At 71.4% G+C, this 203,044-nt stretch carries 168 protein-coding genes, 4 tRNA genes and 1 riboswitch; of the genes, 113 read left to right on the forward strand and 59 right to left on the reverse strand.

Features of this window, described 5'->3' with window-relative positions; translation table 11 throughout:
- Positions 1-344 precede the first annotated feature (344 nt).
- From KIK06_RS28115 to KIK06_RS28125, 3 genes are all read right to left on the reverse strand, one after another.
- On the reverse strand, positions 345-860 hold the full coding sequence (locus tag KIK06_RS28115; RefSeq protein WP_268645711.1) for a SixA phosphatase family protein: 516 nt from the start codon (positions 858-860) through the stop codon (positions 345-347).
- Between the two features lie 78 nt (positions 861-938).
- The gene (locus KIK06_RS28120; protein WP_268645712.1) at positions 939-1,883 is read right to left on the reverse strand and encodes a hypothetical protein; all 945 of its coding nucleotides are present in this window, start codon (positions 1,881-1,883) and stop codon (positions 939-941) included.
- A 525-nt stretch (positions 1,884-2,408) separates the two neighbouring features.
- A complete protein-coding gene (locus tag KIK06_RS28125; RefSeq protein WP_268645713.1) occupies positions 2,409-3,578 on the reverse strand; it encodes a DUF695 domain-containing protein in 1,170 nt (389 codons plus the stop codon).
- A gap of 161 nt (positions 3,579-3,739) precedes the next feature.
- On the opposite strand from KIK06_RS28125, the gene mnmA reads away from it, so the two are divergent.
- The 8 genes from mnmA to gatA all read left to right on the forward strand — a co-directional run bounded on the left by mnmA (position 3,740) and on the right by gatA (position 13,994).
- On the forward strand, positions 3,740-4,846 hold the full coding sequence (gene mnmA / locus KIK06_RS28130) for a tRNA 2-thiouridine(34) synthase MnmA (RefSeq protein WP_268645714.1): 1,107 nt from the start codon (positions 3,740-3,742) through the stop codon (positions 4,844-4,846).
- A 152-nt stretch (positions 4,847-4,998) separates the two neighbouring features.
- Positions 4,999-5,670 carry a DedA family protein gene (locus tag KIK06_RS28135; RefSeq protein ID WP_442789809.1) on the forward strand — a complete coding sequence of 224 codons (672 nt, stop codon included), beginning with the start codon at positions 4,999-5,001 and terminating at the stop codon, positions 5,668-5,670.
- A 182-nt stretch (positions 5,671-5,852) separates the two neighbouring features.
- Positions 5,853-7,055 (forward strand): methionine synthase, encoded by a 1,203-nt coding sequence (locus KIK06_RS28140; RefSeq protein WP_268645715.1) that lies wholly within the window; start codon positions 5,853-5,855, stop codon positions 7,053-7,055.
- Between the two features lie 34 nt (positions 7,056-7,089).
- Positions 7,090-9,348, forward strand: a complete 2,259-nt coding sequence (gene ligA, locus KIK06_RS28145; RefSeq protein ID WP_083924160.1) for an NAD-dependent DNA ligase LigA — start codon at positions 7,090-7,092, stop codon at positions 9,346-9,348.
- A gap of 57 nt (positions 9,349-9,405) precedes the next feature.
- Entirely contained in the window at positions 9,406-9,864 is a 459-nt protein-coding gene (locus tag KIK06_RS28150) for a VOC family protein (protein WP_268645716.1), read from the forward strand.
- Positions 9,865-10,046: 182 nt separating this feature from the next.
- Positions 10,047-12,158: a putative bifunctional diguanylate cyclase/phosphodiesterase gene (locus KIK06_RS28155; protein WP_268645717.1), complete on the forward strand. Its 2,112-nt coding sequence runs from the start codon at positions 10,047-10,049 to the stop codon at positions 12,156-12,158.
- A gap of 42 nt (positions 12,159-12,200) precedes the next feature.
- The gene (gatC, locus tag KIK06_RS28160) at positions 12,201-12,500 is read left to right on the forward strand and encodes an Asp-tRNA(Asn)/Glu-tRNA(Gln) amidotransferase subunit GatC (protein WP_026127522.1); all 300 of its coding nucleotides are present in this window, start codon (positions 12,201-12,203) and stop codon (positions 12,498-12,500) included.
- Positions 12,501-13,994, forward strand: a complete 1,494-nt coding sequence (gatA, locus tag KIK06_RS28165; RefSeq protein ID WP_268645718.1) for an Asp-tRNA(Asn)/Glu-tRNA(Gln) amidotransferase subunit GatA — start codon at positions 12,501-12,503, stop codon at positions 13,992-13,994.
- Between the two features lie 329 nt (positions 13,995-14,323).
- Here the strand turns inward: gatA and KIK06_RS28170 are convergent, their stop codons facing one another.
- Together KIK06_RS28170 and KIK06_RS28175 are read right to left on the reverse strand one after the other, a co-directional pair.
- Complete coding sequence (locus KIK06_RS28170; protein WP_268645719.1) at positions 14,324-15,538, reverse strand: thioester domain-containing protein; 1,215 nt, start codon at positions 15,536-15,538, stop codon at positions 14,324-14,326.
- Between the two features lie 367 nt (positions 15,539-15,905).
- Entirely contained in the window at positions 15,906-17,096 is a 1,191-nt protein-coding gene (locus KIK06_RS28175) for a thioester domain-containing protein (RefSeq protein ID WP_268645720.1), read from the reverse strand.
- A gap of 283 nt (positions 17,097-17,379) precedes the next feature.
- Between KIK06_RS28175 and gatB the strand changes: the two genes are divergently transcribed.
- The 13 genes from gatB to cimA all read left to right on the forward strand — a co-directional run bounded on the left by gatB (position 17,380) and on the right by cimA (position 37,979).
- Positions 17,380-18,876 carry an Asp-tRNA(Asn)/Glu-tRNA(Gln) amidotransferase subunit GatB gene (gene gatB / locus KIK06_RS28180; RefSeq protein ID WP_268646236.1) on the forward strand — a complete coding sequence of 499 codons (1,497 nt, stop codon included), beginning with the start codon at positions 17,380-17,382 and terminating at the stop codon, positions 18,874-18,876.
- Between the two features lie 325 nt (positions 18,877-19,201).
- Complete coding sequence (locus KIK06_RS28185; RefSeq protein ID WP_268645721.1) at positions 19,202-21,907, forward strand: putative bifunctional diguanylate cyclase/phosphodiesterase; 2,706 nt, start codon at positions 19,202-19,204, stop codon at positions 21,905-21,907.
- A gap of 265 nt (positions 21,908-22,172) precedes the next feature.
- The gene (locus KIK06_RS28190; protein WP_017598151.1) at positions 22,173-22,544 is read left to right on the forward strand and encodes a DUF6507 family protein; all 372 of its coding nucleotides are present in this window, start codon (positions 22,173-22,175) and stop codon (positions 22,542-22,544) included.
- Positions 22,545-22,652: 108 nt separating this feature from the next.
- Entirely contained in the window at positions 22,653-25,766 is a 3,114-nt protein-coding gene (locus tag KIK06_RS28195; protein ID WP_268645722.1) for a hypothetical protein, read from the forward strand.
- A complete protein-coding gene (locus KIK06_RS28200) occupies positions 25,763-26,653 on the forward strand; it encodes an immunity 49 family protein (protein WP_268645723.1) in 891 nt (296 codons plus the stop codon). Before KIK06_RS28195 ends, KIK06_RS28200 begins: the two co-directional genes overlap by 4 nt.
- Positions 26,654-27,141: 488 nt before the next feature.
- Positions 27,142-27,501 carry a hypothetical protein gene (locus KIK06_RS28205; protein ID WP_268645724.1) on the forward strand — a complete coding sequence of 120 codons (360 nt, stop codon included), beginning with the start codon at positions 27,142-27,144 and terminating at the stop codon, positions 27,499-27,501.
- Between the two features lie 262 nt (positions 27,502-27,763).
- The gene (locus KIK06_RS28210) at positions 27,764-29,524 is read left to right on the forward strand and encodes an acetolactate synthase large subunit (RefSeq protein WP_268645725.1); all 1,761 of its coding nucleotides are present in this window, start codon (positions 27,764-27,766) and stop codon (positions 29,522-29,524) included.
- Between the two features lie 17 nt (positions 29,525-29,541).
- Positions 29,542-30,066 (forward strand): acetolactate synthase small subunit, encoded by a 525-nt coding sequence (ilvN, locus tag KIK06_RS28215; protein WP_026127525.1) that lies wholly within the window; start codon positions 29,542-29,544, stop codon positions 30,064-30,066.
- 67 nt (positions 30,067-30,133) lie between these two features.
- Positions 30,134-31,129 carry a ketol-acid reductoisomerase gene (gene ilvC, locus KIK06_RS28220; protein WP_193789745.1) on the forward strand — a complete coding sequence of 332 codons (996 nt, stop codon included), beginning with the start codon at positions 30,134-30,136 and terminating at the stop codon, positions 31,127-31,129.
- 209 nt (positions 31,130-31,338) lie between these two features.
- Entirely contained in the window at positions 31,339-32,928 is a 1,590-nt protein-coding gene (gene serA, locus KIK06_RS28225; protein ID WP_017598160.1) for a phosphoglycerate dehydrogenase, read from the forward strand.
- 675 nt (positions 32,929-33,603) lie between these two features.
- Positions 33,604-34,668 carry a 3-isopropylmalate dehydrogenase gene (locus KIK06_RS28230; protein WP_017598162.1) on the forward strand — a complete coding sequence of 355 codons (1,065 nt, stop codon included), beginning with the start codon at positions 33,604-33,606 and terminating at the stop codon, positions 34,666-34,668.
- A gap of 202 nt (positions 34,669-34,870) precedes the next feature.
- Positions 34,871-35,986 (forward strand): branched-chain amino acid aminotransferase, encoded by a 1,116-nt coding sequence (locus tag KIK06_RS28235; protein WP_268645726.1) that lies wholly within the window; start codon positions 34,871-34,873, stop codon positions 35,984-35,986.
- A gap of 382 nt (positions 35,987-36,368) precedes the next feature.
- Positions 36,369-37,979, forward strand: a complete 1,611-nt coding sequence (cimA, locus tag KIK06_RS28240; RefSeq protein ID WP_017598164.1) for a citramalate synthase — start codon at positions 36,369-36,371, stop codon at positions 37,977-37,979.
- Positions 37,980-38,103: 124 nt separating this feature from the next.
- Here cimA and KIK06_RS28245 read toward each other — a convergent pair whose 3' ends face one another.
- Positions 38,104-38,916 (reverse strand): DUF3152 domain-containing protein, encoded by an 813-nt coding sequence (locus KIK06_RS28245; RefSeq protein WP_268646239.1) that lies wholly within the window; start codon positions 38,914-38,916, stop codon positions 38,104-38,106.
- 258 nt (positions 38,917-39,174) lie between these two features.
- Between KIK06_RS28245 and KIK06_RS28250 the strand changes: the two genes are divergently transcribed.
- The 6 genes from KIK06_RS28250 (at position 39,175) to KIK06_RS28275 (ending at position 43,147) form a co-directional block, all read left to right on the forward strand.
- Positions 39,175-39,975, forward strand: a complete 801-nt coding sequence (locus KIK06_RS28250; RefSeq protein WP_017598166.1) for a fumarylacetoacetate hydrolase family protein — start codon at positions 39,175-39,177, stop codon at positions 39,973-39,975.
- 173 nt (positions 39,976-40,148) lie between these two features.
- Complete coding sequence (locus KIK06_RS28255) at positions 40,149-41,084, forward strand: GDSL-type esterase/lipase family protein (RefSeq protein ID WP_026127526.1); 936 nt, start codon at positions 40,149-40,151, stop codon at positions 41,082-41,084.
- A gap of 101 nt (positions 41,085-41,185) precedes the next feature.
- Positions 41,186-42,634, forward strand: coding sequence for a glutamate--tRNA ligase (gene gltX, locus KIK06_RS28260; RefSeq protein ID WP_268645727.1), 1,449 nt, complete (start codon positions 41,186-41,188; stop codon positions 42,632-42,634).
- A gap of 133 nt (positions 42,635-42,767) precedes the next feature.
- Positions 42,768-42,839, forward strand: a tRNA-Gln gene (locus KIK06_RS28265).
- Between the two features lie 51 nt (positions 42,840-42,890).
- Positions 42,891-42,966, forward strand: a tRNA-Glu gene (locus KIK06_RS28270).
- A 108-nt stretch (positions 42,967-43,074) separates the two neighbouring features.
- Positions 43,075-43,147: transfer RNA gene (locus KIK06_RS28275), tRNA-Glu, on the forward strand.
- Between the two features lie 144 nt (positions 43,148-43,291).
- On the opposite strand, the gene KIK06_RS28280 is transcribed toward KIK06_RS28275, so the two are convergent.
- The 6 genes from KIK06_RS28280 to KIK06_RS28305 all read right to left on the reverse strand — a co-directional run bounded on the left by KIK06_RS28280 (position 43,292) and on the right by KIK06_RS28305 (position 49,846).
- Positions 43,292-43,906: a TetR/AcrR family transcriptional regulator gene (locus tag KIK06_RS28280; RefSeq protein ID WP_017598169.1), complete on the reverse strand. Its 615-nt coding sequence runs from the start codon at positions 43,904-43,906 to the stop codon at positions 43,292-43,294.
- Positions 43,907-44,088: 182 nt separating this feature from the next.
- On the reverse strand, positions 44,089-45,204 hold the full coding sequence (locus KIK06_RS28285) for a PDR/VanB family oxidoreductase (RefSeq protein ID WP_268645728.1): 1,116 nt from the start codon (positions 45,202-45,204) through the stop codon (positions 44,089-44,091).
- Positions 45,201-46,136 carry a metal-dependent hydrolase gene (locus KIK06_RS28290; RefSeq protein ID WP_017598172.1) on the reverse strand — a complete coding sequence of 312 codons (936 nt, stop codon included), beginning with the start codon at positions 46,134-46,136 and terminating at the stop codon, positions 45,201-45,203. The genes KIK06_RS28285 and KIK06_RS28290 overlap by 4 nt, the downstream gene beginning before the upstream one ends.
- A 41-nt stretch (positions 46,137-46,177) precedes the next feature.
- Positions 46,178-47,917, reverse strand: a complete 1,740-nt coding sequence (locus KIK06_RS28295; RefSeq protein ID WP_268645729.1) for an SDR family oxidoreductase — start codon at positions 47,915-47,917, stop codon at positions 46,178-46,180.
- Positions 47,914-48,792: a M24 family metallopeptidase gene (locus tag KIK06_RS28300; protein WP_268645730.1), complete on the reverse strand. Its 879-nt coding sequence runs from the start codon at positions 48,790-48,792 to the stop codon at positions 47,914-47,916. The genes KIK06_RS28295 and KIK06_RS28300 overlap by 4 nt, the downstream gene beginning before the upstream one ends.
- 370 nt (positions 48,793-49,162) lie before the next feature.
- Positions 49,163-49,846: an IclR family transcriptional regulator gene (locus KIK06_RS28305; protein WP_026127527.1), complete on the reverse strand. Its 684-nt coding sequence runs from the start codon at positions 49,844-49,846 to the stop codon at positions 49,163-49,165.
- A 155-nt stretch (positions 49,847-50,001) separates the two neighbouring features.
- Between KIK06_RS28305 and leuC the strand changes: the two genes are divergently transcribed.
- The 3 genes from leuC to KIK06_RS28320 all read left to right on the forward strand — a co-directional run bounded on the left by leuC (position 50,002) and on the right by KIK06_RS28320 (position 52,659).
- A complete protein-coding gene (gene leuC, locus KIK06_RS28310; protein ID WP_017598176.1) occupies positions 50,002-51,408 on the forward strand; it encodes a 3-isopropylmalate dehydratase large subunit in 1,407 nt (468 codons plus the stop codon).
- Between the two features lie 28 nt (positions 51,409-51,436).
- The gene (leuD, locus tag KIK06_RS28315; protein WP_017598177.1) at positions 51,437-52,027 is read left to right on the forward strand and encodes a 3-isopropylmalate dehydratase small subunit; all 591 of its coding nucleotides are present in this window, start codon (positions 51,437-51,439) and stop codon (positions 52,025-52,027) included.
- A gap of 350 nt (positions 52,028-52,377) precedes the next feature.
- Positions 52,378-52,659 (forward strand): HU family DNA-binding protein, encoded by a 282-nt coding sequence (locus KIK06_RS28320; protein WP_017598178.1) that lies wholly within the window; start codon positions 52,378-52,380, stop codon positions 52,657-52,659.
- Here the strand turns inward: KIK06_RS28320 and cofC are convergent.
- The gene (gene cofC, locus KIK06_RS28325; protein WP_017598179.1) at positions 52,640-53,461 is read right to left on the reverse strand and encodes a 2-phospho-L-lactate guanylyltransferase; all 822 of its coding nucleotides are present in this window, start codon (positions 53,459-53,461) and stop codon (positions 52,640-52,642) included. The genes KIK06_RS28320 and cofC overlap by 20 nt on opposite strands.
- Before the next feature lie 212 nt (positions 53,462-53,673).
- Between cofC and KIK06_RS28330 the strand changes: the two genes are divergently transcribed.
- From KIK06_RS28330 to KIK06_RS28345, 4 genes are read left to right on the forward strand one after another with little or no spacing between them, the layout of a single operon-like run.
- Positions 53,674-54,489: a lysophospholipid acyltransferase family protein gene (locus KIK06_RS28330; RefSeq protein ID WP_026127528.1), complete on the forward strand. Its 816-nt coding sequence runs from the start codon at positions 53,674-53,676 to the stop codon at positions 54,487-54,489.
- A gap of 8 nt (positions 54,490-54,497) precedes the next feature.
- The gene (locus tag KIK06_RS28335) at positions 54,498-55,553 is read left to right on the forward strand and encodes an NAD(P)H-dependent glycerol-3-phosphate dehydrogenase (protein WP_268645731.1); all 1,056 of its coding nucleotides are present in this window, start codon (positions 54,498-54,500) and stop codon (positions 55,551-55,553) included.
- A gap of 11 nt (positions 55,554-55,564) precedes the next feature.
- On the forward strand, positions 55,565-56,782 hold the full coding sequence (locus KIK06_RS28340) for a trans-sulfuration enzyme family protein (RefSeq protein WP_268645732.1): 1,218 nt from the start codon (positions 55,565-55,567) through the stop codon (positions 56,780-56,782).
- Positions 56,783-56,842: 60 nt separating this feature from the next.
- Positions 56,843-57,967 carry a D-alanine--D-alanine ligase family protein gene (locus tag KIK06_RS28345; protein ID WP_017598183.1) on the forward strand — a complete coding sequence of 375 codons (1,125 nt, stop codon included), beginning with the start codon at positions 56,843-56,845 and terminating at the stop codon, positions 57,965-57,967.
- Positions 57,968-58,037: 70 nt separating this feature from the next.
- Here the strand turns inward: KIK06_RS28345 and KIK06_RS28350 are convergent, their stop codons facing one another.
- Entirely contained in the window at positions 58,038-58,940 is a 903-nt protein-coding gene (locus KIK06_RS28350; protein WP_268645733.1) for an EI24 domain-containing protein, read from the reverse strand.
- Between the two features lie 202 nt (positions 58,941-59,142).
- Between KIK06_RS28350 and KIK06_RS28355 the strand changes: the two genes are divergently transcribed.
- Positions 59,143-59,697: a Uma2 family endonuclease gene (locus KIK06_RS28355; RefSeq protein WP_241479587.1), complete on the forward strand. Its 555-nt coding sequence runs from the start codon at positions 59,143-59,145 to the stop codon at positions 59,695-59,697.
- 99 nt (positions 59,698-59,796) lie between these two features.
- Here the strand turns inward: KIK06_RS28355 and cydC are convergent, their stop codons facing one another.
- From cydC to KIK06_RS28380, 5 genes are all read right to left on the reverse strand, one after another.
- The gene (gene cydC / locus KIK06_RS28360; RefSeq protein ID WP_268645734.1) at positions 59,797-61,563 is read right to left on the reverse strand and encodes a thiol reductant ABC exporter subunit CydC; all 1,767 of its coding nucleotides are present in this window, start codon (positions 61,561-61,563) and stop codon (positions 59,797-59,799) included.
- Positions 61,560-63,320, reverse strand: a complete 1,761-nt coding sequence (gene cydD / locus KIK06_RS28365; RefSeq protein WP_268645735.1) for a thiol reductant ABC exporter subunit CydD — start codon at positions 63,318-63,320, stop codon at positions 61,560-61,562. The genes cydC and cydD overlap by 4 nt, the downstream gene beginning before the upstream one ends.
- 200 nt (positions 63,321-63,520) lie before the next feature.
- Positions 63,521-64,579, reverse strand: a complete 1,059-nt coding sequence (cydB, locus tag KIK06_RS28370) for a cytochrome d ubiquinol oxidase subunit II (RefSeq protein WP_268645736.1) — start codon at positions 64,577-64,579, stop codon at positions 63,521-63,523.
- Positions 64,580-64,591: 12 nt separating this feature from the next.
- Positions 64,592-66,031, reverse strand: coding sequence for a cytochrome ubiquinol oxidase subunit I (locus KIK06_RS28375; RefSeq protein WP_268645737.1), 1,440 nt, complete (start codon positions 66,029-66,031; stop codon positions 64,592-64,594).
- Positions 66,032-66,356: 325 nt separating this feature from the next.
- Positions 66,357-67,088: a DUF305 domain-containing protein gene (locus tag KIK06_RS28380; protein WP_017598191.1), complete on the reverse strand. Its 732-nt coding sequence runs from the start codon at positions 67,086-67,088 to the stop codon at positions 66,357-66,359.
- A gap of 118 nt (positions 67,089-67,206) precedes the next feature.
- Here KIK06_RS28380 and KIK06_RS28385 point away from each other — a divergent pair, with 118 nt between their 5' ends.
- Positions 67,207-68,061: a DUF3105 domain-containing protein gene (locus KIK06_RS28385; RefSeq protein WP_051059131.1), complete on the forward strand. Its 855-nt coding sequence runs from the start codon at positions 67,207-67,209 to the stop codon at positions 68,059-68,061.
- 118 nt (positions 68,062-68,179) lie between these two features.
- On the opposite strand, the gene KIK06_RS28390 is transcribed toward KIK06_RS28385, so the two are convergent.
- Both KIK06_RS28390 and KIK06_RS28395 read right to left on the reverse strand, forming a co-directional pair.
- Entirely contained in the window at positions 68,180-68,641 is a 462-nt protein-coding gene (locus KIK06_RS28390; RefSeq protein WP_268645738.1) for a DUF3515 domain-containing protein, read from the reverse strand.
- A gap of 27 nt (positions 68,642-68,668) precedes the next feature.
- Entirely contained in the window at positions 68,669-68,902 is a 234-nt protein-coding gene (locus KIK06_RS28395; protein WP_017598194.1) for an Lrp/AsnC family transcriptional regulator, read from the reverse strand.
- A gap of 131 nt (positions 68,903-69,033) precedes the next feature.
- On the opposite strand from KIK06_RS28395, the gene KIK06_RS28400 reads away from it, so the two are divergent.
- Positions 69,034-70,038, forward strand: coding sequence for a thiamine-phosphate kinase (locus tag KIK06_RS28400; protein ID WP_268645739.1), 1,005 nt, complete (start codon positions 69,034-69,036; stop codon positions 70,036-70,038).
- A gap of 204 nt (positions 70,039-70,242) precedes the next feature.
- Complete coding sequence (locus KIK06_RS28405; RefSeq protein ID WP_268645740.1) at positions 70,243-70,899, forward strand: cellulose binding domain-containing protein; 657 nt, start codon at positions 70,243-70,245, stop codon at positions 70,897-70,899.
- Positions 70,900-71,000: 101 nt separating this feature from the next.
- Here KIK06_RS28405 and rpmB read toward each other — a convergent pair whose 3' ends face one another.
- Complete coding sequence (gene rpmB, locus KIK06_RS28410) at positions 71,001-71,186, reverse strand: 50S ribosomal protein L28 (RefSeq protein WP_013151263.1); 186 nt, start codon at positions 71,184-71,186, stop codon at positions 71,001-71,003.
- A 425-nt stretch (positions 71,187-71,611) separates the two neighbouring features.
- Here rpmB and recG point away from each other — a divergent pair, with 425 nt between their 5' ends.
- From recG to smc, 10 genes are all read left to right on the forward strand, one after another.
- On the forward strand, positions 71,612-73,813 hold the full coding sequence (gene recG, locus KIK06_RS28415) for an ATP-dependent DNA helicase RecG (RefSeq protein WP_268645741.1): 2,202 nt from the start codon (positions 71,612-71,614) through the stop codon (positions 73,811-73,813).
- A gap of 79 nt (positions 73,814-73,892) precedes the next feature.
- Complete coding sequence (gene rsmD / locus KIK06_RS28420; protein ID WP_017598198.1) at positions 73,893-74,474, forward strand: 16S rRNA (guanine(966)-N(2))-methyltransferase RsmD; 582 nt, start codon at positions 73,893-73,895, stop codon at positions 74,472-74,474.
- 304 nt (positions 74,475-74,778) lie between these two features.
- Positions 74,779-75,267, forward strand: a complete 489-nt coding sequence (gene coaD / locus KIK06_RS28425; RefSeq protein ID WP_026127532.1) for a pantetheine-phosphate adenylyltransferase — start codon at positions 74,779-74,781, stop codon at positions 75,265-75,267.
- 250 nt (positions 75,268-75,517) lie between these two features.
- On the forward strand, positions 75,518-76,063 hold the full coding sequence (locus KIK06_RS28430; RefSeq protein WP_017598200.1) for a YceD family protein: 546 nt from the start codon (positions 75,518-75,520) through the stop codon (positions 76,061-76,063).
- A gap of 131 nt (positions 76,064-76,194) precedes the next feature.
- Positions 76,195-76,371, forward strand: coding sequence for a 50S ribosomal protein L32 (gene rpmF, locus KIK06_RS28435; protein ID WP_013151268.1), 177 nt, complete (start codon positions 76,195-76,197; stop codon positions 76,369-76,371).
- 330 nt (positions 76,372-76,701) lie between these two features.
- Complete coding sequence (rnc, locus tag KIK06_RS28440; RefSeq protein ID WP_017598201.1) at positions 76,702-77,451, forward strand: ribonuclease III; 750 nt, start codon at positions 76,702-76,704, stop codon at positions 77,449-77,451.
- 1 nt (position 77,452) lies between these two features.
- Complete coding sequence (gene mutM / locus KIK06_RS28445) at positions 77,453-78,307, forward strand: bifunctional DNA-formamidopyrimidine glycosylase/DNA-(apurinic or apyrimidinic site) lyase (RefSeq protein ID WP_268645742.1); 855 nt, start codon at positions 77,453-77,455, stop codon at positions 78,305-78,307.
- A 167-nt stretch (positions 78,308-78,474) separates the two neighbouring features.
- Positions 78,475-78,762, forward strand: a complete 288-nt coding sequence (locus KIK06_RS28450) for an acylphosphatase (RefSeq protein ID WP_017598203.1) — start codon at positions 78,475-78,477, stop codon at positions 78,760-78,762.
- A 334-nt stretch (positions 78,763-79,096) separates the two neighbouring features.
- On the forward strand, positions 79,097-79,288 hold the full coding sequence (locus KIK06_RS28455; protein ID WP_017598204.1) for a hypothetical protein: 192 nt from the start codon (positions 79,097-79,099) through the stop codon (positions 79,286-79,288).
- 420 nt (positions 79,289-79,708) lie between these two features.
- Positions 79,709-83,254 (forward strand): chromosome segregation protein SMC, encoded by a 3,546-nt coding sequence (gene smc, locus KIK06_RS28460; protein ID WP_268645743.1) that lies wholly within the window; start codon positions 79,709-79,711, stop codon positions 83,252-83,254.
- A 435-nt stretch (positions 83,255-83,689) separates the two neighbouring features.
- On the opposite strand, the gene KIK06_RS28465 is transcribed toward smc, so the two are convergent.
- Positions 83,690-86,341: a S8 family serine peptidase gene (locus tag KIK06_RS28465; protein ID WP_268645744.1), complete on the reverse strand. Its 2,652-nt coding sequence runs from the start codon at positions 86,339-86,341 to the stop codon at positions 83,690-83,692.
- A 625-nt stretch (positions 86,342-86,966) separates the two neighbouring features.
- On the opposite strand from KIK06_RS28465, the gene KIK06_RS28470 reads away from it, so the two are divergent.
- From KIK06_RS28470 to KIK06_RS28555, 18 genes are all read left to right on the forward strand, one after another.
- Positions 86,967-87,908 (forward strand): ABC transporter substrate-binding protein, encoded by a 942-nt coding sequence (locus KIK06_RS28470; protein WP_017598208.1) that lies wholly within the window; start codon positions 86,967-86,969, stop codon positions 87,906-87,908.
- 102 nt (positions 87,909-88,010) lie between these two features.
- Positions 88,011-89,012, forward strand: a complete 1,002-nt coding sequence (locus KIK06_RS28475) for a FecCD family ABC transporter permease (RefSeq protein ID WP_268645745.1) — start codon at positions 88,011-88,013, stop codon at positions 89,010-89,012.
- Positions 89,013-89,073: 61 nt separating this feature from the next.
- Positions 89,074-90,258: a signal recognition particle-docking protein FtsY gene (gene ftsY / locus KIK06_RS28480; protein WP_017598210.1), complete on the forward strand. Its 1,185-nt coding sequence runs from the start codon at positions 89,074-89,076 to the stop codon at positions 90,256-90,258.
- Positions 90,259-90,693: 435 nt separating this feature from the next.
- Positions 90,694-92,025, forward strand: coding sequence for an ammonium transporter (locus KIK06_RS28485; RefSeq protein ID WP_268645746.1), 1,332 nt, complete (start codon positions 90,694-90,696; stop codon positions 92,023-92,025).
- 392 nt (positions 92,026-92,417) lie between these two features.
- Positions 92,418-93,656, forward strand: coding sequence for a hypothetical protein (locus tag KIK06_RS28490; RefSeq protein WP_268645747.1), 1,239 nt, complete (start codon positions 92,418-92,420; stop codon positions 93,654-93,656).
- Between the two features lie 70 nt (positions 93,657-93,726).
- Positions 93,727-95,328, forward strand: coding sequence for a signal recognition particle protein (gene ffh, locus KIK06_RS28495; protein ID WP_017598213.1), 1,602 nt, complete (start codon positions 93,727-93,729; stop codon positions 95,326-95,328).
- A 289-nt stretch (positions 95,329-95,617) separates the two neighbouring features.
- Positions 95,618-96,076 carry a 30S ribosomal protein S16 gene (gene rpsP / locus KIK06_RS28500; RefSeq protein WP_026127534.1) on the forward strand — a complete coding sequence of 153 codons (459 nt, stop codon included), beginning with the start codon at positions 95,618-95,620 and terminating at the stop codon, positions 96,074-96,076.
- A 1-nt stretch (position 96,077) separates the two neighbouring features.
- Positions 96,078-96,320 carry an RNA-binding protein gene (locus KIK06_RS28505; protein ID WP_017598215.1) on the forward strand — a complete coding sequence of 81 codons (243 nt, stop codon included), beginning with the start codon at positions 96,078-96,080 and terminating at the stop codon, positions 96,318-96,320.
- A 118-nt stretch (positions 96,321-96,438) separates the two neighbouring features.
- A complete protein-coding gene (rimM, locus tag KIK06_RS28510) occupies positions 96,439-96,951 on the forward strand; it encodes a ribosome maturation factor RimM (protein WP_268645748.1) in 513 nt (170 codons plus the stop codon).
- A 10-nt stretch (positions 96,952-96,961) separates the two neighbouring features.
- Complete coding sequence (gene trmD / locus KIK06_RS28515; protein WP_268645749.1) at positions 96,962-97,741, forward strand: tRNA (guanosine(37)-N1)-methyltransferase TrmD; 780 nt, start codon at positions 96,962-96,964, stop codon at positions 97,739-97,741.
- A gap of 176 nt (positions 97,742-97,917) precedes the next feature.
- Positions 97,918-98,277, forward strand: a complete 360-nt coding sequence (rplS, locus tag KIK06_RS28520; RefSeq protein ID WP_017598218.1) for a 50S ribosomal protein L19 — start codon at positions 97,918-97,920, stop codon at positions 98,275-98,277.
- A gap of 72 nt (positions 98,278-98,349) precedes the next feature.
- On the forward strand, positions 98,350-99,222 hold the full coding sequence (lepB, locus tag KIK06_RS28525) for a signal peptidase I (protein ID WP_017598219.1): 873 nt from the start codon (positions 98,350-98,352) through the stop codon (positions 99,220-99,222).
- A 266-nt stretch (positions 99,223-99,488) separates the two neighbouring features.
- Complete coding sequence (locus KIK06_RS28530; protein WP_017598220.1) at positions 99,489-99,815, forward strand: DUF2469 domain-containing protein; 327 nt, start codon at positions 99,489-99,491, stop codon at positions 99,813-99,815.
- 111 nt (positions 99,816-99,926) lie between these two features.
- Complete coding sequence (locus KIK06_RS28535; protein ID WP_268645750.1) at positions 99,927-100,292, forward strand: YraN family protein; 366 nt, start codon at positions 99,927-99,929, stop codon at positions 100,290-100,292.
- A complete protein-coding gene (locus tag KIK06_RS28540) occupies positions 100,292-101,815 on the forward strand; it encodes a YifB family Mg chelatase-like AAA ATPase (protein ID WP_268645751.1) in 1,524 nt (507 codons plus the stop codon). The genes KIK06_RS28535 and KIK06_RS28540 overlap by 1 nt, the downstream gene beginning before the upstream one ends.
- 213 nt (positions 101,816-102,028) lie before the next feature.
- Positions 102,029-103,192 (forward strand): DNA-processing protein DprA, encoded by a 1,164-nt coding sequence (locus KIK06_RS28545; RefSeq protein ID WP_268645752.1) that lies wholly within the window; start codon positions 102,029-102,031, stop codon positions 103,190-103,192.
- 297 nt (positions 103,193-103,489) lie between these two features.
- A complete protein-coding gene (locus KIK06_RS28550; protein WP_268645753.1) occupies positions 103,490-103,843 on the forward strand; it encodes a RidA family protein in 354 nt (117 codons plus the stop codon).
- Between the two features lie 2 nt (positions 103,844-103,845).
- The gene (locus KIK06_RS28555; RefSeq protein ID WP_268645754.1) at positions 103,846-104,715 is read left to right on the forward strand and encodes a tyrosine recombinase XerC; all 870 of its coding nucleotides are present in this window, start codon (positions 103,846-103,848) and stop codon (positions 104,713-104,715) included.
- Here KIK06_RS28555 and KIK06_RS28560 read toward each other — a convergent pair whose 3' ends face one another.
- The 3 genes from KIK06_RS28560 to KIK06_RS28570 all read right to left on the reverse strand — a co-directional run bounded on the left by KIK06_RS28560 (position 104,716) and on the right by KIK06_RS28570 (position 106,095).
- On the reverse strand, positions 104,716-105,051 hold the full coding sequence (locus tag KIK06_RS28560; protein WP_268645755.1) for a hypothetical protein: 336 nt from the start codon (positions 105,049-105,051) through the stop codon (positions 104,716-104,718).
- A 287-nt stretch (positions 105,052-105,338) separates the two neighbouring features.
- Positions 105,339-105,515 carry a hypothetical protein gene (locus tag KIK06_RS28565; RefSeq protein WP_268645756.1) on the reverse strand — a complete coding sequence of 59 codons (177 nt, stop codon included), beginning with the start codon at positions 105,513-105,515 and terminating at the stop codon, positions 105,339-105,341.
- A gap of 79 nt (positions 105,516-105,594) precedes the next feature.
- A complete protein-coding gene (locus KIK06_RS28570) occupies positions 105,595-106,095 on the reverse strand; it encodes a M23 family metallopeptidase (protein WP_268645757.1) in 501 nt (166 codons plus the stop codon).
- Positions 106,096-106,389: 294 nt separating this feature from the next.
- On the opposite strand from KIK06_RS28570, the gene rpsB reads away from it, so the two are divergent.
- The 6 genes from rpsB to KIK06_RS28600 all read left to right on the forward strand — a co-directional run bounded on the left by rpsB (position 106,390) and on the right by KIK06_RS28600 (position 112,011).
- A complete protein-coding gene (gene rpsB / locus KIK06_RS28575) occupies positions 106,390-107,316 on the forward strand; it encodes a 30S ribosomal protein S2 (protein ID WP_017598229.1) in 927 nt (308 codons plus the stop codon).
- Positions 107,317-107,439: 123 nt separating this feature from the next.
- Positions 107,440-108,276, forward strand: a complete 837-nt coding sequence (tsf, locus tag KIK06_RS28580) for a translation elongation factor Ts (protein WP_017598230.1) — start codon at positions 107,440-107,442, stop codon at positions 108,274-108,276.
- Between the two features lie 171 nt (positions 108,277-108,447).
- Positions 108,448-109,191 carry a UMP kinase gene (gene pyrH / locus KIK06_RS28585; RefSeq protein WP_026127537.1) on the forward strand — a complete coding sequence of 248 codons (744 nt, stop codon included), beginning with the start codon at positions 108,448-108,450 and terminating at the stop codon, positions 109,189-109,191.
- A 59-nt stretch (positions 109,192-109,250) separates the two neighbouring features.
- The gene (gene frr / locus KIK06_RS28590) at positions 109,251-109,808 is read left to right on the forward strand and encodes a ribosome recycling factor (protein WP_017598232.1); all 558 of its coding nucleotides are present in this window, start codon (positions 109,251-109,253) and stop codon (positions 109,806-109,808) included.
- 2 nt (positions 109,809-109,810) lie between these two features.
- The gene (locus KIK06_RS28595; RefSeq protein ID WP_268645758.1) at positions 109,811-110,740 is read left to right on the forward strand and encodes a phosphatidate cytidylyltransferase; all 930 of its coding nucleotides are present in this window, start codon (positions 109,811-109,813) and stop codon (positions 110,738-110,740) included.
- 89 nt (positions 110,741-110,829) lie between these two features.
- Positions 110,830-112,011 carry a pyridoxal phosphate-dependent aminotransferase gene (locus tag KIK06_RS28600; protein ID WP_442789810.1) on the forward strand — a complete coding sequence of 394 codons (1,182 nt, stop codon included), beginning with the start codon at positions 110,830-110,832 and terminating at the stop codon, positions 112,009-112,011.
- A gap of 66 nt (positions 112,012-112,077) precedes the next feature.
- Here KIK06_RS28600 and KIK06_RS28605 read toward each other — a convergent pair whose 3' ends face one another.
- From KIK06_RS28605 to KIK06_RS28635, 7 genes are all read right to left on the reverse strand, one after another.
- On the reverse strand, positions 112,078-113,895 hold the full coding sequence (locus KIK06_RS28605; RefSeq protein WP_268645759.1) for an AfsR/SARP family transcriptional regulator: 1,818 nt from the start codon (positions 113,893-113,895) through the stop codon (positions 112,078-112,080).
- A 150-nt stretch (positions 113,896-114,045) separates the two neighbouring features.
- Entirely contained in the window at positions 114,046-114,633 is a 588-nt protein-coding gene (locus tag KIK06_RS28610; protein WP_268645760.1) for a hypothetical protein, read from the reverse strand.
- 118 nt (positions 114,634-114,751) lie between these two features.
- On the reverse strand, positions 114,752-116,899 hold the full coding sequence (gene glgB / locus KIK06_RS28615) for a 1,4-alpha-glucan branching protein GlgB (protein WP_442789837.1): 2,148 nt from the start codon (positions 116,897-116,899) through the stop codon (positions 114,752-114,754).
- A 279-nt stretch (positions 116,900-117,178) separates the two neighbouring features.
- The gene (locus KIK06_RS28620) at positions 117,179-118,588 is read right to left on the reverse strand and encodes a maltokinase N-terminal cap-like domain-containing protein (RefSeq protein ID WP_268645761.1); all 1,410 of its coding nucleotides are present in this window, start codon (positions 118,586-118,588) and stop codon (positions 117,179-117,181) included.
- A 1-nt stretch (position 118,589) separates the two neighbouring features.
- Positions 118,590-120,638 carry a maltose alpha-D-glucosyltransferase gene (treS, locus tag KIK06_RS28625; RefSeq protein WP_268645762.1) on the reverse strand — a complete coding sequence of 683 codons (2,049 nt, stop codon included), beginning with the start codon at positions 120,636-120,638 and terminating at the stop codon, positions 118,590-118,592.
- A gap of 95 nt (positions 120,639-120,733) precedes the next feature.
- Positions 120,734-122,701, reverse strand: a complete 1,968-nt coding sequence (locus KIK06_RS28630; RefSeq protein ID WP_268645763.1) for an alpha-1,4-glucan--maltose-1-phosphate maltosyltransferase — start codon at positions 122,699-122,701, stop codon at positions 120,734-120,736.
- 236 nt (positions 122,702-122,937) lie between these two features.
- Positions 122,938-123,132: a hypothetical protein gene (locus tag KIK06_RS28635; protein WP_268645764.1), complete on the reverse strand. Its 195-nt coding sequence runs from the start codon at positions 123,130-123,132 to the stop codon at positions 122,938-122,940.
- 318 nt (positions 123,133-123,450) lie between these two features.
- On the opposite strand from KIK06_RS28635, the gene KIK06_RS28640 reads away from it, so the two are divergent.
- The 11 genes from KIK06_RS28640 (at position 123,451) to KIK06_RS28690 (ending at position 138,402) form a co-directional block, all read left to right on the forward strand.
- Positions 123,451-125,988 (forward strand): transglycosylase domain-containing protein, encoded by a 2,538-nt coding sequence (locus KIK06_RS28640; RefSeq protein WP_268645765.1) that lies wholly within the window; start codon positions 123,451-123,453, stop codon positions 125,986-125,988.
- A gap of 212 nt (positions 125,989-126,200) precedes the next feature.
- Positions 126,201-126,309, forward strand: a riboswitch (TPP riboswitch).
- A 105-nt stretch (positions 126,310-126,414) separates the two neighbouring features.
- A complete protein-coding gene (locus KIK06_RS28645) occupies positions 126,415-127,026 on the forward strand; it encodes an ECF transporter S component (protein ID WP_017598244.1) in 612 nt (203 codons plus the stop codon).
- A 5-nt stretch (positions 127,027-127,031) separates the two neighbouring features.
- Positions 127,032-128,600, forward strand: coding sequence for an ABC transporter ATP-binding protein (locus KIK06_RS28650; RefSeq protein ID WP_268645766.1), 1,569 nt, complete (start codon positions 127,032-127,034; stop codon positions 128,598-128,600).
- A gap of 47 nt (positions 128,601-128,647) precedes the next feature.
- A complete protein-coding gene (locus tag KIK06_RS28655; RefSeq protein ID WP_268646250.1) occupies positions 128,648-129,397 on the forward strand; it encodes an energy-coupling factor transporter transmembrane component T family protein in 750 nt (249 codons plus the stop codon).
- 61 nt (positions 129,398-129,458) lie between these two features.
- Entirely contained in the window at positions 129,459-130,259 is an 801-nt protein-coding gene (locus KIK06_RS28660; protein WP_268645767.1) for an enoyl-CoA hydratase/isomerase family protein, read from the forward strand.
- A 298-nt stretch (positions 130,260-130,557) separates the two neighbouring features.
- Complete coding sequence (locus KIK06_RS28665; protein WP_268645768.1) at positions 130,558-132,810, forward strand: protein kinase domain-containing protein; 2,253 nt, start codon at positions 130,558-130,560, stop codon at positions 132,808-132,810.
- A 434-nt stretch (positions 132,811-133,244) separates the two neighbouring features.
- Complete coding sequence (locus KIK06_RS28670; RefSeq protein WP_193789749.1) at positions 133,245-134,024, forward strand: electron transfer flavoprotein subunit beta/FixA family protein; 780 nt, start codon at positions 133,245-133,247, stop codon at positions 134,022-134,024.
- A gap of 33 nt (positions 134,025-134,057) precedes the next feature.
- On the forward strand, positions 134,058-135,002 hold the full coding sequence (locus tag KIK06_RS28675) for an electron transfer flavoprotein subunit alpha/FixB family protein (protein WP_017598250.1): 945 nt from the start codon (positions 134,058-134,060) through the stop codon (positions 135,000-135,002).
- A gap of 185 nt (positions 135,003-135,187) precedes the next feature.
- Entirely contained in the window at positions 135,188-135,457 is a 270-nt protein-coding gene (locus KIK06_RS28680; RefSeq protein WP_268645769.1) for a hypothetical protein, read from the forward strand.
- A gap of 70 nt (positions 135,458-135,527) precedes the next feature.
- Positions 135,528-136,397, forward strand: coding sequence for a non-homologous end-joining DNA ligase (gene ligD / locus KIK06_RS28685; RefSeq protein WP_268645770.1), 870 nt, complete (start codon positions 135,528-135,530; stop codon positions 136,395-136,397).
- Between the two features lie 109 nt (positions 136,398-136,506).
- The gene (locus KIK06_RS28690; RefSeq protein ID WP_268645771.1) at positions 136,507-138,402 is read left to right on the forward strand and encodes a hypothetical protein; all 1,896 of its coding nucleotides are present in this window, start codon (positions 136,507-136,509) and stop codon (positions 138,400-138,402) included.
- Positions 138,403-138,409: 7 nt separating this feature from the next.
- Here KIK06_RS28690 and KIK06_RS28695 read toward each other — a convergent pair whose 3' ends face one another.
- Positions 138,410-139,159 (reverse strand): class I SAM-dependent methyltransferase, encoded by a 750-nt coding sequence (locus KIK06_RS28695; protein ID WP_268646253.1) that lies wholly within the window; start codon positions 139,157-139,159, stop codon positions 138,410-138,412.
- On the reverse strand, positions 139,159-139,905 hold the full coding sequence (locus KIK06_RS28700; protein ID WP_268645772.1) for a class I SAM-dependent methyltransferase: 747 nt from the start codon (positions 139,903-139,905) through the stop codon (positions 139,159-139,161). The genes KIK06_RS28695 and KIK06_RS28700 overlap by 1 nt, the downstream gene beginning before the upstream one ends.
- A gap of 168 nt (positions 139,906-140,073) precedes the next feature.
- Between KIK06_RS28700 and KIK06_RS28705 the strand changes: the two genes are divergently transcribed.
- Positions 140,074-142,083 (forward strand): hypothetical protein, encoded by a 2,010-nt coding sequence (locus KIK06_RS28705; protein WP_268645773.1) that lies wholly within the window; start codon positions 140,074-140,076, stop codon positions 142,081-142,083.
- A 209-nt stretch (positions 142,084-142,292) separates the two neighbouring features.
- Here KIK06_RS28705 and KIK06_RS28710 read toward each other — a convergent pair whose 3' ends face one another.
- A complete protein-coding gene (locus tag KIK06_RS28710; RefSeq protein ID WP_268645774.1) occupies positions 142,293-143,615 on the reverse strand; it encodes an acyltransferase family protein in 1,323 nt (440 codons plus the stop codon).
- Positions 143,616-143,782: 167 nt separating this feature from the next.
- Between KIK06_RS28710 and KIK06_RS28715 the strand changes: the two genes are divergently transcribed.
- The 7 genes from KIK06_RS28715 to KIK06_RS28745 all read left to right on the forward strand — a co-directional run bounded on the left by KIK06_RS28715 (position 143,783) and on the right by KIK06_RS28745 (position 151,245).
- Positions 143,783-144,724 carry a DUF3068 domain-containing protein gene (locus KIK06_RS28715; protein ID WP_268645775.1) on the forward strand — a complete coding sequence of 314 codons (942 nt, stop codon included), beginning with the start codon at positions 143,783-143,785 and terminating at the stop codon, positions 144,722-144,724.
- On the forward strand, positions 144,708-145,646 hold the full coding sequence (locus tag KIK06_RS28720) for a decaprenyl-phosphate phosphoribosyltransferase (RefSeq protein WP_017598258.1): 939 nt from the start codon (positions 144,708-144,710) through the stop codon (positions 145,644-145,646). The genes KIK06_RS28715 and KIK06_RS28720 overlap by 17 nt, the downstream gene beginning before the upstream one ends.
- A complete protein-coding gene (locus tag KIK06_RS28725) occupies positions 145,643-147,001 on the forward strand; it encodes an FAD-binding protein (RefSeq protein ID WP_268645776.1) in 1,359 nt (452 codons plus the stop codon). The genes KIK06_RS28720 and KIK06_RS28725 overlap by 4 nt, the downstream gene beginning before the upstream one ends.
- Before the next feature lie 41 nt (positions 147,002-147,042).
- The gene (locus KIK06_RS28730) at positions 147,043-147,795 is read left to right on the forward strand and encodes a decaprenylphospho-beta-D-erythro-pentofuranosid-2-ulose 2-reductase (protein WP_268645778.1); all 753 of its coding nucleotides are present in this window, start codon (positions 147,043-147,045) and stop codon (positions 147,793-147,795) included.
- 58 nt (positions 147,796-147,853) lie between these two features.
- Positions 147,854-149,005: a sensor histidine kinase gene (locus KIK06_RS28735; protein WP_268645779.1), complete on the forward strand. Its 1,152-nt coding sequence runs from the start codon at positions 147,854-147,856 to the stop codon at positions 149,003-149,005.
- The gene (locus KIK06_RS28740; RefSeq protein WP_268645780.1) at positions 149,002-149,673 is read left to right on the forward strand and encodes a response regulator transcription factor; all 672 of its coding nucleotides are present in this window, start codon (positions 149,002-149,004) and stop codon (positions 149,671-149,673) included. The genes KIK06_RS28735 and KIK06_RS28740 overlap by 4 nt, the downstream gene beginning before the upstream one ends.
- A gap of 165 nt (positions 149,674-149,838) precedes the next feature.
- Positions 149,839-151,245 carry an alpha/beta hydrolase family protein gene (locus KIK06_RS28745; protein ID WP_268645781.1) on the forward strand — a complete coding sequence of 469 codons (1,407 nt, stop codon included), beginning with the start codon at positions 149,839-149,841 and terminating at the stop codon, positions 151,243-151,245.
- A gap of 68 nt (positions 151,246-151,313) precedes the next feature.
- On the opposite strand, the gene KIK06_RS28750 is transcribed toward KIK06_RS28745, so the two are convergent.
- From KIK06_RS28750 to KIK06_RS28780, 7 genes are all read right to left on the reverse strand, one after another.
- The gene (locus KIK06_RS28750) at positions 151,314-152,696 is read right to left on the reverse strand and encodes an MFS transporter (protein WP_442789838.1); all 1,383 of its coding nucleotides are present in this window, start codon (positions 152,694-152,696) and stop codon (positions 151,314-151,316) included.
- Positions 152,697-152,719: 23 nt separating this feature from the next.
- Entirely contained in the window at positions 152,720-153,640 is a 921-nt protein-coding gene (locus KIK06_RS28755; RefSeq protein WP_268645782.1) for an oxygenase MpaB family protein, read from the reverse strand.
- Between the two features lie 171 nt (positions 153,641-153,811).
- A complete protein-coding gene (locus KIK06_RS28760) occupies positions 153,812-154,822 on the reverse strand; it encodes an oxygenase MpaB family protein (protein ID WP_268645783.1) in 1,011 nt (336 codons plus the stop codon).
- Between the two features lie 185 nt (positions 154,823-155,007).
- The gene (locus tag KIK06_RS28765; RefSeq protein WP_268645784.1) at positions 155,008-155,592 is read right to left on the reverse strand and encodes a GTP-binding protein; all 585 of its coding nucleotides are present in this window, start codon (positions 155,590-155,592) and stop codon (positions 155,008-155,010) included.
- Positions 155,573-156,022: a DUF742 domain-containing protein gene (locus KIK06_RS28770; protein WP_017600408.1), complete on the reverse strand. Its 450-nt coding sequence runs from the start codon at positions 156,020-156,022 to the stop codon at positions 155,573-155,575. Before KIK06_RS28770 ends, KIK06_RS28765 begins: the two co-directional genes overlap by 20 nt.
- Before the next feature lie 9 nt (positions 156,023-156,031).
- Positions 156,032-156,481 carry a roadblock/LC7 domain-containing protein gene (locus tag KIK06_RS28775; protein ID WP_017600407.1) on the reverse strand — a complete coding sequence of 150 codons (450 nt, stop codon included), beginning with the start codon at positions 156,479-156,481 and terminating at the stop codon, positions 156,032-156,034.
- 1 nt (position 156,482) lies between these two features.
- Positions 156,483-159,266 (reverse strand): sensor histidine kinase, encoded by a 2,784-nt coding sequence (locus KIK06_RS28780; protein WP_268645785.1) that lies wholly within the window; start codon positions 159,264-159,266, stop codon positions 156,483-156,485.
- Between the two features lie 516 nt (positions 159,267-159,782).
- On the opposite strand from KIK06_RS28780, the gene KIK06_RS28785 reads away from it, so the two are divergent.
- The gene (locus tag KIK06_RS28785; protein ID WP_017600405.1) at positions 159,783-160,928 is read left to right on the forward strand and encodes a hypothetical protein; all 1,146 of its coding nucleotides are present in this window, start codon (positions 159,783-159,785) and stop codon (positions 160,926-160,928) included.
- Here KIK06_RS28785 and KIK06_RS28790 read toward each other — a convergent pair.
- Genes KIK06_RS28790 through KIK06_RS28805 form a run of 4 tightly spaced genes read right to left on the reverse strand, consistent with a single transcriptional unit; the run spans position 160,891 to position 164,884 of the window.
- Positions 160,891-161,286, reverse strand: coding sequence for a DUF3592 domain-containing protein (locus KIK06_RS28790; RefSeq protein WP_017600404.1), 396 nt, complete (start codon positions 161,284-161,286; stop codon positions 160,891-160,893). The genes KIK06_RS28785 and KIK06_RS28790 overlap by 38 nt on opposite strands.
- A gap of 29 nt (positions 161,287-161,315) precedes the next feature.
- The gene (locus KIK06_RS28795) at positions 161,316-161,963 is read right to left on the reverse strand and encodes a TetR/AcrR family transcriptional regulator (protein WP_017600403.1); all 648 of its coding nucleotides are present in this window, start codon (positions 161,961-161,963) and stop codon (positions 161,316-161,318) included.
- A gap of 37 nt (positions 161,964-162,000) precedes the next feature.
- Positions 162,001-164,046 (reverse strand): YhgE/Pip domain-containing protein, encoded by a 2,046-nt coding sequence (locus KIK06_RS28800; protein ID WP_268646257.1) that lies wholly within the window; start codon positions 164,044-164,046, stop codon positions 162,001-162,003.
- A 58-nt stretch (positions 164,047-164,104) separates the two neighbouring features.
- The gene (locus KIK06_RS28805) at positions 164,105-164,884 is read right to left on the reverse strand and encodes an ATP-binding cassette domain-containing protein (RefSeq protein WP_268645786.1); all 780 of its coding nucleotides are present in this window, start codon (positions 164,882-164,884) and stop codon (positions 164,105-164,107) included.
- A 329-nt stretch (positions 164,885-165,213) separates the two neighbouring features.
- Between KIK06_RS28805 and KIK06_RS28810 the strand changes: the two genes are divergently transcribed.
- Positions 165,214-165,987 carry an endonuclease V gene (locus tag KIK06_RS28810; RefSeq protein ID WP_268646260.1) on the forward strand — a complete coding sequence of 258 codons (774 nt, stop codon included), beginning with the start codon at positions 165,214-165,216 and terminating at the stop codon, positions 165,985-165,987.
- Positions 165,988-166,169: 182 nt separating this feature from the next.
- On the opposite strand, the gene KIK06_RS28815 is transcribed toward KIK06_RS28810, so the two are convergent.
- Positions 166,170-167,609, reverse strand: coding sequence for a GuaB1 family IMP dehydrogenase-related protein (locus tag KIK06_RS28815; protein WP_268645787.1), 1,440 nt, complete (start codon positions 167,607-167,609; stop codon positions 166,170-166,172).
- A 225-nt stretch (positions 167,610-167,834) separates the two neighbouring features.
- Between KIK06_RS28815 and KIK06_RS28820 the strand changes: the two genes are divergently transcribed.
- Positions 167,835-168,746 carry a CDP-alcohol phosphatidyltransferase family protein gene (locus tag KIK06_RS28820; RefSeq protein WP_268645788.1) on the forward strand — a complete coding sequence of 304 codons (912 nt, stop codon included), beginning with the start codon at positions 167,835-167,837 and terminating at the stop codon, positions 168,744-168,746.
- A 60-nt stretch (positions 168,747-168,806) separates the two neighbouring features.
- Here the strand turns inward: KIK06_RS28820 and KIK06_RS28825 are convergent, their stop codons facing one another.
- The gene (locus tag KIK06_RS28825; protein ID WP_268646263.1) at positions 168,807-169,967 is read right to left on the reverse strand and encodes an acyltransferase family protein; all 1,161 of its coding nucleotides are present in this window, start codon (positions 169,965-169,967) and stop codon (positions 168,807-168,809) included.
- A gap of 526 nt (positions 169,968-170,493) precedes the next feature.
- Here KIK06_RS28825 and KIK06_RS28830 point away from each other — a divergent pair.
- Both KIK06_RS28830 and KIK06_RS28835 read left to right on the forward strand, forming a co-directional pair.
- The gene (locus KIK06_RS28830; RefSeq protein WP_268645789.1) at positions 170,494-172,566 is read left to right on the forward strand and encodes an amidohydrolase; all 2,073 of its coding nucleotides are present in this window, start codon (positions 170,494-170,496) and stop codon (positions 172,564-172,566) included.
- Between the two features lie 42 nt (positions 172,567-172,608).
- Complete coding sequence (locus KIK06_RS28835) at positions 172,609-173,376, forward strand: M48 family metallopeptidase (RefSeq protein ID WP_026127917.1); 768 nt, start codon at positions 172,609-172,611, stop codon at positions 173,374-173,376.
- Between the two features lie 20 nt (positions 173,377-173,396).
- Here KIK06_RS28835 and KIK06_RS28840 read toward each other — a convergent pair whose 3' ends face one another.
- Positions 173,397-175,553, reverse strand: a complete 2,157-nt coding sequence (locus KIK06_RS28840) for an elongation factor G-like protein EF-G2 (RefSeq protein ID WP_268645790.1) — start codon at positions 175,551-175,553, stop codon at positions 173,397-173,399.
- A 246-nt stretch (positions 175,554-175,799) separates the two neighbouring features.
- Between KIK06_RS28840 and KIK06_RS28845 the strand changes: the two genes are divergently transcribed.
- Complete coding sequence (locus tag KIK06_RS28845) at positions 175,800-176,585, forward strand: alpha/beta hydrolase (RefSeq protein ID WP_268645791.1); 786 nt, start codon at positions 175,800-175,802, stop codon at positions 176,583-176,585.
- A gap of 100 nt (positions 176,586-176,685) precedes the next feature.
- On the forward strand, positions 176,686-177,954 hold the full coding sequence (locus tag KIK06_RS28850) for an MFS transporter (protein WP_268645792.1): 1,269 nt from the start codon (positions 176,686-176,688) through the stop codon (positions 177,952-177,954).
- Positions 177,955-178,008: 54 nt separating this feature from the next.
- On the opposite strand, the gene KIK06_RS28855 is transcribed toward KIK06_RS28850, so the two are convergent.
- The 3 genes from KIK06_RS28855 to KIK06_RS28865 all read right to left on the reverse strand — a co-directional run bounded on the left by KIK06_RS28855 (position 178,009) and on the right by KIK06_RS28865 (position 180,672).
- Positions 178,009-178,971: a coiled-coil domain-containing protein gene (locus KIK06_RS28855; RefSeq protein ID WP_017600391.1), complete on the reverse strand. Its 963-nt coding sequence runs from the start codon at positions 178,969-178,971 to the stop codon at positions 178,009-178,011.
- Between the two features lie 250 nt (positions 178,972-179,221).
- Positions 179,222-179,782, reverse strand: coding sequence for a peptide deformylase (gene def, locus KIK06_RS28860; protein WP_026127915.1), 561 nt, complete (start codon positions 179,780-179,782; stop codon positions 179,222-179,224).
- A gap of 77 nt (positions 179,783-179,859) precedes the next feature.
- Positions 179,860-180,672 carry an aminoglycoside adenylyltransferase domain-containing protein gene (locus KIK06_RS28865; RefSeq protein WP_268645793.1) on the reverse strand — a complete coding sequence of 271 codons (813 nt, stop codon included), beginning with the start codon at positions 180,670-180,672 and terminating at the stop codon, positions 179,860-179,862.
- 765 nt (positions 180,673-181,437) lie between these two features.
- Here KIK06_RS28865 and KIK06_RS28870 point away from each other — a divergent pair.
- Entirely contained in the window at positions 181,438-182,115 is a 678-nt protein-coding gene (locus KIK06_RS28870) for a sirohydrochlorin chelatase (RefSeq protein ID WP_017600388.1), read from the forward strand.
- A 252-nt stretch (positions 182,116-182,367) separates the two neighbouring features.
- Complete coding sequence (locus KIK06_RS28875) at positions 182,368-183,312, forward strand: aminoglycoside phosphotransferase family protein (RefSeq protein WP_268645795.1); 945 nt, start codon at positions 182,368-182,370, stop codon at positions 183,310-183,312.
- A gap of 161 nt (positions 183,313-183,473) precedes the next feature.
- On the opposite strand, the gene KIK06_RS28880 is transcribed toward KIK06_RS28875, so the two are convergent.
- Together KIK06_RS28880 and KIK06_RS28885 are read right to left on the reverse strand one after the other, a co-directional pair.
- Positions 183,474-184,160, reverse strand: coding sequence for a response regulator (locus tag KIK06_RS28880; RefSeq protein WP_017600387.1), 687 nt, complete (start codon positions 184,158-184,160; stop codon positions 183,474-183,476).
- The gene (locus tag KIK06_RS28885; protein ID WP_268645796.1) at positions 184,141-186,678 is read right to left on the reverse strand and encodes a sensor histidine kinase; all 2,538 of its coding nucleotides are present in this window, start codon (positions 186,676-186,678) and stop codon (positions 184,141-184,143) included. The genes KIK06_RS28880 and KIK06_RS28885 overlap by 20 nt, the downstream gene beginning before the upstream one ends.
- Before the next feature lie 487 nt (positions 186,679-187,165).
- Here KIK06_RS28885 and KIK06_RS28890 point away from each other — a divergent pair, with 487 nt between their 5' ends.
- Positions 187,166-187,870 (forward strand): hypothetical protein, encoded by a 705-nt coding sequence (locus KIK06_RS28890; protein WP_268645797.1) that lies wholly within the window; start codon positions 187,166-187,168, stop codon positions 187,868-187,870.
- Between the two features lie 113 nt (positions 187,871-187,983).
- Here the strand turns inward: KIK06_RS28890 and KIK06_RS28895 are convergent, their stop codons facing one another.
- Complete coding sequence (locus tag KIK06_RS28895; RefSeq protein ID WP_268645798.1) at positions 187,984-189,612, reverse strand: FAD-binding oxidoreductase; 1,629 nt, start codon at positions 189,610-189,612, stop codon at positions 187,984-187,986.
- 17 nt (positions 189,613-189,629) lie between these two features.
- On the opposite strand from KIK06_RS28895, the gene KIK06_RS28900 reads away from it, so the two are divergent.
- From KIK06_RS28900 to KIK06_RS28920, 5 genes are all read left to right on the forward strand, one after another.
- Positions 189,630-190,217 (forward strand): TetR/AcrR family transcriptional regulator, encoded by a 588-nt coding sequence (locus KIK06_RS28900; RefSeq protein ID WP_268645799.1) that lies wholly within the window; start codon positions 189,630-189,632, stop codon positions 190,215-190,217.
- A gap of 45 nt (positions 190,218-190,262) precedes the next feature.
- Entirely contained in the window at positions 190,263-191,795 is a 1,533-nt protein-coding gene (locus tag KIK06_RS28905; RefSeq protein WP_017600382.1) for a glycerol-3-phosphate dehydrogenase/oxidase, read from the forward strand.
- Between the two features lie 204 nt (positions 191,796-191,999).
- Positions 192,000-192,551, forward strand: coding sequence for an ATP-binding protein (locus KIK06_RS28910; protein WP_268645800.1), 552 nt, complete (start codon positions 192,000-192,002; stop codon positions 192,549-192,551).
- A gap of 90 nt (positions 192,552-192,641) precedes the next feature.
- Entirely contained in the window at positions 192,642-193,187 is a 546-nt protein-coding gene (locus KIK06_RS28915; RefSeq protein ID WP_268645801.1) for a DinB family protein, read from the forward strand.
- Between the two features lie 104 nt (positions 193,188-193,291).
- Positions 193,292-194,371, forward strand: coding sequence for an RNA ligase (ATP) (locus KIK06_RS28920; RefSeq protein ID WP_268645802.1), 1,080 nt, complete (start codon positions 193,292-193,294; stop codon positions 194,369-194,371).
- Between the two features lie 55 nt (positions 194,372-194,426).
- Here KIK06_RS28920 and KIK06_RS28925 read toward each other — a convergent pair whose 3' ends face one another.
- A complete protein-coding gene (locus tag KIK06_RS28925) occupies positions 194,427-195,533 on the reverse strand; it encodes an NAD(P)H-dependent flavin oxidoreductase (RefSeq protein WP_268645803.1) in 1,107 nt (368 codons plus the stop codon).
- Complete coding sequence (locus KIK06_RS28930) at positions 195,533-196,132, reverse strand: flavodoxin family protein (RefSeq protein ID WP_268645804.1); 600 nt, start codon at positions 196,130-196,132, stop codon at positions 195,533-195,535. The genes KIK06_RS28925 and KIK06_RS28930 overlap by 1 nt, the downstream gene beginning before the upstream one ends.
- A 135-nt stretch (positions 196,133-196,267) precedes the next feature.
- Here KIK06_RS28930 and KIK06_RS28935 point away from each other — a divergent pair, with 135 nt between their 5' ends.
- The 7 genes from KIK06_RS28935 to KIK06_RS28965 all read left to right on the forward strand — a co-directional run bounded on the left by KIK06_RS28935 (position 196,268) and on the right by KIK06_RS28965 (position 202,475).
- Positions 196,268-196,864, forward strand: a complete 597-nt coding sequence (locus tag KIK06_RS28935) for a TetR/AcrR family transcriptional regulator (protein ID WP_268645805.1) — start codon at positions 196,268-196,270, stop codon at positions 196,862-196,864.
- Positions 196,865-196,998: 134 nt separating this feature from the next.
- Positions 196,999-197,412 (forward strand): ChaB family protein, encoded by a 414-nt coding sequence (locus KIK06_RS28940; protein ID WP_268645806.1) that lies wholly within the window; start codon positions 196,999-197,001, stop codon positions 197,410-197,412.
- 38 nt (positions 197,413-197,450) lie between these two features.
- A complete protein-coding gene (locus KIK06_RS28945; RefSeq protein ID WP_268645807.1) occupies positions 197,451-198,341 on the forward strand; it encodes a LysR family transcriptional regulator in 891 nt (296 codons plus the stop codon).
- Between the two features lie 113 nt (positions 198,342-198,454).
- Positions 198,455-199,540 (forward strand): S-(hydroxymethyl)mycothiol dehydrogenase, encoded by a 1,086-nt coding sequence (locus KIK06_RS28950; RefSeq protein WP_026127913.1) that lies wholly within the window; start codon positions 198,455-198,457, stop codon positions 199,538-199,540.
- Positions 199,537-200,169 (forward strand): MBL fold metallo-hydrolase, encoded by a 633-nt coding sequence (locus KIK06_RS28955; RefSeq protein ID WP_268645808.1) that lies wholly within the window; start codon positions 199,537-199,539, stop codon positions 200,167-200,169. Before KIK06_RS28950 ends, KIK06_RS28955 begins: the two co-directional genes overlap by 4 nt.
- A 472-nt stretch (positions 200,170-200,641) precedes the next feature.
- Complete coding sequence (locus KIK06_RS28960) at positions 200,642-200,845, forward strand: cold-shock protein (protein WP_017600370.1); 204 nt, start codon at positions 200,642-200,644, stop codon at positions 200,843-200,845.
- A 232-nt stretch (positions 200,846-201,077) separates the two neighbouring features.
- The gene (locus KIK06_RS28965; protein WP_268645809.1) at positions 201,078-202,475 is read left to right on the forward strand and encodes a DEAD/DEAH box helicase; all 1,398 of its coding nucleotides are present in this window, start codon (positions 201,078-201,080) and stop codon (positions 202,473-202,475) included.
- A 489-nt stretch (positions 202,476-202,964) separates the two neighbouring features.
- Here the strand turns inward: KIK06_RS28965 and KIK06_RS28970 are convergent.
- Positions 202,965-203,036: transfer RNA gene (locus KIK06_RS28970), tRNA-Arg, on the reverse strand.
- Between the last annotated feature and the right edge of the window lie 8 nt (positions 203,037-203,044).

Consider the following 203,044-nt stretch of genomic DNA (forward strand, 5'->3'; position numbering starts at 1 on the left):
CGCGGCGCACACGACGGTGCGCCGCGCGAGGGGGCTGCCGGTGATCAGATCCGTCAACCGACGTTCCCGGGCCTTCCCGCTCACCGATGAACCCAGTGCCGAAGAAGTTCACCTGACCGCCGCAACACCGCTTCGCGGAAGCCTCCTCCGTCGAAGACGGCGCCGGCGGAGCCGTGGTCCCCGACCCTCCGTCCGGTGCCCTCACGCGGGTGGATGCCGTTTCACGCGGATGATGGCGTGCCGGACCTTCCGGAAGGAGGCGGACTTAGGTTCGCGCCCGCGGTGTTCGGTGCCCCGTCCGCCGGTGGCGCCTGCGGGCGGCGGGCCGGGTCGGGGCGCGTCGGTCAGCCGGACGGGGTCCAGTAGGCGACCAGTCGGCCGACACCGTGCTCCACGTCGTGCCAGGGGCCCTCGAAGGTGAGGAGCGCGACCGAGCTGGCGGGGAAGCCGGAGAGGTTCAGGCGCGTGAGCAGGTCGCCGTCCGCCTCGCCGGTCAGGGCGTCGGCGAGCCAGTGCAGACCGGGGTTGTGCCCGACGATCAGGAGGTCGTCCACGTCGTCGTCGGTCTCGTGGAGCAGAGCGACCAGGTCGCCCGGGGCGGCCTCGTAGAGGCGTTCGTCGAAGACGGTTCTGGAGGGCGCGGACAGTTCGCGTTCGGCGAGTCCCCAGGTCTCACGGCAGCGGACCGCGGTCGAGCTCAGCACCAGGTCGAAGTCGAGCCCGCTCCGCGCCAGCCAGCGGCCCGCGACGGGGGCCTGTTCGCGCCCGCGCTCGGACAGCTGACGTTCGTGGTCGACGTCGTGGGACCAGTTGGCCGTGGAGTGGCGTAGGAGCGCGACGCGGCGTGTCTTCTCACCCATGGTGGTGATCGTCGCACAGAGTGACCACGCGCGCGGGAGAACGCCGAAAACCGGTCAGGACGCCGCGCGGGGGAGGGTTCAGCCGGTGACGGACTCGACGAGGCGGTCGCGTTCACCGGGCCTCTCCCGCCGCAGGTCCGGGGCCAGGCCGACGAGGCCGGTGGGGGCACCGTCCGGTTCCGAGACCACGCTGACGACGGCGCCGTCGTTCAACCGGACACGCAACTCGTCCGGGGTGCCCGGACCCCGGTCCATCAGGACCGCCCCATCGGTCTCCCGGCACCGCACGCCGGGGAAGTCGCAGCCGGTGCGGACGCCCTCGCCGCGGGGGTCGAGCACGTCCGAGTCGCCCCACGACAGCACGTGGACCGCAGCGCCGTCCTCGTGCCGGTAGGTGATCCGCAGTCCGCCGTTGATCTCGTGGACGTCCTCCGGTGTCCAGTCGGGGTGGTCGAGGACGCTGATCGTGTGCTCGAAGCCGGTGACCTGCTCCCGTGATCGCTCGGCGCCCGCCCACGAGCGCATGAGGTCCGACAGCAGCGGGAGTGACACCAGGGCTGCGGCGACCACCGCCACGGCGGCCAGCAGGCCGGGCGGACTCGGGGGCGGGAGCCGTTCGGCCAGCAGGCACGCGCCCAGGGCGGCGGTGGTGATCGCCCCGCTGAGGAAGGCGATGTTGACGGTGAGGCCGCCCGGTAACGGGGCGGCCGCCGGGGCCAGGTACGCCACGACCACCGGTACGGCCATGGCGGTGGCGGTCACCAGCGCCGCGATCGCGGTGGGATGTCGGATACCCGACCCCTCCAGCCAGCGCGCCGCCAGCCACATCATCAGCAGGATGGACCCGACGATCACCGGGGCGAGGAGGAGGACCCACTGGATCGCGCCGCTCAGCGCCAGCGCACGGGCGGCCGTCCAGATCCCGACCGGGAACAGCGCCATCAGCGGGGATCCGACCAGGCACAGAACGAGGAGCGCGCCGACCTTGGACCCTCTCGGCCGGCGTGTGGGCGATCGTGTCATCACGAAATCCATCACAACCCGGACCACCCTCCTGCCGGGGAGGACACGTTACGCCTGTTCAGGCTTGGGCGCCAGATGTACGAGGGGGGATCCGGGCTTGACGTAGGGCCCCGAGGGTCGGGATCCGGTCAACGGCGGGTGTCGCGGGGGATTTCACCGAAATGTTCCTCAGGCACCGTCAGGAGGGGCGAACTGTTCCCCTCCTGACCCTTCCGCTGGGGACCCCGCCGCCGCGGGGCGTCGATCGAGGCCGTTCCGGCCAGCTCCGGCCGAACGCCCGGAGCGTCCTGGTCCAGGACTCGTTTCTTGGAACGGTCACCCGAGGGGTGTCGCCCGGGCGCCGGCGGGGTTCTCATGGCCAGGACCGCGCCGCAGGCGTCCGTCGAGGGCGGTGGGGGTGACGGGTGGGCGAGTCGAGCCGCGAGCGGGGAACGAGCGTCAGGCGAGGACGAGGATGAAGAACCCCCGCCTCTCCGAGCGCCCGAACGCGGTCCGAAGTGAAGCGGCAGGACCCGAAAACACCGCCTAGGAGCCCAGCTCACGCCGGTACTGGCGGCGGAAGGCGTTGAACCACGCCCAGTCGGGGTCCAGTTCGCTGCGGAGCTTGACCTTCCCCTCGGGCCAGTCGACCAGCTGGGCCTCGAACTCGGGAAGGACCCCCGACTCCGGGTCCAGGTAGTAGTGGTAGTGGCGCTCGCCGCGCTCGGTCTTCTGGGCGAACAGGGCTCCGTTGTCCCGCAGCACGCCTTCCAAGCGCGCCTCCAGGTCGCCCAGGGCGGCCTCGGAGGCCTCGATCGGACGCTTCTCGGCGTCCATGGTGGCGAACGGCACGACCACCTGCACGTAGAGGGAGAGCGCGGGGAAGTCGCGCCGGGTGAGCGGGTGGCGGATCAGGATGCGCACCGCGCCGAACAGCGGGTGCGTGCCCTCCAGGGTCACCCAGCCCTCGGACCCGCCCAGCAGGTCGGCCATCTGCCGCGCGACGGAGGGCATCGACGTGGGCGGCAGCGGGTCGAGCGGCGGTTCGTCCAGGGAGTCGACCTCGCCGATCCACCGCACCATGTCGTCCTCGCCCAGCGCCAGGAGGGTGACCTGCTCGGCCACACCCTCGCGCACCTCCTCGGGCAGGAACATGTTGTCGGGGTGGTAGACGCCGACCTCGATCTTGCCGGTGGCCTGGTTCACACGCAGGGACACCGACACGTGCGACAGGTCGAGCTCGTGCCCGTCCACGGTCAGCACCGACGACAGGCGTTCGTGGTCGGCCGGGCGGACCGGATGGAACCCCCACTGCTCGTCGTCGGGGGCCGACCGGGCCCAGCGCTCGGACATGACACGGGCGTCGTCGGAGGGGCCGGGTCGGAGCGTCATGGCGTAGGTGGGGCCTCCGGTCAGTTTGGACGGGTCGTCCAGCGCGGCGAGCTGCTCCAGGAGCGCGCTCGGGTCCACGTCCGGGGACAGGTCCAGGTCCTCGATGTCGCCGCCCTTCTGCTCCGGCGGGCGTCCCACCTCCCAGTCGAGGTCGGGATGGATGCCCTTGACCAGGGAGGTGACGCGGTCGGAGACCTCGGCTGGAGCCGGCTGGGCGGACTCCACGGCGTTGGCCAGGGCGTCACGCACCTCGGGCCAGGCGTCCCAGAAGGCGGTGACGGCGGTGGTGGAGTCGGCGGAGCGGCGACGACGGAACAGAGCCATACGACGATTTTCGCAGAAGCCCGCGACCACCCTCGCCGGGTACCGCGGGGGCGGGCGGCGCCCGGCGAGGGGCGGTCCCGGTCGGGCGCGCGCGGGTGCGGCCCGGGGTGACGTATTCGCGTGGCCGTGACCCCTGCGCGCCGCATACGCTGGACGACACTATGACTTTGCGTGTACTGGCAGCCATGTCCGGCGGAGTCGACTCCGCGGTCGCCGCGGCCCGGGTGGCCGAGGCGGGCCACGACGTCACCGGCGTTCACCTGGCGCTTTCCAAGAACCCGCAGTCCTACCGCACGGGGGCGCGGGGCTGCTGCACGGTGGAGGACTCCCACGACGCCCGGCGCGCCGCCGACGTCATCGGCATCCCCTTCTACGTGTGGGACATGTCCGAGGAGTTCGACCGCGAGGTGGTCCAGGACTTCGTCGCCGAGTACGAGGCGGGCAACACGCCCAACCCGTGCCTGCGGTGCAACGAGAAGATCAAGTTCGAGGCCGTGCTGGACCGGGCGGTCGCCCTGGGCTTCGACGCCGTGGCCACCGGGCACCACGTGCGCAAGATCGACGGCCGCCTCGTCCGCAGCGTCGACGAGCGCAAGGACCAGTCCTACGTCCTGGGTGTGCTCACCGCCGAGCAGCTCGACCACGCCATGTTCCCGCTGGGCGACTGCACCAAGGACGAGGTGCGGGCCGAGGCCGAGCGCCGGGGCCTGTCGGTGGCGGACAAGCCCGACAGCCACGACATCTGCTTCATCGCCGACGGTGACACGGCCGGGTTCCTCAACCGGAGGATCGGGGCCAAGCCGGGGCCGATCCAGGACGAGGACGGCAACGTGGTCGGCACCCACGACGGGTCGCACACCTTCACCGTGGGCCAGCGCAAGGGTCTGGGGCTCGGCGGGGCCGCCCACCCGCGTTACGTGCTGTCGATCGAGCCGGTGAACAACACGGTCACCGTGGGGCCGCGCGCCTCCCTCAGGGTCGACCAAATCACCGGGACGCGGCCGGTGTGGAGCGGATCCGCGCCGCTGACCGAACCGACCGACTGCCAGGTGCAGCTGCGCGCCCACGGGGAGGTGTACCCGGCCAGCGTCGTGCAGCGCGACGGCGAGGACGGGCCCGAACTGCGGGTGCGGCTGACCGAGCCCGCCACGGGCGTGGCTTCGGGGCAGGCGGTGGTGGTCTACGACGGTGACACCGTGCTGGGGTCGGCGACGATCTCGGCGACCGCGAGGACGGAGAGGGCCGGGGCCGCGGGAGCGGCCGGATAGGCGGTGTCCTCTCGGGCCTCCGCTCCGGCTCGGCACTGCCTATGGCCTGACCTGGACTGTCGGGAGGAACACTCTCGTCGGGGACCGTGCACCCCTTGCCGAAGTTAGGTAAGGCATAGCATAGTTGCGGGCGAGATGAGGGGGCCTGGTCCATGCCTGAGTTCGGTTTCCTGGAGGGACAGCCCTTCTGGATCGTCTACTTCACGCTGCTCGGTGTGATCCTGCTTCGTGTCCAGGCCACCTACTGGATCGGCCGGGGGCTGGGCGAGGGCGTCTCGCGGAGCCGGACGGGCAGGCGGCTCGGCCCGCGCCTGGAGACCGCGCGTGAGCGCATCGACCGATACGGCGCCCCCGTCGTCACCCTGAGCTTCCTCACCGTCGGGGTGCAGACCGCCGTCAACCTGGCGGCGGGCGCGATGCGGATGCGCTTCGGGCGCTACCTCGTCGCGATGTCTCTCGGGTCGCTGATCTGGGCGGGCCTGTGGTCGGTGGTGTTCTCCGGTGTGGTCGGCGCCTGGTGGGCGCTGTTCCTGAACTCGCCGTGGGTGGCGGTCGGGGTGACGGCGCTGGCGGCCGTGGTCGTCGGGGCGCTCGTGCTGCGGGGGCGGCGCCGGGACCGGACACGGTCCGGGACGAGCGACCGGGCGGGCGCCGTCGCGGTCGAGTCCCCGGCCGAACCCTCCGCCGCGGTCGGGCCCTCGGTCGAGTCCCCGGCCGAATCTTCCACCGACGCGGCCACGTCCCCGGCCGAAGCTCCGGAGGCCTCGCGGGATGCCGGCCAGACGGTTGTCCACAGGTCGTCGCGGACCGGTGGCGCCGGGTAGGGACCAGCGTCTACGCTCGATTTCGGGGGTGCTGCGGACTCCCGGCCAGGGCGTCTGAATCCCCCGAATCCGAGTATCCCCCGGAACGTCCAGGTCCGGCCAGAGCCGCCCCCACGCCTGTGGACACGACCGCGCCCGCGGTCACGCGCCTTCCACCCTCCGTTGCCCTAACCTTGGGCAACGTGAGCGAACAGCACCCCTACCCCTGGCCCGACGCCTCCGCGACCGGTGTCGGTTCCTGGCCGGGCGAGGACCCCGACGAGGCCGTGCGCACCATCCTCGGCGAACTCCCCGACCTCCCCCACCTTCCCGAACTCCCCGCGCGCGGCGTCGGCGCCGACATGATCGGCCGCACCGGCGGGCTCCTCGTCGACTTCCCCCTCGAGGTCCAGCCCAGCGGGTGGCGGGTCGCCGACAGCCCCGGTCGCGACATCGCCCGCGCCACCAGTCTCATGTCCTACGACCTGGACGCCCTCACCGAGCACGCGCACGGCTTCGCGGGCACGCTCAAGATCCAGGTCGCAGGGCCCTGGACCCTTGCCGCCTCGGTCGAACTCCGTTCCGGCCAGCGCCTGGTCTCCGACCCCGGCGCCCATCGCGACCTGGCCGAATCACACCTCGAGGGCGTCCTCTCCCATATCGCCGACGTCCGTAAGCGCGTGCCCGGCGCGCGCCTCCTCGTGCAGGTCGACGAACCCTCCCTGCCCGCGGTCCTCCTCGGCTCCCTGCCCACCGCCAGCGGGTACGGCCGCCTGCCCGCCGTGGACCGGCTCCACGTCGAGGCCGCCCTGCGCGTCCTCTTCGCCGCCATCGACGACGCCGGGGCCGTCCCCGTCGCCCACTGCTGCGCCGCGGGGGTCCCCATCGACCTCATGCGCCGCAGCGGCGCCCGGGCCCTCAGCCTCAACGCCCTGCTGCTCAACCGCGACCACGACGAGATGCTCGGCACCGCCGTCGAGGCCGGTGTCGGTCTGCTGCTCGGTGTCGTGCCCTCGCTCGACGGCACGTCCGCCGACGCCCGCCCGTCGCCCGCCACCGCCCGGGGGGCGCTTCGCGCAGGAGCGGGACACCCTCAACGGACGCCTGACGGCGCGGTACCTCCCACTTCGTCGCCCGCCACCGCCCGGGGGGCGCTTCGCGCAGGAGCGGGACACCCTCGACGGACGCCTTCGGCGCGGTCCCCCCGACTGTCCGACCCGGCCGCTACCGTCGATCCCGTACGCGAGCTTTGGAACCGGTTGGGAATCACCCCTGACCTGCTCTCCCGCGCGGTGGTCACCACCCCCACGTGCGGTCTTGCGGGTGCCTCGCCCGGGCACGCGCGCGCCGCCCTCACCGCGGCACGCGCGGGGGCCCGGGTCCTGCGGGACGAGCCCCGCGGGTAGACCAGCCCTGGGGCCGCGACCGCAGCAGGCGAGCATGAGAGCAGCAGAAAGGCAGGACGTGAGCGCGCACGACGACACCACCCACATCCCCGACGAGGTCCGCGCCCGTCACGAGGAGCTGTGTCAGGATCTGGACGACTACAGCTACCGCTACTACCTCGGCAAACCGATCATCTCCGACGCCGAGTACGACACCCTCATGGAGGAGCTGCTCGACATCGAGCGGCGCTTCCCCATCCTCGTCACCCAGGATTCGCCCAGCCAGAAGGTCGGCGCGCCGATCAGCGTCGATTTCACCGAGGTCGAGCACCTCGTCCGCATGGAGAGCCTGGGCAACGCCTTCGACGTCGAGGAGCTCAACGCCTGGGCCGATCGGGCCAGCGCCGAGGTCCCGGTGGGTTCCTACCTGTGCGAGCTGAAGATCGACGGCCTCGCCGTGGACCTCGTCTACGAGAAGGGCCGCCTCGTGCGCGCGGCCACCCGCGGCGACGGCCGTGTCGGTGAGGACATCACCCTCAACATCCGCACCATCGACGTCGTGCCCGAACGCCTCGACGAGTCCGTCCGCCCCGCACCCGAGCTCCTGGAGGTGCGCGGCGAGGTCTTCCTACCCGTCGAGGACTTCGAGAAGCTCAACAAGCGCATCACCGACGCGGGTGAGCACCCCTTCGCCAACCCGCGCAACGCCGCGGCGGGCTCGCTGCGGCAGAAGGACCCCCGGGTCACCGCTACCCGCCCGCTGTCGATGATCGTGCACGGGGTCGGTGCGTACACCCCGGCGGGGGGTGAGGACTCCTCCGAGGGCATCGCGCTCACCAGCCAGTCCCAGGCCTACACCCGTCTCGGTGAGTGGGGGCTGCCGCTCAGCGACCGCTACGAGGTCGTCGACTCCATGGAGGCGGTCCGCGCCTACGTCTCCCGCTACGAGCGCGACCGCCACGTGCCCGCGTACGAGATCGACGGCATCGTCATCAAGGTCGACGACTTCTCCCTCCAACGCCGTCTGGGCTCCACCAGCCGCGCCCCCCGCTGGGCGATCGCCTACAAGTACCCGCCCGAGGAGGTGACCACCAAGCTCGTCGACATCAAGGTCGGCGTGGGCCGCACCGGCCGGGTCACCCCCTACGGCGTCATGGAGCCGGTGCTCGTGGCCGGGTCCGAGGTCGAGTTCGCCACCCTGCACAACGCCCAGGAGGTCGCCCGCAAGGGAGTGCTCATCGGCGACACCGTGGTCCTGCGCAAGGCGGGCGACGTCATCCCCGAGATCGTCGGCCCGGTCACCGAGCTGCGCGACGGCAGCGAGCACGAGTTCGTCATGCCGGAGAACTGCCCCGAGTGCGGAACCGAGCTCGGCCAGCAGAAGGAGGGCGACGTCGACCTGCGCTGCCCCAACGCCCGCTCCTGCCCGGGCCAGCTGCGCGAACGGGTCTCCTTCATCGCCGGACGCAAGGCCCTGGACATCGAGGCGCTCGGTTATGTCGCCGCCACCGCCCTGACCCAGCCGCTCGAGCCCGCCCAGGCGCCGCTGCGCGACGAGGGCGACCTGTTCGACCTCACCGTCGACCAGCTGCTGCCCATCCGCACCCACGTCCTCGACCCCGACACCACCGAGCCCAAGACCGACCCCAAGACCGGCGAGCCCAAGGTGGTCTCCTTCTTCGCCAACAAGGAGGGGGAGCCGAAGAAGACCGTCGAGAAGCTCTTCGAGCAGCTGGAGGAGGCCAAGCAGAAGCCGCTCTGGCGGGTCCTGGTGGCCCTCTCGATCCGACACGTGGGTCCACGCGCGGCCGAGGACCTGGCCCGCCACTTCCGCTCCCTGGACGCCATCCGCGAGGCGAGCGAGGAGGAGCTGGCCTCCGTCGACGGCATCGGCCCCACCATCGCGAAGTCCATCCGCGAGTGGTTCGAGGTCGACTGGCACGCCGAGATCGTCCGCAAGTGGCGCGCGGCCGGTGTTCGCATGGAGGACGAGAAGTCCGACGAGTACGAGACGGACGTGCTCAAGGACATCACCGTCGTGGTGACCGGCGGACTGGAGGGCTTCACCCGCGACAGCGCCAAGGAGGCGATCGCCGAGCGCGGGGGGCGCGCGACGTCGTCGGTGTCGAAGAAGACCAGCTTCGTGGTGGCGGGGGAGAGTCCCGGGTCCAAGTACGACAAGGCGGTCAAGCTCGGTGTGCCGATCCTCGACGAACAGGGTTTCCGGGTCCTGCTCGAATCGGGTCCGGACGCGGCCGCCGACGCGCGGATCAACCCGCCCGCCGACGAGGACGGTGGCACGGAGTCCGCGTAGGAGCGCGGCCGCGGGCTGGAGGTAGGCGACGGCGTCGGGTTCGAGGGGATGCGCTGGGTGACCGTCGGCCCGCCGTCGCGGCCCGACGTGAACATCGTTCTGGAGCCGCCCCCGGCCGACCCGAACGCCTCGGAGGACGACCAGCAGGCCATGGCGGAGCCGCTGGCCAAGGGTCTGCCGCGCGGCGTCGTCTTCGCGACGGGCGACTGCGCCGCCACGTTCGAGCGCATCAGCGGGGCGGGTGCCGAGGTGCTCCAGGAACCGATGGACCAGCCCTGTGGCGTCCGCGACCGTGCCTTCCGCGACCCCTTTGGCACCATGCCGCGCTTCACCCGGACGCGCGGCCAGCCGGTTCGAGACCCCACACGGGATGCCGCCGCCGTCGCGCCGAGAGCCGGGCCGACGCCACCAGTCCCCCCGCCGCGCACGGCGGCCGCGGGGGCGGTGGTGTTCGCCTCCGGCGGGATCCTGGGCGCCGTCGACCCACCCCCGTTACGCACCGTGTTTCACGGATAGTTCCGGTCGTGCGACAGTTGGTGATGAAACCACGTAAGCTGGACATCAAGCGCCCGGATGTGGACACATCCAAATCCCGGATTCGGCCATGAGGGGTGGCCGTCTCATGGGAACCTCGACACTCAGGAGCGGCGGTGCCACCCGTGCCGTCGTCCTCCGCGTCCCCCTCACGAGGACCACGGATGAAGGACCCCATCAGCACCAGGGACATCGGTCCCCGCGTCGGGACGCCGCTCTGGCTGTACATGGCGAGCACCATGCTCGCCGGACTGGGCCTGCTCGTCTTCGCCAGCCTCGAACTCGGCCTCGCCCAGCTCCAGGCGCTCATGTCCGAACCGCTCCTGTGGGTCCTGCTGTGCATGACCATCCTCGGGGAGCTCAGGCCCATCTCCATGCCAGGCCAGCCGCCCAACAGCGGCACGCCCACCTCCCTGCCCTTCTCCTTCGCCGTCGTCCTCTTCTTCGGACTCCCCGTCGCCGCGCTCCTCCAGGCCGTCGCCACCGGGGTCGGCGGGTTCGTGCGGGGCCACGCCCCCCACCGGACCGCGTTCAACGCCGCCCAGTACACCCTGTCCCTGGGCGTCGCCGACGCCGTCCTGCGCCTGCTCCTGCCCGCCGTCCTGGACGTTCCCTGGATGCCCGACGGAGGCGAACTCCTCGCCGTCGCCGCTGCCGGGTCCGCCTACTTCGTGGTCAACCGCGTCCTGGTGATGTGCGCGGTGGCCATGCACGAACGCTCACCCCTCGCCCAGGTCATGTACAAGGGGATCGGCCAGCAGGTCTACGTCAACGGCGTCCTGCTCAGCCTCGCGCCGCTCGTCGTCACCGCCATGACCCACTCCGTGCTGTACGTACCGTTGTTCGCCGTCCCCCTCGGCGCCCTCTACACCAGCGCCCAACTGTCGGTGAAGCGCGACCACCAGGCCAACCACGACGAACTCACCGGCCTGGCCAACCGCACCCGGCTCACCCTCCGCGCCCGCCAGGAGATCGGCCACGCCCAACAGCGCGGCCGCAGGGTGGGCCTGCTCCTGCTCGACCTCGACCGGTTCAAGGAGGTCAACGACACCCTCGGCCACCCCACCGGCGACCGCCTCCTCCAGACCGTCGCGCAGCGGCTCACCCGCAGCGTGCGCCCCGGCGACCTCGTCGCCCGGCTCGGGGGCGACGAGTTCGCCGTCCTGCTGCCCAAGGTCCGAGACACCGCCTCCGCGCGGGAGGTGGCCGCCCGTCTGCGCGACGCCCTCGCCGAACCCGTCCGGCTCGACGGCATGGACTTCGACCTGGCGGCCAGCATCGGCATCGCGCTCTTCCCCGACGACGCCCCCGACTTCGAGCTCCTCATGCAGCGCGCCGACGTCGCCATGTACGTGGCCAAGAGCGGACGCACCGGCGTCGAGTCCTACGACCCGGGCAAGGACCGCAACTCCACCGCGCGGCTCAGCCTCTTCAGCGAGCTGAGGCGCGGCCTCACCGAGGGCGCCCTGGAGATGTACTACCAGCCCAAGGTCTGTCTCACCGACGGGCGCCCGGTCGGTCTGGAGGCCCTGGCCCGCTGGCGCCACCCCTCCCGAGGGCTGCTCGCCCCGGAGGAGTTCATGCCGGTCGTCCAGCAGTCCAACCTGTTTCGCGCTTTCACCGGCCAGGTCCTCGACACCACTCTCGCCCGCGTCGCGGACTGGCGGGAGGGCGGGATCGACCTGCCCGTCTCCGTGAACCTGAGCATGCGCGAACTGCTCGACCCCGCGCTGCCCGACACCGTGGCCGCCGCGCTGCGCGACCACGGCGTCCCGCCCGAGCAACTCGTCCTGGAGCTCGGTGAGCAGGCGCTCATCACCGACACCGAGGCCGCCACCGCCGCCGTGCGCGCGCTCCGCCGCCTGGGCGTCGGACTGGCCCTCGACGACTTCGGCACCGGCCACTTCACCCTCGCCCAGCTCGCCGGGCTCCCCCTGGACGAGGTGAAGATCCACGAGTCCTTCACCACGCGGCTCACCGACGACTCCGACAACGGCCACACCGTCGTGCGCGCCGCCATCGCGCTGGTCCGCGCCCTGGGAATGAGCGCGACCGCCGAGGGTGTCCAGACCCGCGAACTCGCCCAGGCGGCCCGCGACACCGGCTGCCACACCGCCCAAGGGCACTACTTCGCCCCCGCGCTCGCCGCCCGGGACGTCACCGGGTGGCTCGGGGGACGGGGCCGCGGCGTCCCGTCCGGGACCTCCGCCCGTCACCACTCCGCACGTCGGCGGTTCCTTCCCCGGTCGGCACCGGGACCGGTCACGGAGCCATAGGATTGGGGCGGTACACCAACGTCCGCCGAAGAAATGGTTCTGATGACCGCCATCACCCGCGATGAGGTCGCGCACCTCGCCCGGTTGTCGCGGCTGGCGCTCGACGAGGGCGAGCTCGACACGCTCGCCGTCCAGCTCGGTGACATCCTCACCGCCGTGGCCAAGGTGCAGGAGGTCGCCAAGGGCGACATCCCGCCCAGCTCGCACGCGCTGCCGCTGACCAACGTCTACCGTCCCGACGAGGCCCGTCCCTGCCTCACGCCCGAGCAGGCCCTGTCCGGGGCCCCCGCGGTGGAGGACCAGCGCTTCCGGGTACCGCGGATCCTCGGGGAGGAGGAGTAGATGAGCGAGGTCGTCAGTCTGACCGCCGCCGAACTCGGCGCGGCCATCCGTTCGGGTGAGGTGTCCTCGGAAGAGGCCACCACGGCCTACCTGGACCGGATCGGGTCCGTCGACGAGGAGATCGGCGCCTTCCTGCACGTGGGCCGTGAGTCCGCTCTCGCCCAGGCCCGCGCCGTGGACGCCCGCCGCGCCGCCGGCGAGGAGCTGGGCCCGCTCGCCGGAGTCCCCGTCGCGCACAAGGACGTGTTCGCCACCAAGGACATGCCCACCACCGCCGCCTCCAAGATCCTCGAGGGGTGGCAGCCGCCCTACGACGCCACGGTGACCGCGCGACTGCGCGAGGCCGGGCTCGTCATCCTGGGCAAGACCAACATGGACGAGTTCGCCATGGGCTCGTCCACGGAGAACTCCGCCTACCAGGTCACCCGCAACCCATGGGACACCGACCGCATCCCCGGCGGCTCCTCCGGCGGCTCCTCCGCGTCCGTGGCCGCGTTCGAGGCGCCCCTGGCCACCGGCACCGACACCGGCGGCTCCATCCGCCAGCCCGCCGCCGTGTGCGGTCTGGTCGGCGCCAAGCCCACCTACGGCGGTTCCTCCCGGTACGGGATGATCGCCTTCGCCTCCTCCCTGGACACCCCCGGCCCGTTCGCGCGCAACGTGCTCGACGCGGCCCTGCTCCACGAGGCGTTCTCCGGCCACGACCCGCACGACTCCACCTCCATCGACGCGTCGGTGCCTCCGGTCGTGGACGCCGCCCGCGTGGGCGACATCGACGGCCTGCGGGTCGGCGTGGTCAAGGAGCTGGACAGCGACGGCTTCCAGCCGGGCGTGCGCCAGCGCTTCCACGAGACCATCGAGCTCCTGGAGTCCCTGGGCGCGAAGGTCGTGGAGCTGTCCTGCCCGAGCTTCGACGCGGCGCTGTCGGCGTACTACCTCATCGCCCCCAGCGAGTGCTCCTCGAACCTGGCCCGCTTCGACGCCATGCGCTACGGCCTGCGCGTGGGCGACGACGGCACGCGCAGCGCCGAGGAGGTCATGTCGCTGACCCGCGCCGAGGGCTTCGGCGCCGAGGTCAAGCGCCGCATCATCCTGGGCACCTACGCGCTGTCCAGCGGGTACTACGACGCCTACTACGGCAGCGCGCAGCAGGTGCGCACGCTCATCAAGCGCGACTTCGACGCCGCCTTCGAGAACGTGGACGTCCTGGTCTCCCCGACCACGCCGACCACGGCGTTCCCCATCGGCGAGCGCTCGGACGACCCGATGGCGATGTACCTGGCCGACCTGTGCACGATCCCGTCCAACCTGGCCGGGAACGCGTCGCTGTCGGTGCCGTGCGGCCTGGCGCCCGAGGACGGCCTGCCCGTGGGCTTCCAGATCATGGCTCCGGCCCTGGCCGACGACCGCACCTACCGGGTGGCGGCGGCCGTCGAGCGCGCACTCGCCGAGCGCGACGGCGACCTGCTCGCCCGCAGCCCCTACGCGGTTTAGGGCCTGTCGCTCGGAACGGTCACCCGAGGGGTGTCGTTCGGGCACCCGAACAAGGTGTGTGTCGAGCCGTCAGGCGTCGGTTGAGGGTGGCCGCCCCGCCGCGGAGCGGTTCCCGTACGTCGGGGTCTGAGTGTGCCCGCCGTGTCCGACACGGCGGGCACACGCGTGTTCGGGGGCCGGTCCGGCCCCACGGCCGCTGACGCGGAGCCCTCGCACGGGCGAGGGCCCGCCCTCGTGAGTGATCACGCGGACGGGCCCTCGTGCGGGCGACCGTTCACCGGTGGCCCCGGACACGGGCCAAAGCGAAGCGGAGGCCCCAAGGGGCACGGTCAGCCCTCCAGGGAGTCGGTGCTGTTGGCCTTGCGCTTGCGGCTCAGGTAGATCGCACCGGCGCCGGCGCCCAGGGCGGCGACACCGGCGGCGACCAGACCGGCCAGAGCGCCACCGGTGACCGGCAGGGACGGCGTGTTGTTGTCGTCCGGGGTCGGGGTGGGGGTCGGCTCCGGCGTCGGCTCCGGGGTGGGAGTCGGCGCCGGGGTCGGCTCCGGGGACGGCTCCGGGCTCTCGCTCGGGCTCGGCGAGGGCTCCGGGGACGGCTCCGGAGCGGCGGTCCAGTCGACGGAGGCGGAGGCGGACACCTCGACCTCGCCCTCCTCGGCGGTGATGAGGGTCTGCGTCTCGACCTCCTCGCCCTTGAACAGGCGGCCGGTCTGCACCGTGGCGCTGGCGGACAGGCTGAAGGAGGCGGAGCCGTCCTCGGCGTCCTCGGGGACGGAGAAGCCGACGGTGTCGCCGTTCTCGACGGCGTTCACCTCCTCACCCGACTCCAGGTCGACCAGGTCGACGCCCTCGGGGACGTCGGAGCCCAGCTCGACCGGGATCTCGCCCTCGAAGCTGGTCTCGACGAGGAACTCGCCGACGGTCTCGCCCGCCTGGCCGGAGGCCTCACCCGGCGTGATGCTCAGCGTGGCGTCGGGCTCCTCGCCCTGGTTGAGGTCCACGGCGTTGCCGATGAGGTACTCGTAGATCGCCGTGGTGGCGGGCTCGGCCCGGGTCAGGTCGGCGCCGTTGCTGAAGTGCCAGATGGCGGCCTGGGTGGCGGAGAGCGCCTGCTTGTCGGAGACGCGGCCGGGGGCTCCGGCGGCCTCGGCCAGCTCATCGGTGCTCACCGCCGGGTAGCCGTTCTGGAGGACCCAGTGCACCTTGGCGGGCTCGGCGAAGTCGCCCTTGCCCGGGTAGTTGGCCCAGGCGTCCTCGCGGTACCAGGCGTCGCCGCGGATACCGGTCTCGAGGTCGATGCAGTAGGTGGTGAGCGTGTTGCCGTTCTCCAACTTGAGGTTGAAGAGGCTCACCCGGGTGCGGTCGTCGTTCATCCAGATGGTCTCGCCGCTCTCGGCGTTGCCCACGTACTGGCCGCGCACGGAGCCCTCGTAGGGTTCCGGCTCGGCCGCGGCGGGGGCGGCCAGGCCGAAGGCGAGCAGGCCCGCCACGGTGGCCGAGAAGCCGGCCCGGGCGACGGAACGGGGGAAAGTCAGGTCAGTCAAATTGTGTCCCGGTGTGTCTAGGGGTTACCGGTGGGCCCGCCTGTGTGGAAACGGGGGGTGGAACGGGCACGGCCTCCACGGACGGCGGGCGGGACGAGTCTTCGGGGGTCGTCGCAGCCGTCTGGGGCGATCACCGGACGGTCCGGAAGCGTGGCACCGCTGTCCGTGGGGTGGACGCGTCATCGGTGTGGCGCCAACGCGGGAGCGGGCCGCGTTCGTCGTGGAATGTCTGCCGCGGGTCGATACTAGCGACCGGCTCCGCCTCTTCCAACCCACTCCGCCGATTTTGTCCGTGAATCGGACGCGGACAAAAACCCTCGAAAAGTGTCCTGATCACGACACGCACCGGATATGCGCGGAGACCGGTTCAGTTCCGGCGCTTGCGGCCCAGAACGAGGATGATCAGGCCGGACACGACCAGCGCACCGGCGATGATCAGCAGCCCCGACAGCCAGGTCCCGGTTCCCGCGAGGTCGTCGTCCGCGCTGTGCTCCCGCGGCTCGTCGGAGGGCTCGTCGGAGGGTGTGGCGTCGGGCACCACGACCGCGGAGTCGTCCGTGCCGGCGGCGGACTCGGGTTCGGGCACGGAGGGCGCGGGAGTTGCGGGTTCGGGGCTCGCGATCTCCTCGGGTTCCTCGGAGTGCCAGGTGAGGGTGGCCGCCGTCGCGCGCGCCGCCGTCCCGGGCTCCGCGGTGATCAGCGGCTGCGTGCGCACTCCGTCCCGACCGGTGAACAGACGGCCTTCGGGCAACGGCACGTCGTCTCCGCGCACGTGCAGGGTCACCACCCCGGCCGGGACCGACGGGTCCACGTCGAGGTAGACCGACTCCCCGTCGTGCACCCGGCGCACCTGTTCACCGTCCGCGTCGACCAGCCACGACGCCGGAGCGCCCCGCACCGCGACGCGGACGGGTTCCGTGCCCGAGCTGGTCACGGTCAGCGGGCCCAGGGGCTTCTCGGGCGCGACGGTCTCCAGCTGGGTCGGACTGATCTTCAGGGACGGCGCTCCGGAGTCGTCGGGCGCGTCCTCACTGCCCGCGACGAGGTACTCGTACAGCGCGGTCACGGCGGTGTCGTTGGCGCCGGGATCGAGCTCCACCCCGTCCAGGACGTGCCACAGGGCGGCCTGGGTGCCCGCGATCGCCTGGCGTTCGTCGAGGAAGATCGTCTCCGAGGCCATGGCCAGGTCCGCGAGCGCCACGTGGGGGTAGGAGTTGGCGACCACCCAGGTCGCTCGGTCCACCGAGTCCGTCACCGCGTCGATTTCGGTCCACCGCGTACCGTCGTCCCACGCTGACTCGACGTAGGCGGCGCGCTGGCGCACCTCACCGTCCGCTTCGGCCGTGTAGGCGCTCACCGAGGCGCTGTCGGCCACACGGAGACTGAACAGGGCCGTGGGGACCTCGGTTCCGTCGGAGAGGACGATCTCGTTGCCCTGGACGGGGTCGCGGTCCACTCGGGAGAAGTCCTCGGCCAGAGCCGCGGGGGCGCCGCTCAGACCGCCGACGAGGGCGGCCGACGTCAGTACGGCGGCGCACCGACACAGGATGCTCCACACGCTCACATGCTCCCCGGAAAAGGACGGCGGACCCGGAGCCCGACCGACGAAACCATGATCTTGGACCACCCAGACTAACGGCCCGGCACCCTCCGTGACGGGGTGAGGGCCGGACAGCGGCACAATCGTGTGCCGGCCGTGACATCCGTGCCGCACGGACGGGCGGGGTACCCCCGTACCCTCGGTAGGCTGACCTGGAAGGTATGTCCTCTACGGAAACGGGTTTGCGGCGATGGCCCACGCGGTAACTCCCAGCACTGCCCCGAACAGCGGCCCCACTCCGGTGGCCTATGAGCAGGCGCTGGCCAAGTACGAGCCCGTACTCGGCTTGGAGACCCACATCGAGCTGGGTACCGCCTCCAAGATGTTCTGCTCCTGCCCCACCGCGTTCGGAGCGCGACCCAACACCCAGGTGTGCCCTGTCTGCCTCGCGTTGCCCGGCTCGCTCCCGGTCGTCAACCGAAAGGCCGTCGAGGGCGCCATCCGGCTGGGTCTGGCGCTCAACTGCTCCATCGCCCCCTGGGGCCGGTTCGCCCGGAAGAACTACTTCTACCCGGACATGCCGAAGAACTACCAGATCTCCCAGTACGACGAGCCGATCTGCGTCGACGGCCACCTCGACGTGACGGTCGACACCCCCGAGGGGCCCCGCGTCTTCCGCGTCGACATCGAGCGCGTCCACATGGAGGAGGACACCGGCAAGACCTCCCACGTGGGCGGCGCCACCGGTCGCATCCACGGCGCCGACTACTCGATCGTCGACTACAACCGGGCGGGCATCCCGCTGCTGGAGATCGTCACCAAGCCCATCACCGGCACCGGCGAGCTCGCGCCGCTGGTCGCCCGCGCCTACGCCGCCGAGCTGCGCGACCTGGTCCGCTCCCTGGGCATCTCCGACGTGCGCATGGAGGAGGGCTCCATGCGCTGCGACGTGAACGTGTCCATCAACGAGCGCGGCGCCGACGAGTGGGGCACCCGCAGCGAGACCAAGAACGTCAACTCCCTGCGCTCCGTCGAGCGCGCCGTCCGCTCCGAGATCGAGCGCCAGGCCGGTGTGCTGGACGACGGCCAGAAGGTCGTCCAGGAGACCCGCCACTTCCAGGAGAACACCGGCCGCAGCATCTCCGGCCGCTCCAAGGAGGAGGCTCAGGACTACCGGTACTTCCCTGACCCCGACCTGGTCCCCGTCGCCCCCTCGCAGGAGTGGATCGAGGAGCTGCGGGCCACTCTGCCCGAGCTGCCCGCCGCCAAGCGCGCTCGCGTGCGCGCCGAGTGGGATCTCACCGACACCGAGCTGCGCGACCTGGTCAACGCCGACGCCATCGACCTGGTCGAGGCGACCGTCGCCGCGGGGGCGCCGTCGGCGGAGGCCCGCAAGCTGTGGCTGAACGAGCTGTCCCGCCGCGCCACGGAGCAGGAGGTCGAGCTGGCCTCCCTGCCGATCACGCCCGGCCAGGTGGCCCGGATCATCGCGCTCGTCGCCGAGGGCACGCTCACCAACAAGCTGGCCCGCCAGGTCGTCGAGGGCGTCCTCGCCGGTGAGGGCGAGCCCGACGCGGTCGTGGACGCCCGCGGCCTCACGGTGGTCAGCGACGACGGCGCGCTCGGCGCGGCCGTCGACGAGGCGATCGCCGGCAACCCCGACGTCGCGGAGAAGGTGCGCGGCGGCAAGGTCGCCGCGGCCGGCGCCCTCGTCGGCGCCGTCATGAAGGCGACGCGGGGCCAGGCCGACGCCGGCCGCGCCCGCGAGCTCATCCTGGAGAAGCTCGGCGCGAAGTGACCCGTACCGGGCGTGCGTCGGGGAGACCGGACGCACGCCCGTTGACCACGGAGTGTCATCGCTCTGACGTCAACTCTCTGTCGGTCCTCAATCGCTGTGTGACCTTGGTTGCGTAGGGTGGCCGAACACGGGGGTGTGCGCCCTCCCGGGCCGTCGGGCGCCGGTTCGCCGCGCTCCCCCGGGGTGCGGACGGCGGCCCGAGGTGTCGGACGCCGCACCGCGCCCAGAGTCGATCGACACGAGGTTGGTGCCCCATGTCCGAGGAGAGAGCGCGACGGCGGCCCGACGCCGCACATTCCGCGCCCCGCGCCCGGGGAGGCCGCTGATGGGCGGTAGGGCACGCCAGTTGTGGCTGGTCGGTGTGGGGGCTCTGTTCCTGCTCCACGCCGCACTGACGCTCGTACCCATCTCGACCTGGACGCTGGCCGCGGCTCTCGGGGAGTGGCCGACGACGATCGCGGCGGGCGCGGCCGGGGTGTCCCTGCTGTCCGCCTCGCGTCGCTGGGCGGCCAACGGCACGGACCGGGGAGCGCAGGCTGACGGCGCCGACGGCGCGGCCGCGCTCCGCAACCTCGCCTTCGCCGCGTTCGCCTGGTGCCTGGGCGGTCTCACGCACGGGATCACGGGTCTGCTCAGCTCGGGATCCGTGTTCTCGCTCACGTTGGGTGATCTTTTCGCTCTCACCGCGTTGCCACTCTTCGTAGTCGGATTCACCAGGTTCGCGCCGTGGCCGGGCGGGCTCCGGACCGCCCTGCGGCACATCACCGACAGCTACGTGTGCGCGGCCGCCGTGTTCTCCGTCGTGTGGCTGCTGATCTTCGCTCCGCTCTACCAGGAGCTGGGGGAGGGCGCCGGGTTCCTCGGTTTCGCGCTGGTCTATCCGGTCGCCGACATCGTCGTCCTGTGCCTGCTGGTGCCCCTGGTGTTCATGTCGCCGCACAGCACGCGGCGCGCGGTCCTGTGGGCGATCGGTTCGCTGATCCTCATCGCCGGGGCGGACCTGATCGGAGCCATCACCCGGCTGACCGGCCCGCCCGTGGCCGGGGGGATCGAGTACCCGGTCAAGCTCCTCGGCTTCGCCGTCCTGGGCGCGCTGCCGTGGCTGGTCGAGCACCGCCAGGCCGCGACCCCGCGCCGGATCACCGGCCGGGGCCTGTACCGGTTCGCCCCCGAGCTCGCCGCCATCGGCGCCCTGTTCGTGGCCACCGTGGTCCTGACGGTGGCCGCGCTCGGGCTGCCCGGGGTCGCCGCCGTCCTGCCGCTGGCCGCCGGAACCGCGGTGGTCGTGCTGCTCGTCCGCGTCGTCGGCATGTTGGAGGAGAACTCCACGCTGGCGCGCATGGTCCGCAACCGCGAGGGGCACTTCCACGAGTTGGCCCGTAACAGCGGCGACGTCATCCTCATCGTGGACCGAGACGGTGCCGTCCACCACGCCAGCCCGGGCACGGCGGAGGCCTTCGGCTACCGGCTCGAGGACGTGCTCGCCGCCCCGGTCACCGCGCTCATCCACCCCGAGGACCTGTCGCGCACCCAGGCCGTCACCGACCTGTTCACCGGCCACGGGGGCAGGGGCGTCCACCTGCGACTGCGTGTGCGCGCCGCGGACGGGACGTGGCGGCACACCGAGTCGACGGTCTCGCTGTACGAGCAGCCGGGCGAGCCCGCGCGGCTCCTGGTCACCACCCGCGACATCAGCGCGCAGGTGGCGCTCCAGGACGAGGTGGAGCACCTGACCTTCCACGACGGCGTGACCGGGCTGCCCAACCGCGCCTACCTGGAGGAGCGGGCCAGCGACGTGCTCGCGCACCGGGCGATCAGCGATGAGTCCGCCGGGGACATCGCGGTGATCTTCCTGGACCTGGACGGCTTCACGGCCGTCAACGACTCCGCCGGGCACGTGCGCGGCGACCACCTGCTGGGGCAGGCGGCCCGCAGGCTCCGCGGCGAGCTGGAGTCCTCCGCGACGCTGGCCCGGTGGGGAGGGGACGAGTTCGCGGTCCTGATCGAGGGGATGCCGCGCGCCCAGCGGGTGGTGGACCTGGCCGAGCGCCTGGGCAGGGCGATCGCCTCCGAACCGTTCCAGGTCGCAGACCGGCGCATCGTCCTGACGGCGAGCATCGGCGTGGCCTTCTCCGAGCCCACGACCGACAGCGGGGAACTGCTGCGCAACGCCGACGTGGCGATGACGCGCGCCAAGGAGCGCGGCGCCGGCCACGTGGAGGTGTACGCGGCGCACATGCACGACACGGTCGTCTCCCGCCTGGAACTCCAGATCCGGTTGCGCGAGGCGCTCGCGGGCGGTGAGTTCTTCCTGGAGTACCAGCCGATCGTGGACCTGGGCTCCTCCCAGGTGACGGCGGTCGAGGCGCTCGTGCGCTGGAACCGCGACGGCGAGACGGTCGGCCCGGACACCTTCCTGGGCGCGGCAGAGGAATCGGGGCTGATCGTCCCCCTGGGGGAGTGGATCCTGCGGGAGGCCTGCGCGAAGGTCGCCGTGTGGCGGGTCTCGGACTGGGAGATCGGCCTGTCGGTGAACCTGTCCGCCAAGCAGGTGCTGTCGCCGCGCTTCGTGCGGACCGTCGAGGAGATCCTCACCGAGACGGGCCTGCCCGCCGAGGTGCTCACCCTGGAGGTGGACGAGGACGTCCTGCTGGGCGACAGCGCCGAGGCCGTCGAGCGTCTCGGCGAGCTGCGCGCGCTGGGCGTACGGTTGGCCATCGACGACTACGGCATGGGCTACGCCTCGCTGGCGCACCTGCGCGAGCTGAGCGTGGACGCGATCAAGATCGACCCGTCGTTCATCGCCGACCTGGGCCGCGACGACACGGTCACGCTGCTCACCCACACCATCATCCAGCTCGGGCGCGACCTGGGCGTCCAGGTGGTGGCCGAGGGCATCGAGCGCCCCGAGCAGCTCGAGCAGCTGCGGGGGATGGGCTGCGACCACGGGCAGGGCTTCCTGGTGGCCCGCCCGATGCCCGCCAGCGGCGTCGAGGCGCTCGTCGGCGGCGAGGCGGGCGCCAACCTCTAGGCGCGTGTCCGGAACCGGTCACACCGCGTTCCGGTCCCGACGGGCACGGCCTCACCTCGAGTGACGTCTCCGGTGGCTCCTGCCCGTGCTCACTGTGGGCGACATCGCGGGCGACAGAACCTCCGAAAAACTGACAAAGTTGGAACCATCCCTACGTTCCGTGCCGTCGAAAACGCGTGAAGTCGTCGTGCCGCACGCGTGTGCGAGGTTCGACGCCGAGGAACGCGGCCGTCCCGATAGCCGGTCAGATGAAGGAGGAGTCCACGTGTCCGGTTGGAACATCTCCCCCCAGGAGGTCGGGTCCGTCCTGTCAGCGACCGCCGCCCACCTCGGCGAGGAGGGCGGCTCCGACGGTCTGCTCGGCCAGATGGACCGCATGGAGACCGACATCACCCAGGCCAGCACCCACATCAACAGTTCCCCCGTCTCCTTCGCCCTCGGCGAGTTCGCGGAGTACTACTTCGGTCTGATGGGCGACATGCTCAGCCTGACCGCCAGCGCCCTGGAAGCCACCAGCGAGGCCACCACCGCCTACGTCGAGGGCAACACCGAGATGGCCCTGGAGGCCCAGCGCAACGCCGGGGAGGTCCCCGAGCCGGAACCCCCCACGAGGCCGGGCAACGCGCAGATCGTCTGACCCCCGCCCCTGCCCGGACCCCCTCGCCCCCTGCCCGAAGGACCCCTGGTGCCCCCTGCCGACAGTCCCGCCGCCGGTGCCCCGCTGACCATCGAAGAGCAGCGAGGCATGCTCACCGACAGCGACGGCAAGATCAGCCCGTACCTGTTCCCCATCCCCACCTCCTCACCCGACTACATCGAGACCCTCGCCTCCCGGCTGCGTACCTGCGGTGGAAACGTCGCCGACACCGGCAACGACATCAACGCCTCCTGGGGCGACCTGACCGGCTGCTACCACGCCCCCGAGGCGGAGGAGCTCTACTCCGTCCTGCGCCCGGTCGCCACCGACGGCGACACCGTCTCCGAGGGCCTGGAGGCAGCCGCCAGCGCCTTGGAGGACTTCGCGGGGGAGCTGCGGGAGATCAAGTCCGACTGGAGGGCGCTGCAGGCCGACGCCATCGAGTTCCGCAACAGGATCGATTCCGAGGGCGACGAGTGGCGTGAGGCCGAAGGGATCAAGGGGTTCTTCGGGATCGGGGAGAGCCCCAACGTCGCGGAGAACGAGGGGTACGTCACCCGGGGCGAGGGCCTGATCGAGAGGTACGCCGAGGCCGAACTCGACTGCGCCAACGGGATCAACGCCGACGTTCCCGGCCGCACCAGCTTCGAGGCCATACCCGCGAACGGCGAGCTCGACTCCGACGTGTTCTACCACGGCTACGAGCAGGACCTGTCGGAGCTGGCCACCGAGTGGGGCGTCGAGGAGGCCACCACCGACGAGCACTGGTGGGTGGATGTGGGCGCCGCGGTGGGCGACTACGTGGTGGGCGCGGTCGAGGACCTGGGCGCGATGGTCGGCGCGCACAGTTCCGAGGGCTGGTTCGAGATGTCCTGGGGCGACGCGATGGCCGAGCAGTGGGAGAGCAGCGCCCAGTCGTTGGCGTCGCTGGTGGGGATGTACGACGCCGAGTCCGATGACTGGGGCTGGGCCGGGTGGGGCACCGTGGGGTCGGCGTGGAAGGACGCCGCGCACGCGGTGGTGCCGTGGGAGGAGTGGGGTGAGCGGCCGGGGTACGTGATCGGCACGGCGGTGCTCAACATCGGGGTGACGGCGTTGGGTGCGGCGCTGTCGGCCACGGGTGTGGGCGCGGCGGTGGGTGTGCCGCTGATGGCCTGGCGGGGCGCGTCCATCCTCAGCAACATGGGCGGGAGCCGGATCCCGGACGTGGATATCCCCGACGTGGACCCGCAGGGGATCGGCGTCAACCTGAACCTGCCGAACTTCGCGGGGGGTTCTCGGGAGCTGTTCCGGCTCGATCTGTCCGGTCTCGATCTGAGCAGGCTGAGCCCGCAGCGGTTGACGGACGTCAAGGGTGCGGTGGAGCGGCTGGTGGCCCGGTTCGGCCCCGGGGGCGGAACCGAGGGGACGGAGACCCCCGGCGGGCCGTCCACCCCGCGGACCGTGGCTGACGACGGCGCGGAGGCGACCGACACCCGTCACCACCGGCGCGGTGCCTCGGATGAGGATCCCACCGCCCAGGACCTCCAGGACGCCCTCACGTTGCAGGACGTGCTCAACCCGGCGTCCGAGTTCTCGACCGAGATGCGGGACCAGAACCAGGGTGACTTCCTGGTGAATGCCGTCCACCCCGATCCTGATGGCCCTCCGCCGAGTCGGGAGGCCTTGGAGAGCGGTTTCGGTGATGGGCCCGAACCCGACAACGCGAGGGTGCGCGCGGGGGTGGGCGGCCGTGGTGACGACGCGCTGACCGCGGCCAGGGACACCCCCAGGCCCGTATCGGAGCGCCTGGTGGACGTGACCAGCATCGGTGACCGCGGACACGACGGCGACCGTATGTCCGACAGGGGCGTGGACAGAGCCTTCGAAGCGATCGTGCGTGATCGTACCCCGGACGCCACCAACAGGGTGGATGAGACCACGCCGAGGGGCCGCGACACCGATCAGGACGACGGCACCGACCGTTCTCCGGACTCGCGGACCGACGGTGAGCGGACATCGACGGACTCCATGGGGCGTGAAGGCTCCTCAGACGGTCCGACGCTTCGCCGAGTCTTGGACCCGGGTGACTCGGATGCTCCCACCCCGCGACGCGGCAGCGGCGACGACGACAGCGGCAGTGATGGCAGCGCTGGTGACCCCGACCCCGACCCCGACCACGTGCCGAGGCGTGGCGGCTGGCACGACGCGACCAACGAGGAAAGGCTCGCGGCGGCTCGTCCGTACATCGGAGACACGGTGTGGACCAACGGGAAAGACTTCGTGAACGACATCGTGGACCTGGTGAACAGGCACGACGAGTTCCGTGAGATCTACTATCGTCCCACTGACGGGAACAAGTGGAGGGCGGACTCCATGATCGGCGAGTGGGTCATGCCGATCATCAAATTGGACCCGAACACTGGAAAATGGTACTCGACGCAAACTCTCCCTTCGGCCCCGAATCCTAAATATATCGGCGCCAGGATCGACGGGACGGCGAAGACTCTCCCGCAGAAGGTCAAAAGATACCTCAACAGGCTCTCAGCCGCGCGCGACAGCTTCAACACGAGCTCCCTGAAGAGAGAGAAGCTACTCACCGCGAGGAAGAAATTCTTCGCGAACAGGGAGCCTGGCTCGGAAAACAACCTGGTCGCCAATGCGGAGTCTGAATACTCGGAGGCTCAGGCTAGAAGGACCAAGGCTGCCGAGAGATACGGTGAGGGCGCTGCACGACGGGCGGTCGAGGAGAATTTCAACGGCAGGACGAAGGTCGAATACCGAGAAGTCGTCAATGGCAAGGTAGTCAAGAAGAAGTTGACCCTCCCCAAGATCGTTCCGGATCCGGAGACCGGCGGTCCCATCAAACCCGCGAGTGCGGCTCCAGGGAGTGGAAGCGACCAGTTCGATCAGATCTGGCGAGCCGAAGACGCTGACGGGAACGAATCCTTCGTCGTCGTCGAGGCAAAGAGCCGCGCTGACACCAGGCTTGGTGAACGCGAACTAGAAGAGAACGGGGTGGTGACCAAGAAGGTCAAACAGGGAACAAGGGAGTACTTTGAAAGCATCCTTGAGGAGATGAGACTCAGAGGGGGAGAGGAAAAGAAGCTTGCGCGAGAAATCAGGCGCGCTCTGCGAAATGACAGGGTTCACTATGTGGTGGCAAGGGGCAATCCTGATGGTAACATGCACGGGGGGCACAGTATGAGGATGTTCAATATCACGGGAAGAGACATCCGATGAACCACAGGATTTTCCGGCATGATCTGAGTCGACCTGACTATGTAAACGATGCCGAAGAGCGCGCCGAGGAAACAGAGGAAGAGGCGGCGTCGCTCGAAACCCATCCACAGTCAGTTGACATGTCGCTCTCGCCGCTCTACCTCAATGCCCGGATCGATCTCGTCCTGGATCCAGAGGCAGTGAAGCTTGGCACATGGGAGTCCTGGGTCGGAGCCATGCAGGTCCACCACGCCATGTTCGTGATGACCACGAGACCCGAGGGCACCCCGGTCGAGTTCCTGGTCAACCACAAGATCCGTAGAACCACCGCGATCGGCCCTCGGTACTGCGCGAACGCCAGCAACTGGCTCACCGCGTTCGCCTTGGCCATGACCTGCCGCGACGAGAAGCGGTGGACGGAGCTGTGCGAGATCCCCGTCGACTCTCTCCGGGAGTGGGGCGAGAGCGATGGCGCCCAGTACGATCCCTACGTCTACCACTGGATCGCCGCCATCCAGGCGTTCCTCCTCAACCGCTCCGATCTCGCTGACGAACTCCAGGCGGCTTTTGAACTCTCCGACCCTGGTGTCGTCAGGTACGGATCGGAAGAGGCCGTGAACAAGGTCATATTCCCCCCGATGAAGGTCTTCCTTCAGCTTGTCGGCAACGAACCTGAAGAGTTCAACTCAGCGCTTGCTGAAGGGCTCGAACTCTGGCGCGACTACTTCACTTCGGATGAGAAACGCGCCAAGAGTATCAATGGCGCTATCCCTCTCCTCCTGTTGGCCTTCGCCTGTATGGCCTATGACATCAGCCAGCATGACCCCAGCTTCCAGCTTGAGGTGGAATCTGACTTCCTTCCCAAACACATCGTCCAGAACAGTTGGTACGGCCAGTTCCCGATCTGATTTGGTCTGGAAAAAGCTCCAGCAGGAAGCAGAGGGACGCGCCACCGAGTGAGTTGAACGGCGCCCACCAGGGTCGCCATCCCGTGACTCCTGGGAGAACACCACCGGTTCGACCGGACCGGGCGCATCGGGAGACGGGGAGTCCGCTGCATCTCGGCGCCCTGGGCTTCGTCCTCGACCGGCCCGGGCGGGGCGAGGCGCTCCTCACGGAGGCGCACGTCCTGGAGGTGGGCGAAGGCGTCCCGTCGGGTGGCAGTGCCGAGACTGTCGAGCGCCGCCTCCGTGGGCGCGCGCCCGGGAATCGGCGACATACCCGGGCGTTACGGCGTTCGCCCGCGCGGATGTCGATGTACTGGCTACGTTTCCGACATGCCCTCGTCCCGACACGGGTTCCCCCTCGGCCTGCCGCGGAACGCCCCCGGCTTCGCGGCGGAGCTGCTCCGAGAGGCCATCGGGAGGCCGCGGCCCTGGGATCTCCGGAGGAGACCGTGAAGCCGCGCGACGACGAGTTCAGGACCGAGTTGATCGGCCGTCCCTTCCGCGAGGGCGAGGCCCTGGGCCTCATCGGGGCGATCATCGGGGTTCTGGAGGTCCGGGACCTCGAAGTCGGCGACGAGGTGCGTCAGCGGATCGCGGTCATGGCCGACCGCGGGACACCGCGTGTCTGGAGCCGTCGGGCCGCGGAGATGGAGTCTGCCGAGGACCTGTTCCTCCGACCTTCGCGGGGACCGTCCACGGGCTGGACGGGTCCGACCTCCAGCGTGTTCTGCGTTACACCGGTGCTGGTGCTTCGCCGGGTTTGCCCTGTTCAACGCCGCAGCGTGTCGCATCGTCTGGTCGGATGCTGACATGACTGTCTCGCATAGTGAGACAATGTGTCGATCTTGTTGACGCGCGGCCACTCCTTCGGCCACTGTTGTGATCGTGCAGAACAACTCCCTGATTCTCGTACTTGGTCGGCGCGCAGCCCACTGAGTTACTTCTGCTGCGCGCCACCCCTCAACCGCCACCGGGCGGTGGGGGTTTTTTTATTGCCACACCAGGCGTTGAGTCAGACCCACCAAGCCAGAGCCGCTGTACCGCTCTGGACCCTCGCTGAAGGATCTTGAGATGACCGAGCAGATGACCGGCGCCCAATCGCTGATCAGGTCACTGGAGCACGCCGGCGTTGACACTGTCTTCGGGATTCCCGGTGGCGCCATCCTCCCCGCCTACGACCCCCTCTACGACTCGGCCAAGGTGCGCCACATCCTGATGCGCCACGAGCAGGGAGCGGGCCACGCGGCGGAGGGATACGCCTACGCCACGGGCCGACCCGGGGTGTGCATGGCGACCAGCGGCCCCGGAGCCACCAACCTCGTGACCCCCCTCGCCGACGCGCACATGGACTCGGTTCCCATGGTCGCGATCACCGGCCAGGTGGCCTCCCCGATGATCGGCACCGACGCCTTCCAGGAAGCCGACATCTGCGGCATCACGATGCCCATCACCAAGCACAACTTCCTGGTCAGCGACGTCCGCGACATCCCGCGCACGGTCGCTGAGGCCTTCCACATCGCCTCCACCGGCCGGCCCGGCCCGGTTCTGGTCGACATCTCCAAGGACGCCCTGCAGGCGTCGACGGACTTCGTCTGGCCCGAGCGCCTCGACCTGCCCGGCTACCGTCCGGTCACCAAGCCGCACGGCAAGCAGGTCCGCGAGGCCGCCCGGATGATCAGCGAGGCCAAGCGCCCCGTGCTGTACGTGGGCGGCGGCGTCCTGCGCTCCGGAGCCTCGGCCGAGCTGCGGGTCCTGGCCGAACTCACCGGCGTTCCCGTGGTGACCACCCTGATGGCCCGGGGCGTCTTCCCCGACAGCCACCCCCTGTTCGTGGGCATGCCCGGCATGCACGGCGACGTCGCCGCGGTCGGCGCCCTCCAGAAGGCCGACCTCATCGTCGCCCTGGGCGCCCGCTTCGACGACCGGGTCACCGGCCGCCTGGACAGCTTCGCCCCGGACGCCAAGATCGTCCACGCCGACATCGACCCCGCGGAGATCTCCAAGAACCGCCACGCGGACGTGCCCATCGTCGGTGACTGCCGCGAGGTGCTCGCCGACCTGGTGGTCGCGGTGCGCGCCGACCAGGAGAAGGGCCGCGAGGGCGACTACGCCGCCTGGTGGAGCCAGCTCAACCGGCTGCGCACCACGTATCCGAAGGGCTTCGAGGAGGCCACCGACGGCAGCCTGTCCCCGCAGGCCGTCATCCAGCGGCTGGGCAAGATCGCCGGCCCGGAGGCCACCTACGTCGCCGGTGTCGGCCAGCACCAGATGTGGGCCGCCCAGTTCATCGACTACGAGCGCCCCGGCGCCTTCGTCAACTCCGGTGGCCTCGGCACCATGGGCTTCTCCGTCCCGGCCGCGCTCGGCGCCAAGGTCGGCGACCCGGACCGCGTGGTGTGGTCGGTCGACGGCGACGGCTGCTTCCAGATGACCAACCAGGAGCTCGCCACCTGCGCCATCGAGGGGATCCCGATCAAGGTCGCCGTCGTCAACAACGGCAACCTGGGCATGGTCCGCCAGTGGCAGACCCTGTTCTACGAGGGGCGCTACTCCAACACCAACCTGCAGACCGCGCCCAAGGACGAGAAGGTGCGGATTCCCGACTTCGTCCGCCTCTCGGAGGCGTACGGTTGTGTCGGTCTGCGTTGCGAGCGCCCCGAGGACATCGACGCCACCATCGAGAAGGCCATGGCCATCGACGACGTCCCGGTCGTCGTGGACTTCACCGTGAACCACGACGCCATGGTCTGGCCGATGGTCGGTCCCGGTGTCAGCAACGACAACATCCAGTACGCGCGCGACATGGCGCCGAACTGGGAACACGAGGACTAGGAGAGGCCCGAACCACCATGAGCAGTCACACGCTTTCCGTTCTGGTGGAGGACACCCCGGGTATCCTCGCACGTGCCTCCTCCCTCTTCTCCCGCCGCGGGTTCAACATCGACTCGCTCAGTGTCAGCACCACTGAGTACGCGGGCCTGTCCCGGATGACGATCGTGGTCAACTGCGACCTCCACCCCTTGGAGCAGGTGACCAAACAGCTCAACAAGCTGGTCAACGTCGTCAAGATCGTGGAGATGGACACCACCGCGTCGGTCCAGCGCGAGCTCCTGCTCGTCAAGGTCAAGGCCGACGCGTCCAGCCGCACCCATGTGCTTCAGACGGCCGAGCTGTTCCGCGCCCACGTCGTGGACGTCAGCCCGGACGTCGTCGTCATCGAGGCCACCGGTGATCCCGAGAAGCTCGATGCCCTGGTCAAGAACCTGGAGCCGTTCGGCATCAGGGAACTCGTCAAGTCCGGTCTGGTCGCCCTGGGCCGCGGGCCCCGGTCGATCACCGACCGCTCCCTCCGCGCGGTCGACCGCAGCGCCTGAGTCCGCGGGCACCGGACCCACGCGCCGAGCCCGAGACACGAACGTAAGAATCAAGGAGTAACCCCAAGTGGCAGCACAGATGTACTACGACGACGCGGCTGACCTGGAGCTCATCCAGAGCAAGAAGGTCGCCGTGATCGGTTACGGCAGCCAGGGCCACGCGCACGCGCTGTCGCTGCGGGACTCGGGCGTCGACGTGCGGATCGGTCTGGCCGAGGGCTCCAAGAGCCGCGCCAAGGCCGAGGAGGAGGGACTGCGCGTCCTCACCCCCGCCGAGGCCGCCCGCGAGGCCGACGTCATCATGATCCTGGTCCCCGACCACATCCACCGGGACCTGTACGCCAACGAGATCGCGCCCAACCTCGAGGCGGGCAACGCGCTCTTCTTCGGCCACGGCTTCAGCATCCGCTACGGCCTCATCACCCCGCCCGAGGGCGTCGACGTGGCCATGGTCGCCCCCAAGGGTCCGGGTCACCTGGTCCGCCGCCAGTACGAGGCCGGGCGCGGCGTGCCCTGCCTGGTCGCGGTCGAGAAGGACGCCAGCGGTCAGGCCTGGGACCTGGCGCTGTCGTGGGCCAAGGGCATCGGCGGCACCAAGGCGGGCGTCATCAAGACGACGTTCACCGAGGAGACCGAGACCGACCTGTTCGGTGAGCAGGCCGTGCTGTGCGGTGGTACGGAGGAGCTGGTCAAGGCCGGTTTCGCCACCCTGGTCGAGGCGGGCTACCAGCCGGAGATCGCCTACTTCGAGTGCCTGCACGAGCTCAAGCTGATCGTCGACCTCATGTACGAGGGCGGCATCTCCAAGATGAACTGGTCGGTGTCGGACAACGCCGAGTACGGCGGTTACACCCGCGGCCCGCGCGTCATCACCGAGCAGACCCGCGAGGAGATGCGCAAGATCCTGCGCGAGATCCAGGACGGCAGCTACGCCAAGGAGCTCATGGACGAGTTCGACGCGGGTCAGCCGACCTTCACCAAGCGTCGGGAGGCCGAGCAGAACGAGCCGATCGAGAAGGTGGGCGCCCAGCTGCGTCCGCTCATGAGCTGGCTCAAGGCCTGACGGATCCGACGCCTCCGGGGCGGGTGCACACCCGCCCCGGAGGCGTATGCGGGGGTGGGGACGTCCGGTGCGTGGAGGGGACGCCGACCGTGTTCCCCGACCGGCCAGCGGACTTCCCTACCTCGGCAGTAGACTTTAGACCGGCCGTCACACCCGATGCGGGCTGATCCTCCACCCGTTCGGGTAGCACCACCCGAAAAGGAATCGTTGTGCCCAAACCCGCCGTACTCGTCGCGGAAAAACTCTCGCCCGCCGGAATCGCGCTCCTCGAGGAGGACTTCGAGGTACGCCACGTCGACGGGGCCGACCGCTCCCAGCTGCTTCCCGCCCTCGCCGACGTGGACGCCGTGATCGTGCGCAGCGCGACGCAGATCGACGCCGAGGCTCTGGCCGCGGCCTCCCGCCTCCAGGTGGTGGCCCGCGCCGGCGTCGGTCTGGACAACGTGGACGTGGACGCCGCCACCAAGGCGGGAGTCCTGGTGGTCAACGCCCCGACCTCCAACATCATCAGCGCGGCCGAGCAGGCGATCAACCTGCTCCTGGCCAGCGCGCGCAACACCGCCCCGGCGCACAACGCACTCATCAACGGGGAGTGGAAGCGCTCGAAGTACACCGGTGTGGAGCTGTACGAGAAGGTCGTCGGCGTGGTCGGCCTGGGCCGGATCGGCGCCCTGGTCGCGCAGCGGCTGTCGGCCTTCGGCACGAAGGTCATCGCCTACGACCCGTTCGTGCAGCCCGCTCGGGCAGCGCAGATCGGTGTGGAGATGACCACGCTGGACGACCTGCTGGAGCGCAGCGACTTCATCACCATCCACCTGCCCAAGAACAAGGACACGCTGGGCCTGATCAGCGATGAGGCGCTGAGCAAGGTCAAGCCGAGCGTGCGGGTCATCAACGCCGCGCGCGGCGGGATCCTGGACGAGGACGCGCTGTACCGGGCGCTCAAGGACGGCCGGGTGGCCGGCGCCGGTATCGACGTGTTCGCCAAGGAGCCGTGCACGGACAGCCCGCTGTTCGAGTTCGAGAACGTCGTCGTGGCCCCGCACCTGGGCGCCAGCACCACTGAGGCCCAGGAGAAGGCGGGCACCCAGGTCGCCCGTTCGGTGAAGCTCGCGCTGTCGGGCGAGTTCGTTCCGGACGCGGTGAACGTGCAGGGCACCGGGGTGGCGGAGGAGATCAAGCCGGGCCTGCCGCTCACGGAGAAGCTGGGCCGGGTGTTCACCTCCCTGGCGGGCACGATCGCCAGCCGGATCGACGTCGAGGTGCGCGGGGAGATCGCCGCGCACGACGTGAAGGTGCTGGAGCTGGCCGCGCTCAAGGGCGTGTTCGCCGACGTGGTCGAGGACACGGTGACCTTCGTCAACGCCCCGCTGCTGGCCAAGGAGCGCGGCGTCGAGGTCAACCTCGTGACCAGTGACGACCACAGCGACTGGCGCAACCTCATCTCCGTGCGCGGCGTCCTGGCCGACGGCCAGCGGGTGTCGGTGTCGGGCACCCTGACCGGTCCCCGCCAGGTCGAGAAGCTGGTGGAGATCAACAACTACGGCATGGAGATCAGCCTCAGCGACCACATGGTGTTCCTCTCCTACGAGGACCGCCCGGGCATCGTGGGCAAGGTCGGCGCGCTGCTGGGCGACGCCCAGGTCAACATCGCGGGCATGCAGGTCATCCGGGACCAGGAGGGCGGCAAGGCGCTCATCGCCCTGACCGTGGACTCCGCGGTGCCGGACGAGGTCCTGGCCTCGATCTCCTCGGAGATCGAGGCGGACATCACCCGCCAGATCGACCTGGAGGACTGAGGACCCCTCTGGTCGGGGCCGTCCGGCCCATCCACGCCTCGGGCCGTACCGCCGCACGGTGGTACGGCCCTTCGCCGTGCCGTCTCCCCTCCCTGCGGGGCTCTCCGCAGGGGGGCGCTGTCGTGTTGCTGCTTTGACCAGCGGCGACACACGATCGTCTCGTATGTTGAGATGTCCTGGTCAAATACTTGGACATCCGATATTCTGTCGTCCTAGGAGTCAGCGGCCCGGGCCCGACCGTCCGGCGCCGCCGCCCATCGCCTCGCCCGCCCGAACCGGGCTCGCGTCGGCGACATCCGGCAGTCGATCCCGCCGGGGCGACCCGCTCCTTCTCTCGTGGCCATCGCCGCCCACGCCCGAGGCGCTCCGCGCCCGGAACTCCTGGCCGCCGCGCCCCGTTCCGCGTGGCTCCAGCGCACGCATCCGCAGCCGACACCGCCGTTCCCGGCGGCCGTCACGCGTCGCATTCGGAGGATCACATGTACGACATGGCCGAGTACCCGTCCACGCCCGACTCCGAGGACGAGGTCCACCGCGCGCTCCAGGGCGCCTTGGACCGGAGGGACGGCGGGGGCCCGCTGGACATGCCCTAGTCTTGTCTCATCCACTGTTCATTTTGATCTCGCCATGTGAGACACGCGTGGTTGGGTCGCGTTCGAGTTAGAGGCAGTCCGTATGGCAGCGCGCACGGTGAATCTGGCCGTCATCCCCGGTGACGGGATCGGACCCGAGGTGGTCGGTGAGGGGCTCAAGGTCCTGGAGGCCGTCGCTCCCCAGCACGACCTCGCCATCGAGGCCACCGAGTACGAGCTGGGCGCCAAGCTCTGGCACCGGACCGGCGAGACCCTGCCCGACTCCGTCGAGGACGAGCTCCGCGAGCACGAGGCGATCCTCCTGGGCGCCGTCGGTGACCCCAGCGTCCCCAGCGGCGTCCTGGAGCGAGGCCTGCTGCTGCGCCTGCGCTTCGACTTCGACCACTACGTCAACCTGCGCCCCGTGCGTCTCTTCCCCGGCGTCGACAGCCCCCTGGCGGGCGTGTCCCCCGAGGACATCGACATGCTGGTCGTGCGCGAGGGCACCGAGGGCCCCTACGCGGGCGCCGGGGGCGTGCTGCGCAAGGGCACCCCGCATGAGATCGCCACCCAGGACAGCGTCAACACCCGTTTCGGGGTCGAGCGCGTCGTCCGCTACGCCTTCGCCAAGGCCGCCGTCCGTCCGCGCAAGAAGCTCACCCTGGTCCACAAGGACAACGTCCTGACCTTCGCAGGCGACCTCTGGCAGCGGGTCGTACGCGAGGTCGGCGCCGAGTACCCGCAGGTCAGCGTTGACTACTGCCACGTCGACGCGGCGGCCATGTTCTTCGTCAACCAGCCCGCGCGCTTCGACGTGGTGGTCACCGACAACCTGTTCGGCGACATCATCACCGACATCGGCGCCGCCGTCACCGGTGGCATCGGGCTGGCCGCCAGCGGCAACGTCAACCCGGACAACACCTTCCCCAGCATGTTCGAGCCGGTGCACGGCTCCGCCCCGGACATCGCGGGCCAGGGCAAGGCCGACCCCACCGCCACGGTGCTGTCGGTCGCCACCATGCTGGACCACCTCGGCGTGCCCGAGGCCGCCCGCAGGATCGAGGGCGCGGTCGCCGCGGACCTCAAGACCCGTGCCCAGGGCGGCGCGGCGCGCTCCACCTCCCAGATCGGTGACGACCTCGCCGCGCGAGTAGGCGAGCAGGGCTGACGTCACCCCGTCGGCCCTGCCCTCTCCACGGGCGCGGCCGACGGCCACACCACCGACACACGCCGACGGGCGCGCCCGGTACCACCGAGCGCGCCCGTCGCACGCCCACCTCCGGTCTGGCACCGGGTGCGCTCATCCGACAGACTAGATCCCAGGTCGGCGGCGCTGCCGACCTGTTGCACCCGAGAGGACCAACGACAACATGAACAACAACACCACCACAAGCGGGTTGACGTTCGACATCCAGCTCTCCGACCAGCGGAAGACCCCGCAGGAGCGAGAGGAACTGCTGGAGAATCCCGGGTTCGGCCAGGTGTTCACCGACCACATGGTGACCATCCGATACACCGAGGGCAAGGGGTGGCACGACGCCAAGCTCGAGCCGTACGGTCCGCTGAGCCTGGACCCCGCGACCGCCGCCCTGCACTACGCGCAGGAGATCTTCGAGGGCCTCAAGGCCTACCGGCACCCGGACGGTTCCCTGGCCTCCTTCCGCCCGGAGGCCAACGCGGCGCGGTTCAACAAGAGCGCCGCCCGCATGGCGATGCCGGACCTTCCCGAGGACCTCTTCCTCCGGTCGATCGAGCTCCTCCTCGAGCACGACGGCGACTGGGTCCCGAGCAAGCCCGACTTCAGCCTGTACCTGCGCCCGTTCATGATCGCCACGGACGTCGGCCTGGGGGTGAACAACCCCTCCCGCAGCTACGTCTACCTCCTGATCGCGTCGCCGGTCGGCTCCTACTTCTCCGGCGGCGTCAAGCCGGTGACCGTCTGGCTGTCCAAGGACTACACGCGGGCCGCCCCGGGCGGGACCGGCGCCGCGAAGTTCGCGGGCAACTACGCGGCCAGCTTCCTCGCCCAGGCGCAGGCGGTCGAGAAGGGCTGCGACCAGGTGGTCTGGCTCGACGCCCGGGAGCACCGGTGGGTCGAGGAGATGGGCGGCATGAACCTGTGGTTCGTGTTCGGCACCGGCGAGAACGCGCGTCTGCGCACGCCGCCGCTCACCGGTACGCTCCTGCCGGGCATCACCCGTGAGTCGCTGCTTCGGATGGCGCCCGACCTCGGCTACGAGGCCGAGGAGAGGGCGCTGTCCATCGAGGAGTGGCGCGAGGCCGCCGAGTCCGGTGAGATCTCCGAGGTCTTCGCCTGCGGCACCGCCGCCGTGATCACCCCCGTCGGCTTCGTCAAGAGCGACGACGGGGAGTTCCGGATCGGCGACGGAACCCCGGGCCCCGTCACGATGCGCCTGCGCGAGGAGCTCGTGGGGCTCCAGACCGGGCAGCGCGCCGACAAGTACGGGTGGATCACCCGTTTCTAGGGGTTTCCCTTCCCGAACACGGTCCGAAGCGAAGCGGAGGACCAGAGCACATACGACGGGCCGTCCGGGACCCCCGGGCGGCTCGCTGTCGTGTCGGCCCCGACGTGGGCGGACCGAGGCGGGAAGTCCGAAAAGAGAAATCTCTGTCCCGTATGGTGAGACAATCGGCCCGTGAACACCGAAGACTCCGCTCTCGTGTGGCACACTGGCCTCATGCCGTCTCAGGTTCTCATTATCGTGAGGCGCGCTGGCTGACCGACTGCCCATCCACGCCGGGACAGTCCACACGGACCCTGCCAGCGCGCTGACCTCTCGTGTCCACGAGGGGTCTTTTTTGTTGGCCGGGTCGGTGCCCCGGCGTCCACCTTCGGGAGTACCACCCATGAGGGATGACGGTTTCCACGTCTTCGACACCACGCTGCGCGACGGCGCCCAGCGCGAGGGGATCAATCTGCGGGTCTCCGACAAGCTGGCCATCGCGCAGCTGCTCGACGACTTCGGGGTGGCGTTCATCGAGGGAGGGTGGCCGGGGGCCAACCCCAAGGACACCGAGTTCTTCCAGCGGGCTTCACAAGAGCTCACGCTGAGGCACGCGCAACTCACCGCGTTCGGCGCGACCCGCCGAGCCGGGGTGAAGGCCGCCGACGACCCACAGGTGGCCGCTCTGCGCGACAGCGGCGCACCGGTCGTCACCCTTGTCGCCAAGAGTGACGGCCGGCACGTCGAACGGGCCCTGCGCACGACCCTGCCCGAGAACCTCGCCATGATCGCCGACACGGTGTCCCACCTGCGCGAACACGGGCAGCGGGTGTTCGTGGACTGCGAGCACTTCTTCGACGGCTACCACCATGACCCCGAGCACGCGCTCGACGTCGTCCGCACGGCCGCCGAGGCCGGGGCGGACGTGGTCGTGCTGTGCGACACGAACGGTGGAATGCTGCCCTCCGATGTGACCCGAGTGGTCACCGAGGTCCGTGAGGCCACCGGGGCGCGCCTGGGCATCCATGCCCAGGACGACACCGGCTGCGCCGTCGCCAACACCCTCGCCGCCGTCGACGCCGGGGCCACACACGTCCAGTGCACGGCCAACGGCTACGGCGAGCGGGTCGGCAACGCCAACCTGTTCTCCGTCGTCGGCGCGCTCACCCTCAAGCAGGGGCGTGACGTCCTGCCCGAGGGCTGCCTGGCCGAGATGACCCGGGTGGCGACCGCCATCGCGGAGATCGTCAACCTCACGCCGGACACCCACCAGCCCTACGTCGGGGTGTCGGCGTTCGCGCACAAGGCCGGACTGCACGCCTCCGCGATCAAGGTCGACCCCGACCTGTACCAGCACACCGACCCCGCCCTCGTCGGCAACCGCATGCGCATGCTCGTGTCCGACATGGCCGGCCGGGCCTCGATCGAGCTGAAGGCCCAGGAGCTGGGACTGGACCTGGGCGGTGACCGCGAGCTCTCGGGCCGCGTCGTGGACCGGGTCAAGGGCCTGGAACTGTCCGGGTACAGCTTCGAGGCGGCCGACGCCTCACTGGAGCTGCTCCTGCGGGAGGAGCTCGGCGAGCCGGTGCGCTACTTCGACACCGAGTCCTGGCGGGTCATCACCGAACGGCGCCCCACCAGCGGCGCCAGCCCCCTGGACGACCGGTACGAGAGCTTGACCGAGGCCACGGTGAAGCTCGCGGTCAAGGGTGAGCGCGTGATCGCCACGGCCGAGGGCAACGGCCCCGTGAACGCGCTGGACCGCGCGCTGCGCAACGCGTTGGAGGGCGTGTACACGGCCCTGGCCGGGCTGGAGCTGACCGACTACAAGGTCCGCATCCTGGAGGGTAGCTCCGGTACGAACGCCATCACGCGGATCCTCATCACCTTCAGTGACGGCGTGGGGGAGTGGACCACGGTCGGAGTGGGTCCGAACGTCGTCGACGCGTCGTGGGTGGCGCTCGAGCAAGCCGTCACCTACGGCCTGCTCAGGCAGGGCTACCCGCAGGGCTGAGACGCGAGGGGGTCGTCCTTCGGGCGCCCGACGAGAGCCGAGTACCGCGCCGGAGGCGTCCGTTGAGGGCGGTGGCGGGCGACGGGCGGGCCGAAGCGAAGCGGCAGGCCCGAAACGAACACGCTCACCCGTTGTCCGGGTACACCCATCCGTTGGGTTCGCAGCCCTGGAGGTCGAGGGTCTGCTGCTGCATCACCGGTGCGGGCTCGCCCTCACCCGGGCAGAACACGTGGCCTTGGCCGAGGGTGTGGCCCACTTCGTGGTTGATCAGGTAGATCCGGTAGGTCTCCAGGTCGCCGTCGAAGTGCTCCACACCCGACACCCACCGGTTCTGGTTGATGATGGCGCGGTTGCCGTTGGCGCACGAGACGAACCCGTTGGTGCGCAGTGGAGCGCACAGCCGGTCGACGCTGTCCGGTGCGGCCAGGATCACACGGACGTCGGCGTCGTCCCCGTCCACCCGCTGGACCGATCGCTCGCCGTTGTTGCCCCAGCTACGGGGGTCACCGAGGATCTCCTCCACGGCGGCCGCGAAGTCCCCGTCGTCGCCGGGCAGCCCCTCCTCCACCTCGACGGCGAAGGTCAGCAGCGGGCCCTCGCCCATGACCTCGCTCTCACCCTCCACGGTGCTCATCTCACCGTCGGCGGTGTCGACCTCCTCCTCCACGGAACGGAGCAGGACCGGGGCGTCCTCCTCGGCCTCCTCCGACGCGCTCGCCCGCGGTTCGGGGCCGTCGCCCGGGACGACGGTGGCGGATGCGCCGACGGAGCCCCCGGAGCCGCGCTCGGCGTCCGTGCCGCCGACCGCCCCGCCCTCCAGGAGGGCGGACGCGCCGGTCTCCGCGGGGTCGCCCATGCTGGTCCGGGGCTCGGGCACGGCGACCATGAGCACGACGGAAGCGCCGGAGACCAGGCACAGGCCGAGCGCCAGGCCCATCGGATACCGGCGGCGCCGACGGTGCCGGGCGCGGGATCGCCTGCGCGAAGCGGACGTGGGCACGGGCAGCAACCTCTCGACAACGGACGTCCGTTCCAGCATGCCAGAGTCGGACCCAAAATCGCGCCAAGGTGTGACCCGGGAAGCCCGGTGCGTGGCGGGATGTCGGGCATCCGGCCCGGCGGCGTGTGCTCTCGGTGCCGGGCGCGGTTACCCTTCAACCGCAAGTGAGTCGACGGGGGTGCTGGGAGGCATCAGGTGCGTATCGCGCGTTTCGCGTCCGGGGACGACGTCGGGTTCGGGCTGGTGGAGACCGACACCGACAGTGGGGAGGACTTCGTCGCCCGACTCAACGGGCACCCCCTGCTCGGTGACATCACTCCGACCGGTGAGCGCGCCAAGCTCTCCGACGTCCGGCTCCTGTCGCCCGTCCTGCCCACCAAGGTGGTGTGCGTCGGCAAGAACTACGCCGACCACGTCGAGGAGATGCGCGAGGTGACGGGTGAGTCCACCGACGAGCCCGTGGTCTTCCTCAAGCCCTCCACGGCCGTGACCGGCCCGCAGGACCCGATCTTCCACCCCGCGGCCTCCGAGGAGGTCCACTTCGAGGGCGAGCTCGCCCTCGTCATCTCCCGACCGTGCCGGGAGGTGCCCCGCGAACGCGCCAAGGACGTCATCTTCGGGTACACCGTGGCCAACGACGTCACCGCCCGCGACCTCCAAAAGCGCGACAAGCAGTGGACCCGGGCGAAGGGGTTCGACTCCTTCTGCCCCCTCGGCCCCTGGATCACCACCGGGCTGTCCGTCGAGGAGGCCCAGAACCTGGCCCTGACCACCACGGTCGACGGCGAGGTCCGACAGGACGGGCACACGTCCCGGTTCATCCACGACATCCCGTCCGTCATCGAGTACGTCACCTCGTTCATGACCCTGCTCCCGGGCGACGTGGTTCTCACGGGCACCCCGGCGGGTGTGGGCCAGGTGCGGGTCGGTCAGGAGGTCGCGGTGACCGTCGAGCGGCTCGGCGCCATCCGCAACCGCGTGGTCGCCCGTGACTGACGCCGCGCGCCCTGGAACCGCCCCGTCGTGAGCGGCCCCTGACCCGCCGTGACCAGGGGCGGTCCGGTGCGACCCGGACGTGGGCCGCGGTCGCGAGCCGTGCGCCCCGACCCCCGGCGGAACCGGGGGTGGCGGTACGCTCTGCCTACCGCCGCCCCCGGGACAACGGGAGGATCCCCGTGGCCACGCGCCGACGCCCAGTACCGCTCGTCATCGCCGGAGCGCTGGCGATCGCGCTCGTCGCGCTGGGCGGAGGCCTCTGGGCCCTCACCCGGTTCGGACCCGTTGACCGCGACCCCGCGCAGGAGGCCCCCGTGCGCGAACCCAGCCGCGTCATGATCGCCGGCGACTCGATGACCCAGGGCGCCAACGGCGACTGGACCTGGCGCTACCACCTGTGGAACCACCTCGCCCCGCACGTCGACGATCTGGACTTCGTCGGTCCCTACAGCGACCCGGCGACCCGGGACATGATGTTCCCGGTGCCGACCGCCGAGGACGACGGGTCGGGCGCCTCGCGGGAGCCGACCGACCCGTCCGCGACCGGCTGGCCCGGCGCGGATGGGGACCCCGCCACGGTCGAGTACCGTGACCCCGGCTTCGACCAGGACCACAACGCCCTGTGGGGGCGCACCCTGCTCGACGCGCTCGGCTCCATCGAGGAGGAGGTCCGGGTCCACCAGCCGGACGTGCTGTGCGTCATGATCGGCGTCAACGACCTTCTGTGGCCGGTGGAGCCCGAGGAGATGGAGCGGCGCCTACGCGACTACGTGGAGGCCGCCCGGCGGGGCAACCCGGACCTGCGCGTGGTGGTCGCCGAGGCGCTCCCCATCGCCCTCACCGAGACCGACGAGGGCTTCGCGCTGCGTGTGTACGCCTACAACGAGATCGTCCGCGAGGTGGCCGCGGACCTGACCACGGCAGCCTCCCCCGTGGTCAGCGTGAACGTGGCCGGAACGGACGGCTGGGACCCGGCGGTGGACGCCTACGACGGCACCCACCCCAACTCCGGTGGCGAGCTGAAGATCGCCGCGGCCTTCGCCGACGCCCTCTCGATCCAGTTCGGCATGGGTCCCGCCTACCCCCGGCCCCTGTCCGCCACGACCTGACCCGGGGCGGCCTCCCCCCGACCCGGCCCTCTCCTCCCGGCACGGTATTCCCACCAGCGATGTTCCGGGAGTGCACGTCCACCCCCGATACCCTGGTGGCCGTGACTGAGACTCCTATTCGCACCCGATTCGCCCCGTCCCCCACGGGCATGTTCCACGTGGGCGGCGCCCGCTCCGCGCTCTTCAACTGGGCCCTGGCACAGCAGAGCCCCGAGGGGCGCATGGTGCTCCGCGTCGAGGACACCGACGCGGCCCGCAACCGTCCGGAGTGGACCGACGGCATCATCCGCGCGCTGGCCTGGCTGGGGATCAGTGACGCCGACCCGCACTTCGAGGGACCCTACTTCCAGTCGTCCTACGCCGACCAGCACCGCGAGACCGCCCAGCGCCTGCACGCGGACGGCCGCGCCTACTACTGCGACTGCACCCGCGACCAGGTGCAGGAGCGCCGCGACAACCCGAACCTGGGCTACGACGGCTTCTGCCGTGACCGCGGGCTGGAGCCCGGGCCGGGGCGCGCCCTGCGGTTCCGCGTCCCCGACGGCGGGCCGACGGTCGTCGAGGACCGGATCCGCGGCCGGGTGGAGTTCGACCACGCCGCCATCGAGGACTTCGTGATCGCCCGCGCCGACGGTTCCCCGCTCTTCGTCCTGGCCAACGTGGTCGACGACGTCGAGATGCGTATCACCCACGTCATCCGCGGTGAGGAGCACCTGTCCAACACCCCCAAGCAGCAGCTGCTGTGGGAGGCGCTGGGCCTGACCCCGCCGGTGTGGGCGCACCTGCCCGTGATCGTCAACGAGCAGCGCAAGAAGCTGTCCAAGCGCCGCGACAAGGTCGCTCTGGAGTCCTATCAGGAGGAGGGTTACCTCGCCGAGGCGATGGTGAACTACCTCATGCTGCTGGGCTGGGCGCCGGGCGACGACCGCGAGATCATGCCGTGGTCGCAGATGCAGCCGCTGTTCAGCGTGGCCGACGTCAACAGCTCCAGCGCCTTCTTCGACGAGAAGAAGCTGCGCGCCTTCAACGGCGAGTACATCCGTGCCCTGGAGCTGGACGACTTCATCCACCGCTGCCAGCCCTGGCTGTCCGGTGACGCCGCCCCCTGGGACCCGGCCGACTACGACGCCGCCGTGTTCCGGGCGGTCGCCCCGCTCGCGCAGAGCCGGGTGGCCGTGCTCAGCGAGATCGTGCCCAACGTGGACTTCCTCTTCCTCAGCGAGCCCGTGGAGGACGAGAAGAGCTGGAACAAGGCGATGAAGCCGGGTGTGGGCAGGGAGATGCTGGAGGCCGCCCAGGCCCGCTTCGCCGACCCGGGCCAGGAGTGGACCGCCGACGCGTTGAAGACCGCCACGGAGGAGACCGGCGCCTCGCTCGGGCTCAAGCTCGGCAAGGCACAGGCGCCCGTGCGCGTCGCGGTGACCGGGCGTACGGTCGGCCTGCCGCTGTTCGAGTCGCTGGAGGTGCTCGGCCGCGAGCGGGTCCTGTCCCGGATCGGTGCCGCCCTGGAGCGGCTCCGGAACCAGGAGAAGGACGCCGCGCAGGCGTGACCAGGCGGGGTGGCCGGGGCCACAGACCGGCCACCCCGATTTCGGTTCGCGAGCACTCCGAATGTCCGCTAGAGTTAACGACGTCGCCGAGGGGGACAGGGAAGCGAAAGCGACCAGGTCCCACTGAAAGCACTGGGCTATGGTGTAATCGGCAGCACGACTGATTCTGGTTCAGTTAGTCTAGGTTCGAGTCCTGGTAGCCCAGCTCCGGTCTCGCGGTTCGCCGTGAGCCGCACGGGTCATCGACCCAAGGTGCGCCCCCGTCGTCTAGTGGCCTAGGACGCCGCCCTCTCAAGGCGGTAACGGCGGTTCGAATCCGCTCGGGGGTACCACAGGGAGAGGCTCCCACACCGTGGGAGCTTCCTTTCTGGTCAGCGCTTGTCGCTGATGTCCGGTTCGAGCGGGTATCGTAGTCTTCACGATCGCGCTTGGATCGCCCGGCCCCCGTCGTCTAGTGGCCTAGGACGCCGCCCTCTCAAGGCGGTAACGGCGGTTCGAATCCGCTCGGGGGTACACATAACGAAGGCCCCGCTCCCACGGAGCGGGGCCTTCGGCGCGCACGGGGCCGGTTCCCGGACCGCCGGCAGCGGAACAGCCGCGAGTCCAGCCGGGACAGCCGCTCCCGGCCCAGGGGCGCGAACGGACTCCCGGTGTCCCTCACTCCCCCCGGGCGCCGACCAGGGCGGCCGTCCTCGCCAACTCCTCCTCCGGGCCGCCCGACGCGGCCATCATCGCCACGAGCTGGTCGAGCAGCCATTCGGCCAGGGCGTCGGCGGTCATCCCCCGTTCCCGGAGCCAGCGCATCACCGCGGTCTCCACGACCGAGTTCCAGCACCGCAGCGCCAGGACCAACCTGGGGGAGGGGTCCGTGACCCCGACACGGTCCAGGACCAGCAGCACCGTCGCGTCGCGCACACGGTCTATCTCGGCCTCGGTCTCCTCGGTGGCGACCATCGACCCGCCGTTGAGCAGCGCCGCGTACGCCGGAGCGTAGGAGTCGGCGAAGGTGATGAACGCGCGCAGGCCGAACCGCAGTTGGTCCGGCAGCGGAAGGCCGTCCGGGGGGACCAGCCGCGTGATCAGTTCGTCCATCGCCTTCGCCAGCGCCTCACGACGCAGTTCGGCCATGTTGGGGAAGTAGCGGTAGACCAGTGCCCGCGACACGTCCGCTTCCTCCGCGATCTCCTCCGGTGTGACCTCACCGGGCGGGCGCCGCGCGAACACGCGCAGCGCCGTCTGGATCAGGTCCTCCCGGCGTTCCTGTGGCGCCATGCGGCGGGGCCGCCGCCTGGTCCCCGGCGTGGCCGCCGGGGCCTCCGACCGTGTGGTCACCCGCGCCTGGTGACGGTCGGTCCTGTGAGACACCACGGTCGTCGTGACCTCCTGGGAACGTCGTACGCCTTTCCCCGAACCTACCCGCCCGGGCGTGGACTCCGCCGTCCACGTCCGGGATCTCACACGTCGACGACCAGTCGCTCACCCGCCCGGGCCCGCGACACGCACAACGCGAACTCCCCGCCGCGCGGTGAGCCGCCGGTGGGACGGTCCCGGTGGTCGGGAGCGCCCTCCAACAGGGGCACCCGGCAGGTGCCGCAGAAACCCTGGCGGCAGGAGTACGGCGTCTCGGGGCGCACCCCCCGGACCGCGTCCAGCGCCGTCTCGTCGGCCGGGACGGACACCACCGGCCCGTCGCGGCCGAGCCGCAGCTCGAACGGCTCCCCGTCGACGATCGGCGCGGGCGCGAACCGTTCCGAGAAGAACGGCGCACCGTTCGGGACCCGGTCGCGCACGGCGTTGATCAGCGGTGCCGGGCCGCACACGTACACCGCCGTCCCCGGGGTGAGCCCCGCCAGGATCTCCTCCGCGTCGGGGACGCCGTACTCGTCGTCGGGGCGCACGAACACGTCCACGCCGTCGGGGAGCTCGCCGGTGAACGGCATACTCTCCCGCGAGCGGCCGGTGTACACCATCCGGAAGGGGGTCCCCGAACGGTGCGCCTCGCGCACCATCGGCAGGATCGGGGTGACGCCGATCCCGCCCGCGACGAACAAGTACCGGTCGGCGCGGGCGAAGGGGAAGGCGTTGCGCGGACCGCGCAGCCCCAGCGCGTCGCCCTCCCCCAGCGCGTGCACCAGGCCCGACCCGGTGCCGTCCGGGATCCGGCGGACGGCGATCCGGTAGGAGGAGCGGTCGCGGGGGTCCCCGCTGAGAGAGTACTGGCGTACGACACCGCCGCCCAGGACCACGTCCACGTGGTGCCCGGGCTGCCAGGCGGGCAGCGGTGTGCCCGGCTCCTCGTGGACCAGGGTGAGCGCGGCGACGTCCGGTGCCGGGCGCTCCACCCGCGCGACCCGGACCGGCAGGTTCCCGGTGGGTGCCGGGGGCGGGTGCCCCGGCGGCAGCTTCGCGGTGATCGGCTCCACCGTGTCCGCAAGACGCGCGATCCGCCGGATGAAGCGGTCGGGGCCGCCACCGCGGAACAGACTCCTGGGCGGCCTGGGGCGGGCGTAGTACTCGGCGCTGTGCTTGACACCGGAGGCGCCGTGGTCCCCGCGGTCGGCGCCGGTCACCGGGACGCCCCCTGCCCGGCGGCCTCGGCCGCGCGGGCGGCGGGGGAGACGGCCAGGTAGGCGACGGCCTGACTCGTGGACCCGTGCTGGGAGGGGTGGTACTTCCGGCGCAGGTACTCGGGCACGGCACGGACCAGGCGGCCCACGTGCGGGATCAGGCCGCGCTTGGCGTCGCGCAGGGCCCAGGAGGCGCGCGGTACGCGCCCGTCGACGCGGCCCCGCAGGTGGGGGTCGGCGCGGACGAGGAACGCCACGCCGCGCACCCACAGGGCGGCGAGCACGGTCGCCGAGATCCCCATCGCCAGGGCGCGGCGGCGATAGCCCCCGTCCACGTGCATGTACAGGTCGAAGGCGACCGCGCGGTGCTCGACCTCCTCCGCGCCGTGCCACCGCAGCAGGTCGAGCATGGTCTCGTCGGCGCCGGCCCGGTCGAGCTCCTTCGCGTCGAGCACCCACTGGCCGAGGACGGCGGTGTAGTGCTCGATCCCGGCGATGATCGCCAGACGGGTACGCAGCCAGGACTCGGCGCTTCGTCCGGTGAGGTCGCGGTCGCCGAGCACGATCCGGAAGAGCCAGGCGATCTGCTCCACGTACGGTGTCGGGTCCAGCCCGTGGGCGTCCATGTGGTCGAGCACGCCCGCGTGCGCCTCGGCGTGCACGGCCTCCTGACCGATGAACCCGAGGACCTGCTCGCGGAGCTGGTCGTCGGTGATGTACGGGACGGCCTGTTTGAAGACCTCGACGAACCACCGCTCACCCTCGGGCAGCAACAGGTGCAGCACGTTGATGACGTGGGTGGCGAACGGTTCGCCGGGGATCCAGTGCAGGTCCAGGCGGCTCCAGTCGAACTGGACGTCGCGGGCGTGCAGGACGAGGCGGTCGGGTTCGTCCGGACGGAGTTCGGTGCCGGTGGCCCCGGGGTCGGTGCTCATGGTGTGCCTCCAGTGCGGTGCTGGGTTGGGGGAGGGCCGGGTCAGACCGGCGGGGAGAAGCGGGCGGCGGCGCGCATCGCGCCGGGGCTGAGACGGGACAGCAGCAGACCCGCGTGGGCCTCGCCGGTGACGGGGACGATCTCCGGGTCGCGGTCCAGGGCGTCGGTGATGCGTCGGGCCGCCTTCTCGGGGGTGTAGCCGCGCAGCCGGTAGAGCCGGTTGAGCCGGTCCTTGGCGGCGGAGCGCTCGCCCATGCCCGACAGCCGGGCGTTCGAGATGATCCCGGTGTTGATCAGGCCGGGGCAGACGGCGGTGACGGTGACACCGCCGGCGGCGAGCTCGCCGCGCAGACTCCGGCTGAGCATGAGGACGGCGGCCTTGGTGGTGGCGTAGGCGCCGTAGACCCGGGAGGGCAGGTAGGAGGCGGCCGAGGCGGTGTTGACGATGCGGCCGCCGCCTCCGGACCCGACCATCATCGGGGCGAAGGCGCGGCAGCCGTGGACCACGCCCCACAGATTGATGTCCACGACCCGCTCCCAGTCCTCGGCGGTGGTGTCCAGGAAGGGGCCGGCCACACCGATCCCCGCGTTGTTGACCACGAGGTCGGGGACTCCGTACTCGTCGCGGACCCACTCGGCGAGCTTGGCCATGGCGGCGGCGTCGGTGACGTCCACGCGCTGGGCGCCCGCGCCGGGTGTGAGCATGGCGGACAGCTCGGCGGTGCGCTCGGCGGCGGGGCCGTTGATGTCGACGGCCACGATCCGGGCACCGCGCTCGGCGAGTTCGAAGCACAGCGAGCGGCCGATGCCGCTGCCCGCCCCGGTGACCACGGCGACCTGGCCGGTGAAGGCTCCGCCGTGGCGCCGGGCCTGCTGCGCGGTGCGGACACGGCGTGGGCGGGGCGCCCCCGATTCGATCTCCTCGACGAGGGAGCGCACACGCGTGACGACGGCGGCCGGACGTGAACGCAGGGTCCAGTGGCCGCCCTGGAAGCGATGGAAGCGCAGGTCATCGACCCAGCGGGCGGCGTTGGACTGGATCTGGTCGATCATGAACGCGTCCCGGGTGGGCGCCAGGACCTGGACGGGCACGTCGGTGCGGCGCTCACCGGGGCGGATGAGGCGGGGGAGCATGTTGGCCCGGTAGAGCGCGAGTCCGTTGAGGTAGTCGCGGGTGGCTCGCCGGGCGGGGGCGTGCGGTCCGCCGCCGATCCGTTCGAGCGCGGACAGTGTGAGGCCGCCGATACCGGTCAGCCAGGCGGCCTCGGGGATTCCGGGCAGGTGGAAGAACCCGATGTAGCCCGAGCGCACGGACTGGCGCAGCGCGTGGCGCAGGCCGTCGGGGCGGCGGCGGAACCAGTGGCCCACGTGGTCGAGGTCGGGTCCGGAGACCGCCGTGTAGGAGGCGAAGCGGTGGGCGTGGGCGGGCTCGGTGACCGCGTGCCAGGACTGTATGGCGCCCCAGTCGTGGCCGACGAGGTGGACGGGCGTGTCCGGGCTGACCGCGTCGGCGACGGTGACCACGTCCCGGGCGAGCTGGTCCATCCGGTAGCCGGCGCGGTCGTCGGGGGCGGTGGAGCGTCCGGCGCCGCGCACGTCATAGGCGACGACGTGGTGGTCGGCGGCGAGGTCCGTGGCGAGGGCGTCCCAGACGGAGGCGTTGTCGGGGTAGCCGTGGACGAGCAGGAGCGTGGGACGCGCGGGGTCCCCGGCGGTGTGGACGGCCAGGCGCTGGCCGTCGGAGGCGGTGACGTGGCCGCGGGGGCGCAACGGGGAGTTCATCGGGTCACCTCGCTGGTGGCGGTGGTGGAGGGTGAGGGGAGGGCGCGGGAGTCCCACCTGCGCACGTGCGGCAGGTCGTCGTCGAGCCAGTAGGCGTCGTCCTCGGTGACGACGAGGATCTCCTCGAACTTCACGCCGATGTCGCGGAAGCCGATGTGGGGTTCGACCGCCCACATGCCGGGGGTGGCCGGGTGGGCGGAGATGTCGCCGTCCGCCCACAGGGGGGAGCGGTGGTGCATGCGTTCGACGACGAGGTCGCCGACGAGGGTCTGGAGGGAGCGGACCCCGAAGCCCGCGACGATCGCCCGGGGCAGCCTCGATCGCACCTTCCCGACCTGGTGGGCGATGACGCGGCCTGGATAGACCTGGTGGCGGTTGTCGTAGCCCTGGTCGCGGATGAGGGCGTCGACGGAGCGGTAGACGTCCTGGAGGGTGTCGCCCGCGCGGACCCGCTCGACGATCAGGCGGCGGTGGGCGCGCAGGTCGTCCATGAGCCGGTCGTGCAGGGGGTTCTCGCCGAGGTATCCGGAGTAGCCGATGTCGGCGACGTATCCGTCGCGGACGGGGGCGCAGTCGAGGATGAACGGCATTCCCTCCTCCAGCCTGCGCCGGGACGGGAAGAACTGGAGGGGCACTGTGAAGCCTCGGAAGGCGGTGCGGTCACCGAACCAGGCGAAGGGGGTGTGGAACCAGTCCTGGGCCCCGTGTCCTTCGAGGTGCTCACGGATGCGGCGGGCCGCCTCGCGTTCGGTGACACCGGGTTCGAGGGTCGCCGCCACGTCACCGGCGGCCTGGTAGGCGAGCTGTTGGAGCTCGCGGAAGGCGTCGAGCTCAGCCTGAGGGGGTGTGTTCCCGGTCACTTTCGTGTGAGACATTCTGTCATGTTAGACATCCTGTCAATAAGTGTCCACGGTCGGGGTGCCTTTCCCGAGCACGCGAACGACCGCGTCCGCCGGGGTTCGGCGGGCGCGGTCGTCGGCTGGTGTGTCGTGGGGTTGGCGGTGGTGGCTGGTGGTGCGGGGACTACGGGGCGGCGGGCATCGGTTGTGGGTGGTGGGTCGGGTTTTGTTTCTTGGAACGGTCACCCCAGGGGGTTTTCGTTCGGCCGTCGGCGGGGTTCCTGTGGATGGGGCCGCGCCTTGGGCGTCCGCCTGAGGGTGCCCGTCCTGCCGTGGAGCGGCCCCTCAGGCGGTGTTGGGCGGCGGGCGGGCCGAAGCGAGGCGGCGGGACCAGGAAAGGTACTGCCTACCGCCCCTCGTAGGTGTGCAGCGACTCGCTGATCTTCTCGGCGGCCGACAGTACCGCCTGGGAGTGCATCCGACCGGGTGAGCGGGTCAGGCGCTCTATCGGTCCGGAGACTGAGACGGCGGCGATCACGCGCCCGCCCGGGCCGGACACCGGGGCCGACACCGAGGCGACGCCCTGCTCGCGTTCGGCCACGCTCTGGGCCCAGCGGCGGCGGCGTACCTGGGCCAGGCTGGCCGCCGTGAAGCGGGCGCCCACCAGGGAGCGGCGGATGCGGTCGGGGTCCTCCCAGGCGAGCAGCACCTGGGCGGCCGAACCGGCGTTCATGGGCAGTTCGCTGCCGACGGGCACGGTGTCGCGCAGTCCGCTGGTGCGCTCGGAGGCGGCCACGCAGACCCGCAGGTCGCCCTGACGGCGGTAGAGCTGGGCGCTCTCCCCGGTCAGGTCACGCAACTGGACGAGCACGGGCGCGGCCACGGCCAGGAGTCGATCCTCGCCGGTGGCGATGGAGAGCTCGCCCAGTCGCGGACCCAGCACGAACCGGCCCTGGCTGTCGCGGGCGACCATGCGGTGTCGCTCCAGGGCGACGGCCAGGCGATGCGCGGTGGGCCGCGCCAGACCGGTGATCTGTACCAGCTGGGCGAGGGATGCCGGACCCGATTCCAACGCATCGAGGACGGACATCGTCTTGTCCAGCACACCGACGCCGCTGGATGAGCTAGAGTTGTCCATGACTTGATATTGCCGTCTCGAAATATGGAATGCAAGTCAGCCCGCACGTCCGCGCTGGGTCCACCACGACACGGGCCCGAGACGAAGAACGAGAGAGGCGATCGCCCATGGCACGCACGATGGCCGAGAAGGTCTGGGAGGAGCACGTCGTCCGACGTGCCGACGGCGAGCCGGACCTGCTCTACATCGACCTCCACCTGGTCCACGAGGTGACCAGCCCGCAGGCCTTCGAGGGCCTGCGCCTGGCCGGTCGTTCCGTGCGGCGCCCCGACCTCACGATCGCGACCGAGGACCACAACGTCCCCACCCAGAACCTGCTCGCCCCGATCGCCGACCCCGTCTCCCGCAAGCAGGTCGAGACCCTGCGCAAGAACTGCTCGGACTTCGGGGTGCGCCTGCACCCCATGGGTGACATCGATCAGGGCGTCGTGCACGTCGTCGGCCCCCAGCTGGGCCTGACCCAGCCCGGCATGACCATCGTCTGCGGTGACAGCCACACCAGCACCCACGGCGCGTTCGGCGCGCTGGCCTTCGGCATCGGCACCAGCCAGGTCGAGCACGTGCTGGCCACCCAGACGCTGCCCCTGGCCCCCTTCAAGACCATGGCCGTCACGGTCAACGGCACGCTCAAGCCAGGTGTGTCGGCCAAGGACATCATCCTCGCGGTCATCGCCAAGATCGGCACCGGCGGCGGCCAGGGCTACGTCATCGAGTACCGCGGCGAGGCCATCGAGTCGCTGTCGATGGAAGCCCGCATGACGGTGTGCAACATGTCCATCGAGGCGGGCGCCCGTGCCGGGATGATCGCCCCCGACCAGACCACGTTCGACTACATCCGGGGCCGGGACCACGCCCCGAAGGGCGAGGACTTCGACGCGGCGGTCGAGCACTGGAAGAGCCTGCGCACCGACGAGGGCGCCGTCTTCGACGCCGAGGTGGTCCTGGACGCCGACGAGCTGAGCCCGTTCGTCACCTGGGGCACCAACCCCGGCCAGGGCGTTCCGCTGGACGCCTCCGTGCCCGACCCCGCCTCCTTCGCGGACTCCAGCGCCCGCGCCGCCGCGGAGAAGGCCCTGGCCTACATGGACCTGGCCCCCGGCACGCCGATGCGCGAGGTGAGCGTCGACACCGTCTTCCTGGGGTCGTGCACCAACGGCCGGATCGAGGACCTGCGCACCGCGGCCGAGATCATGCGGGGCCGCAAGGTCGCCGACGGTGTCCGCATGCTGGTCGTTCCCGGCTCCATGCGGGTCAAGGAGCAGGCCAACGAGGAGGGGCTCGGCCGGGTCTTCGAGGAGGCCGGGGCCGAGTGGCGCGAGGCCGGGTGCTCGATGTGCCTGGGCATGAACCCGGACCAGCTCAAGCCGGGCGAGCGCAGCGCCTCCACGTCCAACCGCAACTTCGAGGGCCGTCAGGGGCGCGGAGGCCGTACGCACCTGGTGTCGCCGCAGGTGGCCGCGGCCACGGCGGTGCGCGGAACGCTGTCCTCGCCCGCCGACCTGGTGTCCCTGTAGGACCCCGACCAGCTAGGAGAGACCTGTCATGGAGAAGATCGACGTCCACACCGGTCGGGCCGTCCCGCTGCGCGCCAGCAACGTCGACACCGACCAGATCATCCCCGCCGTCTACCTCAAGCGTGTGAGCCGGACCGGCTTCGAGGACGGCCTGTTCGCCGAGTGGCGCGGGAGCGACCCCGACTTCGTCCTGAACCGCCCTGAGTACTCCGGTGCGTCCGTGCTGGTGGCGGGTCCGGACTTCGGCACCGGCTCCTCGCGTGAGCACGCCGTGTGGGCCCTGAAGGACTACGGTTTCCGCGCGGTGCTCTCGTCGCGCTTCGCGGACATCTTCCGGGGCAACTCGCTCAAGGGCGGGCTGCTGACCATCCTGCTGCCGCAGGAGGTCATCGAGAAGCTGTGGGAGACCGTCGAGGCCGACCCCGGCACCGAGGTGACCGTCGACCTGGTCAACCGCGAGGTCCGTGCCCCGGGCGTCCAGGAGTCCTTCGAGCTGGACGACTACACCCGGTGGCGGCTGATGGAGGGGCTGGACGACATCGCCCTGACGCTGCGTCACACGGAGGGGATCGGGGCGTTCGAGGAGACGCGCAAGCGCTGGCTCCCGGTGACCCTGTAGGCGCCGGAACGTGCTCTGGAGCGGGGTCGGAGGGGTGTGTGACGCAGTACACCCGCCGACCCCGAAATATTTTACCTTTACTTGGTGTGACCAGCCGCTTGCAGGGTTTGCGTCCTCAATCTCGTCATGTGACGTGCCCGGAATCCGGTTATACGTAGGCATTTGAGGCTCACACAAGGGGGCAAAAGGGACTCGTGGGACGGCGTCCCACGAGTCGGTTCCACTGCCTTCCGTAGCTGGCTCGCAGGTGGGGAAGGGGCCGACACGCCTTCCCCACAGGCGTTTGTATTTGTGTAACGGGCCGAGCTTCCCCTAATTTCGTGCGAGCAAGGGGGAACCGGAGGAACCTTATGAACAAGCGTGACCTGATCGACGCGATCTCCGATCGGCTCGGAGACAAGAAGACCGCGACCGAAGCGGTCAACGCTGTGCTTGAGACCATTCAGGCCACCGTGGCGTCGGGCGACAAGGTCGCCATCACGGGCTTCGGCGTGTTCGAGAAGTCCGAGCGCGCGGCCCGCACCGCGCGCAACCCCGCCACCGGGGAATCCATCAACGTCCCCGCGAGCTTCGTTCCGAAGTTCCGCGCCGGCGCTGACTTCAAGGCCCTGGTCAACGACGGGAAGAAGTAGTCCCACCGCCGAACGGCGACGGGTGGGCTCCGCCCGGGTCCCTGACAGGGGCCCGGGCGGAGCGCTGTTCGGGGGCGGTGTCGACCGCGGGGGCGAGGCCGCCCGGCCCGGGGTGGACCCCCGCCGTGGGAGTGCGGTCGCCCATCCGCTCCAGCAGCTCCCGGGTGCGTGCCCCCACCCCCAGTCGGACCGCCGCGCGCAGGTCCTCCGGTGTGTCCACGTCCCGCCGGACGGAGTCGACGTCCGCGACCACCAGTTCCCGGGCGCCCGAAGCCAGATGCCGGGCGCGGGAGGCGCCCTCGAAGGCGGGCAGGAACGGGGCCCCGGGGGCCGAGGCGAGCGCGGTCGTGCCCACCCCGGGCGCGTCCGGCAGGAAGGATCGGCGCTGACCGGCCGCCGCCGTCAGGACCCGGCCGAGTTCGTCGGGGCGCAGCGCGGGCAGGTCCGCGGACAGGGCGCACACCCCTGATCCGGGCAGGCGCCGCCGCGCGACCGCCGCCCCGTGCCGCAGCGCGGGATTGAGGCCCGTTCCCGGCTCACCGCCGACCACCACCGCGCCCAGGGCGGCGAGCTCGTCGCGGGCCCGGTCGTCGTCGGTGACCGCGAAGACCGAGGAGACCTCGGGGCAGGCGAGCGCGGCGGCCACGGTGTCGCAGGCCACGGCCAGCGCCAGGTCGCCCCGGAACGGTCCGGCGGCCCGGGCCAGTCGCGACTTGGCTCGGTCGAGGTGCTTGACTGGGACGATCAGGGACCAGCGCACCCCGGCGCGCGCGGCCCCGTCTCGCTCTCCGAAGCCGGTCACGGTCCCCCCGGGGCGTCGGTACGGCAAGGGCAGTGACACGAGGGTAGGCGCTCGGGGACGGGCGCGGCGCGGGGCCCGGGCGGATTTCGGGCCGGTGACCTGCCCGGTGACGTGCGTCTCCGGGCTGGAGGAGCGGGTACCGGTTCGCCCTAGACTGAACCGGTCGTGCTCCGGGGTCCGGACGGGCCCGGAGCGATGAAGTGAGGAGTCCCGTGGCCAAGCAACGAGAATCGCGATGGGTGAAGGTGGTCGTGGCGTGCATCGTGCGACCCCTCCTCAGGCTGGTGACCAAGCCCGTCTGGTCGGGAACGGAGCACGTTCCCGCCGAGGGCGGGGTGATCATCGCCGCCAACCACCTGTCCACGGTCGACCCGCTGACGGTCGCGCACTTCATGTACGTGGGGGTTCGTCGCTGGCCGACCTTCACCATGAAGGACGCGGTCATGCGGATCCCGGTGGTGCGGTCGGTGGCCAAGAGCACGGGGCAGATCCCCATCAAGCGCGGCAGCACGGACGCCGTCAAGGCCCTGCACGAGGCCGAACTGGCGCTCACGCGGGACGGCGCCTCGGTGATCTTCTACCCGGAGGGCACCTGCACGCGTGACCCCGAGCTGTGGCCGATGACCGCCAAGACCGGAGTGGCCCGTCTGGCGCTGACCACGGGGGTTCCCGTGGTACCGGTGGCGCACTGGGGCGAGCAGAACCTCCTCCCGTACCAGGGGGACAAGAAGCTCAGCCTGTTCCCGCCCAAGCGCGTGGAGTTCCGCGCCGGACCGCCGGTGGACCTGGACCGTTTCCGGGACAGGCCGCTGACCGCCACGATCCTGAACGAGGCCACCGAGGCGATCATGCGCGACATCACCGCGCTCCAGGCCAAGATCCGGGGCGAGGAGCCGCCGGCGGTGCCCTACGACATGAAGCGGGCGCGGGTCCAGGCCCGGCCCGAACGCGACGGTGAGACGGCCGGCGGGGGTTCGGCGGAGAAGACCGCAGCGGGTGAGGACGACAACGGGAAGAACGAGGCGTGACGGGGCGGATGGACAGCGACAAGGTGAGGATCGCCGTGCTTGGCGCCGGTTCCTGGGGGACCGTGTTCGCCAACATCGTCGCGGACGCGGCGGACCGGGCGCGGAGGGAGGAGCCGGGGGGTCCGGCGGTCGATGTCGTGCTGTGGGGGCGGCGCGCGTCGGTCGTGGACGCGATCAACGCGACCTCCGAGAACCCGGACTACTTCCCCGGGATCGAGCTGAACCCGAGACTGCGCGCGACCGCCGACGCGGCCGAGGCGGTCGCCGACGCCGACGTGGTGGTGCTGGCGGTTCCGTCCCAGTCGCTGCGGGCCAACCTCGTCCAGTGGCGGGAGCACCTGCGTGAGGACGCGGTGATCGTCAGCCTGATGAAGGGCGTGGAGCTGGGCACGCAGCTGCGGGTCAGCCAGATCGTCGCCGAGGTCCTGGAGTACCCGAAGGAGCGGATCGCCGTGGTCTCCGGGCCCAACCTGGCCCGGGAGATCGCCGAGCGCCAGCCCGCCACCGCCGTCGTGGCCTGCCCCCACGAGGAGACCGCGGTCTGGCTCCAGGGGCTGTTCAAGGCGCCGTACTTCCGCCCCTACACCAGCACCGACCTGGTCGGGGTGGAGATCGGCGGGGCGATGAAGAACGTCATCGGGCTCGCCGTCGGCGTGGCCGAGGGAATGGGCTTCGGGGACAACACCAAGGCCTCCCTCATCACCCGGGGGCTGGCCGAGACGACTCGGCTCGCCGTGACCCTCGGCGCCGACGAGCACACCCTGTCCGGCCTGGCCGGATTGGGTGACCTCGTGGCGACATGCTCCTCGCCACTGTCGCGTAACCGAACATTCGGTGAGAAACTGGGCGCGGGCAAGACCCTGGAACAGGTCGTCGCGGAGACCAGTCAGACGGCCGAGGGGGTCAAGTCCTCGGAGTCGATCCTCGAACTGGGTTGGCGGCACGGGGTCGACATGCCGATCACCGAGGCCGTCGTCAAGATGATGCACCACGACCTGAGCCCCGCCGAGGCGCTGGCCGCGTTCATGGCGCGCAGCGCCAAGCCCGAACGCTACGGGGTCTGAGAGAGAGCAGTATGCCGCACGTACCCGCCCCCGGACCCGAAACGGAGTTCACCCGGGCGCTGAACCTGCCGTCGGCGCCGGTTCCGGCCGAGCGTCCGATGCGGATGCCCGTCCACCGGGCCACCACCTACGAGTTCCACACCTCGCAGGAGTACGCCGACGTGCTGGCGGGGACCCAGGAGGGGTACTCCTACGCGCGGATCGACAGCCCGACGGTGGACGCGTTCGCCGAGGGGGTCGCCGCGCTGGAGGGCGCCGGGCTGCGCACGCGGGTGCGGGGACAGGCCTTCGCGTCGGGTATGGCGGCGATCAGCACGGTGCTCATGGCGTTGACCGAGGCCGGTGCGCACGTCGTGGCGGCTCGGTCGATCTACGGCAACACGCACTCGCTGCTCGGCGGACTGCTCCGGAGGTTCGGCGTGCGCACGGACTTCGTGGACGTCACCGACCTGGACGCGGTGCGGACGGCCGTGCGCCCGGACACGGCCGTGCTGTTCACCGAGACGCTGTCCAATCCCACCATGGCGGTGTCCGACCTGCCCGAACTGGCGCGGATCGCGCGGGAGGCGGGTGCGACCCTCGTCGTGGACTCCACGTTCGCCTCCCCCGTGGTGTGCCGTCCGCTGGAGCACGGGGCCGACGTCGTCGTGCACTCGGCGACCAAGTTCATCGGCGGGCACAGCGACGCCACGGGCGGTGTGGCGGTGGCCGCGCCCGAGTTGATCGACCGGATCCGGGCGGCCCGGATCGACCTGGGGCCGTGCCTGGCCCCGGACGAGGCCTACCTGCTGCACCGGGGCTTGGAGACACTGCCGCTGCGGGTGGCGCGGCAGTGCGAGTCCGCCGCCGCGTTCGCCGCGGCGCTGGAGGGGCACTCCGCGGTGGAGCGGGTCGACCACCCGTCCCTGGCCTCGCATCCGCAGACGGAGCTGGCCGCGAAGCTGTTCGACGCCGGGCGGTGCGGCGCGGTCGTGACCGTGCACCCGCGCGGTGGGCAGGAGGCCGGGATGCGCTTCGCCGACCGCATCCGGCTGGGCACGGTCGCCGCCTCGTTGGGCGGGACGCACACGCTGGTGGGGCACGTCGCCTCCACCACGCATCGCCAGATGAGCGAGACCGAGCTCGCGGACGCGGGTATCTCCCCTGGAGCGGTGCGGTTCTCCATCGGTCTGGAGGACCCCCAGGACCTCATCGACGACGCCCTCGCGGCGCTTGATGCGGACATCTGACACAAACGGGGCGCTTTCCCGGTTCCGGTTCCACCAAAAGGCGAGATAAGGTCAGGCAGCATGTCGTCCGAGCAGCGCAAGATTCGGGTCGCCGTCGTCTTCGGCGGTCGTAGTTCCGAACATGAGATCTCCTGCGTCACCGCGGGCAGTGTCCTGTCCGTCGTCGACCACGACCGCTACGAGATCGTGCCGGTCGGCATCACCAAGACCGGCAACTGGGTTCTGGCCCCGGCCGACCCCGAACGGTTGCGGATCGACGAGGCGACCAAGGCGCTGCCGACCGTCGCCGAGGACGGCACGGACCTGGCACTACCCTTCGACTCCGTCGGTCAGCTGATGACCGTCGACCCCGAGCGGGGCGTGGAGCGCCTGGCCGGGGTGGACGTCGTGCTGCCGCTCCTCCACGGGCCGTTCGGTGAGGACGGCACCATCCAGGGGCTGTTCGAGATGATGGGTGTGCGCTACGCGGGCGCCGGGGTGTTCTCCAGCGCGGCCGCCATGGACAAGGTGTTCATGAAGGCGATGCTCATCGGCAACGGGATCCCCACCAGCGACTACGTGGCGGTCACCGACCGGCAGTGGCGGACCGAGCGCAAGAGGGTGCTCGACGACATCGCCGACCTGGGCGGGACCGTCTTCGTCAAGCCCGCCCGTGCGGGCAGCAGCGTCGGCATCAGCAAGGTGGGCGACGCCGGGGACGCCGACGCGGTGATCGCCGCCGTCGAGGCCGCCCGGGAGCACGACCCCAAGGTGCTGGTGGAGGCCCAGGTGGTCGGACGTGAGATCGAGTGCGGCGTGCTGGAGGCCGAGGACGGCGGGACCCCCGACGTCTCCCTCCCGGCCGAGGTGCACGTCGCCGACGGGTTCGACTTCTACGACTTCGAGGCCAAGTACCTGTCCACGAGCAGCCTGACCATTCCGGCGCGGATCCCGGAGGACGCCACCGCCCGACTGCGCGGCATGGCGGCCGAGGTGTTCGAGGCGATGGGCTGCGAGGGCCTGGCGCGGGTCGACTTCTTCTACACCGAGGACGGCGAGATCCTCGTCAACGAGCTGAACACGATGCCCGGGTTCACCCCGGCCTCGGCGTTCCCGCAGATGTGGGGGGCGACCGGTGTCGACTACGCCGCGCTGGTCGACCGGATGATCACCACCGCGCTGCGTCGGCGTCCCGGCCTGCGCTAGACGCACGCGAAGGGCGGTTGACCAGCTGGTCAACCGCCCTTCGCGTGCGTTGGGGACGTCGGAGCGGCGGTCAGCCCCGGGCGGGCGGGTGCCCCTGCCCGTGCGGAGGCCACGGAGCTCCGGGCAACGGGTGGGATCCGGGGGCCTGCGGGCCGCCCGGCAGGCCCGGCCCGTGCGCGGTGAGCGGTCGTCCGCCGGGGCCGTTCCAGCCCCGCCGCTCACCGGCCTCGAACAGCTCCCGTGCCAGGATCGTGCCGCCCGCCGCGGCGGCGGGGAACACCGCGATCGCCACGAACGGGATCGCCAGCAGGAAGTACGTGGGAACGGCGTAACCGAGCACGCGCAGGCGGCGGGTGCCCATGTAGCGGCGGCGGTCCCGGACCAGGAGCATGTTCCGCCGGTCGAAGGCCCCGGCCAGGAGCTCGATGGCGAGCAGCCAGCCACCGAGCACGGCCGCCAGGACCGCGCCGACGACCTGCCCGACCAACGGGATGAAACCGATCCCGAACACGACCAGTGTGACCAGCAGCGACATCAGGATGATTCCGAGCGACTGGCGGATCGCCCGGACGATGGACGCCATCAGCGGCTCGTCGCTGCCCTCGGGCGGGTTGCCCAGCCGCTCCTCGACCAGCTCACCGATCTTGTCGTAGACGGGCGCGCCCAGTGTCAGCGTCACGGTCGTGAACGTCACGACCATGACCAGGACGGCGCCGATCGCCATGGCCACGGAGACCGCGACGCGCAGGGTGTTCCGCCAGGTGGGGTCCCACCCCTCCGAGAACGGCGTCGCCCACGCCGCGAGGTCGCCGACGTTGACCAGGAGCGTCACGAACAGTGCCAGGAACACCAGCGACGTGAACAGCGGGGGCAGCGCGCCCAGAAGGAACAGGCGGGGGCTGCGCACCATCATGCCGAAGCCGCGCGCCAGCGCGCCCGCACCACCGAGGATTTCGCGAAGAGAGTTGACCACGCACGAACCCTAGAGGATCGGCCCGCCGGTGTCAGACGCGCGGGTGAGCAGGGGGCGGGTTCTGTTCCGCCGGGGGTTCATCCCTGTGTGTTTCCTGGAAAACGCGTACGCTTGTCGTGTGCCCTCGCTACTGTCGGACACGTTCCGAACACCGTGGGGGTTGCGAATGACGTGTGTCGCTCACGAGCGGGTGGAGGAAACGATGGTGGACCTCCCGACGCTGGCTGAAAACCTCGAACTCCCGGAGGGTTATCGCACGGAGATCATCAACGGGAGCATCGTCGTGTCACCAACACCGACCACCGGCCACGCTGACATCGTGACGGTTCTTCAGGAGATCCTGATCATGGCGGGCCTTGGTGATCAAGGTCTCCGCACCTATCAGGTCATCACGGTGGAGATCCCCGAGACGGGGGATCGGTATGTGCCTGACCTGATGGTCATGCCCAAAGCAGCGGTTCATGGCAAGAGTGGTGGTGGTAGCCAGTGGATTCAGCCTGCTGAGGATCTCGAGCTCGCGGTCGAGGTGGTTTCTCCGAGTAGCAGCCTCCACGACTGGAAGACCAAGGTTCGGGGGTATGCCCAGGCGGGTGTACCGCTCTACTTGGTTATTGATGCCCGAAAGGATGAGATCGCCCTGTTCTCCAACCCTCACAAGGGGGAGTATCGAGACGTGGCCCGAGCTCTCCGTGATGAGTCCGTGAAGCTTCCCGATCCCTTCGACATCGAGATCAAGGTGAAGTCACTCTTCTCCTAGTGGATGCTGGCTCGGTCCCGACGCGACGAATGAGCACAGTGCTCGTTCCTCCCGTCGGTCCGGGGGCGTGCGGGGGAGGGCCGTCACCCGCCATGGTTCTCAGCGGGTACTCACGTTCCGGAACCACCCCTGCTCCCGGGACAGCTCCGCGTACGTCCCCGACTGGATCACCCTCCCCTCGCGCACGACGTAGATCCGGTCGACCCGCTCCAGCCCCGTCAGGTCGTGGGTGATGAGCAGGGTCGAGTACCCCTCGGCGGCGGCCAGCAGGTCGTCGACCACCGCGTCCCGCGTGTCCGGGTCCAGGTGAGCGGTGGGCTCGTCCAGCACCAGGACCCTCGGGTCCGCCAGCAGCGCGCGGGCCAGCGCGAGCCGCTGCACCATGCCCCCGCTCAGCCCCAGGCCGTGCGTGCCCACCGGGGTGTCCAGCCCCTCGGGCATCGCGGCCACCTCGTCCGCGAGCCGGGCCCTGCGCAGTGCCGCCCACAGCTCGTCGTCCTCCGCGCCGGGCCGTGCCAACCGCAGGTTCTCCCGCAGCGTCGACGCGAACACGTGCGGGTCCTGCGGCACCCCCGACACCACCGCGCGCACCTCGTCCGCCGGGTAGGCGGTCACGTCCGTGCCGCCGAGCTCCACCCGGCCCCCGTCCGGGTCGCGGAACCGCAGCAGCACCGACGCCAGGGTGCTCTTGCCCGCACCGCTCGGCCCGATCACCGCCACCGTCGCACCGGCCGGGATCTCCAGATCCACCCCGGCCAGGGCCCACGGCTCGTCCGGGCCGTACCGCACCCTCAGGTCCCGTATCCGCACCGTCGGATCACCCTCCGGCTCCAGCCCGGTGCGGGTGGGCGGCGCGACGGCCGCGGGGGTGTCCACGACACGAAACAGCCTGGCCCCGCTCGCCCGGATCGCCCCCAACCTGGCGGCCACCGCGGGCAGCGGCGCCACGATCTCGAACGCCGCCATCGTCGTCAGCACCAGCACCGCCAGGGACACCGCGTCCAACGTGCCGCCCTCCACGGCGGCCACGCCCAGCAGCAGCGCGGCCCACACGGTCAGGCCGGTGATCAACGCGGTCGCCCCCGCCCCGAACCCGAGGATCGCCGCGTCCCGCCGTGCCATCCGTGTCAGTTCCTCGTCGGCGGCGTTCACCCGCTCCACCTGCCGGTCCATCGCCCCGTAGGCCACCAGGTCCGGCGCCCCGTGCAGGGTGTCCACGAGCGCGGTCGACAGTTCTCCCCTCGCCTTCGCCTGCCGTCGTCCGGGGCCCCTGCCGAGCGCGGCGGCCGCGAGCGGTACCGCCAGACCGGCCAGCAGCAGCCCCGCCGCGAGCAGCGGCCCGCCCGGCGCGTACACCGTGGTCAGGAAGAGCACCGTCGCGCCGCCGGTCACCACTGACACCAACGGCGGCGTCAGCCCGCGCACGAGCAGGTCCAGAGTGGCCTCGGTGTCGTTGACCAGCCGTGACACCAGGTCACCCGTCCGGAACCGGCCGAACGGCTCGGTGGCCGCGAGCCTTTCGTAGACCCGTACCCGGACCTCGGCCAGCGTGCGGAAGGCCGCGTCGTGGGTGACCAGTCGCTCCAGGTACCGGGCCACACCCCGGCCCACCCCCAGCGCCCGCGTGGCCACCACGGCCACGCCCAGCGCCGTGATCGGCGGGTGGTCGGCGGCGGTGGCCAGCATCCACGCGGCCACGCCCAACAGGGCGACCCCGGCACCGGTCGCGGCGGCGCCGAGCAGCACCCCCAACGCGAACCGCGTCCCGCGCGGCCAGGCCAGGGCGACCATCCGGCGCAGTGGATCCCGGCCGTCGGCGGGCCGGTCCGCACCGCGCTCCACGGCGGCCTCCGTATCGGCACTCATCGCGGCGCACTCCACTCCAGGTTCGGCAGCGGCAGGGACACGACGCGTGGCGCGGCGCCGAGGGCGCCAGCGGTCCATCCGGTGTCGTGGGCGACGATCACGGCGGTCCGGCCCTCCAACAGCCGCGCGACCGCCGTGCGTACCGCCGCCGCGTTCTCCGGGTCCAGATGCGCGGTGGGCTCGTCCAGCAGGACGAGCGGCGCGTCCCGGCACAGCGCCCGAGCGAGAGCGATCCGCTGGCGTTGCCCCGCCGACAGTCGCGCACCGCGCTCGCCCAGACGGGTGTCGTAGCCCTGCGGCAGCCCGGAGACGAAGGCGTCGGCCTCCGCCCGCCGCGCGGCCTCCCGCACCCGTTCCATGGACGCGTCCGGAGCGCCGAGCCGGATGTTGTCGGCCACCGACACGTCGAACAGGTAGGGGTGTTGGGGGACCCACGCGATCCCCCGCCGCCAGTCCTCCGCCGGGACCTTCTCCAGCGGTGTCCACTCCCCACCGGGCGCGCGGACGCTGATCCGCCCCTCGCCGGGCTCGTTCAGCCGCAGCAGCAGCGACAGCAGGGTGCTCTTGCCCGCCCCGCTGGGGCCGGTGAGCAGGACGTGCTCACCAGCAGAGATGTCCAGGTCCACTCCCGACAGCGCGGGCAGGTCCCGCCCGGGGTAGCGCATCCCGACGCCCTCGAACCGGATGTCCCCGGCGGTGGTGGGGGAGGCCTCCCCGGTCGGCGACGGTGGCCGGGGCGGCTCCGCCACGGCCGCGGAGGCGCGTCGGGGCGTGCCGCGGGTGCGGTCGAGTTCGGTGAACACCTGTTCGGCGGCGGCCACCCCCTCCATACTCGCGTGGAAGCGGGCGCCGACCTCCCGGAGCGGCAGGTAGGCCTCCGGGGCGAGGATCAGCACGAGCAGGGCGGTCTGGTAGTCCATGTGGCCGCCCAGCAACCGGAGCCCGATCTCCACGGCCACCAGCGCCACCGCCAGGGTGGCCAGAAGCTCCAGTGCGAACGCCGACAGGAACGCGATCCGCAGGGTGCCCATGGTGGCCCGCCGGTGCTCCTCGCCCACACGCCGGATGATCGCCGCCTGGGCCTTGGCGCGGCGGAACACGGCCAGGGTGGGCAGCCCCTCCACGACGTCGAGGAAGTGCCCGCCCAGGCGGCTGAGCAGCCGCCACTGGCGGTCGGTGCGCGCCTGCGTGTGCATCCCGATCAACGCCATGAAGATCGGGATCAGCGGCAGCGTCACCAGGATGACGATCCCCGAGATCCAGTCGGCCCAGAACACCACCGCCAGGACCGCGAGCGGGACGATCGCGGCCAGGACGAGCTGGGGCAGATAGCGGGCGAAGTAGTCGTCGAGCGCGTCCAGGCCCCGGGTGGCGAGGGTGACCAGCTCACCCGCCTTGGGGGAGCCCGGTTCGCCGTCGGCTCCCGGTTCGGCGGTCCACACCCGTCCGGAACCGGTCACGTGCGCGACCAGGCGTCGGCGCAGCTGCGACTTGGTGCGGGCGGCGCTGTGCAGGGCGGAGGCCTCCGCCGCGTACGACAGCAGCGCCCGAAGGACGGCGACCCCCGCCACCGCGGCGACCGACCACCCCAGCGTGTCCATCCCGGCGCCGCCCGCCGCCCCGGTGATCGCGTGGGCGAGCAGCCACGCCTGGACCAGGATCAGCCCGGTGACGAGCACACCGCTGACCACTGAGACGGCCAGATGGGCCCGGACCGCGTCGGCGGTCCGCACCAGGCGTGGGTCGAGCGGTTTCAACCGGGCCTCCTTTCCGGGAGATCGGTGCGTGGCCGAAGCGGCCGTCTTCGAGGACCCTACTCACCCGGCCGGCTTCGCGCCTCCCCTCCCGCCCGGCCTGTGGACAACTCCGGCGGAGGCTCCCACCACGGGTGTGCCGCGCGCGAAACGCCGGGCGATCCGTACGGGGCGATGCGTACGGTGCGTTCCGCGCGCGGTGTCTACGGGGCGGGGGTCGGGGCGGGGCCCGTCGAGCCGGCGGTCCCCTCCCCGGTCACCCGCTCGCCGGTGACCTGCGCGCCCGTCACCCTCCTGCGGAACACCCAGTAGCTCCACCCCTGGTAGAGGAGGACCAGCGGCAGGAACACCGCGGCCACCCAGGTCATCACCGTCAGCGTGTAGTCGGCCGAGGCCGCGTTCGCCACGGTCAGGTGGAACGCCGGGTCGGTCGTCGAGGGCAGGACGTTCGGGAACAGCGACCCGAACAGCGTGACGGACGCGGCCAGGACGGTCACGGCGGTCAGTGTGAAGGCCGTCCCCTCACGCCCGGACCGGGTCGCGGCGACCCCGCCCACCAGCGCGACCGCGGCCACGGCGGCCACCGGCAGGGTCCAGGAGGCGCCGTGGGCGGCCTGGGTCCAGGCCAGGAAGGCCGCACCGGCGGGGACCGCGACGCAGGAGGAGACCAGGGCGGCCCGCCGGGCGCGGACCCGTACCGGGCCGTCGGTCTTGAGCGTCAGGAAGACCGCTCCGTGCAGCGTGAACAGCGACAGCGTGGTCACGCCGCCGAGCAGGCCGTAGGGGTTGAACAGGTCGAGGAGCCCGGCGGTGACGATGTGGTCGGCGTCCATGGCCACGCCCCGCACGACGTTGGCGAAGATCAGGCCCCACAGGAACGCGGGGACGGCGCTCCCGAAGAAGATCGCCCGGTCCCACCGGGTACGCCAGGTCGAGCTGTCCCGCTTGCCCCGGTACTCGAAGGCCACGCCCCGGACGATCAGCGCGACCAGGATGATGAGCAGCGGCAGGTAGAACCCGCTGAACAGCGACGCGTACCAGGCGGGGAAGGCGGCGAACATCGCACCGCCCGCGGTGAGCAGCCACACCTCGTTGGCGTCCCAGACCGGGCCGATCGCGTTGATCGCGACCCGGCGGTCGACGGAGTCGCGCCGACCCATGAAGGGCAGCAGCGTGCCCACCCCGAAGTCGAACCCCTCCAGGACGAAGTATCCGGTCCACAGGACCGCGATGGCGACGAACCAGATGACGGTCAGTTCCATGGTCCTCGGCTCCTAGTAGCTGAAGTGCGGGATGCGGGCCTCGTCCTCGTCGTCCTCCAGTTCGGGGACGAGGTGCGACGGTCCGGCCTTGATGTACTTGACCAGCAGTCCGACCTCGACCACGAAGAGGACTCCGTAGAGGGCGGTGAAGACGGCGAGGCTCGTCGCGACCGTCGCGAGGCTGACGCCGGGGGAGACGCTGGCGGCGGTGAGGAGTTCGCCGTGGACGGTCCACGGCTGGCGGCCCATCTCCGTGAGCACCCAGCCCAGGATGTTCGCCGCCAGCGCGGCGGGCAGTGCGAGCATCCCCAGGAAGTAGAACCACGTCCGCGGTGAGCGGTCGCCCCTGGTCAGGAACAGCCCGAGGGCGGCGACCGCGACCCCGGCCATTCCGAGGCCGATCATGAGGCGGAACGCCCAGTACACGACGAACACGTTGGGCGTGTAGTCGCCGGGGCCGTACGCCTCCTCGTAGGCCGCCTGGATGTCGTTCATCCCGTGCACCTCACCGTCGAACTCCCCGGTGGCCAGGAAGCTGAGCACGTTGGGCACGGTCACGTCGATGGGGTTGTACCGGGCCTCGGTGTCGCCGACGGCGAAGGCGGAGAAGTCGGCGCCTTCCTCGGTGTCCCACAGGGCCTCGGCGGCGGCCAGCTTCATCGGCTCGTACTCGGCGGCGAGCTTGGCTTGGTGGTCGCCGGAGACCACCACGATCACCCCGGCCAGGAGAGTGAAGACCAACCCGACCTTGAGCGTGCCGCGGAACAGGGCGCGGTCGCCCTTGGGCGGGACCGCGCCCGGGACCCCGGTGTCGCCCCGCTGGGTGTTGCGCCACAGCTTGTAGCAGCTGACGCACACGACGAACAGTCCGGCGGTGATGAACGCCGCCGACACGGTGTGCAGGTAGGTCGACCAGGCTTGGTCGTTGCTCAGGACGGCCCAGATGTCGGTGAGCTGGGCGCGGCCGGTCTCCGGGTCGACCTCGTAGCCGACCGGACGGCGCATCCAGGCGTTGGCCGCCAGGATGAAGTACGCCGACAGGTTGGTGCCGAGCGCCACCAGCCAGATGCACAGCAGGTGGACCGCGCGCGGCAGCCGGTGCCAGCCGAAGATCCACAGGCCGATGAAGGTGGACTCCAGGAAGAAGGCGAGCAGGGCCTCCATCGCCAGCGGGGCGCCGAAGACGTCCCCGACGAAGCGGGAGTACTCGCTCCAGTTCATCCCGAACTGGAACTCCTGCACGATCCCGGTGACCACGCCCATGGCGAAGTTGATGAGGAACAGCTTGCCGAAGAACTGGGTCGCCTGGAGGTACTCGTGCCTTCCGGTCCGGTACCAGAACGTCTGAAGCACGGCCACGATGAGCGACAGACCGATGGTCAGGGGTACGAACAGGAAGTGGTAGATCGTGGTGATCCCGAACTGCCACCTCGCCAGATCAAGAGCTTCCATGCCCACCTCTCAGGTACCGACTGGCCGTAGTACTACAAACTGTAGTGCTACGCCGCGTCGTAAAACAGGGCGCCCCCGTGGGAGCGCGTGGTCGGCGCTGCCCCGGGGGGTCGGGGGAGGGGTCGGGAGTGTGGCGAGCGGGTCGCCCCGGGCTGGCGGATGTTCCTATCCCAGGGCTTCTACCTGCATCAACGTGACCGTGAGGGGGGTTGGTCCCCTGCGTGGAGTGGTTGTGGGCACGGGGTCGTGTGGTGTGCGACACCCAGTGTTGGGGAGCGCTCCCATCCCTGGGCGCGCGCCGACTCCGCGGTGCGGAGCGCGCGGCTCAGTCCTCCTCGGTGTCCTCCCCGACGTCCACGCCGCGGTCGGCCAGCATGGCCTCCATCGCCCTGATCTCCTTCTCCTGGGCGTCGGCCATCCCCTGCGCCAGGTCGGTGACGAGCTCCTCGCCGCCGAGCTCCACCTCGACCTCCGCCATGTCGATCCCACCCTCGTGATGGGCGATCATCAGCTCCAGGAAGAGGATCTCGGCGTCCACGCCCTCGGCCTCCCGGAGGGCGTCCATCTCCTCGGGGGTGGCCAGCCCGGGCATCCACTCCGGGACGACGCCCTCACCGGCGCCGTGGTCGTGCTCCGACCCCTCCATCCAGGTCATCGGGGGCTCGGAACCGCGGGAGTTCAGCCCCCACATGGTCAGCCACCCCTGCATGATCCCGATCTGGCCCTGCTGGGTGCGGGCGATGTCGACCGCCATGATCCGCAGTTCCGGGTCCTGGGTCTTGTCCATGATGACGTACGACATGTCCACGGCCTGGGCGTGGTGCGAGCTCATGTCCCGGAGGAACCCGGCGTCGGCGCTGTTGTCCAGTGGGCTGGAGGGGCGTCCCACGAGGTAACCGACCACCAGCGCGAGGGTGACCAGGACCACGGTGATGCCCAGGGGGACGGCCCGTCCCGCCGGGCGGGGGGAGACGTCCGGGCGGTCGCCGTCCGTCCCCTCCGGGGCCTCCTGCGCGCGCGCGGTCTCGTCCGTCGCGCCGTCGGTTCCGTCAGTCACTTCGGCCGAGGTATCGCTTGTGTGTCCCATGGACCCATCCTGGTCGAATCGCGCGGCTGTGGTGTCAAAGTAGAGGATAGATAAGTCCCATACGACCGCATGTGTACCAGGAGGCCCAGTGGCCAAGAAGAAGACGGCGGCTGAGCGGCGCCGTAAAGCAGCGGAGATGCGGGAACAACGGCTCAGACTGGAACGGCGTCGCAAGGTCCTCAACATCGCGGGAGTCAGTACCGCCGCCGCACTGGTTCTGGGTCTGCTCGCCTTCGCGGTCTTCATGGAGATCCGGAGTCGGAACATTCCCGGGATGGAGGAATTCGAGGTCGGTTCCTACGAGCACGTCACCGTGGGCGAGCGGGTCGACTACGAGCAGACCCCCCCGGTCGGAGGCAACCACTGGGCCTACTGGCAGAACTGCGCCGTCTACTCCGAGCCGGTGACACCCGAGCTCGGCGTGCACTCCTTGGAGCACGGCGCGGTGTGGATCAACTACTCGCCCGACCTGGCCCAGGACGAGGTCGACGCCCTGGAGGCCATGTACAGCCCCGGCGACTACCTGCTGATCAGCCCCCACGACGGCGAACCGGGCGCCCCCATCGTCGCCTCCAGCTGGGGTCGCCAGGTCACCGCGGAGACCGCCTCCGACGAGGCCCTCCAGCGGTTCGTCGAGCGCTTCGAACGCGGCACGGACGTCCCCGAGCCCGGTGCCGCCTGCTCGGGCGCGGTGTCGGCGACGGCGACCGTGGTCGAGGCCGGTCTCGAGTCGGGGGACATGAGCTTCCTGGGCGGCGGAGCCCCGATGGACGCCCCCGCCGGTGACGACGCCGCCGACACCGGTTCCGGTGAGCAGGACGCGGCCGACGAACAGGACTCCGAGGGCGACGGCGCCGCTGAGGAGGACGAGGCGGACACCGGTTCCGAGGACGAGGAGACCCGGAACGAGGACGCGGAGGCCTCCGACGCGGCCGAGGAGTAGACCGACTCACCTCACCCCGAACGATCCCCCCGCAGAAGAGAGGGGCCGCCGGTACCGGCGGCCCCTCTTCCGTTCTCGGCCCTCCCGGTGCGCGCCCGCGCGGATCAGGGAGGCGTGGTCACAGTTCCCCCTCGGGAAGGGCGGGGATGTGCTCCTCGACGGCCGTGCTCAGGGCCGTCAGCGCGGCGGCCGGAGGCCCGTGGGCCGACGGCACCGTCAGCTCGACGTAGGCGATGTGGCCTACCGCCACGTACATGGTGGGGTCGTCGGCGGGCAGAGGCAGCCAGGGCACCCCGTTGACCTCTTGGAGGAGGGAGTCGGGAGCCAGCGCCGAGGGTCGGGGGACACCGCAGCGCACACCGATCGGTGGATCGCCCCACGCCGCCGTCAGCTCCGACTCGGGCCGCACGGTCGCGCGTTCGGCGTCCATCAGGGTGTCGGGAAGGGCGGCGACGAACTCCGCGCAGACCTCAGCGGTCGCCTCGTCGACCTCGGGCGGCTCGACGCGCACGGCCTGCGTACCGCAGCCCGCGGCGAGCAGTACGGCCGCGACCGCCGCCCCGGAACGCCGTTTCAACACGTCGGCAACCCCGATCCGCTCGGTGGGTCAGATATTGACGATGGGACACGTCAGGGTACGGGCGATGCCGTCCAGACGCTGAATCCGGGCCACCACCAGGGCGCCCAGTGAGTCGACGTCCTCGGCGCGCGCCTGGACGACCACGTCGTAGGGCCCGGTCACGTCGTGTGCCTCGTCGACGCCCTCGATCTCCCGGATCCGTCCAGCGATCTCGGCGGCCCGCCCGACCTCGGTCTGGATCAGGATGTATGCCTGCACCATGTGAACTCCTTCGTGTGTGCCGGGTGTGAGGTAGAGCGGCCCCGGCCGAGCCGACGGTGCGGCCGATGACGAACAGATGACAAACGTGGGTCTAGACCACCGTTCCGGAGCGTCACCGTACCCTGATCCTTGTGTTGAGCACCATTGGGGGTCTTGGTGAGTTCGCTCTGATCACACGCGTGACGAGCAAATTCCCCGCGACGCAAGATGTAATCCTCGGTCCCGGCGACGACGCTGCGGTCGTCGCCGCACCCGACGGCAGGACGGTCGCCACCACGGACATGCTGGTGGAAGGGCGTCACTTCCGGCGGGAGTGGTCGTCGGGCCGCGACGTCGGGCACCGCGCGGTGGCGCAGAACTTCGCCGACGTCGCGGCCATGGGCGCCCGGCCCACCGGGTTGCTCATCGGCTTCGCCGCCCCGCCCGACCTGCCCGTTTCCTGGGTGGAGGAGTTCGCCGCCGGGGTGCGTGACGAGTGCGCCCTCGCGGGTGGGGCCGTCGTGGGAGGGGACACGGTGGCGTCCGACACACTGACCGTCGCGATCACCGCGCTCGGTGACCTCCAGGGGCGCGCGCCGGTCCGGCGCGACGGTGCCCGCCCCGGCGACGTCGTGGCCTACTCCGGCCACCTCGGCCTGTCGGCGGCGGGGCTCGCGCTGCTGGAGGCGGGGGTCGACGGGCCCGAGGAGTGCCTGTCCGAACACCGTCGGCCGAGCCCGCCCTACGCCGAGGGCGCGGTCGCGGCGAAGGCGGGGGCCACGGCCATGCTCGACGTGAGTGACGGTCTCGCCCAGGACCTCGGGCACGTCTGCCGGGCCAGTGGTGTCCGCGTCGACCTGGACCCCTCGGCTCTGCGGCCTGAACCCGCGCTCCTGGCGGCGGTCCGCGCCCTGGGCACGGCTCCGGCGGACGCCGAACGCGTCGCCCGGGAGCTCATGGTCGGCGGTGGTGAGGACCACGCCCTGGCCGCCACGTTCCCGCCGGACGTCGACCTTCCGGAGCACTGGATCGGGGTGGGCGCCGTCCACGGCCCGGAGTGGGCTCCGCACGATGGTGGGGAACCGTCGGACGCACCGGTCACCGTGGGCGGACGGCCACCGGAACGGCTCGGTTGGGATCATTTCCGGAAGGAGTGAGCGAAGACCGGGATTTGTCCCGTTTGGCGATCGCGCTAGGCTGATCCAACGCGGCTCGCGCCGCCCGCCGGGCGGCCCGCCCGTCCTCGTGGAGCGCGAAGAGCCCCGGAACGTTCATGTGCGCCGTCCCCCGGCACGGAAGGTCCGCGATCGGCGACCGTCCGGCGCGGTGGACGGAGACGGAGCATCGTCGAGAGGCGGTTTATGGGCCGGCACGTGTCGCGGAACGACTCCCGACGCGGTGTCCACCGCAGTGAGCGGGAGGACGCCGGCGCGCTGCGGCGGATCGGCGGCTTCCTGGAGAGCACCGTCCCCAAGCGTGTCGAACCCCCGCGCCTGATCAACGTCCTGGTCGTGTCCGGCGTCATCCTGGGGCTGCTGCTGTTCGGCTACAGCACGACCCAGATCTACCTCCAGTTCGGGGGATCGCCGGGCGCGACGGAGGCCCCCGGCGCGCAGAACGGGCTCCACCCCAGCAACGACGCCTCGCCGGACCAGGAGCACGAGGGATCCTCCGCCGGCGACCGCGAGGAGGAGGTCCAGGCGGGCGTGGAGCCCACCACGGTCGTCTACGAGGTCGTCGACACCACCGACACGGGGTTCACCGCGCGGGTCACCGTCACCAACACCTCCAGGGTGACGCTGGACGCCTGGGAACTGGCGCTGGCCTTCGACTCCGCCGAGATCACCGAGGTGCGCGACGCCGACTGGGAGCCGTTCGCGGACGGGATCCTCGCACGCCAACCCGGGGACCAGGAGGACCTCACCCCCGGCGACTCCGCGACACTCGAACTCGACGCCCTCGGCCCCGTCCAGTCCCCCGTGCGTTGCTCGCTGAACGGCCACGTCTGCTCCCTGTGACCCGACCGGACCCGCGGCCAGGACCTCGAAGGCCCCGGGCACGGCGAAGGCCCCCCGATGAGGTATCGGAGGGCCTTCGTCGAATCCAGAGGGCTGGAACCCTAGCGGGTCACCTTGCCGGCCTTGATGCACGAGGTGCAGGCGTTCACGCGCTTGGGCGTGCCGCCCACGCGGGTGCGAACGGTCTGGATGTTGGGGTTCCAGCGGCGGCGGGTGCGACGGTGCGAGTGGGAAACACTGTTACCGAACCCTGGTCCCTTGCCGCAGACGTCGCAGACGGAAGCCACGGTAACTCCATTCAAGCGCTCGGGATCGCGCACGTCGCCGCACGCGAAGGGTCGACCGACCGGGGTCGGCCGGGTGGACAGGCTGGCGCGGACGCCAACCGTGGAAGAGTACACGAAGGACGTGGTCGGACGCGGATTCGTACCGCAGACCGGTGTCCGTACTCGACGTGGTGGAGACGGTGCGGCCGAAGCCCTCGCACCCCCACCGGGGCATCGCATCCACCACGCGGGCATGGCGAAAAGGCGATGAACTCCGACGAGTATACCCCGGTTGGGAGGGGCCGGACGCCCACTCCTCCACCGCCCTCGACGGACGGTCGTCGATCGCGGCGTTCCCCCCTCGGCCGTCCTCGTCCCGCCGTCCGCGTCGCACGCTGCCACTACGGTGACGTTGAGCAGAGCGATCAGGCGGGGGACGGGACACAGTGAGCACCTGGGACGAACCGCTGCGCGTGGCCCTCGGGGGCTCCGCGCGGGCCTTCAAGGACAAACTCGGACTGCACACTCTCGGCGACCTGGTGCGGTACTACCCGCGCCGATACGACCGCCGGGGGGACCTGACCGACCTCGCCGGGCTGCGCGAGGGAGAGGACGTCACCGTGCAGGCACGGGTGCTGGACGCCAAACGCCGTACCGTGCCCGCCCGCCAGGGCCGCCGCCGTATGGACATGATGGAGGCCACCGTCACCGACGGCACCGGCCGCCTGCACCTGACCTTCTTCAACAGGGGCGCCTACCACCAGAACTCGCTCGTCCCAGGACGACTCGCACTGTTCTCAGGACGGGTCTCCTCCTACCGCGGGCGCCGCCAGCTCGACCACCCCGAGTACCAGCTCATCGACGAGGACGGCAGCGAGGGCGACCGCGCCCGCGCCTACGCCGAGGAACTCATCCCGATCTACCCGGCCGTGAAGGGGCTGGACTCGTCCCGGATCGCGCTGGGGATGGACCTGGCCCTGGCCCGAGCCGCCGATCTGCCCGATCCGCTCCCGCCCGAGGTGCGCGCACGCCACCACCTGGCCGGTGTACGCGACGCCCTCGAGCGGATCCACCGCCCGTCGGAGTGGTCGGACGTGGGGACCGCGCGCCGCCGACTCAAGTGGGACGAGGCGTTCGTCCTCCAGCTGGCCCTGGCCCAGCGCCGCCGCCTGGCCGAGGAGTTGCCCGCCACACCGCGCCCGGGCACCGAGGGCGGCATCCTCGACGCCTTCGACGCCGAACTGCCCTTCGCCCTCACCGACGGGCAGCGGGAGGTCGGCGCGCGGCTCGAACAACGGCTGAACGCCTCCCACCCCATGCACTGCCTGCTCCAGGGCGACGTCGGCGCGGGCAAGACCCTGGTCGCGCTGCGCGCCATGCTCAGGGTGGTCGACTCCGGCGGCCAGGCCGTGCTGCTGGCGCCCACGGAGGTTCTCGCGCAGCAGCACCACCGGTCGATCAGCGCGATGCTCGGACCGCTGGCCCGCGCCGGCCAGATCGACGGGGCGGAGAACGCCACCCGTGTGGCGCTCCTCACGGGGTCGATGAACACGGCCGCGCGCCGCGAGGCCCTGCTCGACGCCGCCTCCGGCGCGGCCGGGATCGTCGTGGGCACGCACGCCCTCCTCCAAGAGCACGTCTCCTTCGCCGACCTGGGCCTGGTCGTGGTGGACGAGCAGCACAGGTTCGGTGTGGAACAGCGCGACGCGCTGCGGGAGAAGGCCGCCGACGGGCGGCCACACGTGCTTGTGATGACCGCCACCCCGATCCCGCGCACGGTCGCGATGACCGTCTACGGAGACCTCGACGTGGTCGCGCTCACCCAACTGCCCACCGGGCGCGCGGGGGTGTCCACGCATGTCGTTCCGGCCAAGGAGAAACCGCACTTCCTCACCCGCGCGTGGGAGCGGATTCTCGAGGAGGCCGCCCAGGGGCGCCAGGCGTTCGTGGTCTGCCCCCGGATCGGCGACGACGCCGGGGAAGGCGCCGACGAGGAGGTCGACGGTGACCAGGACGGGGAGGCCCCCGGGGCCCGGCCGCCGCTGGCCGTGCTGGACGTCGCGGCGCGCCTGGCCGGGGGGCCGCTGGCGGACCTGTCGGTGGAGGCGTTGCACGGGCGGATGAGTCCCGACGACAAGGACGCGGTCATGCGCCGCTTCTCGGAGGGCCGGACCGACGTGGTGGTCTCCACGACCGTCATCGAGGTGGGCGTCGACGTTCCCAACGCCACCGTGATGGTCATCATGGACGCCGACCGCTTCGGCGTCTCCCAGCTGCACCAGCTGCGCGGCCGGGTGGGGCGCGGCACGCTCCCGGGGCTGTGTCTGCTGGTCACGGACGCGGAGGAGGGTTCCCCGGCGAGGGAGCGGTTGGGAGCCGTGGCGGCGACGACGGACGGGTTCGAGCTGTCCCGGGTCGACCTGGAGATGCGCAGGGAGGGCGACGTCCTGGGCGACTCCCAGTCCGGGGCCCGTTCCTCGCTGCGCGTGCTCACCCTGCTCAAGGACGAGGAGCTGATCGGGGAGGCGCGTGAGGAGGCCACGGCCTACGTCGAGGGCGACCCCGAACTGACCGCCTACCCGCCGCTGGCGGAGGCGTTGGCGGAGCTGCTGCCCGAGGAACGGGCGGAGTACCTCGACAAGGCCTGAGTCGTGTTCATACGTGCTCACGGGTTCGCACGGGGCGCGGTCGGGCGGCCGTGGTCGGGACACGCCCTAACGTGGAGCCATGACCCGCATCATCGCCGGAACGGCCGGCGGACGGCGTATCGCCGCGCCCGACGGCCGCACCACCCGACCCACCAGCGACAGGGCGCGCGAGGCCCTGTTCGCCTCCGTCCAGTCCGACCTCGGCGCCCTGGACGGGCTTCGGGTCATGGACCTGTATGCGGGGTCTGGGGCGATCGGACTGGAGGCGTTGTCCCGGGGCGCCGGGCACGCGCTGCTCGTCGAGGCCGACCGGAAGGCGGCACGGGTCGTTCAGGACAACATTCGTACGCTGGGGCTGCCCGGAGCCCGCATGGTGGCCGACCGGGTGGAGCGGGTGGTCGCCGCGGCCAACCCGGGGGAGCCCTTCGACCTCGTGGTGGCCGATCCGCCCTACGCCGTCGGCGACGAGGAGGTCGCCGGAGTGCTCGCCGACCTCGCACGGAACGGGTGGCTGGCCGAGGACGCGGTGGTCGTGGTCGAGCGTTCCAAGCGCGGGGCGGAACCGACCTGGCCGCCGGGGCTGGAGCGCGACCGCAAGCGCGGGTACGGGGAAGCGGTGCTCTGGTACGCCCGCCCGTCGCCCTCCACCACCCTCAACTGACGGCCTCCGGCCGCGGTGCCTTCGTGCCCGTCGCCCTCCACCACCCTCAACTGACGGCCTCCGGCCGCGGTGCCTTCGTGCCCGTCGCCCTCCACCACCCTCAACTGAGAGCCTGCGGCGTGCCTCCCCATGGGCGGGGTCGGTTGGGGTAGAAAACGGGCAGAAGGTCCGCTTCGGGGCACGTGCGCGCGGAGGCGGCGAGTCGGCGCGCGTGGTCACTATGCGGGTGTTGCCCGAATCGCCGCGAGAGGCAACCCCTACGATCGCGGTACCCGAGAGTAACTCCTGAGAGGGGCGATCCACCGTGCGCCGAGTCGTCTGTCCGGGATCCTTCGACCCGGTGACCTTCGGACACATCGACATCATCGGGCGTGCCGCCAAGCAGTACGACGAGGTCGTGGCGGCCGTCCTCAACAACGTCAACAAGCGCGGCCTGTTCACCGTCCCCGAGAAGCTGGACATGCTCAGGGCGAGCACCGCTGACCTCGACAACGTTCGGGTCAGTGAGTTCGACGGGCTCCTCGTCGACTTCTGCCGGGCCAACGGCATCGAGACCATCGTCCGCAGCCTGCGCTCGGTCAGTGACTTCGACTACGAACTCCAGATCGCGCAGATGAACTTCCGGCTCTCCGGTGTGGAGACCGTGTTCATGACCGCCAACCCCCAGTACTCGTTCCTGTCCTCCAGCCTGGTGCGCGAGATCGCCCAGCACGGCGGTGACGTCTCCAGCCTGGTGACGCCCTACGTCCAGGGGCGCCTGCGGGACAAGTACGAGGAGCGGGCGGGGGCCTGACCAGCGTCTGCGCCGGGCCGTCGGCACGCTTCGGCCTCCCCGGCCCCGGGTTCCGGCGGCTGATTTGGGTGGTCGGGCCCATGGTAGGTAGAATCTGGGTTTGACCCCGGGCGTCGCCGTCATTGGCGTGCGCGCGGGCTGGTCACGCCGCACCCGTCGTCTTCCTCGACGCGTCCCGCGTGTCCGGCATCTGACGGCCTCTCGTGAAAGCGCGATTACCCTGTCTCGTCCAGAACCCCGTGACCCGTTCGTGGTCGACACCCGCCAGCTGGGCCGCCAGCCGGGGTCGATGCGAACCGTCAACCGCATCGTGACCGTGCCGGAGACCTTCTCCGGGGCGATGGCGAGCGTGCCCGAGGGGAGCGAGGTCGAGCTCGATCTCCGACTGGAGGCGGTGATGGAGGGCGTCCTCGTCACCGGCACCGTCAGCGGTCAGCTCACCGCCGAGTGCTCGCGCTGCCTCGACCCCCTGTCGGACGGCCTGGAAGCCGGCTTCCAGGAGCTGTACCGGTACCCCGGCGACGATGACGAGTCCGCCCTGACCGGTGAGGACGCGGACGACGAGGATGAGGACTACTATCTAGAGGGCGATTTGCTCGACCTCGGACCGGTGGTCAGGGACGCCGTCGTGCTCGCGCTCCCGCTCTCACCGCTGTGCGGACCGGACTGTCCCGGCCTGTGCGCGGCGTGCGGCGTCAGACTCGCCGAGGCCGGTCCCGACCACAGCCACGGCGAGCGCGTCGACCCACGCTGGGAGGCTCTCCGCGCCATCGCGGAGGATCCCGGAGAACGATGAGCTCGTGAACCGGTCACGGGGGCGCCCGCCCGGTGCCCCCGTCGAACGGAGCACACCCTCCCCGCCGTAGCGCGCGGGGTGACCAGATAAGCGACCTCCCGCGACCGCGGGGGTGACCCAGGAGGATTGAAGTGGCCGTCCCGAAGCGGAAGATGTCGCGGAGCAACACCCGGACCCGCCGTTCCCAGTGGAAGGCGTCGCGCCCGGTGCTGGTCAACTGCCCGCGCTGCCGTGACCCGAAGCAGCCCCACATCGCGTGCCCGACCTGCGGCACCTACAACAACCGTCAGGTCACCAACCCGGCGTAACGCACTCGTGTCAGGCTTCGGGTCCCAAGCCCGATTCCCGATTCGCCTCGGGGCGGACCCGCACGCCGGGTCCGCCCCGACGTGCTGTCACAGGGAAGTCGTAGCGTGAGTGACCCGCCCCTGTGTGGGCAGTAGACAACCAGAACCGCACAAGCACCCACCCGTGATCCGGGCTCACTCGGGTTCCCGAGTTCGTGGTGGCTGCCGGGGGAGTACCGATCCCGCGACGGTCACCTCGTGTTCGAGCGCCCCTGCCGGGCCGAGGATCCACACCCGACCGCAGGTCGCGCGCCCTCACGGGGGCGCTTCAGAACAGGGAAGTGAACTCGCGTGGCAAGCCAACTCTCCGTCTCCGAGGCCAGGGCGTTCCACAAGGCGATCGGCGTCGAGGTCGATCCCAAGATCCTGCTTCGCGCCCTGACCCACCGCTCCTACGCCTACGAGAAGGGCGGTCTGCCCACGAACGAGCGACTGGAGTTCCTCGGTGACTCCGTGCTCGGCCTGGTGGTGACCGACACCCTCTTTCGCAAGCACCCCGACCTGCCCGAGGGCCAGCTGGCCAAGCTGCGGGCCGCCGTCGTCAACATGCGCGCCCTCGCCGACGTGGCCCGCGGCCTGGGCATCGGGGCCTACATCCGTCTCGGTCGCGGTGAGGAGGGCACCGGCGGGCGCGACAAGTCCTCCATCCTGGCCGACACCCTCGAAGCCATCATCGGCGCCGTGTACCTCGACCGGGGGCTGGACGTGGCCTCCGAGTTCGTGCACCGCCTCTTCGACCCCCTCATCGCCACCGCCTCCGGCCTGGGCGCCGGGCTGGACTGGAAGACCTCCCTCCAGGAGCTGACCGCCGCCGAGATGCTCGGTGTGCCCGAGTACCACGTCGACGAGAGCGGCCCCGACCACCAGAAGACCTTCCGCGCCACCGTCCGCGTCGCGGGGGAGAGCTACGGCCTGGGTGAGGGGCGCAGCAAGAAGGAGGCCGAGCAGCAGGCCGCCGAGTCCGCGTGGAAGGCCATCCGCGCGCGGGCCGACGCCGCCGCCGAGTCCCAGACGTCCGCCAAGAGCCAGAACCGGAGCTGAGGTGCCCGAACTCCCCGAGGTCGAGGTCGTGCGCCGCGGCCTGGCCACCCACGCGCTGGGCCGGACCGTGAGCGCCGTCGAGGTCCTGCATCCCAGGTCCGTGCGCCGCCATGTCCCCGGCGCCGCCGACTTCACGGCCCGCCTGGAGGGGCGCGTGCCGACGGCCGCGCGTCGCCGCGGCAAGTACCTGTGGCTGTCCCTGGACAGCGGAGAGATGCTGCTGACCCACCTGGGCATGAGCGGTCAGATGCTCGTCCAGCCGCAGGGCAAGCCCGACGAGAGGCACCTGCGGGTCAGACTCCCCCTGTCGGACGGTCAGGAACTGCGGTTCGTCGACCAGCGCACCTTCGGCCACCTGCTGGTCGACACCCCGGGGGAGCGGGACGACGTCCCGGCCTCGGTCGACCACATCGCGCTGGATCCCCTGGACCCCGTCTTCGCCCCGGAGGCCTTCGTGCGCGCCCTGCGCGCGCGGCGCACCGAGGTCAAGCGGGCCCTGCTCGACCAGTCGCTGATCAGCGGCGTGGGCAACATCTACGCCGACGAGGCGCTCTGGCGCTCCCGGCTGCACTGGTCCCGGTCCACCCAGGGGCTGTCCTCCGCGCGGGCGACCGAGCTCCTGGGACACGTGCGCGACGTCATGAACGAGGCGCTGGCGGTGGGTGGGACCACCTTCGACGGGTTGTACGTCAACGTCAACGGGGAGAGCGGCTACTTCGAGCGAGGCCTGAACGCCTACGGGCGCGAGGACCGGCCGTGCGGGCGCTGCGGTGCCCCGATCATCCGCGAGGCGTTCATGAACCGCTCCTCGTTCAGCTGCCCGCGCTGCCAGCGGGCCCCGAGAACCCGTCGCTGAGCCGTGTTCGCCTTGCTCCCCGCCCTTCGGCGGCGCCGCCGGTGCGCACTCCCTCTCTCGTCGGAGCCCGCACCACGCCCCTCCGGAGCCGCCGGAACGGAGGGGACAGGAAGGTCGGGCGTGTCGGTGAGCAAACTGTCTCCGTGAGGTAAGGGAAGGTGCAGCGAGTGGAGAACCACGAGGAGCCCGTCCGGCTGACCGCCTGGGTGCGCGGCCGGGTCCAAGGGGTGGGTTTTCGCTGGTGGGCGCGGTCTCGGGCGCTCGAACTGGGGCTGAGCGGGGCCGCGACCAACCTCGCCGACGGCCGGGTCGAGGTGGTCGCCGAGGGGCCGCGAGGCGATTGCGAACGGCTTCTGGGGCACCTCAGAGGCGGCCGGACGCCCGGTCATGTGGACTCCGTGGTGGAACGTTGGTCCTCTCCTGGGGGCGCGTTCACCGGATTCATCGAGCGATGAGTATGCTTGTTGCGTAACGTGATCCGGACCGTCTCGCGGCGGCCCCAAGGAGACTGCGGTGGGGCGCTGGTCCACTCGGCGCACACCTGCGGGTGTGCGGCGCCGGGGGTGGGCGTGTTCGGATCGCGGGACCTCACGTGCCCAGGTCGCTCCGGCCCGGGGTGTGGTCGTTACCGACTGTTGTAATCCAATCTTGACCAGCGGCGCGCGGAGTGAGACTCTGGAAGGCACATCGCGCAATCTTCCACCCGTGGAAACGGCTCGTCAGCCGAGTGTCTTCGGGGTGTCGTGTGCGCGTTTTACCACTGGTCACTCAGTGTGGAGGACCCACATCATGGCGAAGGCTCTGTTTGGCCACGTCGGCGGCTCCGACCCTCGTATGGTTCAGGAGATGCGACGGCTCCAGAATCGAGTACGCGACCTTGAGGCCGAGGTCAGCCGCCTCCAGGCGCGCAACGACCAGCTCAGCATGGCAGTCTCCGACGTCGCCGTCAGTGCGACGGACCGCGAGCCCGCGCTCGCCTAACCCGCGTCGTCGACCCACCGGGTGCACACCCGGGCGACCGCGCGACACGTGAACCACGGACGGGACGCCGTATGCAGCACCTCAGGCGTCCCTGACGGGAGTTCCGCCAGCCGCTCCGCGGTCCGTTCGACCCAGCGGTCCGACCATCCAGAACCCTCCGCCGCAGACTCTCTTTCCTTTTCCTTGCGGCATTATTTACCGTTGTACCCGGCGAACACCGTCACAACCCTTCGTGTTCGCCGGAACTCCCCCGGCTCGACCGTGGCCCACCTCATCGGGCCGGTCGGCGCGAACCGCGCACGTCACCACCGTCTTCGTGGCACCCTTGGATGATGCCGTGCGGAGCCCCACGTCACAGCGGGCGCCGACGTCGTAGGTGAGTGGCCCGCGTGGGCCCGGTGGCCGGTGTGGGAGGTGTGGGTGTACCTGAAGAACCTGACGCTGCGCGGCTTCAAGTCGTTCGCGTCGGCCACCACCCTGCGTTTCGAACCCGGGATCACCTGCGTGGTGGGCCCCAACGGCTCGGGCAAGTCCAACGTCGTCGACGCCCTCTCCTGGGTGATGGGCGAACAGGGCGCCAAGTCCCTGCGCGGCGGCAAGATGGAGGACGTGATCTTCGCGGGCACCTCCACCCGCCAGGCCCTCGGCCGCGCCGAGGTCAGCCTCACCATCGACAACACCGACGGTGCCCTGCCGATCGACTACACCGAGGTCACCATCCGGCGGACGATGTTCCGCAACGGGGGTTCGGAGTACGCGATCAACGGCGACACCTGCCGCCTGCTCGACATCCAGGACCTGCTCAGCGACTCCGGCATCGGCCGCGAGATGCACGTCATCGTCGGCCAGGGACAGCTCGACACCGTCCTGCACGCCGGACCGGAGGAGCGTCGGGCGCTCATCGAGGAGGCCGCGGGCATCCTCAAGCACCGCAAGCGCAAAGAGAAGGCGATCCGCAAGCTCAACGCGATGCAGGGCAACCTGGACCGGGTCACCGACCTCACCGCGGAGCTGCGCCGCCAGCTCAAGCCCCTCGGGCGCCAGGCCGAGCTGGCCAGGCGCGCCGCCGTCATCCAGGCCGACCTCCGCGACGCCAGGCTCCGACTCCTCGCCGACGACATCGTCACCCTCACCGACCAACTGGCCAAGGAGGAGGCGGACGAGAAGGAGGTCCTCGAACGCCGAGCCGCGGCCGAGGCCAGCCTCACCCAGGCCCAGGAGCGCGAGACCGCCCTGGAGACCCAGGCCGCCGAGGCCGCCCCGGTCCTGGCCCGCGCCTCGGAGACTTACCACGCGCTCTCCCGCCTCGCCGAACGACTGGATGCCGTCCGAGGGCTGGCCAACGAGCGCCACCGCAACCTCGTCGCCGTCACCGACGACCCCGTGAGCCGCCGCGACCCCGAGGAACTGGAGATGGAGGCCGAGGAGGCCGCCGCCCAGGAGGAGGAGCTGCTCACCCGGCTGGAGGAGGCCCGGGAGGCCCTGGAGGTCTGCGTCGAGGAACGGACCTGCGCCGAGGACGCCCTGTACCGCGAGGAGAAGCGGCTGGAGGCCGCCACCCGTGCCTCCGCCGAGCGCCGTGAGGGCATCGTACGCCTGGGCGCGCGCGTGGAGAGCCTGCGCGGTCGGCTCGGTGAGGGGGAGGCCGAGATCGCGCGGTTGGAGGAGGCCGCCCGGCAGGCCGCCGAGCGTGCGGCCCGGGCCCAGACCGAGTACGAGATGGCGGCCGAGGAGTCCGCGGGTCTGGACGAGGGTGACGCCGAGATCGACACCGCCCAGGAGCGGACCGCGCGGCTGCTGTCGGCGGTCGAGGCCGAGCTCAACGAGCTTCGCGACGCCGAACGCGCGGCGGAGCGGGAGCGGTCCGCGCTCGCCGCCCGGAAGGAGGCACTCGAACTCGGGCTCGCGCACAAGGACGGCGCGGGCACCCTGTTGGAGGCCGCCCCGGACGGCCTGCTCGGCAGCCTGGCCGCGCTCGTCCAGGTGGACCCCGGCCAGGAGACCGCCGTCGCCGCCGCCTTCGGACTGGCGGCCGGTGCCGTGGCCGTGGCGTCCCCGGAATCGGCCGCGGACGCCGTCCGCCTGCTCAGGGAGCGGGACGCGGGCCGCGCCGGGATCGTGGTCGCGGGCGCGGTGCCGGCTCCGCCCCGGCAGGAGTGGCCCGCCCTTCCGGAGGGGGCGCGCTACGCCGTCGACGCGGTGGTCGCCCCCGACCACCTGCGCGGGTCCGTCACAGCCCTGCTCGACCGGACCGCCCTGGCCAGCGACGCCGACCACGCCCGACTCCTGGTCGACACCGTCCCCGGAGTCCGTGCGGTCACACCGGACGGCGATGTGTTCGGCGCGGCGCTCGTCCACGGGGGCTCCGCGGCCGCGCCCAGCCTCTTGGAGGTCCAGGCCGCGGTGGATGAGGCGGCCGAGCGCCTGGAGACGGCCACCGAGACCGCCAAGCGCGCCGCCGCGGACCTGGAGGCCAAGAAGCGCGAACGCGCCGAACTGGCCGAGGGCGCCGAGGAGCTCACCGCCCGCCGCAGGCAGAGCGACCGCAAACGCAACGAGTCCGCTCAGCGCCTGGGCAAACTCGCCGGTCAGGCGCGGTCCGCTGAGGCGGAGGCCGAGCGCTACGCCGCGGCCGCGGCCAAGGCGACCACCTCTCGGGGCGAGGACGCGGACAAGCTCGACCGTCTGGAGGAGGAACTGGCCGAGGCCGAGGAGATGGCCGCCTCCATCGAGGAGGACGCCCCTGAGCCCGAGACCCGTGACGCGCTCTCCACCCAGGCCTCCCGAGCCCGTGCCACGGAGATGGAGCGGCGCCTGGCGGTGCGCACCGCCGAGGAGCGTGCGCGCTCCGTCGCCGGGCGGGCCGAGGCCCTGCGTGCCCAGGCCGCTGAGGAGCGCCGCGCCGTGGAGCGGGCCGCCGAGCGCAGGAGGACCCGCGCCGCCCAGGCCACTATCGCGGAGGCGGTCGCGGAGAGCGCCCGCCTGGCCCTGGAACGGATCCGGGTGTCCCTGGCCGCCGCCGAGACCGAGCGGACCGCGGCCGAGGCGGCGAAGGAGGCACGCGACGCCGAACTGCGGACGGTGCGGGCCCGGGTGCGGGAGCTGTCGGTCGAGTTGGAGAAGCTCACCAGCTCGGCGCACAGCGGAGAGGTGGCTCGGGCCGAACGGCGGATGCGTCTGGAGCAGTTCGAGACCAAGGCCGTGGAGGAGATGGGCGTGGACGTGGCCACGCTCGTGGCCGAGTACGGGCCGAAGGTGCCGGTACCACCGCCCGCTGACGCCGCCGAGGACGCCGAACCGGCGCCGTACGTGCGCGATGTGCAGGTCAAGCGAGCCCGGAGCGCGGAGCGTCAGCTCAACCAGCTGGGCAAGATCAACCCGTTGGCGTTGGAGGAGTTCGCGGCGCTGGAGGAGCGGCACGCGTTCCTCAACGCGCAGCTGGAGGATCTGAAGCAGACCCGTCGGGACCTGCTGGAGATCGTGCAGGAGGTGGACGCGCGGGTACAGGAGGTCTTCTCCTCCGCCTACCTCGATGTGGAGCGCGAGTTCGCCGCGATCTTCGGCCGCCTGTTCCCGGGCGGCGAGGGGCGGCTGCTGCTGACCGAACCCGAGGACATGCTGACCACCGGTATCGAGGTGGAGGCCCGTCCCCCGGGCAAGAAGGTCAAGCGGTTGTCGCTGCTGTCGGGCGGCGAGCGGTCGCTGACGGCGGTGGCGTTCCTGGCCGCGATCTTCAAGGCGCGGCCGTCGCCGTTCTACGTCATGGACGAGGTCGAGGCCGCGCTGGACGACACCAACCTCCAGCGGCTGCTGGTGATCTTCGAGGAGCTGCGGGAGTCGTCCCAGCTCATCGTGATCACCCACCAGAAACGCACCATGGAGGCGGCCGACGCCCTCTACGGCGTCACGATGCAGGGGGACGGCATCTCCCAGGTGATCAGCCAGAAGCTCGACCGCCCGGCCTGATCGAAGGTTTGGGCGCTCGGCTCCGCGATCGCGCGGAGTTCAGGCCCGTCATCGCCCCTCTCCCCTTCCGCATGGTCGGGACCGTGTGCCTCGTGTGGCTCTTGGGCACCTCGTTCACCGGACTCCGGTCGCCTTCGGGGCTGACGGGGACGTGCGCGCCGGTGCTGGTTGCCGGGAGCGGGGGCCACGAGGGCCTGTGCCGACACCGGGATCCACAGGCTGGCGTGGGTCCTGATCGTCGCGACCCCGACGTCGGCCGCCCCGGCTGTCACCGTCGGGCGCCGGTCGTGCGGGAAAGAGGAAAGGGAAGGGGCCGCCCCCCGTGGAGGACGGCCCCGAAGGGCCCAACGCCTGTGCTTGGAACGGTCACCTCAGGGGGTCGCCGTTCGGGCGCCCGGACACGGTCCGAAGCGGCAGGACCAGAACGAACACGCTCTAGCCCCGGTCGATGGTGATGACCGGCGACGTCCAGGTCTCCCAGTGGTCGGGGTTGTCCTCGTCGCCCAGGGCCTTGAGCGCGCGGACCTCCAGGCGGTAGTCACCGTCCCGGACCTCGCGGGCCCGGTGCTCGTCGCTGACCGTCCCGTCCCAGACGTAGGAGAAGAACGCCGTGGACGTCTCGTTGCGTCCGACGTTGGTCACGTCCACCGCCACGTTGCGGCGCGGGTGCACCGGGCGGCCGGTGCGCTCGCTGATGACGCGCATCTCCAACCGTGTCACGTGGTGGTCGAAGTGCGCGATGACGTACGGGTAGTCGGGCAGGCCGTCGACCCAGCTCATGGAGTAGGTCGCGCCGTCCGGCTGATGGGCGAAGCTGCCGCCGTTGGACGCGGCGCAGTCCAGGCCGTTGAACACCTCGCACTCGGTGATCCGGGTCAGCCAGGGCAGCTCCTGCACGTTGCCGTCCCCGTCGGTGATCGGGGTCATGGCGTCGATCTCCTGGTAGTCACCGGCATAGGCCGCGTACGGGACCCGGAAGGTCTCGCCGTCGACCTGGGTGACGGTGACGTACCCGCCGTAGAGCAGCTGGTCGAGTTCGGAGGCGGGCGGGGTGATGGTCACCTCGACCTCCACCGACTCGCCCGCACCGACGGTCACCGTGTCGGCGTCGAAGGCCACGTCGGCGAAGGCGTCGTTGAAGGAGGGGGTGAAGGTGCTGCCGTGCGTGCCGAGGGCCGCCTCGTGGCTGAGCTCGTAGGTGGCCTCGGTGTCGCCGTCGTTGGTGATGGTGACGGTCTCGGTCACCGCCTCCTGGGTCTCACCCGGAGCCAGCTTGCCCGGGGCGACGGTCGTCGTGGCGAGGACGGCGCCGGGGACGTCCACCATGCCCGCGCCCTGCCGGTGGACGTTGTCGAGGAAGCCGAGGTCGGGGTTGCCCCACCACGCCTTGGGGTCGGCGCTGTTCTGGAGGACGGTGCGCACCTCGTCGGCGGCCAGTCCGGGACGGGCCTGGAGGAGCTGCGCGACGGCGCCCGCGACGTGCGGTGAGGACATGGACGTGCCGCTGATGGTGGCGTACCCGCCCTGGTCCATCGGGTAGGTGGAGTTGATCAGGCCGCCGGGTGCGCCGATGTCGGGCTTCAGGTCCAGGTCGGGCGACATGCCGTAGGAGCTGAACGAGCTGATCAGGCCGCCGGTCGGGTTGGGGGTGCTGACGGTCTCCTCGGTCCAGGTGAGGGTGACCGGTTCGGAACCCTCCAGGAGCCCGGTCAGGTGGGCGCCCGCCTCGTCGGAGATCCCGATGGAGAACGCGCCCCGGTCGGTGATGCCGCCCCCGGCGAACATGCCGGGCACGTTGTTGTAGATGACGACGCCGGTGGCGCCCGCGTCCAGCGCGGTGTCGTACTTCTCCGCGAAGGTGCAGTTCCCGCGCACGATCAGCGCGGTCTTGCCCGCGGGGTCACCCTCCAGGGTGTCGCCCAGGGATGTGCAGGCGCGGCCGATGTAGACGAGCTCGTCGGTCTCACCCTCGGTGGGCGGCGCGGCGGCGCTGCCCATCTCCATGAAGGGAAGTGCCTCACCGCTCGGGTTGGCGACCACGGACGCCGCGCGGATGTGGGTGTTGTCGTAGGCGGCCACCCCGATCACGTTCTCGCCCAGGCCGGGGGCGCCGGCCGAGTACAGCCCGGTGTCGCCCGAGTTGCCGATCGAGGCGACGACCACCATGCCCTCGTCGACGAGGTTGTCGGAGGCGACGGCGGTCGGGTAACCGGGCCAGCTGTGGGAGGAGCCGATGCTCATGTTGAGCACGTCCATGTCGTCGGCCAGGGCCCGCTCCATGGCGGCGATCATGATGTCGGCCGTGGTGGACCCGGTGCAGCCGAACACCTTGTAGGCGCCGAACTCCACGTCGGGTGCCACACCGGTGACCTGTCCCTCGGCTCCGATGATCCCGGCCACGTGCGTGCCGTGTCCGTTGCAGTCCTGCGGGTCCTCGTCGGGGACGGGGGTGCTGGTGGGGTCGGCGGCGTTGAAGTCGTCACCGACGAAGTCGTGGCCGGTGACGATGCGGTCGTTCGGGAAGCCGCCCGGGCCGCCGAGATCGGGGTGGGTGTAGTCGATACCCGTGTCCATGACGGCGACGCGCAGGCCCTCGCCGGTCAGGCCGAGTTCGTTCTGGCCGATGTCGGCGCCGGTCATGCTCAGCGCGGTGTCCATGTCGGGTTCGGACCGGTCCGGTTCGGGGGCCTCGTAGCGCATGACCGGGTAGATGGCGTTCACTCCGGGGATCTCCCGGGCCGCGCCGACCTGGGCGTCGTCCATCTCGACCGAGAAACCGTTCCACAGTTCGCCGAACGCGTGCCGTTCCTCGTACGCCAGGCCGTACTCCTCGGCCTCGGCGCGGAACCGGCGCTGTTCGCCCTCGACGGCGGCCTCGGAGTTGCCCTCGGCCTGGGAGGGGCCCTCCAGTTCGATGAACCACAGGTCTTCGGCCTGGTGGGTCATCTCGCCGTTCTCGGCGCTGGGGGCCGGGTGGAGGGGGGCGAGCTCCGATCCTTCGTCGGCACTGGCGGGGGCGGCTGTGACGAGTCCCGCTATCAGGGTCAGCCCGGCGAGCGACGCCAGGTGCGAGCGGTGGGATACCACCTTGTCAACACATCCCTTCTCGGTGCGCCGCGGAACACGGGGGGAACGGACCATCCGCACGGTGACGGATTGGCGTGTACCGAGGGATAGCCCGTGGAGTGTCCGTTATCGGTTTTTCGACGCACATAGCACCGAGATCATTGCCGTGAGTCATAAAAGTGTCAATGTTCTCCGAGACTCGATTTGGCCACACGAGGGAATGAATTGAACTAGCAGCACTATTTTTCTCAAAGATCAACAAATCGGACAGGCAAGGCTTTTATTAATCAAACCGACAAAAGGGGTGCAGGTCACCCTCGGGCTGTGATGGAGTCGGTCTGCCGGTCCCGTTCCACGTCAGGGGAGGGTGGAAAAACGGGACTCTAGGTACTGAACAGGGACGAAAAGCTCACGAGTACAGTGGTGGAGTCGGGTCACCGTTGGTGCCCCGGCGGTGTGGATCGAGCGAAGTCCGGTCACGCGGCCCCCGGCCGCCCAATCCGGTGCTGTCCCGCAACTGTGAGGCCCCGCCCGCGCGGGGACGAGCCAGGTCGCCTCGTCCGCACCGACGAACCGTCCTCGTGGGAAGGACAGGCCGTCCCCCGTGGGCCGTGCTCCCCTTCCCCCTGCCCGACCAAGGAGCACAGTGCGGATCGCACGCAGACTTCCCCTCGCACTCCTCGGCGCCACGCTCGCCCTCACCGCGTGCGGCGGCCCGGCCCCCGAGACCGACCAGGACACCGCGCCGGCCGGTGACGGCGCCTTCCCGGTCACCCTGACCGACGCGCTCGGCGAGGTCACCCTCGACGCGGCCCCGGAGCGCATCGTCTCCCTGTCGCCCAGCCACACCGAGATGCTCTTCGCCATCGGCGCGGGCGACCTGGTCGAGGCGGCCGACGAGTACTCCAACTACCCGGCGGAGGCGCCCACCACCGACCTCAGCGGGTTCACCCCCAGTGTCGAGGCGATCGTCGAGTACGACCCCGACCTGGTCATCCTGGCCCGTAGCGCCGAGGAGACCGTCCCGCAGCTGGAGGCCGTCGACGTCCCGGTCCTGACCGTGGACGCCGCCACCGGCATGGAGGACGTCTACGACCAGATCCGCCTGCTCGGCGACGCCACCGGTATGTCCGAGGAGGCCGACGCCGAGGCCGAGCGTGTCGAGACCGAGTTCAACGAGGTCGTCGAGAACGTGCGAGCCGAGGTCGGCGACACCGAGCTCACCTTCTACCAGGAGCTCGACGACACCCTCTACTCGGCCACCTCCGACACCTTCGTCGGCCAGATCTACTCCTCCTTCGGTCTGGTCAACATCGCCGACGAGGCCGACGACGGCACCGCGGGCGGCTACCCGCAGCTGTCCCAGGAGTTCGTCGTCGAGCAGAACCCGGACCTGATCTTCCTGTCCTACGCGGGTGAGGACGCCGTCGGCGCGGTCACCGAGCGGCCCGCGTTCGACACGGTCACCGCGGTCCGGAACGACGCCGTCATCCAGCTCGACGCGGACGTCGCCTCCCGCTGGGGCCCGCGCGTGGTCGACTTCGCCGAGGCGGTCGGCGCGGCGGTCACCGAGAACGCCGGCGCCTAGGTGAGCGGCGAGGCCGAGCCGGAGGCGTCCGCGGGTGGCGGGCGTCGGCCGAGGGTGTCCCGCCCCGTCGCGGGGCGGCCCCTCGGACTCCCGCTCGGGTGGATGGCGGGCGGTCTGGCGCTGCTCGTCGCCTCGGTCCTCCTCGGGGTCACGGCGGGCGCGGCGGACATCTCCGCGGCCGACATCGTCCGCCACCTGCTCAGTCTCGCCTCCCCGGAGGCCGAGAGCCCGCTGACCGACCGGCAGGTGGCGCTGCTGGTCGAACTCCGCCTGCCCCGGGTGGTCATGGGCGTCGTCGTCGGCGCGCTCCTGGCCACCGCGGGCGGCGCCTACCAGGGGGTGTTCCGCAACCCCCTGGCCGACCCGTACCTGCTCGGCGCCGCCGCGGGCGCGGGGCTCGGTGCGACGCTCGCCATCGTCTTCGGTCAGGAGCTGACCGACACGCCCCGAGCACTGGTCCCCGTGGCGGCCTTCGTCGGCGCCCTGCTGGGCGTGGCGGCGGCCTACACACTCGGGTCGGCCGCGGGCGGGGGCGGGACCGCCTCCCTCGTTCTCGCGGGTGTGGCGGTGTCGTCGTTCCTGTCCGCCGCCCAGACGCTCACCCAACAGATCGGCGGGGACAAACTGCTGCGGATCTTCTCCTGGCTGCTCGGCGGGCTGGGGCGCGGCGGATGGGACGACGTCCGACTGGTCGCCCCGTACGCGGTGGTCTCCCTGATCGTCCTGCTCCTGTGCGGCTACCTGCTGGACATGCTCGCCCTGGGCGACGAGAAGGCGGTGAGCCTCGGGCTCAACCCGGGGGCGGTGCGCATCGTCGTCATCAGTGCGGCGTCGCTGGCCACGGCCGCCGCCGTGGCGGTGAGCGGATTGATCGGCTTCGTCGGCATCGTCGTCCCGCACGTCGTACGCCGCCTCGTCGGCTCCAACTACCGGGCGATCCTCCCGGTGACCGTGTTCCTCGGCGGGGCGTTCATGGTCCTGGTCGACATCGTCGCCCGCACGGTGGTGGCTCCGGCGGAGCTGCCCCTCGGCGTGGTCACGGCCTTCCTCGGCGCGCCCTTCTTCCTCGTCATCCTGCGCACCACCCGCCACAGAACCACCTGACGCGCCCCGCCGGAGGGAGGCCCGGCGACCACCGCGGACGCTCTGTAATACTGAGTCCGCTATGGACATCACCTTGCTCGCAATCCTGATCATCGTCGTCGCGCTCCTGGTGGTCGGCGGATCCTTCCTGGTCGTGTCCCGACGCTCGGTCGCGCCGGGCAAGGAGGAGACCAAGCCCGAGGCCACCGGGGAACCCCCGACAGCGGCTCCCGTGGAGGACCGCGACCGAAGCGCCGAGGCGGTCGCCACGCCTCCCGCGCAGGCGCCTCCCGCGGAGGAGGAGGCCGTCAAGCCCGCCGAGCCGGAGCTGGAGACGCCTCCGCCGTCCGCGGGCCGGATGGTGCGCCTGCGCGCCCGGCTCGCCCGTTCGCAGAGCTCCTTCGGGCAGGGACTGCTCAACCTCCTGTCCTCCGACACCCTCGACGAGGACACGTGGGAGGAGATCGAGGACACGCTCATCACCGCGGACATCGGTGTGACGTCGGCCGCCCAGATCGTCGACCACCTGCGCACGCGGGTGAAGGTGCTCGGCACCCGTGACACCGACGAGGTGCGCGCCATGCTCCGCGAGGAGCTGCTCAACCAGATCGGCGCGGACACCGACCGCGCGGTGCGCACCGCGCCGCACGGGGACCGCCCCGCCGTGATCATGGTCGTGGGCGTCAACGGCACCGGTAAGACCACGACCACGGGCAAGCTCGCCCGCGTACTCGTGGGAGACGGCCGCAGCGTCGTGCTCGGCGCGGCCGACACCTTCCGCGCCGCCGCCACCGAGCAGCTCCAGACCTGGGGCAGCCGGGTGGGCGCCCCGGTCGTGCGCAAGGAGGAGGGCGCGGACCCGGCCAGTGTCGCCTTCGACGCCGTCTCCCGGGGGATCGACGACGGCGCGGACACGGTCATCGTCGACACCGCGGGACGCCTGCACACCAAGACCGGCCTCATGGACGAGCTCGGCAAGGTCAAGCGGGTCGTCGAGAAGAAGTCGCAGGTGGACGAGGTCCTGCTGGTCCTCGACGCGACCACCGGCCAGAACGGGCTGCGCCAGGCGCGCGTGTTCGCCGAGGTCGTCAACGTGACCGGGATCGCGCTGACCAAGCTGGACGGCACCGCCAAGGGCGGCATCATCGTGCAGGTCCAGCGCGAGCTGGGCGTGCCCGTCAAGCTCGTCGGACTGGGCGAGGGGCCCGACGACCTGGCCCCGTTCGACCCCGAGGTCTTCGTGGACGCCATCCTCGCCACGGACTGAGCGCGCGGAGGACATCCGAGGCACCGGACGGCCGGGTACCCCGAACGGGACCCGGCCGTCGCCGTGTCCGGGGGTGTGACCGACGTCATGTCGTGGAAACCCGGTCGCAACACCGGAGGGAACGACCTGTCGTGAGGTTCGTTACCGTTGTGAGATCACCCCGATATGCGCACAGAGTGTTCGGAGTATCACTCTTCGTGCGTCGTGTGGTGGTGGATTCGTGCCGGCACGCGATCGTTCGCGTGGAACGATCCATCGGTTCACGCCTCCTTAACACTCCTGGCTGTCCTTTTACACGCGCGCAACATGTCGGCTCAGGACGAGAAACACCCAGGTCGGACAGTGGCGTCCGTGGTGATCCGCACGGCCCGATGATGCGCTCGCTGACGCCGCCCCTGCACGACCATCCCCCGTCCGTCCTACGGAGGCGACGAAATGATTGACTCTGGCAACACCACGTGGCTGCTGGTCAGCGCCGCGCTGGTGATGCTCATGACCCCGGGCCTGGCCTTTTTCTACGGAGGCATGTCGCGGGCCAAGAGCGTCCTCAACATGATGCTCATGAGCTTCGCGAGCATCGCCATCGTCAGTGTCCTGTGGGTGCTCGTCGGGCACTCGCTGACCTACGCCGAGGGGCCGGGAGCTCTCAACCACTTCATCGGCGGCTTCGACTACGTCGGCCTCACCAGCCTCATCGGTGAGATCGAGCCCGCCGCCGACGACGGCAGCGGCGGTTACCCGCTCCTCGTCGACGCCGGGTTCCAGATGATGTTCGCGGTCATCACCGTGGCCCTCATCAGCGGCGCCATCGCCGACCGGGCCAAGTTCGGCGCCTGGCTGATCTTCGTTCCGGTCTGGGCCCTGCTCGCCTACTTCCCCGTCGCCCACTGGGTCTGGGGCGGTGGCTGGTTCGAGCTGATCGGCATCGGTGACGCGGGCGTCATCGACTTCGCGGGCGGTACCGCCGTCCACATCAACGCCGGCGCCGCGGCCCTGGCCCTCACCGTCGTCCTCGGCCGCCGCAAGGGCTTCGGCGTGGAGTCCATGCGTCCCCACAACCTGCCCTTCGTCCTGCTGGGCGCCGCCCTGCTGTGGTTCGGCTGGTTCGGCTTCAACGCCGGTTCGGCCTACGCCGCCGACGCGACCGCCGCCCTCGCCCTGGTCAACACCCAGGTCGCCACGGCCGCCGCGATCATCGCCTGGATGCTCGTCGAGAAGCTGCGCTACGGCAAGGCCAGCGCGCTCGGGTTCGCCTCCGGCGCCGTCGCGGGTCTGGTCGCGATCACTCCCGCCGCCGCGGACGTCACCCCGATGGGCGCCATCGCCGTCGGCCTGGTCTCCGGTGCCCTGTGCGCCTACGCCATCAGCTGGAAGTTCAAGTTCAAGTACGACGACGCGCTCGACGTGGTCGGCGTGCACCTGGTCGGCGGTGTCATCGGTTCGCTGATGATCGGTCTCGTCGCCGCCTCGGCGGCCAACGGCGCCGACGGCCTCCTCTACGGCGGTGGCATCGACCTGCTGGTCGTCCAGCTGATCGCGGTTGTCGCCACCATCGTCTACTCCTTCGTCGTCACCTGGGTCATCGCCAAGATCATCGACCTCGTCATGGGCTTCCGTATCCCGGAGGAGGTCGAGACCAACGGCCTCGACCACGAGCTGCACGCCGAGTCGGCCTACGCCTTCGAGGAACTCGACGAACTGGAAGGAGCGGTCTCCTCGCCGACGCCTCCGGGCGGGGAGACGGCCTCATCGCAGGCCAAGGCCTAGCCTCGACGCTGAGGTAGCGGGACTTGCGCCGCTGACGCGGTGAGGCGATCCAAGGAGCCGGCGGGGAGTGATCCCCGCCGGCTTCGTCGTGTCGCCCCCGGGGCGCGTCCCGCCCATGGCCGGGCCGGACCGGGACTGGCCAAGGCGCGCGTCTTGGTTGGATACCCTTCAAGGCGATGCGGCGGTAGCGCCGGAGAAACCGTGGGAACCCGCCCGAGGAGAAGGCCGGGACCCGGAGACGGCCCCGTGCCCCGGACGGAACGCGCCGGGTGCAACCGCGGGCCGCGGAGCCGCATCCCACGCCAGGGACGGGACACGCGTCGGCGGTCCCCCCTTCCCAAGGATCCACGCGTATTCGTAGAGCGCCCCGTTCGTCGGGGTCAGGAGGCAAGATGGCGCCGGTCAGTCACAACAGGGGTCGCAGGAGCGGTCGTACCGCGTTCGCCGCGGCGGGCACGGTCGTCGTGCTCGGTCTGACCGGCTGCTCGACCCTCAGCGGTCTCCTGCCGGGAGGCGGGGACGAGGAGGAGCCCAGCCCCGAGCCCACGGAGTCGGTGGCCGCGGCGCCCCTCCTGGAGGAGGCTCTCGCCGACCTGGCCGACTACCCCGCGCTCACGGCGACCGGCCAGGTGGCGCAGACCGTCGGCGCGGACGTGCAGGACACCTCCCTGACGGTGGCCGACAGCGGCGCGACCGACGGCACCATCCGGGCCAACGGCAACGAGGGCGAGATCATCGACGTCGATGGCCGCACCTACGTGCGCGCCACGGAGGACTTCTGGCTGGACCGGGGGGTCTTCGGGCCGGACTCCGACGACTTCGAGGACAACTGGGTGCGCGCCTCCGCCAGCCAGGTCGGGATCGAGCCCGGCGCCGTCCTCGCCCCGCCGGTCCTGGCCGAGATCCTGGGCGGGCTGGAGGTCGAGGAGGAGGACGCCGTCAAGGAGAACCTCGACGGCACCCTCACCTACCGGATCGACCTCGCGGGCGAGCGGGACCAGGTGTGGATCAACGCCGAGACCGACCAGATCCAGCGCATCGCCATCGAGGAGCTCGTTCCCGAGGGCGCCGAGACCGGCCCCCAGGTGCGGCTCGACCTGGCCCAGGCCGACCAGCCCGCGGTCGAGGAGCTCTACGCCGGCCTGGTCACCACCGTCGAGGAGGAGCTCGCCAGCTCCCGGGACGCCCGCATCGAGGTGGCCTGGCAGGGTGAGCCGAACATGTCCTGCGGGGAGGGCCCGAACTGCACGTGGTCGGGGACCGCGTATGACGCGAGCGGGGCCGACGGCGGCAGCGTCTCGGTGCGGATGGACGTGACCTTCACCAACGACGAGCTCGGTGAGCAGCAGTGCAGCGACTCCGGCACACTGGAGGCCGGCGGCACCCTGGAGCTGTCGTGCGGAGCCGACTACAACAACTCCGAGAGCGCGGACACCGCCGACCAGGAACGCTCGGTGGACGGTTCGGCCCAGCTCTCCACCCGCGGCATGACCGATGAGGAGCAGGAGAGCGTCCTGGCGGCCCTGGGCGAGCAGCGCGAGGCGACGCTGTCCGGCGGCGCCGACGACGAGGAGAGCGGCGAGGCCACGGACGGGGAGTCCGCCGAGGAGACGGAGGGCTCCGGGAACTGAGCTCGGCCCAGGGTGGTCGAGGGCAGGTAACCTAGGAGACCAATTCCGAGACGAAGGACTGGCCACACTCGTGTTCGAGACGCTTTCCGACCGGCTGACATCGGTCTTCTCCTCGCTGCGCGGCAAGGGTCGCCTGTCGGAGGAGGACATCAACGCGACCGCGCGGGAGATCCGTCTCGCCCTCCTGGAGGCGGACGTCGCGCTTCCGGTGGTGCGCGAGTTCATCGCGCGGATCAAGGAGCGCGCCCGCGGGGAGGAGGTCTCCAAGGCCCTCAACCCGGCGCAGCAGGTCATCAAGATCGTCAATGAGGAACTGGTCGAGATCCTCGGTGGCGAGACGCGGCAGATCCGGTTCGCGAAGAACCCGCCCACCGTCATCATGCTCGCGGGCCTCCAGGGCGCCGGTAAGACCACCCTGGCGGGCAAGCTCGCCAAGTGGCTGGCCGGTGAGCGCAACACCCCGCTGCTGGTCGCCGCCGACCTCCAGCGCCCCAACGCGGTCACCCAGCTCCAGGTGGTCGGTGAGCGCGCCGGGACGCCCGTGTTCGCGCCCGAGCCGGGCAACGGGGTCGGCGACCCCGTCCAGGTCGCCCGCGAGTCCGTGGAGCACGCGCGGCGCAACAACCACAACGTGGTCATCATCGACACCGCGGGCCGCCTCGGTGTGGACACCGAGATGATGCAGCAGGCCGCGGACATCCGGGACGCGGTCAAGCCCGACGAGATCCTGTTCGTCGTCGACGCGATGATCGGTCAGGACGCGGTCAACACCGCCCAGGCCTTCCTCGACGGGGTCGGCTACGACGCGGTCGCGCTCACCAAGCTCGACGGCGACGCGCGCGGCGGTGCGGCGCTGTCCATCCGGCACATCACCGGCCGCCCGATCATGTTCGCCTCCACGGGCGAGAAGCTGGACGACTTCAACCTCTTCCACCCGGACCGGATGGCCTCGCGCATCCTGGACATGGGTGACGTCCTCTCGCTCATCGAACAGGCGGAGAGCACGTTCGACGAGGCCGAGGTCGCCAAGATGGCCTCGACCATCGCCTCGGACGAGGACTTCACGCTCGACGACTTCCTCGAGCAGATGTCGATGGTCCGCAAGCTCGGGCCGATCGGGAACCTGCTCGGCATGATGCCGGGCATGGGGCAGATGCGCGACCAGATCGACAGCATCGACGAGAAGGACCTGGACCGGATCCAGGCCATCATCCGGTCGATGACGCCCGGTGAGCGCGCCAACCCGAAGTCGATCAACGGCTCGCGCCGCCTGCGCATCGCCAATGGTTCGGGTACGCAGGTCAGTGACGTCAACGGTCTGGTCACCCGGTTCTTCGAGGCGCAGAAGATGATGCGCAAGATGAAGAACGGCGGCATGCCCGGTATGCCGGGGATGCCTGGCATGGGTGGTGGCGGCAACCGCAAGAAGGCCAAGGCCCAGGCCAAGAAGGCGAAGAAGGGCAAGCAGCGCAGCGGTAACCCCATGAAGGCCCGCCAGCAGGAGGCCGAGCGCGCCGCGCAGCGCCAGCGCCGCCAGGAGGAGGGCGATCAGACCACGCCGCAGCTGCCTCCGGGCCTCGGCGGCGGTGCCGGTCAGCCGACGCTCCCGCCCGGTCTCGGCGGTCCGAACATGCCGGACCTGTCGAATTTCAAGCTGCCGAAGAAGAAGTAGCCCGAGCCGCGGTTCGCCGTGCGCGGCTGCCGCCGCCGAAGTACGGCCGTGCGGCCCGTCCTGGGCCTGGACCCCGGGGCGGGCCGCACGCGTGTCGAAGGTGTGACGATACGCGCCCGGTGTCCTGTCCTAGGAACTCGTCGGAGTCTGGCACAATGAGTAGTCGACTAACGGTGGCTGGCCAGCCCTCTAACTCGCCCGCCGCCCACGTCTGCCCAGGCGGGTGCCACAACCCCACGTGGTTCGTCGCCGGGCGCCTAACACCGTTAATCGGGAGAAGACCACTCCAGTGGCTGTCAAACTGAAGCTCAAGCGTATGGGTAAGATCCGTACGCCCCAGTACCGCATCATCGTCGCCGACGCCCGCAACAAGCGTGACGGCAAGGCGATCGAGGAGATCGGCAAGTACCACCCCAAGGAGCACCCGAGCCTCATCGAGGTCGACTCCGAGCGGGCCCAGTACTGGCTGTCCGTGGGCGCCCAGCCGTCCGACGCGGTGAAGGTCCTCCTGCGCAAGACCGGTGACTGGCAGAAGTTCAAGGGCCTGCCCGCCCCGGCTCCGCTCCAGGTCGCCGAGGCCAAGGACCCCGAGGCCAAGGAAGCCGCCTTCCAGGCCGCCCTGAAGGAGCTCGTGCTTCCCGGCGGCGAGGCCAAGGGCAAGGCCAAGAAGTCTGAGAAGAAGGCGGACAAGGCGGCCGAGAAGCCCGCCGAGGCCGCCGAGACGGAGAAGTCCGAGGGCGAGGCCTGACGTGCTGGAAGAGGCGCTTGAGCACCTCGTGAAGGGGATCGTTGCGAACTCCGACGATGTCCAGGTGCGGGCCAGGAGGCTCCGCAAGGGCAAAGTCCTGGAGGTCCGGGTCCACCCCGACGACCTTGGCAAGGTGATCGGCCGCAACGGCCGCACCGCCAAGGCCCTGCGGACCGTGATCGGTTCCCTCGCCGGGGGCCGCTACGTCCGTGTGGACCTGCTGGACCTGCACGAGGTGCGCTGACACGCCTCACGGGGCGCCGACCGGACCGGTCGGCGCCCCGCAGTCATGCCCGGGGTCCGTCCCGGGCGCCGTCGTCCCGGCCCCGCGGGGGCCGGGCTCCAGGGAGGGACGGAGCTCCATGCAACTCGTTGTGGGCCGGATCGGCCGTGCGCACGGTGTGCGCGGTGACGTCGCGGTCGACGTGCGCACCGACGACCCGGCGGCACGCTTCGCCGTGGGCTCCGTGCTCGCCACCGACCCCGCCGGCACGGGACCCCTGCGCGTGGCCGCCACCCGTCGCCACAGCGGGAAGCTGCTCGTACGCTTCGAGGGCGTCAAGGACCGGGACGCGGCCGAGGAGCTGCGCGGCACCGTCCTGCTGGTGGACTCCGCCGACATCGCCCCGATCGACGACCCCGACGAGTTCCACGACCACGAACTCATCGACCTGGCCGTGGTGACCACCGACGGCGACCCCGTCGGCCGGGTGGAGGACGTGCTCCACCACGCGCAGGACGTCCTGGTCGTCGCCACCGCGGACGGGCGGGAGGTCCTCGTGCCGTTCGTGTCCGCCCTGGTCCCCGAGGTCGACGTGGCCGCGGGCCGACTCGTCATCGACCCGCCCGACGGCCTGCTCGACCTCGCCGAGTGAAGGGGCGCCCATGCGCATCGACATCATCAGCATCTTCCCCGACTACTTCGCCCCCCTGGACCTGTCGCTGATCGGCAAGGCGCGCACCGCCGGCCTGCTTGACGTCCGTGTCCACGATCTGCGGTCCTGGACCCACGATCGGCACAACACCGTCGATGACACGCCCTACGGCGGCGGCCCCGGCATGGTGATGAAACCCGAGCCGTGGGGTGAGGCGCTCGACGAGGTCGTGGGTGAGGGCCCCGCGCGGCTGATCCTGCCGACCCCGAGCGGGCGTCCGTTCCGCCAGGCCGACGCCGAGCGGCTCGCGGGGGAGGAGCGGCTGGTCTTCGGGTGCGGTCGCTACGAGGGGATCGACGCGCGCGTGGCGGTGGAGGCCGCGCGGAGGATGCCGGTCGAGGAGTTGAGCATCGGCGACTACGTGCTCAACGGAGGCGAGTCCGCCACGCTGGTGATGGTCGAGGCGATCACCCGTCTCCTGCCCGGTGTGCTCGGGAACACGGAGTCGGCTGTGCAGGACTCGTTCGCCTCGGGCGGGATGGAGCACCTCGTCGAGGGCCCCGTCTACACCAAGCCCGCCACGTGGCGCGATCAGGAGGTGCCGCCGGTGCTGCTGTCGGGCAACCACGGGGCCGTCGACCGCTGGCGCCGCGACCAGGCGCTGCGCAAGACCGCGCGCAACCGCCCCGACCTGGTGGCGGCCACCCCGGAGGAGAGCCTGGACCGGCGTGACCGGGAGGTTCTCGCCGAGGAGTCCGTTCGGGACGGCGGCCAACCTGTGGCAAACTAGGTGAGTTCCCCCCTGGTGATCGGCCGCATCCGCATGCCGGCGGTACGACGTCGGCCTCTGTGACGGTCACTCGGGCGGTTCGACAGTCAGACCCATGAGGGCCCTCGCCCGCGCACCCCTTCCCGGCCACGGCGCCGGGGACAGGACGCGGAGCGCTACCGATGAGGATTCGCGAGATGCACACCGCCATTCAGGAGCTCGAGAAGGCTCAGCTTCGCACCGACGTCCCGGAGTTCCGTCCCGGCGACACGCTCAACGTTCACGTGCGCGTGACCGAGGGCAACCGTACCCGTGTCCAGGTCTTCAAGGGCGTCGTCATCCGTCGCCAGGGCTCGGGCAACCGCGAGACCTTCACCATCCGCAAGGTGAGCTACGGCGTGGGCGTGGAGCGTACCTTCCCCATCCACACCCCGGCCGTCGAGAAGTACGAGGTCGCCGCCCGCGGCCGCGTGCGTCGCGCCAAGCTCTACTACCTGCGCGAACTGCGCGGCAAGGCTGCCCGCATTCGCGAGCGCCGCGAGCCCGTCACCAAGTAGTTCCGGACTCCCCGACGCGGCTCTCCCCTAACCTCACCGCCTCCCGGAGGGCGGCGGTATAGGCTTCGGGCGATGAGCAAAGACGACAGGGACCGCGTCGAGGACGGGGCCCAGGACGAGGATTCCGCCCGACCCGGCCCGGAGGAGCACGGCTCCGACACTGGCTCCCGAGTGCACGAGCACCCGGGAGCCAGTGGCGTCTCCGCAGGCGACGGTCCGGAGCAGGAGAAGGGGGCGGACGACGAGATGGGCAAGTCCGAGAGCAGCGAGAAGCAGGGGTCGTTCTGGAAGGAACTCCCCATCCTGATCGTCATCGCCATCGTGTTGGCCTTCGTGATCAGGACCTGGGTCATGCAGGCCTTCTACATCCCCTCCGGCTCGATGGAGAACACCCTCCTCGTGGGTGACCGGGTGCTCGTCAACAAGGTCGTCTATGAGATCCGCGAGATCGAGCGCGGCGAAGTGGTCGTCTTCAACGGTGAGGACTCATGGGACGACCCCAGCAGCGTGCAGGTGCCCGAGCCGACCAACCCGATCTCCGGCGCGTTCACGTGGGTGCAGCAGCAACTGGGGGCGGCTCCGACCGGCAGGGAGTACATCAAGCGGGTGATCGCCCTGCCGGGCGACGTGGTCGAGTGCTGCGACGAGCAGAACCGTGTCATGGTCAACGGTGTGCCCCTGGACGAGGACTACCTCTTCCCGGGCAGTCTGGAGAGCCACACCGAGTTCGGCCCGATCGAGGTGCCGGAGGGGCATCTGTGGCTGATGGGTGACCACCGCGCGATCTCCGTCGACTCCCGGTCCCACCAGAACGACCCGGGCGGCGGCGCGGTCCCGATCGACCGTGTGGAGGGGCGCGCCTTCGTGATCATCTGGCCATTCGACCAGTTCGGTTCGCTGGGTGTCCCGGAGACCTTCGAGGAACTCAACACCGCGGACGACTGAGGGGCATCGCTTCCGGGGATGACGGTGTGCGACGTGCGGACGACGGAACGGCGTCCGCCGGGGTGCGCCCCGATGACCGATGGGTGAAGGAAATCCTTCCGACGGGGTACACAGGGGCGTTCCGTGACGCATGATGGGTTCCAGGTCGTCCTCACGTCGTCCGTTCGTGGATTCGCCGCTCCGGTGGGAACAAGCCGGGGGCCGGCGGTGTCCATCGGACAGGGGGTCGAAAACGACCGGAGAGTGCGACGAAAGCGAGCGCGTGGATGAGTTCTGAGGACCTGGAGAAGTACGAGGCCGAGATGGAGCTCCAGCTCTATCGCGAGTACCGGGACGTCGTCGGGCTGTTCAGCTACGTGGTGGAGACCGAGCGTCGGTTCTACCTCACCAACCACGTCGACCTCCAGCCGCGTTCCACCGAGAACGGGGAGATGTACTTCGAAGTCGTGATGGAGGATGCCTGGGTCTGGGACATGTACCGGCCCGCCAGGTTCGTCCGCAACGTGCGTGTGGTGACGTTCAAGGACGTCAACGTCGAAGAGATCACCAAGGCCGACTTGGAGGTGCCTCCGACGGAGGGCGGTACGTCCTGACCCCTTGAGCCGGTGGCGGACCCGACCGCCACCGGGTTATCCACAGCTGGACGACGACCCCTGGCGCGCCGCCCGCCGATCACCGACCGTGGTAACGGGAGGTGGTCGGTGATGGACGAGTGGGCCGTGTACCGCCGTGCGCTGGGTGGGCGCGGCGAAGATCTGGCGGCGGTCTTCCTCGAGCGGGCCGGGATGCGGGTACTCGACCGCAACTGGCGCGTCCCGGGCGGGGAGATCGACATCGTCGCCAGGGACGGCCCCGCGCTGGTCGTCGTCGAGGTCAAAACACGCACCTCAGTCCGCTTCGGTCACCCGATCGACGCGCTCACCCCGGCCAGACGGCACCGCCTGCGCGGACTCGGCGCGGCCTGGGCGGCCCGGCACCGGACGCCCGCCCGGCCGTTGCGCGTCGACGGGGTCGGCGTCCTGGTGTCCGGCGGTCGTGTGTTCGTCTCCCACGAACGGGGGATGGGCTGATGTCGTTCGGACGCGCCCACTGCGTCACCCTGGTCGGAGTCCAGGGGCACGTCGTGGAGGTGGAGGTCCACCTGGGCGGCGGCAACCCCGGGGTGACCCTGGTCGGGCTGCCCGACGCCGCCCTCCGGGAGGCACGCGACCGTATCCGGGCGGCCGTGGTCAACAGCGGGGAGCGCTGGCCCAGCGGCCAGATCACCATCAGCCTCTCCCCGGCCAGCCTGCCCAAGTCCGGGAGCCTCTTCGATCTCGCCATCGCCGGCGCCGTCCTGGCGGCCTCGGGCGAGGTGCCGATGGACCGTCTGGCCGACACCGTCCTCCTCGCCGAGTTGGGCCTGGACGGGCGCGCCCGTCCCGTACGCGGGGTACTCCCCGCCGTGGTCGCGGCGGTCGACCGAGGCCATGATCGCTTCGTCGTCGCGCGAGGCAACGCCGACGAGGCCCGGCTCGTGCCCGGTGTCGAGGTGCGGGCGGTGGACGCGCTGGCCGACGTGTGCCACTGGCTGCGCGGCGGCGATCCGCTCGAGGAACCCGACGAACCGCGCGGTGCGTCCGTGAACACCGCGGAGGGCCCCGGGGTGGACCTGGCCGACGTGCTCGGACAGCCGGTGGCGCGCGGGGCGGTGGAGATCGCGGCAGCCGGAGGGCACAACCTCATGATGCTGGGTCCGCCGGGGACGGGGAAGAGCCTGCTGGCCGAACGGCTGCCCACGGTGCTGCCCCGGCTCACCCCGGCCGAGGCGCTGGAGGCGACGGCGATCCACTCGGTGGCGGGCAGCCTGCCGCGAGGGGCGCCGCTGATCACCTCCCCGCCCTTCGCCGCACCGCACCACTCCGCCAGCCGCGCCGCGATCATCGGAGGCGGCAGCGGGCACCCCACACCCGGTTGGGCCTCCAAGGCCCATCACGGCGTGCTCTTCGTGGATGAGGCCCCCCAGTTCAGCCGAGGCGTCCTGGATTCGCTGCGCGAACCCCTGGAACGGGGCGAGGTCGTCCTGGCCAGGGCCGCGGCCACGGTGGTCCTGCCTGCCCGCTTCCAGCTCGTGATGGCGGCCAATCCGTGCCCCTGTGCCAAACCCGGCTCCCTGTGCACCTGCCCGCCGGGCGAGCGCCGCAGATACATGTCGCGGCTCTCCGGCCCCCTGCTCGACCGGGTCGACCTCAAGGTGGAGCTCCAGCCCGTGGCACGGGCCGAACTCCTCGCGGACCGGGCGTTCGCCGAATCCTCGGCGGTCGTGGCGGCGCGGGTGGAGAAGGCACGGGCCCGTGCGGCGGCACGGCTGTCGCACACACCGTGGACCACCAACGCACAGATCCCGGGGGCGCGGCTCCGCCGGGAGTTCCCGGTGGACCCGGCCGCGCTGCGGGTGCTCGGCGGGGCCATGGACCGGGGCCAGATCAGTGCCCGGGGCGTCGACCGCGCGTTGCGGGTCGCCTGGACCCTGGCCGACCTCGCAGATCGGGACCGTCCCGGTGAGGAGGAGACCGCCTACGCCTTCGCGCTCTGGTCGGGGCGCGCGTGGTGACGCGGCCTTCGGGCCTGGGACCGGGGAGACGGGTGGAGGGGCGCGGTCACGGGCCGCCACGTGAAGACGGATCCGGGACAGGGCGTCGACGTGAGCGCGGCGACGTGGTGGGGAGCGGAACGGGCGTGCCGGAAGCCGGAAGGCACACGAGTGAACGGACGTGCGGATTCGAGGACCCGGCCACGCGGCGATGTGGTGGGGAAGGGGGAGCCGGTGATCGGACGGGACGGTGAGGGGGAGGCGGACGCCCGGGCGCGGGCCTGCCTGACGGCCGTGGTGCCGCCGGGGGACCCGTGGGTGGGGGAGATGCTCGCCGACCACGGTGCGGACCGGGTGTGGGCGGAGCTGACGGCGGGCGCGCCACCGCCGACCGTATCGAGCGCCGTCGAAGCCGATCCGATCACTCGGGACCGGCTGCGACGGCGCTGGGAACGGTGGAGCCTCAGGGCCGCGGCAGTGGACGCCGACGCCCTGCTGAGCGCGTCGGCCGAGGCCGGGATCCGGTTCGTGGTGCCGGGTGATCCGGAGTGGCCGGGCCGGCTCGAGGCCCTGGACCTGCCGGGCGGTGGTCGATCGCACGGCCTGTGGGTACGCGGCCGGGGCGACCTGCGCAACCTGTGCCTGCGCTCGGTGGCCGTCGTGGGCGCACGGGCCGCGACCGCCTACGGGGAGCACGTCGCCTCGGAGCTCTCCTACGACCTGGCCGCGCGTTCGGTCGTGGTGGTCTCCGGGGGCGCGTACGGCATCGATGGAGCGGCGCACCGGGCCGCACACGCGGTGGGCGACACCGTGGTCGTGCTGGCCTGCGGACTGGACGTGGACTACCCGAAGGGGCACGCGGGCCTGTTCGCGGACGTGGTCAGAAGCGGTGTCCTGGTGAGTGAGCGGCCCGTGGGGGCCGCGCCCCGCGCCCCCGACTTCCTGGTGCGCAACCGGCTGATCGCGGCGCTCACACCCGGAACCGTGGTCGTGGAGGCCGGGCGGCGCAGTGGGGCGTTGAACACCGCCTCGCACGCGGTGGAGATGCACCGAACGCTCATGGCGGTACCGGGTCCGGTGACGTCGGCGATGTCGGTGGGGTGCCACATCCTGCTCCGTGACTGGCAGGCGGGCTGCGTCACCTGTGCCGACGACGTGGTCGCCCAGGTGGTGCCCCTGGACGACGAACCCCCGGGGCCCGGGCCGCTGCGGGTGGCGGCCGACCTCGACCCCGAGACGGCACGGGTGCTGGAGGCCGTGCCACGGGCCGGGGCGGGGACCGCGACGATCGCCGCGCACAGCGGAGCCACCCTGGGGCAGGCCATGCGGTCCCTGGGACTGCTCGCGGCCGCGGGGTACGTGGAGCGCTGTGCCACCGGCTGGCGGATTCCGAGGTGAGGGGGACCCGTTCGCCGCCGAGTACGGAGGCCGTCGGGTACAGCGCCGGTTCCGTCGTCGGGGGTGGTCGGGGATGGAGGAGTACGGAACGGACGGGCCGGTTCCATCCCGGGGCGGATCGGGGCGGGGCTCGCCGAGGCGGTGGCGCGGCCCCCGGCACGGAGCGGTTCGGCTGCCTGACGCGGTGCGGCGGTCGGAGCCGGTATCGGCCGTGGCGTTGATGCGGCCGCCGCCGGCGGGTGTCCCGCTCGGGCACGCGCCGGGTTCCGTCGCAGCGGTGAGGGTACGGTCAATGTCATGGCTTCCACGTACAGCGATGCCCTCCTGGCCGACGGTCCCCTCCTGTTCGTGTCCGGACAGACCCCGCAGGCGCCCGACGGGAGTGTCGCCGGGGACGTGACGGGTCAGACCCGCCAGATCTTCCGGAACATCGAGGCCGTCCTCGCCCGGCATGGCGCCGACCTCACCCACGTGGTGAAGCTCACCTACTACCTGCGCCACATCGCCGACCTCGACGAGTTCCGACCCGCGCTCCTGTCCTGCCTCCCCGGGGACCACCGCCCGGCCGCGACCCTGGTGGAGGTCAGCGGTCTGATCAACCCGAGTTACCTGCTGGAGATCGACGCCGTCGCCTGTCTGCCCCGGGGGTGAGCGTGCTGGAACCCTTCGCCGCCCATCTGTCCGGCGAGCTCGGCCGGTCGCCGCACACGGTGCGCGGCTACCTCGCCGACCTGCGCTCGCTCCTGGCACATCTGGAGGAGACCGGGCACGAGGTGGCGGAACTGGACGTGCCGCTGGTGCGCGCCTGGCTCTCGCGCGCCCGCGACGCCGGGGCGAGCCGGGCCACGGTCGCGCGTCGGGTGGCCGCCGTGCGGGCCTTCACGCGGTTCCTGCACCGCGAGGGCGTCCTGGCCACCGATCCGGGGCCACGCCTGGCCAGCCCCGCCCAGCGCAGGTCGCTGCCGACGGTGCTGGACGAGCGCCAGGCCGCCGAGGCGCTCTCCGGCGCGTCCGCCGAGTCTCCGGTCGAGCTGCGCCGCCACGCCGTGGTGGAGACGCTCTACGCCACGGGCGTGCGGGTGGCCGAGTTGTGCGCACTGGATCTGGACGACGTGGACCGGGAACGGAACACGGTGCGCGTGGTGGGCAAGGGGAACAAGGAGCGCACGGTACCGGTGGGAACGCCCGCCCTGGACGCGCTGGACGCCTGGCTCGCCGCGGGGCGGCCTGAGTGGGCCACTCAGGCCAGCGGCGCGGCGGTGTTCCTCGGGGCCCGAGGCGGTCGCCTGGGGGTGCGCCAGGCCAGGGAGGACGTCCACGCCCACCTGCGCGCCGCCGGGGTGGACGGCGGTCCGCACGGTCTGCGGCACAGCGCCGCCACCCATCTGCTCAACGGCGGCGCCGACCTGCGTAGCGTCCAGGAGTTCCTCGGTCACGCCAGCCCCCGCAGCACCCAGGTGTACACGCACGTGTCCGTGGACCGGCTCCGCGACACCTACCGGCAGGCCCACCCCCGCGCCTGACTACTCTTCGGCGCTCCTCTCCGCCTCGGGGGCGGCGAGTCGTCGACGGAAGACCAGGGCAGTCACCCCGACCGCCCCGGCGATCGTCGTCGGCACCGCCACCAGGATCGCCGTCGCGATGCGTGCGCGTCGGAGGCGCTCACACGTGTCCTCCTCGCGCGCCCACCATTCCGACGTGATGCCGTCGTCGTTCTCGTCATACACGGAGTTGCTTCCCAGGGCGCTGACGCAGGCGACTTTTCCGTCGGCCTCGGTCACCAGGTCGGGGGGCCACAAGAGGAGGCACAGGACGGTTCCGGAGCCGATGGTGGACAGGAACAGACTGATGAGGATCACGTACTGTGTTCGACGGCGATGGAGGGCGGAACGAGCCGTGTTCGTGGGTGCGCTGGCCCCGGATTCTTCACCGCTCATGTGTCAGAGTTCCGTGGTTTCACGATGCGATGGCGACTTGGTCATCGTCCGGCCATTTCATCATTTCTTCGTGGCGTTCAGTACGGGTGTCGATGGACTGCCATGTCGTGGTGGTCTCCGCTGTGGCACCAGGGTTGTCCTCCACACCGGATGGGTTGAGGATGATCTCATGGACTCCTGTGGCCACTCTTCGCTTGTCTTCGCTGGTTTCACGGGGGAAGGTTGAGGTGTCGTCTGTCCGCGTCGTGCTCGTAGAACCCATCGGCCTCTTCGTCGAAATCCTCGATGCAGGTGCGGAAGACAACGGGGAAGGATTCGGCGACCACCGGATTGATCTCGGCGAACCGTATCTTCGGGTCTGTGGGATTTCCGGGGTTACCGTTCATGGTCTCCCGGGTGAAGGGAGCCCGCGCCCTGGAGCCAGGCCGCGTTGGTTCCTTTTCCCGGATGCCGTCGTTCCCGGACTCACAGCGGTGCGCCGAGGGGAAACAGTCGGATCTCCCCGCGGCCGAGCAGGGACAATGGGTCCAGATGGGTGGCGCCTTCGAGCAGGCCCCAGTGCAGGCAGGGGCGGTCGGCGCAGTGCGTCGGCCCGTCCGCGAGCGTTCCGATCACCTGTCCGGCCTCGACCGGCTCGCCCCGGGCGAGCGCGGACTCCACCGGCAGGTAGGTGGTGCGCAGGTCGCCGTGGGCCACGCTGACCAGGGGGGTTCCCGCCACGGGGCCGACGAAGTGCACCCTTCCGGGGCCGGCCGCGTACACCTCGTCCCCCGGTTCGGCGGCGAGGTCGACGCCCAGGTGGCCGGGGAGCCAGCGCTGCGCCGGTGGGTCGAATCCGTGCAGGACCGTCACCGGCGCGGCCAGGGGCCAGCGCCAGGCGGCCCGCGCGGTGGTTCGGTCCGGGGTGAGGGGGAACAGCAGAAGGGAGAAGGCCAGCAGCAGACGGATGAGACGGCGAGGGCTCATGCGTCAAGGATCCGGTGAACGGGGGTGGTGTGCCAGGGGTCGGGGGAATCTGTGGACAACCCGCCCACAGGGGGTGGTGCCCCCTGGACACAGCGCAGGTCCTGTGTATCCCCGACGGAGGATAGAATCGTCTGCGGCCCATCGGGCCAACCACAATTCGCACGTCCACACGCCTCCCCCCGGGAGGGGCCGCACCCACGGTCCACACCGCTTCGGCGGAGTGGCGGTACGGCCGGGGCGTCAGGCACAACCGACGGCGGAGTTCGTCTCCGCCACCGCAAGGAGGACCAGGTCATGGCCACAGTCGTGACGATCCGCCAGCTCCTGGAGAGCGGCGTCCACTTCGGGCACCAGACCCGCCGCTGGAACCCGAAGATGAAGCGCTTCATCTTCACCGAGCGCAACGGCATCTACATCATCGACCTCCAGAAGTCGCTGGCCTACATCGACCGGGCCTACGAGTTCGTCAAGCAGACGGTCGCCCACGGCGGCACCATCCTGTTCGTCGGCACCAAGAAGCAGGCCCAGGAGGCCATCGACGAGCAGGCCCGCCGCGTCGGCATGCCCTTCGTCAACCAGCGCTGGCTGGGCGGCATGCTCACCAACTTCTCCACCGTTCACAAGCGGCTCCAGCGCCTCAAGGAGCTGGAGGAGATCGACTTCGACGACGTCGCCGGCTCCTCGCTCACCAAGAAGGAGCTCCTCAACCTCCGCCGCGAGAAGGAGAAGCTGGAGCGCACCCTCGGTGGTATCCGCGACATGTCCCGCGTGCCCAGCGCCGTGTGGATCGTGGACACCAAGAAGGAGCACATCGCGATCAGCGAGGCCCGGAAGCTGAACATCCCGGTCGTCGCGATCCTGGACACCAACTGCGACCCCGACGAGGTCGACTACCCGATCCCGGGTAACGACGACGCCATCCGCAGCGTCAGCCTGCTCACCCGCGTCGTCGCCGACGCCGTCGCCGACGGTCTGCTGGCCCGCTCCGGCGCCTCCGGCGCCGAGGCCGCCGGTGAGGAGAAGGCCGCCGAGGAGCCCCTGGCCGAGTGGGAGCGCGAGCTCCTGGAGGGCAAGGGCGAGGCCGCCTCCACCGAGGCCGCCGCTCCCGCCGCGGAGACCCCGGCTGAGGCCCCGGCTGAGGCCGCCGCCGAGGCTCCGGCCGAGGCCGCCGCCGACAAGCCCGCTGAGGAGACCCCGGCCCCCGAGGCCTCCGCCGAGTAGGCACCGGGTCATCCCACCCCGCCGCCCCACCGACGCCGGTGGGGCGGCTCACGCGGGTCCGCGGGTGCCGCCCCGTGGCCCCAGACCACCGACGCTCCACTCCAAGGGAATCCGAGAACAGTCATGGCGAACTTCACCGCCGCGGACGTCAAGAAGCTGCGCGACATGACCGGCTCCGGCATGATGGCCTGCAAGAAGGCCCTCACCGAGGCCGAGGGCGACTTCGACAAGGCCGTCGAGGCCCTGCGCATCAAGGGTGCGAAGAAGCAGGCTGAGCGCGGCGAGCGCACCGCCGCCCAGGGCATGGTCGTCCTCAAGCAGGAGGGCGAGGGCAAGGCCACCCTGATCGAGCTCAACTGCGAGACCGACTTCGTCGCCAAGAACGAGCAGTTCATCGCGCTCGCCAACGAGGTCGCCGACTTCGTCGTCAACTCTGACAGCGATGACCTCGCCACCGTCGCCGCCGCCGAGATCGAGCCGGGCAAGACGCTCCAGGCCTTCATCGAGGAGAAGGGCGCGGTCATCGGCGAGAAGCTGGAGCTTCGCCGCATCGCCAAGTTCGAGGGCGCCTACGTCGCCAGCTACCTGCACAAGTCCGACCCCGACCTGCCGCCCACCATGGGTGTCCTGGTCGAGCTGGACAAGGCCGACGCCGAGGTGGGCAAGGACGTCGCCCAGCAGATCGCCGCTCTGGCTCCGCAGTACGTCGGCAAGGACGACGTCCCGGCCGACGTGGTGGAGAAGGAGCGCAGCATCGCTGAGCAGACCACCCGCGAGGAGGGCAAGCCCGAGCAGGCGATCCCCAAGATCGTGGAGGGCCGTCTGAACGGCTTCTTCAAGGAGGTCACCCTCCTCGGCCAGCCGTTCGTCAAGGAGAACAAGAAGACGGTCCAGAAGGTCGTCGACGAGGCCGGCGTGACCGTCAAGCGCTTCGTCCGCTTCAAGGTCGGCCAGGCCTAGGGATTTTGACATGATGGAGGTGCCGGGGAGAGTGCTCCCCGGCACCTTCGGCGGATATGGGCGGGTTCAAACGCGTGAGCGCCCCGTCCGTCCGCAGCAGGAGCACTCGGGGGACCCTGTGCCGCTCGGGAACAACAAGGGAGGCCACAGGCCGTGTCGGAGAACAAAGCGATGAGCACCGAGACCGCCATGCACGATTCCGGGTGGAAGCGTGTGATGCTCAAACTCTCCGGAGAGGCCTTCGCCGGTGGCGGCGGCCTGGGTATCGACCCCGAGGTCGTCCAGTACGTCGCGGAGTCCATCGCCGAGGCCGTCTCCGAGGGCATCCAGGTCGCCGTCGTGGTCGGCGGCGGCAACATGTTCCGCGGCGCGCAGCTCACCGAGGGCGGCATCGAGCGGGGCCGGGCCGACTACATGGGCATGCTCGGCACGGTGATCAACTGCCTCGCCCTCCAGGACTTCCTGGAGCGCCTCGGTGTGGACACGCGCGTGCAGACCGCGATCCACATGAGCCAGGTCGCCGAGGCCTACATCCCGCGCCGTGCCGTCCGCCACCTGGAGAAGGGCCGTGTGGTCATCTTCGGCGCGGGTCTGGGCGCGCCGTTCTTCTCCACCGACACCACCGCCGCCCAGCGCGCGCTGGAGATCGGGGCGCAGGCGGTCCTCAAGGGCACCCAGGTCGACGGGGTCTACGACTCCGACCCGCAGCGCAACCCGGACGCGGTCAAGTTCGACAAGCTCAACTACAACGAGGTCCTCACCCGCGGCCTCAAGGTCATGGACGCCACGGCCGTCAGCCTGTGCATGGACAACGGGCTGCCCATCGTCGTGTTCGACCTGATGAGCCAGGGCAACATCCTGCGCGCCGTTCGCGGTGAGAAGATCGGCACCATCGTCGGACCGGCCTCCGCCTGAGGCGGGTGCGCCACCCCAGTAAGCCACGAACACCAGAGTCGATTCCGGGAGCGCTGACAATGATCGAAGAGACCCTCCTCGAGGCCGAGGAGAAGATGGAGAAGGCCGTCGCGGTCGCCAAGGAGGACTTCTCCACGATCCGCACGGGTCGTCCCACGCCCGCGACCTTCAACAAGATCACCGTGGAGTACTACGGTGCCAGGACGCCGATCAACCAGCTGGCCTCGTTCTCGGTTCCCGAACCGCGCATGGTGGTCATCTCGCCGTTCGACGTCAACGCGCGGACCGAGATCATCAACGCCATCCGCAACAGCGACCTGGGCGTGAACCCGTCCGACGACGGTCAGGTCATCCGCGTGGTGTTCCCGGACCTGTCCGAGGAGCGCCGCAAGGAGTACGTGAAGGTGGCTCGGACCAAGGCCGAGGACAGCAAGGTCTCGATCCGCAACATCCGCCGGCACGCCAAGGACGCGTTCGAGAAGGGCGTCAAGGCGGGCGAGCTCGGTGAGGACGAGGCGCACCGCGCCCAGGCCGAACTGGACAAGCTCTCCCACACGTACGTCGCGTCGATCGACGAGCTGCTCAAGCACAAGGAAGCGGAACTGCTCGAGGTTTAGTGGTGACCACTCCTTCCAGCGGCTCCGGAGGCGACGACCTCTCGCCGGAGCACAGACCCGACGAGGGATCGCCCGCCGATGAGGCCGCCGGGCAGCGCTTCGTGCTGCACAAGCCGGGAGGTGAGCCGGTGAAGACCGGTCGCAACCTCCCGGTGGCCATCGCGAGCGGGTGCGTCCTGGGCGCACTCGTCTTCTTCTCGATCTTCCCCCTGCCCCAGCTGTTCACGATCATCACCTCGCTCGGGGTGCTGATCGGTCTGCGCGAGGTCAACCGGGCGTTCGCCGGGAAGGGCATGACCCTGGCCGTGGCGCCGATGGCCGTCGGCGGCGTGGCCATGCAGGTCTGCGCGTACTTCGGCGGCGCCGACTGGTTGGCCGGGGCGACGGCGCTCACCGCCATCGCCCTGCTCGTGTGGCGGCTGCGCGGCGGCGCGGAGGGGTTCGTCGCCGACGTGTCGGCGAACCTGTTCACCCTGGTCTACCTGCCGTTCCTGCTCGGCACGTGGCAGCTGCTCATCTCCCACCCGGAGGACGGGCAGCTCCGCCTGGTGACGTTCATCGTGGTGACCATCTCCAGTGACATCGGCGGGTACTTCGCCGGGATCCTGCTCGGTCGGCACAAGATGGCACCGGTGATCAGCCCGAACAAGACGTGGGAGGGCTTCGGCGGCTCGGTCGTCGGTTGCGCGCTGGCCGGTGCCCTGTGCGTCGTCCTGATGCTGGACGGGCCCTGGTGGGTCGGTGTGCTGTTGGGGCTGGCGGTCGTGCTCGCGGCCACGGTGGGCGACCTCATCGAGTCGCTCTTCAAGCGCGACCTCGGCGTCAAGGACATGGGCAGCTTCATGCCGGGGCACGGCGGACTGATGGACCGCCTGGACTCCCTGCTCATCGCGGGGCCCGTGGTGTGGGTGGTGCTGAGCCTGCTGCTCTGACGGGGGCGCCGCGTCCGGGCCGGGCCCCGGCCGCCGGTGGCGCCCCCCAGGGGCGGCGCTGGCCGCGCCGGGGCGGATACGCTCGTTGCGTGGATGAACCGTTGATCGATCGCATGCGCTCCTACGGCGAGACCGTCTTCGCGGAGATGACCCGCCTGGCCGTCGAGACCGAATCCGTCAACCTCGGCCAGGGGTTCCCCGACACCGACGGGCCGCGCTCCCTCCTGGAAGCGGCCACCGGGCACATCCTGGACGGGGTGAACCAGTACCCGCCGGGCCCCGGCCGCCCCGAGCTGCGCCGGGCGGTGAGCCGGTACCGCGCTCGCCACTACGGCATCGAACTCGACCCCGACTCCGAGGTCTACGTGACCGTCGGAGCCACCGCCGGGATCGCCGCGTCACTGCTCGCACTGGTGGAGCGGGGCGACGAGGTGGTCGTCTTCGAGCCGATGTACGACTCCTACGCCGCGATGATCTCCCTGGCCGGGGGTGTGCGCCGACCGGTGGCCCTGCGGCCGGACCCTGAGCGGGGCGCGTTCACCTTCGACCCCGACGAACTACGCGCCGCGGTGGGCCCGCGCACCCGCGTGATCATCGTGAACACACCGCACAACCCGACGGGGACGGTGTTCACGGCGGAGGAGCTCGAGACGATCGCCCAGGTGTGCCGTGAGCACGACCTGCTCGCCCTCACCGACGAGGTGTACGAGTTCCTCACCTTCGACGGGCTGCCGCACGTGCCCCTGGCGACCCTGCCGGGGATGCGCGAGCGAACCCTGTCGGTGTCCTCGGTGGGCAAGATGTTCGCCGTCACCGCGTGGAAGACCGGCTGGGTCATGGGTCCGGAGCCGCTGGTGCGCGCCGTGCGCACGGTGAACCAGTTCCTGACCTTCTCCGCCAACGGCGCGCTCCAACTGGCGATCGCCGACGCCATCGACCACGAAGGGGCCTGGATCGAGTCCCAGCGCGCCTCCCTCCAGGCCAAACGCGACCGGCTGGCCGCGGGTCTGGTCAGAGCCGGGTTCGACGTGTATCCGTGCGAGGGCACGTACTTCCTCATGGCCGACATCAGGCCTCTGGGCCACGGCGACGGGCTGACCGTGGCCCGGGCCCTGCCACGTGAGGCCGGGGTGGCGGCGGTGCCCGCTCAGGTCTTCTACGACCACGAGGAGGAGGGCTCGCACCTGCTGCGGTTCGCGTTCTGCAAGCGGGACGAGGTGCTGGACGAGGCCGTGGACCGCCTGACCTCCTGGCGCAAGGGCGACGCTTAGTCCTGCGGCCGCCCGAACCCGGGCCGAGGCGGAGTGGAGGTCCGAACCGGGCGCGGGCGGGATGCTTCACGTGGGGGCTGTGCAGCAGGCGTCCGTCGAGGGCGTCCACCCCGCTCGCGAAGCGCCGCCCCGGGCGGTGGCTCCCTCCGCCCGGCGGTCCTCGTTCAGGAGCGTCAGGAGCAGGCGGGGACAGCGGAAGGTCGCGCCGTCGTCGGTGTCGAGCAGGTGGAGTGACGTGAGGTGGTCGAGCAGGTCCTCGGTCTCCCGGAGGGGCATCCCGGCCAGTTCGGCCACCTCCTCCGCACCGAAACCCCGGGGACCCAGGGTCGAGACCGCGCGTAGGACACCCGCCTCGGTGTCCGTGGTCGGGGTGAGGGCGGATTGCAAGGACGCGCGTACCGAGAGCGCGCCGAACCGGAGCTCGTCCAGCAGGTTCCGCTCGTCCGCGAGCCGGTCGCGCAGCCACCGCAGGGGCCGGTGGCCGGCGGCGGCGAGCCGGGCTCCGACGGTCCGGAGAGCGAGCGGCAGTCCCTCGCACAGGTGGGCGAGGGCTTCGGCCTCCTCGGGTTCGGCCTCCACCCGCCGGGTGCCGATGCTCTCGGCGAGTAAGGAGTGGGAGTCGGACGGGGACAGCGCCCCCAGGGGGAGGCGGACGGCACCCGAGAGTTCCGCCAGGGCGACGCGGCTGGTGATGATCATGCCGTTGCCCGGACCGGACGGGAGCAGCGGTTCCACCCGATCGGCGGACGGGACACCGTCGAGGACGATGAGGACCCGGCGGTCGGCCGTGGCCCGTTGGAAGGACTCGACCAGTCGGTGGGGCTCGCGGGGGACGTCGTCCTCGGGGACGTCGAGGGAGCGGAGGAAACAGGAGAGGACGGAGGCGGGGGGCGGATCCCCGCCCAGGTCGGCGTACAGCGTGCCGCCGGGGTAGGCGGGGGCGAGCTCGTGCGCGGCGGCCACGGCCAGGGCGGTCTTGCCGACGCCGGGACGTCCGGTGACGCACACGGCCTGGACCGCGTCGGAGGCGTCGGGGGTGAGCGCGTGCCGGATCGCGTCCAGCTCCGCCCCGCGCCCGATGAGGCGGCACGCCCCGCTGGGCAGCACCCGCGGCACGTGCCGGGGGCGGGAGCCCGGGCGGCCGGGCTCCGCGTCGTGTCGGGTGATGCGCTGGTGGAGTCGCCGAAGGTCGGGGCCCAGGGGGTGACCGAGGACGTCCTCGAAGGTCTTGAGGCCGTCGTGGTAGACGTCGATGGCCTCGGCGCGCCGACCGGAGCGGTGGAGGGCGAGCATGAGTTGGCCGCGCAGACGTTCGTTGAGGGGATCCTCCCGGACGAGGGGGCTGAGCTCCACCGCGAGCGCGTCGTGCCAGCCGAGCTCCAACTCGACGTCGACGCGTTCCATGACCGCGGTGTCGCGCAGGCCGCTGAGGCGGAGGGCCTCGGCCTCCAGGGTGCCGGTCCGCACGTCCGCCAGCGCGTGGGGGCCGCGCCACAGCCGGTCCGCCTGGCGGTAGAGACTGGCCGCCAGGTGGGGTTCCCCGCGACCGGCGGCGGCGCGTGCCTCCGCCAGACGTCGTTCGAACGTCCAGGCGTCCACGTCCACGGACTCGACCCGCACCGTGTACCCGGTGTCGGCGGTCTCGATGACGTCACCGAGTTTGGACAGACGCCGTCGGAGCCCGCTCACCAGGATCTGGATCTGTTTGCGTGCCGTGCCCACGGGCATCTCGCCCCACACCTCGTCCACGAGGGTGTCGACCGGGACGACCCGTCCGGCGTTGACCAACAGCACTGCGAGGACGACGGCTGAATTGCCCTGGGGGATCTTGATCCATGTGTCGGGGTCCTCATAGCCGAGGGGACCCAGGATCACGAAGGGCACATCAGCCTCCCACGAGTAGCCAGAGAACGACGCAAGTTACTTAATGTCGTCATACGTTCACTATGGGAATGGTATTGGGTGCCAACATCGGTGTCCATTTTCCCCATGGCCACATCGGGCCAACGGCCCACGGGTGCGGTGTCGTCCCAGCTAGCGGCTCGCGGCCTTCGCCCGGGACCGTGCGGCCAGGCCGACGACGACCGCGCAGGCGAGGAGGACGAAGGTCGTGTTCTCGGCCGCCGAGATACCGCTTCGCCACGACTCGAGGGGGCGCCGTGCCAGTTCCGCCACGACCACCAGGGCCAGCACCAGCGCTGTGACCGGCCGGCGCCGGGACAGGAAACCGGTGGTACCGGCGATCACGCCGCCGGCCACCGCGATGGCGAGCGTCAGCCACAGCGTCGCACTGGCCATCGGCGGTGCGGGCCCGACACCGGACGCCACGTCCGCGTGCAGCCATGTGTGCACGTCGTGGGTGACGAACGCGGTCGCCATGAAGACCGCTCCCCACGTGTTCGCCCGGCCGACTGAGACGGACTCCAGCCGACCGAGCGCGAACGGAACCCAGAACCAGGCCACCAGGCTGTTGGCCACCCCGCCCGCGTACTGGGCGGTCGCGCTCCACACCGTGTGGTCGACCAGGCCGTCGGGCGCGACCCTGTTGCTGGTCGCGGACAGGAAGCCCACGAGGAGGCCGCTCAGGACCGTGACCGCGAGTGGGACCGCTCGTTCACGCATGGGCTCCCTGTCTTCGTTGGACTCGACCGTGACGGGTGGTGTCGGGGCGCCCCTCCCCGCACGGTTCCGGCGCCGGGGGCACCCCTCGCCCCCGGCGCCGACCGACGGGCCGCCCCGGTTACCGCTGGGGCTCGAACCACACCGCGCCGAGTGGCGGCAGCGTCACCTCCGCCGAGAACGGCTGGCCGTGCCACTCCCGCTCCTCGGCGGTGACGTGGGTCGCAGCGGGGTACCCGGAACCACCGAACCTCGGATCGTCGGAGTTGAGCACGCAGTTCCACCGTCCTTCGACCGGCAGACCCGCCCGCCATCCCGGGCGGGGCACCGGCGAGAAGTTCACCGCGCAGGCCAGCACCGACCCGTCCTCGCCGTACCGCAGGTACGACAGCGTGTTTCCCTCGCGGTCACCGCCGTCCAGCCACCGGAACCCCGCCGGATCGGTGTCCAGCGACCACAGGGCCGACCGCGGCCGGTAGGCGTCGTTGAGCGCCCTGACCAACCGCTGCACCCCCGCGTGGTGGTCGAACTGGAGCAGCCACCACGGCACCCCGGACTCGTGCGACCACTCGTCCCCCTGGGCGAGCTCCCCGCCCATGAACAGCAGCTGCTTGCCCGGGTGCGACCACATGTACCCCAGCAGCGCGCGCACGGTCGCCGTCCGCTGCCACTCGTCTCCCGGAACCTTGTTGAGCAGGGACTGCTTGCCGTGTACGACCTCGTCGTGCGACAGCGGGAGCACGTAGTTCTCGCTGTAGGCGTACACCATCGAGAACGTGACCTCGTCGTGGTGGTACTGCCGGTGGACCGGTTCCTTCTTGACGTACTCCAGGGTGTCGTGCATCCACCCCATGTTCCACTTGAGTCCGAAGCCGAGCCCCCCGTGGTCCACCGGCCGGGTCACGCCCGGGTAGGCCGTCGACTCCTCCGCGATCATCATCGCGCCCGGGTTGCGGCGGTAGACGGTCGTGTTCAGCTCCTTGAGGAAGTCGATCGCCTCCAGGTTCTCCCTCCCGCCGAACACGTTGGGCTCCCACTGGCCGGAGTCGCGTGAGTAGTCCAGGTAGATCATCGACGCCACAGCGTCCACCCGCAGTCCGTCGACGTGGAACTCCTCCAACCAGTACAGGGCGTTGGCGATGAGGAAGTTGCGCACCTCCGTGCGCCCGTAGTTGAAGATCAGCGTCCCCCAGTCGGGGTGCTCCCCCCGGCGCGGGTCCGGGTGCTCGTACAGCGCGCTGCCGTCGAACCGCACCAGCGCCCACTCGTCCCTGGGGAAGTGCGCGGGGACCCAGTCCAACAGCACGCCCACCCCGGCCCGGTGCAGCGCGTCCACCAGGTACCGGAACTCGTCCGGTGACCCGAAGCGCGGCGTGGGCGCGTAGTAGGAGGTCACCTGGTACCCCCAGGACCCGTCGAACGGGTACCCGGCGACCGGCATGAACTCCACATGCGTGAAGCCCAGTTCGGTGACGTACTCGACCAGTTGCTCCGCCAGTTCGACATAGCCCAGACCCGGCCGCCACGACCCCAGGTGCACCTCGTACACGCTCATCGGAGCGCGGTGCGGCTCCACGCCCTTGCGTTCGGCCATCCACGTCTGGTCGCCCCACTCGTGGGCGGAGGCGGTCACGATCGACGCCGTCGACGGCGGCAGCTCGGTCCGGCGCGCCATCGGATCGGCCTTGTCCCGCCAGTGCCCGTCGGCCCCCAGCACCTGGAACTTGTACAGGTCTCCGTCGCCCATCCCGGGCACGAACAGCTCCCAGACGCCGCTGGCCCCCAGACTCCGCATGGGGTGACCGACACCGTTCCAATGGTTGACGTCCCCGGTCAGGCGGACCCCGCGCGCGTCCGGGGCCCACACCGCGAACCCGGTGCCGGGCACTTCGCCCATGGGGGTGTCGATCGTGCGGACGTGGGCGCCCAACGCGCGCCACAACTCCTCGTGCCGTCCCTCGCCGATCAGGTGGAGGTCGAGGTCGCCCAGGGTGGGGGTGAAGCGGTAGGGGTCGGCGGTCACGTGTTCGGGGCCGTCGGTCTCGTAGCGGGCGGCGATCCGGTAGTCGGCCGGGGAACCCAGAGCGGTTTTCGTCACCCGTCCCGCGAACACGCCCCGGTGCAGGTGGTCGAGGGCGACCCGGGTGCCGTCGGACAGGACGGCGTGCACTTCCAGCGCGCCCGGGCGCAGAGCCCGTACGACCGTGGTCCGGCCCGTGGTGTGCACCCCCAGCAGGGAGTGCGGGTCGTGGTGGTGTCCGTCCACCACCCGGTCCAGGGCCGCCAGGAGCTCCGGGTCGGGCGTCGCGGTACGTGCCCGACGGGCGGTCGTGGGGCGTCGGCGGGGCGCGGCCGAGGCGGCGGTGGTCGGTCGGGTGCGCGGACGCGGTTCCCTGCGGGACGTGGTCAAGACGGCTCCGTCGTGGTCGTGGTGGTCGGTCGGATGAGTGGCACCGCACGGGGCCGCCACCCCGGCGCGCGGGATGACGGCCGGTCACCGTGCGGGCGCGGCCCCCTCGGTGCGATCCCGAACGGGCCGGGGCCCGGATCAGCCGGGCACGGGTGGCGCCGCGGCCGCCGTGGCGGTGGAGACGGCCGCGGCGATGGAGTCGAGCGGTACCCGCAGCCAGTCGGGTCGGTTCCGCGCCTCGTACAGCACTTCGTACACGGCCTTGTCGAACTCGAAGGCCCGCAGTGTCGTGAGGTACTGGTCCGGGTCGAGGCCGCCCGTGTCGGCGTACCCCGCGCAGAACGCGGCCCTGTTGTTCCGGGCCCAGGAGCGGGCCGCCCACTCCAGTCCGGGGTCGTCCGGGTGCCGGACCAGCAGGTAGCCGGCGGCGTAGTCGAAGGAGCGGAGCATCCCGGCCACGTCCCGTAGGGGACTGGTCAGCCTCTGCCGCTCCCTCACGGGCACCGTCGGCTCGCCCTCGAAGTCGAGCAGCACCCATTCGGACGCCGTGCGGATCACCTGTCCCAGGTGGTAGTCGCCGTGGATGCGCTGGATCGGCAGCGGCTCACCCAACTGGGCGAACTCGGTGTAGGCCGCCATCACCCGGGGCGCGTACTCCGCCAGCTCCGGTACCTCTTCGCTGGCCATGGCCAGGCGCTCGACCATCGCCTCGGCGAGTTCGGCCGCCGCGTTCGGGGACAGCACGTCCGTGGGCAGAGCCCGTGCCAGGGAGCCGTGCACCTCGGCCGTGGTCCGGCCCAACCGCTCGGCCTCCGCGGTGAACGCGTCCTCACCGTCGGTTCGGGCCCCGTCCATCAGCGCCCGGACGCTCCTGGTGGCCAGAACCCAGCCGTCCGTGGCCTGCGGGACGTAGGACTGGAGCATCGCCAGGGTGGTGGGCTCCTGGTACCCGGGCAGGTCCGCCTCGATCCACCCGCACGTACGCGCGACGCACGGTGAGCCGGTCAGCGCCATGGTCAGCTCCAGGTCCGGGTTGCGCCCCGGCCAGAGCCTGCGGAAGGTCTTCAGGACGTAGTCCTCCCCGAAGACCAGGGACGTGTTGGACTGCTCGCCGGTGAGGACCCGGCCGTGCGAGCCGACTCGGATCGGGGCCCCGGGAAGGGTCCGGAACCGGACCCCGCTGGTGTCCCCGGGCCCGGTCGGGGCGGCGAACCGTTCGAGTAGGGCGGCGGTCAGCTCACCGTCGTGCGAGGCGTCGTAGACCGCGCGCGGACGGCCGCCTCCCACACGGCACACGCCGATGGTCTCGGCGGCCAGCTCCCCGGGGAGGGAGCGGGGCGACCGTGACCCCAGCAGCATCTGGTATCGGGAACGGCGGCCGCGTTGTTCGGCCTCGACGACGACGATGTCCAGGCCGGGCCCGTCACCGCGAGCGGGCACCAGGGTGTGCCTGCCCGTGACACGCAGGTCGTGGATGGGAACGCCCTTGCCGGAGAACCAACGTTGTCGGGGCAGCCAGGCGGCCAGGAGTTCTTCGAGTTTCGACATGTCAGCTCGGCCTGTTTCCCTTCCCGCCGCCACCCCGGTCAGAGCGCTCCACCACCGGTTTCGGGGAACCCGGTGCGGGGGCGGTGGCCCACGCGGGAGCGTCGGCCGGGCCCTCGTGGGATGCGGAGGCACGACCCGTCGGAGTGCTGGGCGTCGTGGTGACTGTGGTGTGGCGCTCCGCCGCGCGGGCCCGGTCGGTGCCCGTGCGCCCGGTCGGAACGCCGTCGGTGGCCCGAACCCGGATTCCGGCCGCGGGCAGGCCGTAGGACGGCACGCCGTCGTGATCGCCCCCGTTCGCCTCCGACGAGGTCTCGGCGGGCAGCTGGAACCAGTAGAAACCGTGTCCGGGCAGGGTGAGCAGGTACGGGAGTTCGCCGATCTCCGGGAACCGCACGCCGCCGACGCACTCCACGGGACCGACCCCGGCGTACCGGGCCAGGTCCAGCTCCACCGGCTGCGGGAACCGGGAGAGGTTGTTGACGCACAGCATGCGGTCATCGCCGTGCTCGCGGATGAACGCCAGGACGCTCGGGTTGGTGGCGTTGAGCTCGGTGAACGCCCCGGTTCCGAACACGGGGTGGCGTTTGCGGATCTGGATCATCCGGCGGGTCCAGTGCAGCAACGAACCCGGGTTGTCGCGCTGGGACTCCACGTTGAGCGCCTGGTACCCGTAGACCGGGTCCATGATCAGCGGCAGGTAGAGCCGGGCGGGGTCGCCCCGGGAGAACCCGGCGTTGCGGTCCGAGCTCCACTGCATGGGCGTGCGTACCGCGTCGCGGTCGCCGAGCCAGATGTTGTCACCCATACCGATCTCATCGCCGTAGTACAGCACCGGGGAGCCGGGCAGCGAGAGCAGCAGCGCGGTGAACAGTTCGATCTGGTCGCGGTCGTTGTCCAGCAGCGGGGCGAGCCGCCTGCGGATCCCCACGTTGGCGCGCATGCGGGGTTCCTTGGCGTACTCGGAGTACATGTAGTCGCGTTCCTCGTCGGTGACCATCTCCAGGGTCAGCTCGTCGTGGTTGCGCAGGAAGATCGCCCACTGGCAGTCGCGCGGGATCGGCGGGGTCTGGGCGAGGATCTCCGAGATCGGGAAGCGCTGCTCCTGGCGCACCGCCATGAACATCCGCGGCATGAGCGGGAAGTGGAAGTTCATGTGGCACTCGTCGCCGCCGGACTCGAAGTCGCCGAAGTAGTCGACGACGTCGGACGGCCACTGGTTGGCCTCGCTCAGCAGCACGCGGTCGGGGTAGAGGCGGTCCACCTCGGCGCGTACCCGCTTGAGGAACTCGTGGGTCTCCTTGAGGTTCTCGCAGTTGGTGCCCTCGCGTTCGTACAGGTAGGGCACCGCGTCCAGGCGGAAGCCGTCGATGCCCAGGTCGAGCCAGTAGCGCAGGACCTCCAGGATCGCCTCCTGGACGGCCGGGTTCTCGAAGTTGAGGTCGGGCTGGTGGGAGAAGAACCGGTGCCAGTAGTACTGGCCGCGGACCTCGTCGTAGGTCCAGTTGGACGTCTCGGTGTCGACGAAGATGATGCGCGCCTCGTCGTAGCGGTCGTCGGTGTCCGACCACACGTAGAAGTCGCCGTAGGGTCCGTCGGGGTCGGTACGGGAGGCCTGGAACCACGGGTGCTGGTCGCTGGTGTGGTTCATGACCAGGTCGGTGATGACGCGGATGCCGCGCCGGTGCGCCTCGTCGAGGAGCTCCACGAAGTCGGCGGTCCGGCCGAACTCCGGGAGGATCGTGAAGTAGTCCGAGATGTCGTATCCGCCGTCGCGCAGCGGTGACTGGTACATCGGCAGCAGCCAGACGCAGTCGATGCCGAGCCACTGGAGGTAGTCCAGCTTCTGTACCAGTCCGGCGAGATCGCCGGTGCCGTCGCCGTTGGAGTCGAAGAAGCCGCGGGCGAGTACCTCGTAGAAGACGGCGTGTTTGTACCAGTGGGGGTCACTGGTACCGCCGGAGGACATGAGCGGGCCGGTGGCGGCCCCGGTGGCTGGGGCGAGCGGACCGTGCTGGGCGTCGCCGCCGGGTCCGGAATCGTCTGTGCTCATCAACTGCTCCCCACCAAGAAAGGTTCGACATCGGATCAACGGGCGTTCCGGACCGGGGGCCGGCGCGGCGGCCGACCCCCCTGCGTCCGGGGCCGCTATCTGCCGGTGGTGGTGAAGACGTGCGCGGGGGCGATCGCCGGGTCGAGGCGGACGTAGTTGTCCGCGCCCCAGGTGTGGGTGCGTCCGGACAGCGCGTCGGTCACCGTGAGTTCCTCCTCCCAGGTGCGGCCGATGGACGGCAGATCCAGGTGCACCGTCGCCTCGCGGGTGTGGTGCGGGTCGAGGTTGACGACCGTGATGACCAGGTCGTCGGGGTCTCCGGGGCGCTCACCGGGGCGGTGCTTGGAGAAGCAGAGCAGTTCGGGGCGGTCGACGTGGTGGAAGCGCAGGTTGCGCAGTTCGCGCAGCGCCGGGTGCTCGCGGCGGAGACGGTTGAGCGTGGTGATCAGCCCGGTCAGGGTGGTGCCGGAGGCCTCCGCGGCGGCCCAGTCACGGGGGCGGTACTGGTACTTCTCCGAATCCAGGTACTCCTCGCTGCCGGGCGCGGCGGGCACGTTCTCGCACAGTTCGAACCCGGAGTAGATCCCCCAGGTCGGTGAGAGCAGTGACGCCAGGACCGCGCGGACGGCGAAGGCGGGCCGCCCGCCGTGCTGGAGGTAGGCGTGCAGGATGTCGGGCGTGTTGGCGAAGAGGTTGGGGCGCAGGTAGTGGGCGGTCTCCTGGCTGAGTTCGGTGAGGTAGTCCTGGACCTCCTCTTTGCCGTTGCGCCAGGTGAAGTAGGTGTAGGACTGGTGGAAGCCCACCTTGGCCAGGGTCCGGAGCATGGCCGGGCGGGTGAAGGCCTCGGCCAGGAAGAGGACGTCGGGGTGCTCCCGGGCGACGTCCGCGAGCAGGCGCTCCCAGAAGGCGACCGGCTTCGTGTGCGGGTTGTCGACCCGGAAGATGCGCACGCCGTGGCCGATCCAGTGCCGTACGACCCGCAGGATCTCGGTGTACAGGCCGTCGGGGTCGGTGTCGAAGCAGAGCGGGTAGATGTCCTGGTACTTCTTGGGCGGGTTCTCGGCGTGGGCGATGGAGCCGTCGGCGCGGTGGGTGAACCACTCGGGGTGCTCGGCGACCCACGGGTGGTCGGGCGAGCACTGCAACGCCAGGTCCAGGGCGATCTCCATGCCGTGCTCGGCCGCCTCCGCGACGAACGCGTCGAAGTCGTCGAGGGTGCCCAGGTCCGGATGGACGGCGTCGTGGCCGCCGTCGGCCGAACCGATGGCCCAGACCGAACCGGGCTCGCCGGGCGCCGCGCTCAGGGAGTTGTTCGCGCCTTTGCGGTGGGTGGCGCCCACCGGGTGGATCGGCGGGAGGTAGACCACGTCGAAGCCCATGTCGGCGATCGCGGGCAGCCGCTTGGCGGCGCTGGCGAAGCTGCCGGAGCGTTCGTGGCCGGGGGCGGTGTCGACCTGTGCGCCCTCGGACCTGGGGAAGAACTCGTACCAGGAGCCGAAGAGCGCGCGTTCGCGGTGCACGACGACCCGGGTGCGCTTGGAACGGGTGACGAGTTCGCGGATGGGGTGGTCGGCCATCCAGGCGAGGATCTCGGGGGTCACGGCGGCGAAGCGTTCCAGGGGAGGGAGCGCGGTGTCGCGCAGGATCTTCGCGGCCCTGGTCAGCGTGGGTTTGCGGGGGACGCGGCGGCCGGCCCGGGAGAGGAGGCGCGCGCCCTCCTCCAACACGAGGTCGCTGTCCTGTCCCAGGGGGAGCTTGATCCGGGCGGTCCGGTGCCAGGTCGTGAAGGGGTCGGTCCACGCCTCGACGGAGAAGGCCCAGGCGCCCTCGCCGGGCAGGCTGATCTCGGCCTCGTGGCGGTCGGTGCCGGGGGCGTGTTCGCGCATGGGAACGAGCGCCTCGCGGCGGCCCTCGGGCGAGTACAGGACGACGCCCGCGGCGAGTGAGTCGTGGCCCTCGCGGATGATCGTCGCGCCCACGGTGAAGCGTTCGTCGGGAACGGCTTTCACGGGTCCGAGATCGTTGTCTGGAGAGATGTCAAGTATGGGCAGGCGTCCGATCACTGGCTACACCGTAATTGTCGTGGTTCGGGCGTTGTGGGCTGTGGGCGGCTGGGTCACGGATGGAAATAACGTGCAGTTAATACGAAGAAAGGCAGGGTTAACGAAGAGGCCGGGCAAAACTGTCCGGATTGCGGCTTCGGTGCCCTCCGCTGTCTATCGTCTGCCCTCCTGTGGGGTTTGGCGGAGTGTCGGGGCCGGATAATTTATGTGATCCTCATCACACTGGTCGGGCGACCTCATGCCTGGTATTTGGCGGGTTTCACCTGGGTAAACTTCGCAAACGGTGCATAGGTCAACAGTCGATGCAGGGGCATCCGTGGGTAGTTCGCGCGGTTCTCTGGAGAAAAGTCGGAAAACTCCACGGTCGTGTTGCGCTCCGTGTCGCGCTGGGTAGGGATGATCGAATGCGTCCCTGGTTCGCTGGGCTGCATTCCGGACATCCCCAGGAGTCCGGCGCGTCCCCCTGAAAACGTGCACATCGGATTCGGCTCGGCAGGGTTCCGGGGTCTCCCGTCGTGTGATTTCTCTTGATGTCGAGCCTTTTCCGTGTGCGCTTCCGGGGTGTTTTGGGGCTTTGCGGTGAGGTGTCGTTAATGGTCGATCTGAGGGCTTTGCCATAGATTGGGGAATCTTTTCGGAGGCACGCCCGGTATGCCGGTCCTCCCTTTGCCCGCCCCTTGGGAGGGTGGTCGGCGCAGTGCCCGTCACCCGCCGAGCGGGGCGGGCGCCACACGGTGTGAGGGGGCGACGTGACGGGGTCGATCCGGAGGGGAGCACCAAGCCTCGGGGGAACGCGTGCCCTCGCGCGGCTGGCCGGGGTCGCGGTGCTGGCCGGTCTGTTGGTGGCGGCGCTGCTCCTGCCATGGGTCGGGGCGGCGGGGGTCGTCAGCCGCGACACCGCCACACTCTTCATGGCGATGCCCGACGAACTGGAGGTGCCCCGCCTGTCGGAGCGGGTCGTGCTCACCGACACCGACGGTCGGCCGTTCGCCGAGATCGCCGAACGCGAACGCGAGGTGGTCCCCCTCGACGAGATCAGCCCGTGGGTCCCCGCGGCGCTGCTGGCGGTCGAGGACGACCGTTTCCACGAGCACCACGGCTTCGACCCGCGCGGTGTCCTGCGCGCGGCCGCGCTCACCGCCATGGGCCACACGCAGGGCGGCTCCACCATCACGCAGCAGTACGTGAAGAACCTGCTCATCGAGACGGCGGAGAGCGAGGAGGAAGCCGCGCGGGCGAGCGAGCGCAGCCTCGCGCGCAAGCTGGTCGAGCTCCGGTACGCGGTCGGCCTGGAGCGGCGGCTGACCAAGGACGAGATCCTGGAGGGCTACCTCAACCTCGCCTACTTCGGCGCGGGCGCGCACGGGATCGAGATGGGCGCGCTGCGGTACTTCTCCGTGCCCGCCGCCGACCTCGACCCGGCGCAGGCCGCACTGCTGGTCGGGTTGGTGCGGGCACCCTCCTACTACGATCCGCTGACCAACCCCGAGGCCGCCCGGGGCCGGCGCGACCTCGTCCTGGGACGGATGGCGGCCGTGGGTTCGCTGAGCCGGGAGGAGGCCGACCGGTACGCGGCCGAGGACCTCGGACTGGACCCGACGCCGCGTGGCGGGAGCTGCTACCACAGCGAGTACCCGTTCTTCTGCGACTACGTCATGCGCTGGCTGCGGCGCACGGACGTCCTGGGCGACACCGAGGAGGAACGCCTGCGGGTGCTGCGTCAGGGCGGGCTGACCGTCCGGACCACTCTGGACGCGGACATGCAGGAGGCGGCGGGGGAGGCGGTCGTCCGGCACGTGCCGGACGACGGTTCGACGCGCTTCGCCGCCCAGGCGCTCGTCGAACCCGGCACCGGACGGGTGCGCGCGCTCGCCCAGAACCTGCGGTACGGCTTCGACGAGAACGATCCGGGGACGACCGCCATCAACCTCGCGGTCGACCGCCGCGACGGCGGGACCACCGGATACCAGGCGGGGTCGACGTTCAAGACGTTCACCCTCGCCGCCGCGCTCGACGCAGGGCTGGACTATGGGACCAGTTTTCGGTCGCCCGGAAATAAGACGATCACTGGCCTGAGGAACTGTGACGGCGGCCGGATGGAACCGTGGAGTGTGCGCAACGCGGGGGAGAGCAGCTCAGGCACGCACACCATGGTCACCGCGACCCGGGGGTCGGTGAACACCTACTTCGCGCAGCTCCAACGCCGGGTGGGTCTGTGCGAGACGGCGACGATGGCGGAGCGGGCGGGCGTCCACCGCGCCGACGGCCAGCCGCTCGGAGTGTGGAGCTCGTTCACCCTGGGGGACCAGGAGGTCTCCCCGCTGACCCTGGCCGCCGCCTACGCCACGTTCGCCGCCCGGGGCGTGCACTGCGTTCCGGTGCCGGTCGACACCGTGGTCATCGACCGGCCGGGTACGGGGGACGACGAGGAGATCCCGGTCGAGGCCGAGTGCGAGCGCGCGGTCGACCAGCGGGTGGCCGACGGGGTGAACCACCTCCTCCAGGAGCCGTTCAACGGGGGGACCGCGAGCGGTCTCGGTATCGGGCGCCCGGCGGCGGGCAAGACGGGGACGACCGACGAGGCCGCCTACGCGTGGTTCGCCGGGTACACGCCGAACCTGGCCGCGGCGGTGGCGGTCGGCGACGTGCGGGGCGGTGAGCGCCACCCGCTCCAGAACGTGACCATCGGGGGCCGGTACTACGGGATCGTCTACGGCGGGACCGTGCCCGGGCCGATCTGGCGGGACACGATGAGCGGGGCCACGGCGTCGCTCCCGGCGGAGGGGTTCGCGGGCCCGCCCGAGGCGTTCGGTGACCCGGACGCCGAGTCGTCCGACGACGGGGGCGACGGTGGTGCGGGGCCCGCCGAGGGGAGCGAGGTCGCCGACGATGGCAGGGCTCCCGGGGATGCTGATCTCCAGGGGAGCGCTGGTGGCGCTGAGCCCCAGGAGAGCGTTGGAAACGCTGAGCCCCCGGAAAGTGCTGGTGGTGCTGATCCCTCGGAGAGCGTTGGAAACGCTGACATCCCGGAGGGCACTGGTGGCGCTGAGTTCCAGGAGGGTGCTGGTGGTGCTGATCCCTCGGAGGGCACTGGGGAGGGCGAGGACGCCGAGGACAGCGGGGAAACGGGAGACGCCGGGGGAGCCGAGACGTCCGAGGACGGTCAGGGTGGCACCGGGGACGCCACCGAAGCGGGAGACGAGGACGCCCCGGAGGACGCCGGTGGTCTCGGTGGTGCCGGGGAAGCCGAGGGCGACACGGGGAGCGGGGGATCCGCGGGCGGTTGAGGCCTGGGACGGCTGTGAGGTCCGTGCCCGCGGTGTTCCCGGACACGTGGCGCACCGGGCGCGGCACGGGTGCCCGAGGACGCGGGAACGCGGTGGCGACCGGGGGTCGGGGCGTTCACCTGACGCGGCGGGTGCTCCCCGGTGCGGGAGGGCCGGCGGTACGCGCGGGGTGGTGCGTGTCACTACCAGGCAGTATGTGCCGCATAATGGTGCATAACCGACAGGGGAGCGCATGAGCGCTGAGAGTGCGGCACCGTCGCCGCAGACCCTTACACACCTGATCTGGGTAGTGCCAGCGAAGGAAGTCGTAGGAACCGTCACCGGTGGCGTGTCTCCCGCGCACCGGCTACGTCTGACGGTGCGCGCCGCACGACCACCGGGACGCTCTTGGCCGCATGCCCCTCGTCACCCGACGAAGGGACAGGAATGAGCACCGACACCGGCGCGACCGGGTACAAGGAGAACATCGTCGGCGGGATCCGCGGCTGGCGGACGGTCGACATCGTGGTCGCGGCCGTCATCGGCGTCGCGATCGGCGTCGTCTTCTGGCTGTGGAACATCGTGTGGACGGTCACGACCCCGCTGTTCGTGGGCTTCCCGCCCGGGCAGGCGGTCGTCTACGGCATGTGGCTGATCTCCGGCGTCCTGGGCGGCCTCATCATCCGCAGGCCCGGCGCCGCCCTCCTCACCTCGATCGCCGCGGCCTCCGTCTCGGCCGTGCTGGGCACCCAGTGGGGGATCATGGTCATCCTCGACGGCGCCCTCCAGGGCATCCTGCCCGAACTGGTCTTCCTGGCCTTCGGCTACCGCCGTTGGGGCATGGGCGTGGCCGTGCTCGCCGCCGCCGTCGCCGGGATCTCCCCCGCCATCCGCGACAACATCACCTACAACGTCGCCTGGCCGATCGAGTTCAAGCTCGCCTACGGCGCCATCGTCATCGTCAGCGCCGCCGTCATCGCCGGTGTCGGCGCCCGACTGATCACCACCGCGCTCGCCAGGACCGGCGCGCTGGCCCCCTTCCCGTCGGCCAAGGGCTGACCGGGATGGGTGAGCGCCTCCGCCCCGGCGGAGGGCCCGGCGCGCGCGTCGAGCTCTCCGGCTGGGGCTGGCAGCACTCCGGACGCGACACCCACGCCCTGCGCGGTGTCGACCTGACCATCGAACCCGGTGAACGCGTCCTCCTGCTCGGCGCCTCCGGCGCGGGCAAGTCGACCCTGCTGCACTCCCTCGCCGGGCTGACCGGACCCGACAGTGCCATCAGCGGCGACCAGGAGGGCGCCCTCCTGGTGGACGGTGAGCCCGCCGACCGGCGTCGCGGCCTGGTCGGACTGGTCAGCCAGGACCCCGAGACCCAGCTGGTGATGGCGCGGGCCGGGGACGACGTCGCCTTCGGCCTGGAGAACCTCGGCACGGAGCCCGGCCTGATCTGGCCGCGCGTCGACGGCGCCCTCGCCGAGGTCGGCTTCCCGTACGGGCGCCGCCACTCGACCGGCGCCCTGTCCGGAGGCGAGAAGCAGCGCCTGGTCATCGCCGGGGCCCTGGCCGTGCGCCCGCGTCTGCTGCTCCTGGACGAGCCCACCGCCAACCTCGACCCCGACGGCGCCGCACTGGTCCGCGGTGTCCTCCAGCGGCTCCTGGCCGAGACCGAGGCGACGCTCGTCCTGGTCGAGCACCGGGTGGCCGACGTCGTGGACCTGGTGGACCGGGTCGTCGTCCTGGAACCGGGCGGCGGGGTGATCGCGGACGGCGCGCCCGGAGCGGTCTTCGCCGAGCACGGCCGTTCCCTGGCCGCCCAGGGTGTGTGGATCCCCGGGCGCGAACCCGAACCGGACGTGTCCCCGGGGGCCGGGGGCTCCCCCCTCCTGGAGGCGGTCGGCGTCGCCGCGCGCACCCCCGTCGAGTTGGGGGCGCGGTCGGCGTCGCCGCGCACGGTGCTGTCGGGGGTCGATCTGCCCGTGGCGGCCGGGACCGCCACCGCGTTGACCGGGCCCAACGGGGCGGGCAAGTCGACTCTGCTGATGATGCTCGCGGGACTGGGCAGGCCGTACCGCGGCGAGGTGCTCCCGCGCGGGCCGTTGGCCGAGGCCGACCGGCGCCCGCTGCGGCGCTGGCCCGCCCGCCGCCTGGCCCGGCACGTGGGTACGGTCTTCCAGCACGCCGAGGACCAGTTCGTCACGCCCACGGTCCGCGAGGAGCTGCTGTTCGCTCCGCTGCGGGCGGGCATGGAGCGGGGCGCGGCCGACGCGTGGGTCGACGAGCTGCTGGAACGGCTGCGCCTGACCAGGCTCGCCGACGTGCACCCCTACACGCTCTCCGGAGGTGAGAAGCGCCGCCTGTCGGTGGCCACCGCGCTCAGTTCCGGGCCCGCGCACGCCCCGGACGTCCTGGCCCTGGACGAACCGACCTTCGGCCAGGACACCCGGACGTGGACGGAGCTGGTGGAGCTGTTGGGGGTCCTGCGAACCGAGGGGCGGGCCGTGGTCATGGCCACCCACGACGAACTGCTGCTGCGGCACCTGACCGACACGCGCGTGCGCGTGTCCGACGGAGGAGCGCGGGCCGAGTCCGGGTCACGGAGCGGCACCGACCGGGAGGAAGGGGGGAGCGCGTGAGCTCCGGACGGGAGGCGCGCCCCCCGGGCGACGGGGGCGGCGACGCGATGACCCTGGACGTGCCCGAAGGGGGCGGCGCCCGGTACTGGATGACGGGGCTCAACCCGGCGGCCAAACTCCTGGCCGCCCTGATCCTCGCTCTGGGGCTGGTGCCCGCGGTGGACGCGGTCACCGGAGGCGTGGTGCTGGCCGCCGTGCTGCTGTCGGTGCCCTTCAGCGGGATCGACCGCAGGACGCTCCTCGTCCTGGGCGGCCCCTTCCTCCTCATGGGCCTGTCCAGCGGGCTGGTCAACTACCTGTACGGCGAGCACGGACTGGAGGGGGCGGTGGGCGCCGCCGTCCGGCTGCTGGCGATCGCCCTGCCGGGGCTGCTGGCCGCCGTCAGCAGCGACCCCACCGAGATGTCGGACGGACTCGTCCAGAAGCTGCGCCTGCCGGAGCGGCCCGCGATGGGCGTGCTGGCGGCTCTGCGGCTCATCCCGCTGCTCGCCCACCAGTGGCGCACCATCACCCTCGCGCGGCGGGCGCGCGGGTTGGAGGCCGGGCGCAACCCGCTCCGGGTGGTCCCGCTGTTCTTCGGGCGGTTGTTCGCGCTGCTGGTGCGCTCGATCCGCACCGGGACGCTGCTGGCCACCGCCATGGACGCGCGTGCGTTCGGCACCGGTCCCCGTTCCTGGGCCCGGACCAGCCACTGGCGCCGCGCGGACACGGCGCTGCTGGTGGCCGCGGTCGCGTTGCTCGTGGCGGCCTACACGGTCTCCGGGAGTCTGGGGACCCTGGTGCTGCTCTTCGCCTGACCCGGGTGATAGGTAGTCCAAGTAACTGCTAGTCCGAAGACACTGTCGTCGAACGAATGAGGTGGAACCCGTGGGCGAGTTCGTGCGCGTGGAGACCGACAAGGAGCACCCCGCGGTCGCCGTGATCCGGGTGGACCGGCCCAAGGCGCTCAACGCGCTGAACGCACAGGTGACCAGGGAGATCACGGAGGCGGCGGCCGAGGTGTCGACGGACGCCGCCGTGCGCTCCGTGGTGCTCTACGGCGGGGAGCGCGCGTTCGTGGCCGGTGCCGACATCAAGGAGATGGCGCATCTCACCCACGCCCAGATGCTGGAGTACTCGCGCGGCCTCCAGAACGCCCTGACGGCCGTGGCCCGCATCCCCAAGCCGGTCGTGGCGGCCGTGAGCGGTTACGCGCTCGGCGGCGGCTGTGAGCTCGCGCTGGCCGCCGACTTCCGGGTCGCCGGGACCAAGGCGAAGCTGGGCCTGCCCGAGATCACCCTCGGCGTCATCCCGGGGGCGGGCGGCACCCAGCGCCTGCCGCGCCTGATCGGCCCGGCCAAGGCCAAGGACCTCATCTTCACCGGCCGCCACGTGCCGGCCGGGGAGGCCCTGGAGATCGGGCTGGTGGACGAGGTCGTCGCGGACGAGGAGGTCTACTCCGCGGCCGTGGCGAAGGTCGCCAGGTTCGGCGAGGGCCCGGCGGTGGCGCTGGCCGCCGCCAAGGAGACCGTCGACCGGGGTCTGGAGACCGACCTGGACAGCGGTCTGGAGATCGAGCGCCTGCACTTCGCCGGGCTGTTCGCGACCGAGGACCAGAAGACCGGTATGCGCAGCTTCATCGAGCAGGGGCCGGGCAAGGCCGAGTTCTCGGGGCGCTGACGGCGCGTACGCACCCGCGCACCCGGTGCGGGGGCGGCGGCACCGGAGCGCGTCCGGTGCCGCCGCCCCGCCTGGGACCAGGGATCGGACGGGAACCGATCGCGCCGATCTTCCGTCATACTCGTGGTGGTCCCCTCCGACGACGGGCCGAGGGGCGGATCGCCGGAGCCCCCACACCCTGGCGGTAGCGAAGAAACCACACGGACCCTGGACGGGTCCACGAGCCAACGACGACCCATCCCCCCGACCGATAGGCTGGACGAGGCGGAATGCGGTCTTTTGAGGGGATGAGTTCTCGATGGCAATGTCGGCAGGTTTCCCCACGGGTGAGGAGCTGCCGGAGCGCATCGGCCACTACGTGATCCGTCGCCGCATCGGGCAGGGCGGCATGGGCGTGGTGTACCAGGCCGAGGACCCCCGGACCGAGCAGTTCGTCGCGGTGAAGGTCCTCAAGCCCGAGGTCGCGGGCGACCACATCGCCCGCGCCCGCCTCGCGCGCGAGGTCGAGACGATGCGCCGGGTGCAAAGCCCCAACGTGGCGGAGGTCATCGACGCGGACACCCAGGCCGAGCTGCCGTGGGTCGTCACCGAGTACATCCCCGGCCCCACGCTGGACGCGACGGTCACCGACCACGGTCCGCTGCGCGGCCGGGCGCTGACGCGCTTCGTCACCGGGCTCGCCCGGGCGATCAAGGACATCCACGCCGTGGACGTGATCCACCGGGACCTCAAGCCCGGCAACGTGATCATCTCCAACGGCGAGCCGATCGTCATCGACTTCGGTATCGCACACGCGGTCGACGGCGCCAAGTTGACCCAGACCGGCACCTTCGTCGGCACGCCCAGCTACCTGTCGCCCGAGGTCATCGAGGGAACCGACCTGGGGCCGGCCACCGACGTCCACGCCTGGGGCGGAACGGTCGCCTTCGCGTGTACGGGACGCCCGCCCTACGGCGCGGGGTCCTTCGAGGTCATCTTCTTCCGCATCCTCAACGGCGAGATCGACATGGACGGGACTCACGAGGCGCTGCGACCGCTGGTCACCGCCGCCGTCTCCCGCGACATGGCCCGCCGTCCCAGCGCGGCGGAGCTGGTCGAGCGGGCCGGGCAGCTCAACCTGGACCTGCCCTGGACCGAGGACACGGGTACCGGATCCACCGGTCTGACCGGTAACCACACCGTGTACAACGCGCCCGTGGACGACCCCGGGGGCTCGGGCGGCGCGGCCGGTGCGGCGGGTGCCGCGGCCGGGGGAGCCGCGGACTACCTCGCCCACCGCGCCGCCCAGGGCGACGGGGGGTGGAGCCCCTCGCACACCGCCGGCGGCCCGACGCAGCCGCCGACCGAGGGTTCCTGGACGGAGCCCGTCGAGCCCGGGCGCGGCGGCGACGCGGACGACCGGCACCGGGACGGGGAGGACGCCACGGACGACCTGTCCGGGCTGGCCTCGGCGGGCCGTGACTCCTACGAGGAGGCCGCGCACGCCTCCGGCGGGGTCCAGGGGACCCAGCGGCTCGACCCGTTCGGCTCCGAGGGGGCGGCCGACCCGGAGGGGACCCGGCGGATCCGGCCGGACGAGCGGCCCGACCACGGTGACGCGCAGGGGACGCAGATGCTCGACCCGGTGGCCGGGGACCCGCAGGGGACCATGATGATGCCCCCGCAGGACCAGCGGCCGGTCGAGCACCGCACGACGACCTATGAGGCGCCGGGGAACGACGCGCCGCAGACGCAGTTCTTCAACACGCCCCTGAGCAAGGGCGACTTCGGGGACATCCTGACACCGGTCGAGCGCGACGGGCGCTCCCACCGCCAGACGCAGGAGTTCGACGAGGACGACTACGGCGGCGACTACGAGGAGGGGCGCGGCGGTCTGCTGGGCCGTTTCCGGAGTGGCCGCAGCGACCGCCTGGGCGACTACTTCCGCGGCGGGGCTGACGAGTACGACGACGAGTACGAGGACGACTACGAGCACCCCGGGTGGCGGATGCACCCGCTGACGCTCATCCCGCTCATGGTGGCGCTGGCCGGGGTCGCGCTGTGGTTCCCGTGGTTCGGCTTCGGCCTCGGCGTGGTGGTGATCTCGGTCCTGTCGGCGCTGGACGTGGTCAAGGCCGAGCACGCGCGGCGCCTGCAGACACGGGGGCCCCGCGACTCCGACACCATGGTCGTGGCGCTGAGCTTCCCCTGGGCGCTCGGGCGGATGCTGGTGCGCACCCTCGGGTTCTGTCTGATCTACCTGATCGGCGGGATCCTGGTCGGACTGGTGTACGCGCAGTTCGTGGAGACCGGGGGCGAGGGGGCCAACTGGACCGGGGCCTTCGCGGTCTTCGTGATGGTGCTGCTGGGCTACATCATGCCGAGCGGCCGTTCCACCCGCCACCAGGCGGTGTGGCTGGCCCAGCGCGCGCGGTTCACCAACCTGTACCTCTACATCGGCGTGGTCGTCGCGATCGTCCTGCTGATGATGCTCATCCTGTCCATCGGTCTGACCGCCGCGCCGGACTGGACGCCCTTCGGCGGACCCTCGGACTGGTTCTCCGGTAACTGAGCCTCGGAGCGAGCACGCCCCGGTACGCCCTCCTCCCCGCCGGGGAGGAGGGCGCCGTCGTAGGGGCGGGGCGGTGTCGCCGGGACGCCGGTCACGGCGGCGCGCGGGCGCCCGCCTATGGTGGTGGAGGAGGAACGGGGAACCTGGCCGCACAGGTTCGTGGGGCCAGGTGGGGCCGTGGTTTCCCGGGACCCCGAGCTCCGCGCTCCCGAGCGGGTGAGGTATTCCTAAGTTGATCCGGGGGTCGCGGGTTGGTTGTGAAGCTACTAGCCAGTAACATCTGGGTATGGAGCATGCGGGACGGGGTTGACGTGAACTTCGGACCCGCCGTCGGATGACCGAACGGCATTCGGCATTGTTGGCAGTACGGGGCGCGCCAGCGTCCGCTCCGCCGCACGGCGGATCATGGAGTGCAGGGAGGTCGGCCACCGGCCATGAATATTGTCGTTTTGGTCAAGCAGGTCCCGGACACGGCGACCGAACGGAAGCTCAACGCCGATGACAAGACGCTCGACCGAGCAGCGTCCGACGGCGTCATCAACGAGCTCGACGAGTACGCCATCGAAGAGGCGCTCCTGCTCAAGGAGAAGCACGGCGGCGAGGTCACCATCCTGACGATGGGCCCCGACCAGGCCACGGACTCCATCCGCAAGGCCCTGTCCATGGGCGCGGACAAGGCCGTCTTCGTCAACGACGACGCCATCCACGGCTCGGACGCGCTCCAGACGGCCTACGCGCTCGCGCAGGCCCTGGGCACCATCGAGTACGACCTGGTCGTCCTCGGCTCCGAGTCCACCGACGCGCGCACCGGCGTCATCGGCGCCGCGCTCGCCGAGTACCTCGGCCTGCCGCAGCTCACGCTCGCGGGCAAGGTCGACGTCGACGGCGGCGCCATCAAGATCCAGCGTCAGACCGACTACGGCTACGACGTCGTCGAGGCCCAGCTCCCGGCGGTCGTCTCCGTGGTCGAGAAGATCAACGAGCCGCGCTACCCGTCCTTCAAGCTGATCATGCAGGCGAAGAAGAAGCCGGTCGACAAGAAGTCGGCCGCCGACGCGGGTATCGACACCGGCAAGGTCGGGCTGGCGAACGCCACCACCGAGACCGTCGACTTCGCCGCCGCGCCGCCGCGCGCCGCGGGCACGATCGTCAAGGACGAGGGCGACGGCGGTGCGAAGATCGCCGACTTCCTCGCCGAGAAGAAGTTCGTGTAGGTCAGGCGAGAGACTCAGGAAGGTTCAAGGATTATGGCTGAGGTCCTCGTCCTCGTCGACCACGTCGACGGACAGGTCAAGAAGGTCACCACCGAGCTGCTGACCGCGGCCCGCCGCATCGGCGAGCCCGCGGCGGTGTGGGTCGGTGACGGCGCCGAGTCGGGCAAGGCCACGCTGGCCGAGTTCGGCGCCGAGAAGGTGTACGTGGCTCCGGCCGAGCTGAACGACTACGTCGTCGCTCCCAAGGCCGAGCTGCTCGCCAAGCTGGCGCAGGAGAAGTCCGCCGCCGCGATCCTGGTCTCGGCCACCGCCGAGAACAAGGAGATCGCCGGTCGGACCGCCGTGAAGCTGGGTTCGGGCGTCCTCACCGACGTCGTGGACGTCAACGCGGAGCTGGTGGCCGAGCACAGCATCTTCGGTGGCGCCACGGTCACGCACGCCCGCGTGAGGACCGGCGTTCCCGTGATCGCGGTCCGCCCGAACTCCGTCCCGGCCGAGGCCGCCGCCGGCGCCGCCGCCGAGGAGGCGGTCTCCGTGGACGTCTCCGACGCCGCCAAGACCGCCAAGGTCGTCGAGCGCGTCGTGCAGGAGAAGGGCGCCCGCCCGGAGCTCACCGAGGCCGCCATCGTGGTCTCCGGTGGCCGCGGTGTGGGTTCGGACGACTTCTCCGTGGTGGAGAGCCTGGCCGACTCGCTCGGCGCCGCCGTGGGCGCCTCCCGCGCCGCCGTCGACTCGGGCTGGTACCCGAACCAGTTCCAGGTCGGTCAGACCGGTAAGACGGTCAGCCCGAACCTGTACATCGCGCTGGGCATCTCCGGTGCCATCCAGCACCGCGCCGGTATGCAGACCTCGAAGAACATCGTCGCGGTCAACAAGGACCCCGAGGCGCCGATCTTCGAGCTCGCCGACTTCGGTGTCGTGGGCGACCTGCACACGGTCGCCCCGGCGCTGACCGAGGAGATCAACAAGCGCAAGTAGTTCGCGCCCGGTTCCCGAACGCCCGGCTAGGGGGAGTGCCCCCGGCCGGGCGTCCGTGTGTTTGGAGACCCCTCGTGGGTCTGGAGGGGCGTGGAGCGACGGGGCCGTTCCGATGACGGGTGACGCGCCGTCGCACACGGGCGCGACGGTGGACGCTCCTTGACGACGGGGAAGGGAACGGTGGTTTGGGGCTGGGGCGGTGGCTCAGGGGCCGGTCCGGCGGGAGCGCGGAGTTCGACGGCCGTACGCCCGAGGAGTGGCGCGCGGAGGAGGAGCAGCGACTCCTGGCCGCGATGCGGCGCGAGTGCGACGGGGTCCGCGCGCGGTTTCGTGAACTGGTCCTCGGGATGCCGACCGACCGGCGGTCCGGGATACCCGCCGAGCCGCCGCGGTTCGCCAGCATCGGGGAGGGCCGGGCGTACACGGACTGGACGAGTGCCCCTTTCCAGGGGTGATCGGGCGGCGTTTCCGCTGTTCGCGGGCCGGGTACGCGAGGCGCATCGGCTCCGATCGGGGGGAGGGGCGATGGCGACCGAGGTACGCGCCGGGCGGCGCACCGTGGAGGTGGGCAGGCCGGACAAGGAGCTCTTCGGGAAGGGCGGCCCCACCAAGGAGGACCTGGCCGGGTACTACGCGCGCGTCGCTTCGCTGATGCTGCCGCTCGTACGCGGACGTCCGGTCGCGTTGGAGCGGTACCCGGACGGGATCGGCGAGGAGGGGTTCTTCGTCAAACATCCGAGCACGCCCGAGTGGGTGCGGACCGTGGAGGTCGACTCCGGCACGATGATGGTCTGCGACGACGCCGCCGCGCTGGTGTGGTGCGCCGACCAAGGGGCGATCACCCTCCACACGTGGTCGTCGCGAGAGCCGGACCTGGGGTACCCGGACCGGATGGTGCTCGACTTCGATCCGCCCGGGGACGGCGAGTCGGCCTTCGACGCGTGCCGGTCGGCCGCGTGGGACACGCGCGAGGTGATGGAGGACCTGGGCCTGGTCGCGTACGTGATGACGACGGGGTCCCGGGGCCTGCACATCCACTCGCCGCTGCGCCCGGAGGCCGACGACCAGGAGATCCGTGAGCTGGCGCGGGCGATCGCCGACCGGGTGGCCGAGCGTCGGCCGGACGAGCTGACGACGAAGGTGCGCAAGGACGCCCGCGAGGGGCGGTTGTTCGTCGATTTCCTGCGCAACGGCCGCGACCAGTTGGCGGTCGCCCCCTACTCGGTGCGGGCCAAACCGGGCGCGCCGGTCGCGACGCCCATCACCTGGGAGGAGCTGGACGGGCTGGTCTCGGCACGGGACTTCACCGTCGACCAGCGGCGCGAGGAGTGTCCGTTCGCGGGCATGTGGCGGCACGCGCGGTCTCCGAGGAAGGCGCTGCGGAGACTGGAGTGACGGGTGCGGGCGGAGCCGTCGCGCTCACTCGAGAACCGGATCCGGGTTCACGGAGTCCAAGGGAGCGCACAGGCCGACCCTCGTGCCGTGCTGGAACGGAGCCCCCACCGTGCGCCCCACCTTCCGTCGGATCGCCGCCCTTCTCTGCCTGCTGGCCCTGACCGGCTCCCTCGCCGCGGTCGGCGTACACCAGCCTCCGGCGCACGCCAGCGCGCAGATCGCCGAGGCGGCCGAGGCGCTGGCGGACGGGCCGGGGGTGTGGGCAGCCGACGACTTCGGGGCCACGCTGACCCCGGAGACGATCGCCCTGGTCGAGGAGGCCTACGACCGATCCGAGGTACCGATCCGGTTGGCGCTGGTCACGGAGGACGTCGACGGTCAGTGGGAGGACCACCTGACCGCCGAGGCGTTCGCCGCCGCGGTGGGGGAGCCCGGTGTCTACCTGGTGCACGGCGAGACCGGCGCGGCTCTGTCCGAACCCGAGGTCGAGCAGTCCTGGGCGGTGATCGGCGACGCGACCACTCCGGAGGAGATCGAGGACCTCTTCTACCTTCACCCCTACGCGGGGCTGCTGACCGGGGTTCCCGACCTGGTGAACGGCGAGGTGAGCTCCGGGCTGCGCGCGCTCGCCGACGGCGGTGGCGTGTACGTGGACCCGGTGGTGTCGGCGGTCTTTCCCGAGATCGACGCCGAGGCGATCGAAACGGCTCTTGAGGGTGCGGGCGACGTCCGCTTCGGGGTGGTCTCCGGTGTCGCCGCCCCGGGGAACGAGAAGGACCGAGGGGAGCTGTACGGCGCCATCGAGCGGAGTCTGGCTCTGGACATGCTGGAGGGCGCGGACAGAGACGCCATGGTGGTCCTGTTGAGCTGGAACGGTGAGGCTTTCCGGCCCGTTGCCGCCTCGGGTCCCGAAGCCATGGAGGCCGCCGAGATCGAGGACCTGTTCTGGGGCTCAATGGCTCCGGAGCAGGCGATCCCCGCCGCTCGGGTGATGGGCGCGATCCTGGGCCCGGGCGTCATCGAACAGGCCGGGGTCGCCCTCGCCGAGGACGTGCTGTACGTCCACCCGTCGGTCTCCGACGGACTCACCGGCGCCGAGTTCAGCCGGGCCGCTGAGAACGTGGCTGATTACCCGGGTGACCTGCGAGTGGCCATCCTGCCGAGTCAGGCGGTCGAACGGGCGTTGGGCGACAACGTCGCCCTGTTCGCGAACGAGGTCGCCGCGGTGCTGGCCGAGGGCACGGACGGTGATGTCGTCGTGTACTCGGTCGACCCGTTGGGCGCGGTTCCCCCGATGGTGTCGGAGACGGACCCGTTCAGCGCCCCCGACCGTTTCCTGGAGGACGATGACGGTGCCAGGGAGATCCTCGCCGACTTCGAGGAGGAGGGAGGTTCTTTCTGGGAGAGCCTGTTGTCCTGGTGGATGGGGCCCCCTTGGTGGAAGGCGGTCCTGTCGATCATCGTGCTCGGGATCCTCCTCTGCTGCTGGCCGTTGATCCCGATCGGCCTGTCCGATCTGTACAAGACCCTGAAGGCGAGGAGGGCCGCCGGAGACCGCGGCCGCACGCGTGGGAACCGGCGGGGCCGATCGGCGAGGGGGATCAGGCCGGTCGTGCGATCCGTGGTCGGAGCGGTGGCCATGAAGGCGTTGACGCTCCTGGCCTCGGCGGACCGGGCGCCGGCGGCCGAGCGGCAGCGGCGGCGTGCGGCGGAGAGGGAGCGCGCGACCCAGGACGGGGAGCGTGCCGCGCGCGACGCCGCGTGGGTGGAGCGGATGCGGCCGCGGACCGACGAGATGATCACCGAGCTGGGGGAGGTGCTGGCCCAGGCGCCGACGCCCGAGCCGGACCGGCTCGACGAGTTCGAGCGGCTGATGAACGCCTACACCGAGCTCAGGGACGCCTGCCGCGACGCGGGCACCAGGAGCGAGATGGACCGGGTCCGGAACAGGGCGCGGCGCACCTTGAAGCGGGCCCGGACCCACGCGGAGAACCCGCGGGAGTAGACCCGCCTCACCGCTTGCGCAGGACCAGGAGGAGGTTCCACGTGACGATCTCGCGCAGGAGCGGCACGTGGATGATCGGCTTCGTCCACGTCGGCAGGTAGCGCGGCCGGATGTCGACCACGTCCACGTCGGTCCGCCCCCGCGTCCAGTCGAGCATCTCCTTGGCGTGGGCGGCGTACATCGTGCGGCCGAAGTCGTTCTTGGGCCGCCGCCCGTTCCGGCGGGCGAACCGCTCGGCGGCGTAGGAACCGCCCAGGTAGTGCCAGGGGGAGGTCTCGTGGCCGCCCCACGGGGACAGCCACAGCGTGTACGACAGGTACACGAGGCCGCCCGGCCGGGTGACCCTGACCATCTCGTCGGCCATCCGGGTCCGGTCGGGGACGTGCTCCAGGACGTTGGAGGAGAAGCACACGTCGACCGAACCGCCGCGCAGCGGCAGGTCGAGCGCGCTGCCCTGCACGCCGTGGGTGTCGGCCTCGCGCCCGTGCAGCCGCATCTCGTGGGCGTCGGAGTCCACACAGAGGCACCGCGCCCCGGCGGCGCGCAGTTCGTCGGCGAAGTAGCCGGGACCGCCGCCGACGTCGACCACCACCCGCCCGTCCAGCGGCGTGTACGAGCGCAGTTGGTCGACGGTGTCGCGGGCCAGCAGCCCGTAGAAGAACGCCGGATCGGTCTGCTCCTTGCGGAACGCCGAGAACAGGGTGACGGACCGGCCGAGCGTCGCGCGGAAGGGGACCGTGCCGTCGGGATGGGTCATCATCCGGAGGCCTTCCCGTCCATGGTGATGAAGTGACGCAGGTGCCGCCAGTGGTCACCGCCCCAGTACTCGTCGGAGGCGACGATCCGCCCGCCGGGCACCTGTGCGGCCACCCGGTCGGTGCTCAGGGTGTGCATGCGCATCGGCGCCGGGTAGCGCAGGACCACCCGCTGGGCCAGGCGGATGAGCGGGAACGGCGCGTACCGGAACACCAGCCCCTTGAACGTGCGGCGCTCGGACTCGGGAACGCCGATCACCATCGCCCCGCCCGGCCGCACCACCCGGGCGAACTCGCGCAGGTAGCCGTCGGCGAGGTCGGGGGGCAGGTGCTGGAGGACCAGGTCGGTGTAGACGAGGTCGAAGGAGTCGTCGTCGAACGCGGACAGGTCCGGGCGTTCGTTGAGTTCGAAGGAGATCCTGCCCCCGGAGCGGTCGAGCCGACGCGCCTCGGCGAGCATGGGCGCGGAGATGTCCACGCCCACGACGCGGTCGAAGTGCGCGGCGAGCGCGTTGGACAGCCGTCCCGCGCCGCAGCCGAAGTCCAGCACCCGGCCGGTGTCGGGGTGGATGCCCAGCTCGCGCAGGCGCGCGACGGCCGGGTCGATCTCGGCCCTGCCCGAGGCGAGGAACTCGTCGTCGTCCCACCCTCCGTCGCGCTTGGCCGGATCCACGCACACCGCCCACAGCGGCTCGGTGGAACCCAGCCGGGTCCAGTCGCGGCGGACCTGTTCGAGTCCCACCGACATCACCCCCACAGTGCTCTGCTCCCGAGCCTCACACTTTGACTGGATCATGTTCCTGCGGCGATGTGGCAGGCCTTCCAGGTGTATTCGACTGTTCGAGAGGAAAAGTGGAACGTGTTGTATTCTGGCACCCATGTCGCGGGTTGGCCAACCTAGGCCGGGAGGGTACCCATGCCGCCAGTTTCCCCCACCTCCGGCGCAGGGGACGCCGCGCAGGCGTCGGCCCCGGACGGGGCACCCAGCGTACGCCGCGAGGACGAGGTCCCCCGAGAGCGGACCTCCCCGACCGAGGCGCTGTCCGCGGCGGGCGGGCTCGTCCGCTCCCTGGCGCGCGACCGGCTGGTCCTGGCCGCGGCGGCGATCATCGCGGTCTCCGTGGCCCTGCGGATCCACGTGCTGAACGCGTCCTACTTCGTCGAGGACGACTTCCTGTTCTTCGCCGCCGCCGACACCACCGACCTCACCCCCGAGTACCTCTTCGGCCTGCACAAGGGCCACTTCATGCCGGGGGCCCTGTTCCTGGTCTACCTCCAGACCGCCTTCTGGCCCTTCGACTGGTGGGTCAGCGCGGGCGTCATGCTCGTCCTCCAGACGCTCTCCGTGGTGGTCTTCCTGCGTGTGCTGTGGGAGCTGTTCGGACGCCGCTGGGCCCTGCTGATCCCCCTGACCGCGATCGCGCTGGCCCCGCTGACCGTGCCCGTCCTCGGCTGGTGGTCCGCCGCGCTCAACGCCGTCCCGTTCCAGCTGGCGACGGCGCTCGCCCTGCTGTGGACCGTGCGCCACGTGCGCACCGGGGACCAGCGCGCGGGGTGGTTCGCCGCGGGCTCGGTGGTGTTCGGGATGCTGTTCTCCGTCAAGGCGATGTTCCTGCCGCCCCTGCTGCTGGCCGTGGCCGTCGCCTTCCTGTACCCCGGAGGCCTGGTCGCGTCGGCCCGCCGCGCCTGGCGCGTCCGCCGCCCCTTCTGGGGCGCCATGGCCGCGCTGTTCGCCGGATACACGGTCCTGTACCTGGCGCGGATGCGCGCGAGCGACGGCGGGGAGGGGGCGGGCGTCCCCGAGGGCGAACCCGCGTTCGCCATGCTGCGCGGCCTGCTCACCGAGGTCTTCCCGGTCGGCGCGCTGGGCGGTCCCCTGGAGTGGGGCCCGGTCACCCCGGCCGGCGGGCTCATCGACCCGCGCGGCTGGATCGTGCTGGGCTCCTGGGCGGTCCTCGCGGGGATCGTCCTGGCGAGCGTGTGGTGGCGCCGCCGCTCCTGGCGGGCGTGGGCCCTGATGTTCGGCTACCTGCTGTGCGCCGACATCATTCCGACGATCATCGCGCGCGGCCGTTTCCAGGACGTGGCCGCCGCCGACCCCAGGTACGTCGCGGACGCCGCGCTCGTGTTCGCGCTGTGCCTGGCCCTGGCCTTCCTGCCCACCCGTGAGGAGCGCGACCACCCCTCCGCGGCCCCTGAGGAGGCGGACGCCGCGCCGTACCCCTACCGGGCGCGGCCCGGGAGGTCGGCACGGGTGTCGGCGGCCCTGGCCACGGTCGTGTACGCGGCCGCGGCCGCCTACTCCGCGCACACCTACGCCGGAACGCTCAACGGCGAACGGTTGGAGTGGTACCTGGACACGGTCCGCAACTCGATGGCGTCCGTGCCGGAGGAGGGCGGCCTGTACTCGCGCCCCGTCCCCAACGACATCGTCCTGGAGTGGAACGGCTCCCGGCGGCTGAGCTCGTGGGTCCTCGCGCCGCTGGCCCCGCCGGACGTCGCCGAGCGCATGCGCTCCCCCGAGCAGTCCGACACCGCCTACGTGTTCAACGACGCCGGGTACCTGGTCAACGCCCGGCCGGGAGAGGGCGGGTACGTGTTCGGTCCCGGGGCGGCCGGCGAGTGCATCGAGACCTGGGGCGGCAGCCTGTCGTGGCCGGTGCGCGTCTACGGCGGCGTCCAGCAGGTGGTCACCATCGGCTACACGGCACAGGAGGACACCGAGGCGGAGCTCCTGCTGGGCGACGCCTGGCTCGAACTGGACCTTCCCGCCGCGGAGGCGGGCGCCAACTGGTACGTGCCCGTGGCAGCCCCGGGGGAGCGCCTGACCCTGCACACCGACCCCGAGGAACTGTGTGTGACCTGGGTGTCGGTGGGCGAGATGGCGCCGTCCGTCGAGGGCAACCCCTGGGACGCGCAGGACTAGCCTCCGTCTCCTGGAACGGTCACCTCAGGGGGTCTGACGTTCGGGCGCCGGCGGGGTGCTTATGGATGGGGCCGCGCCGCAGGCGTCCGTTGAGGGTGGTGGAGGGCGACGAAGAGGGAGGTTCCGCGGCCGAAGGCCGTCCGTTGAGGGTGGTGGAGGGCGACGGGCGGGCCGAAGCGAGGCGGAGGACCGAAACGAACACAGTGCCCCTACCGCACGAACCTCGGCGTGTGCCTGCGGGACCACCGGCGGCTGGGCTCCTCCACCCACCGGAACGTGGCCCAGGCCAGGAGGACCGTCACCAGTGTCACCGGCAGCGCGTCCAGCCAGAACGAGCCGGTGAAGATCTCCTGTCCGGTGAAGTCCCGCCACAGGTACAGGACCATGAACTGCCACAGGAACACCCCGTAGGAGATCCGGGCGAGGAACTGGCACACCCGGTGCCGCAGCAGCGTCTCCATCCAGCGGCCCCCGGTCCAGGAGCGCGGATCGCGCAGCCGCGTCGGATCGCCGGTGGGCCGGGGCGCGAGCGCGGCGGGGGCGAGGACGAAGAAGGCGAAGCCGATCCCCGTCGCCGAGTTCAGCCCCGAACTCCAGATGTCGCCCGCGCCGATGAACCGTCCACCGGCCGCGGGAGTGGCGTTCAGGACGTAGAAGGCCCCCGCCACCAGCCAGCACACCCCCGGCGAGGCGGCGACGGTCCGGCAGAAGCGCCGTACGGGGCCGCCCCGGCCGGGTTCGCGCCAGGCCCACTCCGAGAGCACCGCGAGCGCCATCCCGGCGGCGAACAGCCCCAGCGAACGCGGCAGCCACGCGTGCATGTACTCGCGCGCCTCCGGATAGAACTGCGGGACCAGGGCGCCGAAGGCGAGCGCGGTCATCAGCGCCAGTCCGATCATGAGCCGCCGCCCCCGCGCGTCGACCGTCCGGCCGCGCCGGGCCCACAGGGACAGGGCGAGGGCGATCAGCGGCAGCAGGAGGTAGAAGCTGACCTCGACGGACAGGCTCCACATCTGGCCGAGCCCGTAGGGCCCGGTGCCGAGCCACGGCGGGTCGGTGTCGAAGGGGAAGGTCAGCGTAAGGACCTCGCCCCAGTACAGGAGGGACCCCAGTTCCTCCCGTGAGTAGACCAGCAGCGCCGTCACGGCCACCACCCAGTAGGCGGGGAACACGCGTACGGCGCGCCGCCACAGGTAGGGGCGGGCGCGCGGCCCCGGCGCACCGTCGAGCACCGCGCGGGCCCAGGGCCGGTACAGCAGCACGCCGGAGAGCGCGAAGAAGAGCGGGACGGCCAGGTCCATAGAGGCCAGGAGCCCGCCGAGCACCCCGGGGGCGAGCGCGTCCCCGGTCTCGGTGGCCACGTGGAAGAGCAGCACCATCACGGCTGCCACGGCACGGATGCCGTCGAGGGTCTCGTGGCGGCCGTCGACCTGGGGCAGCACGAGCGCGGGGTCGAGGGGCCGGGTGGAGGTCGGCGCGCCCCCGGAGGGGGACCCTGTGGGGTCCTCGGGCGCGGTCGGCGTGGGCGCCATGGGGCCTTCCAGAGCGGGAGTCCATTGAAACGCGATGCACTAGAACGTGTTATAAAAATTCAGACACGCCCTGGTGACGTTGTTCACTACTGGGCAGTACTCTACCCGGAACTGAAGCTAGTTCCAGTCTGTTCCGGTCCCTGACTCTCATCCGCCCAGGAGGGCACATGCGCCGTATCGCCGCGGTCGTTCTCATCGCGTTGGGGGTCTTCTGCCTCGCTCTCGCACCCATGATGCGTATGTGGATGGCGAGCTCCCTGATGAAGACTCCACTGGACTACTACAGCCAAACCGTCAACGTCGGGGAGGTCGACTACTTCAACATCGAGGAGGTGGAGTTCGTCGAGGGCGCCGCCGTCGAGGCCCACGCCACCATCCGCGCGGACGTGGCCTCCAGCACCGACGACACCGTCGTCTGGGACCAGTTCACCTGGATCACGGACACCGACCGGGACTTCGGCATCTCCTCCAGCAGCCGCAGAGCCGGACACGACCGGGTCACCGGTGAGGCCGTCGACTGCTGCGACGCGATGATCGACGAGGAGTCGGTCGTCCAGGCGGGTCAGCTCTGGAAGTTCCCCTTCATGACCGAGCAGCGGGACTACGACTTCTTCGAGACCACCGTCGAGGAGGTCGTCCCCATGAGGTTCGACGGCGTCGAGGAGATCCAGGGCGTCGAGACCTACCGCTTCGTCCAGACCGTCGAGCCGACCGTCGTCGGCGAGCGCACCATCCCCCGCTCGGTCGCCGGTCTGGAGGGAGAGGGCGACGTCACCGGCGACGAGACCTTCTCCATCACCCGCACCTACTGGATCGAGCCGGTCTCGGGCACCCCCGTCAACGTGGTCGAGGACCAGCACCGCGCCGTCGTCGTCGACGGCGAGGAGGTCCTGGTCCTGCTCAGCGGTGAGCTCGCGTTCAACCAGGCGAGCATCGACAAGAAGATCGAGGACACCGAGCAGGCCCGCGCCGTCCTGCCCCTGCTGCGCACCACGCTGCCGATCGGGCTCGGCGTCCTCGGGCTCGGCCTCATCGCCGTCGCCGTCGTCCTCCTGACCACCGGGCGCCGCGGCGTGGACACCGGACTCCGCAGTGCGAACGTCGGCTGACCCGTCGCCTCCGACCGGCCGGTCACCGGCGGGCCCGACGTCCGGGCGCGCCGGTGACCGGCCGCATCCGCTGGTCGCCCTCGCCCGGGCGTGCCGGCCCCGGCAGTGGCTGAAGAACCTGCTGGTGTTCGCCGCCCCAGGCGCGGCCGGGGCACTCGACCAACCCCAGGCGCTGCTGGTGTGCGCGTGCCTGTTCGCGCTCTTCTGCCTCGCGGCCAGCGGCACCTACCTGCTCAACGACGTCCACGACGCACGCGCCGACCGCTCCCACGAGCGCAAACGCCACCGCCCGGTGGCCTCCGGCGCCCTGCCCGTTCCCGTGGCCGTCATCGCCGGGATCGTGTTCGGCGTCGCGGCGCCCCTGGCCTCTCTGGCACTGGGCGACCTCCGCGTCACCGGACTGCTCGCCGGGTACGTCCTGCTCACCCTCCTCTACACCCGCCTCCTCCGCGACGTGGTCCTGTGCGACCTGGTCGTCGTGGCCGGATGCCACGTCCTGCGCGCCGTCGCCGGGGGCGTCGCCGTCGGCGTCCCCCTCACCTCCTGGTTCGTGCTCGTGCTCTCCCTGGGCGCGCTCCTGGTGGTGGTCGGCAAGCGCGAGGCCGAACTGCGCGCCGCCGGATCCGGCACGCCCGTGCGCCGCACGCTGTGCGCCTACACCAGGAGCTACCTCACCCAGACCCGCACCATGGCCTCCGGCGCGATGATCGTCACCTACTTCCTGTGGGCGCTGGAACCGGGCGGACACACGCTCTGGCACACACTGAGTATCGTTCCGTTCGTCATGTTCGTCCTGCGCTACAACCTGCTCGTCGACCGGGGGGTCGGCGAGGAACCCGAGGAGATCGCCCTGCGGGACCGCCCGATCCAGATCATGCTCGTCACGCTCGTGGCCCTCGTCGCCGCCGGGATCCACCTTTGAACCCGCCGACGCTGCTCACCGGTTGGGGCCGCACCGCGCCGACCGCCGCCCGCGTCGTCCGGCCCCGGACCGCGCGTCAGGCCGCCGACGCCCTGGCCAGCGCGGGACCGCGCGGCGCCCTCGCCCGCGGGCTCGGCCGCTCCTACGGCGACGCCGCCCAGGCCGCGGGCGGTCTCGTCCTGGACTGCACGGAACTGACCGGGCCGCCCCGACTCGACCCCGACCGCGGCGAGGTCACCGCGCCCGCGGGCACGAGTATGGGACGGCTCATCACCGCTCTGCTGCGCGAGGGGCACTTCGTCCCCGTCACCCCCGGGACCCGGCACGTCACCCTGGGCGGAGCGATCGCCGCCGACGTCCACGGCAAGAACCACCACGCAGACTCCTCACTCGGCGCGCACGTCCGGGCCCTCACCCTGGTCACCCCCGACGGCCGAACCCGACGGCTGAGCCCCGACGGCGACGACACCGACCTGTTCTGGGCGACCGTCGGCGGCATGGGCCTCACCGGAGTCATCACCGAGGCCACCATCGCCGTCCACCCCGTCGAGACCGCCTACGCCCGGGTGGACACCGACCGCACCGGCGGCCTCGACGCCACACTGGACCTCATGGCGCGCACCGACGACGACTACCGGTACACCGTGTGCTGGCTCGACCTGCTGGCCCGGGGCGCCGCGACCGGGCGGGGCGTCCTCACCCGCGCCCACCACGCGCGGATCGCCGACCTTCCGCGCCCGCTGCGCCGCGATCCCCTGCACCACCGCCCCACGGCACCGGTCGGGGCTCCCCCCTGGGCGCCGCCGCGCCTGCTCAACCGGTGGACCGTCGGCGCGTTCAACGCCGCCTACCACGCGGCCGCGCCCGAACGCCGCCGCGGCCAGGCCCAGCCCCTGTCCTCCTTCTTCCACCCGCTCGACGCCGTGCGCGGCTGGAACCGGGTGTACGGACCGCACGGGCTGGTCCAGTACCAGTTCGTCGTGCCCTTCGGTGCGGAGGACACCCTCACCGACATCGTGACCGGCCTGTCGCGCGCGGGAGCGCCGTCCTTCCTCGCCGTCCTCAAACGCATGGGCGAGCCCACCCCCGGACCGCTCTCCTTCCCGCGCCCCGGATGGACCCTCGCGCTCGACCTGCCCGCGGACCTGCCCGGGCTGGGACGGCTGCTCGACGGGTTCGACGAGCGCCTGCTCGAGGTCGGCGGCCGCCTGTACCTGGCCAAGGACAGCCGCGCCCGCGCCGAGACCGTGCACGCGATGTACCCCGACCTGCCCGCGTGGCGGCGCGTCCGCGAGCGGGCCGACCCCGACGGGGTGCTCGTCTCCGACCTCGCGCGCCGTCTGCGCCTGGTCTGACGGCGGCCCCGACACACAGCCGAAGGAGAGGACGACCGACCATGCGCGACTCGGTGGGAACCGTGCGGACGGTGCTGCTGCTCGGCGGCCGGAGCGAGATCGGCCTGGCCATCGTCGAACGGCTGGTCAGGGACGGCGCCCGCGAGGTGGTGCTCGCGGCCCGGGGCGGCGTGGAGGCGTACCCGAGCGCGCTCACCGCCCTCGGCGCCACCGTGCGCTCGGTGGACTTCGACGCGACCCTCCCCGACACCCACGTGAAGGTCGTCGACCACGTCGTGGAACTGGTCGGCGACCTGGACGTGGTCGTGGACGCGTTCGGCGTCCTGGGGGACCAGGCGGAGTTCGAGGCCGACCCGGCCGCCGCCGCCCGCGCCGCGGCGGTCACCTACACGGGACACGTGTCCGTCGGTCTGGCCGTGGCCGCGCGCCTGCGCGCCCAGGGCCACGGCGCGTTGGTCGTGCTCTCGTCCGTGGCCGGGGTGCGGGTGCGCCGGTTCAACTTCGTCTACGGGTCGGCCAAGGCCGGTCTGGACGGCTTCGCGCAGGGGTTGGCCGACTCCCTGCACGGCACCGGCGCGCGCGTGCTGGTGGTGCGCCCGGGCTACGTGCCGACGCGGATGTCCGCGCACGTGGATCCCGCGCCCTTCCCCGCCACGCCGGGGCGGGTGGCCGAGGCGGTGGCGGCCGGGTTGCGCTCCGGGTCCACCACGGTGTGGGCCCCGCGCGTGCTGGGACCGGTGTTCGCGGGGATGCGGATGCTCCCCCGGGCGGTGTGGCGGCGGCTGGGCCGCTGACCGGTCTCAGACCACGGTCGGATGGCGGGCGGCGGCGCCCTCACTAGCATGGGCCGGTATGTCCGACCGGAGACCGATCCGAACACGGCACGTCGGTGCCGACGTCCGCCTACCCGTGTGGGTCGAGGACGCCGCGCTCGCCAGCGGTGTCGCGGCGGTCGGGGCCGCCTTCGCGCTCTCCGATCCCCTCGCCGCGGTGCTGAGCGTGGCCCTGGGAGCCTCCCTCGCGGTGCGCAGGACCCTTCCGGCCCTGGCCCTGGCGTGGGCGACCGCCGCCGCGGGAGCACACGCGCTCCTCCTGACCGGACCCACCGCCGCGGTGATCGCCGTACCCGTCCTGGTCCACGGGCTCGCCCGATGGTCCCGGAGGGCGCCGGCACGGGTCGGTCTCGGCGTCGCGCTGGCCGGGGCCGTGGTCGGTCCCGTCCGGTGGCTGACGACCGGGGAGGAGGCGGTCGCCGCCGGGGACGTGCTGACGACCGTGGCGGCCCACGCGGGCGTGGTGCTGGTCGCCTACGCCCTCGGCCGCCGGGGACGGGACCGGGCGGACCGGGCCGCCGCCGAGGCGGTGGCCGAGGAGCGCGGCCGGATCGCACGGGAGGTGCACGACATCGTGGCGCACTCGCTGTCCGTGATCGCCGTCCAGGCCGAGGGAGGCCGGGCCCTGGCCGCGCGCGGCCCGGAGCGCACCTTCGAGGTGTTGTCGGTGGTCTCGGCGACCGCCCGGGAGGCGCTGGAGGACATGAGGGAGATGGTCGCGCTGCTGCGGCGGGGCGACACTCCCGGGAGCCCGGAGGGAAACCGGCCCCCTCCGGGGCTCGCCGACCTCGGGGAACTCGTCGGCGGGCTCGGGGGCCGGGCCCGGTTGCGGGTCGACGGGCCGCCCGCGGCGGTCGGGTCGGTGCTCGGCCTGACGGTCTACCGGCTCGTCCAGGAGTCCGCGACCAACTTCCTGCGCCACGCCGGGTCCGCCGCCGTCCTGGACGTGCTGGTGGTGGTCACGGCGGAGGCGGTCGAGGTCCACGTGAGCGACGACGGACTCGGTTCCGCCGCCCGCGACGACGGTCGCGGACACGGGCTGCGGGCCATGCGGGAGAGGGTCCGCCTGCACGGAGGGACGATGGTGTGCGGTCCGCGGGCACCGGAAGGGTTCGGACTCCACGCGGTGCTTCCGCTGCGGACGCCCACGGAGGAGGGGGTGCGACCATGAGCGTCTCCGTCTTCCTCGTCGACGACCAACGCCTGGTCCGCGACGGTTTCCGGATGATGATCGACGCCCAGGACGACATGGCCGTGGTCGGGGAGGCGGGAGACGGGGCCGCCGCGGTGGAGGCCCTGCGGACGGTCCGCGCGGACGTCGTCCTGATGGACATCCGCATGCCGGTGACGGACGGCGTCGAGGCGACCAGGAGGCTGACCCGGGCGGGGAACCCGGCACGGGTGCTGATCCTGACCACGTTCGACCTCGACGAGTACGTCTTCACGGCGCTCGGGGCCGGTGCCGCGGGGTTCCTCCTCAAGGACGCCCGCCAGGAGGATCTGCTGTCCGCGGTCCGGAGCGTGGCCGACGGCGGCTCCGTCCTGGCGCCGGGGCCGACCCGGCGTCTGCTGGACCGGGTCGTCGACACCCTCCCCGGCGGCCCCGGGCGCAACGCCTACGCCCGATCGCTGGCGACGCTCACGCCGCGTGAGACGGAGGTGCTCCGGGAGATCGCCGCCGGTGCGACGAACCGGGAGATCTGCGACCGCCTCCACATGGCCGAGGGCACCGTCAAGACACATGTGGGCCGCCTGTTGGCGAAACTGGGCCGCCGGGACCGGGTGGGCCTCGTGCTCTTCGCCTTCGAGGCCGGACTGGCCTCCCCGAACACGGACTGAGGCGGGCCGGAGGACCGGGGGGCCACCGCCTGACGGACCGGAGGACCCGGGACCGCGGTCGCATGCCGTGGACGTGAGGTTCGGACTCCGGGTGGATTCCCGCCGCCGCGGCGATCCGTAGTTTCGGTGGTCCCGTCAGCGCCGTGTCCGCCGAGGAGGCTCTCCGTGCCCCTGCCCGAAGCCGTGTTCGTCTGTTCGATCGTCGTCTCGCTGCTCGCCGCCTGGACGCCGCCCCGCGTCCCTGGGCCGCCCGCACGCGTCGCGGCCGTCCTCCTCCTGGCGGCCGGGGCCGGACTGGTGGTGGCGGGTGAACCGCGCTGGCAGTGGCTGCCGATCATCGCGGGGGCGGTCCTCGCCCTGGTGGCCCTCGCGTCGCGCCGACGCGGGCCACGGCGGGCCGCCCGTGGCCTCGTCGCGGCCAGTACGGCCGTGGCCCTGGCGGTGACCGCCGTCGGATCCCTGGCGGCGTGGTCCTTCCCGGTGGTCGTCCTTCCGGAGCCGACGGGGGAGTACGCGGTCGGTACGACCACCGTGCAGTGGGACGACCGGGGACGGGAGGAGACGTGGACGGACGACCCCGACGACCACCGGATCGTGGTCGCCCAGATGTGGTATCCGGCCGACGGGGACGCCGGACCGGGTGACCGCGCTCCCTACCTCGGGCGCAGCGCGGGCGAGGCGCGCGTGGTCGCCGACGGGCTGGCGGACGCGTTCGGTGTCCCCGGATTCCTGCTGGACGACGCGGCCCGAGCCGACACGCACGCGACCACGGGCGCCGAGGTCGCGCCGGGGCGGTCGCGGTACCCGGTGGTGGTCTTCTCTCCCGGTCTCGGGGGTGTGCGCTCCCAGAACACGGCCTGGGCTCAGGAACTGGCGAGCCACGGATACGTCGTGGTCGCGTTGGACCATCCCCACGACTCGGCGGTGGTCGTCCTGGAGGACGGGACGGTCATCCGGGGACGGGTGGCGGCGACGGGCGACCCGGACGAGGACGAGCGGCGCGCCGCGGAGTGGACGTCGATCCGGGCGCAGGACATGCGTTTCGTCCTCGCCCGTCTGCGCGAGGAGAACGACTCCGGTCGGGGACCACTGGCCGGACGGCTCGACCTGCGCCGCGTCGCCGCCGCCGGTCACTCCCTTGGCGGCGCGGCGGCCATCGCGGCCGCGGTCCGGGAACACGGGTTCACGGCCGTGATCGATCTCGACGGGTATCCGGGGCGCGTGGCGGCCACGACCTATCCCCAGCCGCTGCTCGCGCTCGTCGCGGGCGCGGGGACGGGCGACGCCGAAGGCGACCGGCGCTACGCGGAGAGCCTGGACAGGGTCCTGGAGGCGAGCGCCGGACCGGGCTACCGGCTGACGGTCGCCGAGGCCGCGCACCTGAGTTTCACCGACGCGCCCCTCTACCTCCCGCCGGTGCCCTCACTGGTCGGAACGGCCGACCGGACCGCCGCGCACCGGACCACCGCGCGGGCCACGCTCGTCTTCCTCGACGTGACGCTGCGCGGCGCGTCGGAGGATCTCGACGCGGCGCTGTCGGATCTCGGCGGGCTGACCGTGTTCCCCGGGTGACCGGACCGCGTCGCGGCCCGGGTGGGGCGCACCGGGTGTCCGCTCGGCGAGCGGACACCCGGTGGCGCTCACGTCCGCCGCGTGCCCACGCCCGCGGCGGTCAGGCGGTAGAAGGCCAGCGGAACCAGGCACGAGAGCATGATCGCGGCGGGCACCAGCGTGCTCCCGACCAGCATGCCCCGCAGGGCCTCGTCGCTCTGGCGCACGGTCTCGCCCGCGCCGGACTCCACGTATCCGCTGACCGCCAAGGACAGGGACAGCAGTCCCGTGCCCACGGCCTGCGCCATCGCCTCACCCGAGGTCCACACCCCGGACAGAACGCCACCCTGGCGCTGCCCCGACTCGCTCGGTGTGGCCAAGCAGTCGGCCAGCATGGACGCCGGAAGCAGATGGGTTCCGGACAACCCGACACCGACCAGGACGGACGACAGCACCGCCCCGGGCACGCCCCAGACCGGGATGAGCAGCAGCCCCAGACCGCCGAGCGCGAACACCCCGGCCGCGTACCCGGCCGCCGCCCGTTTGTCGACGCGTACCGACAGCCGTTTCCACAGCGGTGCCGTGACCATCAGCGGCACCAGGACGCACATCATGAGAATGCTCGTGTAGGCCGGTTCACCCATGACGTTGGCGGTGACGTAGGGAACGCCCGCCACCATCGTCCCGCTCGCGACCGCCATGAGCAGGTGGGCCGGGAACAGCACCCGGAAGTGCCGGTGGCCGAACGCCGCCCGCAGCTGGGGTAGCAGCCCCTCGGTCCGGTGGCCGAACACCGGACGCGGGGCCCGTCGCGTGCCCGCGACGGAGCCCAGCATGGCCGCCAGGAGCACCGCTCCCATCGCCAGGCCCATGACCCGGTAGCCGGTGGCGTCGTCGTCGAAGGACGACTGGATGACCGGCGCCGCCGCCCCGCCGAGCAGCAGGGCCAGCCCGACGAAGGCGGTCCGCCACGTGTTGAACGTGGACCGCTCGTGGTAGTCGTCGGTGATCTCACCCGGCATCGCGGTGTGCGGTACCTGGAACATCGACGCCGCAAGCGCGGCCGCGACGAAGAGCAGCGCCACGTACCCGGCGGCCGCGTCCCCCTGGAGGGGAGGGCCCGCGAACACGGCCGCGAACAGGACCGGGAGGGTCAGCGCGCCCGCGAGCATCCACGGACGGCGCGGACCCCACGACGATCGCGTCCGATCTGACCAGATGCCGATGTACGGACTGACCAGAAGATCGACCAGCTTGGGCAGGAAGACCACGATCCCCGCCAGAGCGGGACTCACCGAGAGGGAGTCGGTCAGGTAGATGAGCAGCAGCAGGCCCGGAACGGTGTTGAACACACTCGTGGCCACGGCGCCGCTGCCGTACCAGGCGTGCACCGACCGCGGCAGGGCGCCGGACCCGCCCCCACGGGGCTCGTCCCCGGGACCGCCCGCGGGGCCGGACCGGTCGTCGCAGATCGGGGAGCCGGTGGGAGGCGGTGTCACGCCGAACCGTCCGCGCCGGCCCCCTCGACGTGTCCGACCGGGTCGACGTCGTGCGCCACCGGGCAGCTCGCGGGGAACGTGCCGATCCGGTTGACGTCGTAGCCCTTCGGGTAGCTGCGCACGTTCGGGTTGTTGTCCGCCCACAGTGGCTCCTCGCGCGGCTTCATCCTGCGCACCACCTTGGCGCGCAGCTTCAGGGCGATGTCCGAGGAGCGGCGCCAGGCACGGCTCGGCGGGTCGTAGCGGAAGGCCCGGATCAGGGAGTCGTCGAGGATCGCCATCGAGAACTTGCGCGCCAACCCGGCCACACGCGGCGGGTAGAAGGTGACCATGAGGTCGAGGGTGGCGTCGGAGACCGCGCGGCCGCCCTCGGTGTAGGCGAAGTGCTCGTCCTCGTAGGCGTCCAGGAGTGCGCGGAACTCCTCGTAGGTCTCGGGGATGTCCTTGATCCCCATGTGCCTGCCGAGCTTGCGGTAATAGTGCGTGATCGCCGCGATCTCGTGGTCGGTCAGGCGCCGCCAGCCGTACCCGTAGTCGTTGAGCCAGCGCACGGGCATGACGACGAAGGTGCTGAGCACGTAGCGGTAGTCGTCGTTGGAGATGTCGTAGGAGCGGTGCATCTGGTTCATGCGGCGCAGCGCGTCGCGCCCCTGACCGGGCTCGAACCCGTGCCGCATGATGTTGCTCAGGATCAGGGCGGTGTCGTCGTACCGCTTCTGGGTCTGCCCGGTGAACGCGTCCGTCTTCCCGAGCAGTTCACCGATGCTGGGGACCGCGTAGGTGCGGTACAGGGCGATGCCCAGGGCCCGGCCCATGTCCCAGGGGAACTCCAGCGAGGTGAGGATCTGCATGATCCGCACGCAGTCGGCCTCGGGGTCCAGCCGGTGGATCTCGTCGCGCAGGTCGAAGCGCGTCATGACACTCCTTCGTCGGGGGTGGTGTGGGGCGGGGGATGGGGGGAGGGACGGCGCCGCGGTGGGGATTCCGGGCACGCCGACGGCACGGCCGGGCGGGGAGGCGGCCGGGCTCGGGAATCGCGCCGGAGGGGCGCGGGGAAACGGCGGGGACATGGCCGTGGACGGGGGCTGTCAGCGTTCGGACGGTTCCGCGGGCCGCGCGGCGACGGTCTCGGACGAGGCGGAGCGGGCCTCGGACGAGGTGCCGGGAGCGAGCTCCTGGCCGGGGGCGGGAACGAGCGCCCCCGTACCGGGCACCTCCACGGTGGCCAGGTCGTGCGGGACCGGGCAGCCCTTGGGGAAGGTGCCGATCCGGGACGGGTCGTAGCCGTTCGGGTAGTTGCGGATGTTCGGGCTCTGCCGGGCCCGGCGCGGCCGCACGCGCGGCCTCATCCCGCGCACCGCCCTGGCGCGCAGGCGCAGGCCGGTGCGGGCGAGCACCCGCCAGGCGCGGGAGGGCTCGGGGTAGTCGAAGGCCCGGACCAGGCGGTCGTCCAGGAGGGCCCGGGTGAACGGGCGGATCAACGGTCGCTGCCATGCGGGGTAGAACCGCGCCATCAGCGCGAGGGTGGCGTCGGAGACCGCGCGGCCGCCCTCGGTGTAGGCGAAGTGCTCGCGCTCGTAGGAGTCGAAGAGCTCGTAGAACTCCTCGTAGGTCTCGGGGATGTCCTTGATCCCCATGTGCCTGCCGAGCTTGCGGTAGTAGTTGGTGCTGGCCGCGATCTCGTGCTCGGTCAGGCGCCGCCAGCCGTACCCGTAGTCGTTGAGCCAGCGCACGGGCATGACGACGAAGGTGCTGAGCACGTAGCGGAAGTCGTCGTTGGAGATGTCGTAGGAGCGGTGCATCTGGTTCATGCGGCGCAGCGCGTCGCGCCCCCGCCCCGGACCGAACCCGTGTTCCAGGATGTCGTTGAGGATCAGCGCGGTGTCGTCGTACCGGTGCTGGGTGCGGGAGGTGAACTCCTTGGTCCGGGCCAGCAGCTCGCCGATGCTCGGGACGGCGTAGGTGCGGTAGAGGGCCAGTCCCAGGGCCTGTTCGATGTCCCAGGGGAACTCGTGGCCGCCCAGGATGCTGACGATCCGCTCGCAGTCGGCTTCGGCGTCCAGCGCGTGGATTCGGTCGCGCCACTCGAACCGCTTCATGGTGTTCTCCAGTCACCTCGGTGCGGGCCCGACCGCGCCGGGGCAGGGGGCCGTGGATGTGCCACGCGCGCAGGCGCGGTGCCTCACGGCCCGAACTTTACCTGTAGGCACTGGATGTAAACGTGCCCGGGACCAGCCGGTCCGGCGCGGTGGGCGGGGTCGGCGACCGCGCCGGACCGGAGCGGTCAGGCCGCCATGCGCTCGGCGACCCGGTTGACCAGCGTGAGCAGGACGTTCTTCGAGGACTCGCGGTCGCGCGCGTCGCTGAGCACCACGGGGATGGACGGGTCGAGGCTGAGCGCGCCGCGCACCTCGTCCGCCTCGTACAGGTGCGCTCCCTCGAAGCAGTTCACCGCCACCACGAACGGCACGCCGCGCCGCTCGAAGAAGTCCACGGCCGCGAAGCACGTCTCCAGGCGGCGCGTGTCGGCGATGACGATCGCCCCGAGCGCGCCCTCGGACAGCTCCTCCCACATGAACCAGAAGCGCTCCTGGCCCGGGGTGCCGAACAGGTACAGGACGAGGGTGGGGCTGATGGTGATACGGCCGAAGTCCAGCGCCACGGTCGTGGTCGACTTGGCCTCCACCCCGGACAGGTCGTCGACCCCGTAGCTGGCCTCCGTCATCACCTCCTCGGTGCTGAGCGGGGCGATCTCGCTCACCGAGCCGACCAACGTGGTCTTACCGGCCCCGAAGCCGCCCGCCACGAGGATCTTCAGCGCCGACGGGACGGGCGCCTGGTCGTCGTTGTCAGAGTCTTTGGATGCCATCGAGTACCGCCTGGAGTACGTCCCGGCTCACCGGGCTCTTCGCTGTGTAGGGGGCGCGGGCCAGGGCCAGACCGCGGTTGAGGAGGTCGCTGAGCAAAACCTTGACGACGGCGACCGGGATGTCCAGGTGCGCGGACACCTCGGCCACCGACTGGGGGCGACGGCACAGCTCCAGGATGCGGAGCTGCTCCGGTTCGAGCGCCATCTCGTCCACCTCGGCCCGCTTGGCGGCGATCACGACGCTGATCATGTCCAGCTGCACGGTGTCCGCGTGGTCGCGGCCCTGCGCGATCACGTACGGGCGGACGAGGGGGCCGGCCTCCTGCTGAGCGGCCGACTCCGGCTCGTCCGAGCCGAACCCGCCGACCGCGTCGCGGTGCGGGAGGCCGTGCGGTATCTCGCCCGGATCGTGCTCGTTGTGCGCTTGCATAACCGCCCCCTATCGCGTGGCTTCCCCGGTCGCGCCCTCGTTCCTGGGAGCGGCGTCCAGGTATCGGCCCACCTGCTCGACCAGTACGTTCATCTCGTAGGCGATGAGGCCGACGTCGGCGCTCTCCTCCGCCAGGACCGCCAGGCAGGCGCCGCGCCCGGCGCCCGTGACGAACAGGTAGGCGCTCTCCATCTCCACCACGGTCTGGAGGACCTCGCCCCCACCGAAGTGACGGCCGGTGCCCCGGGCCAGGCTCTGGAAGGCGGATGCCACCGCGGACAGGTGTTCGGCGTCCTCCTTGACCAGGTCACGGGAGCGGCCGATGAGCAGTCCGTCGGCCGACAGCACGATCGCGTGCCGCGACCCGACCGCACGGTCGAGCAGCTCGTCCAGGAGCCAGTCGATGTCCTTCTTGCCCGCGCCGTTTCCGAGGTCGGCGCTGTCAGGGGTGCTCGTCACGTTAGGCGTCCTTGTCGGTGTCGTGGGTCTGCTGCTTGCCTTCGCGCCGTCCGCGGTCCGTCCCCTTCTGGAACGCGGACATGTTCCGGCGCAGGCGTGCGAGCCGCTCAGCGCCGTCGGGGGAGCCGCCCTGGACCCTGCCGGTGCCGGCACCGAGTCCCGCCGCGGGGCCGGCCGGGTCCTCCGGGGATTCTGCCGCGAGCTGCGGGGCCAGGTTCTCCTGCGGCCGCCGCTTGGGGAGCGGCGGCCGTCCGCCCCCGGCCTCGACCACGTCCGTGGACCCGGTGCCGAGCACGCCGGCGCCGGAGGAGCGCTCGGCCGTCTTGGTGGCGCCGGGGTCGCGGACGGGCAGGGCGGGGCGTGCGGCCGCGGGGGCGGGGGGCGTGGGCCCGTCGCCGGTCGGACCGGTGTCGCGGGTGCGGGACGGCAGGGGGCCGTCGCCGTTCACGTTCGAGCTCAGGAGGTCCTCGGCCGGTGCGGCGGTGTCCGGTGCGGTGCCGCCGTCCTGGGCGCCGTCCGAGGAGCTGTCCGTGGTCGTTCCGTCCTCGGCGCCCTTCGCGCCCGGGTCGTCCGCGGCCGTCCCCTCCTCCGCGGCGCCGTCAGCCTCACCGTCGGTGGTGACCGGGTCCGGCGCGGCGGCCAGGGTGGGAGCGGGGCGCGCGGCCGTGCCCTCGTCCTCGTTCCCGGTCGTGTCGTCTGACGGGGGCGTCGCCACCGGGGTGAGCACAGGCTTGGCGCCGTTGGAGGACGGGGGCGCCGGACGGTCGGTGATCGCGCGGACCTCCCAGATGTCCTCCTCCTCGGCGGGCGAGGACTGCGGGCGGCCGCCGGCGATGAGCTCGTGCGGCAGGAGGACGATCGCCTGCACGCCGCCGTAGGGCGACGAGCGCAGGTGCACCCGGATACCGTGCCGGTGCGCCAGGTGCGAGACCACGAACAGGCCGAGGCGCATCTTCTCGTTCAGCCGCATGACGTCGAACTCGGGCGGGTTCGACAGCAGCGCGTTGGCCGAGGCGAGTTCGCCGTCGGTCATGCCCAGGCCGCGGTCCTCGATCTCGATCGTCACCCCGTTGGGCACGTCCTCGCTGCTCAGCCGCACGTGCGTGTGGGGCGGGGAGAACATCGCGGCGTTGTCGACGAGCTCGGCGACCAGGTGGATGACGTCGGCGACGGCGGGGCCGTTGAGGTGTACGCGGGCGATGCGCTCGCGCTTGACGCGGGTGTAGTCGCCGGACTCGGAGATCGCCCCGCGCAGCACGTCGATCAGCGGCATCGGACGGTGCCAGGTCCGGCCGGGCGCCTCACCGCCGAGGATGAGCAGGTTCTCGGCGTTGCGGCGGGACCGGGTGGCCAGGTGGTCGAGCTTGAACAGCTGCTCCAGCTGCTCGGGGTCCTCCTGCTCGCGCTCCATTTTGTCCAGCAGCCGCAGCTGGCGGTGGACCAGCGTCTGGCTGCGGTGGGCGATGTTGAGGAAGACCCGGTTGACGCCGTGGCGCAGCTCGGTCTGCTGCACGGCCTCGTCGACGGCCGCGCGCTGGGCGGAGTTGAACGCCCGGGCGACGTCACCGATCTCGTCGTCGCTGGTGGACAGACCCGGCATGGCCGCCCCGGTGTCCACGCGCTCGCCCTCGTGCAGACGGCGCATGATGTCGGGCAGCCGGTTCTCGGCCAGGTCGATGGAGTCGTCGCGCAGCCTGAGCAGGCGCCGGGTGAGGTTCTGGGAGGACCTGCGGGCCAGGGTGGATGCCAGGCCGATCACGGCGGCGGAACCGAGGCTGATGGTCACCGCCCAGAACACCCGCGACCAGGCGTAGTCACCGGTGACGTTGGCGGAGTTCAGGGCCTCGTCGGCACCGAGGTCGGTCAGCTCGGAGAGCGTGTGGTCGTAGGCCGCGCGCCACTCCTCCTCGTCCACCGGCATCGTCAGGTCCTGGACGGTCTCCTGCTGGCCGGTGGTCGGGTCGAAGACCGTCTCCGTGGGGATCTCCCGGTGGATGATCTCCTCCTGCATCTCCAGCAGCGCCGCGTACTCGGGACTGGCCATGAGGGCCTCGTAGCGTTCGAGCTGCCCGGGGCCCTCCAGGTAGTGCGCGTTGGACTCCAGGAGGTTCTGGTAGGTGCCGACGAGCTGTGTGAACTCGTGCTGGTCCTCGTGGCCGAGCTCGCCGGAGGCGAAGGCGCGCTGGAGCTGGGCGTCGGTACGCGCGAACGCGTCGACGGTGCGGAACATGTAGACGGCGGTGAAGCCGGAGCTGGTCGACTCCCCGGTGTTGCCGTCGCGTCCCTGGGCGTCGAAGACGTCGGCGCCCGCCAGCATCAGGGCGTCGTAGTAGTCGAGGACGGCGGCGCGGGACGCGGACCCGGAGTCGACCGCCGCGCGGATCCGGTTGATCTCGCCGTACTGGCCGTAGAGCTCCTCGATCCGGTCGCCGGTCCGGCCCGGGGCGATGTCGACGAAGCCGATGAGGTCCTCGATCACCACGCCGATGGTGGCGTCGGACTCCTGGCGCGCCTCCATCATCTGCTGTTCGAGCTCGGCGTTGTCGGGGCGCTCGATGTAGGCGACGGTGGCGGACCGTTCCTCCATCACATGCACCAGGCCGACGGCCGCGGGGGTCACCATCTCATGGGTCGCTCTGGCGCGCAGGAGCTGGAAGACAGCGTCGTAGGCCAGGACGAACGTGATGATCAGCCAGAGCGCGACCAGCGCGGCGGTGGGGATCATGACCATGGAGCGGATCCGGGCGGCGATCGTTCGCCCGCGTCGCTTCTGTACTGCTTGCACGGTTCTCCTGTCGATCCGTGTCGACGTCGTCTCGATGCGGTGCCGGGGGTCGGCCCGCCTCCTGGCGCCGTGGGGTCGGCGCCGCGGGGCGTCTCGCGTGGGCCCCACCGCTTCGCTGGTCGCGTCCGGTGGCCGGGGGCGACGCGGGACTTACCGCAGAGTAACGACTTTTGCGCCGTTCTGGCGTTTGGGGATGCTATCTCGGTCCGTTCCGGCCGACGGATCCGGGTGCCCGGGACGGGGTTGGGCTGGGCGGAAGCACACTCGTCAGCTGCTCCCGAGCGCGTTGTCCCTTGTCCGAGAGCGGGGGTGGTTGGGACAAAGGTCACGTAGGGCGCGAGGGGGTGTTTCCCCGCGCCGAGCGATCGTCATCAGCGGTATTGGACCGTACCAGGACAAAGGGGTGTTCGGGTCACACGCCTTGCCGGAGCGTACTAGCGTTGCGCCCCGGAGTGAAGGGCCCAGGTCGTGTTCTTCGGAGCGCACGGCCCGGTCCGGGCGAGCGGGGGAACGAGCATGGTGCAGCCTTTCGGCGGGGGACAGCCCGCGGTCGACGTGGCCGTCGTGGCCGTTCCCCTGCTGGTCACGGTAGGGGTGGCGCTCGCGCTGGGCGGCCAGCACCGCCGCTACGGCACGGTCCACGGATGGAGCGGCCAACTCACCATGGCTGCCGTGCTCACCGGGACCGGGCTGGCGGCGTACGCGGTCTGGCCGCTGCCCGCCTTCGTCGACGGCCTCTGCTCCCCCTTCGCCGAAACCGTCCCGTCGACGACGGCCGAGTCGACCCACCCCGCCCACGCACCGCGATCGCTGCTCCTCGGCTGCGCCGTCCTCGTCCCGGTCGGTTTCCTGGGGCGCTACCGCTTCCGACTGGGGCTCTGGAGCACGCTCGCGCTCGGTGCGGCCCTGTCCGCGGCGGTGTACGCCGTGCGTGCCACCGGGCTGCTCGGCGTCTACCCCTGCGCCTACGCCCCGAGCTCCCCGCTGGTGGCCGGGACCGGCGTGGTCGGGGCCCTCGTCGGCTGGTCGGCCGCGCGGTGGCTCCTGCCGCTGTGGCCCGGCGGCCCGGCCCGGGGATGGCCCTCCGCCGTGGCCGACCGCGCCGCGCCCGCCCCCTCACGGCGGATGCTCGCCGCTCTGCTCGACCTGGGCCTGTGGTGGTACGGGGCGGCCACGCTCACCGCCCTGGCCCGCCTGTTCGGCTTGGTGGACCCCCGGGACGGGGAGGCGGTCGCGACGGCCGTCCCGCTCGGTCTGGCGTTCGTCCTGGGCCTGCTCCTGCCCCTGGCGCGCCGGGACCGCTGCGCACCCGGGTGCGCAGCCCTCCGGCTGGCGCTGGCCGAGCGCGGGCGCCCGAGCCCGGCCGCCCGGTGGCGGGTGGTGGCGCGCACGCTGTTGCTCCAGACGCCGGTCGTCGTGCTGCTCACCCTCGACCACTGGTGGATCGCCCTGATGGTGGTCGCCGTGCACGGCAGCACCGCCCTCGTGCGGCGCGACCGGGTGGGCCTCGTCGACCTGGTGTGCGGGGTCCGCGTGCGCACCCGTTCCACACTCGACGGCGGGCTGCCCGACCGCCTGGTCCGCTACAGCCCGCCCGAGGAGGCGCCTCCGGTCGGGGCGGACGTCATGCCCACGCCAGGTAGCCCAGCAGGAGGCCGCTGAACAGCAGCACCGTCCCCATCGTCCCGAAGAGCCCGCGCACCCAGCGGCTCAGCCACGGCGCGGAGATGATCCGGGCCATCTCCGGGGCGTTCGGGTCGTAGGAGATGGTGACGATCTCCCCCGCGCGCGAGGCCGTCCACCCGGTGTTCTCGTGCTCGGCGTGCACCTCCTCGCCGTCCTCGGTGCGGAACTGCACGATCATCCGGGAGGAGGACGAGGTCTCGTTGTAGCCGATCACCCGCCCCTTGGCCCGGACACCGTGCCGGGCCAGACGCAGGTCGAGGCGGGTGTCCCGGGTCACGATCCACAGTGTGATCAGCCCCGCGGTGAGGGGGAGCAGGGGATACAGGTCGGCCATCGCGGAGCCCTCTCGTGCTTGTGTGGACGTCACCGCACAGGTGGAGGCGACGACGGGCCGACGAGACCCTCCGCCATGTGCGCCAAGGTGGTGTGGATGTCCTCGACCGGGCGGTCCGGTTGGAGCGTCCGCCAGTCGAGGGCCATGGATACCACCATGCCGAACAGCGCCGATCCCGCAAGGGAGGTATCCAGGTCCGGCCGTGCCAGCCCCTCCCGGACGAGGTCGTCGAGGAGGTCGGTGATCACGCCGATCGCCTTGGTGCGGATCTGCCGGACCGTGGTGTACCACGCCCGGTTGGTCCGCCAGGCCTCGGCCATCAGCAGGCGGGCCAGCGCCTCGTGCGTCCCGATGAAGACCACACCGGCGCGCAGCACCGCGGCGAGCGCCTCCCGGGGGCCCACCTCCGGGCCGGGGGCGGGCACGGCCTCCTTCAGTGTGTCGGCCAGCCGGGTCACACCCCATTCCATGAGGGCCGTGTACAGCTCGCTCTTGCCGCCGAAGTTGTAGTAGACGGTGCCCTTGGCGACCCCGGCCCGTTCGGCGATCTCGTCGACCGTCGTCGCCCCGTACCCCTGCTCGGAGATCAGGGCGATCGCCGCGTCGAACAGACGCTGCCGGGTGGCTTCGCGCCGGCCGCTCCGGGGCCGCTCGGCTCGGGGAGTGCTCACGCTCATTCCGTCCATTCTGCCCCGGTCGGGGCCGTGCCCGCCATCAGAGCTTCAGGGCGGGGTAGAGGGAGTTCATGGTCCAGACGCGCTTGCGCTCCACCGCCAGCCACGTCAGCAGCAACGGCACGACCAGCCACAGCGACATCACACCGAAGGCCGACCAGACGATCGACATGTCGCCGCCGCCCAGCAGCTGGCGCATCGCCGTCACCGCCCAGTGCAGGGGGAGGAAGGGAGCGATCGCCTGGAAGAACCCGGGGCTGGTCTCGATCGGGTAGGTGCCGCCCGCCGAGGTCAGCTGGAGCACCAGCAGGACCAGGGCGACGACGCGTCCCGCCGCGTTGAACCTCACGTTCAGGTACTGCACGGTCGCGGTGAACGCCGCCGAGGTCAGGAGCAGGAACGCGACCAGCAGCGGCCAGTTCCGCGCCTCCAGCCCGAGGAGGGCGTGCAGCGCGGCCAGCATGACGGCCACCTGACCGAAGCCGAGCAGGAGCGGGACGATCCGGCCCGCGAAGGCCACCCGCCACGACGCCGCCGACGAGGACAGCGCCCGGGAGGACAGCGCGGGCAGCACCATGAACACCACCATGGCGCCCACCCACAGGGACAGGGGCACGAAGAACGGGGCGAAGCCGGTTCCGTAGTTGGGCGCCTCGTTGTCGATGGTGCTGTCGAGCCGGACGGGCTGGCTCATCATGTCGGACGCGGTGCCGCGCCCCTCGTCGGAGTAGGTGGGGATCTCCTCCACACCCTCGGCCAGGCCGTCGGCGAGCTCGCCCGAACCGGAGGCGAGTTCGCCCAGCCCGTCGTGGAGGTCGCCGGCGCCGCCGCTGAGCTCGCCCAGGCCGTCGTCCAGGTCGCTCGCGCCACCCGACGCCACGGCCAGGCCGTCACGGATGTCCTCCGCTCCCTCGGCCAGCGCCTCCAGCCCCTCGGCCAGGTCGTTCACGTCGTCGCGGGCGCTCTCGGCCTTGTCCACCAGCTCGGGGAGGTCCTCCGAGAGCTCGTCGGCCTTCGCGGACAGGGCGGCGGCCTGCTCCGCGATCGCCTCGATGTCCTCGCGGTTGTCGTTGACGAACTGCGCCGTGGACAGGGCGGTGTCCATCGCGCCCTGGACGTCGGTGAGGATGCCGTACAGCTCGGGCATCTCGGTCTCCAGCTCCGGGTTCTCCTCCATCCAGGTGTCCAGGCGCTGGTCGGCCGACTCCATGTGTGTGGTGTCGATCTCCTCGGGCAGCAGCTCCAGCGCGGCGACCATGCCGTCGGCGAGCTCGGCGGCCACCGAGGCGCGCTCCTGGATGGTCGGGATGTCCTCCTCCTCCAGGTCGGGGAGGTACTCGTCGGCGAACTCGTTGAGCGCCTCGACCTTGCCCGAGACCTCCTCGGAGGCGGTGTTGGCCCCCGACGCCAGGGTCTGGGAGCCTGCGTACAGCTCGTCCAGCCCGCTGCTCAGGTCCCCGGCGCCGGTGTGCGCGGTGTCGATGCCGTCGGACAGCTCGCCCGACCCCTCCTCGGCGGTGTCGGCGCCGCCCGCGAGGTCGTCCGCGCCCTCGGCGGCCTCCTCCGTCTTGCCGTGGATCTCGTTGAAGCCCAGGAAGATCTCGTCGAGGTAGCCGCTGATCGTGGAGCCGGAGACCGCGTCGCGCACCTCCTTGAACGCGCTGTTGCCGAGCTGGCGGACGATGAAGCTGTTGGAGTCGTTGTAGTCGGCCTCCAGCATCGCCGGGACCGGTTCCTCGCGGTCACGGGACGGGGAGGTGAGGTTCTCGCTGAAGTCCGCGGGGATGGTGAGGGTGACGTAGTAGGTGCCGTCGCCGAGCCCGCGTGCGGCCTCCTCCGCGTCGACCAGCTGCCAGTCCAGGTCACCCCCGTCGATGAGGGTCTCGGTGAGCTCGGTGCCCGCGTCGACCTCCTCGTCCCCGACCCTGACCGGGACGTCCTCGTTGACCAGGGCGACCGGCAGATGGCTCATCCGGCCGAACGGGTCCCAGAAGGACCACAGGTACATGCCGGAGTACAGCAGGGGGATGAGCAGCAGCGCGGCCAGCGCCGCCGTGGGCAGCGGCGACCTGAGGAAGGAGCGCATGGTCAGCAGCCCCAGGCGGGGGACCGCGAAGGGGCGTACGCGCGGAGCGCGCGGGAGTCTACGCCTGGCCACGGTGGTCCTCCTCGTCCTCGCGGTGCTCGCCGCCGAAGAGCTCACCGATGTGCACGGCGCCGCGGGCGTCGTCCTCCTCGGGGGAGCCGGTCCCGGCGGCGGGTTCCCCCTGGCGGATGGGGATCGGTCCCTGAGTGTCGGGACCGGCGACGGAGTCGAATTCCTCGTCGTCGGCGCAGGTGGCGATCACCGTGAGTCCTTCCTTCGCCAGGTCCTTGAGCGTGCGCCACATGTCGGCCTGGTGCTCCGCGCTGAGACCGCCGTCGACGTTGTCGACCGCGAGCAGCCGGGGTTCGGCCAGGAGGGCGAGGGCCACGCCCAGTCGTCGTCGCTCGAGCATGGTCAGTTCCTTGACCAGGGTGGTGCGGTCGAGGTCCGCGAGCCCGACCGCCTCCATGGCCTGGTCGGTGAGCGTGCGCACCCCGGGGCGCAACCGCAGCAGCATCCCCTCGGAGAGGTGCTCCTTGACGCGGAGGCGGTCGTCGAGCGCGTTGACCTCGTCCATCAGGCCGAGCGCGCTGATCCTTCGCACCTTGCGCGCCTGCTTGGGCAGGGAGTACCCGTCCACGTGCAGCCCTCCGGAGGAGGGGCGCATCCGGCCGGTCAGGGTGAGCAGCAGGGAGCTGCGGCCGCCGCCGGAGTCCGCCTGGAAGACGGTGAGGGTTCCGGGGCGTGCGGTGAAGTCGACGCCCGTGTAGACGGGTCCCTCGCGGGTGGTGAGTGTGACGCCCTCAGCGTGGACGCGAGCTCCGGTGGCCCGACGCATCCTTGCGGCCTCCCATTTTTGAACTGACCAGTCAGTGCAAATTCTGTGCTTCCACGGTACTGCCGCTCTCGGCTTGCTTGAGCGTCCGGCACTGTGGAGTGCCGCACAACGCGGCGCACGCGCGCCGCGCGGAATCCACGCGGAGAATTTGACCGGGTCTTGCCCGGCGGTTGCCGGGCCCGGGCACGGTGTTCCAACGCCGCGGAAGGGCGCCCTTCACGGCTTGGGTGACGCTCCCGACTACCGTCCGGCGGCCCGTGAGCGGTTGGATGGTGCCGAACCGGTGGCGGTCCGCACCGGTGGACGAACACGAGGAACGGGGGACGAGGGTGTCGGAGATCGCGAAACGGGTGCGCCGGGTACTGGACGATCCGGAGCTGTGGCCGCGCGAGCCCCGCGAGGCCACCGCCCTGCAGCGGAGCATGGCCGACCGGGTACGCGAGGAACCGCTGGACCCGGACTCGGTGGAACTGGTGGCGGGCCTGGACGTCAGTTACGCCAAGGACGACTCGGCGCTGTCCGCGGCGGCGGTGGTCCTGGACGCGCGCACGTTGGAGGTCGTCGACTCGGCCGTCATCTCCGCGGAACCGACGTTCCCGTACGTCTCGGGGCTGTTCGCCTTCCGGGAGCTGCCCCCGGTCCTGGAGGCGCTGGGCGGGCTCACCGTCACCCCCGACGTGTACCTGTGCGACGGCTTCGGCCTGGCCCACCCCCGGCGGTTCGGCGTCGCCTGCCACCTGGGTGTGCTGCTCGACCTGCCCGTGGTCGGCTCGGCCAAGTCCGTCCTGTACGGCAAGCACAGCGAACCGGGTCGGGAGCGGGGTGCCTGGACGCCGATGGTCGCCGGTCGTTCGGAGCTGGTCGAGGACTCGGCGGCGCTCGCCGCGGAGGGGGCGGAGGTGATCGGGCGCGTGCTGCGCACCCGCGACGGAGTCAAACCCGTCTACGTCTCCGCGGGCCACCGCGTGGACCTGGAGGGAGCGGCCGACCTGGTGCTGCGCCTGTCACCGAGGTACCGCGTGCCCGAGCCGGTCCGCCACGCCGACCGGCTGTGCGGCGAGCACCGCAAGGCGACGCTCGCCGCACGCCAGGCCTCCGACTGAGCCACCCCGAGCCCCGGCCGAGGTGACGAGGGCGCGGAAGACACGGCGAGGGGCGTACCGGGTTCTGCAGGACGAGGCGAGCCGCGAGCGAGGAACGAGCGGCAGGCGCCGCCGAGGATGAAGAATCCCGGTGCTCCGCGCCCCGAGCCCCGGCCGAGGCTACGAGGGCGCGGAAGACACGGTCACCAGCTGGTCGGGACCGGGCGTCCCTCGTTGTAGCCCGCGGCGCTCTGCACGCCCACGACCGCGCGCTCGTGGAACTCGGCGAGCGAGGTGGCGCCCGCGTACGTCATCGAGCTGCGCACACCGGCGATGATCTGGTCGATGAGGTCCTCCACGCTCGGCCGCTCCGGGTCCAGGTACATGCGGCCCGTGGAGATGCCCTCCTCGAACAGGGCCTTGCGGGCGCGGTCGAACGGGGAGTCGTCGGCGGTGCGGAGCTTGACCGCCCTGGCCGACGCCATGCCGAAGCTCTCCTTGTACTGCCTGCCCTCGGCGTCGCGCATGACGTCGCCGGGGGACTCGTAGGTACCGGCGAACCACGAACCCACCATGACGTTGGACGCGCCGGCGGCCAACGCGAGCGCGACGTCGCGCGGGTGGCGCACACCGCCGTCCGCCCACACGTGCTTGCCCAGCTCCCGGGCGGCCTCCGCGCACTCCAGCACGGCGGAGAACTGCGGGCGGCCGACCGCGGTCATCATGCGGGTCGTGCACATCGCGCCGGGGCCCACACCGACCTTGACGATGTCCGCGCCCGCCTCGATGAGGTCCCGGGTGCCCCGGGCGGTGACGATGTTGCCCGCCACGATCGGCACGGACGGCGACAGCGCGCGCACCTTGGCGATCGCGGAGATCATCTTCTCCTGGTGGCCGTGCGCGGTGTCGATCACCAGTGTGTCCGCGCCGGCGGACAGCAGTTCGGCGGCCTTGCCCGCCACGTCGCCGTTGATGCCCACGGCCGCCGCCACACGGAGGCGGTTCCGGTCGTCGACGGAGGGCGTGTACAGGGTGGAGCGCAGGGCGCCGGTCCGCGTCAGGACGCCCACCAGGGCGCCGCCACCGTCGACCACCGGGGCCAGGCGGTGCCGGTAGTCGTGCAGGATCCCGAACGCGTCCTGGGGCTCGGTGTCCGCCGGGATGGTCACCAGCTCGGTGGACATCACGTCGCGCAGCTGCGCGAAGCGGTCGACGCCGGAGCAGTCGGCCTCGGTGACCACGCCGACCGGGCGGCGTTCGTCGTCGACCACGATCACGGCGTTGTGCGCCCGCTTGGGCAGCAGGTTGAGCGCCTCACCGACGGTGCTGGCCGGGTTGAGCGTGATGGCGGTGTCGTGGACCAGGTGCCGCTCCTTGGTCCACTTGACCACGTCGGACACCACCTCGATCGGGATGTCCTGCGGGATGACCGCGACACCGCCGCGCCGGGCGACGGTCTCGGCCATCCGGCGCCCGGCGACCGCGGTCATGTTCGCCACGACCAGCGGGATGGTGGTGCCGGTGCCGTCCTGCGACGACAGGTCCACGCTCAGCCGCGAGCCCACGGCGCTGCGGGACGGGACCATGAACACGTCGCTGTAGGTCAGGTCCTGCTGCGGGACCTGGTCGTTGAGAAAACGCAATGCCTCTACCTCGGTCGAGACCGAAGGGGGTGGACCACTCCGCTGCTGCTCGCGCAGGCGGCGCCTGTTGATCCCCCTCTTACCTGTCAAGTATGCCGTCACCGATTAGGTTGCACGACCCCCATCTGGCATGATGGGCCGGATTCCCGCTGTCACAGCCCTTCCCGGCCCCACGCCGCGTGCCGCCGGGTCCGCTCACGGGACGGGCGCTTCTGGAGAGCCCGCATGCCGCGTTTCACGCTCGCTCATGTCAAGGCGGAGACCTACAAGGCCAGGGACGCCTGGTGGACGGTCTTCCTCGTCGATCCCCTCGCCGGGCGGCTGGTGGTCTGGACCGCCAACCGCACGAACATCACCCCGAACCAGCTCACGCTCGGCGCGGGCGTGCTGGGACTGCTGTCCGCCGTCTGCTTCGCCGTGCCCGCGTGGGAGGGGTCGGCGGGTTGGGCCTGGCTGCTGCTGGGGGCCCTGCTCTTCCACCTCAGCTTCGTGCTCGACTGCATGGACGGAAAGATCGCCCGTCTCAAGGGCACCGGTTCGGTGTTCGGCTCGTGGGTCGACTTCGTCTTCGACCGCATCCGGTTCTTCGGCTGCGTGATGACCCTGCTCATCGGCCAGTGGGCCGCCACGGGCAGTGTCGCCTACCTCATCGCCGCTCCGGTCGTGGTCTTCTTCGACCTGCTGCGCTACCTCAACGCCTCGCAGGTCGCCAAGACCCGCCGGTCGATGAAGCGCGCCCTGGCCGCGGCCGCGGGGGAGGCCGAGCCAGCGGCCACCGCGGAGGAGGACCCGGAGAACGACGCCGCCGACGCCCCGGCCGCGGCGGGGGCGTCCGCCCCGACCAGCCTGTACGCCCGGGTCCGCGACCAGCTGCTCCGGCGCCGTGTGCGCCCGCACCTGTTCAGCGGTATCGAGTTCGAGATGTTCCTGTGCGTGGTCGCTCCGGTGACCGCGCTGATCTCGCTCGTGTCGCCGGTGGAGAGCCTGATCCTGCCGGTCGCGGTGTTCTCGTGCGCGGCGCTGGGCTTCTTCGAGGCGGTCCTGGTCGCGCGGCTGTGGAAGGAGACGCGCCGTTTCGAGACACGTTCCCGTGAACTCGCGGCCGTCGCGTCCGTGCCCGCGACCAGCGGCAGCTGAACCGTCGAACGCGTGTGGCCCCGGGAGTCGCTCCCGGGGCCACACGCGTGTGCGCTGTCGTCAGGCGCCCTCCGCGCCGGTCCGCCGCCGTTTTCGCCGTGCCGTCCCCGTGGCGGAGGCGCCGTCGCGGCGGTCCACCCGGAGTACGGAGTCCTCGCGCAGGAACCACGTCAACTGCGGTTCGACCGACCACTGCAGGCTCGCGCGCACCCACGGGGCGCACAGCACCAGGGTGAGGGCGAGCGCCAGGGCGATGGACGCGGCCATCCCCAGGGGGCCGGACATGACGTCGTACCAGGCGGTGTTCTTGAGCAACAGGAGCACCACCGAGTGCCCCAGGTAGACGTAGAGCGAGTAGGCGCCCAGCTTCGTCATCCAGGTGTGCCGCTTGGGGGTGAGGGCGAGCACGGACACGCTCATCAGCAGGGCCAGCACCATGAACGCGAGCCGCAGGCCCATGCTCGGCAGCAGGGGGTCGATGTCGCGGTCGGTGAGGCTGTCGCGCCAGAACAGCCAGTCCCGGCTCAGGTGGTCCGAGATCGGCACGGCCAGGACGGCGGTCGTGGCGAGGACCACCACCGAGGAGATCCGCACCCACCACCGGTCGAGGTGGGCGAAGTGCTCCCTGCGCAGGCTCAGACCCAGGACGAAGAAGGGCAGGAAGCTGAGCACACGCCCCAGCGACAGGGTGGTGCCGAGGTCGGCGGTGGCGGCGAACACCGAGATGACCACGGCGATCGCGACGGGCCAGCGCAGCCGCTGCCACACGGGCACGCTGAGCCGCCACAGGAACAGGGCCACCAGGAACCACAGGGTCCACGTGGGTTTGAGGACGGACATGGACTCCGGGAGTCCCCCGCGCTCGACGGCGTAGATCGCCTGGTGGACCGTCCAGAAGATGAGGTAGGGGATCGCCAGGGACAGGACGAGCTTTTCCACGCGGTTCGACGAGGCGTCGAAGTTCCGCGAAAGGTACCCGCTGATCAGGATGAACGCGGGCATGTGGAAGAAGTAGATCCAGTAGTACAGGGCGCCCGCGGGCGCGTAGTCGGTGAGCGGTTGGACCGCGTGGCCGACCACGACGAGGGCGACGAGGATGAACTTGGCGTTGTCCAGACGTGCGTCCCTGCCGGGGGCGGGGGTCCCCTTCGGGCCGGAAGCACCGGTCGACGTGGTGGCGTTCCGCCCCGTGTGCTGGTCGCGAGAAGGCGGGCTGGTCATGGGTGGGGCCACGAGTGGACTCCGAGTTGACTGGTTCTGGGACAGGTGCACGGTCCCCAGGCCGCGTGGGCGGCGTCGGCGCCGAGCGGCGAAGACCGAGCCGATCCGGGTGTGATCCTTGGACCGTCATGGGTTCGTCGGCTCCGGCGGGCCCGGTCGAGCACGGTCCTCGTGTGCGCGGGACCGCGTCCGGGGGATGGCGCGGAAAGGGTGCCGGGAGGCCGAGCGAACCCGGAGGTGCAGCGTTACCTTACTGAGACATAGTGCGTCATGCCAGGGGTTCGCACAAATCCGCCGCGCCCTTCGGTGCGGCGCGGAGCCTCCGCCGGATCCCGGGAGGAGGGGCGGATGCGCGGATGCGGCCACGAGGGGGTGGTGGCCGTACGTGTGCAGATCCTAACCCTTCCGACACCCCGGGCGGACCCTGGGTGACCGCCGCGGTGTGGGGTGGTGACGTGCGCGCCGATAGGCTGACCCCCGGCAGTGCCCGCGGGCAGCGCCCACACAGTCGAGAACGAAGAAGGCGGTGGAAACCGTGCCGCACGCGGTGGACCCCAACCGTGCCGCTCAGCACGGGAGCGTGGTCATGCGACTCCTCGACGAGCTGTTCCCGCTCGTGGAGGGGTTCTACGTCGATCTGCACAAGAACCCGGAACTCTCCCACTCCGAACAGCGCACCGCCAGCGGTGTCGCCGAATGGCTCACGCAGACCGGCTACGAGGTGCACACGGGCGTCGGCGGCACCGGCGTGGTCGGCATCCTCCGCAACGGCCCCGGCCCGACCGTCATGCTGCGCGCCGACATGGACGCCCTCCCCCTGGAGGAGCGGACCGGCCTGCCCTACGCCAGCACGACGCGCGCTCAGGACGCCGACGGCGCCGAGGTCCCGGTCATGCACGCCTGCGGGCACGACGCGCACACCGCCTGTCTGGTCGGCGCGGCCGACCTGCTGTCCGAGACCCGTGAGGAGTGGTCCGGGACGGTGATGATCGTCGCCCAGCCCGCCGAGGAGACGCTCGACGGCGCACGGACGATGCTCGACGACGGCCTCTTCGAGCGCTTCGGCCGCCCCGACGTCATCCTGGCCCAGCACCTGGGACCCCAGCCCGCCGGACTCATCTCCCACCGCGCCGGCGTCATCCTGGGCGCCGCGCGCTCCTACCGTGTGCGCGTGTACGGCGAGGGCGGCCACGCCTCCGCGCCGCACACCACGGTCGACCCCGTGCTCATCGCCGCCAACATCGTCACCCGCCTCCAGAGCGTGGTCTCCCGCGAGGTGAGCCCCGCGGAGACGGCCGTGCTCACCGTCGGTCGGATCCAGGCGGGGACCAAGGCGAACATCATCCCGGACGAGGCCTTCCTGGAGATCAACACCAGGGCGCTCAACGAAGGCGTCATCACCCAGTTGGAGGAGGCCATCGGGCGCATCGTGCGCGCTGAGGCCGCCGCCTCCGGGGCCACCCGCGAGCCGGAGGTCGAGCCCTTCCAGAAGGTCGGCGTCACCCACAACGACGCCGCCAGCACGCAGGCGGTCGGCGCCGCGCACCTGGCCTACTTCGGCGAGGACTACGTCATCTACCTGCCGGACCCCTCGACGGGCAGTGAGGACTTCGGGTGCTTCGGCCTGCCCGACGACCCCCACCCCATCCCGTACGTCCTCTGGTTCGTCGGTGCCACGCCGCACGACGTGTGGGAAGCCGCCCCCGGTGACAGCCCGTACGAGAAGATGGCCCACGTCCCCGGCCCCCACTCCCCGTTCTTCGCCCCCGCCCGCGAACCCGCCCTCCGGGCCGGGCTCGCCGCGATCACCGTCGCGGCCCTCTCCTACCTGGGGAGCGATGAGCGTTCCACGGTGGCCCCGCTGGGCGCCCCGGTCCCGGAGGAAGCGCCCTTGGGCGGTCCGACCACCGCGCGACCGTCCGTGGCGGCGGCCGGAGTGCCGGTCGCCCCGCCGGCCGAGGAGACGCCCTCGGCCGGGCTCTCGGCCCCGCCACCGGAGGACTCGGGCGGGCCGTTCCCCGGTCCGCCGCCCGTCGACGCCCCTGTGGGCGGTGCCTTCCCGGGCCCTCCGCCGGAGGAGACGGGTGACCCGTTCCCCGGCCCGCCGCCCGTGAACGCGCCCGTGGGCGGCGCCTTCCCCGGTCCGCCGCCGGGGAACGCCCCCGAGCCGAGCGCGCCGCGTCCCGAGTACGGGGAACGGTCGTCCGGGCCCGGCCCGGACTCCCCGACGTCCTTCACCGGGCCCTCCGCGCCCTCGGCGCACGAGGGCGGCAACGACGCCTACGACAGCGCGTTCCTGGCCTCCTCGTGGGACGACCCCTCCGAGGAGCACCCGGTGCACGCCACGCACGACGCCGACATGCGTTCGGTGATGAACGCCCAGGACGACGAGTGGCGTTCGGAGAAGGCCGAGGAGTCCACCCAGTCCGCCGACATGGCGGCGTTCCTGGACGAGGACCCGCTCCAGGGCCCGCCGCCCGTCCAGGGCCCGCCGTCCGGACCGGCCTTCTCGGGGCCCCCGCCACGGGGAGGCGCGCACGACGCCCCACCACCCCAGGGGCCCGACGACGACCGGCCCGACTCCGAGTACCGGCTCTGATCGCGCGTGCGGGGGACACCCTGGCGGTGGGGTGACCCCCGTGTGCGCAGGGCGCTACGGCACCCCCGGGAGATCCCCCTGCTCGTGGTGTGCGGCCTCGTCACGCTGCTCGCCGTCGTGGGCGCGCTCAGCCGCGCTCGCGACGGCGACCCGGGCGAGCCGCTCCTGCTGCTCAGCGTCCCCGCGCTCGTGTACTTCGTGCGCGGCCAGCTCTTCGCCCGTCAGCGGGTCAACGGCGTGCGCATCACCGAGGCCCAGTTCCCCGAGGCCTACCGGATGGTCGTCGAGGCGGCCGCCGCGTTCCACATGCGGCGTGTGCCCGAGGCCTACATCGTGCTGGGCAACGGCGTGCTCAACGCGTTCGCGTCCGGCCACGGCCTGCGCAGGTACGTGGCGGTCAACAGCGACCTGTTCGAGGTCGGCGGACGCCTGGCCGACCCCGACGCGCTGCGGTTCGTCATCGGCCACGAGGTCGGCCACATCGCGGCGGGCCACACATCCTTCTGGCGGCAGTTCTGCGTGTCCATCGCCCAGGTGATCCCGGGTGTTGGTTCGACCCTCGGGCGCGCCCAGGAGTACACCGCCGACAACTACGCCTACAAGTACTGTCCCGAGGGCATGCACGGGCTGCGCGTGCTGGCCGCGGGCAAGTACCTGTACCAGGCGGTGGACTTCGACGACATCGCCGCGCGCGCCGCCACCGACACCGGGTTCTTCGTCCTGCTGGTCAACCTGCTCTCCAGCCATCCGGTCAACACGTTCCGGTTCGCGGCGCTGGCCGACCGCAGCAGACCGGGCAGGGTGCTGTGAGTTTTCCTCGGGCCCTCGCCCTACCCTCCGTTCCCCTGGCGCGGGATCTTGGCCGCCACCTGCGGCGGCAGGGGTTCGTGGCGTAGGTAGGAGCGGGTGAACACACCCGTGCCGTGCGACAGCGAGCGCAACTCCACCGCGTACCGCGTGATCTCCAGTTCCGGCACCTCGGCCCGTACGACCGCCCGGCCGCCCGGAGCGGTCTCCGTGCCCACCACGCGGCCGCGCCGTGCGGACAGGTCGCTCATCACGGTTCCCAGGTAGGCCTCGTCCACCTCCACGGACACCTCGTCCACCGGTTCCAGCGTCGCCAGCCTCCCCGCCTCGGCCGCGTCCCTCAGCGCCAGGCGGCCCGCCTTCTGGAAAGCCATGTCGGAGGAGTCCACCGAGTGCGCCTTCCCGTCGTAGAGCGTGACGCGGATGTCGACGAGCGGGTACCCGGAGTCCACGCCCTCGGCCATCTGGGCGCGCACACCCTTCTCCACGGAGGGGACGAACTGCCGGGGCACCACACCGCCCACGATCTCGTCGACGAACTCCAGGCCGGCCCCGGACGCCAGGGGTTCCACCTTGATCTTGCAGATCCCGTACTCGCCGTGTCCGCCGCTCTGCTTCACGTTGCGGCCCAGCCCCTGGGCCCTGGCGGCGAAGGTCTCCCGCAGCGGCACCCGCACCTCGCCGGTCTCCACCCGGACCCCGTATTTGTGCTCCAGATGGTCCAGCGCCGCGTCCAGGTGCGCCTCGCCCAGCGTCCACATGACCATCTGGTGGGTCTCGGTGTTGACCTCCACCCGCAGCGACGGGTCCTCAGCGACCAGTCGGGCGACGGAGTGCGAGAGCTTGTCCTCGTCGGCCGAGGAGGCGGCGCGGATCGACACCGGGTACAGAGGCTGCGGGAAGCGCCACGGCGACACCCGCAGCGGGCGGTCCCGGTCGGACAGGGTGTCCCCGGTGCGGGCCGCGGGAAGCTTGGCGACCAGGCACAGGTCACCCGCGACGGCCTCGCCCACCGGGCGGTTCTCCCGGCCCAGCGGTACCGACAGCGCCCCCAGCCGCTCGTCGGCGCCCGTCCGGTCGTGTTCCTCGGTGCCGGTCATGCCGCTCGGGACTCCGTGCCCGTGCAGGTGCACCTCGGAGTCGGGGCGCAGCGTCCCGGAGAACACCCGCACCAGGCTCATCCGGCCCACGTACGGGTCGGTGGTGGTGCTGAGCACCTCGGCCACGAGCGGCCCGTCGGGGTCGCAGGACAGCCCCTCCACCGGACGCCCGTCGGGCCGGGCGACCTCGGGGAAGGGGCGGCGTGTCGGGTTGGGACACGACAGCGGTAGTTCCCGGAGGAGTTCGCGCACGCCCACGCCCTTCGTCGGGCTGAGCGCCAGCACCGGGTGGAACCCACCCGCGGCCACCGCTTCCTTGAGGTCGGCGATGAGCCGGTCGGGGTCGAGCTCGCCCCCCTCCATGTAGCGCTCCATGAGGTCCTCGTCCTCGCTCTCGGTGATGACCTCCTCCACGAGGGTCTCCCGGAGCGGCCCGGCGGTCTCGCGCAGCCAGTCGGGTACCGGGCGGTCGGCGACCTCACCGCCGGAGTAGTCGTGGTAGCGCTCGGACACCAGGCCCCAGACGCCGACGAGGTGGCGCGCGTCGCCGCTGCCCTCCACGGCGGGAACGTAGGCCGGGTGTACCCCGCCTCCGAACGCCTCCTGGCACTCGGCGACCACCTGGTCGTAGTCCGCGCGCGGGTGGTCCACCTTGGTGACGGCCACCGCGCGGGGCATCCCGACGGCGGCGCACTCCTCCCACAGGACACGGGTTCGCCCGTCCACGCCGTCCAGGGCGGAGACGACGAAGAGGGCGGCGTCGGCGCCGCGCAGCCCCGCGCGCATCGCGCCGATGAAGTCGGCGTAGCCCGGGGTGTCCAACAGGTTGACCTTGACGTCGCCCACCATGATCGGGCTGAGGGTGAGGTTCACGGAGCGCTTCTGCCGGATCTCAACCTCGTCGTGGTCGCTGACCGTCGTGCCCTCCTCCACGCGACCGGGGCGTCCGATCTCCCCGGCGGCCAGGAGAAGGGCCTCCACGAGGCTCGTCTTCCCAGCGCCGGCCGGTCCGACCAGTACGACGTTGCGGATGTTCTCGGGCCTGTCGGCCCTGGGTACTGTTCCGGCTCGGTCCACCATCCCTACCACCCAGCCCTTCGGGGTCGGTTGCCGGTCGCGCCAGAGCGGAGGACACCGTCGCTGGTGTGACCCGTGACACTCTCCACATTCGCTTGTCACGTCGTTCACCACAAGAGGTCACTCACGCGTGTTCCGATATGCCTCGTGTGTCGGTAAGGGGCCGATCCGGTGCGGGTGGTGACGGGTCGAGGGCGACACGCCGGGGTCGGTCGTCGGAGGCCGGTGGCGATCGGGCACGATGGTCGGGTGTCTGACGCCATCGACCATCCGCCCTCCCAGGTCCAACGCCTCTGGCTGACCACCTCCGACGGGGTCGGCATCGACGCCGTGCTGCGGCGTGGGTCCGAGCCCCGAACCACGGCCGTGGTCCTGGCCAACGGGTTCACGGGTACCCACCACAGCCCCCACACCCGCGCGATCGCCGAGGGGCTCATCCCCGTCGGCGACGTGATGACCTTCGACTTCCGCGGTCACCACGGGTCCGGCGGTCTGAGCACCGTCGGCAACGCCGAGATCCACGACCTGGAGGCGGTCGTGGCCCACCTGCGGGAGTCGGGCTACACCTCCGTCGCCACCGTGGGTTTCTCCATGGGCGCCGCGGTGGTGGTCCGCCACGCCGCGATCTACGGAGGCGTCTCGGCCGCCGTGGCCGTGAGCGGACCCAGCCGCTGGTACTACAGGGGGACCCGGCGGATGCGACTGCTCCACTTCGGCATCGAGGGCGCCCTCGGCCGGTTCTTCCTCCGCCGTGTCCGCAAGGTGCGGGTGACCGACGAGCGGTGGGATCCGCGTCCGGCGGAGCCCCGCGAGGTCGCGGCGGACATCGCGCCGACCCCGCTCCTCGTCGTGCACGGCGACGCCGACGACTACTTCCCGGTGTCCCACGCCACCACGATCCACGACGCGGCCCGGGAGCCGCGGGAACTGTGGATCGTTCCGGGGATGGGCCACGCGGAGCGCGCGGTGACGCCGGAGCTGACCGCCCGGCTGCGGGACTGGCTGCGGGAGCGGCTCACCTCCGCGCGGGACTGACCGGTGCGACGGGACCGGTCGGTGCGACGGGACCGGTCGGAGTGACGGGACCGGCCGGTATGCCATCGACAGGGGCGGCGAACCGGGATAAAAAGGGCGGATGATCCGATCACGTTCGTCCTCCTCGGAGCCCTCGGAGACGGCATCGCCCCCTGACGGACTCCCCGGACTGCGCGGGCGGGGGTTCGCCCTGCTCATCGCGGCCACGGCGGTCGGGATGACCGGTTTCGCCGCGGTGCTCCCGCTCGTCCCCCTGTGGGCCTCGCGCGGCGGGGCGGGCGAGTTCGGCGCGGGCAGCACCACGACGGCGTTCATGCTCACCACCGTGCTCACCCAGCTCTGCATGCCCTGGCTGCTCGAACGCGGCGGCGGGTACCGCTGGGCGTTCCCGGTGGGGGCGCTCATCATGGGCGCGCCCACCCCGCTCTTCGCGGTGACGACCGACCTGGCGCCGCTCATCGCCGTGTCGGCCGTGCGCGGGATCGGGTTCGGGATGATCACGGTCGCCGGAACCGCGCTGGCCGCCCGGTTGGTCCCCGGTGACCAGATGGGCCGGGCGACGGGCTACTACGGCCTGGCCGTCGGCCTGCCCCAGGTCCTCATCCTGCCCGGCGGTGTGGGGGTCGCGCTCAGCCTCGGGTTCGACACCGCTTTCTGGATCACCGGTCTGTGCTCGGTGGCGGGCAGTGTGCTGTCCGCGGGCGTCTGGTTCGCCGACGGGGGCCGCAACCGTCCCGCCCTGCGGGGATCGGGTCGCGGCCGGGGCCCCGCTGCCCCGGGCGGGCGCGTGCCGTTCTCGATGCTGGCCGCCCCGCTCGTCCTCATGCTGCTGACCGCGTCGGCGGGTAGCGCCCTCGTCACCTTCGTGGCGATCCCCCTGGAGGGAGCCGCGTGGCTGGTCAGCGGGGTGCTGGCGGCCTACGCGCTGGGCGTCGTCATCGGCCGGTGGAGCGCCGGAAGCCTGCACGACCGCCTCCGCCGGAGCCTCCTGCTCATGCCGGGCATGGTCGTCGCGGTCGTCGGGACGGCCCTGACGAGCGCGGCCCTGTGGTGGCAGGACGGCGGCGGTCAGCCGGGGGCCGGGGTGGCGGTCCTGGCGGTGGGCGGCGCGGCCGTGTTCGGCCTCGGGTTCGGCGCGGTGCAGAACGAGACGGTCACCCTCATGCTCAACCGCGCCGGGCCGGCCGGGTTCGGCCGGGCCAGCGCGGTGTGGAACATCGGCTTCGACGGGGGCGCCGGCGCCGGAGCGATGGGGCTGGGCCTGGTCATCCAGCTGCTCGGCTACGGACCGGCCTTCGCGCTCACGGCGGTGGCGCTGGCGGCGGCCCTCCCGCTCGCCCGCGCCGGAGGACCCGTTCGGGCCGGATAGGGCGGGCGACGAGACGGAGGGCCGAGGCGAAGCGGAAGACCAGGACGAACACCGCTAGTACGAGCTGATGTGCACGTGGTCGTAGTGGTTCTGGGTGTTGTCGCCGCGATCGTTCATGAACACCCACCGGGGGTTGCTCTGCTGCCAGATCCGCTGGCGCCAGATCACGTAGTCCACACCCCACGCGGCGGCGTTGTTGATCGCGTGCTGGGCGATCTGGTCGCCGAGGGCCTGGTTCTCCGCTGAGGGCATCGCGCCTCCGGAGCTCATCATGAAGTCGCAGGCGCGGCCGTCGCCGTGGTCGTCGGCGCTGGGCCGCCAGCAGCCCACGGGGTAGGGCGCGCCGTAGGCCATGATGATGTTGTCGCGGATCGCGGCCATGCGCGGCGTGGTGGAATCCCAGCCGCCGCCCCTGGCGCCGTCGGGGATGGTGCCGTTCCCGGGGGTCTCGGGGACCTGGGACTCCTCGTACTCCCGGATCTGCTCCTCGACCTCGTCACGCTGTTCCTCCAGCGTCTCGATGAGCTCCTCGGCCTCGGCCAGCTCCTCGTTCAGCTCCTCGGCCACCTCCTGCTGCTCCCGGTGGGTGTCGACGAGGCCGGAGATCTGCTCGGACTGGCTCTCACTGATGTAGGCGACGGTCGCGGCGTCGGCGTACATCTGCTCGGGGTCGCTGGAGAAGACGATCTGGAGGTTCGGGAGGAAGCCGTCGGTCTTGTACCGGGAGGCGGCGATCGCGGACACCCCGCTCCGGGACGAGTCCAGCCGCTCCCCGATCTCCGCCAGGTCCTCCTCGGCCTGTTCGACCCGGTCCCGGATCTCGTTGAACTGGAGCAGTTCGCCGTTGTAGGACTCCTCCAGCTCCTCCGCCCGTTCCGTCAGTTCATCGATGTCGACCTCATCCGGCTCGGCCGCGGCGGTCGGGGGAAGGGCGACCATGAGCGCCGCGGTGACGGCGGCGACGGTGAGGGCGGGGCGTCGGGCGCGCCGCGGGGTGGGCGGACAGGAGGGTGTCATGGCTGCTCCGGGGACGGTCCACGCGCGGTCCGTCCTCGCCAACGGTGGTGTGGGGGTGCCGTGGGGGACGGGGGTGGACGGATCGACATGCCTTGTACGGTGCTCCACGTGACCGTGGGGGCGGGTGCGGGGCCGTGTCCGAAGATACCCGTTCCCACCGGGATGCGTTGGTATCACCCGCGTCACTGGGAAACGGCGGTCCGGAGTGTCGGTCCCGCGACGGGTCCCCTTCCGGAGCGGTGGTGTGGGGTCAGCCCCCGCCGCCGAACGCGCTGGGAAGCGCGCCACCGGTCGGAGCGGAGGGGGGCGAGGCGGCGGGAAGGAACCAGGACGAGCGGCGGATGTCACGCATCGCGCGCTTGCGCTCCTCGGCGTCCAACCGGTCGATGTAGAGCATGCCGTCCAGGTGGTCGGTCTCGTGCTGGAGGCAGCGCGCCATGAGCCCGGTGCCCTCGACGGTGACCGGCTCGTTGCGCAGGTCCACCCCGGTGACGACGGCGCGCTGGGCGCGGCGGGTGGGGTACCAGAGCTCGGGGACGGAGAGGCAGCCCTCGTCGCCCTCCTGGACCTCCTCGGACAGCTCCGCGATGCTCGGGTTGATCACATACCCGAAACGCCCCTCGACGTTGTAGCTGAACACACGCAGCCCGACCCCGATCTGGGTGGCGGCCAGCCCGGCGCGGCCGGGGGCCTCCACGGTGTCCAGCAGGTCCTTGACGAGGGCCTCGGTGTGCTGGTCGAACCGGGTGACGGGGGTGGTTTTGGCGACGAGTACGGGGTCGCCGAACCGGACGATGGGGCGCATGGTCATGCCCATCAGAGTAGGACATGCCCGACGGCCCTCCGTCCACGGACGGAGACGGGGCGGGGGCCCGGGGTGAACGGGACTCAGACGGCCAGGCCGGGACGCAGGGCGTCGTCCAGGACCATCTCGATGTAGTCCAGGGCCGCCCGGCGCCGGGCGAGCGCGTTCTCGTACAGGGAGGGGGCCTGGGCTCCCCGGCGGACGCGCAGGCACTCGTTGACGATGCGCTGCCACCGCTCGGGGAAGGCGTGCAGGGCGTAGGTGCCCGCACCGGACTTGGAGGTGATCTCCCCGGTCTTGAGCGTGAAGTGCAGGCGGCTGACGCTGAGCACGCTCCAGGAGGGGGCCAGGGAGCCGAGCACGGCCAGTCCGCGCGGGGTCACCAGGCGCCCCGCCTTCTCCCGCCAGCGGCGCCACTGCTCGTCGAGCGACCCGAGGGACCAGGCGCGCAGGCTCTCCGGCTCGTCCCACACATCGAGTTCGAGGGGGTGCGGTCCGCGCACGGTGACGCCGCGGTCGGAGAGGATGTGCCAGGTGACGGGGTTGACGTCGTTGCCGGCCCGCGCCCGGAAGCGTCCGGCGATGACCGAGGCGACGGAGCCGCAGGAGGCGGGGTCGCGCGTGAGGTCGTCCCAGGTGACGTGGATGCCGTTGAACTGGGGGCGGGGGACGTCGGCGCGGGTGAGTACGTGGGCGCGGCGCAGGAGCTCCAGCTCCGGCTGCTCCGGGGCGCGCGAGGTGACGATGACGAAGTCGACGTCGCTGGTGTGCGGACGGAAGTCGCCGAGAGCGACCGAACCGGTCAGATAGAGCCCTTCGACCAGACCCGGGGCGGTCCGGTCCGCGTGGGCGAGGAAGGTCTGGGCCAGCGTCTGCACCCGAGGGTGGACGGCCATGCTTACTCCAGTCTGGATGGTTCGGTGGATCGGCGGGTCGTGTCCGCTCGGGGTGGGGAGCCGAGGCGTGGCGACCTGGGGGATTCCCATGGTGGGTGTGATCTGGGAAGTCCTCCGTTCGAGGTCAAGTGTGGTTGGCGTGAAGGGGGGTTGGCAAGTGATCACGCCGGACTCGCCCCCTGTCCCCACACGTCAGGTGGTGTGCGGTTACGGGGTGAAAGGGGAGTGCGCACCCTTGACAGGGATGCTCTCCGTGTGCAAAGGCTCGGAGGTGAACCCTCGTGTGCCGGCGCGGGGGTGCTCGTTCGGCAGTGGGGGCGGTGGCCGTTCGCGCGTTCGGAATCACGTGCACCTGCCGCGTGCATATGCATTTGAATTTATTTGTCCGAGATTTTCTCTAGAGAACTTTCCCGACAAATCGTTCGCTTGGACGAAGGGTATTCGACGGCCTCTCCCCTCGGTTTCATTCTCCGGTTCCGCGCGGGTGTCGGATGTCGTGCCTGGTGCGGCCAAGGAGGTCGGTGATGACCTGGGGGCGGGCACACTGCGCGGATCGCGGTGCGGCGTACGCCACCCCGCCGTGGTGTGGACACGCCCTGTTTTTTCGGCGATTGTTATGGTTCACCAAGAGAACCTCTGGTGATAACCATCACAGCCATTGTCTGATGTTTTCCCGGGCGTAACACAGGGGCACTCCCCCGAAACTGGGCCGCTTTACGCTCGCGGAAGACGGCAGATCCTCACAGCGATTCCAAGGAGCCGCACATGGTCCCCACGATGGTCCTCGTAGCCGACGATTCGCGTGACGCCCACCGACGGGAGGCCCTGTGCGGCCTGGCCGAGGCGGTGGCGGACCGGGGTGAGGCCCCCGTGGCCCAGGCCTTCGGCAGCCCGGACGAGGTCGCCGCGGCGGTCCGTTCCGTCCCGGGCCCCAAGGTGGTCGTCCCCGCGTTCGTCGCAGGGGGAGACGTGGCCAGCGCACACCTGTTCTCCCGGCTCGACCTCGCCCACTTGGAGAACTCCTGCCACACCTCGCCCCTGGGCGCGGTGCCCTCCATCGTCGCCGACCTCGCCGGGCGGCTCGGGGAGGCGGGTTGGAGCCCGCAGGACGGTGTGGTCCTGGCGGCCGACGGCACCACCGGAGCCGAGGAGCGCCAGGTGGTGATGGACGTGGCCCGCATGCTCAGCCGACGCCTGAGCGCCCCGGTCCAGGTCGGATACCTGCGTACCTGGGCCCCCTCGGTCTTCGACGCCGTCGACCGTCTGCGTCGCGACGGACGTGAGCGCGTCGCGGTCGCCGCGTGGCGGCTGGTCGACGGACCCGACTTCGACCTGCTCCGGGGGCTGGACGTCACCGCCCTCACCGCGCCGCTATGGCCGTCCGACCTGGTCGTGGACACCCTTCTCGCCCAGCACCGGGCGGCGAAGGGCCGGCTGGTCTGAGCGCCGGGAACCGTTACTCGGGCCGCGCGGATGGGTATGAGGGCAAGGGGCGGGAATCCCCCGCACCCACGAAGCCACATCCGTTCCGCTTCGGCCGGCGCACGGAGCGGAGCGGGTTCGGGTACGACCCCTCGCGAGGTCGCGGCCTTTCATGACCCCGGCCAGGAGGGTCGTCGCCACGCACGCGACCGCCGCCCGCGACGGGGGCTCGGCCCCGGTCGGCGTCGACGTGAGCGAACCTAAGGTGGATGTATGAACGACGTCACAGCGCAGTTCGTCGACGACCGCCAGCGTCGTCGTCTGGAACGGCGCTTCGGCGGCCACGTGACCGAGTGGCTGTCCGAGCTTCCTTCCGTCGTCGAGAAGATCGCGACGGAGTGGCGGCTCACCGTCGACGGAGGCGCACCGCACGGCCGCACGGCCGTCGTCGTGTACGTCACCTTGTCCGACGGCCGCGAAGGTGTCCTCAAGCTGTCCCCGGACAGCGGGCTCGCGGTCACCGAAGCCAACATGCTGCGGATGTGGGCGCCTTCCCACCGGGTGCCCGAGGTGTGGGACCTGGACGCGCGGCGCGGCGCCATCCTCATGGAACGCGTGGAGGGGGAGACGGTCGCCAACATCGGGGTGGTCCCGCCCATGGTGACCATCGGGACCCTCCTCTCCCAGCTCCACGGGGTGGAGGTGTCCCGGAGCCAGCTCATGGAGCTGCGCCCCCTCATGGCGCGGGTGCAGTTCATCTTCGACCTGTGGAACCGCGAGCGCAACGAGGGGCCCGCGGCCAAGGTCATCTCCACCACCGCCCTGCACCAGGGCTACTGCCGGGCCCGCGCCCTGGCCATCGGTGAGACCGACGTCGTCCCCCTGCACGGCGACCTGCACCCGGGCAACGTGCTCGACGGCGGTTCACGCGGTCTGGTCGCGCTCGACCCGCGCGCCTGCGTGGGCGACGGCGCGGCCGACGCCGTGGATTGGGCGGTGTGGAAGGCGACGAGTGTCACCGAGGTGGAGCGGCGCGTCGACGTCCTCTCCCAGACGATGGGAGTGGACGGCGACCGGATGATGGAGTGGGTGCGCGCGTTCGCGCCCTGCCTGGCGGTCGCCAAGGTCAACCGCGCACAGAGCCACACCGACGAGTTCGAGACCCTCGTGGACCTGATGGCGGGTGACCATACGCTGGTCCGCTCCCACTCCAGGTGACACGGGCCGTGTTTGTTCTGGTCCTCCGCTTCGCTTCGGTCCGCCCGTCGCCCGCCACCACCCTCCACGGACGCCTCCGGCGCAGCCTCGATCCTTGAGAACCCCGCCGGCGCCCGAACGAAACCCCCTCGGGTGATCGTTCCGGGAGGGGGAAGCGGGGCCTAGTCGTCCGTCCTCGGAGTCTCGAAACGGTACCCCCGGCCCGCCTCGGTGATGAGGTACCGCGGTCGCGCCGGGTCGGGCTCCAGCTTCCTGCGCAGCTGCGCCAGGTACACCCGCAGGTAGTTGGTCTCGCTCTGATAGGCGGGGCCCCACACGTCGTGCAGCAGTTGGCGCTGGCTGACCAGCTGCCCGGGACGCCGGGCCAGGATCTCCAGGATGTGCCACTCCGTGGGGGTGAGCCGCACCTCCTCACCGTCCCGGACCACCCGCTTGGCGCCCAGGTCCACGGTGAAGGACGGTGTGCGCACCACCGGTGCCTCCTCCAGGCGGACCGACCGGCGCTCCGCCGCGCGCATCCGCGCCAGCAGCTCGTCCATGCCGAACGGCTTGGTGACGTAGTCGTCCGCGCCCGAGTCCAGGCAACGCACCTTCTCCCCGGCCGAGTGGCGCGCCGACAGCACGATGATCGGTACCTGGGACCACCCGCGGAGCCGCTGGATCACCTCCATGCCCTCCATGTCGGGCAGTCCGAGGTCCAGCAGGACCACGTCAGGGTGGTGTTCGGCCGCCAGACGCAGCGCCGCGGCGCCGTCGGGAGCGGTGTCCACGTCGTGTCCGCGCGCCCGCAGGTTGATGCGCATCGCGCGGATGATCTGCATGTCATCGTCAACGACCAGGACCCGCATGGGCCCCCCTCTCGTCGTCCTCGCCGTCCGTGTCCGCGGCTCTCAGGTCGAACACCATGGTCAGCCCGCCGCCCGGGGTGTCCTCGGGGGAGAGCGTGCCGTGCATGGCCTCAACGAAACCACGGGCGACGGCCAGCCCGAGACCGACGCCCGTGCCCTGGGGCGCGTCGCCCAGGCGCTGGAAGGCCTCGAACATCCGCTGCTTCCCCTCGTCCGACACACCCGGCCCCCGGTCCGCCACGCGCAACTGCACGCTCCCGCCGTGCGCGCTCGCCGCCACGAGCACGGGCACGCGCGGGTCGGGGTTGTGCCGTACGGCGTTCGACACCACGTTGGCCACCGCCCGCTCCAGCAACCCCGCGTCGGCCCGGACCCGGGGCAGGCAGTCGGGCACGTCCACCGTGACCGCCTCGTGGGGCAGACCGATCAGGGTGGCCGAGACCACCTCCTCCAGCCCCACGGGCCGGATCTTGGGGCGCACGCTGTCGGTCTGCACCCGGCTCATGTCCAGAAGGTTGTCGATCAGCCGGTTGAGCCGGTCCGCGGACTCCTCCACGGTCTCCATCAGGGCGTCCCGGTCCTCCGGGTCGAGTTCGATGTCGGTCGCCCGCAGGCTGGCCATGCTCGCCTTGATCGACGTCAGCGGCGTGCGCAGGTCATGGGAGACCGCGGCCAGCAGCGCGGTGCGGATGCGGTTGCCCGCCACCTGGCCGCGCGCCTCGGCGGCGTCCCACTCCAGCCGCTTGTGCTCCAGGGCGATTCCCAGGTGGGCGGCGAACGCCCACAGCACACTGCGGTCGGCGGCGGGCAGCACCCGGCCGCGCAGCGCCAGGGCCAGGGAGTCGGAGATCGACACGAGCACGTCCGCCTCGTCCGGCGACTCGCACGCGGGTGCGCCCACACTGTGCACGGCGCTCCACCGGTCGTCCTCCACCCGTTCCAACAGCGTCGCCGACCGCTGACCGAAGGTCTTGGAGATGCGCCGTAGCAGTGCCTGGAGGGGCTCGTTCCCGGCCAGGACACTGCCCGCGAGCAGCGCGATCGCGTCGGCCTCCGCCCGGCCGCGCGCGGCCTGCGCCGACCGCCGCGCCGCCATCTCCGCCACCACCGCCACCAGCAGGCCCACCAGGACGAACGCGGTGAGCGCCACGGTGTTGTCCAAGGACACCGGTGGCCTGTCGTGGCTGGGTGAGAGCACCAGCGTGAGCAGTAACGCGCTCCAGAGCGCCGAGGCCAGGGCGGGCCACAGGCCGCCGACCGCCGCCGTGGCGACCGTGGTCAGCAGCAGGAACATCGCGTCCGAGGACAACCCCACCTCGGAGAACGGGGGGAGCAACAGGAGCAGTGACATCAGCGCCGGAGCCGCGGCGGCCAGTACCCACCCGGTCACGCGCCGGTGCTCGCCGACACCGCGCCCCGGGGCCGGGAGCAGCCACATCCCGCTGCCGACCTCCTCGTGGGTGACGATGTGCACGTCGATGTCCCCGGAGTCGCGCGCCACGATCGCGCCCACCCCGGGGCCGAACACGTACTCCCAGCTGCGGCGGCGCGAGGATCCCAGCACGATCTGCGTGGCGTGCACACCCCGCGCGAACTCCAGCAGCCCCTTGGGCACGTCGGAGCTGATCACCTGGTGGTAGGTGCCGCCCAGCTCCGCGAGCAGCTTGCGCTGGCGGACGAGGTGGTCGGTGAGGGGGCGGCCGACCGCGTCCGACTTCACCACGTGGACGGCCAACAGGTGGCTGGGCTGGGGGTGGCCCCCGCGCGAGCGCGCCGCGACCCGGGCCGCGCGGCGGATCAGCGTCTCTCCCTCCGGTCCTCCGGTGAGCGCGACCACGACGCGTTCGCGCGCCTCCCAGGTGCTGCGGATCTCGTGCTCGCCCCGGTACCGGGCCAGACCCTCCTCCACCCGGTCCGCGGTCCACAGCAGAGCCAGCTCGCGCAGCGCGGCGAGGTTGCCCTCCCGGTAGTAGGCGGCCATGGCGGCGTCCACGCGTTCGGCCGGATGGATGTCGCCGTGCGCCATCCGGCGGCGCAGCTCCTGGGGGGTGACGTCCACGAGCTCGACCTCGGCCGCGCGGCGCACGACCTGGTCGGGGACGGTCTGCTCGGGCCGCACACCGGTGATCTGCGTGACGACGTCGTTGAGCGACTCCAGGTGGTGGATCCCCACCGTGCTGACGACGTCGATCCCCGCGTCCAGCAGTTTCTCCACGTCCCGCCAGCGGGCGTAGGTGGGCGCGTCCGGTCCGTTGGCGTGGGCGAGGTCGTCGACGAGCGCCAGGTCGGGGGCGCGCGTGATGACGGCGGCGGTGTCGACCGCGCCGGACGGGTGCTGGGGTATCACCTCCAACCCCGTCAGCAGGGCGGACGTGCGCTGTCGGCGGTGCGTGTGGGCGGCGGCCACGACCACGTCGGTGCCGTCCTCGGCCCGACGGCGGGCCTCGGCCAGCGCGTTGTGGGTCGTGCCCACCCCCGGCGCCGACCCCAGGTAGATGCGGAGCTTTCCTCGTGCCACGACTCCATTGTCACGTGCTCGGGCGGGGGACGCGTCCCGCCGTGTCACACGCCGTCGCGGAGTGCGGACATGACGACGCGGACGGTGGGCGCAATACTGGGTCGTCGTACGAACGCACGAGCCCCACGCGGGTGGAGGGGAGCACACCCCATCCGTTCCGTGCGACCCAGCGACACCTGTGAGGAGGTGCGGCGTTCGCTCCGAGACGAGCGCGGAGCGTGCCCACGCCGCGACATCGATGACCGGATATCCCCCCGACGACGGATCGTTCCCGGGCAACCCAGGCGAGCCGCCGTTCCCCGGGCAACCGGGACGGCCCCCGCAGCCCGGGCAGCCCGGATACGGCGGAGGCCAGCCCCACTTCCAACCGCCCCCGCCCCCTCCACAGGGGCGGCCCGGAGCCCCGCACGGCGGCCAGCCCGGCGGGTATCCGCCCGGGTACGGCGCGCCGGGAGGTCCGTACGGCGGTCCGGGAGGTCCCGGGGGAGTGCCGCCCCAGCAGCCGTCGGCGCCGGGCCATCCCGGGCCGGGCGGCCCGCCGCGCCGCACCGGTCGGCTCGCACTGATCATCGGCGCGAGCGTGACGGCCGTCGCGCTGTTGGCCACGGGCGGGGCGCTGGTCTGGAACCTGTCCGGCTCCCGTCCCTACGCGGACCTGCCGAGCTGCCGCCGCCTGCTGCCGAGCGAGTTCCTCGACTCCATGCCCGAGACGGAGGGGTTGGGCGTCGACGGTGACTACGAGGACGGCGAGGACCTGGAGTCCCTGGACCAGGAGAACCTGCTCGGATACCTGTGGTGCGACGTGGAGGACGGCGGGGAGGACGTGATGTCGGTGACCGTCTACCACATGGAGTACGAGGACGACGGGGCCGCCGTCGAGGACATGCTCGGTGAGACCGAGGAGTTCCTGGAGGACCTGGAGAACGGTGACTGGGAGGAGGAGCTGGAGGCGGACATCGTCGACTGGCGCCCGTCGGCGGTGGGCGACGGTGGAGCCGTCGTCCTCTACGAACCCGGCTACCTCGAGGAGGACGCCGTGTACGGTTTCGCGTCCTTCAGCACGGTCAACCTCGACGTGACGGTCTTCCGTGTGTTCGAGGGCGGGATCGACGCGGAGGAGGAGCTCGACAGCCTCGACGATCTGGCCGACCGGGTCCACCGACAGCTCTCCCGGGAGTCCGAGCGCGCCTGACCCGGACGCCCACGACCCTCACGGGTGTCCGCGGTGGCAGGGGGCGTCCGGGGCGTCCTCCGTCACCCGCGGCCCCGGCGCCCTCCGCCGGGGCCGCGGCCCGGGGTCCCGGCTCAGGACGCGTCGGGGATCAGCTTGCCCGGGTTGAGCACGCCCTCCGGGTCCAGCGCCGTCTTGACCGCGCGCAGCACGTCGCCGCCCAGCGGGCCGATCTCCGCCGCCATCCACGGCCGGTGGTCGGTGCCCACCGCGTGGTGGTGGGTGATCGTCCCGCGATGGGCCACGATCGCGTCCGAGGCGGCCCGCTTGGCCCGGTCCCACCGCTCCAGGGGCGCCTCACCCGCCGCCGTGGCGACCGTGAAGTACAGCGAGGCCCCGGTCGGATAGGTGTGCGACACGTGGCACATCACCACGACGCCGCCCTCGTCTCCGTCCAGCGCACCGGTCAGCGCTTCCGAGACCGCCTCGTACAACGGCAGCAGATCGGTCCAGGTCGCCGCCGTCTCCAACGTCTCCGCGACGAACCCCGACGACAGCAGGGTGTCGCGCAGGTACGGGGCGGAGAACCGGTTCTCGCGCCAGTGCGCCACCGGCTCCGCGCCGAGCGGTGTGCCGCCCGCCGCCGTCAGGACCTCCCGGACGGCGGCCGACCGCGCGGCCACGTCCGCCCCGGTCCCCTCGAACCCCAGGACCGCCTGGCACCCCGGCACGGCCTCCCGGCCGCCGAGCGCCGCGCCGACGAACGTCTCCGACTCGTCCAGGACCCGCGCCATGGTCGGCCGCACGTGCGACTGCGCGAGTGCGCGCAGCGCGGCCGCGCCCGTCGCGAAGTCCGGGAAGGACCAGGCCTCGTCCAGCACCGTCTCCGGGCGGGGGCGCACCCGAAGACCGACCTCGGTGATCACACCCAGGACGCCCTCCGAACCGAGCATCAGCCGCCGCAGGTCCGGACCGGCGGCCGACGCGGGCGGCCCGCCCAGCTCCAGGGTGCCGCGCGGGGTGGCCACGCGCAGCGACACCACCATGTCCTCGAACCGGCCGTATCCCGAGGACGCCTGCCCGCTGGAGCGGGTCGCCGCGTACCCGCCGACGGTCGCGTACTCGTAGCTCTGCGGCATGTGCCCGAGCGTGTACCCGTGCTCGCCGAGCAGGGCCTCGGCGAGCGGTGTGCGCACGCCCGCGCCCAGGACCGCCGTGGCGGAGACGCGGTCGAAGGACACCAGACGGTCCAGCCGCCGCAGATCCAGGGCGATCACGGCCGGGAACCCGCCGCTCAGGGGCGCGACCCCGCCCACGACGCTGGTGCCGCCGCCGAAGGGGACGACGGCCACGCGGGCGTCGGAGCACACCCGCAGCAGACGTTCGACCTCGTCGTGGTCGGCGGGGTAGACCACCGCGTCCGGCGCCGGGTCGGCCGCGCCGGACCGGCGGAGCAGGAGGTCGGGGGTGCTCTTGCCGCCGAGGTGACGCAGCCGCGCGGCGTCGTCCACGCGCACGTGCTCGGCGCCGACCACCCCGGCCAGGGCGTCGCGGGTCCCGGCGTCCAGGCGGGAGGCGGGCAACGCGACCTCGTCCTCGGCGACGGCGGGCCGCTCCTCGGGCTCGGTGCGCAGGACCTGGGCGATCAGGTCGCGCAGCGCGGGGTCGAGCGTCTTCGCCCTGGCCGGGTCACCCCAACCGAACCAGCTCATCTCGGGCGCGGGGTCGGCCAGCGGGCCGGTGGGGGAGTTCTCATCAGTCATGCTCTACAGTTTTACACATGGCGTCAAAACGTAACGTAGAGGATCAGATCCTGGACGCGGCCCGAGCCTGCGTCGAGGCCTTCGGGGTGCGCCGAACCACCCTGACCGACGTGGCGCGCCGCGCCGGGGTCAGCCGACCGACCGTCTACCGCAGGTGGCCCGACGTGACGGCCCTGGTCGCGGACCTGCTCACCCGCGAACTGCGCCGGATCCTCCTGGCCGAGGAGGAGTCCGCGGAACACGCCCTGGCCGGGGAGGGCGTGCGGGTACGCCTGGTCCGCCACGCCGCCGGGGTCGCGCGCGCCATGCTCGACCACCCCCTGTTCACCCGCGTGGTCGACACCGAGCCCGAACTCCTGGCCACCTACACGTTCCACCGGCTCGGCACCAGCCACCGCGCCGCCCTGGAGGTGCTGGAGCCCGTCATCGCCGAGGGCCAGGCCGACGGGTCGGTCCGCCCCGGGGACCCCGCCGTCCTCGCCCGGCTCGTGCTCGTCACCGTCCAGAACACCGTCACCTCCCGCCGCCTGTTCGCCGACCTGCTCGACGAGCCCGGCCTCGTCGCCGAGATCACCGACCTGCTGGACGGCTACCTCGCCCCCTGACGGTCCCGCCCACCCCGCCTCCCACACCCAGGAAAGGACCTCCCCATGCGCCACACCGTTCCCGAGTCCTCGTCCCTGAACGCCGCCCGACGCGCCGCCGACCTCGCGGACCTGGGCGCCCACCCACAGGTGGACGTCCTGGTCATCGGGGGCGGTGTGACCGGTGCCGGGGTCGCGCTCGACGCCGCCGCACGCGGACTCAGCACCGTCCTCGTCGAACGCGACGACCTGGCCTTCGGCACGAGCCGGTGGAGCTCCAAGCTCGTCCACGGCGGCCTGCGCTACCTCGCCCGGGGCCAGGTGGGCATCGCCTACGAGAGCGCGCGCGAGCGCGACGTCCTCATGCGCGTGACCGCACCCCACCTGGTCCGTCCCCTCCCCATGGTCGTTCCGGTGCACCGGAGCTCCGGGCTGGCGCGCCCCCTGCTCGTGCGCGGAGGAATGGGCATGGGCGACGTCCTGCGCGTCCTCGCGGGCACCCCCAAGCGGGTCCTGCCGGCCCCACGGCTGCTCACCGCACGCCAGACCCTGCGTCTGCTGCCCGGTGTGAACCCCGAGGGGCTGCGCGGGGGAATCCTGTCCTTCGACGGACAGCTGGTCGACGACGCCCGCCTCGTGGTCGCCCTCGCCCGGACCGCCGCGCGGGAGGGCGCACGCGTCATCACGCGCTGTTCGGCCGAGTCCGTGACCGCCGACGGGGTGTGGCTGCGCGACGGGACCACGGGCGAGACGGTCGGCGTCCGGCCCCGGGCCGTGGTCAACGCGACCGGAGTCCACGCCGGGGACCTCGACCCGTCAGTGCGGCTGCGGCCCAGCAGGGGCAGCCACCTGGTGCTGGACGGAGCCGCGCTCGGGCATCCCAGGGCCGCGCTCACCGTGCCGGTCGCGGGCAGCGTCAACCGGTTCGTGTTCGCGCTCCCGCAGGCCGACGGGCGGGTGTTCGCGGGGCTGACCGACGAACCCCTGGAGGGCCCCGCCCCCCGCGTGCCCGACGTCCCCGACGGCGACGTCGACTTCATCCTCGACCGGCTCAACGTCGCGCTGCGCACGCGTCTGGGACACCGGGACGTGCTCGGGGCCTTCGCCGGGCTGCGCCCCCTGATCGAAGGGGACGGGGCCAGCTCCGACCTGTCCCGGGAGCACTCCGTCACCGTCTCTCCCACGGGCGCGGTCACCGTGGTCGGCGGCAAGCTCACCACCTACCGGGCGATGGCGGAGGAGGCGGTGGACGCCGCCGTGAGCGCACGGCGGCTGTCCGCCGGGCCCTGCCGGACGCGGTCGCTGCCGTTGGTCGGCGCGGCCTCCCGGGAGGAGCTCGACACGATGGACGTCCCGCGCCGCCTCGTGCGCCGGTACGGGGCCGAGGCCCCGAACGTCGTCGCCGAGGCCGGAGGGGACCCCGCGCTGCTCGAACCGGTGGCGTGCGGCGTCACCGGGGCGGAGCTGCGGTTCGCCGTCCGGCACGAGGGGGCACTGGACGTGGACGACCTGCTGGACCGGCGTACGCGGATCGGACTGGTCGACGGGGATCGGACGGCCGCCGACGCGGCGGCCCGGGCGGCGCTGGCGGACGGGTAGCGGCGCTCGTTCCGGTCCCGCCGCTTCGCTTCGGACCGTGTTCGCGGAACGCGCCACACCGACATCCCCTGTCCCACAGGGCGTCGATCGCGTATGGTCGTAGCCGGTCCGGCGCGCCGCTTCCCTCACGGTCCCGGATGCTCCCAAGCCTCCCCCTGACTCGGTTCTCCCGCCCACTGAACCGCCCCGCCGAAGGAGTCACCCATGCCCACGCTCGTTTCCGTGCCCGCGCTCGCAGAGGACGACGGTGTCCTGGCGGGTGTACCGGACGAGTACCGGCACTACTTCAACGGACGGCCCCCGGTGCCCTTCACCAAACGGCACTGGGAGTTCCGCGGGGAGCCCAGAAGCGTGCCCCTGTGCCGGGCCTTCCTGGACACCTGCGCCGCCAGCCGCGACGGCGACTTCCGGTACGTGTTCTCCCTGCTGGGGACGGAGCTGGCGACCAACGCCCTGCGGCACAGCCGTTCGGGGGAGGAGGGTCAGACCTTCGTGCTCAAGGTGACCCGGGGCGCGAACGGACTGACGCTGGTCTGCCGGGACAACGGCAGGCCCACGAGCGCGCGGCCGGACGGGGGACGGGTGCTGGTCCCCGAGCCGATGGTGGGGGACCGGCTCACGGCGGAGAGCGGCCGGGGCCTGGCCCTGGTCGACAGCTTCGCCACCACCTGGGGGGACAACGGGCACCCGAGTATCCGCAAGGTGTGGTTCCACCTGGCCTATGACATGACCGGTAGCTCCTGGCCCGCGGCCTGAGGACCGCCCCCGGGGACAGGTGAGCACCGCGCGGCCCCGCCGGGCACACGCCTCCGGTGGAATGTCGCTACGGCGCCGGACACCGGTGCCATGACACAGCAGCCGCCACGCTCGTTCAGTCCCCAGTGGCAGGGGTCCGACCGGCCCGGACTCCCCCGAACCGGCACCGAGCGCGAGGTGCTCACCGCCTGCCTCGACTGGCACCGCGCCACCCTGGAGGCCAAGTGCGCGGGGCTGACCGCGGCCCAGCTCTCCGGCCGCGCCGCGGCCCCCTCGACGCTGAGCCTGCACGGCCTCGTCCGCCACCTGGCGGATGTCGAGCGGTGGTGGCTGCGTGTCCAGTTCGCGGGGGAGGACCTGCCCCTGCCGCACTACTCCGAGGACGATCCGGACCAGGACTTCGACGACCTGGACGGTGACCCCGCCGAGGCGTTCGCGGTGTGGCGCGGGGAGGTGGAGCGGGCGAGGGAGATCGTCGACCGCGCCGCCACCCTCGACGAACTGGCGGCGGCCCCGCGCTCGGGCGGTCCCATCCAGCTCCGGGCGATCCTGGTGAAACTCGTCGCCGAGTACGCGCGGCACAACGGGCACGCCGACCTGTTGCGCGAGAGCGCGGATGGGGCCGTCGGCGTCTGAGACCGGGCCGAAAACCCTTTGCCGCCTCGCACGGGCCGCCCCCACAGTGGACCCACCCCCTCGAAGCGCCGACCGAGGGTGCTTCCCGGTCAAGAAGGAGTCCCATGTCCACCCTGCGGGTCACCGCCGAACGGCTCACGATCCACCCGCACCCCGACGCGGACGCGCTGGAGCTCGCGCAGGTGGGTCTGTTCCACGCGGTCGTCGCCAAGGGCAGGTACCGCACCGGGGACTGGGCCGTCTACATCCCCGAGGGCGCGCTGCTGCCGGACGACCTGATCGAGGAACTCGGCCTGACGGGCAGACTGGCCGGCGCCCGGAAGAACCGGGTCACGGCGATCCGGCTGCGCGGACGGCTCTCCCAGGGCATCGTGTGCGTGCCCGAACGCCTCTCGCACGTCGACCTGGCCGCCGCGCACGAGGCGGGGACCGACTTCGCCGGGGAACTCGGGGCCACCAAGTGGGTGCCGGAGGTCCCCGTGCACATGAGCGGCGAACTCGTGCCCGCGGCGGACCTCATGCCCTGGATCGAGATCGAGAACGTCAAGCGCTACCCCGACACCTTCGCCGAGGGGGAGCCGGTCGTGGCCACGGAGAAGATCCATGGGACGGCCTGCCTGTTCACCCTGGTCGCGGGTACCGGGGAGGAGTTCGTCTCGTCCAAGGGCTTCGGTTCCAAGCGGCAGGGGCTGGCCCGCACGCAGGAGAACCTGTACTGGAAGGCCGTGGTCACCCACGACGTGCCGAAAGCGGCACGGGCGATCGCCGAGCGGTTCGGAGCCGCCCGCGTGGGTGTGTTCGGTGAGGTGTTCGGCTCCGGGGTACAGGACCTGAGGTACGGGGAGACCGCGCGCGGCGAGCGTCCCGGGTACGCGGTGTTCGACGTCGCGGTGGACGTCGGCGGGGCACGCACCTGGGTGGACGCCGCGGAGCTGCATGAGCTGCTGGAGTCGGTGGGGCTGCCCGTCGTGCCGCGGCTGTTCGAGGGCGGGTACGACGAGGCCGCGCTGCTGGCGGCGGCGCGCGGATCCGAGACGTGGAGTGGGAAGTCGCTGCACATCCGCGAGGGTCTGGTGGTCCGGCCCGCCCGCGAACGGTACTCGCCGGTCCTCGGCGGGCGCGCCATCGCCAAGTTCGTCTCCGACGACTACCTCACCCGCAAGGGCGGCACGGAGTACGAGTGAACCGCCACGGGCGGGCACGACGGGGCCGTGCCCGCCCACCGAGGATGCCCCGCGCCTACAACGGGGCGCCGAGCGCCTTCTCGGCGCCGGCCACGAGCGCCGCCAGGTAGTCCCCGGCGGCACCGCCGGAGGCGAGGAGGGCGGACTGACCGGACCACAGGTTGAGCAGGTCGGGACGTCCCAGTTCCGCGGCCTTGGTCCGGATCGGCAGCATGAGGTTGTTCTGCGCCGGATAGGGCGGGACCCGGTCCTCGGCGTCGGCCATCGCGCGCACCAGGTCGTTGGCGATCCCCCTGGCCGGGCGTCCGGAGAAGAGCCGGGTGAGCACGGTGGTCTCCGCCCGTTCCGAGGCCAGCGCGGTCCGGTGGACCGGGCTCGCGCCCGATTCCTCGGTCCGGAGGAAGCCGGTCCCCACCTGGACGCCGTCGGCGCCCAGGGTCAGGGCGGCCGCGACGCCGCGCCCGTCGGCGATCCCGCCCGCCGCGACCACCGGCACGGTCACCGCGTCGCTCACCTGGGGGACCAGGGAGAACGTTCCGACGAGCGACTCGCGCACGGGGGCCAGGAACGAGCCGCGGTGTCCGCCCGCGTCGCTGCCGGAGGCCACGACCACGTCACACCCGGCCTCCTGAAGCGCGCGGGCCTCGGCGACCGTGGTGGCCGTGCCGACGATCGGTGCGCCGATCCGCCGAGCGCCCTGGACCAGCCGCTGGGGCGGTACGCCCATCACGACGCTGATCACCGGGGGGCGGGCCGCCAGGACCGCGTCCACCTGGGCGTCGAAGTCCACCCGGGCGTTGACGGTGTCCAGGTCGGGCGGGGTGAGCCCGAACCCGGAGTAGTGGGCGGCGAGCCGGTCGGTGTGCGTGGTCAGCGTCGCCGTGTCGGGGACGGGCCGCTCCTCCTCGGCGCGGGGGATCCACAGATTGACGGAGAACGGCGCCGAGGTGCCCGCGCGGATCCGGTCCACCAGGGGGCCGATCCGGTCGGGGGCCATGGCGTGCACGCCGTATGACCCCAGGCCGCCGGCCTCGGAGACGGCGACGGTGAGTTCGGCTGTGGACAGCCCGCCGCCGAACGGCCCTTGGATCACGGGATAGCGGGTGCCGAGAACGCTCGTGAGGGCGGTTCCGGGCTTCGTCCCGTGGCTCGACTCCGGCATCAGGCTGCCACCGCCGCGCGCCCGCGCTCGAACCGCACGGCGACCTGCGCGACGTGGGCGCCCAGGTGTTCGGCCGTGCGCAGATCGGCGTCGCGGGGAGCCTGGTCGGAGCCCAGGTCGGAGGGGGACTGGGCCATGGCCCCGGTGAAGCCCGCCAGCCGGTTGAGGTCGTCGCCGCTGCCCTGGCTGGAGTACTCGCCGCCCGGGGCCAGGCCGAGCGGGACCCAGAGCATGCCGTGCTGTGCGGCGAACACCGCGAGGGCGCTGAGCGCGGTGTCCTTGTTGCCGTTGATCCCGGCGGAGTTGGTGAAGCCGGCCGCGAGCTTGCCCTGCCAGCGGCGCTCCTGCCAGATGGGGGCGGTGGCCTCGGCGAACGTCTGGAAGACGGCGGAGGTGGCGCCCATGTAGGTGGGGCTGCCGAACACGATCGCGTCGGCGGTGTCGAGGGCGGACCACAGGGCGTCGCCGGGGGCGGTGACGTCGTGCAGTGAGGAACGGGCACCGCTCGTGTTCCCGGCTCCCCGGGCGACCGCCTCGGCCTGGCGTGCGGTGTGGCCGTAGCCGCTGTGGAAGGCGACGGCGACTCGGACATCGTGCATGGGGGACTTCTCTCCCTTGGGTCGGGTGGGCTCGGCGGCCCATGACGGGACAAACATAGACGACCGGTCAACTATTTTGCAACGCCTGGGCTGTGATCCCACGCGAGTAGTTGACCGGCCGTATATCCTCGGCCCATGGGACGGACGAGCGACGCGAGGGAACGCATCCTGGACTCCTCGCGCAGACTCATGCGCACACGTGGCTACACGGCCCTCGGCGTCGCGGAGATCTGCGCCGACGCCGGGGTGAAGAAGGGCAGTTTCTACTACTTCTTCGACTCCAAACAGGCCCTGACCGTCGAGACGGTCGACGGGCACTGGGCCGAGGAGCGCCGCGTGTTGGAGGCGGCCCTGGCCGAACCCGCCGGCCCCGTCGAGCGGCTCCGCGCCCTGGTCGAGTGCCTGATCGGCACACAGCGCACCGACCACAGCGAGTCGGGCGCGATCCACGGGTGCCTCTACGGCAACCTCGCCCTGGAGTTGAGCGGGCAGGAGCCGCAGGTGCGTCGGCGTCTGGCCGAGGTGTTCGACGAACAGGTCGGCATGGTCGCCCGCCTGATCGGTGCGGCGCGGGAGGCGGGGCTGGTCGGACGGGAGGCCGGAGCGGACGCCCTGGCCAGGTCGATGGTCGCGCAGATCGAGGGCACGGTGCTGCTGGCCCGGGTGCGCAACGACCCCGCCCTCCTGGACGAGGTCTGGCCGAGCGTGGAACGGCTGCTGGGCCTGGCCTGACCGATCGCGGAGCGGGGCGCGCCACGCCTCCGCGTCTCCAGACCGGAACCGGCGGTCACCGACGTTTGCCCTCCCGGACCTCGGGCAGGGCGACCGGTGGACCGGAGACCGCCCGACACGAGGGGGTGGGCGCGATGCCCGGTTCCAGCGAACTCCCGGACACGCTGCGGCGGTCGTCGAGGAAGGCCCAGCGCACGTGGATCAAGGCGCACGACTCGGCCGTGGAGCAGTACGGGGAGGGAGAACGGGCCCACCGTGTCGCGTTCGCGGCGGTCAAGCACGAGTTCGAGAAGCACGGTGACCGATGGGTCCCCAAACAGAGGTCGGGTCCGTCGGACGCCCAGGCGGAGAACCCCGAGGCCAAGAAGCGGGGCCGGGAGCGCCCGACCGCCGGGGGCGTGGACGCCAACGCCACGAAGGAGCACCTCTACGAGCGGGCGCGCCAGCTGGACGTCCCCGGTCGTTCGAAGATGGACAAGGACGAGCTCGTGCGGGCACTGCGCGAGGAGAACAGGCGAAGGACCGCCCGCGCGCGTGACTCGTCCTGACACGCGCACGACCGCCCGGAGACCGTAGTCTGGCGCGCGTGGAACTACGACAGTTGCGGCACTTCGTCGCGGTGTGCGAGGAACAGCACTTCACCCACGCCGCCGCGTGCCTCGGCATCACCCAGTCCGGCCTGTCCGCGTCGATCCGGTCCCTCGAACGCGACCTGGACACCCAGCTGCTGCTGCGCACCACCCGGCGGGTGACGCCCACCCCGACCGGGCGGCTGCTCCTCGCCGAGGCCCAGCGGATCCTCGCCGCCGCCGACGGGCTGCGGGAACTGGTCACCGACGACCAGCGCGTGCGGGGCACGTTGTCGCTGGGCACCGAACAGTGCATGGGCGTGGTCGACGCGGTTCCGCTGCTGCACCGCTACCGTGCGCTGCACCCCGAGGTGACCCTCAACCTCCAGCAGGCGGCCACCGAAGAGCTGCTCACCCAGATCCGTGCCGGGCACCTGGACACCGCGCTGGTGGCGGGCACCCTGCACGAAGGCGGGGGCGTGCGGATCCTGCGCATCACGGAGGAGCCGATGATGCTGCTCTCGGCCCCCGACCACCCCCTGGACGAAGCCGACGTGCTGGGTCGTCTGGCCAGGGAGGAGTACGTCGACCTGCACCCCGGCTGGGGCGCCCGCGACTGCGCCGACCGGGCCTTCGCCGAATTCGGGATCGCCCGGCGCGTGGCGCTCCAGGTCAACGACGTCTACACCCTGTTGGACCTGGTGCACCGGGGCATGGGCGTGGCGGTGGTGCCTCGGCCGGTCCTGGACAAACCGCAGGCCGGGGGCCTGCGCAGCGCGGCGCTGCCCGGCGGGACCCGATGGGCGGTGGGCCTGGCGCTGCCCCGGGACACCCGCCCCTCCATCGCCACACGGGCCTTCCTCGACCTCCTGGGCACCGAACACCCGATTCATGAATCGGGCCACTGAATCCCAGACATCTCACATGTTGGACATGCTCACCTCGGGTGATGCATGGTGATGCCCCAGGCGGCGCGCACCGGCGCGTCGCGCGAAGAGCCACGTGTTGGGAGCGTCTGCCCATGTCGCAGCGAGTATCCGGCGTGATCTCCCGGGCCAAGGGGGAACCCGTCGAACTGACCACGATCGTCGTCCCCGATCCCGGGCCCGGCGAGGCCGTGGTCGACGTCCAGGCCTGCGGGGTGTGCCACACCGACCTGCACTACCGCGAGGGCGGCATCAACGACGAGTTTCCCTTCCTTCTCGGCCACGAGGCCGCGGGCGTGGTGGAGTCCGTCGGTCCGGACGTCACCTCGGTCGCCCCCGGTGACTTCGTGGTCCTCAACTGGCGGGCGGTGTGCGGGAACTGCCGTGCCTGCCGCCGGGGCCGTCCCCAGTACTGCTTCGACACCCACAACGCCACCCAGCCGATGACCCTCGAAGACGGCACCGCGCTCTCCCCGGCCCTGGGCATCGGTTCCTTCGCCGAGAAGACCCTCGTGGCCGCCGGTCAGTGCACCAAGGTGGACCCCGAGGCCTCGCCGGCCGCGGCCGGGCTGCTCGGTTGCGGGATCATGGCGGGCATCGGCGCCGCCATCAACACCGGAGGGGTGGGCCGGGGCGACTCGGTGGCCGTCATCGGCTGCGGCGGCGTGGGCAGCGCGGCGGTGGTCGGGGCCCACCTGGCCGGAGCCGCGCGGATCATCGCCGTGGACCTGGAGGAGCGCAAGCTCGACTGGGCCCGCGGGTTCGGCGCCACGCACACCGTCAACGCCCGTGACACCGACCCGGTGGCGGCGATCCGCGAGCTCACCGGCGGGTTCGGCGCCGACGTGGTCATCGACGCCGTCGGCCGGCCGGAGACCTACGAGCAGGCCTTCTACGCCCGTGACCTGGCGGGCACCGTCGTCCTGGTCGGCGTGCCCACCCCGGAGAAGCGCCTGGAGCTTCCGCTGCTGGACGTGTTCGGGCGCGGCGGCGCCCTGAAGTCCTCCTGGTACGGCGACTGCCTGCCCTCGCGCGACTTCCCGATGCTCGTCGACCTCTACCGGCAGGGCCGCCTGGACCTGGACGGGTTCGTCACCGAGGAGATCGGTCTGGGCGACGTCGAGGCGGCGTTCGCGCGCATGGAGCGCGGCGAGGTCCTGCGGTCGGTGGTGCGGCTGTGAGCGGCGCACGAGTGGAGCACCTGAGCACCTCCGGGGTGTTCACCCTGGACGGCGGGTCCTGGGAGGTGGACAACAACGTCTGGCTGATCGGCGACGGCGACGAGGTCGTCGTGGTGGACGCCCCGCACGAGGCCGCTCCCATCCTGGCGGCCGTGGCCGGGCGCCGGGTGGTGGCCGTGGTGTGCACGCACGCGCACAACGACCACGTCAACGCGGCCGTGGAGGTGGCCGAGGCCGCGGGCGCGCCCATCCTGCTGCATCCGGACGACCGGGTGCTGTGGGACATGACCCACCCGGACCGCGCACCCGACGGCGCGCTGGCGGACGGGCAGAGCGTCGAGGTCGCGGGGACGGAGCTGACCGTGCTGCACACACCGGGCCACGCGCCGGGCGCGGTGTGCCTGTACGCACCCGCGCTGGGGGCGCTGTTCAGCGGTGACACCCTGTTCCGGGGCGGGCCCGGGGCCACGGGACGGTCCTACTCCGACTTCCCGACCATCGTCGCCTCCATCCGCGACCGTCTGCTGACCCTGCCGTCGGACACGCGGGTGCACACCGGGCACGGACCCTCCACCACCATCGGCGCCGAGGCGCCGCACCTCCAGGAGTGGATCGACCGAGGCCACTGACGACCGCCGGGGCCGCCCTCGGCGGCGGCTCCGGCAACCGGAACGCCGCGCGCATCCGTGCGCGAGTCCACTCGGATCGGCTCCGAGCGTCGTACGTTCCGCGCCCTCGTGATGACCTTCGCCGGCATGCCGTGGGAAGGGACGAGGACGGTTCCCGGGCCCGTCGGCGCTCCGCACCGCGGTGCCGCGTCCGGGCCCGAGGCCGTGGGCCGAGAACCGGGAATCCGACTCCGAAAAACGCGGGACACGCCACGGAGAACCGGATCCCGACATATTTTTCCCTCGTTTCGATACCACACACGCCGGTGCCCTTCGACACATCGATTTTCCGAGACAGGGAGGTCTTCGTGTGTTAGGTTCTAAGGAGTTGCAGTAGTGAGCCCGATGGATGCACCACCTCCTCGGGAGATCGCCGCGGTGACGGGGAAATCGTCATCTGCGGTTTTCTTCATTTTCGACGAGAGGTGCCATCATGGCGACCGGTACGGTCAAGTGGTTCAACAGCGACAAGGGCTTTGGCTTCATCCAGCAGGACGGCGGCGGCCCCGACGCCTTCGCCCACTACTCGAGCATCCAGGCCACGGGCTACCGTGAGCTGGTCGAGGGCCAGGCCGTGCAGTTCGACGCCGTCGCCGGGTCCAAGGGCCCCCAGGCCGAGAACATCACCCTGATCTAGGGGAGCCGACGCTCCTCCAGCGGTGGGGTCCGCCCTACGGGCGCAGGACCCCACCGCTTTTCTTTGTCCGCCGGATTTCCCGCCGTCGTTCTCCGACCGCGCCGGCCGCTCCGCGCCCCGGAACTCTCCGGGTGGGCGCGGACATCATTCTCATTCATCCGGCGTCCCCGGTTTCCCCCTGCGAGGCCGCGAGGCCTCCCGCCCGGCGAACGCCGTCGGCGAAAGGCCACACATGAGTCATCCCTACCGCACCGGTATGAGCCGCAGCCGCCCCACGCGGGGAAACGGCGGACGGCGCCCCCACGGCGGCGGCCGCGCGCGTGGCGGTGCCGGCCCCTCCGGGGAGTTCGCGCTCCCCGTCACCGTCACCCCGGCGCTGCCGCCGGCGGAGTCCTTCGAAGCGCTGGACATGCCCGCACCGTTGAAGCGGACCCTGGCCCGACAGGGCCTGACCACCCCTTCCGAGATCCAGGCGGCGACGCTGCCGAACTCCCTGGCCGGGCGTGACGTGCTGGGCCGCAGTCGGACCGGGTCGGGTAAGACCCTGGCCTTCGGACTGGCCCTGCTCGCCCGGCTCGACGGGCGCGCCGCGGAGCCCCGGCGGCCCCTGGCCGTCGTGCTCGCACCGACCCGTGAGCTGGCCCAGCAGGTCGCCGACTCCCTGGAGCCCTACGCGCGGTCGGTGGGAGTGCGTACCACCACCGTCGTGGGCGGTATGCCGATCCACCGCCAGGCCGGCGCCCTGCGCCGGGGAGTCCACCTGGTCGTGGCCACACCGGGACGGCTGCGCGACCTGATGGAGCGCGGCGACTGCGTCCTGGACCGGGTGGAGTCAGCCGTCCTGGACGAGGCCGACCAGATGACCGACATGGGTTTCATGCCGCAGGTCACCGCGATCCTCCAACAGGTCCCGGCCGACGGACGGCGCATGCTGTTCTCGGCCACCCTGGACCGCAACGTGGACACCCTGGTCCGCCGTTTCCTCAACGACCCGGTGGTTCACTCGGTCGATCTGTCCGAGGGCGCCGTCTCCACCATGGAACACCACGTCATGTACGTGTCGTCGGCGACCAAGCAGGACGTCGCGACCCGGATCGCGGCCCGCGAGGGCCGCGTGATCATGTTCCTCGACACCAAGCGCGCGGTGGACCGGATGGCCGAGCACCTGCTCGCCAACGGGGTCCTCGCCGCTCCCCTGCACGGCGGCCGCAGCCAGCCACAGCGGACCCGCACCCTCGACCAGTTCAAGAGGGGCGACGTCACGGCGCTGATCGCGACCAACGTGGCGGCGCGCGGCATCCACGTGGACGGCCTGGACCTGGTGGTCAACATCGACCCGCCCACCGACCACAAGGACTACCTGCACCGGGGAGGGCGCACCGCCCGGGCTGGGGAGTCCGGCAACGTGGTCACGCTCGTACTGCCCAGGCAGCGGCGCGACATGACCCGGATGATGGGTCTGGCCCGGATCGAGCCGCGCACCCTGGCGGCGGCCGCCGGGGACTCCGTGGCCGCCGAGGTGACCGGGGCGCGCGAGCCCTCGGGAGAGCCGGTCACCGTGCGGTCCTCCGCTCCCCGGGAGCGCAGCCGTGGCCGGGCCCCGCGCGGACGCCGCCGTCCGCGCCGCTGATCCGGAACGCGCTGGGCCCCGCGACACGTGTCGCGGGGCCCAGCGCGTGTTCGCCGAGGAGCGCGGGCCGCTGGGGCCAACCGGCTACGCACGGGTGCGGCGGGAGGCGGGGCGGTCCGCCCTCCCGGCCGACCACGTGGACTCCCCGTCGGCGCGACGACCCTGCGACCTCCGACACGCGTGCGTCACGGATCGGCCGAACGCCGTGACGCCCGTGGTTGAGGCGACCCGCCGGAGGTGACCCCGCGCCGCTACGCGGGCCGCGTCGAAGGTCGGGAAGGGCCGAACGACCGCAGGATCGCCAAGGCGACGGGTCGCGGACGCCGACCCGGAGGAGGACGACGACCGGATCGCCCGGGGGCCCACGCATTGCTCACGCGCGACCAGCGGTCGACGACGACAGAGGGCCGGACTCAGTGCCACTGAGTCCGGCCCTCTCCTCACGTCTGCGCGCGGTTCGCCAGCTGTGTGGTGCTGGTCCGCGTGAAGTGCCCCCTGCAGGATTCGAACCTGCGCACACGGCTCCGGAGGCCGTTGCTCTATCCCCTGAGCTAAGGGGGCGCGCTGCG

The sequence above is a fragment of the Nocardiopsis sp. EMB25 genome (assembly GCF_026797795.1).
Lineage (GTDB): Bacteria > Actinomycetota > Actinomycetes > Streptosporangiales > Streptosporangiaceae > Nocardiopsis > Nocardiopsis lucentensis.

What these genes read in the sequence shown, in the direction of transcription:
- KIK06_RS28115 (WP_268645711.1), bottom strand. Translation starts at nt 860, where the DNA reads ATGGGTGAGAAGACACGCCGCGTCGCGCTCCTACGCCACTCCACGGCC.
- KIK06_RS28120 (WP_268645712.1), bottom strand. Translation starts at nt 1,883, where the DNA reads ATGACACGATCGCCCACACGCCGGCCGAGAGGGTCCAAGGTCGGCGCG.
- KIK06_RS28125 (WP_268645713.1), bottom strand. Translation starts at nt 3,578, where the DNA reads ATGGCTCTGTTCCGTCGTCGCCGCTCCGCCGACTCCACCACCGCCGTC.
- mnmA (WP_268645714.1), top strand. Translation starts at nt 3,740, where the DNA reads ATGACTTTGCGTGTACTGGCAGCCATGTCCGGCGGAGTCGACTCCGCG.
- KIK06_RS28135 (WP_442789809.1), top strand. Translation starts at nt 4,999, where the DNA reads ATGCCTGAGTTCGGTTTCCTGGAGGGACAGCCCTTCTGGATCGTCTAC.
- ligA (WP_083924160.1), top strand. Translation starts at nt 7,090, where the DNA reads ATGAGAGCAGCAGAAAGGCAGGACGTGAGCGCGCACGACGACACCACC.
- KIK06_RS28155 (WP_268645717.1), top strand. Translation starts at nt 10,047, where the DNA reads ATGAAGGACCCCATCAGCACCAGGGACATCGGTCCCCGCGTCGGGACG.
- gatC (WP_026127522.1), top strand. Translation starts at nt 12,201, where the DNA reads ATGACCGCCATCACCCGCGATGAGGTCGCGCACCTCGCCCGGTTGTCG.
- gatA (WP_268645718.1), top strand. Translation starts at nt 12,501, where the DNA reads ATGAGCGAGGTCGTCAGTCTGACCGCCGCCGAACTCGGCGCGGCCATC.
- KIK06_RS28185 (WP_268645721.1), top strand. Translation starts at nt 19,202, where the DNA reads ATGGGCGGTAGGGCACGCCAGTTGTGGCTGGTCGGTGTGGGGGCTCTG.
- KIK06_RS28195 (WP_268645722.1), top strand. Translation starts at nt 22,653, where the DNA reads ATGCTCACCGACAGCGACGGCAAGATCAGCCCGTACCTGTTCCCCATC.
- KIK06_RS28200 (WP_268645723.1), top strand. Translation starts at nt 25,763, where the DNA reads ATGAACCACAGGATTTTCCGGCATGATCTGAGTCGACCTGACTATGTA.
- KIK06_RS28210 (WP_268645725.1), top strand. Translation starts at nt 27,764, where the DNA reads ATGACCGAGCAGATGACCGGCGCCCAATCGCTGATCAGGTCACTGGAG.
- ilvN (WP_026127525.1), top strand. Translation starts at nt 29,542, where the DNA reads ATGAGCAGTCACACGCTTTCCGTTCTGGTGGAGGACACCCCGGGTATC.
- KIK06_RS28230 (WP_017598162.1), top strand. Translation starts at nt 33,604, where the DNA reads ATGGCAGCGCGCACGGTGAATCTGGCCGTCATCCCCGGTGACGGGATC.
- KIK06_RS28235 (WP_268645726.1), top strand. Translation starts at nt 34,871, where the DNA reads ATGAACAACAACACCACCACAAGCGGGTTGACGTTCGACATCCAGCTC.
- cimA (WP_017598164.1), top strand. Translation starts at nt 36,369, where the DNA reads ATGAGGGATGACGGTTTCCACGTCTTCGACACCACGCTGCGCGACGGC.
- KIK06_RS28245 (WP_268646239.1), bottom strand. Translation starts at nt 38,916, where the DNA reads ATGGGCCTGGCGCTCGGCCTGTGCCTGGTCTCCGGCGCTTCCGTCGTG.
- KIK06_RS28280 (WP_017598169.1), bottom strand. Translation starts at nt 43,906, where the DNA reads ATGGCGCCACAGGAACGCCGGGAGGACCTGATCCAGACGGCGCTGCGC.
- KIK06_RS28290 (WP_017598172.1), bottom strand. Translation starts at nt 46,136, where the DNA reads ATGAGCACCGACCCCGGGGCCACCGGCACCGAACTCCGTCCGGACGAA.
- KIK06_RS28295 (WP_268645729.1), bottom strand. Translation starts at nt 47,917, where the DNA reads ATGAACTCCCCGTTGCGCCCCCGCGGCCACGTCACCGCCTCCGACGGC.
- KIK06_RS28300 (WP_268645730.1), bottom strand. Translation starts at nt 48,792, where the DNA reads ATGTCTCACACGAAAGTGACCGGGAACACACCCCCTCAGGCTGAGCTC.
- KIK06_RS28305 (WP_026127527.1), bottom strand. Translation starts at nt 49,846, where the DNA reads ATGTCCGTCCTCGATGCGTTGGAATCGGGTCCGGCATCCCTCGCCCAG.
- leuC (WP_017598176.1), top strand. Translation starts at nt 50,002, where the DNA reads ATGGCACGCACGATGGCCGAGAAGGTCTGGGAGGAGCACGTCGTCCGA.
- leuD (WP_017598177.1), top strand. Translation starts at nt 51,437, where the DNA reads ATGGAGAAGATCGACGTCCACACCGGTCGGGCCGTCCCGCTGCGCGCC.
- KIK06_RS28320 (WP_017598178.1), top strand. Translation starts at nt 52,378, where the DNA reads ATGAACAAGCGTGACCTGATCGACGCGATCTCCGATCGGCTCGGAGAC.
- KIK06_RS28335 (WP_268645731.1), top strand. Translation starts at nt 54,498, where the DNA reads ATGGACAGCGACAAGGTGAGGATCGCCGTGCTTGGCGCCGGTTCCTGG.
- KIK06_RS28340 (WP_268645732.1), top strand. Translation starts at nt 55,565, where the DNA reads ATGCCGCACGTACCCGCCCCCGGACCCGAAACGGAGTTCACCCGGGCG.
- KIK06_RS28345 (WP_017598183.1), top strand. Translation starts at nt 56,843, where the DNA reads ATGTCGTCCGAGCAGCGCAAGATTCGGGTCGCCGTCGTCTTCGGCGGT.
- KIK06_RS28355 (WP_241479587.1), top strand. Translation starts at nt 59,143, where the DNA reads ATGGTGGACCTCCCGACGCTGGCTGAAAACCTCGAACTCCCGGAGGGT.
- cydC (WP_268645734.1), bottom strand. Translation starts at nt 61,563, where the DNA reads ATGAGTGCCGATACGGAGGCCGCCGTGGAGCGCGGTGCGGACCGGCCC.
- cydB (WP_268645736.1), bottom strand. Translation starts at nt 64,579, where the DNA reads ATGGAACTGACCGTCATCTGGTTCGTCGCCATCGCGGTCCTGTGGACC.
- KIK06_RS28375 (WP_268645737.1), bottom strand. Translation starts at nt 66,031, where the DNA reads ATGGAAGCTCTTGATCTGGCGAGGTGGCAGTTCGGGATCACCACGATC.
- KIK06_RS28395 (WP_017598194.1), bottom strand. Translation starts at nt 68,902, where the DNA reads ATGGTGCAGGCATACATCCTGATCCAGACCGAGGTCGGGCGGGCCGCC.
- KIK06_RS28405 (WP_268645740.1), top strand. Translation starts at nt 70,243, where the DNA reads ATGGGCCGGCACGTGTCGCGGAACGACTCCCGACGCGGTGTCCACCGC.
- rsmD (WP_017598198.1), top strand. Translation starts at nt 73,893, where the DNA reads ATGACCCGCATCATCGCCGGAACGGCCGGCGGACGGCGTATCGCCGCG.
- KIK06_RS28455 (WP_017598204.1), top strand. Translation starts at nt 79,097, where the DNA reads ATGGCGAAGGCTCTGTTTGGCCACGTCGGCGGCTCCGACCCTCGTATG.
- KIK06_RS28475 (WP_268645745.1), top strand. Translation starts at nt 88,011, where the DNA reads ATGGCGGGCGGTCTGGCGCTGCTCGTCGCCTCGGTCCTCCTCGGGGTC.
- ftsY (WP_017598210.1), top strand. Translation starts at nt 89,074, where the DNA reads ATGGACATCACCTTGCTCGCAATCCTGATCATCGTCGTCGCGCTCCTG.
- KIK06_RS28485 (WP_268645746.1), top strand. Translation starts at nt 90,694, where the DNA reads ATGATTGACTCTGGCAACACCACGTGGCTGCTGGTCAGCGCCGCGCTG.
- KIK06_RS28490 (WP_268645747.1), top strand. Translation starts at nt 92,418, where the DNA reads ATGGCGCCGGTCAGTCACAACAGGGGTCGCAGGAGCGGTCGTACCGCG.
- rimM (WP_268645748.1), top strand. Translation starts at nt 96,439, where the DNA reads ATGCAACTCGTTGTGGGCCGGATCGGCCGTGCGCACGGTGTGCGCGGT.
- trmD (WP_268645749.1), top strand. Translation starts at nt 96,962, where the DNA reads ATGCGCATCGACATCATCAGCATCTTCCCCGACTACTTCGCCCCCCTG.
- rplS (WP_017598218.1), top strand. Translation starts at nt 97,918, where the DNA reads ATGCACACCGCCATTCAGGAGCTCGAGAAGGCTCAGCTTCGCACCGAC.
- lepB (WP_017598219.1), top strand. Translation starts at nt 98,350, where the DNA reads ATGAGCAAAGACGACAGGGACCGCGTCGAGGACGGGGCCCAGGACGAG.
- KIK06_RS28530 (WP_017598220.1), top strand. Translation starts at nt 99,489, where the DNA reads ATGAGTTCTGAGGACCTGGAGAAGTACGAGGCCGAGATGGAGCTCCAG.
- KIK06_RS28535 (WP_268645750.1), top strand. Translation starts at nt 99,927, where the DNA reads ATGGACGAGTGGGCCGTGTACCGCCGTGCGCTGGGTGGGCGCGGCGAA.
- KIK06_RS28540 (WP_268645751.1), top strand. Translation starts at nt 100,292, where the DNA reads ATGTCGTTCGGACGCGCCCACTGCGTCACCCTGGTCGGAGTCCAGGGG.
- KIK06_RS28550 (WP_268645753.1), top strand. Translation starts at nt 103,490, where the DNA reads ATGGCTTCCACGTACAGCGATGCCCTCCTGGCCGACGGTCCCCTCCTG.
- KIK06_RS28565 (WP_268645756.1), bottom strand. Translation starts at nt 105,515, where the DNA reads ATGAACGGTAACCCCGGAAATCCCACAGACCCGAAGATACGGTTCGCC.
- KIK06_RS28570 (WP_268645757.1), bottom strand. Translation starts at nt 106,095, where the DNA reads ATGAGCCCTCGCCGTCTCATCCGTCTGCTGCTGGCCTTCTCCCTTCTG.
- rpsB (WP_017598229.1), top strand. Translation starts at nt 106,390, where the DNA reads ATGGCCACAGTCGTGACGATCCGCCAGCTCCTGGAGAGCGGCGTCCAC.
- tsf (WP_017598230.1), top strand. Translation starts at nt 107,440, where the DNA reads ATGGCGAACTTCACCGCCGCGGACGTCAAGAAGCTGCGCGACATGACC.
- pyrH (WP_026127537.1), top strand. Translation starts at nt 108,448, where the DNA reads ATGAGCACCGAGACCGCCATGCACGATTCCGGGTGGAAGCGTGTGATG.
- frr (WP_017598232.1), top strand. Translation starts at nt 109,251, where the DNA reads ATGATCGAAGAGACCCTCCTCGAGGCCGAGGAGAAGATGGAGAAGGCC.
- KIK06_RS28610 (WP_268645760.1), bottom strand. Translation starts at nt 114,633, where the DNA reads ATGCGTGAACGAGCGGTCCCACTCGCGGTCACGGTCCTGAGCGGCCTC.
- KIK06_RS28620 (WP_268645761.1), bottom strand. Translation starts at nt 118,588, where the DNA reads ATGTCGAAACTCGAAGAACTCCTGGCCGCCTGGCTGCCCCGACAACGT.
- treS (WP_268645762.1), bottom strand. Translation starts at nt 120,638, where the DNA reads ATGAGCACAGACGATTCCGGACCCGGCGGCGACGCCCAGCACGGTCCG.
- KIK06_RS28635 (WP_268645764.1), bottom strand. Translation starts at nt 123,132, where the DNA reads ATGCAGCCCAGCGAACCAGGGACGCATTCGATCATCCCTACCCAGCGC.
- KIK06_RS28645 (WP_017598244.1), top strand. Translation starts at nt 126,415, where the DNA reads ATGAGCACCGACACCGGCGCGACCGGGTACAAGGAGAACATCGTCGGC.
- KIK06_RS28650 (WP_268645766.1), top strand. Translation starts at nt 127,032, where the DNA reads ATGGGTGAGCGCCTCCGCCCCGGCGGAGGGCCCGGCGCGCGCGTCGAG.
- KIK06_RS28655 (WP_268646250.1), top strand. Translation starts at nt 128,648, where the DNA reads ATGACCCTGGACGTGCCCGAAGGGGGCGGCGCCCGGTACTGGATGACG.
- KIK06_RS28665 (WP_268645768.1), top strand. Translation starts at nt 130,558, where the DNA reads ATGGCAATGTCGGCAGGTTTCCCCACGGGTGAGGAGCTGCCGGAGCGC.
- KIK06_RS28670 (WP_193789749.1), top strand. Translation starts at nt 133,245, where the DNA reads ATGAATATTGTCGTTTTGGTCAAGCAGGTCCCGGACACGGCGACCGAA.
- KIK06_RS28675 (WP_017598250.1), top strand. Translation starts at nt 134,058, where the DNA reads ATGGCTGAGGTCCTCGTCCTCGTCGACCACGTCGACGGACAGGTCAAG.
- ligD (WP_268645770.1), top strand. Translation starts at nt 135,528, where the DNA reads ATGGCGACCGAGGTACGCGCCGGGCGGCGCACCGTGGAGGTGGGCAGG.
- KIK06_RS28695 (WP_268646253.1), bottom strand. Translation starts at nt 139,159, where the DNA reads ATGACCCATCCCGACGGCACGGTCCCCTTCCGCGCGACGCTCGGCCGG.
- KIK06_RS28700 (WP_268645772.1), bottom strand. Translation starts at nt 139,905, where the DNA reads ATGTCGGTGGGACTCGAACAGGTCCGCCGCGACTGGACCCGGCTGGGT.
- KIK06_RS28705 (WP_268645773.1), top strand. Translation starts at nt 140,074, where the DNA reads ATGCCGCCAGTTTCCCCCACCTCCGGCGCAGGGGACGCCGCGCAGGCG.
- KIK06_RS28710 (WP_268645774.1), bottom strand. Translation starts at nt 143,615, where the DNA reads ATGGCGCCCACGCCGACCGCGCCCGAGGACCCCACAGGGTCCCCCTCC.
- KIK06_RS28715 (WP_268645775.1), top strand. Translation starts at nt 143,783, where the DNA reads ATGCGCCGTATCGCCGCGGTCGTTCTCATCGCGTTGGGGGTCTTCTGC.
- KIK06_RS28730 (WP_268645778.1), top strand. Translation starts at nt 147,043, where the DNA reads ATGCGCGACTCGGTGGGAACCGTGCGGACGGTGCTGCTGCTCGGCGGC.
- KIK06_RS28735 (WP_268645779.1), top strand. Translation starts at nt 147,854, where the DNA reads ATGTCCGACCGGAGACCGATCCGAACACGGCACGTCGGTGCCGACGTC.
- KIK06_RS28740 (WP_268645780.1), top strand. Translation starts at nt 149,002, where the DNA reads ATGAGCGTCTCCGTCTTCCTCGTCGACGACCAACGCCTGGTCCGCGAC.
- KIK06_RS28755 (WP_268645782.1), bottom strand. Translation starts at nt 153,640, where the DNA reads ATGACGCGCTTCGACCTGCGCGACGAGATCCACCGGCTGGACCCCGAG.
- KIK06_RS28760 (WP_268645783.1), bottom strand. Translation starts at nt 154,822, where the DNA reads ATGAAGCGGTTCGAGTGGCGCGACCGAATCCACGCGCTGGACGCCGAA.
- KIK06_RS28765 (WP_268645784.1), bottom strand. Translation starts at nt 155,592, where the DNA reads ATGGCATCCAAAGACTCTGACAACGACGACCAGGCGCCCGTCCCGTCG.
- KIK06_RS28770 (WP_017600408.1), bottom strand. Translation starts at nt 156,022, where the DNA reads ATGCAAGCGCACAACGAGCACGATCCGGGCGAGATACCGCACGGCCTC.
- KIK06_RS28785 (WP_017600405.1), top strand. Translation starts at nt 159,783, where the DNA reads ATGGTGCAGCCTTTCGGCGGGGGACAGCCCGCGGTCGACGTGGCCGTC.
- KIK06_RS28790 (WP_017600404.1), bottom strand. Translation starts at nt 161,286, where the DNA reads ATGGCCGACCTGTATCCCCTGCTCCCCCTCACCGCGGGGCTGATCACA.
- KIK06_RS28795 (WP_017600403.1), bottom strand. Translation starts at nt 161,963, where the DNA reads ATGAGCGTGAGCACTCCCCGAGCCGAGCGGCCCCGGAGCGGCCGGCGC.
- KIK06_RS28800 (WP_268646257.1), bottom strand. Translation starts at nt 164,046, where the DNA reads ATGCGCTCCTTCCTCAGGTCGCCGCTGCCCACGGCGGCGCTGGCCGCG.
- KIK06_RS28805 (WP_268645786.1), bottom strand. Translation starts at nt 164,884, where the DNA reads ATGCGTCGGGCCACCGGAGCTCGCGTCCACGCTGAGGGCGTCACACTC.
- KIK06_RS28820 (WP_268645788.1), top strand. Translation starts at nt 167,835, where the DNA reads ATGCCGCGTTTCACGCTCGCTCATGTCAAGGCGGAGACCTACAAGGCC.
- KIK06_RS28825 (WP_268646263.1), bottom strand. Translation starts at nt 169,967, where the DNA reads ATGACCAGCCCGCCTTCTCGCGACCAGCACACGGGGCGGAACGCCACC.
- KIK06_RS28840 (WP_268645790.1), bottom strand. Translation starts at nt 175,553, where the DNA reads ATGGTGGACCGAGCCGGAACAGTACCCAGGGCCGACAGGCCCGAGAAC.
- KIK06_RS28850 (WP_268645792.1), top strand. Translation starts at nt 176,686, where the DNA reads ATGATCCGATCACGTTCGTCCTCCTCGGAGCCCTCGGAGACGGCATCG.
- KIK06_RS28855 (WP_017600391.1), bottom strand. Translation starts at nt 178,971, where the DNA reads ATGACACCCTCCTGTCCGCCCACCCCGCGGCGCGCCCGACGCCCCGCC.
- def (WP_026127915.1), bottom strand. Translation starts at nt 179,782, where the DNA reads ATGACCATGCGCCCCATCGTCCGGTTCGGCGACCCCGTACTCGTCGCC.
- KIK06_RS28865 (WP_268645793.1), bottom strand. Translation starts at nt 180,672, where the DNA reads ATGGCCGTCCACCCTCGGGTGCAGACGCTGGCCCAGACCTTCCTCGCC.
- KIK06_RS28870 (WP_017600388.1), top strand. Translation starts at nt 181,438, where the DNA reads ATGGTCCCCACGATGGTCCTCGTAGCCGACGATTCGCGTGACGCCCAC.
- KIK06_RS28875 (WP_268645795.1), top strand. Translation starts at nt 182,368, where the DNA reads ATGAACGACGTCACAGCGCAGTTCGTCGACGACCGCCAGCGTCGTCGT.
- KIK06_RS28880 (WP_017600387.1), bottom strand. Translation starts at nt 184,160, where the DNA reads ATGCGGGTCCTGGTCGTTGACGATGACATGCAGATCATCCGCGCGATG.
- KIK06_RS28895 (WP_268645798.1), bottom strand. Translation starts at nt 189,612, where the DNA reads ATGACTGATGAGAACTCCCCCACCGGCCCGCTGGCCGACCCCGCGCCC.
- KIK06_RS28900 (WP_268645799.1), top strand. Translation starts at nt 189,630, where the DNA reads ATGGCGTCAAAACGTAACGTAGAGGATCAGATCCTGGACGCGGCCCGA.
- KIK06_RS28905 (WP_017600382.1), top strand. Translation starts at nt 190,263, where the DNA reads ATGCGCCACACCGTTCCCGAGTCCTCGTCCCTGAACGCCGCCCGACGC.
- KIK06_RS28910 (WP_268645800.1), top strand. Translation starts at nt 192,000, where the DNA reads ATGCCCACGCTCGTTTCCGTGCCCGCGCTCGCAGAGGACGACGGTGTC.
- KIK06_RS28915 (WP_268645801.1), top strand. Translation starts at nt 192,642, where the DNA reads ATGACACAGCAGCCGCCACGCTCGTTCAGTCCCCAGTGGCAGGGGTCC.
- KIK06_RS28920 (WP_268645802.1), top strand. Translation starts at nt 193,292, where the DNA reads ATGTCCACCCTGCGGGTCACCGCCGAACGGCTCACGATCCACCCGCAC.
- KIK06_RS28925 (WP_268645803.1), bottom strand. Translation starts at nt 195,533, where the DNA reads ATGCCGGAGTCGAGCCACGGGACGAAGCCCGGAACCGCCCTCACGAGC.
- KIK06_RS28930 (WP_268645804.1), bottom strand. Translation starts at nt 196,132, where the DNA reads ATGCACGATGTCCGAGTCGCCGTCGCCTTCCACAGCGGCTACGGCCAC.
- KIK06_RS28935 (WP_268645805.1), top strand. Translation starts at nt 196,268, where the DNA reads ATGGGACGGACGAGCGACGCGAGGGAACGCATCCTGGACTCCTCGCGC.
- KIK06_RS28940 (WP_268645806.1), top strand. Translation starts at nt 196,999, where the DNA reads ATGCCCGGTTCCAGCGAACTCCCGGACACGCTGCGGCGGTCGTCGAGG.
- KIK06_RS28950 (WP_026127913.1), top strand. Translation starts at nt 198,455, where the DNA reads ATGTCGCAGCGAGTATCCGGCGTGATCTCCCGGGCCAAGGGGGAACCC.
- KIK06_RS28960 (WP_017600370.1), top strand. Translation starts at nt 200,642, where the DNA reads ATGGCGACCGGTACGGTCAAGTGGTTCAACAGCGACAAGGGCTTTGGC.
- KIK06_RS28965 (WP_268645809.1), top strand. Translation starts at nt 201,078, where the DNA reads ATGAGTCATCCCTACCGCACCGGTATGAGCCGCAGCCGCCCCACGCGG.